Below are 230,686 nucleotides of genomic sequence, written 5' to 3'. Positions count from 1 at the left end.
AAGTCACCACGGCGGTCGCAACCAAAGCGGAAATCGTCGCCCACCACCAGATGCTTCACCCCCAAGCCTTTAATTAGTACTTGATCGATAAACTCGCGCCCGGTCAGGCTGCGCAAGGCATCGTTGAAAGGCAGGCACAGCACCTGTTCGGCACCATGATCACGCAGCAAGCGAACTTTTTCACGCAGGCGGGTAAGCCGCGGCGGTGCTTGATCACCGGCAAAAAACTCCCGCGGCTGAGGCTCAAACACCACCACGGTCAACGGCACCTTCAAGCGCGCCGCATGCTCACGGCACTGCTGCAGGATCGCCTGATGGCCGCGATGCACACCATCAAAATTACCGATGGTGGCAACGCAGCCCCGATGAGCCGCTGTCAGATTGTGCAGACCTCGAATGACGTGCATGGCACCTCTTTTTTAAAAGCCTTTTTTAAAAGCGTTTGCCGTCTAAAAGCGTTTGATTATAACGAACGCGCTGATCGGGTGCAGGGGAAGATTACGTTCGCCCTGGCATCATCTTTTTAATCACCCTAACGCTGCCTATTGGCGCATCAGCTATCCATCTTAAAGTGACGCAGCCGCAGGCCAAACGCGGTCAACCAGGCAAAGTAAAGCCCGCCACCCAGCACGACTAACCCTGCTACCCAGCGAATGCGCTGCCACAGTTCAAAATCAAGCCACTCCTGCCAGTCGGGGGCAGCCAGATAAAGCGCAATACTCATCAACGCGCTACCGCCCACCAGTTGTACTGCGTAGCGTCCCCACCCCGGCTGAAAGACCAACACCTTCTGGCGATAGAGCAGATACCCCAGCAGCCCAGCATTTAAAAATGCCGACAGTGCAGTCGCCAATGCCAAGCCTGCGTGAGCAAGCGGCCAAATTAACAGCAGGTTAAACACCATGTTAGCCACCATGGCGATAATGCCCACTTTGACCGGTGTTTTAGTATCCTGGCGGGCAAAGAAGCCCGGTGCTAACACCTTGATCAGCATAAACGCCACCAATCCAAAGGCGTAAGCGCGTAGGCTCATGGCGGCCATTTGAATATCGGTATCGGTCATTGCCCCGTAGTGGAACAAGGTAATCAAAAACGGTTCTGCCAGCACGGCCAATGCCAGCGCGGCAGGCACCCCCAATAGCAGCACAACGCGAATGGCCCAGTCTAGCATCGCTGAAAAGTGTTCGGTGGACTGCTCCGCATGACGTTTGGAAAGCGCAGGCAGAATAATCGTGCCAATCGCCACACCGAAGACCCCAAGCGGAAGTTCGACCAACCTATCCGAATAGTACAGCCAAGACACGCTGCCCGCCGTTAACAACGAGGCCAGCACCGTATCCAGCAGCAAGTTAATTTGCGATACCGATACGCCAAACAGCGCGGGAGCCATGAGCTTCAGGATGCGCTTCACGCCTTCGTGGGCAAAATTTGGCCACGGGGTCGGCAGCAACCCGAGACGCAGCAAAAACGGCACCTGAAACGCTAACTGGGCAGCACCCGCAATCAACACCCCCCAGGCCAGCGCCATGGCGGGCTCTTCCATTAACGGCATTAGCAGTAGCGCCGCGCCAATCAGCGAAATATTCAGCAGCACGGGGGTGAACGCGGGCACCGCAAAGCGGTTCCAGGTATTCAGCACGCTACCCGAAAAAGCGGTTAACGAAATCAGCAGCAAATAGGGAAACGTCAGGCGTAGCATGTCGGCTGTCATGGCCAGCTTTTCGGGGTCACGCCCAAAGCCGGGGGCAAATACCCACACCAACCACGGGGCGCCCAGCATCGCCAACGCTGTTATTAGCGCCAAAATAGCTGTCAGGCTGCCCGCTACCGCATTCAGTAGCTCGCGAATTTCCTGCTTACTGCGCTGGGTTGAATACTCTGAAAGCACCGGCACAAAGGCTTGGTTAAACGCCCCTTCGGCAAACAAACGGCGCAGAAAGTTAGGGATTTTAAACGCAACGAAGAACGCATCGGCCCCGCTTCCCGCCCCCAAAAAGGTGGCCACCACCACATCGCGCACCAACCCCATCACACGCGACAACATAGTCATGGCACTGACCACTAACCCAGAGCGCATCAGCCCGCGGCGCGGGGGCGACATGTTTGCTTGCGGTGGCGTGTTGGCGGTCATCACTCAATCCATAGCAACTAAAACAAGAGATCCAACGTCGCCGCGGGCAACGCGACGTATAGACACAAAAAAACCGGCCGCAGCCGGTTTTTTTATGGCGCCTGCCGGCTTACGCCGCCAGAGCCTTAATGCGCTTGTTCAAGCGGCTTTTCAGACGTGCAGCTTTCTTCTTAGAAAGAACGTCTTTATCAGCGATGCGGTCGACAACCGGCTGCATTGCCCGGAACTCTTCCATCGCTTTGCCATGATCGCCGGTGCTGATCGCTTTGATCACACGCTTAATGTAGGTGCGGACCATGCTGCGCTGGCTGGCTTTCAGGACGCGACGAGTCTCGGCCTGGCGGGCGCGCTTGCGTGCTTGCTTGCTGTTCGCCACAGGTATCTCCTTGGAGAATAAAGGTTGCCAATAAATGGCAACGGATTAACTATGTGTTTGTCGGTTTGCGTAGGCAAGGACACGACATTTCCGTCAGAATCTTTCCACAATAACCAATTGATTTGGAAGCAATTAAAATACTGCCAAATGGTGTAACGAGCAGTTCAAAATCTGCCCGTCCACGGGTCTTGTCTGAGAGGATGGCATAGTCTATCACGCGTTAAGCGGGCTTGCTAGCGCTTGTCAATGCTTTTCCCGCACGGATTGCCACTGACCCGTTATGGCAATACCTGCCCCGTTGGCGCCAGAATTTTGCGCAGAAAACGCCGCGTCCGCTCATCTTGAGGGTTGGTGAACAGCGCTTCGGGCGGCCCTTGTTCGACAATTTGCCCCTCATCCATAAACACCACCCGGTCGGCGACGTCTCTGGCGAACTGCATTTCGTGGGTCACCACAATCATGGTTTGCTGCTCGGCGGCGAGCTGTTTCATTAAGCTCAGCACCTCTTCCACCCATTGCGGGTCCAGCGATGAGGTTGGCTCGTCGAATAGAATTACATCGGCATTCGCGGCCATCGCACGCCCAATGCCTACCCGCTGTTGTTGGCCACCGGAAAGCGATGCAGGGTAAGCATCTGCCTTATCGGCCAAGCCAATGCGCTCTAAAATTTCCCTTGCCCGAGCGTGCGCCTGAGCCTTAGGCAGTTTATCAACAACAATCATGCCCTCGCTGATGTTCTCTAACGCCGTTTTGTTGGCAAACAGCCCATAGTTCTGAAACACGAAAGCGGTTCGTCGGCGTAGTGCCAGAATATCGGCACGGCTGGCACGCCGGGCATCGACTCTTAAATCGCCTACCGTGATGTGTCCCGCCTCTGGGCGTTCTAGAAAGTTAATACAGCGCAGCAGGGTTGATTTGCCGGTACCCGAAGGACCAATAATGACGATGATTTCACCTTGCTCCAGGTGCAAATCAACGTCGGTAAATACTGGCTGCTGGCCAAAACGCTTACTGACAGATTCGAGGGTAATCATCGCTGGTACGCCTTATTCAGATACGTTTCCAGACGGCGCTGGCCCCAGGAAAGCGCTTCCACCACCACCCAGTAAATAATCGCCACCAGCAGAAATGCTTCCAGATAGAGAAAGCTTCCAGAAGCCTCTTTTTGGGTAGCGCCCATCATTTCGGTCACCCCCAGGGTAAATGCCAGAGATGTCGCTTTAATCATATCGATGAAGTAGTTCATCAGCGTTGGCGTCGCCACGCGGGTGGCTTGGGGCAGAATAATCCGTCGCATCAATTGAGACTGGGTCATACCGATGGACAGCGCCGCTTCGGTCTGGCTGCGGTCAATACCCACAATTGCCGCACGAATGGATTCCGCCATATACGCCGAAAAGTGCAGCGTTAAACCCAGCACCGCGGCGGTCACCCCGTTGATGGAAATCAGTGCATTAATCAGTTGGGGTAAGCCGTAATAGAACAAAAATAGCTGTACTAACAGCGGCGTTCCACGAAAAAACGAGATAAACAGCATTGCCGCGCCGTTCAACACCGGCACTCGCGACACCCGGATGACCGCCAACAGGCAGGCAATGATCAGCGCCAACAGCATGGCGATGCTCGCCATTTGCAGCGTTAACGGTAAATAACTCAGTAGGACCGGCAACAGGTCCCACATATACTCCACATTCAGCATGGTTATTCCAACGTTAGCTTAGTCGCAATAAGCAAAACGGCCGTGGCATTGCCACGGCCGCAAACTAAAGATAGCCGTCACGAGGTAAAGCCGCGATTATGGCTGAGTGATATCAGTATCGAACCATTTTTGCGATATTTCACCTAATGTACCGTTTTCACGCAACTCTTCCAGGGCGGCATCTACGCGGTCACGCTGAGCACGGCCCTCTTCATCATCACGAAACGGCAGCGCATTTTCTATGATAGTGAACGGCTGGCCAGCCAATGCCAGCGGCAAACCGCGCTCGCTGATCACCTGGCTGGCGCTAACGCGATCCATCACAAATGCATCCACACGGCCAAGCGCCACATCCTGCTCGACGTTGGATTCGTAAGTACGGATATCGATCTCATCGGCATTAGGCTGTTCACGCAGCAGCTGCTCGTAGTTAGAGCCCAGGTTCACCGCAACGCTTTTGCCAGATAAATCTTCAACACCGTGAATGGTGTCATTACCTGCCCGCACAACAACCTGGGCACCATCGTAAACATACGGTGCGGTGAAGGCGTACTTCGCTTTGCGCTCATCGGTAATGGTAATTTGGTTAGCAATGGTATCAATGCGCCCCGATTCCAACATGCCCGCCAGGCCAGAGAAGCTTGCTGTCACGAACTCAATCTCATCGCCAGTCACATCACCAACGGCGTTCATGACATCGACTTCAAAGCCTTTCAGTTCGTTTTGCTCAACAAACGTAAAGGGGAAATACCCCCCAGACATGCCGACGCGCAGCGTATCCGCGTAAGCAGCGGCAGACAGCACACCACCCACAACGCTAAGCGAAAGAACGGCAACAGCTTTTTTCCAACGGCTCACATTCGCCATATTCTTTTTCCTCTTTGGGGCACCTAAGCACCCTGCTTTAGACGTGGGCACCGGTTGCGACGTTCGTCGAATATCCACCGGTGCAATGAGGCCAAGATACCAGCAAAAAAGAAATAATAAACAGCTTTCTTAGTGTTTTTTGGAATTTAGGATCAACCGATGGTGCTATCGTGATGATGACGTGCTCAGCAGCGTTCCACCCATAACCACTCCTATCCCCATTACTATTAGTGTGCTTACACTTATACTCTAGTCCTTGTACTATACATTTATAAGGTGATTTGCAGGCTGGGGAGATAATCGTGGCAACTAAACCTGATGCAGAACAAAGATTTGCAGCACAAACAGTGCGTTACACACGTCGCGCCTACCAAGCGTCATTAAGCCGAGGCCAGAAAGTCGTGGAAATCGCCAACGGAAATCTTGTCGAAACGCTTCCCGATGGCAGCACGCATGTGTTGAAAAAAGCACCCGCTAAACACAAGATTCCTGCAGGCGTGAAGCTGAAGGTGACCTAACCGATCCAACACCACGACTGAGGCTATTCACTCGACCTATTAATAAATGCCATCAAGCTTGCTGATCGAGCGTACATATTCGATAACTCAGGTAATGAAGACATATGGCTAGCAGAAGTAACTCCGGAAGGAGAAATTGAACCTAGAGCGGAAGAACTACCCGACTGGTTTTACCGAAGCGATATACAAAAGCTTACCCTTGCCTATTAAGAAGCTAGCTCACGCCTGGACTTTTTCTCCGTTGCGGAAGCACCCCATTCTTAGCAGAGTGAACGATAAGGCGAGCAGAAATGATGCCTCAGATGGCTAAACCTTGGCCTTACCAGAAATAACGGCTTTAAACCCTGCCTTGGTGATTGGCTGATGATTGGCATCGACTACCTTGCCGCCTAAACGGGCCAATGATTTGGCAAGAGAAACCAACCGCGCAAGCTGGAGCTTGCTGGGCGAAAGGGAGCGACCACTCTCATTCACCTTAATAGTGACACCCTTAATTAAGTACTGGCTATTATCATCGGTAAAAGAAGGAAGTTGCCCAGGAGGAAAGGCGTTTTCAACAACGATAGGGTTACGTGAAGACTCCCCCATCACCGTAAAAGATTTCGTACTAGGCTCATACACCGCTCCCGCAGATGCCAGCGCTACACTTAAGCGCTCGTTTAGCCCAGGTGAAGGGGTTTCAAACAGCACCTGCACGCCCCAAGAAGTACCGCCCTCATTCGCCAGCGTGGGAATAACTTCCGCTTGCGTTTTAGCGCCCATCGACAGCTTTCTGGGCCGATCAGCAGGCTGGGAAGCGCTCCTAAACTCGCCGCTAAGAATTAAATACATAGCGACAAAGCCACAGGTCAGGCTAACCTACATCGTACCAATCGCCACCACTAGCGTGAGCGTATACGTATCCATACTATTTTTATTATCCCTGCGGCACCCGCAGCGCCTCCAAGCCTCAGTCTATAAAACACCCTGCTGTTGCTAGCACGGCCCAAAATGAGCCTGCTAAGTGATTATGGTAGAAAAGAGTGTTATCACAAGCCACCCTTGGTCTATAGCGCCTTTCAAGCTACCCCAACATCACTCTCGAATGCACCACACCGCCATGCCCGAGTAACCCACCACACCGCCATGCCCGAGTAACCCACCGCACCGTCATTCCCGAGTGGGGTTATCGGGAATCCATTTTGACCTTTGCCCGATACTATCCAGCAGCCTGCCTCACCATGGATTCCCGCTCAAGACATGCGGGAATGGCGGACATGGGGAGAAACCTCGGTGAGTGGCGGGTGTCAGCTACCCCAACATCGCTCCCGAATGCACCACACAGCTATGCCCGAGCAACCCACCACACCGTCATTCCCGAGTAACCCACCACACCACCATGCCCGAGTAACCCATCGCACCGTCATTCCCGAGTGGGGTTATCGGGAATCCATTTTGACCTTTGCCCGATAATACTCAGCTGTCTGCCTCACCATGGATTCCCGCTAAGGACATGCGGGAATGACAGACCTGGGGCGTAACCTCTGTGATTGGCGGGTGTCAGCTACCCCAACATCACCTTGGTATGCTCACGCTGTTGCTTCACCGCACCATCTAATATACCCAGCAGGTTTTCATAATCCTCCGGCATCGCTTTATCCATGCCGGTGTCTTCAAAGCGTTGTAAAGTGGCTTGAGTGTCCGCTATGACAGTTTGCAGCTCATCGATAACGTGTTGTTGTTCTTCATTAGTCATACGTCACCTCAGTAAAAAAAACCGGCCCCCAAAGGGAGCCGGTTTAGTGTACTACTTAGTGATACAGCAAATGCTCTATCGAAACTAAGCCTCAGATTAACCCAGCAGAGAAAGAACGTTCTGCGGGATCTGGTTGGCCTGGGCCAGTACAGAAGTACCGGCCTGCTGCAGGATCTGCGCGCGGGTCATGTTGGCAACTTCTACCGCGTAGTCGGCATCTTCGATGCGCGAGCGTGCTGCAGAGAGGTTAGTCTCATTAGTGCTCAGGTTGGTGATAGCAGATTCAAAACGGTTCTGAATCGCACCAAGGTCAGAACGTAGGCTGTCTACTTGGTTCAGTGCAGCATCCAGTGCTTCGAGCGGATTTTCAGTTACAGTGGCGTTACTAACGGCATCTTTAGTTAGACGGCCTTCTTCAGTAACAAAGATTTCATTAGCTGCGCCATCAGTAATCTTGCCATTGTCATTAACATAAACAGTAGCATCAGCATTGGTGCCAAGAGAGAAATCACCCTCAAAGCCAGAAGTAACTACGGCTGTACCACCTGCTGCCAAACCTGTAGTTACTACTTCGTCAACAATGCTATATTGATCAGCAGTGGTGCCTGTCTCATCACCATCGAAGTCAACCGCATAAACTTTGGCATTGTTAGCGGCAAGCTTGATCTCATCCATCAAGTCATTAGCTTCGATTGAGCCACCTTTGACATCGATAGCAGTGGTAGAGCCAGCAGTAGTCGAAGTGGTATATTCAGTACCAGATGAAGTAGTGATGCTGCCTGCATTAGCACCACCATTGCGCGTAGCAAGTTCGGTTGCTAGCGCTTCAATGGTAGCAACACCGGTTGCGCCATCATCTGTTTTACTTAGGTTCATCGCACCACCGGTGCCTGTCAGGTAAAGGTTATCACCTGTTTTAGCATCTGTCAGTGCGCCAGTAGAATCAACATTAACACTTGTTTCAGCTCCACCTAATTTCACTATGATGGTATTGCTTTCACCAACACTGGGAGTCAAACCTAAATCGTTACCCAAGCTCGCGACAGTCGCATCTTGCTTATCATAGGTAAATGAGTTGCTATCTGCGTCAAAGGTATAGCTCTCAGTAGCTCCAACTTTGATGGTAGCGCCATCTTTCAAGTTGGCAAAAACATCATCGACTGTTGATGTTTTATTGAAGCCGGTAGCGTCATAAGCGCCGTCAACGGTAGCACTCTTAGTAAAGTCATTCGCTAGCAGATTTTGAACGGTAGCGCTGCTGTTAGCAGAGCCGGTACCATTTACATTGAAATCACCTAATCCCAACGTTTTAGCATTGATCTCTTGGAGATCGACATTAATTGTTTCACCATCGTTGGCACCAACTTGTATTTTGACCCCTTGATCGCTAGCCAACACTTTAACGCCGTTGAAACTAGTCTCTTCGGAGATACGGTTGATCTCATTCAGGCGCTGACCAATTTCGTTCTGGATAGAGGTCAAATCGTCTTGGGAATTAGTGCCGTTCTGAGCCTGAACCGTTAGCTCACGTACGCGCTGCAGGTTGTCGTTTACCTGGTTCAGTGCGCCTTCAGCAGTTTGAGAAATAGAGATGCCGTCGTTAGCGTTACGCTGTGACTGGGAAAGACCGGTAATCTGTGCAGACATACGGTTGGCGATGGCTTGGCCAGCTGCGTCGTCTTTAGCGCTGTTGATACGCAGACCAGAGCTCAGACGCTCCATAGACGTGGTCAGGGCATTTTGTGATTTGGACAGGTTAGACTGGCCAATCATGGAAGTAATGTTGGTATTGATCACTGACATGGTGTGATTCTCCTTGCATGAACACTGGCCGGAAGGCCTGCTAATCGGCCACTTTGTGCGCCGCTATTAGAATTAACGGCACGGCGAGAGGAATCTTTAGGGTGGTTAGTAAAAAAAGATGTAATGTTTGGTAACTGCAGGGTGAGAGGCTTACTTTTACTAGAGCAACAAAAGGGCGGCTTGCGCCGCCCATTGCGGGTGCCTCGCTTCGCTCGTTACACCGCACTACTAATAGCGAAGCATTATGGATTATTTCTTGCGGCCTAACTGATTATCCAGGGCGTCGAATTGCTGGGTGAGGTAGCTGCTCATGCTGTTCATCTGGGCAATCATCGCATCTAGCTGACCGAACTGGGTGCGGTAACGGGAGATGGTGCCTTCAATGGTTTTTTCCATACGCTCGAAACGATCGTCCAAGCTTTTAACACGATTTTCCGCGCCGCTAATCGCCAGCTTGACCACCCCATTGTTGCCCAGCATCTGTTCGATGGTAGTGTTTAGCCTACCCGCCATGCCGTCGCCCTCGTTTTCACCGGCAAAAAAGTCATTGAGGGCCTGGGGGTTATTGGCGACCAAGTCATCTAACGTTTCTTCATCGACCTTGAGCTTGCCATCTCGTTGTAGAGTGATGCCTAGCTGGTTAAGGGTCGATAACTCACCGCCTTCTACCCCGCCGGTTAATACACTGCGCAGCCGAGATTCGATGGTGCGCACGGTATTGTCTCCCACTAGCTCTCCAGCGGTTTCGCTATCACCGGTAAAGCTAGTGAGTTTGCCAATGGTGCCTTTTAAGTCGTTAAACGCTTTTACAAAGCCATTAATCGCTTCGCGTTGCTTTAGTGTATCGCGCTCAATATTAATGGTGCTGGAAGCCGTTTCGCCGTCCACGATATCGAGTTCAGCAAGATTTAGCGTTACGCCTTGAATAGCACCTTCAATACTATTTTCCGCACTACTAATCGCAATGCCATTAACCGTAAGCGCGGCATTCTCCCCTGGGCGCTTTGTTGTCGCATCTTCAGCAAAGGGGCCTGGCACCTCGGCGCCACCGGCATCAACAAAACTAAAGCTTTCAATAGAAGCGTCTGCGCCAGTGGTTTTAGAGCTAAGTGCCAGCCGGTAGCCCGTGCCATCGTTGATAATCGTGGCGTTCACACCGGCTTCTTTATCAGCGTTAATGGCATCACGCATATCAGCAAGGCTACTGCCTTCTACGATGTTGATATCGACGCTCTCCCCATCGCCAAAGGTCAGCTGCAGCGCGGTCGCCCCTTGTAGGTCGAGCGCTTGGTCTTTGGTATCTACCCGGCTTGAAGCCAGCGTGCCAGAGGTGGCCAGTTGGCTGACCTCTACCCGATAGCTGCCCGGCAGCGCATCAGCGGCAGCAGTCGCTTTAATAGCTTCTCCACCACCAGTGCCACGCACATTGGCGGAAAGGCTTTGGTAGAGCTTGGGGGTCATTGATTTTGGCGACCGCATCTTGAAACGCGTTCAGCGAGGTTTGAAGTTGACCGAAAGCAGAAATTTTTGCCTGCTGCTGTTTCTTTTGAAGCGTAATTGGCGCGAGTTTGCCCCGCTCAGCCGCTTGAAGCTGATCAAGCAAACCAGTGAGATCAAGGCCGGAACCAACGCCAAGAGAGGTTATCGTCGCCATGCGGGGGTATTCCTCAGTGCAAAAGGCTAAACCACAAGACCCAGGCGCGCATGCGCACGCCCGTTTATTTAATAGCACTGCTATCGGCAGAAAAGCGCACAACTTTAGCGCCTTTTCGCGCTTTCGCCGCTTTTCATACTTTTTTACTAGAAATGAGAATTTTCTAATGAAAACGCCTGCAGGAAGCAGGCGTTAGCGTAGGCGTTCAGCAACCACCAAATTACTTTAGCGGCTATTTACGCCCAAGTTGAGCGTCAAGGGCATCAAACTGCTGGGTTAGATAGCTGCTGGTTTGGTTCATCTGGGCAATCATGCTATCTAACTGGCCGAACTGGGTACGGTATCGGGAAATGGTCTTCTCAATGGTTTGTTCTGTACGAGTGTAGCGCTCTACAAGGGACTCCACACGATTTTCCGCTCCGGTAATGGCCCCTTTCACAGCCCCGTTCGTACCTAATAACTGATCTAGGCCTTGGTTTAACTGGCCTGCCATACCTGAATCGTCGGCGTCACCGGCGAAGAACGCCGACAGCGCATCCTGGTTATTGACAATGGCGTTATCCAACTCGCTTTCATCAATAGAAAGCGTGCCGTCCCGCTGTAGTGAAATACCAATATCACTAAGCATCGAGAACTCACCTTCGATACCGCCACTTAATATGCTGCGCATGCGAGATTCCACCGTGCGCACCGTATTATCGCCGTTAAGCTCGCCTGCCACGCCGGTTTCCGCATTGAAACTGGTCAGCTCGCCGATGGTGCCCTTGAGGTCGTTATAGGCATCGACAAAACCGGTAATCGCTTCACGAACAGCGCGTGTATTCTGCTCGACTGCCACGGTGCTATCGCCCTCTTCTTGAAGATTAAGCGTCACGCCTTGAATCGCCCCTTCAACCTGATTGGTAGAGCTGGTAATAGCAATGCCATTCACCGTCAACGCGGCATCGGTGCCTGCTTGTAGGGTGTTATCGGTGTCGGCGGCGAAAGGCGCTGTGCCTGCATCAGAAAAGCTAAAGCCGGTAATAGAGGCATCCGCACCGGTTTCGCTGGAACTAAGCGCCAGCCGATAGTTGGTGCCGTCGTTCACAATAGTGACGTTAACGCCTGAATCCTCACTGGCATTAATCGCATCGCGAATATCTTCCAGGCTGCTATTCGCACCGATGGTGACGTCTTTACTGGCCCCATCACCGAATGTGAAGGTTAACGTTTGCTCAGTGGTCGTTAGCGGCGCGTCCAGTTCGGCAACGCCTTCAGAGGCCAGCGTGCCACGGGTAGCGAGTGTATCAACGGTGACGTTATAACTACCGGGCTGCGCTTCGCCGTCTGCCGTGGCAGTAATGGCATCGCCTCCCACATTCGTGGAAAGGCTTTCGTAAAGCGCACTGTCGTTTAACTCAGCTGATGCAGTTTGAAATTTGGAAAGCGCACTTTGCAGCTGACCATAAGCAGAAATCTTGGTCTGCTGGGTTTCCAGTTGACGCTCTATAGGCTTCAGCTTCCCTCGCTCAGCATCTTGCAGTTGATCCAGCAAGCCGTTGAGGTCGAGTCCTGAGCCAATTCCGAGTGATGAAATGGAAGCCATAAGTTACTGCCCTTTTTTTAAAAAACGCCCAACACGCTGGCGCTGCTCATACGTAAGAATGTGATTTATTATTGAATACTATCGACCATTAAAGCCCAGACTTGAGCCTATTTGGCTTTTTTTACGTACGAAAAGGTAATGAATTGTAAAAGATGGCGCCTGTAAAAAGCTCAAAAAGGCATAATGCCATCCATCGGGATTAACACTTTTCTGTGTATTCTCTAGTGACTTACATGGTGAATTATCTAGATGACAGGAATATGTCAGGAAAAGGTCGGCGGTTGCTTTGACACTAACGAACTATAGACCTTGGTCTAACACTTACATTGCTTTATAATGCACTGCAACAAGCCCATTTTGGGGCTGTTTGCAGGAGAACGACTTATGCCTTCCGAGGTGTCACAACCCGCATCCACCGTAGCGTCTGCCGCTTATCATGTGCAGCGCAGCCTACGCCACTGCCTTTCTACCGTTGCCGAGCTGCTTTACGATAACGGCCATGTGCTCGAAACCATTACCTTGCCGCAACGTGGCCTTGCCCGACGCGAGCTGGCTCATTTGAAGGGGCATTGCCCTAGTTGGAAAACATGCCAACGGGTGCTTGAAGAGAGCGGTGCCGCTGAATTTAATGATTACGACCGCTTCGTACTGACGTCTATGGGACGGGAGCTAATGTTTGATATGTTTGGTCAGGGTGCTGCCGACTGCGCGTAATCGCGTTTGCTTTGCTCTGCACGTTCTAAATACGACGTTCTAAATACGACGTTTTAAATACAAAGCGCCCGCAGCCCCTTGAAAAAAGAGCTGCGGGCGCTTTTCTATTGGCGTGATGTGCTTAGCGCAGTCCAAGCAGCGATAGAATAAACAGCACAACAACGATTAGACCAATAATATAGATAATGTTACGCATAACGGCACTCCTTGCTTTTGCGTTTAAAGGCTTGCTCCAAAGAAAGCAACACCTTGAAATAACACCTCTAGACTAGCAGTGATTGGTTATGTTTGCGTAATTTACCCTTGGTGGGCATTAAATCGCTCTCTTAAACCGTGCCAGCAGCTACTACTAGTGTGGCCATTGAGAATATGAACAGTGAAACGACGCTTCTCTACTCATCCTTATGCCCTAGACTCATAAAATAAAGCGCTGCGGCCAGCGCCAGCACCGAAAGCGCGAGATAGATGGCTTCCAGTGGCGTTGTGAAACGGATATCCACCACGGCGCGGAAAAACTCAATAATCACCGCCAGAATCACCACGCGGGCAATTTTGTCCTTGAGTTGATCCAGTGAGCCTACGTTAAACGGGTGCTTGGGATAACGCACTTCCGCCTGATCGATACGGGAAACAAACAGCCGATAGATACCTAGCCCGAAGATCAGCAGCACAATCGCTATTAAATACACATCAACGGCGATGATGATGTCTGGCACCAGGGTGTCGTGGATATCTTGAGAGCTATCAATCAGGTAGTAGCGCAGTACGTCACCCACCACGGTTAAAATATCCAGCGTGCCGACAATAAACAGCATTAGTGAGCCCAACAGGCTTGGCACTACCGCCAGCATTACCAGAAAGCGCGAATTCCAAAGCGCCGTTTCAATCCGCCGCTCCCAGGGGGATTGTTCACGGGGCGTTTTGGGCGCAGGCGGCAGTGCTGAATGCGGCGATGGTGATTTCAATGATGACTCAGACGGTGCTGGATCAGACATGGTGAGTGCTTGCTCCTTTTAAAAAGCCGCCAGCTTAGGCGGCGCTAGGATGATCGTACGCGAACTTATAGCACGTTGATCAGCACAACCGTAAACGTAACTCCGGTGAGTAGAAAACCCAGCGAGAGCATAATGCCGTCTCTGGCGACTAAACCTAAACCGAACAGTGTCAGCGCTAGGCCCGCACCGTTGGCGCTAAACGGAATAAACTCCATCGGCGGCATGGCTAGCGCGATAAGCAGGCACATCACGGCGGTGACGCGTATCCCGATATAGCCAGTCATCCACGCTAGGCGCACACCTAGTAAGCTATCAATCCACGTGGCGGGCTTTTTCATGTAGTGAATAGCTTTATCGAATTTAGTTCGGGAAATCGAGCGTTTTACCAGCCATTTAGGTAACCAGAAAGTTTCCCTGCCGATTAATAACTGAACGGACGTGAGCAACACCAACGCCGCCATAAGCGTTGGCATACCGGGAATATCACCGATGATGGGCGCAAGTGTGATTAGCCCAGCAAGCAACAATAGTGGCCCAAATGAACGCCTGCCCACCGCGTGAACCACGTCGTCTACGCTTACCTTGGCTTTTTCACGCTCCATTCGCTCCATGGTGTTAATCAGTTCGGTTAAGTTCGATGCATCCTGCCTATCATTCATTGACGTGTCAGCGCTCCCTTCCTATGGTTTAGCGTCTATCCTGGGGGCATTATTCAGCGTGGGGCGTACTTTCTAGCTTGCTGCGAATAAAGTCGCTATGGCTGACGTGCAGGAGATCTGCCAGCCGCCGGATACGGTGCTCTTCGAGTGGGTCGATACTGCCGTCTGCCCAAGCAAGCTGCCACATTAACGCTACCAACTCGCAGCGCTGCTCATAACCGTAGTGCTCTTTTATCAGGCTAACAAACTGGTAATGATCGACGGCGTCATCCACTTCTGCTTCCGCCAACGTCATTAACTCGTTAACGTCGCTATCACTTAAGTGGTAGCGGCTGATTAACATCTGCTTCAGTGCGGCACGTTCAGCATCGCTTTTATCGTAGTCGGCACGCATGACTTCACAGAGCAGCGCCGCCGTTGCGAGTTCTAGCGTCAGGGTTTGATTATCACGCTGCTCAGGTTCTGCCAGCGCGCGTTGGAAGAAATTGCTAATGGCATCCAGCACGGTTTCTCTCCTGTTAATAAACCTGCCACTTCGACTGGCGATATGGCACTTAGTGCCCTTTACGCCTAAGCGCCCACCCTCACCTCACTATTCACCAATCACGATTCACGATTTACCAATCACTCCTTACGCTTCGCCAACTGCTCTTTTAGCTGCTTGGGCACTTGCTTGATAATCAGGCGATCCTGGTTTTCATCGTACTCAATGCTGGACCCGAGCAGGTGGGAGTCAAAACTGATCGATACGCCCCCGGCGCGCCCGGTAAAACGGCGAAATTGACTGATGGTGCGCTTGTCGGGCGGAATCTCTGGAGAAAGGCCGTAGTCAGCATTACGGATATGGTCGTAAAACGCTTTGGGCTGCTTTTCGTCCACCAGCCCCGAAAGCTCTTCTAACGTCATTGGCTCGCCACGGCGCAGCTGTTCGTTGGCGTAGTCGACCAGGGTGTCGGTTTTTTCTCGGCTGGCTTCGTCGTCGTAGTCCTCTTTTTCGACGTAATCACTGAAAGCTTTCAGCAGCGTGCGGGTTTCAGCGGGAGCATCAATGCCCTCTTCCATTCCCAACAGCGCTATCAAACCATCGGCTAGCTTTTTGCCGCCGCGGTCTTTTAAAAACGACACATATTGTGCGCTTTCAGAATCGCTCTGCCACTGGGTAAGGTTTACCCGTGCTGCCAAGGTGAGCTGGCTGGTATTAAGCTGCGCGGCAGGCACTGCTTGGTGCTCTGCGTTAATGCCAATACCTTCCCGCTGATGAACTAAGCCTAAAAACAGTGTCTCGGTATCGCCCTGGCGTAGATGTGCGAACACTAAGTAGCCGCTAACGGAGAGCTGCTCTTGCAGGGTTTGCGCCAAGCGTTCGGCAATCGCAATAGAAAGCTGGGTGAAATCCTGCTCTTCTGCCATATATGCCCGCAGCCAGGCTACCAACGGACCAGCCTGCTCGCCCTGCTCAGCAAATCGCCCCCACCCTTTGGCTTTGGTGTTGTAGGTATCATTTAGCGAATTCACCAAGCTTGTCATCACAGGGTCGTCGTGAGCCGCGGGTGTTGACGCAGGTGCCGCCGTGACGGTCAAACGTTCACCATCTAATGATGGATCAAGGCGGTGCACAATACTTTGCAGTAGCGGCATAAGCGGGAGTTACCTTTTATTTAAGAGCGGTTTAGCTAAGAACGATGTATCTAAGAACGATTGATTAAAAAAACAAGTTATCAAAACAGCGGTGTTGGCAAAGAACCGCTCAACAGGCAATCAGCGCGTTTAGGGCTTTAAGCGATAACCGGTGCGGAAAATCCAGGCAATGGTGGCAAGGCTAGCGGCCAGGAAGAGCAGGATCATCGCCACGCTGGCCGCTAAACTGACATCGCTAATGCCGTAGAAGCTCCAACGGAACCCACTGACCAAGTAGACTACAGGATTGGCCAACGTAACGGTTTGCCAAAACGGCGGCAACATATCAATAGAATAGAAGCTGCCGCCCAAAAACGTCAGCGGGGTAATCACCAGCAAAGGCACCAACTGCAGCTTGTCGAAACCATCTGCCCAAATGCCGATAATAAAGCCCAGCAGGCTGAAGGTGACGGCGGTCAGCACTAGGAAGGTGAGCATCCAAATCGGATGAGCAATTTCCAGTGGCACAAATAAGCTGGACGTTGCCAGGATAATCAGCCCCAGAATGATCGATTTCGAGGCAGCAGCGCCCACATAGCCCACCACCACTTCTAAATAAGAGATGGGCGCTGAGAGAATTTCATAAATGCTGCCAGAGAACTTCGGGAAGAAAATTCCAAACGAGGCATTAGAGACACTCTGGGTAAGTAGCATCAGCATAATCAGCCCAGGCACAATAAAGGCACCGTAGCTGACCCCGTTAATCTCGCTGATGCGTGAACCAATCGCCGCGCCAAACACCACAAAGTAAAGCGAGGTTGAAATCACTGGCGACACAATGCTTTGCAGCAACGTGCGGCGGGTGCGCGCCATTTCCGCCATATAAATGGCACGAACGGGGTAGAGATTCATGGGCGCTCCTTTACCAAATCGACGAAAATATCTTCCAACGAGCTTTGCCGGGTGTGCAGGTCTTTAAAGCCAATGCCCGCCTTTTCCAACTGGGTGAGCAGCGCAGAAATACCGCGTCCGTCCTCTTCCTGACGGCCATCGTAGGTGTACACCAATTCATAGCCATCTGCAGCCAGGCTCAGCTCGTCTTGATCAAGGGACGCAGGCAGAGCAAAGAGCGGCGTGTGCAGCTGCAGCGTTAGCTGCTTGCTGCCAAGCTTTTTCATCAGCGCTGCTTTCTCTTCCACCAACACAATCTCACCGCGATTAATAACGCCAATGCGGTCGGCCATTTCTTCGGCTTCTTCAATGTAATGGGTGGTGAGAATGATCGTGACACCATTATCCCGCAGCCCGCGCACCACTTCCCACATATCACGGCGTAGCTCGACGTCTACCCCAGCGGTGGGTTCATCTAGAAATAGAATGCGTGGTTCATGAGAGAGCGCTTTGGCGATCAATACACGGCGCTTCATACCACCGGAAAGGGTCATCAAACGGTTGTTGCGTTTGTCCCATAAGGCCAGCGACTTAAGCACTTTCTCGATATGCGCTGGATTGGGCGACTTGCCAAACAAGCCACGGCTAAAACTGACCGTGTTCCATACCGTTTCAAAGGCTTCGTTGGTCAGTTCTTGAGGCACAAGACCAATACGTTCGCGGGCCTGACGATAGTGGCTAACGCTATCATAGCCATCGACGACGACGTGGCCTTGGGTTGGGTTCACCAGCCCGCACACCACGCTGATTAACGTTGTTTTGCCCGCCCCGTTGGGGCCAAGCAGGGCAAAAATCTCGCCGCGCTGAATAGTTAAATCCACACGGCTAAGGGCTTGAAAGCCACCTTCGTAGGTTTTGTTCAAGCCTTCAATAGTAATAATGGGATCGTTCAAGGCGTGCTCCTCACACCGCGACAGCATTGCCGCGGTGCTTGACGGATGTTCGGCGCCATTAACTGCGGCTAGTGATTTCCAACAGGTGGTAACCAAACTGGGTTTTGACCGGGCCGTGTACTTTGTTCAGGTCACCGCTGAAAACGACCTTGTCGAATTCCGGTACCATTTGGCCGGGGCCAAAGCTACCTAGGTCACCGCCTTGGCGGCCAGAAGGGCAGCTAGAGTGCTGCTTGGCCACTTCTGCGAAATCACGACCGTTTTCGATCTCTTGCTTCAGTGTGTTGCACTGCTCTTCACTGCTTACCAAAATATGACGGGCGCTGGCACGTGCCATAACAAACTCCTAAGTAATAAAAAAAAAGAACCTACATAACCTGTTGCTGTTTCATTTTGCCATAACCGTCATCGCGGGTGCGCTTCGCTTACCACGCGCTACAAAACCTATGGCACCTACCGTAGCGCGGTGTCACGAATCTCGCGAGGTACGAGCGAATGAGGCACCCGCGTCGTTAGCCACCAAGCGCTACAACTTTCCAACGGCAGGCCGTGAAACATCAACAGAGCATTGGCTCAGTTTATCATGCTGGTACGGCGTTAGGCGCTAGCGTTAGCTTGATTAAAGGTCAGCTAACGCACCACTAAAACGTAGCGCGTCACCAACACTTGCCAAGGCGCGTTCGTGGGCGCTTACCGAAAGCGGGCCTCGGCTACAGGCGACAATTACCCAAGGTCCCTGGGCTGACGAAATGCGCGAGGCAATACCCGCATCGCAGCTACGACGGTGCTGGGTACCGGTCTTATGGGCAAAATGAATGTCACTGCCCAACCCTTGTTTCAAGCGGCGCTCGCCAGAGGAGGTGCGGCTCATTACCGCCAGCAGCGTTTGGCGCTGCTCGGTATTCAAATCCGTCATACCCCCATGGTGAAGCGAGGCTAGCACATCCCCGAAGGTGCGCAACGTGCCTACGTTCTCACCCGTGGCTTCGTAAGCATCAAAGGCGCGGTCGTAGTCAGGTTGCTCGAAGGCATCTTGGCGCACGCTAAGGGCACGGGCTAACGCTACTGGACGCTGGCTAACACTGTGCTTGCGCAACGCCATAAAATCTAAACCACCTAAGTCTTGGGCATCTGGATGAAGCTGGCCGTACACACCTTGGCGTACGCCAACGAGCTTGCTAATCGGCCCTATATGACCGGGCCTTCCTCCGCTCGCGGCCACCATGGCCTTTGCCCGTGCATTCACTGCCTCAAGCCCTACACGGTCAATCAACATATCTGAGGCGGTGTTATCGCTAACGGTGATCATCTGTTCCAACAAATAACCAATAGAAATAGGCGTGCCAGGATCATGCCAGTTAACCGGTCCTGCACCATCCACATAGTCGCTGCGCGCCAGGGTAATTCGCTCATCAAGCGATAGCCTGCCAGCTTGGCGTTCGGCCAACACTTGGGCAGCCACCGGTACTTTTATCAGCGATGCCAAATACCATGGTTCATCGGCTTTCCAGGAATAGGCTTCACCACTGGCCAAATTCTGCACATACACGCCCAGCTGCCCACCAAACACCTCTTCGATGGCAGCCATGCGGGCGTTTAAGTCACCCTGCCAGCGGCTCTGTTTATCGACTTCATAATACCAATCTGCATGAACAGGCAGTGCTATTAACAGCGCTACTACCATGAGCCCGCGCTGTATCCAGTGTCGCAAATCGTCAACTCCCGTTAGTTTGCTCGCGCTTAGCGATGAGCCGCCATCCAGCGGGTCAACCAAATCCACAGCGCGGCACCGAGTATTAATAAGCCACCAATGCCAAGCGCCTGCGGATAGCTGTAGGCCCCCTCGCCTTCCAATAAAAAACGTAGTACTAGAAAAATCATCACGATATGGAAGATAAAGGCTTTGAGCGCATCACTACCGACGAGAGTGATCGGCAACAGTGCTTTCGCAGCGGTGGCGCCACCTGCTAAGGCAAGCCCAAGCAGCACCAGCGCGCCACCCACGCTAAACAGCATAAAGTTTATCCCTGGCGGGTGTTTCCCCACATTGCGTGCCACCGCCATCATCGCACCATGAACATCGCCCCCGGCGATGGCTATGCCATAAAAAGCGCCGACCATCAGCGCCCCCGACCCTACCAGCCAGAGAATTAAACGGCGGCGTAAGGTGGCATCGAAATAGCAGCGTAACAGCGCTTCGCCGATCAATAAGCCAGACAATATTAGTGGGGCGCGGCTAAGCTGTCCCCAGGCATAGTGCTCTTCATGGTCTACCAGAAACGCTTTTAAGAGCTCGTAGCCCCCAAAGGAAAAGCCTTGTAACCACGCTGAAAGCGCCGTTAATCCTGCGATGGTCGCCAAGCGTCCCCACAGTGGCGTTCGGGCCCACAGCGGCAATATTAATGGCACCCATAGCAAGGCAATGGCGTAAAAACCGAGAATCTCTACCCAGATAGCAAACCGCCCGTAGAGCAGCGTATCAACAATATCGCTAGGCGAGCTAAAGGATAGCATTTCGATAATAATCAGCGCTTTATACCAAAACCAAACCTCAATGGCCCTTACCCATAGTTTCAACCGCCGCTGGGGCCAATCATCACTTTGCGTGTGAGATAAGAAGGCCACCGCCAGCGCGATGCCGAACACTAAAATAAATAGTGAGGACGAGAACTTAGTCAAAAAGTGGATAGGCACCATGCCCCAGTCGGGCACATGACGCATGCCTACTAAACCGCTAACGGCATGACTGATAATCATCAGCCCAATGGCAATGCCACGCGCGAGATCAATCGCTTCGATTCGTCCTTGCGCTTTAGGAAGCTGTGGAACCTCCTTCCAGTTCAACACGTCGGCAACGTCCTTGTGGCTGGTGTTAGTAATAGAACTCTAACCATAGCCTATTCATTCCCTACGCCCTATTCTTACGCCCTATCCTCACGCCCTATGTGGCATCTTTTAACGCAAAAATGCCCCGCAACTGGCGAGGCATTTCATGGTTCATCCGTGAACCGGAATAGAAGTTAATCCTTTAGCAGTCATGGGTTACCAGCCGGAATCATCTTCCTCTTCAGTTTCCCATGTGTCTTGCTCTTCTTCTTCCTCTTCATAAGTGAATTCTTGCTCTTCCTCTTCGTACTCAGTAGTTACACCTTCATTAGTAGCGCCTTGCTCTTGATCAGAGTCGAAAGAATTGTAGGCGCCTTGCTCATCCTGGGTCGTTTCTTCCTGAGGAGCGGGCTCGTAATCATCGTTGCCTTCCATGCCAGCAAAGGCCAGCGGGCTAGCGATTAAACCAAACGATACGCCTAAAATGCCAAGTTTCTTGAGAGCTTCCTTTTTCATAGTCATGCCTCCTGGTATGGCTTCGCTTTCACTTTGGTTTTCGGTAATCAAAAAATTCGATCATTTGAAAACCTTGGTTAGTGGCAAGAACGTCATGTCTTCCTAACACTTCGTTCTTGCCCAATACATTGCAGCCGCCATACCAAGCCATGCCAATAAAATAAAAAACACCTTAAATACAGGGACTTGAACAGAAATAATGCGTACCAATCTAATGGCGCACCGATCTTTAATTAGCGATTTATTGTTTACCGCTGACACATGAGCCCTGTTGCATCATGACAAACGAGGTTTGGGGGATTAATACCCCATCACCCGAGGCAGCCACGTGGCAAGGCCAGGTATCGCGATCAACAATAAAATCGTGGCCAGAATAGGAAGCAAAAACGGCAACACCGCTTTGACAACCTGCCCATAGCGTAGTCGCGTAATGCCCACCATTAGAAACAGCACCGTGCCAAAGGGTGGCGTAATAACTCCCACTGAAAGCGTAATGACCATCACAATGCCGAAATGGACAGGGTCTAACCCCGCGCTTAGCGCAGCAGGCACCACAATGGGAGTGAAGATCAGAATGCTCTCGATGACCGACATGAAACAGCCGATAAGCAGGAAAAACAGCGCAAAGCAGAGCAGCAACGCAATCGTCGGCATATCGATGCTGGCCACCTGTCCCGCCAACGCTTGTGGAATGCCCATACGCACCAAAATCCAGCCGTAAAAACTGGATACCGCAATAATCAGCAGAATCACGGCGCTGAACATAAGGGTACGTTGGAAAGCATTAAACAAGTCGCGCAGGCTTAAGTCACGGTAGATCAGGCCGCCTAAAACAACCGCATAGAGCGAGGCAATGGCACCCGCTTCCGTTGGCGTAAAGAAGCCCCCCCAAATACCACCGACAATAATGGCGGGCATCATCAAGGGCAGAATAGCGCGCTTGCCGGTTCGGACGACCTCGCAGGCATCAAACGGCGTAGGCTTAGGCATCACTACTTTGCCTGTTGCCCCGAGCATTACCGTCATTCCCATCAGCAATAATGCCATCAAAATGCCGGGCAGTAGCCCCGCCATAAACAGCCCGCCGATACTCACGTTGGCCAACCAGCCATACACTACTAGCGCAATACTGGGCGGCAGAATCGGCCCAATCACGCTAGAGGCGGCGGTAATTCCAGTGGCGTAACCCAAATCATAGCCACGCTCTTTCATGGCTTTAATTTCAATGCTGCCAAGACCCGCCGCGTCAGCCACTGCCGTACCTGACATGGTGGCAAAAATAGAGCTGGCCACTACGTTAGCGTGACCAAGACCACCTTTGGTAAAGCCTACTAATGCCGTGGCGAAGTCAAAAATACGCGTGGTTGTTGAGCCAATATTCATAATATTGGCAGCCAGAATAAACAGCGGAATGGCCAACAACGTAAAGTTATTGAGCGTTTGCACCATCCGCAGTGGCAGTAACTCAACGGGCAACCCTCCGGTGCCGGTGAATACCAACGCTATAAATGAAGTAACACCGATAGCAACCACGACAGGCAACCCGATAGCCATTAGCACCAACAGGCCGCCAACGAAAATTAGTAATTCAGTCATGGTGCCGTCACCTCTTCTTCGCGGGGTGCTTCAAGCCAGAAAACCGGGCCGCGCAGCGTTTTCCAAAGGGCGATGACCGCCATGCTTGCGAAGCTAAAGAAGATACCGTAGTAGAGGTAGCTGAAACTGATACTTAACGAAACGGTTTTATTGTTGGCGCTCATATCCGACATAATCCACGCGCCCCATGCCGCGAGCAGAAAAAAGCCGCAAGAGATCAGCGAAGTAAGGCGATACTGACTATTTTTACCTAAGCTAGAAAGTTTGTGGCTGAACAGGTCAACCACTAAATGCTCGCTGCGTACCCACGCAGAGATAGACCCAAAGCCAATGGCATAAATGGCCAGCAGTGACGCAACTTCTTCTGTCCAGGGCATCCCCAACCCAAGTAAGTCACGGGCTACCACTGCAGACACAATGAGCAGTAATATCGCGGCCATTAACGTCACCCCCACCCCATCGCAAAGACGGGTGGTGTAACGCAACACATAAAAAGCGATTCTATCCGGCCCGTTTCTGGGCGGCATAGCTGAATCCACGGGAACGCTCCTGAGGCTTAATAAGGCTTAAATAGGTATCTTTTAAAACTACAACGACGGCCCGATAGGCCGCCGTTGTTCATTTAGCACAGGCAATTACTGACTTTCATTACCTAACGCATCTTCACGCACGCCATCAGCCATATCGGCCATGACACGATCAATCGCAGGCAACGCTGCTTCGCGGAAAGGTGCCACATCCGGCTCAATGATGGTCATCCCTTCATCCTGCAGCGCTTCTAGATAGAACTCGTCAAGTTCACGCTCTTGCTCTGAACCGTATTGACGAGCTACGTCGATCGCCTCTTCGATCAATGCCTGATCATCGGCTTCTAAGCCATCCCACCAGCGTGAACTGGCTACCCAGCTCCACGGAAACTGCACGTGGCTGGTCATAATGATGTGATCCTGTACTTCCCACAGGCGGCGGGTATAGGGCGAGGAGAGCGAGTTTTCATGGCCATCGACTTGACCTGTTTGCATGGCCAAGTAAATTTCCGGCGCGGGAACGTTCACTACCTGGGCGCCGATCTCTTCCCACACCTCAAGCCACACGGGGAGCGATGGCAGACGCAAACGGAAGCCGTCTAAGTCTTCAGGGCTGTTGATTGCCTTGTTGGCGGTCATATGGCGTGGGCCACGGTGCTGCAAACCAAAATACTTAAGCCCGCCTTGGTTCTCAGCCTGATCAATCAATGCCTGGCCAGAAGGGCTTTCCATATAGGCGTCGACTTCGTCCCAGGTTGAAAAAACAAACGGCACGGTAATAGCGTCATACTCTGGCGCATACTGCTGGCGCCAATTGCCGCCAGTGATAGAAATCTGGGTTTGACCTAAGTTGAGCAGTTCCAGCACCGCGTTTTCACCGCCGAGTGAACCTGCTAGAAAAGGACGCACCTCAAAACGGCCTGGAGCCTGCTCTTCTAGATATTCGGCAAAGCGCTCGACTGCTGCGCTTTCGGAGCCGCCTTCGCTCATGGTGTTGTTAACTTGAATTTCGATCGGGTTTGCCAAGGCAAAGGGGGCCGCCGTTAGCATACCCAGGGTGGCCAGCGTGGTAAGCAATGTTGTCCGCATAGGATGACTCTCTACGGTTGTCGTTATTGGATGTGGTTATGGTTATTAAGCGTGATACCTATCACAGCATTTTTGCTGTTTGATTGATCTTGAAACAAGCAGCCAAGCGGCTCAAATCGACGTTTATGAAGGCTGACTTCGTCAAATACGATGGCTAGAAACGCCGCTATAGCGCGCTAAACTACGCACCCTATTATCAGCGTACGACCAAAGATGAATACCTGCTGCCCCCTTAGGCTATCTCAATGGCGCTTGTCTGCTGTTTTTAGCCGCGGCTTCAACCGCCATTTTCGCCAGGAGCTTTCATCATGCACGAAGTCGCCCCCGTCGTGTTTATTACCGGCGCCACTTCTGGAATCGGCCTTGCTTGTGCCCACCGTTTTGCCCAAGCGGGCTGGTCACTGGTGTTAACAGGACGGCGTCAAACTCGCTTAGAGACGCTCTATAACTCACTGAAAAACAGCGTACCTGTGCACATCGCTCAATTGGATGTCAGTAACCCACAAGACGTTGCCAACGTGGTTGCGGCGTTGCCAGGACGCTTTCAGCAGGTGCATACACTGATCAATAGTGCAGGGCTAGCGCTGGGTAAGGGGCCAGCTCAAAACGCTGAGCTGGATGACTGGCATCGCATGATTGATACCAACGTAAAAGGGTTAGTGACTGTCACGCGCCACCTATTGCCAAAGCTCATCGCCGCTGGCCCTGGCTCAACGGTCATTAACCTGGGTTCTATCGCCGCTCATACGCCTTACCCTGGTGGGCATGTGTATGGCGCCACCAAAGCCTTTGTAGAACAATTTAGCTATAACCTGCGCTGCGACGTTGGCCCCCAGGGCGTTAGAGTGACCGACCTCGCCCCGGGGATGACAGCGAGTGAATTTACGCTGGTTCGCATGAAAGGTGACCACCAGGTAGCCGATAGCTACTACGCAGGAGCGAAACCACTTCAGCCTGAGGATATCGCCGACCAAGCGTTCCATGTAGCCTCACTTCCGCCGCATATCAATATCACGCGCTTAGAGGTGATGCCGCTTTGTCAGCAGTGGTCGGCCCCTTCGATACTGCGGGATTAAGCGCCGATTTGATGAGCTTTATAACGCTGAATGCTTTTCTGCGGTCAGCAGGTCCACCATGTGCCTTGCCGTAACAGGAAGCGTCGCGTAGCGGCGCACGCCAATCACAAGCTCCCGTTGAGCCCAGGCGTCGCTCAACGGGATGCTTTTAAGCTGCAGATCACCTAGCTCGCGGTAGATCGTTTGCTCTGGTAGCACACCGACCCCCATGCCATGGTGAATCATGCGGCAAATAGCATCAAAACTACGTACCTGAATGCGCATTCGCAGCGCTCTTCCCGATAGATTAGCCTGCTCAAGCAATAGCGCTTGCAGTGACGCATCTTGCTGCAAACCGATAAAGTCGAAAGCGAGCGCTTCATTGAAGGCAATACTGCTTCGCTCCGCTAACGGGTGTTTATCAGGCGTTACTAGCACTAAGCGATCACGCCGATACGGAATTATTTGTAAGTCTGGCGCAGCCACATGCCCAGCAAAAATGCCGATATCGGTTAAGCCATCCCTTACAGCGGCAATAATTTCATTACTAACCCGCTCTTGCAGGTCGATTTTGATTTCAGGGTAGTGGCGAGAGAACGCGCTGAGATCTTGGGGAAGAAACGCGATGATCGCCGAGGTGTTGGAATGAATACGCACATGCCCACGCACGCCTTCACCATATTCGCTAAGCTCTGCCTGTAAGCGTTCAACGTTGTCGAGTATGCGCCGCGCATGATGTAAAAACGCATGCCCTGCTGGGGTTAGCTCCACGCCACGGGGCTTACGGTAAAGTAGCGTTGCTCCGACCAAGCTTTCAAGATCGCTCATTCGCTTGCTAACGGCGGCAAGGGCTAGGTGTTCGCGTTCGGCAGCCGCGGTCAAGCGGCCTTCGTCTGCAACAGAGATAAACAGCTTGAGCGTAAAAAAATCAAAGCGGCGCAACTCGGCAAACTCCTGAAAAGTAACCTGACTATGCTAGCGCATACCTTCGCCAGTCACGAAACCTTTGTTACCCATTGCCTAATTGTCGCGCCTAAGCGGCTCACGCATGCTGGTAGACAACAATATTAACGACACGACCAGGAGAGCCTTAATGCACGCTCCCGAAGCTCGCCAGCTTCCTTTAGAAGGCCTGAAAGTCCTTGAACTTGGGCAACTCATTGCAGGCCCTTTTGCGACCAAGCTGTTAGGCGAATTTGGTGCCGATGTGATTAAAATTGAGCCGCCCGGCACCGGCGACCCCCTTCGCAAATGGCGAATGCTTGAGGAAGGCACCTCTCTTTGGTGGCACGTACAGAGCCGTAACAAACGCTCGGTGGCGCTGGACTTGCGCAGTGAAGAGGGTCAAGCGCTGGTGCGCGAACTCGCTACCGAGGCTGATGTGGTGGTGGAAAACTTCCGCCCAGGCACATTAGATAACTGGGGGCTGGGCTGGGAAGCGCTCTCAAAACTCAACCCACGATTAATCATGGTGCATATTTCCGGCTACGGACAAACGGGGCCTTACCGCGACAAACCCGGCTTTGGGGTAGTGGGAGAAGCCATGGGCGGGTTGCGTTATCTCACCGGCCAGCCGGGAGAGCCTTCGGTACGCGTAGGGGTGAGCATTGGTGATTCGCTGTCCGCGCTTTACGCTGTCATTGGCACCTTGCTGGCACTGCAAGAGCGCAACCGCAGCGGCCTGGGGCAAGAGATCGACGTGGCGCTGTATGAGTCGGTATTTGCCATGATGGAGAGCCTACTGCCGGAATTCGATGCCAGCGGCCAGGTGCGCGAACCTAGCGGCAGCGCCCTCCCCGGCATTACGCCTTCTAACGCCTACCGCTGCCAGGGCGGCGATTACGTACTGATTGCCGGTAACGGCGACAGCATTTTTAAACGCCTGATGGGCGTGATTGGCCGTGATGATCTGGCCAACGACCCCGCACTAGCCCACAACGATGGCCGCAGCCAGCAGGCTGAAATGATCGACGCAGCGATTCAAGCGTGGTCTGAAGAGCGCCCAAGAGAGGCGATTCTTAAAGCGCTGGATGAGGCACGTGTGCCAGCAGGCTATCCGTACACCGCCGAAGATATTGCCTTTGACCCCCATTACTTGGCGCGGGAAATGATTCAAACCTTCACCCGCCCCAACGGCAAACCATTAAAAGTACCCGGTGTACTGCCTAAACTTAGCGCTACCCCAGGGCGACTCGGCGATGGCGGTCCGGCGCTTGGCCAGCATACCGATGACGTGTTGGATGAGCTGGGCATTGACCAGGAAACCCGTGCCAAGCTGCGTCAAGCGGGCATTATCTAAGGAGAGCGCTATGCATAATTCCACGAGCCAACCCGTGCTCTGTCCCACAGCACCTTGTCCTACAAAAATAGAAATTAATGAAGTCGCCCCGCGTGACGGCCTGCAGATTGAAGCGCGCTTTGTCCCCACAGACGATAAGATCCGCTGGATCGACGCACTCTCCACCACCGGCCTGCGGCGCATCGAGGCCACCTCGTTTACGTCCCCCAAAGCGATTCCTAATCTGCGCGATGCTGCGGATGTTGTCACTGGTATTCAGCGCCGGGCAGGCGTCGATATCAGCGTATTAGTGCCTAACCTTAAGGGCATGGAGCGCGCGCTTGCCTGCCAGGTGGATGAGATTAATTTAGTGATGTCGGCAAGCGATAGCCATGGCCTGGCGAACCTGCGCATGACACCTGAGCAGTCGCTTGAGCAATTTGCCGCGATTGTGGAGGCCTGCCAAGGCAGCGACGTATTTATCAACGCCTCGCTTTCGACCGCCTTTGGCTGCCCGTTTGAAGGCGAGGTGCCTGAAACGCGGGTGCTTACGCTGGTGGAACAACTGATCGCGCGGGGCATTCAAGGCGTCACGCTATGCGACACCACGGGCATGGCCAACCCAGCCCAGGTGAGGCGCCTGTGCGACGCCGTGCTTGAGCGATGGCCGGAAACACCGTTCACGCTGCACTTTCACAACACGCGTGGCATGGGCTTAGCCAACGCGCTGGCGGCGTGGCAGGCAGGCATTAACCGCTTTGATGCGTCGTTAGGCGGGCTGGGGGGCTGCCCTTTTGCCCCAGGCGCTAGCGGTAATGTATGTACCGAAGACTTAGTACATATGTTTGCAGCGATGGGGGTCGATACGGGCGTCGATCTAGATGCGCTACTTGACGTTGCCACCACCCTGCCGACACTTATCGGCCACGACGTGCCCGGACAAGTGGTAAAAGCCGGGAAGTCATCCCGGCGTTATGCTATGCCCGAGCGTTAGTCTTACGCTGGCCCAATCACATGCTTCACTTCCAGGTAGGCACTTAGCCCCCAGGGGCCAAGTTCACGCCCAATGCCGCTACGCTTGAAGCCGCCCCAGGCGGTTTCAGGCAACACCAGCTGCGCGCTGTTGTACCAAATACTACCGGCTTTTAGCTGGCGACCAATGCGCTTTGCCCGCTCAGGATCACCGCTAATCACCGTCGCAGCTAATCCATAAGCGCTATCGTTGGCGAGTTTAATCGCCTCTGTTTCGCTGGTAATGCTGCGTGCGCAGAGCACTGGGCCAAAAATCTCCTCTTGCCACAAGCGGCTTTCCAGCGGCACATCACGGTAAAGCGTCGGCGCTAAAAAGTAGCCCTGCGTGGGTAACGTGCGATGGGTAATATCGCGCACTGCCGTTAGGCCTTCTTGCGCTGCTAAGTCTAAATAGCGTTGTACCGCATCGCGCTGCTTAGCGCTGGTCAACGGTCCTAAGTCGGTACCTTCGGCGAGTGGGTCGCCCAGGGTTAGCGCATCCATCCGCTCAGCTAGGGCGGTGTAGAGTGCTTCTGCTACGTTTTCATGTACCAGTAAACGCGAAGTCGCTGAACAGATTTGCCCGGCATTGAAGTAGATACCCGCCATTACCCAGTCGGCGGCTTGGGCTGGGTCGGCGTCTTCCATTACCAGGATCGGCGATTTTCCACCTAGCTCTAGGGAGACACTGGCAGTGCGAACGGCAGCAGCTTGCATGACGGCTTCGCCGACTCGGTTACTGCCCGTAAAAGAGATTTTATCCACACCTGGGTGATTGGTTAGCGGTGCGCCAATGCCCTCGCCATCGCCGTTAAGCAGGTTCAGTACACCGGTTGGCAGACCAATTTCCAGGGCAATTTCTGCCAGTGCCAACTCGGGGAGCGGCGTCACCTCTGACGGTTTGAGCACTGCGGTGCAGCCTGCCGCCAACGCGGGCGCCAGCTTCCAGGCGCTTGTCACCAGCGGGAAGTTCCAGGGGGCAATCAACCCCACGACGCCCACAGGGTCATGATACGTACGCGCCTCAACGCCCTCCATTTCCACACTAACCAACTCGCCTTGGCGGGCATCCAGTGCTTTGGCCTGCTTAGCGTAATAGCGATAACAGGCAATCGCGTCGTCCAGGTCGATGCCTGCTTCAGCTAGCGGTTTGCCGTTATTAGTGGCTGACAGAGTGATTAGCGCTTCTCGGCGGGCCTCCAACGCATCGGCAAAGCTATCTAGGTACTTTGCACGCGCAGCTCCACCCAGCGCTTGCCAAGCAGGTTGTGCTTGCTGAGCGGCTTTAACGGCAGCGTCGACATCTGCCGCGTCCCCCGCCGTGACCTGAGCAATACGCGCTTCGCGATAAGGATTCATCACATCGAGCATGCGCGTGCCTGCTGAGGCAGCCCATTGGTTGTTGATGAACTGCTGATTGATAACTTGCTGGTTGGGTACTTGATGTTCTGTTCGCGACGTCTTAGACACTAGTGCGGCTCCTCTAAAGGTCGTGTTGGCGAAGCCAATCATCGATAAGGTAGGTTAGATGCTGGCCGCTAAAGCTGGGGAAATGACCACCGTGCACTAGGCGAACAGGTAACTTACGCAGCCTGCGCATACTGGCGGCATAGTCGGAAAGATCGCTGTGCCATAGATCTTCGATTAGCGGCCCATCGTAAATCAGATCCCCTGAAATCAGCGTTTGAGTTGCTGCTTCCCATAGGGCGATGCCTCCAGGGGAGTGCCCTGGCGTATGAATCACTTCCCACTGGCGGTTTCCTAAATCCAACATCTCGCCATCCTCTAACGGGCATACCTGCTGGGGTGCAGTAATACGATAGCGCGCGTGAGAGTACGGTTTGGCGGGTAGCGCCTCGAACATGTCATCACTAAGGAATTGGTTTGCCAAGGTGCTTGCATTGTCAGGCGATGCAAGAACTTCTGCCTCGGCGGCATGCACATGACAACAGCAAAACTCATGGGCGGCCCCGATATGATCAAAGTGCGTATGGCTTGCCACTGCCAAAAGGTCGCGCTCGCTAAGCAGTGCTACGTGCTGACGCAATGGCACTGCCCCTAGCCCGAAATCCACTACCATGCCTCGCTCACTGCCCTGCACGTGCCAAATATTGCAGCGATAAAACGGCTTGATCCACGGCTCATCTATGAGGGTGATACCGTCCGCCTTAGGGGTGGTTCGGTACCATTGCAGAGCATCTGCTTTAGGTAATTTGAAACCACTCATGCTTGAGCTCTTGGCAATTGCCGCAAATCCTTAATGTAATTCTGATGGTTTCGACTCAGATCAATTTTCCTAAGATCGATATCAACCACTAAATTACCTACTTCAGTACCCAGAAGACCAAGAACCTCTCCATCAGGTCCGGCTACAAGGCTATTCCCACAATAATGCAACTCATCTTCCACACCCGAGCGATTGATACAAGCGACGAAGCACTGATTATCCATTGCCCTAGCACGAATTTGTAACTGCTGGCGATCGGCGTTTGGCACCATATTGGCGGTGGGAGACAAGATAATTTTAGCCCCACGTTGAGCAAGTGCACGACTAATTTCAGGAAATTCGTTGTCATAACAAATCATTAGCCCAACACACCCAAGCCGTGTATTGACTACACAAATATCCTCCCCTGCAATAAAATACTGATGTTCTTTATCCCACAGCTGTCGCTTGTGATAAGTAGCCAAACGCTGGCCTTTATCATCAAAGAGCATTGCCGCATTGGCAATCCGGTGGTCGTCTATTCGCTCTGCTAGACCAAATAACAAGTGCAATCGATATTTCTTGGCTAGTGCTGAAACACTCTTCACGATTTGGCCATTTTCAAACTCAGCCAATTGATGTAGCTGACTAAAAACATTGTATCCAGAAAAAGCCAGCTCTGGCAGCGCAAGCAGGTCAACACCTGCTTGCTGCGCTTGCTGGCACAGGCGTTCAAGCTCGCTTACGTTATCTGCAATTTCACCTCGAACAGGATTTGTCTGGGCCAGCATTAATCGCATGAGGGTATTACTCCTAAATAATAAATAACAAATAATAATCTAATTTTAATTATAAAAATTTATTTATAGCTTTCAATCGATGCTTTCACAAGAACAGAAGTTCCCAACCAGTATAGAGCTCCAGTAATAATAAAGACTGGCAGCGATGCTCCGAAGGGAAGTGGAACTAAAAGAGTCCAGTATGCAGCTAATGACGCCCCTATCAGATAGGATCCAATTGCAATGGAAGCTGTGGCTCGACCTTGTTGCTTTGCAGCAGTAAGTAATCCCTCATCATAGCCTTCCTTACTTACCAGGTAATAATCTGCCACCATAACTGAGAAAGCGGGAATAAATAGTGCGCCAATAATCAGCAGGAAGTTTTGAAATTGATTAAGAACACCGGGAATTAATGCACCAAAGACTGTCACAATTCCAATCACCAGTGCTGGCTTCCAAAAGGTCATACTTGGAGCAACATTCATGCAAGAGAGAGTAGCACTGTATACCGCCATAACATTAGTTGTCATGACCGAGAAGAAGATCACTAAAGCTGCTGGCAAGCCAAAACCGAAGCCCGATAGTAGGCGTGTTGGGTCGTAAGTCTGCTCCATACCATTGAGCACTGAAAGTCCAGAAACGACGGCTCCTAGACCCATTGCGACTATTGCGGCCAGCACATAGCCCACCCAAGTGCCCCAAACAGCAATGGCACCACTCTTACAGTTGCGGTTATAGTCAGCAGAGGAGGAGATCCACGAGAAGGCAGTAGCAATGACAATATCAAAAGCGATTCCAAGCGTTATGCCATTTCGGCTTTCTGCTGGCATATCCAGTAACATACTGACATCGTAATGTTTGTTAAGTTGATAGAGCACTAATGCTGCCAAGCTCATCATTACAAGTGCAGCCCAACGCTCCACACGTTCAATACCAATGTGACCACGCAATACAATTAACACCACCACCACTTCACATAAAATGGTCATAAGAGGCAGGTTGGAGTAGCCCGTAGTGCTCTCTATGGCATAGTTTAAAGACATACCAGCCAACAAAGCTTGAATCCAGCTCCAGGCAATAAGTACGCACATGTTAACTAATGAAATTGCTCGACTACCTATTGGGCCATAAGCACGGCGAGTTAGAACCATAGAAGGCAAGCCTGTTCGTTGCCCCATAAGACCAACAAGTACTAGCGGAATGGCACCGATGATCGAGCCAATAGCTACACTGCTCATGGCTATGCTGAAGTTCAAATCTGGCACTAGCAGCATGCCAGTTAGAATAGTAGTAACAACAACATTTGCCCCAAGCCATAAAGCAAAAGTACTGAATAAACCAAGACTATGCTTTACATCCTTAGCTGAGAGCGTATCTCGACCAAAAGAATAATTCGTTTTCATATTACACCCATTGTAAATGATTATTGGAGGTGGGCTGGTGGCGTCCTGGCAGGCAATAAGTAGCCTGCCATTTCTCTGACCATTAGCGCTTTGTCAGGTAAGCGCTTTTATTTATTAGCTATTTCAGGACAGCTTAATCACTGTGTTTCACGCCCGGCAGCACGCAGAGCATTTCGTACAGCAGTGTGGCGCCCATCAATGCGGTATTACCGCTGGGATCATAAGGAGGCGACACTTCCACTAGATCACAGCCGACGATGTTCAAGCCTGCCGCACCGCGCACAATTTCTAGCCCTTGCGCTGAGGTCAGTCCGCCCATCTCTACCGTTCCCGTTCCTGGCGCAACAGAAGGATCCAAGCCATCGATATCGAAGCTGATATAGACAGGCACATCGCCCATCTGCTCGCGCACTTCTTCCATCAAGGGAGCAAGCGAGCGATGCCAGCACTCTTCAGCGGGAACAACGCGGAAACCCTGGCTTCGGCACCAATCAAAATCTTCGGCGGCATAACCGGTACCACGAAGGCCGATTTGCACCACTTTGCCGTTGGCTAACAGGCCTTCTTCCTGGGCACGGCGAAACGGCGTGCCATGGGCAATCGGCTCACCGAACATGTGCTCGTTTACATCGGCATGGGCATCAATATGGATCAGCCCCACTGGCCCATGTTTTTTGGCAATGGCACGTAAAATGGGCAGTGTCAGGGTGTGTTCGCCACCCAACGTTAGCGGAATGCAGTTGTGTGTAAGCACGTCATCATAAAAGGCCGTGATGATGTCCACACTTTTGGGCAGGTGAAACGTGTTGATGGGCACGTCACCTATATCGGCCACTTGTAAACTTTCAAACGGGGCGGCGCGGGTAGCCATGTTATAGGGTCGAAGCATGCGAGATTCATCACGAATCTGACGTGGGCCAAGACGCGTACCAGGGCGGTTAGACGTACCAATATCCATTGGAATACCGATAAAAGCAGCATCTAAGCCAGCGGCGCTTTCCTGGGTGGGTAAACGCATCATGGTGGCTGGCCCACCAAAGCGCGGCATGCTATTGCCCCCAAGCGGCTGGTTAAAATCAGACATACAGATCTCCTTGGCGTTGTTCATGTTGTAGCGCTGAATAACAACTACATTGCACAGAACATGCCAAGTCTCTAAACGCCCTAACAATAGGGCTTTCAGCTATTATCGATGCAGTAATGAATCAAAATCACGTACACTTAAGTCACCTATGCATCATCGATGCAAAAATGAATCACAGGTTACTCAAGAGACAATCGCTATGAGTGAAATCGATAAGTGCGTGCTAAAAACCATTGTGGAAACCGCCAACGATCACTTCTTTATCGTCAGCGGAGAGGGTCGAGTGCTTGATATTAGCCCCGGTGCTGAGGCTGTTTATGGTGCGCCCCGGGAAGAGCTGCTAGGCAATAGCGTTTACCAGCTTCAGCAAGCAGGCATCTTGAAGCCATCCATCACCTTAGAAGTGATGCGCACCCACCAGCCAGCCCAACTTATGCAGGTAACAGGCACCGGACGCCGTGTGATTGCTGAAGCCTATCCTGTCTTTGTAAATGGAAAGTTGGAGCGTGTTATCAGCCGCTCCAGAGACTTAACCGATTTACAGCTCCTACAAGACGAATATGCACTACTCCAGAAGCGCTTTAGTGAGCACTTAAAACGTAGCCAAGCAGCCCCCGATGCCGAGGAGCAAGCGCTGGACGACGCGCTGGATAACTTGCAGGCGCGAAGCCACGTTATGCGTGAAGTCGCCTTGCTTCTCAAACGGGTCGCCCCCTCAGACGCTAATGTATTGATGCTGGGAGAGTCGGGCGTGGGAAAAACCGCGTTTGCCAAACAGTTGCACCGTTGGAGCCAACGCCATAACCATCCCTTTATTGAGGTTAACTGTGCGGCCATTCCCGAAAACTTATTTGAGTCTGAGATGTTTGGCTATCAGCCCGGCGCGTTCAGCGGCGCGGCTCGCCAAGGAAAAGCAGGCTTATTAGAGCAAGCAGAAGGTGGCACGCTGTTTCTCGATGAAATCGGTGAGCTTCCCTTACTAATGCAAACCAAACTGCTAAAAGTTATCCAGGACGGAAGCCTTACCCGGTTAGGCGATACACGACCGCGCAAAGTGGACTTTCGCTTAGTTGTCGCCACGAATCAGAATTTAGCTAAACAAGTAGAAGCGGGCCTATTTCGTCTGGACCTTTACTACCGTCTCAACGTCATACCGGTCACGCTTCCCCCTTTACGCGACCGCCGAGAAGATATTCCTGATCTCGTGGAAGCCTGTTTGAAACGCCTTAACCAACGCTATGGGCGACAAAAAATCCTGGGCAACCCAGTATGGTCAACGTTAATGGGAAGCGACTGGCCAGGTAACGTCCGCGAGCTTGAAAACTGGCTAGAAAGAGCCTGGCTATCCAGCCCAACGGATCAAATTGAAGCACCTAGTCCTCACCCCTTTACGGAGCAGCCCCCTGCTAATCTAGCGCAAACTTCAACCTCTTCGTTAGTCGCCGCCTTAGCACCAGAGGAAACCCTAAAGCAGTACCTCGCCAGACTAGAACGCGAAACACTGGAAGCGTTGAGCAAAACGCTCCCTAGCACGTACGCCATCGCTGAGCGGCTGGGGATTAGCCAATCCAGCGTGGTGCGCAGGCTTCAGCGTTATGGTCTGAGTGCTTCACAACAGCAAGTAACGAGACCTAAGTGATCTTATACCTAAGGTAAAATGGTGGGCGATGGGGCTCATTTAGATCGACACTACGGAATTGATTTACCAAGCAACAGAGTAAATTATATTTAAAAATCACCATCACTATACCTCAGAGACGCTAACCTTAAAAAACACTTAAAATCAATAACTTATATTTTATTTTTAATTTCCATTATCACAAAACAATCAGCATTGTGGCTACATGGAAACTGAATTCCAAGAAAAACACAGAATTTTCTATAGAAAATATCATGACAATGTATTGAATAAGATTAGCCCTCCAGCGTACCTTTACTTAGATACAAAGGACTAAACGATAATGAGAGAAACAGAAGAAATTGCTTTCGATTTTTTGTCTGATGACCCACAAGAGGCTGATGGTTTTTCCGGCAAAGGACACGAGAGATCCGCACGAGCACTAGCTAACGCAATCGTCAAATTCTCTAATGAAGATCGCTCAATCGGCCTAGAGGGGACTTGGGGAAGCGGAAAAACAACGGTCGTTACGATCACTGAAAAAGAGCTCGATATTAGCCACCCTAAGAAGTTTGCTTTCTTTTCATTCGATCTTTGGGCAAGTCAAAGTGTGGAATTTCGACGGGCCTTCCTTGAGGAGTTCCTCGCCTGGTCCCAGCCCTATGCCTCAGACAATGCGACATACAAAAAATTGAAGCGGCGTGTTCAGGGAAAAACGAAGGTCGTTGATACTGAGAGTTCCCGTGAGTTCTCTATATTCGGCTACATACTTATGAGCGCCCTTTTTTTGCTGCCATTCTTGGTGCTTTGGTTGAGTCCTTTTTCAGCTAACCTACACAAAAGCGTGGTCGGAATTGATGAGCTAGCTAATTCTGATCCCGGCTTACCACTCATTTTTCAAATACTGCATGATTACGGGCATTGGGCTGCTGTTCTGCTCATCTGTATTGTAGTGGTCGGATTTATATGGCAAGCCATTTCTCTATGGCGAACCAAAAAATCATTCCGAAAGGCATTGGATAGTACTTTTTCACTGTTCGCTCGCAAATCGGATAAAGACACTGTCACACAAACAATACGAGATGGCGATCCAACCAAATATGAGTTCCATCAGATTTTCACTGAGATACTCGCACTGGTACAAAAAGCCGATCGGCGGGTAGTGATTGTTTTCGACAATATTGACCGCCTCCCCAATGACCTTATTCAAGAGACGTGGTCTAGCGTCAGATCAATTTTTTCACGTGATGGACATCGTGATAAACCTTCAGAAGCTGTTGTTACTGCATTGGTCCCCTACGATAGGGCACATGTTATATCTGCGTTTGAAAATAAAGAGACGAACAGCAACAACATATCAGTTAATCATAACGAGGAGATTAAGTTCAACTACGGGTTAGAGGATGTTTTCCGAAAGACATTTAGTGCCGTTATAACAGTCGCCCCACCAGTGAATTCCGATGTGGATGCATTCTTCGCCCAGTGTCTTGAAAAAGCTTTACCCAAGCAATTTGACGATGGACAGAAGTACCGCCTCTTTCAAATATTCGATGTGTTTTTAAATGAGAAGGTTTCTAACCCAACGCCAAGGCAGGTTAAATCCTTCGTCAATGATGTAGGTATGCTCTGGTATCAATGGAAGGGAGCTATCTCTATTGAAGCAATAGCCATCTTTATATTACATAGAACAAAGCTAGAAGCAGAGCCTAGGTCGCTTCAAAATCCCGAAACAATACACGCTCGCTTTCGACACTTTGCTCCGGCATCTAACCTTGATAGCGAACTAGCTGCGCTTGCTTACAATGTAGAACCCGCTAACGCCCTGGAAATTTTACTCCATAGAGACATTGTAGCTGGACTTCGTAACCATAAAAGTGACCATCTAATTGAGCTTTCTTCCTCACCTGGCTTTAAACAGCAACTTGACCATATTCTATCAAAAGAGTGCACCAACTGGGCTTCCACCTCACTAGAAGACTTTGAAACTGCCCTTACCAACTATTCAGATCTAGCCCTTGAGCCTTCAATACAAGAACTTTGCAACCGACATTTCATAGATGCTATATCCAAAATGGCCACAATCGATCTTTTATCGTGGAAAGATCATAAGCCACTATTTCACATTATCGCTTGTTCACCAAAAACTTCATTGGTGGAGAATATGCAAAAAATTGCTAAATGGGTAAAAGAGAGCATCCCCAAGGAACCTAAAGAAGAAGTAGGCCGTGCTTGGATTAATTTCATCGGCAGGTTTATTCAGGAAGCTCAAAATATCCATGGAGAGGAAATAGCAAAGCTGATACCAGGGGCGATCAAAATCCCATATACAGCTAATTTCTATATAGGCGTTGCGCTCGACTGTGATGAAGTCGACTTAAATTTCTCACAGTTTTCTAATGTAGCAAAATATAAATCAACCGAAATAACAACTGAACTTATACCCTACATCATCGAAAACCCTAGCTTCTTTTCATTTTTATGGCACGAGCTAAACTACGCTATAACGAACTCAGACCGAGTAACCATATTCAGCAAACTAACAGAGCAAATACAAAATAATCTTCTGGAAGAGAGTGGTGATAGGCAAACATATTTTGAAAACCTTGCCTTGGCTGCTGCTAATATCAGTAATCAAGCCGACACTCCTAAAACTATTAAAACAACAATTTCTGATGGTTCTCTGCCTTGGCATACCTTTAAGGCCCACGAGGAAGAAGACTGGAAAACCGTTGCCAGAGCGTTATGGTTAACGCACCTTGCAGTAAAGTCAGACAATATCCCAGCTCTATCATCAGCTAGTAAACCACCTTTTGGAGATGTCAGCGCTCCACACTCCTGGTTTAGTAAATTCTATACAGGAGCAGTACCCAATGAAGTATTGAAGATACTTACAGAGCTTGTAATAGAATTTTCCAACGTTGAGGAATGGTTATCCACACTCATTAAATCGCCGAAAAATGCTTTGTATAAAGGCGTTTTGAATGGAGTTTTTTCATCTAATGATTGCCCAGCTCTTAATTTCAAAGCTCTTAACCACAACTACGCAAACCTAAAAACCCATTTTCAGCCTGAAGTTATAGATGCGATGGTTAAAAGAGTTGGGTGTGAAATTACTACTGAACAAATTGATCAATTTTCACTGGACGAAGCACCTCATGAACTAATAAAAGACATCGCTGGTCTAGAGATACCTTCATGGGTTGCCCTTCTTAATCGTGTTGATAGGCATTTAAAGTCAATATCGAGCTCAGAGTGGGAAAAAGCGCTCAATAATGATGACCGCAACCGAAAACTACTTTTTGCCCGAGGTGCTGATCTCAATGGGGATATCCCACCAAACAACCTCCGCGCTCCATTGGCAGACTTCGTGTCAGGAGCCATTATTGAGAGAGATACAGCAGCCATAAACTTAGATAATCACGATACTTTTTGGACAGCGCTGCCTATTAGCAGTAGGAAAGGGGTTTCAACTGATGTTTTTGAACGAATTGCTGACAAGCCTGTAGCTTCCGAAGGCCTGAACGCAGCGATGTCAGCATTTCCAGAACTGTTCGCAGAATTGCCTCTAGAAGACCGTCCGGAAACTGCAGTTTCAAAAGTTCTTATTCCCTTGCTAACCGATGATCCTGTAAAAGCTCTCGAATTCGTTAATTCAAAGCCATTAACTTGGGCGAGCTGCGTGGCCAAAGTATCAACTAATATGCGCTCTCAGCTTAATGACTATTTTGATGGGCATAATATTGAGGAACACCATGCCACTCTAGATGAACTTAGGAAAAATTTAAAATTACGCAAGTCTAAAAGAAAATTAAAGCCGGATACAACCGACGGAGACTCCGAGAAGGATATAACAGAGTGAGATGCAGTTTTGTAAACTCACTATTCGAGCAAAGCCACTGTGCATCAGCCAATCCAGCGTGGTACGCAGGCTTCAGCGTTATGGCATCAAAGTCACCAAGTGAATTTTCCGCTTGACACAACCGCCGTCATCAACCATCCATGTAAGTGTCATACAACGGCAACACCTTCAACACAAGCTGAACCAATAACAACCAACAGCCGGTGATGTGTGTGCTATGTCAAACCAATCGCGTATTCGCTTGGAACGCGTCACTAAACGTTGGGACGCGACTACTGCCGTCGATGACATCTCCTTCGACGTCACACCTGGGCAATTTGTCATTCTGCTCGGCCCTTCAGGCTGTGGTAAATCCACCACGCTGCGCATGATCGCGGGCCTGGAAGAGGCCAGCGACGGGCGTATTCATATCGGCGAGCGCGACGTTACCCGCCTGCCGCCCGGCGACCGTGGGCTGAGCATGGTGTTTCAGTCCTACGCGCTGTTTCCGCATTTGAGCGTTGCCGACAACATCGTTTTTGGCCTGCGCAGCCGCAAGGTACCCAAAGATGAGCAGCGCCAGCGACTGGCCAAGGTCGCCGAACTGGTTGATTTAACCGATTACCTAGACCGCAAACCTGCGCAACTTTCCGGCGGCCAACGCCAGCGGGTTGCTTTGGCGCGCTCAATTATTTCCGAACACCCGATCTGTCTGATGGATGAACCGCTATCCAACCTGGACGCTCGGCTACGCAGCGACATGCGTAGGGAAATCAAAGCACTACAAAGTCGCCTGAATATGACGGTGATTTACGTCACCCACGACCAAGTGGAAGCGATGAGCATGGGAGATCGTGTGATTCTGATGCAGCACGGCAAAATCGTCCAGGACGGCACCCCCGACGAGCTTTATAACCGCCCCGCTAGCGCTTTTGCCGCCAGTTTTATTGGCAGCCCCGCCATGAACCTGCTGCCACTAGTAGCCGGTAAAGATGGTGCCGTTATCGAAGGCGAACCAAGTACCCCCGTAGCTCCCTTGGATGCCGCTGGCGGACATCTAGGCATCCGCCCGGAAGATATCGAACTGCGTATCGCCCCCGGTTCCGGCGTACCCGCTAACGTATTAAGTGAAGAGTACCTGGGAGCGGATACCATTGCTTATGTGGCAGTGGGGTCGCACACCCTACGCGTGCGGCTTAGCGGCAAGCAGGCACTGACAGGTCAGCCATGTAGCCTCTACTGGACGTCAGAGAATACACACCTTTTCGATGCTGAAGGCCTGCGGCGGGATGACCTGACGACGTTCCCCTTACCCAGCTCATCTCGAAGCATTCCTCGCCCACCGGCGGTGGGCTCTTTCCAACACTGACAGCAGTACTGACACTTGCGGAGTCTCTTATGCGTTTGCGTACCCCTTTTGCAATGACCGCTCTGGCAGCGGGCTTGTTTAGCGCCGCCCAGGTAAACGCGGATAGCGTCGATCTGACCATGTACTACCCGGTCGCAGTGGGCGGTGCACTCACCGACGTCGTTGATAATCTGGTGGAAGAGTTTGAAAGCGAATACCCCGATATCAATGTGGAAGCGATCTACGCCGGTAACTACGACGACACCCGCGTGCGCGCCATGTCAGCGATGGAAGCGGGTGAAACGCCGCAGCTGTCGGTCATGTTCTCCATCGATCTGTACGAGCTGATTGAGCAGAACGCCATCGTCGCCTTTGATGACCTGGTCGAAACCGATGAAGAGCGCGAATGGCTCGATGGCTTCTACCCAGGGCTGATGGAAAATGGCCAGTTGGATGGCAAAACCTACGGCATCCCCTTCCAGCGCTCCACCATCGTACTGTTCTGGAACAAAGACGCCTTTGAAGCCGCTGGCCTAGACCCCGAAACGCCCCCTGAGAATTGGCAAGAGATGGCCGAAATGGCCGCCACCGTGCGCGAAGCCTCCAACGGCGAGCAGTGGGGCGTAATGGTGCCGTCGACCGGCTACCCCTACTGGATGTTCCAGGCCTTTGCTTTTCAGAACGGCCACCGGCTAATGAGCGAAGATGGCACCGAGGTCTACTTCGACGACCCCGCAGCGGTTGAAGCGCTGGAGTACTGGGTATCATTGGCCACCGAGCACAATGCCATGCCTAACGGCACCATTGAGTGGGGCACCCTGCGCCAGAACTTCCTGGAAGAGTCCACGGCCATGATGTGGCACACCACCGGCAACCTGACCGCCGTACGCAGCGAAGCCAATTTTGATTTTGGCGTCGCTATGCTGCCGATGAAAACCCAGCGTGGCAGCCCCACCGGTGGTGGTAACTTCTACATTTTTGAAGATACGACAGAAGAAGAGCAGCGCGCAGCGATGACCTTTATTCGCTGGATGACTGCCCCGGAGCGCGCCGCTGCTTGGTCGATTGAAACCGGCTATATGGGCGTTAGCCCCGCTGCCTACGAAACCGACGCGCTGCAAGGCTATGTGGAAGAGTTCCCACCTGCCGCGGTTGCCCGCGACCAGCTTGAGCATGGCACGGCAGAGCTTTCCACTTACCAGGGTGGCCGCATTCGCCGCGCCTTGGATAACGCCGTGCAAGCAGCGCTGACCGGCCAAATGACAGCGCAAGAAGCGCTTAGCCAGGCGCAGCAAGAGGCCGATAGCGTGTTACGCCGCTACGCCCGCTAATCGTTAGCCATTTTACTGTTCGCCGGGGCATGCCCCTGCTTTTCCAACTTGCGGTACTTCACTATGTCATTCACCAACCACCGCAAAATGCAGCTCTATGGCGCGCTTCTGCTACTGCCCGCTGCAGTACTGCTAACGACTTTTGCTTATTTACCGACCGTGACGACGGTCATTAACAGTCTGTTTTTACCCGGCTTTCGCGGTGCACCCACTGAATTCATAGGCCTTGAAAATTATCAGGTGTTGTTCGATGACCCGACGTTTTGGAAAGTAGCGCGTAACAACTTAATCTACGCCGTCGGTACGATTCCTACGTCTATCGCGCTGGCTTTGGGTATGGCGCTATTCGTCAATGGCAAGCTTCGCGGTCGGGGCTTTGTGCGCATGGCCTACTTTACGCCGACGATTCTACCCATGATCGCTGCCGCCAATATCTGGATGTTTTTCTATGCGCCGCAAATTGGCCTATTCAATAAACTGCTCGGTATGCTGGGCTTTTCTGGGGTGAACTGGCTGGGTGATCCAAACCTTGCATTAAGTTCGGTGATCGTGATGTCGGTGTGGAAGGAGGCCGGCTTTTTTATGATCTTCTACTTGGCGGCGCTACAGAGTATGCCACCCGAGTTAAAAGAGGCGGCTGATTTAGAAGGCACTAGCCGCTGGAGCTTCTTTTGGCGCGTCACCTTTCCACTACTCATGCCCACCACGCTGTTTGTGCTCATCAATGCGCTGATTAACTCAGTGCGGGTCGTGGATCACCTATTTATCTTGACCAAGGGCGGGCCCAACAACGCCACCAACCTGCTGCTCTACTACGTCTACGAGAATGCCTTCTCGTTCTTTGACCGCACCACGGCAGCCACCATTACGGTGGTGATTCTGCTAGTGCTCGCGGTAGTGGCCACGCTTAAGTTCACGATTTTAGATCGCAGGACGCACTATCAATGAATACGACCACTTCCTATGCGCCCCGCTCCCGCTTCTTCTCAATTCCCGCGCTGGAAACCGTGGCCGCGTGGCTACTGGCGATTATTTGGATTTTTCCGCTGCTGTACGCCTTTTGGGCCGCCTTCCACCCCAGCGAGTTTATGGTGAACTTTGCGCTCTTTGCCCCGCTGACGCTGGAGAACTTCACTAACGCCTGGTCTCAAGCACCCTTTGCCCGCTACTACCTGAACACCTTTGCGCTGGTAACGGGAGTAGTGATTGGCCAGTTTGTGGTCTGTACCCTGGCGGCGTTTGCCTTTGCGCGCTTTCCGATTCCCGGCAAGAACGTTCTGTTTATGCTGGTGCTGATTCAGCTCTTTGTGTTCCCCGAAGTGCTGATTGTCGAGAACTACCGCATCGCCAGTGAGCTGGGACTGATCAACACCATCACCGGGATTGGCCTGCCCTACGTGGCCAGTGCCTTGGGTATTTTTCTGCTCCGCCAAACGTTTAAAACCATTCCAAGGGAGCTGGAAGACGCCGCCCGCATCGAAGGCTGCAACTGGCTGGAAATTTTGTGGAAGGTGTACGTACCGCTAGCCAAGCCTACCTATCTTGCTTATGGGCTGGTCTCGATTAGCCACCACTGGAATAACTTTATCTGGCCATTAGTGGTGACCAACTCGGTAGAGAGCCGCCCGCTAACGGTAGGGTTAGGGGTATTTTCCGCGCCCGAAACTGGGGTTAACTGGGCGACCGTTAGCGCTGCGACGCTGTTAAGCATCGCCCCGCTGCTAATTGCCTTTTTGCTCTTCCAACGCCAGTTCGTGCAGTCGTTTTTAAGAGCGGGGATTCGCTAGGATCACTATCTTTCTGCACGCCCCTGGCAGTGTTCGCCACGCACTATCGCGGCGGCATCGAAGGTGCCAGTGTCTAGCACCCAGGCGGTGACCAGCTTGGCGGGTGTAACATCAAAGGCAGGGTTCCATACGGGAGCATCGCTGGGTGCCCACACTACGTCGCCAAAGGCACCCGAAACACCGCGTATTTCGGCGCCGTCACGCTGTTCAATAGGAATCTCGGCGCCAGTGGCGCAGGCGGGATCTACCGTGGTGTAAGGGGCCACTACATAGAACGGCACCTGATGATAGTGAGCAATCACCGCCAGCATGTAAGTACCCACTTTGTTGGCGAAGTCACCGTTGGCACAAATGCGGTCGGCACCGACCATGACTTTATCGACTTTCCCCGCGGCCATTAAGCTCGCGGCCATGCTGTCAGCAATCAATTGATAGGGAATGCCTAAGTCGGCCATTTCCCAGGCGGTTAAGCGGCCACCTTGCAGCAGCGGGCGGGTTTCATCCACATACACATGCAGCGTCACACCGCGCTGTTTGGCAACGGCCAGCGCGCCAATGGCGGTGCCAACGCCTGCGGTGGCCAGCGCGCCGGTATTGCAGTGGGTCAATATGCGGTCGCCTGATTGCAAAAGGTCGGCTCCCCGCTCGGCCATACGCTGGCAAAGCGCGCGGTCTTCTGCAAACAGTTCAGCGGCACGCTCAGCCAAGGTGGCAACCCCTTGCTCAAAGCAGGCTTCCATGGCATCCAGGCAGTACATCAGGTTCACTGCGGTGGGACGCGTGGCGCGTAAGCGATCACTTACCAACTGCCAATCACTTTGCGGATGACGCGCGGCGTATTGAGCCAGCACGAAAGCGGCGCTCAAACCAATCAGCGGTGCCCCGCGAATCGCTAGGTTTTTCACCGCATGCTGCCACTCTTCTGGTGAACCACAGCGCACCCACTGTTCCGCCTGGGGCAGTTGGGTTTGATCCAAATACTCAAGGTGGTCGGCATAGACCCGTAAACTGCGTGACTGTAGGTGTGGCATTGCTGGACTCCTTGAGCACTTGAGCTTGACTAGCAGAACAACGGCGCGGCTTATCAGGCGCGAAGCTTATCATATAGAATGGCTGCTACTAGATGAGGCGACGCAGATCCTATGATGACGCTACAAACTGAACTGCTGGCCGCCATTTCATGGGCGGCGCAGCAAGGCTGGACGCCAGCCACTGGCGGTAACTTTTCCGCCCGTACCGAGGCGGGCTATCTTGTCACCGCTTCTGGCCGGGATAAAACCCGCATTCAGGCCGATGACCTCTTGCTCTGCAACCTGGATGGCAAGGTGTTATCCGGTGATGGGAAACCTAGCGCGGAAAGTGATCTTCACGCTGCGCTTTATCGGCTAGACCCGACCATCAACTGCGTGCTGCATACCCATACCCTAGCCAGCACTGTGCTGTCACGGCGCTTTCCAAACGGCATTGAGCTAAGTGGCTTCGAGATGCAAAAAGCCTTAGCGGGCAACGTGACTCATGATGCCTCGGTTCTTTTACCTGTGGTACCAAATTCCCAAGATATGGACGAGCTAGCGGAGCATGTACGCCTCGGCTGGCCGATGCCCTGGGGCTTTTTGGTGGCGGGGCACGGTATTTATGCCGTGGGCGATAGCATCGCTAGTTGCCGTCGGCACTTGGAAGCCATTGAATTTTTACTGTCCTGTGTACTTGAAGAGAGCCGGTGGTCTAAATGAGTAACCCTGCTGTTCGCGCCGTTGTCACCGATATCGAAGGTACCACCACGGATATTAACTTCGTCCATAAGGTGCTGTTTCCCTACGCCCAGGCCAAGCTGCCCGATTTCTTGCGGGCAAATGCTGACTCTCCAGAGGTTGCCGAGCAAATTAGCACCGTGCGCCGCGAAATGGGCGACGCTGATGCCACGCTGGAAGCAGTCATTGCGCAGTTGCTACATTGGATCGAGACTGACCAAAAAGTTACTCCGCTGAAAGCACTGCAAGGTATGGTGTGGGCCGATGGCTATCAGCGTGGCGATTTTAAAGGCCACCTGTATAGCGACGTCGCCCCGGCGCTGCGCCAGTGGCAGCAGGCAGGCAAAGCGCTGTACGTGTATTCGTCAGGTTCCGTGCAGGCGCAGAAGCTGCTGTTTGGCTACAGCGATGAAGGCGACTTAACCCCCCTGTTTAGCGGCTACTTCGACACTCATATTGGCCATAAGCGCGAAGCCACGGCCTACCAGCGAATTATCGCTGAGCTTGACCTGCCACCGGAAGCGGTGCTGTTCTTGTCGGACGTGGTCGAAGAGCTGGACGCCGCCAAGCAGGCGGGCATGCAAACCCTGCAGTTAGTTCGCGAAGGCACCCAGGCGGGCAACACCCACGCGTGCGTTTCCCGCTTTGATGAAATTGCGCTTTAGGAGAGCCTAGAATGTCGCAACTGAAAGTATTTGCTGATCAGAACCCTAACGATGCCCTGCTGGACATCACTGACGGCGAGCAGATAACTGCTGAGCTGAACAAGGTGGGTGTGCTGTTTGAACGCTGGGCAACGCCGGGCGAGATTGCCGACGATGCCACCCAGGAAGACATTTTGGCGCTCTACCAAGAAGACATCGACCGGGTTAAAGCCATCGGCGGCTATCAAACCGTCGATGTGCTGCACATGGTGCCCACGCACCCAGACAAAGACGCTATGCGCCAGAAGTTCTTAAACGAACACCGCCATCACGAAGACGAAGTGCGCTTCTTCGTTAAAGGCCAGGGGCTTTTCTGCCTGCATATTGAAGACAAGGTGTATCAGGTACTGTGTACCCGCAATGACCTGATCAGCGTACCCGCGAACACGCCCCATTGGTTTGATATGGGCCCAGCGCCAGAATTCACTGCGCTGCGCTTCTTCGATAACGTTGAAGGCTGGGTGCCTCACTGGACAGAGAGCGATATCGCCGAGAAATTTGATCGCTTGGATCAGCTGTAAGTTGTGAATGGTGAATCGTAAGTTGTGAAGCGTTGGAGATAGTGCCGCCCGCGGGTGCCTCATACGCTCGTCCCTCGCGAGATTCGTTACACCGCGCTACGGGGCTTAACAATAGTTGAGTTGGGCTTATTATGTAGCGTGGCGTAAGCGTCAGCGCACCCGCGAAGCAACGCGCCAGCGTTACCGAGGTTGGCACCGAGGCGGGATCAGCCACAGTGCCATTATCGAGAAGTCCATTATATCGAGAGGGGTAAGAGTTTATAACACCTCTTGCTGGTTATACGCCCTGGCTAAATCCGCCAGTGCGGTAAGCTCACGATAGGCCTCCGGCTCCATAATCAGCGCTTGGCCCATCAGCACATTGCGTGCTTCAAGCTTAGCGCGGAGCGCGGTGTCTTCGATCTCTTCAAAGTCAGCGTTATGGGCCAACGATAAAACGCGACGGTGCATCTCAATGCCGCAATAAGCCAGTGCATCCAGGCGGATCTCTTCAAGCAGTGCATCGCAGGCGTCATCGGCGCTGTTTCCCTGCGCTTCAAACAGCGCCCTGGGGAACAGAATGCCGGTGCGTTCGGTTTGCCATAGGTGGCGAAACTCAGCGTCAAAGTGGGTAAAGCACGCTTCAATCACGTCAAGAATCCACGCTTGGTAGGCATCAAGTTCATCGGCTTGGCGGTGGGCAGGCTGACTGAAGTAGGCCATCAGGAAGTTGGCAACGACCATGCCTAGATCAAAGGCCATTGGGCCATACTGAGAAAATTCGGGATCAATCACACGCACATCTGACGCGGTGGCCATAATTGACCCGGAGTGCAAATCACCATGCAGCATGGTTTCGGTATTCGCGGTGAACTTCATCAACAACCGCTGCACCTTAGCTTTTAAGCGCGTATTACGGCGCAGCTCATCCACTACCGGCGAAAGCTCCGGCGTATGACGGTTCATTTCGGCGCCATAATAGGGGTCGGTAAACACCAGGGATTCGGTAATAGCAGGAATCGCCACGTTGCCTGAAAACAGCCCCACGTCGGCTTTCTTCTCAGGGCTGTTTAACGATAGCTCCGAGCCACGAAACGCCATTCGCGCACAGAATTCACCAATGGTTTCGCCAAGCCGTGTAACCCGCTCACCGTTGATCAGCTTGCGACGCAGAATCGTGTGCGGGTAAAGGTACTCCATGACGATCAGCGCTTGAGGCTTGTCAAAATAGAACACTTCAGGGGCGATGCCTGGCGCACGCTGGGCTTGGCGTACCAGGGCGTAATACTCAAAGTGGGCGCGATAAAGTGGCAACGGCCAGCTCTCACCGACCATACGCACATAGGGTAGCGCTTGCTTTACCACCACGCTTCCCGCACTCCCCGATACAATGAAAACTAGGTTGAGATTGCCATCTCCTACTTCGCGAATCTGCCACTGCCCGGGGTTGTCGCCCACTCGGCTTGCGACTTCTTCTACATCACCTAGCCGCTGCGCCAGGGTGCCGACATCCAATGCCTGATAGGGATGCTCGTACGCCACCATTTGATTCCTCGCGAAAAATGATGCTTGTTTGTCATACCCCAGCAGGGTTGTCAAATGCCCTCATTTAAAAGACATCAACCTCAGTAATGAGCTTTAAACCACGAGCTAATAACAATGAACATGTCTTGAAAGGGATTTAACACAAAAACCTCACCCCCTTGGCGGCCAAAGGGCTGCGCAGTCTATCGGGTAGTGGACTATCGGTAATCACCGCATGGTAATCAGCAAGCTGACCAGCGGCACAGCGCAGCGGTAGGTCGAATTTAGTTTTATCCAGTACCAGAATGCGATATGCGGCATGGGATAGCAGCGCTTCGCGGGCCATAACTTCGTCATCATTGTAGTCATATAAATGGCCATCACTGTCCATGCCGCCCACGGAGACAATGCCGACATCTACTCGGTAGCGTTGAAAGAAGCGCCAGGCATCGCCGCCAATCACATCTTGATCACGGTGCCGTACCCGCCCACCTGCTACCACCAGTTCGCACTCCATAGTGCACAATTTGATCAGTGCGTGCAGGTTATTGGTCATAACCTGCAGACCTTGCTTATCGCGTAAGGCGTCAGCCAGTTGCTCTACCGTGGTACCGGTACCTAAAAATAGCGATTGGTGATGCTGAACCAGCGAAGCGGCCTGGCGGGCAATCTGACGCTTACCCGCTTGATTAACGATTTGGCGCTGATCGTAGCCAATATTCTCCTGATCGGGAAATGGCAAGACTTCCCCGTGGCGACGCAATACCAACCCTTGCTCAGCCAAGACACGAACATCCCCACGCAATGTTTGTATCGACACATCAAACTGGTCAGCTAGCGATTCCAGGGGCTGGCGACCTTGCTGGCGCACCTGTGCCAACACGGCACGGCGGCGCTCGTTTAAGCCCATTATTTTCTTCACGTTGGCGACCACCTTAGTAACGAAAGCCTTTTTTTGACAGGCGAAAGCCTACCGCCATCAAACGAAAGCGTAGTGTCACGATGTTGTAAGGCGATGACAGTAGTGTGATCAGTGTTCACCTACTGGAGGTTTTACGATGTTGAAGCGCTCACTGTGCACTGCCGTTACGCTTGCAAGCTTTGCTCTATCGTCATCACTGCTGGCTGATGACAAATTGGTGCTCTATACCAGCCAACCGAATAGCGATGCCCAGCAAACCGTGGATGCCTTTCAGGCTGCCTATCCTGATATTGAGGTGGAGTGGGTACGCGATGGCACCACTCGCCTGATGACTCGCCTACGCTCAGAGCTTTCCGCGGGTGTCAGCAATCCAGACGTACTATTAATTGCTGACAGCATGACCATGACCTCACTCAAGCAAGAGGGCCATTTGCAGGCTTACCTCAGCCCAGAGCGGGAGGCTTATGACGAGGCGCTATACGATCCGGAAGGCTACTTCTACGGCACCAAACTGATCACCACAGGGATTGTGTATAACACCGCTGCCGAGCATCAGCCGCAGCGTTGGCAAGATCTGACGGGGCCTGACTATGAAGGCCTGGTAACAATGCCAAGCCCGCTCTATTCCGGCGCAGCGCTGATTCATATGGCCGCGCTGAGCGACAACCCCGACCTTGGAATGGGCTACTACGAGGCGCTGCAAGCTAATCGTGCAGAAGCTCAGGGCGGGAATGGCGGCGTGTTCAATGCCGTTGCCTCAGGCACGAAGCCCTACGGCATCGTGGTAGATTTCCTGCCGATTCGCGAGGCCGCCAAAGGTTCACCGGTTGAGTTTGTCTTCCCCGAAGAGGGCGTTAGTGCGGTCACCGAGCCCGTCGCTATCATGCAGGGTGCCAACAACCCGGACGCCGCGCAGAAATTTGTCGATTTCGTGCTTTCCCAACAAGGCCAAGAACTCGTCAGCCAGCAAGGCTACCTGCCTGCCCACCCGGCTGTTGCGCCGCCTGAAGGCTTTCCCGCTCGTGATGCTATCCAGCTAATGCCGATCAATATTGAGCAAGCACTGGAGCAGGAAGAGACGTTGAAACAGCGCTTTAGCGACCTGTTTGGCGGCTAACCATGACACCGTCGCTTAACGTTGGCAGCCAGCACCGCTGGCTGCTCAGCCTAATCACACTCACGGTGGTGCTATTAAGCCTAGCGCCTAGCCTGCGGCTACTGGCTGAGGCACTTAGTGACCTTGGCCAGGGCAGCGAATCACCGCTATGGAAGGTGCTTAACGCGGCGAGTACCTGGCGAGCGCTGTGGCACAGTGTGTATACCTCGGGCCTTGGCATGTTGATTGCGCTGGTGCTGGGTAGCCTATTCGCCTTCGTGATTACGCTGACCGACATCCGTGGCAAAGCGTGGCTTGTGTTCTGCTTTATGCTGCCGATGATGATTCCCCCTCAGGTGACGGCGCTGAGCTGGCTCCAGCTGTTCGGCCCCGCCAGCCCGTTGCTGAAAAGCATTGGTATGGCGCCGCCGCTGGGCAGCCCCCAGCCGCTCTACTCAGCGGAAGGCATTGCGCTGTTGCTGGGAATTCAAAGCGCACCGCTGGTCTTTTTAGCGCTGCGCACCTCACTGATCTCACTCCCCCGCGAGCTTATCGAAGCGGCCCGCATCAGCGGCGCGCGCCAGACCCAAGTCTGGGGGCAGATTATTTTGCCAGTCACTCGGCACGGTTTAATTGCTGGGGCGGCGATGGCGTTTATTTCTAGCCTGGGCAACTTCGGTATCCCTGCCATGCTGGGGATTCCAGCGGGCTACTACGTGTTACCGACGCTGATCTACCAGCGTATGGCTAGCTTTGGTACTGGCGTGCTGGCGGAAATGGCAGCGCTATCGTTATTGATTGGTGTGCTGGCACTGGCAGGCGTTGCCTTGCAGCAATACTGGATGAATCGCAGCCGCTTTGGTTTAGGCGGCCACAGTGGCCGCTCTCATGACTTTACGCTGGGCCGCTTTCGGCCAGCGGTGACGACCGTACTCGTCGGCGTTTTATTGGTGATTCTCGTCGCGCCACTCGTGGCGCTGGTGGTCAGTTCGTTGGTGCCCGCCATGGGCGTTCCCCTTAGCTTCGATAGCGTGACATTAAACGCCTATCACGAAGTGATTGGCCGCCAAGGCGCCACCTGGCGCGCTGTGCGCAACAGCCTATGGCTAGCAGGCGGCGCCGCGCTGGTGCTTATGCTGTGCAGCCTGCCGCTAGCGTATCGCCTGCAGCGGCTGCCACCCCGCCTCCAGCAGCTGACGCTCAGCGCTATTGAACTGCCCTACGCACTACCTGGTGTGGTGCTGGCGATCGCCTGCATTTTGCTGTTCGTACGCCCTTTGCCGCTGATCAACGTAGCGCTCTACGGCACGCTCGGGCTGATCTTTGTGGCCTATCTGGCGCGCTTTTTAGTGGTATGCCTCAAACCCGTTAGCACCAGCCTGGCCCAGCTTGATCCCTCCTTAGAAGAAGCCGCACAACTGGCAGGGGCAGGCCCGTGGCGGCGGCTAACCACGATCGTACTGCCGCTGATTGCGCCGTCGCTATTTGCCGGGGGGCTGTTGGTCTTCCTGCTGGCGGTGAACGAGTTGACGGTATCGGCACTGCTTTGGAGCGCCGGCAACGAAACGCTGGGCGTGTTGATTTTTAACCTTGATGAGGGCGGTGAGAGCGTGTTGGCATCTGCGGTATCGGTACTGGTGGTCTTAATGGTCGCCACGCTGATGCTGTCGCTCAGCCTGCTCGCCCCTCGTTTACCCAAAGGAGTCGTGCCATGGCAGGGCTAGCAATTCAACAGGTCACCAAACAGTTTGGCGACCATCGCGCGGTCAATGACCTCTCGCTAGAGATTGCGCCAGGGGAATTTGTGGCACTGCTGGGCCCCAGCGGCTGCGGTAAAACCACCATGCTACGTATGCTGGCGGGGTTCGAAAATGTCACTGGCGGCGAAATACGCCTGAACGATACGCTGCTAGCCAGCCGCCATCACCATGTACCACCAGAACAGCGCAACATGGCGATGGTGTTTCAGTCGTACGCGCTCTGGCCGCATATGAACGTGGCCGACAACGTCGGTTACCCACTCAAACTGCGCCGCATTCAGGGCAGTGAGTACCAGCGCCGAGTTGACCATGCCCTGGCACAAGTAGCCCTAGAGCCCTATGCACAGCGTTCGCCACAGGAGCTTAGCGGTGGTCAGCGCCAACGGGTCGCGCTAGCCCGCTGCCTAGTGACTGACCCTGCGGTTGTGTTATTGGATGAACCGCTGGCCAATTTAGACCGTAATCTGCGTGCCTCCATGGAACACAGCTTCGTGGATTTTCACCGCCGCACCCGCGCGACGATGGTGTACGTCACTCACGATCAAAGCGAAGCCATGGCGATGGCGGACCGCATTGCCGTAATGCGCGACGGTGAGCTAGTACAGTGGGCAACGCCCGAAACGCTTTATCGCCAACCGCGCAGCGAATGGGTGGCCAGCTTTATCGGCCAAGGTAGCCAGTTGGCCATTGCCAACGGCGCACCGGGGCAGCGGCTAACGGAAAGTGCCCTGATGCAAGGGCTGGCTGCGGCACACAACACCCGCGCCCAAGCTGCACGTCAACCCGTCCTGGTCCGCCCCGAGCATATTCGCGTAGACGCCCAAGCTCCCAATGAACATGACCTTACCGGGCGCGTCGAGCGGCTAACCTTTCGTGGTGAACGCTATGAGTTACACCTGCGCCTGCCCAGCGGTGAAGCATTGCTGGCTTACCATCACTGCGCGCTTGAAGAGGATCAGCAAGTCGCTTTGCGGCTACTAGAAGGCTGGTGCCTGGAGCCTGACCAATGAGCGCCCATGTTCATCTATCAAGTGGGTTGGGTGATAAAGGTCCTGCGGCTATCTTGGTCGAAACCAACGGCAAACGACTGCTGCTGGATGCAGGGGGTGCGCTGCACCCTGGGGAACCTATCACCTGGGCAGGTGACTTGGACGTAGACGCTATTCTGATTAGCCACGACCATATTGACCATATCGGCGGTGTTGCTGAACTGCCCGATACCATCCCGCTCTACTGCACGCCCTTAGTCGCTAACGCATTGCCGAAACACCGCGCTTGGCAGCCTTTGCCAGCACGTGGAAGCCTTATGGTCGAAGGTATCAAGGTGACCACCGGACAGGCTGGGCACTCGCTGGGCGGCGTTTGGCTGCACTTGGACGTGGATGGCGGTATTTTCTACAGCGGCGATGCCTGTTTTGAATCCCGTTTGTTTCCTTTCGATACACCGCCACCTGCACGCACGGCGCTGCTGGATGCTTCCTATGGCAACTACGACCAACCCCAGGAAAGCTGCGTGCAGGCTATTCGTCTGCAGCTTGACCAGCCGTTAGTATTACCGGTGCCTGAAACAGGGCGCGCCCTGGAAATGGCGCTGTGGCTGTCGGAAGAGGCAGACCATTGTCAGTTCCCTTTCGCCATTGACCCGATTATTCGCGATAACCTCGCCGCACTGCTAGCACTGCCAAGCGACTTACGCCGCCCAGGTCTCGACAGTGCAATTAGCGCACTGCTAGAACGGCGGAATGCTTCGCAGCCAGCGCTGCAGTTGGTCAGTGACCGCAATGATACGCCCGACCAATGGCCCAATTACCAGCTACTGCACACCGGTTACCTAACACCTGAACGCCAAGTTCAACTCGCCGCAGGCGAGATAAGCTGGCAACGCTGGAATGTTCATCTGCGTGCATCTCATCTGGTAGCGCTTGCCGACCAGCTAAGGGCCACTCAGGTAGTGCCGCTATTTACTCCACTCACTGGACACTGCTTAAGCAAATGGCGCCAACGCCTGGGACAGCGGCTACGCATCCATCGCACCTTAGAGATTCAACCGCATACGGCCACGCGCCCTACCGCCCATTTAACCGTTTAGGAAATTAATAATGTCCGCAGTGATTGTTGATGTTGACGGCACGCTTGCCGAATTCCACCCCACCGATGTACACGAGTGGGTTCTTGGCCCCGCCAAGCAGTGGGATCCTTTTTTTGCCCATATGGCTGAAGCGCCGGTGATCGACGCGGTAGCCAAGCTGGTTAAGATCCTGAAGGCCCAAGGCCAACAGATCGTTATCTGCAGCGGCCGACCTGACAGCCACCGTGAGCACACCCAGCGCTGGTTAGAGCGCCACACCATTCCCTTTGATGCTATGTACCTGCGCCCGCAAGGCGATGACCATGTAGATGATGAAGAGGTGAAAGCCTCGCTACTCAATCAAATGCGTAGCGACGGCTTTGCGCCTTGGCTGGTGCTGGATGACCGTGACGCGGTAGTCGCCCAGTGGCGCGCACTCGGACTTACTTGCCTGCAGTGCGCACCGGGAGATTTTTAAGGAAACGGCAATACACTGACGCCCCGCTTAGCGGGGCGTCAGTGGCAATATCTGCGTTGTGTTAGCGGTGGTCAGCCTGCAAATGAGGCGTACATAATCACCACTAATACCACAAGCACAATACCGGTTGGCACAGCGCCCTTCCAAGGCGTGAGATCGACATCGCCCGAATCTTCTTGCACCCAGGCGGTGGCGCGGGGACGCAGCTTACCAATGATCAGCATCACGGCAACCAACAGCACGAACACAGCGGCGACAAAGTGGAACTCATGCATCACCATCGGCAGCTTGTTAAACGGCGGAACAAAGTAGCCAGCGGCGATCAGCAAACAGCCCCCTACCAACGCTACTTTAGCCGCCATGGGAGGCACGCGTTTCGTCAGAAGCCCCACCAGAACAACCGCTAAAATAGGGATAAAGTAAATCGCGTTCATCTTCTGCAGATAGCCAAATAGACTATCCTGGCCTGCCAACAGTGGCGCAATAATCATGGTCGTTACGGCCATAATCCAGCCAAATACCTTGCCTGATTTCACGACCTCTTCTTCAGTGGCATCTTTTTTCAGCACACCTTTATAGATACCCAGGCTGAAAATCGTGGTGGTACTGTTTAGCGCCGAGTTAAACGAGGAGAGAATCGCCCCGACCATTACTGCAGCAAAGAAACCTGTTAGGTACGGCGGCAACACGTTAAACACCAAGTGGCCATACGCTTCGTCCGCGCGAACGCCTTGGTCGGCGTAAAGGTGGTAAGCAATGATCCCCGGCAGCACCAGATAGAGCGGGCCTAACAGTTTAAAGAAGCCGGTCAGCAACACGCCTTTTTGGCCTTCTGCGAGGTTTTTTGCCGCAAAGGTGCGCTGAATAATTTGCTGGTTCGTCGTCCAGTAAAACAGGTGAAGCAACAGGACGCCGGTAAAAATAGTCGAGAACGGTACCTGCTGGTCAGGACCGCCTACCGAGTTAAATTTACTCGGGTCACTCTCTTTCAGAATGCTCCAGCCTTCCATGATGCCACTGCCATTACTCACTGCCTGAAGGCCGAAATAAACGATGACAAAGCCACCGATCAATAGACCGACGCCATTCAAGGTATCTGAGACCGCCACCGTACGCAGACCGCCAAATAGCGCATACACCGCACCAATTAAACCGACCACCCATACCGTGCCCCATAGCAGTGCCGTACTCGACTGAATACCGGTAAGCCCTTGAAGATCAAGCATGCCCTGTAAACCAATAGCCCCTGAATAGAGAATGATAGGCAACAGCACAACGGCGTAAGCAATCAAGAAAATTACATTGGCAATCAGCTGAGTACCGTTATCAAAACGTATTGCCAACAGCTGGGGGAGCGTTGCAATTCCACTTTTAAGAAAGCGCGGTAGGAAAAACAGCGCCAGTGCTACCAAAGCGATCACCGCAATCACTTCCCAGGCCATAACACTCAGACCATCGGTAAACGCGGAACCGTTTAGCCCAACCATCTGCTCGGTTGAGAGATTGGTCATCAGCATTGAGGCGGCTATTAGTGGAAAGGTTAGTGTCCTTCCGGCTAAGAAATAGCCACTCGTACTTCGGTGATCATCTCTGCATGTGATGCGCCACGTAACAAAGGCCACTAGGCCGGTAAAAAAGAGAAACGATGCCAGCGTTAGGGCATGCATGGGAAGGTCCTTGGGAGTAGTCGCTTATCGGCAGGCGACGCAGTGAATGTAGGTAAAATTACCAATATGCGCGGGCATTCTAAGGAGATGAAACGATTCAACTATTATTCTTTAGTAGCAAAAAAGAATAAATAAAGCGGTTTTTTACTACCTTGGCACCCTTTTTACAAGTCGCTACGGTGGTTAGTCACTACGGAAGGAGGGGCTAAGTCATAAGGGCTAAGTCGCACGGATCAAGCCGCACAGTCCATGTCACAATGATGTTACTTTAGCGACCACTCATCACGCTTGATTTCATCGCAAAGTGCATCACCTTTGTCACAGCATCTGCCTGTCGCGTGACGTAGCGTTAATGAGAAAACTGGACAGCCTTCATAAAAGCCGCTGAAATCGTCATATGATAGGCTTCTTGTAACGTTATTTAACGCTAAGCAATCAGTGTTAGCACTTCCTACTTACTAGCGTCACCAGTTAACTCGGAGCAGAAGCGATAATGACAGCGCGTTGGAAATCCTTGCCATTACGGTTACGACTGTTTATCTCATTTGGAACGGTATTGGCACTGGCTATGCTGCTAGCGCTCTACCTGCAGGCCCGCTCACATAGCCAGGCACGCTTGGAAAACTTGCTAAACGAAGAGCTACCTACTCAGGTAGAGGGCCTTGCCACCCGGCTAACGCTTAGGTTGAGCCCAGCGCTAGCGTTGTCAGAAAGCCTAGCCGACAGCTATTTCATTGAGCAGTGGGTGCGCAACGGAATGCCAGACACCAACCAGCCGGACGTCATGCGCTATTTGTCACGTTTGATGGAACAGCTCGACACCGAACTGTTGTTTATTGCGGCTCAATATCAAGGGCGCGGCTACTACTTCCAGTACCGCGATGGAGAGTTTCTAGAGCGGACGCTACAAGCGCCCGGCGGCGATGATGATTGGTACTATCAGTTTACCGATAGCGATACTGCTTATAATCTAAACCTAGACAGTGATACTTTTTCACCAGAAGAAGCGTTTGTCTTTTTAAATTTCCGTAGTCGTGAACAGGCACTCAATGGCCGTCCTCTTATTGTTGCTGGGGCGGGGCTGGATCTTTCTCGATTGGCGCAGCTAATTGAAGACTTTCGACTTGGCGAAACCGGCCGCGCCGCGTTACTCAATGCGGAAGGTGAGTTACTTATTCGCAGTGACGAGACGTCACTGGCAGCGCTTCAAAGCCAGGAGTCAGCCAGCCTACTGCAAGATGAACAAGAACTTCGTGTACACGAAATCCAACGTGATAATCACACCTTTTTAGTCTCCACCCGCTGGCTACCCGAGCTGCAGCGCTACTTGATGATTGAAGTCTCTAAAGAAGAGTATTTAAGCTCCATCAGAGAACGCTTTTTGGCATCGACGGGCTTCGGGCTTGCGATCCTTTTAGGCGGGTTAATTATTTTATACCCACTTACCGGCAGCTTGATTCGCCCCTTAACTCGCCTTCAACGCCAGCTTAAAGAGATTACCAACAGCCTAGATTTATCCCGCCGTGTCAACACAGATGATCAGGCTGAAATTGGCGATTTAGCGAATCAGACTAACGAGCTGCTAGCGCGCTTATCTCGCACCATTATGGCGGTTTCCAACAACGCACTGGCACTCACTCAAGTGGCCGATCGCTTAGCGCAAACGGCGGGATTGTCGGGCATTCAAGGCGGGGACATTAGTCATGAAGCGAACCAGACGATGGCCGCCGCTGTAGAAGAAATGGCCTCGTCAGTGGCTGAGATAACCTCAACCATGGAGGAGCTTTCAACCTCATCCACACAAATCGCTGATCATTCGCAATCTGTGGTAGAAGTAGCCAATCAAACGCTTGAACGCAGCCGTAAGGGCAGCACAGCGATGCAACTGCTGCAGTCAAAAATGCAGGATATTCGCAGCGACAGCGAACAGAGCTTGACAGAAATCATGGCACTGGGCGCTAAGTCTAAACAAATCAGCAAGGTCATGGAGCTGATCAATACCCTTGCTGCGCAAACTAAGCTGATTGCTTTTAATGCCGCACTAGAGGCATCAAGTGCGGGCGAGTCAGGTCGCCGTTTCTCTGTTGTTGCAAACGAAATACGTCGCTTGGCGGATAGTGTTACTGACTCAACCCAAGAGATAGAAGGCCACACCGAAGAAATTCAAAATGCGATAAATCGTTTAGTTGTCGCCTCTGAAAAGGGAGCGTCTTCGATAGAGAAAGGCGTTGAGGTCAGTATTCATACCGCTCAAGACCTGGATGCACTACTCAAAGCGGCGAGCCAAACCAGTAGCGCAGCGCAGCAAATATCACTGTCAACCCAACAGCAGAAAACTGCTAGTAACCAGGTGGTTATTGCTTTGCGCGATATTGATACAGCCAGCTCACGTAATGCACAGTCAGTACGCAGCATTACCGAGATCAGCCAAGATATGATCAACATGTCAGCAGAGTTAAATGCGCTGGTGCAGGAGTTTACATTGGCTCAACAGGATGCAAACCACCAACGCCCTTCGTGAGGATGCTGCGATGAGTGTAATTCGGGTAGTGATGGCGGACGACAGTCAACTGGCACGTGATGTGCTTCGCGACATCCTCACCCGCGATGGCGACATTGAAATTGTTGGTGAAGCCAGCAACGGGCGTGAAGCAGTGGAACTTGCCCGCCGCTTATCGCCGCAGTTGATCACAATGGATCTGAATATGCCGGTCATGGACGGCCTCAGCGCCATTGAAGAAATTATGCATACCAAAGGGGTTCCTATCCTGGTGGTAAGCGATCGTTCTGATGCCGAAACAGCTTACCGAGCGCTCGACGTTGGCGCGCTAGAAGTGATGCCGAAGCCGACTCTTGATGATGAAGACGCACAACGACTACTCGCGCGTGTTCGGCTTCTTTCGGGAGTAGCCGTTATTACCCGCCTACGGCGTCGATCAACCTCCGCCATGCCTGTTGCGCCGGTAAACACGCCGCCTGTTGATCGCCATAATAGGCCGAAAGCTTTTCAGCGTATTATCGCCATTGCTTGCTCAACCGGTGGGCCGCAGGCACTCGCCCATTTACTTAGCAAGCTGCCGACCAACTTTCCTGCACCTGTGGTGATTGCCCAGCATATCAGCCATGGCTTTATTGAAGGAATGGCGCACTGGCTGACATCGCTCTGTTCAATGCCGGTTTGCGTTGCTCAGCATGGTGAACCGCTAAAGCCAGGCTGTATTTATCTATCGCCATCGGAACGCAACTTGCGTGTCACGCCGTCCCACCGCCTGCAACTACAGCAGAGCCCAGATAATTCACTTTATCACCCCAGCTGCGATGCGCTATTAACGAGCGTAGCTGATGTTTATGGCCCAGAGGCTATTGGGGTGATTTTAACGGGCATGGGGCGTGATGGCGTTAGTGGCATGCGCGCTATTCATTTATCGGGAGGCTGTACTTTTGCCCAAAACGAAGCCAGCTCGGTTATTTATGGCATGAACCAAGAAGCGGTTAGTGCCGGCGTTATCCAGCATATTGTTTCCCTTGATGAACTCCCTGCCAGGCTCATTCGCGAGACCAGTGGGCAACGGTTGTCTACCTGGACGAAATCGCTATGAGCTCGCTGACGCCATTCAAGGACCTGGTGCATCGCCGCTGCGGTTTGCACTTAGAGGGCCTCGCTGAAGCTCGTCTCGTTAAAGCAGTGGAGGCACTTCAAACAGACACTGATATTAACGACACCTCGAAGCTCATTGCACAACTAGAGCAAAACGAAGCGATGTTTGATCGCTTTATCAGTCAGTTAACGGTGAACGAAACCTACTTCTACCGGGAGCCCGAAGCACTCCACTGGTTAGCCGATACCTACCTCCCTCGGCGGCTGGCTGAAAAAGGTAAACCATTGGCTATTTTCAGCGCTGGATGTTCTTCAGGCGAAGAGCCTTACAGTGTTGCTATTGCGCTGCTTGAGCGCTACGGAGAGCGTGCCAAGCAACTCTTTCATATTACGGGAGGAGACGTTGATCAGCAGGTTCTTAGTAAAGCTCAAAAAGGCATTTATAGCGGCATGTCGTTTCGGGCACTGAACCCTGCGCTTAAGCACCGCTATTTTCGCCCAGAGGGCAGACGCTTAAAAATAGATGATGCGCTTCGTCAGTGGGTCACCTTTTGCTCATTTAACGTATTACAGGCAAACGCTGACAAGCTTGGCCCCTTCGACGTGATCTTATTTCGCAACGTATCGATCTATTTTGACGAAGCGACCCGACGCGATATACAACGCCACCTAAAGCAACTGCTGGAACCACACGGGATTTTGATGTGCGGTGTCACAGAAACATTAGGCAACGACCTGGGCATTTTGGAACTGCATCAGGCTCAAGGAGTGTTCTTTTTCCAAGACAGCACCTTGCCCAGTGCCTTACCTGCAAATGATGAGCCACCCTATCGCGACGATCCGTTGCCAGCCCTAGCGGTGTTGTCAGAGACGCCTCCACAACCACCTGAGAATGAACCTGAGAATGAATCTGAGCACAAGCAGCCGATGACATCGTTTAACGCGGCTTTGCAGCAAGCTCATCATTTACTGAACCAGAATGCATTTTCAGAAGCAGCCGCGCTACTTTCTGACCTTCTAGTGCAACAGCCTTGGAGTGTGGATGCGTTACTGCTGGCAGGTTTAGTGGCTCGCTGGCAGCAGAACTTTGCTGACGCTTACGACTACTTTAAGCGAGCCATTTACGTTGCTCCTGAGTGCTGGCCAGCTCACTTTTTTCAAGCTGAGCTTTTCCGACTAGGCGAGCTTAACGATGCTCCCGGACAACGAAAGCGTGGCTATGCAGCGGTTATTCGCCTACTGGACGCGTCAAAACAGGCGGATGGTGGATTAAGTGTCATTGCGCCGCCTATTCCTCCAGGGGATGCCTACTTTTTGGCAACTCGCTATCTTGGTGCACAAGCAACGACACAGGGAGTGGGTTAATGGCACTGGATATTAAACGCTTTATTCAGCGCTTTATTGAAGAAGCGTCAGACCACTTGCCCCGGTTAAGAGAAGGTATTGAAGCGCTAGAACAAGGCGATACCCATCAAGAACGTATCAATGAACTGTTTCGTACGGCACATACGCTGAAAGGCTCTTCGCGTATGCTGAAACTGACGCCCATTACGGCGATCGCTCACAGTACAGAGGAGCTGCTAAGCGCACTACGCGATGGGACACAAACCGCTTCACCTGATGTCACGAGCCTCCTAAATCAAGCCACGGACGCGCTGTCTGACCTAGTTAGCCAACTTGCCCAAGGCGTTTCTCCAGCAGAGCTAGCGGAAGCCGACAATCAGCTTTGCCAAGCCCTGGAAAACACCGCGGCGGGAAAGCCGCCCCCCGCTCTCCCTCCTAAAACAACCGTATCCGAGGACGATAAAGCCGAGAACGCAGCCCTCAACGCTGCACCACCGGCAATGAAAAGCCCTGCTCTTCCGGCTCAAGAGCTACGCTTAACAGACACGGTACGCGTGCGTCTTGACCGCCTAGATGACGTTATTCGCCTGATGGGGGAAGTGTTATCAGGGCACCACCATCTGCACTCACTCGTAGAACAGGCACGCAGCCTTGGTGCCTCGTTACCCAAACATCAGCAGGCCCCCTTTAACGCTTTTAGCCGCGAGCTGAAGGACAGCGTGCTTTCCCACGACGGTCTAATGAGCGATCTCCATGACCGAGCTCTGCAAATGCGCATGCTGCCGCTGAGCGTGGTGTTTGACCCCTTATCGCAAATGGCCAGAGACCTTGCCCATTCGCTAGGCAAACAAGTCAATTGCCGTGTTCACGGCAGTGAGATTGAGCTGGACCGACAGATGATAGATCGCCTCTCGGACCCGCTCATTCATCTACTGCGGAATGCGTTAGATCATGGCCTGGAAACACCCGGTGAGCGACAGGCAACAGGCAAGCCTATACGGGGGCAGTTATCGCTAGAGGCCTGGCAAGACGGCAGCTGGGTAGTGATTGAAATGCGTGACGACGGCGCGGGTATTTCCCTAGATGCGGTCCGGCACAAGGCACTCTCCAAGCAACTACTCAGTGAAGAGCTGCTGCTTACCCTAACCGAGCAGGAAACCTTAGAACTTATTTTCCTACCCGGCTTCTCAACCAAACCCCTGATTACCGACTTTTCAGGTCGTGGCGTGGGGATGGATGTCGTCAAACGTACGGTCATTGACGAGCTCAACGGTGATTTACGTCTAACCAGCCATCCAGGCAAAGGTACCTGTTTTACCCTACGCCTGCCTTTATCGCTAGCCATGATGCGCGTTCTCCTGATCAACGTGGGCGCTGTCACGCTAGGTGTAACAGCACCTTATGTGTCAGAGCTTGTAGAGCATGCATCAACGGACTTTATTGATGCTGCCGGGCAAAAAACACTGATCCTGCGCAACGAGTTCGTGCCGGTCGTTTCACTAGCGGAATTATTAGACTTACCCTATACGCCCACTGATGCTGACAACTTACTGTTACTTGTCGTACATCAACGTCATCAAAAACTTGCGCTAATTATTGATGCCTTGGTGGATGAACGCGATATGGTAATTAAGCCGTTGCCCGCGCATTTACGCCATTTACCACTGGTTTCTGGCATGGTCACGCTAGGGCGCAATACGCTGGTTAGCCTATTACACGTGCCGACGCTACTGGAACACTCGCGCCGCTATGCCCCGAAAGCGCTAGCTAAAACGGATCAACCGCCCCAGACACATCGTATACTCGTCGTCGATGACTCTCTGAACACCCGAGAAATTGAAAAAGATGTATTAGAAGCTTGGGGATATCAGGTCACCCTGGCAGAAAATGGCCGTGATGGTCTGAATAAAGCCTTAGCTGACTCGTTTGATGCAGTGCTCACCGATGTTGAAATGCCTGTCATGGATGGCTTTGCGCTCACTGCGAGTCTGCGAGAAAATGAGATTTATCGTTATAAGCCGATTATCATTATCACATCACGAGAAAAAGAAGCAGATCGTCGGCGCGGCATTGAAGTAGGCGCCGATGCGTATATTGTCAAAGGTAGCTTTGATCAGAACAATTTGGTGGATACGCTAAAAGCGCTACTCGGCTGAGCATGCGCCAGGACGGAGGTTAATCATGCAAATATTGGTCGTAGATGACGACCCGTTGGCCTGTGAAATGACAGCAACGCTGCTAGAGTTCCAGGGCTATACAACGGTCATGGCCAATGATGCCATGGAGGCCACACAGCTGTTAGATAGCTTGGACAGTATCGCGCTTATTGTTAGCGACATGCATATGCCGCTCATCAATGGGGTAGAGTTCTTGGAAATGCTGCGTGAACAAGACGTTACTTTGCCTTTTATTTTGCTCACTGGCGACTCACCTAGTTCAACCCTTATGCAGACGCCTGGTTTAAACGCCTGCCTGCAAAAAGATGCGGAGCTAGAATCCACGTTAGGCAATGCCGTGACTCAAGCGCTCAACGGTTGAACGTTTGCCATTTGCATTACAGCGCACCGTTCGCTCACATGAACAGGTAGTCTGATGTCACCATCTGCCCCGACATTGCAACAAAAGCTGAACCAGCTGCGCCAACGCTTTATTGAACAGCTACCAGCACGTTTACAGAAAACCACAACAAAGTGGCAACAAAGCCGGCTTTCAACGGAGGCAGAGTCGCGCCTAGCCCCGGAGCTTCACCGCTTTTTCCATAGCTTAAAAGGTACCGGTCGCTCATTGGGCTTTGAACGAATTGCCATGTTGGCAGATCAAGGCGAAGAGCTACTCAAGGCGGCGCCTGCTTCTGCTGACCATGCCTTTGATGACCAGGCTGTTAATGACATAAACTGCCTGATTCCTCAGCTTTTTCAGCAGCTCAGTGAAGAGATTGAGTACCTACAGTCCCAACATGGCCAGCAAACAGTGCTGGCATCACTCAACAGCGTTGAATTTTCATCAGTTGCACCTCAAACACGCAGCAAACGTCAGCGGCTTATTTATTTATGTGACGATGAGCCCGACCAAGTCGGCCAGTTGCTACATCATCTTCGCTGTTTTGGGCATGAAGTGGTTCATTTTGAAGACACCGAGTCGTTTTTTAATGCGGTTCTTACCCGCCGCCCCGACGCGATCATCATGGATGTACAGTTTCCGCAAGGTAACACTGCGGGTACTGAAACGCTGACCAGCCTGAATAAATTAATCGGAGAGCGGTTGCCCTCCATCGTACTGTCGTCCTACGGTGACTTTTATTCACGACTGAGCGCTGTTCGAGCTGGCTGTAATGGGTACTTTACCAAGCCCATTAAGCCACTGGATTTAATGTTAGCTATTGACGAGCTCACTAGCCCCTTGGATGAAGAACCGCTGCGCGTGTTGGTAGTCGATGATGAACCCGACGCTGCCACCTACCACTCATTGATGCTTGAAGAAGCCGGTATGATTGTTCAGCAGGTGCACCACCCTGCTGACGCGCTAAGCGCCTTGGACCGCTTTAGCCCTGACTTACTGTTAATTGATATGTATATGCCGGTATGTTCTGGTGAAGAGCTAGCGACGATTATTCGCCAGCAATCCGCGCATATTGGCCTGCCCATTATTTATCTATCTAGCGAAACAGACAGCCAAAAGCAGCTATTGGCCATGACGGCAGGCGTAGAAGCCTTTATTACCAAGCCAGTTACTCCCGACGAGCTCGTGTCTGCGGTACGGCTTCGTGCCGAACGCCTGCATCTACTGCGCTCGCTGATGACCCAGGACAGCATGACAGGGCTTTATAACCATAGCACCACGACGGATCTTATCGGTAAAACACTCGCTCAGGCATATCGTGAAGGTAGCCAACATGCGATGGCCATGCTCGACATTGACCATTTTAAAACGGTCAATGATACCTACGGCCACCTGGCAGGTGACCAGGTCATTATCACGCTAGCACGGCTGCTAAAAACCCGCTTGCGCATATCCGATATCATCGGGCGTTATGGCGGTGAAGAGTTTGTCGTATTGCTAAAAGGGGTCACCGCAAAGCGCGCAGCCGAACTTATTGACGAACTGCGCCACGATTTCGAACAGGTAGATTTTCATGCTGGCGGAGAGCGCTTTCGCTGTACCTTCAGTGCAGGCATTAGCAGTTTCCCCAGCCAGCCTTCCACCGAAGCGTTACGCTTAAGCGCGGACCAAGCACTTTACCTAGCGAAACGACAGGGGCGTAATCAAGTAGTCATTAGTAACGAGAGCGACGCAAAAGGAAAAGCACAACCGAAGCCACCCGGTGTGAAAAAACAATGACCAACACCCATCAGCAGCGTGACAACCAGTCTCTCTCTCTCGAGGAGGCACTAGCACGTCAGAGTAACGATGACACGATTATTGACGTGGACGAACCTTGCCAGCAGTTGGTGTTATTTCGCCTGGCAGAGCAACGGTTCGCCTTGCCAGGCAGTGCGGTCAATGAGATTTTGAATGGTGATCAACCGGTTTATTTCGTGCCTGGCTTGCCTGCTTCTACGGAAGGTGTGATTCACTTGCGCGGCAACATTGAATCGGTGGTGACCCTACAGGCACTTCTCGGCCTCCCCCCGGCGGAACAAACGGGCATGCTATTAGTCGTGACCGCCGCGGGCATTCGCAGCGCTGTTCGTATCGACTATTTAGAGGATGTTTGCGAAATCCCAACCAGCGCACTGAAACCGGCACCGGACACCCTCTCCAGCCAATTGATGCCTTATGTGAGTGCCCTCTGGCAACCTGATATAACGCCAGCAGAGAGTGGCGAAAAAGAAACTAACGGCGATTCTGTAGAAGGCAGCGCGGCCATCGCCCTGCTGGATCCAGATGCTTTATTCAACGCCTATCAACAAGGCCTAGGATAAGCCCATGGCCATTGGCGCGCCGAATCACTCCTTAGACGCAGCGTCCCACGTTGCTTTAGTGTTATTTAGTGCTGGCCATACGCTCGCCGCCATCGAAGCACGCCACGTCGCGGGGTTAGCGAAATCGGCCCACCTACCGCGTTGCGCGAATGCCGAGTACCTGTTGCTTAACGCGCCATTGTTGAGCGTAGCCCCTACCCACTGGCTAACCCTTCAAGATGCCAACGGCGCTTGGCAGTTAGGCGTTACTGGCGACGTCGTCTTAGCTCATACGCCGATAACGGAACTATTTCCATTACCTTCTTTAATTGCCGCACGCCACGTTAGCCCCGCCCTGCGAGGCTTAGCGATGTCCAACCAAACGGTGCGCTTGTTATTTGATGGCGCAGCGCTTAACCCAGCGCTAGCGCTGCAACCATAGACAGCGAACCAGCGTGCCGTTTTCTACCTGCTGGTATGGGTTAATCACCGCTAACGCATCTGCACTAATACAGGATGACAGCACGCCTGAGTTTTGGTCTTCAAACGCATCGGCGATAATGCCCGCTTCGCTAAAACGCAGCGCAACACGCATATAGTGCTGGCGTGGGCCGGTCTGAGTAGTGAAGTTAGCGGAGGCTGTCAGCGTAGGTAAGGCGTTCAGCGCCGAACACCCCAGTAACGCGCCCATCAACGGTCGTAAAAACAACCACGCGCCCACAAACCCAGAAACAGGGTTACCCGGCAGTCCTACAAAGCGCGCCTCACTGCCGTCTTGGCGTGGCAAGCGGCCCAGCGCCAGAGGCTTTCCTGGGCGAATCGCCAGCTTCCACATATCTAATTGGCCTAGCGACTCCAGCGCTGCTTTGACGTGGTCTTCTTCGCCCACGCTAACGCCACCGGTGCTAACAACGACATCGGCGACGGATGCGGCTTGAGTTAATAGCTTGACCGTTTGGGCATAATCGTCAGGCACACTAACCAGTTGCTCGACCTCAGCACCAAAGTTCTCCAACAAGCGCTTAAGCATCGGCCGGTTGGAGTTATACAGTTGACCTGGCTTTAACGGCGTGCCTGGATCAACGATCTCATCGCCGGTCGACAGTAGCGCTATGCGAGGGCGACGGCGCACGCTAACGTGGGTAACCCCTTGACCGGCCAAATGCCCTAACGCGGCAGCTTCCAAGCATTCACCAGCAGGCAGCAGTAACTCACCGCGGCGCACATCACGACCCTGGCGGCGCACGTTATCACCTACCGGTAGCGCATCCGGCATCAGTGCCTGGTTCCCCTCCTGAGTCACCCGCTCTTGCATCACCACACAGTCGGCCCCTGGGGGGATCTCACCGCCGGTAAAAATCCGTGCGCAACTGCCTTCCATCAGCGGCGCTGCCGGGCTGCCTGCCGCAATACGCTGGCTGATAGGCAGCCACTTGCCCGCATCACTAGCACGCAGGGCATAGCCATCCATTGCGCTATTATCAAACGGCGGTACGTCTAACTGAGCGGTAACAGCTTCGGCCAGCACGCGCCCAGCAGCGTCCTCAAGCGGTATACACTCTGCACCGAGTTGCGTGACATCTGCTAACAGCGCTTCAAGCGCGGCACTTATCGGCTGTAGCTCAGCCATGCTGCCCCCGGCCTGGGATGACCAGGTTGGCGAAATTACAAGGCTTATGACGGCTATCGAGCTGCTCGGCCAGAATGCCGTCCCAACCAGTACGGCAGGCGCCGGTTGAACCCGGTAGACAGAAGACGACCGTAGCGTTGGCTAAGCCACCGAGGCAACGGCTCTGAATGGTCGAACTACCAATCTCATCGCCGCTCAGTTGGCGAAAACGCTCGCCAAAGCCTTCGATACGCTTATCCAGCAGTACCGATACAGCCTCCGGCGTCGAGTCTCGGCCAGTAAAACCTGTACCGCCCGTGGTAATCACTACCTGTACATTTGCGTCGGCAATCCACTGGGCGACTACCGCACGAATTTGGTAGACGTCATCCGGCACGATGCGTTTCTCTGCCAGGGTGTGCCCAGCCTCGGTTAAACGCTGCACCAGCGCTTGGCCGGAGCGGTCAGTCTCATCCGTACGTGTATCAGATATGGTCAACACCGCTATTTTCAAGGATTCCATGCTATCCATGGACTTACTCCTTGGCTGTTTTCTGAGCTTGGCGAGCATCTAGAGCCGCCAACTGCTCGGGCGTTGCGGCACCCTGGTAGTGAGCTTTCCATTCACTGTAGGGCATTCCATAGACATATTCCCGGGCAGCCTCATAGTCCAGCGTTTTACCCTGTTCGTCTGCCGCCGTTACGAGCCATTTAGACAGGCAGTTACGACAAAAATCCGCCAGAATCATCAGATCGATGTTCTGCACATCCTTATTGTCGTCTAAATGTTGTAACAAACGACGAAACGCGGCGGCTTCTAGTTCCGTACGCGTCGTTTGGTCTAATTCATTAAACGATGACATTGGCGATCCTCTTATCAAGTGGCTTGAGAGCAGCATAACAAAAGACACCGCCCGAAGGCGGTGTCGAGTGGCAATTAAGCGAACCGGCTAGCTAGGTTTGGTAGCGGAAACATCGCCACTACTGCTGCCCGTTTTTTGTGCCGCGATTTCCTCTTCGCTCATGGCTGTATCTTTGACCTCCTCGTACCACAAGTTGTGGTGCTCTTTGGCCCAGGTTTCATCGACATAGCCAGTGGTCATACCTTCCAGTGAGCCTTCCGTACCAACAGTACCAATATAGATATGGCCCAGCGCGACAGCCGTCAGACCAAGCGCACCCACCGCATGGATGATGTTGGCCCACTGCATGGTATCGCGGCCTTGGCCATAGTTGGGGAAGTCGAGCACAAAACCACTCGCGATCACCACCAAGCCAGCAGTGGCTAATAGCCAGTACCACGCTTTTTCGCCACCGTTGGCAAAACCCGCGTCAGGATGGTGCTTGCCTGTTAATCCACCTGCCTTTTTAAACCATACCCAGTCATGCTTCTTAGGAATATTGTCTTTCAGCAAGCTAATTAACAGTACAACGAGTAGCACACCGAATATTGGGCCAAGATAGTTATGCAGCACTTTGGAAGCTGAAATCATCCATGCCCAGACGGCGTCGCCAAACAGCGTGCGGAACACAAACTTACCAAACAGCAGATTCAACCCTGTTAAGGCCAAGGTGATAAACAGGGTGGCAACGGTCCAGTGCAGCGAACGCATTAGCAACGACCAGCGAAAAAGCTTACGCCCTGTGCGCGGCTGATCAAGATGTTTGCGCCCAACCATAAAGTAGAACAGCGCAATCACCACGATCATCCCGCCAATCGCAATCAAACCAAACGGCGACACCCAACGGTTTCGGATCTGCCGCCAGGTTTCGCCACTTGAGTTGATCAGATTGTAGTTACTGTCAAAGCGCGAGTCGCGGTAGTTAGGCCCTGTTTCACCACTGCGCACCTGGCGCCACTGATCTGCACTAATACCTGGAGCAGCGGTCACCATCTCGCGGTCTGCGTCAGCCTGGGCAACCGCTAGTTGGGACATGCCAAGGCTGGCAGCCAGCAGCAGTAACAGGATGCCGATACGCCAACAGCGCTGGAAAAACGCCCTTACCCAGAACGCTAGCGCAGGCGCCTCTGGTGTCATTGTGGTCGTGGTCATCGTTGTCATGACACGCCTCCTTACCCTTTACGGGCAGCATCGTAGGCAAGGTTGTCAGTACTGGCCTGGGGGTTATTCGACCAAGCACCATCTTTATGGCCACGATGGACGACACGCTGACGGAAGATATCGGCAACATCTTGCGCATCACCCGCCAGAAGAGCTTTGGTAGAGCACATTTCCGCACATAGCGGCAGCTTACCTTCCGCGATGCGATTGGAGCCGTACTTCTCGTACTCCTCCTCTTTGCTCTCGGCGGGGCCGCCTGCACAGAATGTGCACTTGTCCATTTTTCCGCGCTCGCCAAATGCATTTTGTTGTGGAAACTGCGGTGCGCCAAAGGGGCACGCATAAAGGCAGTAGCCACAACCAATGCACAGATCTTTATCGTGCAGCACGATGCCATCATCGGTTTTATAGAAGCAGTCAGTCGGACATACCGCCATGCATGGCGCATCGTCACAGTGCATACAAGCCACTGAAATCGACATCTCATCCGCTTCGCCGTCGTTAAGTGTGACCACCCGGCGGCGCTGGATACCCCACTCCACATCGTTGGCATTTTTACAGGCGGTGACACAGCCGTTGCACTCGATGCAGCGCTCGGCGTCACACATAAATTTCATTTGAGCCATGGTGTTCTCCTCTCACCAGCGCGAGCATTTACCCGCGCTGGGCTCTGTCAGGTCGGTCGAGACGTTTATTGGCTTAAGCCCGCTCAATTCGGCAGATGGTGCACTTCGTTTCCTGCATCAGTGTCACCGGGTCATAGCCATAGGTGGTGGCTGTGTTAGCCGCCTCACCAATGACGTACGGGGCAGACCCGTCCGGATAACGATCCCGCAAGCTCTCGCCCTGGAACATGCCGCCAAAGTGGAACGGCATAAAGGCAACCTTGCGATCAACCCGAGGCGTGACCAAGGCTTTCACCTTCACTCGGCCACCTTCAGCACCTTCAACCCATACGTCGTCGCCATCACGTACGCCAATGTCATTAGCATCCGCGGGGTTCATCTCGACAAACATCTCTTGCTGTAGCTCGGCCAGCCACGACATCGAGCGTGTTTCTTCACCGCCTCCCTCGTATTCGACCAATCGACCCGATGTGAGAATAATCGGATAATCGGCGCTGTTATCGCGATCCTGGATGGTTTTGTACATCGTAGGCAGGCGCATAATTGAGTCAAAGTCGTCCCAGGTGGGATAGCGTTCGACCAGGTCGCGACGGGTGGTGTATAGCGGCTCGCGGTGTTTCGGCACTGCATCTGGGAAGGTCCATACCACGGCGCGCGCTTTCGCGTTGCCATAAGGTGCGCAACCACGACCAATCGCCACCCGCTGGATACCGCCTGAGAGGTCGGTTTTCCAGTTTTTACCTTCCGCGGCCATTTTCTCAACGTCAGTCAGGTCATCCCACCAACCGAGGTCTTTAAGCAGTTGGTCGGTAAACTCGGGGTAGCCGTCATCAATCTCGCCACCTACTGGCGCAGAGCCCTCAGCCAGCAAATTAACGCCGTCGCGCTCAATACCAAAACGGGCACGGAAACCCATACCGCCTTCCATTACCGGCACGCTGGTGTCATAGAGGTTGGGTGAGCCAGGGTGATTAAACTCTGGTGTGCCCCAGCACGGCCACGGTAGCCCGTAGTAATCACCGTCGGCAGGGCCACCTTGGGCACGCAAGTTCTGAAAGCTGAAAGTATGCCAGTTTTTCTGGTGCTCTTTGAGGCGCTCGGGGCTTTGGCCGGTGTAGCCAACAGTCCACATACCACGGTTGATTTCACGCAACACGTCATCAATCAGAGGCTCGTTGCCGTTCATCTCAAAGTTCTTCACGAACTCATTACCAAAGCCAAGCTTGTTGGCAAATAGGTACATAATTTCGTGATCAGGCTTTGATTCAAATAGCGGCTCAATGACTTTGTCGCGCCACTGAATAGAGCGGTTGGTTGCCGTCACGCTGCCAGTAGTTTCAAACTGGGTCGCTGCAGGCAGCAGATAAACACCATCAGAGCGGTCATGCATCACCGAGGCAACCGTGGGATAAGGGTCAACAATGACCATCATCTCGAGCTTCTGCATAGCTTTTTGCATTTCCACGCCGCGGGTTTGCGAGTTGACCGCGTGCCCCCAGTAGAACATCGCTTTTAGCGCGGTGCGCTGGGAGATATTTTCATCCTCTTCCAGTACACCATCTACCCAGCGGGATACGGTAATACCGCTGGAGTACATCGGCTTTCCATCAGCGTACTCGGTATCGTCAAAGCGGCCTTTTAGCCACTCATAATCGACATTCCACACCTGGGACCAGTGCTGCCATGCGCCTTCAGCCAAACCGTAATAGCCCGGTAACGAGTCACAGCCAAGGCCGAGGTCGGTAGCCCCCTGTACGTTATCGTGGCCCCGCAAAATGTTGGCACCACCACCGGACTTACCAATATTGCCCAGCGCCAGCTCTAGAATGCAGTACGCGCGGGTGTTGTTGTTACCAGTGGTGTGCTGGGTACCGCCCATACACCAGACCACGCAGCCCGGACGATTGTCAGCAAGCCGTTTAGCCACATCGAACATATCCGCTTCCGGTACGCCAGTAATGTCTTCTACGACACTCGGGGTGAACTGAGCCACCTCTGCACGCACCTCATCCATACCGTAAACACGCTGGCTGATATACTCACTGTCTTCCCAGCCGTTCTCAAAGATGTGCCACAACAAGCCCCAAATATAAGCAACGTCCGAGCCAGGGCGCAGGCGTACGTATTTATTGGCTTTTGCTGCGGTGCGCGTAAAGCGCGGATCCGCGACGATGATGTCGCAGTTATTACGCTCTTTAGCAATGAGAATATGCTGCATCGCGACCGGGTGAGCTTCACTCGGGTTGGAGCCGATAAACAGAATTGCCTTGCTGTTCTGCATATCATTGAGCGAGTTGGTCATCGCCCCGTAACCCCAGGTGTTAGCAACACCTGCCACGGTGGTGGAGTGACAAATTCGCGCTTGGTGATCTGTGTTGTTGGTGCCCCACATGGAGGCCAGCTTGCGCATCAAATACGCCTGCTCGTTATTAAACTTGGCCGACCCGAGCCAGTAAACACTGTCTGGTCCGTGGGCTTCACGCAGTTCAAGCAGCTTGTCGCCTATTTCATTAACCGCGTCGTCCCAACTCAGTCGCTGCCATTCACCAGCCACTAGCTTCATGGGGTATTTTAGGCGACGGGTGGAGTGACCGTGCTGGCGTAGCGAGGCCCCTTTGGCACAGTGAGCACCGCGGTTAATCGGGTGATCAAAAGCGGGTTCTTGTTTTGTCCAAATTCCTTCTTGAACTTCTGCATAGACACCACAGCCCACCGAACAGTGGGAACAAATGGTGCGCTTGGTCTCAACGGGTGAGTCTAATACGGGGGTTTTATTCGCCGACTCGGCGCGCTGCATCATCGGCGCGCCCATAAAGCCCGCAGCTGCGACGCCACCGGTGGCAACGCCACTACGCTTTAAAAATTGACGACGGGAGATTCCAAGCCCTGAAGCGTTGGGAGTATTAGTTTTGCGAGTTAGACGCATGGCAGTTCTCCTGGCATTTTGCCGTCAATCACGCAGCGACGCATAGTAAGCGCGAATATGGTCGGTTTCGTGGTAGTTCGTTGTTTGTTTTTTAGGCTCAGTCGACGTGGTGCTACCGGCTTGAGCTAGCGTGACGTGACCTACAGCAGCGGCCGCACCGGCAGCGGCGGTACCTAGCCCAACGGTTTTCATAAACCGGCGGCGCTCAGGGTTGTGTGACGTGTGCATGGGTTTCTCCTCTATCATGCCCTTATTCTTTTACATGGCCCGCAGGCCCTATTATTCGCTTACCACTGCGCATTGCCACTCACGGTGTGGCATCGCGCGCCGCGCCGGCTGCGGTTGTCGTTGGCTCCACAATCCGCACCGCTTGATAGGCCGCTCTTTCGCTCAACGTTGCCTGCTCGCTTTCCATGAACGCGCCACCCAACTGACCAAGCGATGCGTAAAAAACAGTGTCTACGTTAGTGAGATCGTCAAAACAGCGCGTTGACCAGGGAGCCATGTGTTGCTGGAAGAAGTAGCTCTGCTCGCTGCTTTGTGACGTAATCAGCATCGCCATTACCTCACATATAGCAGCCAAATGATCTTCTGGCTCGCGGGTATGCTCGCTACGCTCAAACCCCAGCGCCCGAAGATCCTGACGCAGGGCAACTAATGCTGCCTCCATTAATTCCCCGTTGCGGTACCAAGACGCGTAAGGCACTACCTCGCCCTGAATAACGCCAACAAGAAGACGAAAGTGGGCACGCTGAAGGCTATCTACACTGCTTTGGCCAGCAGCACTTGAGAGCGCTGCCCAACACTCAGCCAGTCGGCTGCCGTCTTGCTCAATGTCTAGGCTGGCTAGCCACGCTAATAACTCACTGTCAGGTGCCTGTCGTAGCAAGCTGGCTAAAAGCTGATAAATATCGGCCCGCAGTGCGTCGGTCTCGCTAAGTGTGGGCATTGCATCACTCATTGCTTTACACCTTTAGTTGCGCATCCGGGTCACGGATCATAGTTTTCCAGACATCTTTGACCCGACAGTCCTCGCACATTTCTAGCCGCGCTAGCGCATCGCCCGCGAAATAGGGATGGTTAGCTAGCTTCGCTTTGATCGTTGCTATCGTACTGGCAGTGGCAAACGGCTTGCCGCAGCCAATGCACTCAAAAGCCGCCTCTTCGTGGCAAATGTGCCGTGTGTCGCGTTCCGGTGCAGCCAAAAAACCAGGAAGCAGCGTAATCGCGCTTTCAGGGCACGCCTGTTCACATAGCCCGCACTGCACACAGTCGGACTCCAAGAAACTTAGCGCTGGTGTATCGCCTCCTGCTTTCAATGCCGGCGTCGGACAATTACTAACGCAGGCATGGCAGAGCGTGCAGGCTTCACGATCTACTTGAATGCCGCCATAAGCTGCCCCTTCAGGCATGCTATGCCGGTCATTGCTAGGCGCTCCAAGTGCCGTCAGTGTTGCTAGCACTTGATTAAAGCGGGCACGCTTATGAGGCTCGGTAAAGGTCAGCGCAGCGGCGGTTAAGGGCGTAAGCGTGGGAAGTGCATCGCGCTCTTCTGTCGGCTCCGGCTGCAGCAGCTTAATCCGCGTAGTGTCATGCCCCAGCGCTTCTAGCAGGCCGTGGGCTTGGGCGACTTGATGGGTGATGAACGTGGTTAAACGAGGCGGCATCTCATCGTGCAACTGAATACGTACTTCAGCTGCCCCATTCACCAGCGCGGTAAGCCACTGATCGTGGCCAGCAGCACCCAGCTCTTCAAGCGGGACATCAAGCAGGTGGCCTGGCGTCACAACACCTGCTTTGCGTTCAGCATCCAGAAAGTCATGGGTGACAAAACGCATCACAGGCGCTTGACCACCCGCCTCGCGGTAGGCAGCCAACCACGTCGCTAACGTGTCTTGCTGACGACGAGTTTCCGGCAGGCGAAATTCAATCGCACCGGTTGGGCAAGCACTGGTACAACTGCCCACCCCTTGGCAAAGGAACGGGTCAATCTCAATGCGCGATTCAATACGTCCCTGAATACTGGAAATAGCATCTGCAGGGCAAACATCCAAACAGCGCGTACAGCCAACATTGCCACTCGCAGAATGTGCACAGAGATCACTATTAACCTGGAAATAACGCGGTTTATCGAATTCACCGACGAGTTCAATAACGCTTTCCAGAACCTCACCGCGCTGAGTTTCTTGGGCTAACCAATCCAGACACACATAGCCTGGCGGGGGGATTTCCCATGACTGAGTACTGTTCGACGAGCCTGCTGCCGTTAAGTCGAGCACCACATCAAACACGTCACGCTCAATTAGTGCTTGAGCCAGATTGAGCGTGTCGCTATCCGCGGGCGCTATTTCAACGCGAAAGGCACCAAGATAACCAGTGATTCGCAGTTGGGATTGCTGAGTATCGTTTAGCGTTTGGCAGATGAGAGGCTCGCTGGCAGCCGCTAAATCAACTACAGAAGTTGTCAGCAGCGTCAACGATGCCAAGCCACGACCCTGTAACACTCGGGCAGCTTGGCTAACCTCATGTGAATTACCCATCAACAGCGCATGGCCGCGGCTGTGATAAGTCACGTTAGCAGGCGTTAAGTTAACCGGCCACGAGATACGCTGGCGTACCGCTTCGCGGGCGGTGACGTTAATCTGGTCATCTACCGATGCCAGTTGGATTCGTTGGTTCATGCATTCTCACGGTCAGAAAGTCGTTTTTTTTATAATTAAAAGTCATGTTTTTTTACTTTAATGGCATATCTTAGCGCTTTCTCTACCTTGAGCGTATGGTGCCTAGGCGTTTTTTGCCACTTTAAAGCGCATTGGCGTCTCAACGCCTCATCACCGTAATCACCATAACCAGCTGTTTATAAAAAATTTATTCTTTACTAATACATTCGTCTACCTTGCTATTGGACGAATCAGACTGGTCGTCTAGTGACGTTTTTTGTACAAAACCACTATCACTTGTACAGGCATCAATTTCTTCAGGTGGGGTAGTAGTGTCGTCATCTGCGATGTTCTCATCGTCTGCTTCTGCGGGCCTATCTACGGCCTCTTCCGCTTTGTTTGCCCAGCGGCGAAGCTTGCCTGCCAGTTCAGTGGCCATAGGCTTAAGCAGCTGACGATAATCAGCATCGTAGTCATCCAAACCATCGCGCACGTTGTAGTTACCGGTGGCCCATAGCCTTTTTAGGGCACGGCGGCGCAGTGCAGCGCTAACACCAGGTACCATGAACGCGCTGAAATCACTGCCTGCCGGTAAGTGATCAGGGTCGGGTAAAGTGTGATCCAAGCTGCCAGGAAGGGGGGGCGCGTCATCAACGCTAGCCTCTGCATCCAACGATTCAGTATCGCTGGAAGTAGCACTTAGCGCATCGGCCTCTAGCCCTAGCTCTGAATTCGGCTCTGCGCTGCCGTTGGGAGGGTTATCTAATGCTGCGTCTGCTTCGTCGCTTTCAACGCCACGCTTTTTACGTGACCAGCGTTCAAGTCTGCTCACTGGGGCTGCTCCTTGGTCGGGGTTTCTTTAGCCCGACCGGCTCCCTTATGCTTCTTTTTGCGCTTTTCTGGTGGTGCTTCACCATGACGCGCTAAATAGCTTTCCAGCCATACCTGAATCGCCATCGGCATCGATGCTTCGAGTACCTGTTGTTCACCATCAAGCCAACCTGCTGCGACATCTTGGCTTGCGGTAATAGCATCAGGCTTGGGCGCTTGCCCGGTAAAACCAGCGCGAACAAAAAGACGCGGGGTTGCTGACGTGAGGTTAAAGCGGTAGGCCGCACGCTCTGTCATCGACAGTTGAAGGCTAAGCACATAGTCACCTTGCTCACCAGGCGTGAGCTCAGCGATACGCCATTGCGTTAAGGTAAAGCCCCTCACCTGCTTGGGCTCTGCCACCAAGGTAATGCTCAAAGAGCGCAGATTCTCACTCATACGGATAGACCACCTTAGACCTTGAATGGGTAGACAAGTAAGCCTTTTGAGCGCCATCATCGTCAACTCAGAGTGTTTTACTCAACTATTATAATTCACATGTATGCGTTACATGATTCTTCACTAGGTTCCAACGAGGATTGCGGATGCCCGCCCTTCAGTTAAGCCGAGCCCGCTTACCGGCCACGACGACAATCGATGTGCTGGATGCTTACGGCGACTCTCGCCAACAAGCCATCGCCGCAGAGCGCGCGCTGACGGTTTATCTCAATAAGCGTGAAATTGTCACGCTAATGACGCTGGGCGATGACCCTGAAGCCTTGGTGGTGGGCTACCTACGCAACCAGGGATTGCTGCGTCGCGCGGAAGATTTATTGGCGGTACAGGTGGATTGGGAGGTGGAGTCCGCCGCTGTCGTCACCAATTATTTACCTGACGATTTAGACAACCGGCTAAGTACCCGTACCGTCACCACGGGTTGCGGTCAGGGGACCGTGTTCGGCAAATTACTGGAACAAACATCGCTCTCTGCGTTACCTGAGACACCGCTGGCGCAATCAACGCTTTATCAATTACTAACCAATTTGAATACCTACAACGAGACCTATCGCAGCGCGGGAGCAGTACACGGTTGCGCGCTGTGCCAGCAAAGCCGCGTGCTCGACTTCGTTGAAGATGTCGGACGTCACAATGCGGTGGATACCCTGGCAGGCCACCAGTGGCTCAACCAGGCCGAAAGCAGTAGTGCTGATATTTTCTATACTACTGGCCGCCTAACTTCCGAAATGGTGTTGAAAGTGGCGCAAATGGGGATCAGCGTGCTGGTTTCACGTTCAGGGGTGACCCAAAAAGGTGTGGAGCTGGCGGAACGCTTCGGCGTGATGCTGATTGCTCGGGCTAAAGGCAAAAACTTCCAGGCGATTAATACCGCTAACCGCCTAACGTTAGATGCCATCCCAGCCAAACCACCCAGTGCGCGCACGTCTAAGGAGGCCGGTATATGATCACCCCGCAAACCCTCACTGGCATGATTCTCGCGGGCGGCGAAGGCCGCCGTATGGGTGGCCGTGACAAAGGCCTTGAACCCTTCGCTGGGCTACCGCTCGTGGCCCATGTAGCTAAGCGCTTTGATGGCCATGTCTCTGAACTACTGATCAACGCCAATCGCAACACTGATGCCTATGCACTGTTTGCAACCCGGGTTATTGAGGACGCGGAAGGTGGCTTTAAAGGCCCCTTGATGGGCATTTATAGTGGCCTACGCGCTGCTAAAACATCCTGGCTACTGGTTGCCCCTTGCGACTCACCTGCCCTACCTAATGACCTCGTGGCGCGTATGGTGGCGGGCATCACCTCAGCGAGTGGTGAACACGATATCGCCGTTGCGTATGACGGCGAGCGCCTGCACCCAGTCGTCGCGCTGCTGCGCACCTCGCTTGCCGATGACTTAGCGAATGCGCTGGCTGAGGGCGAACGTAAAATCGACCGCTGGTACGCTCGCCACTCATGGTGCAAGGTCGATATGTCGGATTGCCCGGAAACGTTTGCCAACCTCAATACTGAAGAAGAAAAAGCTCGGCTGGAGCTAACACTAGGCACTATCTTTAAAGATCCAGCCTCGAAGGAAACATCATGAGCCTGTCGTGCTTCGAACTCGGTGAGCAAATGCTCAGCGTTGACGCAGCGCGAGAGGCACTGCTGTCCTTGGCTGAACAGCCCGTTGCGGTAGAGTCGGTAGCGCTTAGCCAAGCTCATGGTAGGCGCTTAGCCACCGATATCACCGCGCCAATTAACGTGCCACAGAATACCAATGCAGCCATGGATGGTATCGCCCTGGCGTGGCCAGATGAGCAGCCTCAGCAAACCAAATGGCCGATTGCAGGCGATGCCTTTGCCGGACAGACGTTTGAAGGCAGCGTACCTCTCGGCCAGTGCGTACGCATTACCACAGGCGCTCCCTTACCGTCAGGCACCGACACCATTATCATGCGCGAGCAGCTTAGCGAGCATGACGGCAGTGTCACCATTGATTCCCCTGAGCGGGTTAGCCATGGTCAGCATGTGCGCCAAGCGGGGGAAGATATTGCCCTAGGCGAGGTAGCACTGGTAGCTGGCACGCGGCTAGATGCCGCCTGTTTGGGGTTAATCGCCTCACTGGGCTATGGTGAGGTTTGTGTTTTCAGGCGTCCAAAGGTGGCGATTTTCTCTACTGGAAATGAGGTCACTCCCCCTGGCGAAGCGCTGCCCAGCGCAGGCATTTACGACACCAATCGTTTTACCTTGATGGGCTTGCTCAACGAACAGGGTGCTGAAGTGATGGATCTAGGCATTTTGCCTGATGACCCCACCACCATTCAAAACGCCCTGGCTAGCGCAGCCAAGCAGTGTGATTTAGTCATTACCAGTGGGGGCGTTTCTGTCGGCCACGCCGATTACACCAGGGAAGCATTGGAAACATTAGGCCAATTAGCTTTTTGGCGCGTGGCGCTGCGACCCGGACGCCCCATGGCCTGCGGCTGGCTGGGTGAATCGCGCAAACCATTTGTCGGCTTACCCGGCAACCCCGTCGCGGTCATGGTAACCTTTAGTCAATTCGTGGTGCCATTATTGGAACGTTTACAAAAACAACCCTTCGTTCCACCGAGGCGTTTAACAGCCATTACCCAAACTCCGCTAAAAAGTCGCCTAAAGCGCACCGATTTTATACGTGGCATTTATTCAAGCGATGCTCACGGTGTGCTGCAGGTACGTAGTACCGGAGCGCAAGGGTCTGGGATTTTAACCTCGATGGTAGCTGCTAACTGCCTGATTGAACTGGGTGATGATCAAGCAGGCGCCCAGCCAGGCGACGCAGTCTGCATCCAACCACTGACGAGGTGGCAATGACCAAACAACCAATTGCCGAAAAACTCATTGATGATTTCGGCCGCCGTGTCAGTTATGTACGCATTTCCGTGACAGATCGCTGCGACTTTCGCTGTGTTTACTGCATGAGCGAAGAGATGACCTTCCTGCCAAGAGCTCAGGTGCTTACGCTGGAAGAACTCGCCATGGTGGCTCAAGCGTTTACCGAATTAGGCGTTGAGAAAATCCGCTTAACTGGGGGCGAGCCGCTAGTGCGTAAAGGCATTGAGCAGCTCGTGGACGACATTGGCGCGCTGCCAGGGCTCAACGACTTCACCATGACCACGAACGGGGCCAGTCTGCGTAAACACGCCAAACGGCTCTATCAAGGGGGGCTGCGCAGGCTCAATATCAGCCTCGACTCTCTTAACCCCGAACGCTTCAAACAGCTGACTCGGACAGGTGAGTTAGCAAAAGTTATTGACGGCATTCACGCCGCTAAAGAAGCTGGCTTTTCACGCATCAAGCTTAACGCTGTGATTCTCAAGGGGCGCAATGATGATGAAGTGCTGGACCTCGTCACGTTCGCTCGCCAAGAAGGGCTCGATATCAGCTTTATCGAAGAGATGCCGCTGGGCGATGTGTCTGACCACTCGCGGGCCGAGACCTTTTACTCTAGTGACGACGTTCAAGCGCTGATCGAGACACGCTACCCACTCATGCCGTCAACGGAAACCACACCTGGGCCTTCGCGCTATTTTAAAATGGCCGATAGCAGCAGTCGGGTTGGCTTTATTTCGCCCCATAGTCACAACTTTTGCGATAGCTGCAACCGCGTTCGGGTAACCGTTGAAGGCCGTCTACTGCTCTGCCTCGGCAATGAACACTCGGTCGATTTGCGTGCTGTACTGCGCCGGCATCCTGGCAATATGCAGGCGTTGAAAACAGCCATTATTAATGCCTTGCCGCTCAAGCCCGAGCGCCATCACTTTACGACCGATGGCGATGTCCAGGTGGTGCGCTTTATGAATATGACAGGGGGTTAAAGGTTGTCAGCCACTCGCGTGCCAGTGCATATCATTACTGGCTTTCTCGGCAGCGGTAAAACCACGCTTATCCACAGCCTAATCGAGCAAAAGCCTGTGGATGAGAAGTGGGCCATTTTAGTCAATGAGTTTGGCCAAATTGGCATTGATCAAGCAATGTTTGAACAGCGCGACGATGTCGTCGTCAAGGGGCTCCCCGGTGGCTGCCTATGCTGCCAGCTGGCCTTTGTGCTGCAGGCTGCACTGGTCAATTTGCTCGCCCGCAACAAACCAGACCGCGTCATTATTGAGCCTTCGGGGCTTGGCCATCCAGCTGGCTTACTCGATCTGCTGCGCGGCGAAGCCTTTCAAGGTGTTGTGGCCGTTCACGATATTATTGCCACCCTAGATCCGCGCCGGTTAGATGAATCTCGGGTCCGTGAACACGAGACCTTTCAAGATCAGTTGGCCATGGCCGATGCCATCGCCATTACGATGGGTGAGCAAGCTAGTAGCGAACAACATGAGCAGGCGCAGCGGTTTGTGACGGAACTCTGGCCACCACGCAAGTGGGTTCATCGCAGTGAGCATGGCACTATGCCGCTATCGCTGCTGTTGAACAGCGGCCAGACCAGTGCCCAAAAAGATACCACTGTTCCTGATACGCATCGTCAAATGATAACAACCCCCACGCTGGAAGGCGCTTTTTTTGATGCAGCCCCTCCGCTGGGCCAACCTCAACACAAGACGGCTAGCTCCCTTGGATACACCAGCACAGGCCTCCGTTGGCACCCCAGCGAACGCTTTGACCTTGATCGTTTGGCCGCCCACTTAGGTGAGTTTCCCTCATCTGCGCGAGTAAAAGGCGTCTTTCATACCGAGCAGGGCTGGAAGCAGCTCAATCGAGCCGATGGAACACTTAGTCTCGGCAATAGCGCTTGGCGGCAGGATTCGCGGCTTGAGGTGATTACCCCCGACAATGACGTTGATACCCACACCAATTTACTGACAGAACTGCAATCATCAGGAGCGCTGTTGGGCTAAGAACGTTTTCTCGATAGCGTCTATCGGCATAGGGCGTCCAAATAAATAGCCTTGAAAAGCTTGGCAGCCATGAGCTAGCAACCACGCTTTCTGGCTCTCTGATTCGACGCCTTCGGCAATGACATCAAGATTTAAGCTTTTCGCCAGGGCAATCGTACTCTCCACAATGGCCGCATTAGCGCTGCTTTCTAACACTTGATGGACAAACGACTGATCGATCTTGAGCTGATCAAGTGGCAACTGCGCAAGATAGGCCAGCGATGAATAGCCAGTGCCAAAATCATCCAGAGAAAAACGCACACCTTGGGCTTTCAGGCTAAGCATTTTGTCACGGGCATCGTCTCGCGTTTCCACAAACAGCGACTCGGTAACCTCGAGCTTTAGCCTCTCAAGCGGTGCTTTTGTCCGCTTAAAAACCTGCTGCAAGCGAGATAAAAAATCGCTATCGCGAAACTGCAGTGGGCTGATATTCACGGAAATCGTCAGTTCACGCAGGTGTGGCGTTGCTGCCCAGCAAGCTAGCTGACGGCATGCATCTTCAATGACCCACTCACCAACCTCATTAATCAGCCCGGTACTCTCTAATAGCGGAATAAACTCGCCAGGTGAAACCATGCCACGCTCTGGGTGCTGCCAGCGCAGCAGTGCTTCAACTCCAGTAAAGTGACCAAAGCGATTAACTTGAGGCTGGTAATAGAGACGCCATTGATGACTCTCCAATGCCTGCCGCAAGTCGGCTTCAAGCTTAACCCGTGCCAGTAGCGTAGCCTGCATCGAAGGATCAAAAAAGCGTATGGCATGACGCCCACTCGCTTTCGCCTGTAATAAGGCCATATCGACCTGCTGAAGGTAGTCTTCGGCGCTTCGCTGGCTATCGGACACAACCGTAATCCCAACGCATGCGGTCACCATGACTTGCTCTTCAGAAAAGCTAATCGGCTCATCAAGTGCCACCAGAAGTTTCTGGGCAATATGCTCTGCTAAGCGGCGTGTCCGGCGTGGGCTTTCATCCACGCCCTCAATAAGCACTGCAAATTCATCACTACCCAGACGAGCCAACGTATCGGTATCGCGCAACATTTGGCCAAACCGCTGAGCAACCCGCTGAAGTAACTGATCGCCAGCGAGATGCCCCAGGGTATCGTTAATATAGTTGAAACGGTCAATATCAATCACCAACAACGCCCCACATCGCTGATGGCGGTTTAGCTCTTTTAGTGCTGTCTCCATTCTGTCCATAAACAGGCGTCGATTTGCGAAGCCCGTTAATGGATCGTAAAACGCGAGCTGATGGATCTCTTGCTCAGCGGCTTTACGCTCACTGATATCACTCATCGTGGCAACGTAATTGGTGAGCACTCCGTCTGCATCGTAAACAGCACTGATCGTCAGCCACTCAGGGAACAGCTCACCATTTTTGCGCTGATTCCAGATTTCACCTTCCCAACTTCCTGTGGTCATCACCCGCTTCCACAAGCGCTGATAAAACGCTGCATTATGGTGGCCCGAGCTAAACATACGCGGGTTCTTACCGATCACCTCTGCATCGCTATAGCCGGTTATACGCTTAAACGTCTCATTAACTTTTAAAATATTTCCCCGAGCATCCGCCACTATGATACCCAGGTGGGCTTGAAAAGCAGCCGCGGCAATCTGCAGCTCCACTTCTGCGCGCTTCGCTTCGGTAATATCACGGTTCACCGATAACACTCCCTCAAACTGTCCAGCACTACTTATTAGCGGACTCACGGTGGCATGAAAATGGTGTGGCTGTGCATCAATGGTCAGCGGATACTCAAATCTTTCTACTTTATGCAACTGCTGTACTCGCTCAAAAACGGCGGCAAATGCACGAGCTAAGGGAACCGGCAAGACATGTGAAAAGTGTTTCCCCAGCGCATCTTGGCTTTGAACAAGTAGCTGCTCAGGGGAAACCGCATGGATATAGCTAAAGCGCCCTTCCACATCAAATACAAAAATCAAATCCTGGATCGAGTGGACTAGGGCATCCATACGCGCCCCGCGCGCTTGCGCTTCGGCTCTTGCTAGCTCTCGTTCTTTTATTCGCTCATGTAGTTGATAAGCTAACGCGAGGCGGTTTAGGTAGTGGCGAACGCCCCAGGCTCCCAATAGCGTAATCAAACCAGCGACCAACAATAACACCAGCAAACGCTGGCGCCATCCTGTCATCAGCGTATGAAGGTCAACGCCCACTGCAACAAATACCGGATAGTCACTAATGCGTTGCATGTGAAATAAGCGTTTACTTCCGTCAAGGGGCGAGATCGCGGTTAATGTCCGATCAAGATTACCGCTGTTTAACCACTGCTGTGTCTCAGGTGCATCAAGTTGGCTACCAATGAGCATTCCTTCATGGGGAGCCGGGTGCCGAGCAACCACTTTTAGATTTTCATCTATCAGTGCCATACTCTCACCGTCATACAGTCGCATTTGCTGCAGCGCACTATTGAGGATATGCGGCATGATGCGAGACATAATCACACCAGCGAAATCACCCTGGTCATTCACTAGACGCCTGCCATGGTAGAGAAAGAAACGCTGCTTGCTTGCCGACCAAATAAGCGGCGTCATCATTTCGTCTTGGCCACCTTGTTGAAAGGTGCGGAAAAAAGCGCTGTCGCCAACCCCCTCCCCAACATGTCGATTATCGTTACTGCTTAGACGTAGGCGCCCCTGAGGGTCTAAGACACTAACACTATCGATCAGTGGCACGTAATCGGTAAGATTGTCTAGCGCTCGCTGGACGGCAGTTGCACTTTCCGCCCCTAAACTATCCAACTCCGAATCGTTTGCTTGCTGAACATCCAACAGCTCGGCCAGACTAAACAAACCTTGGCTGCTCTGCCCAAACATGCCTTTCACCCATTCTGACACCACATTCGCACGGGCAATCACGCGGGATTCAGCCGCATTAACTTCTTGGTGATATTGGCCTTTGAGCAACCAGCCAAACAGCGCAATCATCATACATAACGACAAAATATAGAGCGTAATAACGCGCTGTTTTTGGCGCCGAAAGCCAGGCATTGTCTGGCTTTTGTTAGTTACCCGATCACTGCGAGGTAGCAGCATTATATGTAGGCCTTATTCAGATATCCCGAAGCACACCTGATACAGTATAAAAAGAACGGTGAAAGATAGACCACAGCGGCTCCTCGTAAGCGGTGCTAAATAGTGGCGCGGCTTGTTTTTGATGTATATCTATTTTCAGCAAAAAAGCTCATAAAAGTCGTTATTTTACTTAATAAGAGGCTGCCATGGCATCGTTAGGCCAAATGAGTGACTACGAAGTACGCTTGGTACGTATTTTTAAAACGGTAGTGGAATGCGGTGGTTTCACCGCTGCGGAAACCGCTTTAGGCATCAGTCGCTCAGCCATTAGCCAGCACATGAATGATTTAGAAGGCAGGCTAGGCTTTTCACTATGCCAACGTGGCCGAGGCGGCTTTAGTTTAACCGAAGAAGGCAAAGAAATTTACCAAGCAGGTTTGACTCTACTGACCGCGCTCGAAGCCTTTAAAAGCGATGTCAATGCATTGCATCATACCATTAAGGGCGAACTAAATATCGGCATCACCGATAACTTGGTTACCTTGCCCGCCATGCATGTTACTGATGCGCTCGCCGAGCTAACAGCGCCAAACCATGAAGTCACCGTTAATATCCACATGGAACCTTCGGACGCCGTTATTCGGAGCGTGATGGATGGCCATTTGCATGTCGGCGTAGTGCCCGCCGTTAATTTACCCACCAGCTTAGAAACACACTTGTTGTATGAGGAGCCTTCGTTTCTTTACTGCGCAGTTGGCCACCCCTTGTTTGATGAAACTGATGAAGCATTCACAGCTGAACAGATCGCCGCTTATCCAGCGATAACGCCTCGCTACCCACTCCCTAGCGATGCACGTAAAGCACATGATGCGTTAAATTTACAAGCGTCTGCCTCTGATCGGGAGGGCGCTGCGTTTTTGATTCTCACTGGACGCTTTATCGGTTTTCTTCCAGAACATGTTGCCGCCCAATGGGTTAATGCCAATAAGATGCGCGCCCTTCAGCCGGGTGCCCAGCGTTATCAGATTCCGTTTGTTCTAATCACTCGCCATGACCGCCGACCCAACCGGGTGGTCGATGCATTTTTAGGATTTGTGAAAGGCGCAAAATAGCTCACCTGTTTATACCAAGCACAAAATAATCAAAGCTCGGCTAAATACCGAGCTTTGATTATTAACGACGTTTACATATAGCGAGTTTATGGCAGTTTTGCTGTCTCGCTGGCCATGTGTGGCGCGGGCCCTACCTGAGAAGACGGTGTTAAAACTTGGCTTGCGGCGTAATAAACAATCGCGCCAAGCGCAGAGCCGGTAAACCAGCCATAGTCATAGAACCAGTTCATGGTGCCGGTTAACAGCGAGACTAGCGTCAGTGCCACCGGCACGCCGAACGCAATAAAACCCGCCACATTAACCGCAGGATAAGCATGGTTATCCATATATAAGCTAGGCACATCTAAACGCTGCTTTTTAATTAGGAAATAGTCCACTGCCATGATGCCTGCGATGGGGCCAAGCAGGCTGGAGTATCCTAGCAGCCAGTTTGAATACATCTGCTCAAGCGACACCCCTTGAGCAATGAGACCCGCTTTCTGCAAAAGATCGTAGCCCATCAATAAAACACCCACAGCTCCGGTTATCAGAACGCCACGCGTCTGATTAATCCATTTTGGCGCAATATTTTGAAAGTCATTGGTTGGCGAGACAATATTCGCGGCTGTATTGGTAGACAGCGTTGCAACAATGATCAACACCATCGCTAGCACGACCCAAAAAGGACTATTGATCATCCCTATCAAGTTAACTGGATCAGCGATCGTTTGTCCCACCAACGATTCTGAAGCTGCAGTCAATACAACGCCCAACGCTGCAAAGAAGAACATTGTCAGTGGTAGCCCAATCACTTGGCCAACAATTTGATCTTTTTGGCTTTTGGCAAACCGGCTGAAATCAGGAATGTTCAGCGACAACGTCGCCCAAAACCCCACCATCGCAGTTAAGCCTGCAAAGAAATAGCCATATACCGACGCTCCTTCTGGGCGCGAAGGCGGTTGCGCTAATAGCTCAGTCATCGACATGTGCGGCCATGCCCACATCATTAATCCAACCCCCACAGCAAGCAGCAATGGCGCCGCTAGGGTTTCCAGCCACTTGATCGACTCGGCCCCACGAATGACCACAAGAAGATTCATTGCGCCGAAGACAAAAAAGCCTATCACTTCACCTACCCCACCCAGCGCAGCCCAAGCGGGGACCAGTTCGGATAACAGAAGATGAATAGCCAAACCACCAAACATCGTTTGAATGCCAAACCAGCCGCAGCCTACGAGAGCCCGCACCAAACAAGGCACATTAGAACCTAAAATACCGAACGATGATCGCAGCACAATTGGAAAGGGAATACCAAATTTAGTGCCAGGAAAGGCATTTAGAGTGAGCGGAATCAGGACAATCACGTTGGCTAGAAAAATGGCAAAAAGCGCCTCACCCACACTCAGGCCAAAGTAGGCGGTTAACACACCACCCAACGTGTAGGTCGGCACACAAATCGACATCCCCACCCAAAGTGCCGCAATGTTCCATTTGCTCCAAGTGCGCTCACTCGCCTGAGTGGGCGCAATATCTTTATTGAAACGAGGGCTATCACCTACGTCTTTGCCTACCTCGAGTTCAATTAACCCCTCTCTGTCCACCATTCGGGATGTTGAGCCAGTCATATAGTCTCCTCAGCAGCGCTGTTGCCCATTATATTCACGGTGTCTGTCTTTTAAGAGCAATAAGCGTGCCTAAAACAAAAGCACAAACACTAACCTATTGATCAAAAAGCTGACTTATCAGGCAGACATACACATACCTTTAGCGTGATTGTTGTTATTCGCCTTCCAGCTATTAAAAGCCATTAATAAGCGTAGCTATTTAAATAAAATACGCACCAAAAAGATGCGCAAAAAACATCAACACCCAAAACAAAACATCATAAACACATGTTTTTAAAGCAAAAATAAAACATCACCAACATCGAACAGCGCTTCACCAACTTAGCAAAAAAAGCACTAAAGATAATAAAAACATCAAAAAATCAAAGAGTTAAATAAATCAAGTAAAATTATTAAAAAACACTTGAAACAACACCTCATAAAGGACTATGTTCAAAAAGCTGTCAAACATGACAACTTTATAAACAACAATAAGACGCTCGCTTACCCTCGCTTGTATTACGCTATTTTCAAAGCACGTTTCACAAGCAAGGCTAAGCGAAAAAGGCACAGTAAGACGCCGCTGCACGCCACGTAACCACAAACTTGTTACTTGACCAGTAACGTACCGACATGCGTACGCATGCGGTTGGCGCGTATGACTTGAGAGGGCTGTTCTATGCAGAAAATGAAAATTGGCTTAATTCAAATGGGTCTCAAAACCAGTACCGATTTAGACCCCGCGGCGATCCGCGATGCGATGAACGAAGCGCACTTACCGATGATTCAGCAGGCCGCCGAACAGGGTGTGCAAGTACTGTGTTTTCAAGAAGTCTTTAACCAGCCGTACTTCTGCCCAAGCCAAGATGGCAAATGGTATGCCGCCGCAGAGCGGGTTCCAGAAGGTCCCACGTGTCAGATGATGCAAAAACTGGCTGCCGAACACCGCATGGTAATTATCGTGCCCGTGTATGAAGAGACAGAGACCGGCGTTTACTACAACACCGCCGCCGTGTTTGATGCCGACGGTAGCTACCTCGGCAAATATCATAAAACTCATATTCCTCAAGTGGCTGGTTTTTGGGAGAAATTCTTCTTCAAACCGGGGAAATCAAACTGGCCGGTCTTCGACACTGCCTACGGCAAAATTGGTGTGTATATCTGCTATGACCGCCATTTCCCTGAGGGCTGGCGTGCACTGGCACTCAACGGTGCTGAGGTGATCTTCAACCCCTCCGCTACCGTGGCAGGGCTTTCCCAGTACCTATGGGAGCTTGAGCAGCCTGCTTCTGCCGCGGCTAACGGTTGCTTCATTGCCGCTATCAACCGCGTGGGCACAGAAGCACCCTGGAATATTGGCAACTTCTATGGCTCCAGCTACATCGTCAACCCCCGCGGCAAAATCGAAGCCCAGGCCAGCGAAACGGAAGATGAGCTACTAGTGCATGAAATTGATTTAGACATGGTGCGCGAGGTGCGCAATAACTGGCAGTTCTTCCGCGATCGTCGCCCCGATGCCTACACCCGCCTCACTGATGGTGAGTAGCCCTGTTGATGAATCATACGAGGACTGCATGATGAGTTTATTGATCAAAGGCGGCACCGTCGTCACCCATGCCGATACTTACCGCGCCGACGTTCTGTGCGTCGACGGAAAAATCCACGCCATTGGCACCGACCTAGACCTCCCCGACAACTGCGAAATCATTGATGCCAGCAATCAGTTGGTAATGCCCGGCGGCATTGACCCTCACACCCATATGCAAATGCCGTTTATGGGCGCAGTGGCTAGCGAAGATTTTTACACCGGCACCGCAGCTGCTATGGCGGGTGGCACCACGACGATTATCGACTTTGTCATTCCAAGCCCAGGCCAATCACTCTTAGAAGCCTTTGAGACGTGGCAAGGGTGGGCAGAAAAAGCGGCTACCGATTTCGCTTTCCACGTGGCAATCACCTGGTGGGATGAGAGCGTCAAAGAGGAAATGGGCACCCTGGTGCGCGAACATGGAGTGAATAGTTTCAAGCACTTTATGGCCTACAAGGGCGCGATTATGGCCACTGATGACATATTGGTGGAAAGCTTTTCACGCTGCCTGGAATTGGGCGCGGTACCTACGGTACACGCCGAAAACGGCGAACTGGTTTACCACATGCAGCAGAAACTACTGGCCCAGGGCATTACCGGGCCGGAAGCTCACCCACTTTCGCGCCCACCACAAGTAGAAGGTGAAGCCGCCAGCCGAGCGATTCGAATTGCCAGCACGCTAGGCGCGCCGGTTTATCTGGTACATGTATCCACCAAAGACGCCGTCGATGAAATTGCCTATGCCCGCCAGCAAGGCCACCCAGTATTCGGCGAGTGCTTGGCAGGACACTTACTCATTGATGACAGCGTTTACCAGCATCCCGACTGGGCAACCGCCGCGGCCCACGTAATGAGCCCACCGTTCCGCCCCAAAGGGCATCAGGAAGCGCTTTGGCATGGCCTGCAGTCTGGCAATTTGCAAACCACTGCCACTGACCACTGCTGCTTCTGCGAAGAGCAAAAAGCCGCAGGCAAAGATGACTTCACTAAGATCCCTAACGGCACCGCAGGGGTAGAAGATCGCCTTGCAGTGATATGGGACGCAGGCGTTAACAGCGGCAAGCTCTCGCCCCAGGAGTTTGTCGCGGTGACTTCCACCAATACCGCCAAAATTTTCAACCTGTACCCTCGTAAAGGTGCCATCCAAGTGGACGCCGATGCCGATATTGTGGTGTGGGATCCTAATGGCACACGTACGATCTCCGCCAAAACTCATCATCAAAATGTCGACTTCAACATTTTCGAGGGCAAAACGGTGCGCGGTATTGCTCGCCACACGATTAGCCAAGGGAAATGGGTATGGCGAGACGGTGAACTGCACGCCGAGCGTGGTGCTGGGCGCTACTTAAAACGCCCCGCCTACCCAGGTGTTTTTGAGCTACTGGCTAAGCGTGCCGAATTAAATGCGCCAGTAGCCGTAACGCGCTGAACAGCTCCTCAAGAAAAGAAAAAAGCCAACAGGAGAGATGACCGTGAACCACTCACTTGATCACCTGCCAAGCGCACAAGAGGTCGGCACCTACGACCCACCAACACTGGCAAGCAACTTTAGCGACCTCCATCCGCCGTTAACCCACCGCCAAGCAATGATCGAAAGCCAGCGCTGCTTGTACTGTTTCGACGCCCCCTGCGTTGAGGCGTGCCCATCGGATATTGATATCCCCAGCTTTATTCGCCAAATCAGCGAAAACAACATTAATGGCGCCGCAGAAACCATTCTGGAAGCTAACATTTTAGGTGGCAGCTGCGCCCGAGTGTGCCCCACTGAAATCCTCTGCGAGCGTAGCTGTGTGCGCAACCATGATGCAGAGTGCCAGCCAGTGTTAATTGGCCTGCTGCAACGCCACGCCACTGACAACATGCAGTTCGAAAGCCACCCGTTCAAGCGGGCGGCTAACAGCGGCCGCCATATCGCCGTGGTAGGCGCCGGGCCCGCCGGCCTTTCCTGTGCTCACCGTTTGGCGATGCTAGGCCATCAAGTGACCATTTTTGAGGCCGAACAAAAACCAGGCGGACTGAATGAGTACGGCATCGCCCGTTATAAGATGACCGATGACTTCGCCCGTAAAGAAGTGGAGTTTCTACTAGAAATAGGCGGCATTGAGCTTCAGTACGGCCAGCGCCTCGGTGATAATTTGTCGCTTGCGACGCTGCACCAGCAGTTTGATAGCGTTTTCCTCGGTTTAGGTCTTGGTGCCAGCCGTGCCCTAGGGCTGACGGGGGATGATGCTCCCGGCTTAATGCCAGCCGTTGACTACATTAAAACCCTGCGCCAAACCAAAGACCTAGAGAGCTTACCTGTCGCCAAGCGCTGCATTGTGATCGGCGCAGGCAATACCGCCATTGATATGGCGACTCAAATGGCCCGGCTTGGTGCGACAGAGGTAACGCTGGTCTACCGCCGTGGCACAGAGGCGATGTCTGCTACCGATCATGAGCAAGAAATCGCCAAAGCTAACGGCGTACGCATGGTGACGTGGGCCCAGCCAGACGAAATTTTATTGGATGACCAAGGGCGCGTGGCGGGTATGCGTTTTGCCAAGACCCACGACCAGGCTGGTCAGTTAACACCCACTGGTGAAACATTCGACCTTACCGCCGATGCCATCTTTAAGGCGATTGGCCAAGGCTTTGATAGCGCTAGCCTGACGGATGAAGCCGCCAGAGAGCTTGCCCGCGACGGCGAACGTATCCAAGTTGATGCTTTCTTCCGCACCTCAATGCCCAATGTTTACGCGGGTGGCGACTGCGTCAACTCCGGCCAAGATCTCACCGTTCAAGCCGTTCAACACGGCAAACTGGCTGCCCATGCCATTCACCAAGCGCTTGCCGCCAAGCAGGAGGCCGCATGAACACACTTCCTTTCACACCACCGGGTAAGAAAAACAGCGGCGACAGCGTGGTAAACGGCATTGACCTGTCGGTGAACTTTGCAGGCATCAAAGCCCCGAACCCGTTCTGGCTAGCCTCTGCCCCGCCCACGGATAAAGCCTATAACGTAGTGCGCGCCTATGAAGCGGGCTGGGGCGGCGTCGTCTGGAAAACCCTTGGCGAAGAGCCACCTGCGGTGAATGTCTCTTCACGTTACTCTGCGCACTATGGCAAAAACCGCGAGGTGATCGGCTTCAACAATATCGAACTCATTACCGATCGCTCGTTGGAGATCAATCTTCAAGAAATTACCCAGGTGAAAAAAGACTGGCCCGACCGAGCGCTGATTGTCTCCATCATGGTGCCCTGTAATGAAGAAGCCTGGGCGTATATTTTGCCACTCGTGGAAGCAACGGGCGCAGATGGCATCGAGCTCAACCTAGGCTGCCCTCATGGCATGCCGGAACGCGGTATGGGGGCGGCGGTCGGCCAAAATCCCGACCTGATCGAAAAAGTTGCCTACTGGTGTAAGAAGCACTACTCCAAACCGGTGATTGTAAAACTCACCCCCAACATTACCGATATCCGCGTGGGTGCCCAGGCCGCGCTACGGGGTGGCGCCGATGCGGTATCGTTGATCAACACCATCAACTCGATCACTAGTATCGACCTGGACAATATGGTCGCCAAACCCACGGTCGGCCACCAGAGTACCCACGGTGGCTACTGCGGCAGCGCCGTGAAGCCTATCGCGATGAATATGGTGGCAGAGATTGCCCGCGACCCGGCAACGCCAACGCTGCCGATTTCCGGTATCGGCGGTATTTCTACCTGGCGGGATGCGGCAGAATTTATCGCCCTGGGAGCAGGTAGCGTGCAGGTATGTACCGCTGCAATGCTCAACGGCTTTCGCATTGTAGAAGAGATGAAGGATGGCCTTTCACGCTGGATGGCAGAAAAAGGCTACGACTCTATTGAATCGTTCTCGCGCAAAGCAGTGCCCCAAACCACCGACTGGAAACATCTGGACATCAACTTTAAAACCATTGCCAAAATTGATCAGGACCTGTGCATTGAGTGCGGTCGCTGCTATATCGCTTGCGAGGATACCTCCCACCAGTCGATTGCCAAGCTTACCGAGCAAGATGGCGCACGCCGTTACGAGGTAATTGAAGACGAGTGCGTTGGTTGCAACTTATGCCAAATCACCTGCCCAGTGGAGAATTGCATCACCATGGTGCCTCAAGAAACCGGCAAACCATTCCTAGCCTGGGACAACGACCCTCGCAACCCCTTCCGTGTCGCTTCATAAGCATGTCCCATAAACGCCTCATCACAACCTAGTCTTCATAGCACCGCCCTCCTCTGTGAGGGCGGTCACGCTTTGCGCAACAGCTTGTTCCGCTATAAGAAGGCGACATAGCGCCTCTTCTCTTGAGACTATGAGAAACTATCGCATATAGAACACTTTCTCATAAAAGGAACTCCGATGAAGCCTACCTCTTTTGCCACTAAATTCGTTCCTACATTCGCCATAGCCGTACTGTTTTCAGCCATCAGCGTAAACGCTCATGCCGAACAGCGCCTCGCCACCTTCGACTTAGGCAGTCTAGATACGTTAGATGCGCTGGGCTTAAGCGAGCAGGTGGTTGGCGTCCCCAAGCAGAGCCTGCCCACCTACCTAGAGCAATACGCTAGCCACCGCTATAGCGATATTGGTGGCCTGCGCTCACCGGACATGGAGGCCATCAGCGCTAGCGAGCCTAGCCTGATTCTTTACACTGGCCGCCAGGGCGATTGGGAAGAAGCGCTTGGCGATATTGCACCGCTACTTAACACCAGTTTGCAAGGCGATAACTACCTCGCCGCTTTTGACGACAACGTGCGTGAGCTAGCCAGCCAATTTGGGGCGGAAAGTGAAGCTGATGAGGCACTTGCAACGCTCCACACAGAGATCGAAGCGCTACGCGAAGCACTCAGCAATGCCCCCAGGACACTGGTCGTCACTCACAACGGCGGCAACCTGATGCTTAACCAACATCCCGTCGTTCACGATGTGCTAGGCGTGGAAGCGCTCAACATGCCGGAGAGTGTGACCTCAGAAACCCGTGGTGAACGCACCTTTACACCGCTTTCTGCTGATGCCATTGCCGACATCAAACCAGACGTTGTGCTGGTCATTGATCGCAGCGCCGCCATTGGCGATGAACCTGCGGATGCCGACCAACTGCGCCAAGCACTAGCCGAGGCTGGTACTACCCCCCAGCTAGTGATGCTAACCCCGGCACTTTGGTACCTCTCCGGTGGCGGCCTACAAAGCTTAGCGCTACAAGTTGAAGAGGTCGCTGCTGCGCTGAATTAAGTGCTCGATGAATCCTCATGAATCTTGATCTGGTAAAGCACGCAATAGATCACCGGTAGCACGATAAGGGTGAGCAGCGTGGCAACACCGAGACCACCAATCAGCGCGACCGCCATGCTGGCGAAGAATGCATCACTAATCAGCGGGATCAGACCCAGCATGGTGGTTAGCGCAGCCATTGAAACGGGTCGCACGCGGCTAATGGCGGCGCGCACCACGGCGTGATAGCGATCTTTGTGCAACGGCAGTTGCACATTGATCTCTTCTACCAGAACAATGGCATTTTTAATCACCATCCCGATCAAACTCAGCGTGCCCAGCAGCGCCATAAACGAGAAAGGCAACCCGGTTAGCAGTAACGCGGCCACTACGCCGACAATGGTCAACGGCACCAAAAACCAGATCGCCAGCGGCTGACGGAAGTTATTAAACAACACCACCGTGATAATAAACATCATCACCAACCCAAGTGGCAACGACGCAAACAGGCCGCTCTGGGCTTCACCGGCGGTCTCAAATTCACCGCCCCACTCAAGCCGATAACCAGGTGGCAATTCAAGTGCTTCTACTTGGGGTCGAACTTGAGCCAATACGCTAGCCGCCGTCACTCCGCTTAGCGGGTCGGGTTCGCCATACACCGCCAGCATACGCTCTCGGTCACGGCGCATGATTAGTGGATCTGCTACCTGGGTCGTCACATCGCGCATCACTTGATCCGCAGTGATGTAGCGCCCCTGTTCGGCGCTCCATACGTTAAGCGACCCGACATTATCGATATCGTTGCGCTGCTCGGGTATCGCTCTGGCGACAATCGGAATCAGGTCGCTGCCGTCACGGTAGATGCCCACCTGACTACCACTCGTACTCAGCGCCAGTGTGGCCGCCAAATTCTCGCGCGTAACGCCCAGCCGTCGCGCTGTGTCTTCGGCAAAAATTGGCACCACGGCCTGAACACGGTTACGCCAGTTGGTGCGGACACTGACCATATTAGACGTATCACTAAACAGTGCCGCGACTTGATCACCTAGCTGGCGTAATACAGCGGGGTCGCTGCCGTAAAGCCTGGCTTCGATCTTGGCTTTCGGGGCAGGGCCAACTTCCAGCGGGGCAATTTTATAGTCGATATCGCTGTGATCGCGCTCAAGTACGGCTTCGATATCCGCCATGCGCGCTTGCTGTGTCGCTTTGTCATCGGTTTCGACAATTAGCTGTGAATAGCTGGCATAGCGGTCTTCCGGCGCATAGGTCAGGGTAAAGCGCTGGGCGCCGCCGCCTACCACAGTGGTGAGATGGCGGACACCCTCCATCTCCATAACCACCTCTTCCAGCTCTGCAACCCGCCGCTCGGTTTCCAGAATATCGGTGCCTTCCGGCGTGCGGTAATCAACAAAGAAGATGGGCGTATTCGAGGCAGGGAAAAAGGCATTTTTGACGGAACCAAAACCGACAACCGCACCTGCCAGTATGACCATCACCAGACCAAGTGTTAGCCAACGCAGCCGGATACCCGCCACAATCACGCGGCTAAACAAACGGTACACCACCCCTTTGTAAGGATCTTCATCTGTGCTGCTAGGCGCCACATTGCGAAACAGCAGTTTGAAATAGAAAGGCGTGAGCGTCAGCGCTGTCAGCCAACTTAGCAGCAGTGAATACAGCAACACATAGAACAGCGAGCCGATGAATTCACCGGTGGTATCTGGCGACAACCCAATTGGAGCAAACGCGGCAACTGCGATCAGCGTGGCTGCTAGCAGCGGCCAGGCATTTTGTTTAACCACCTGATGCGCCGACTCACGAATACTCTGGCCACGCTTTAGGCCCACCAGCATGCCTTCAGTGACCACAATGGCGTTATCGACCAGCATCCCCAAGGCTATAATCAGAGCCCCCAGCGAGATTTTTTCCAACTGCAAACCGTGAATGCGCATCAGCATAAAGGTGCCAATAATGGTAATCAGCAGAATAAAGCCCATTAGTAGCCCGCTGCGCCAACCCATAAACAGCATGAGCACCACAATAACAATGGCCACCGCCTGGATCAGGCTGATTAAGAAACCGGATACCGCCTCATCCACCACGCTCGGCTGGTCATAGACCACATTGAGCTCCATACCCAGCGGGGTGCGTGCTTCCAGTTCGTCAAGCCGCTGTTCAAGCCGGGCACCTACTTCGACCACGTTGACGCCGCTTTCAAACGAGATACCCAGAGAGATAGCTGGTCGCCCCATGTCGCGATAAAGCTGCTGCGGTTGCTCGGTCAAGCCACGGGAAACCTCTGCGATATCGCTCAGCCTTACCAGCTCGCCGTTACCTTCACTAACGATTAACGCGCGTAAATCATCAATATCGGCGGAACTACCCGAAGGCGTTACTCGGAAACGCTGCCCCCCCTGCTTCAAGTGACCCGAGTCCACTACGGCATTTTGAGTATTAAGCAATTGCTGGAGTGAACTTAGCGGAATGTTCAGCGCACGTAGCCGCTCTCGGTCAACTTCTATAAAAATGCGCTCCTCTCTTACCCCAGCCAGAGACACCTTTTCAACGCCGTCGACCAAGGCGAGTTCACGCTTAAGAAACTCGGCTTGGCTTTTTAAATCGGGCATGGCATAGCCATCACCGGTCAGGTTAATCATCAAGCCGAACACATCGCCAAAGTCATCGTTAACTCGTGACTGGCTAGCGCCTGGCGGCAAGGCGGCCTGCGCATCGCCAACTTTACGACGTAATGAATCCCACAGCTGCTGAAGCTCATCGTTTTGCACCGTGCTTTGCAGCTCGATGGTAATTTGCGAAAACCCGTTAGAACTCACCGAGCTGATGCGTTTAATCGCGGGCATTTCTTGAATGGCTTCTTCCAGTGTCGAGGTGACTTCCTGCTCCACCTCTTCTGGCGTAGCACCAGGATACTGGGTGGTGACTAGCGCATTGCGAATGGTAAATTCAGGAAACTCAAGCTGCCCCATGCCAGTGAAAGCGAGCGCCCCGCCGAAGAGCAGTACCACGGTCATTAAATAACTAGCGGCCCGGTGGCGTAAGAAGTAATCAACCATCTTATAGCCCCTGTTCCTTTTCCCATGGCGTTACACGCATATCAGCGCTGACACGATGTGCTCCCGCTGCCACTACACGATCATTCGCGGCTAGTTCGCCACTCACCTCTAACCCCTTAGAAGTTAAACGCCCCACCTCGACTGGCACCGCCTCTAAACGATCCGGCGCCTGAAAACGCCACACCACCGCCTGCTCCGAGTTCTCACCTTGATAGCTAATGGCGTTAGGCGGCAAATGCCAAACAAGACTTTCAGACGCTGGTAACAGTTGGCCTAAATCAAGCCGCACGGTGGCGCTCATGCCATCAAGCAGAGTGATATCGTCGGGCTGCGGTAGCCGAAGCGTTACCTCATAAGCCAAGCTTTGGGCGCTGGCCTGGGTGGTATAAGACGCCAGCTGTGCAAGGTAAGGTTTTTCGCTATTGCCAAACCGCACTTCAAAGGCCATCGCCATTTCAAACGGGGTCACCTCATCGTTGCGCGGTATCTGCTGAACGATTTGCTGCGGTAAATGAAAGATCACATCAAGCTGCCCTGGCTGCTGAATCACCGCCACGGTTTCCTGCACCTGGACAATCTGCCGATTATCTACCGGCACCTGGGCAATCACACCATCGTAAGGTGCGCGCAGTTGGGTATTTTCCAGTTGCTCTTCGGCCTGTTCAAAGGTCGCCCGAGCGGCACGCAACTCCGCCTCTGATTCATCAAACCGTGCTTGGCTAATCGCTCCACGCTCTAGGGTATAGCGCATGCGTTCGTGAGTGGCCCGTGCCAGTTCTAACCGTGAACGGGCGCTATCCAATTCACTGCGCATATTACGATCATCAATACGCGCGATGAGGGTGCCTTCCGTTACCCGCTGACCGGGAGTCACGTTAATCTCTAAAAGCTCACCCGCCATGCGAAACGATAGATTGCTGCGTGTAGTGGCTTCAACGCGCGCAGGAAATTGTCGCTGCAGCGCGGCACCAGACGCTTCTAATGTCACCAGCTTCACCGGCCGAAGAGGAGGCTCATTCTGGCTTTCGGCATAAGCGTCACCTGTTGCCAGCAGCAGGGCCAGCAGCGCTGGAAGCAATCGAATCACAGTGTTACGCACAGCGGACTCCTCGGTGGTGTTATCAATACGCAGACATAAAAATTTCACTGACATCCATGAATGTCAGTGAGCGTGTATACTAATCACCTACTGGCGACTTTGCCATTCAGTAATGCCAATATAAGTGCACTTTTTTGTTAGGAGCCGCTATGTCACGCCGCAAAGCTGAGGCTGAACGCACCCGCGAGGCCATCCTTGATGCTGCAGAAACTCAGTTTCTCGCTCAAGGCGTGTCGCGCACCACATTGGCTCATATTGCCGCAGCGGCTGGCGTTACCCGAGGTGCGATTTACTGGCATTTTGAGGATAAAGCGGCGGTATTCGATGCCCTGCTAGAGCGTGTTCGCGTGCCGCTCGATGAAATTGTCGATGATGCTGTGCTACGACTGGGCCACACCCCCACCAAATGCCTGCAAGAGATTGCCCTGAGTGCGCTTGGCGCTATCTGCCATAACCTTCCGTTACAGCGCGCCGCCACCATCGTGCTGCATCGCTGCGAAAAGCTGGAAGATGATCATCCACGTATCAGCATGATCACTCGGCTGTCCGAGCATGCCGAAATGCAGGTTGAGCAGCTATTTGAGAATGCCCGGCAAGCCGGCCATCTGCGCGCTGACCTCACGCCCGCCAGCGCCCGGCGCCAGTACCATAGCTTTTTAATCGGCATTTGCTTTGATTGGCTACAAGATCCGCAGCAATTCTCATTAGCAGACGAGTACGAGAGTATGATCGAAACGTTAATGCGGGGGTTGTTGGAGAGTACGCTTTAAACGCCTTGGGGAGCTAAGCTTGGCACGCAGGTTGCTTATATAACTAGGATAATAATACTCACCTGGAGTCCCCCATGCACCACTCTGACTATCCGCTAAGTGAAGTCCCCACTAGCGCCCGTAAGGGCTTGCTCTCCACCTCCGTTGTGCTACTCGGCTTTACTTTTTTCACTGCCACCATGTGGGCCGGTGGTTCGCTTGGCCAATCGTTCCCGATTGGCCAACTGCTCTGGATCATACTGGTGGGTAACTTGTTGCTGGGCGCATACGCGGCAGCCCTTGCTTACATTGCCTGTCAAAGCGGCCTTAACTCCGTACTGATGGGACGCTTCTGCTTCGGTGAAAAAGGCAGCAAACTTTCCGATTTTATTCTCGGCTTTACGCAGATTGGTTGGTACGCCTGGGGCACCGCGACGATTGCCCTAGTGTTAGTACGCACCACAGGGATGCCTGAATGGCTGGAAATCCCCTTAATGGTGCTATTTGGGTTTGGTTTCTGCGTGACGGCCATGATTGGCTATAAAGGGATGGACTGGCTTTCGCGCTTTGCCGTCCCCGCCATGATGCTGTTTATCTTGATTAGCCTGTTCACCGGGCTGGTGGATGCACACGGATTTGCCGGACTAAGCCAGCAAACGCCCACGGAAAGCATGAGCGTAGCGGCAGCGATTACCGTCATCATTGGCACCTTTATTAGCGGAGGCACCCAAGCGACTAACTGGAGCCGCTTCGCCAAGACGCCGAAAATTGCCGTGATCGCGACTCTGGCGGCTTTTTTTGTGGGCAACGGCTTAATGGTGCTGACTGGCGCACTGGGTACCATGATTTACCAGCAGGCGGATATTGTCGATGTATTGATCGCGCAGGGCTTTGTCACCATCGCGGTGCTGATGCTGTTTCTAAATATCTGGACCACTCAGGACAACACCATTTACAACTTTGCCGTAGCGGGCTGCAATTTGCTGCGCACCGAGAAACGCCGCTTAGTCACGGTGTGTGGCGCAGCGATTGGCACCGTACTGGCGGTAGGCGGTATGTATAATCTGCTGATTCCCTTTCTAGTACTGCTAGGCACCTTTATTCCTCCCATGGGCGGGGTGATCATGGCGGACTTCTGGCTCAAACATAAAGGCCGCTACCCTACTCTGGAATCCACTCAGCTACCCAATTTTAATCGCCGAGGGTTAGCCGCCTATGCATTAGGCGCTGGAGCCGCTTACCTCTCCCCGTTGCTCCCCCCATTGGTAGGTGTCGTGGTAGCGGCAGTTAGCTACGCTGTACTGCTTCGTTTAAACCACGCTACGCTAAGTGATACCTCCCCTTCGACTGCCAAACAATAAGTGAGCCACTAACTATATGAGCATGCAGATCATTAACGCCCGCCTACGCCAGCGCCCCGAGCTTTACCGGCTTGAGATTGAGAACGGTACGTTCACAGCGATTACCGCTCAAGACGCGCCACAAACGGCGGGGGATGGGCAAATTGATGCGGGCGGCAAGCTGCTTTGCGCGCCGTTCATTGAACCGCATATTCACTTGGATGCCGCGTTAACGGCGGGCGAGCCAAGCTGGAATCAAAGCGGCACGCTGTTTGAAGGCATCGAGCGTTGGGGTGAGCGTAAGCCCATGCTCACCGAAGCGGATATTCGCGAACGCGCGCTTAACACCCTGAATCTGTTGATAGGCAACGGCGTCCAGTTTGTGCGTACACACGCTGACACCAGCGACCCCAGTCTAATCGGCATTAAAACCCTATGCGCCTTGCGCGATGAATTGAAAGATAAAATCGATATCCAAGTGGTCGCTTTTCCGCAAGATGGCCTGCTTTCCTACCCCGGCGGCGACCGCCTGATGGAAGAGGCGCTGGAGATCGGTGCGGACGTTGTCGGCGGCATTCCCCACTTTGAGTACACCCGAGAACTAGGCGTCGCTTCCATGAAGCGGGTGATAGAGCTAGCGATCAAATATGACCGCTTGGTGGATGTGCACTGCGATGAGATAGACGACCCTAACTCGCGTTTCCTTGAGGTGCTGGCCTGCGAAGCGCTGTTTAACGACTTAGGCAGCCGCGTGACCGCTAGCCACACGACGGCGATGCACTCCTACGATAACGCCTACTGCTCTAAGCTGTTTCTGCTGCTCAAGCGTTCGGGCATCAATTTTGTCTCCTGCCCCACCGAAAGCATTCACCTGCAGGGACGCTTTGATAGTTACCCAAAACGTCGCGGTGTTACCCGCGTAAAAGAACTAAACGCCGCGGGCATTAATGTCTGCTTTGCCGAGGATTCGATCTTCGACCCCTGGTACTCGCTGGGTAACGGTAAGCTGTTGCGGACGCTCGATTTTGGCTTGCATATCTGCCAAATGATGGGCTATCAGGATTTCAGCCAGGCGCTGTCGCTTATCACTGACAACAGCGCACGCACACTCAATATTGAAGCGCGTTACGGTATCGAGGTCGGCAAACCCGCCAGCTTCAACCTGCTGGAGGGTGAAGATGACTACAGCGTGCTGCGTACTCAGGGCGAGGTACTACTTTCCGTTCGCCACGGTGAAATCATTATGCAGCGCGACCCCGCAAAGATTACGACACCCCCGTGGCTTGGTATTTAGAAAAAGCGTAATATAGCCGGGCTGATAATCAGCAAAGTTCTCAGGGCGGGGTGAAAGTCCCCACCGGCGGTGATGATGGCTGAATAAACTTCTGTCATCTAAGCCCGCGAGCGCTCAAGACTGTTGTTTTTTATTTCTTGAGGTCAGCAGATTCGGTGAAAAGCCGAAGCCGACGGTGATAGTCCGGATGAAAGAGAACGGTACCTTAGACACGCAACTTAAAAAGTGGCTTCAGCCACCTTTTTCGGTTGCCTGACGACCGGTCCCGCGTGCCCTGATTCTGGTACAACTTATCCAAGAGAATGACCATGAATCAGACATTTCCGCTAACGCTTTCAACACACACCACGGCCCAGCGCATTGCGTTTATTCAAGGCCACTGGCATCACGACATTGTCGAGAAGGCCTATGAAGCATTTATCACTGAAGTAGAACGCTGCGGTCTTAACACCGAACAAGTGGACATCTTCACCGTATCAGGTGCTTACGAAATCCCCCTCCAGGCAAAGGTACTCGCCGAAAGTGGCCGCTACGGCGCCATTGTCGGGGCAGGCTTTGTGGTAGACGGCGGCATTTATCGCCACGACTTTGTCGCCCATGCGGTCATTGATGGCTTAATGCGCGTGCAGTTAGATACGCAAGTACCGATTATCTCGGTCGTCCTAACACCACACCACTTCCATGAGCACAGCACTCACCACGACTTCTACACCCAGCACTTTGTTACCAAAGGGCAAGAAGCCGCCCAGGCGTGTCTGAATACGATGGAGAACCTGCATCGAGCGCGCAAGCTAAGCAACGCATAAACCTGTATTGCGCTTAAAAAGCTGTGTTGTAAGTCACTGTCGTTTGAGCCCGGCTGAACGCCGGGCTTGGCACGCCTAGTCAATATATGAGTGCTAATAAGTGCTTATCATAAGTTTGCGAGGATTCAGGCCCCATTAAATCAGTGGTTGCCTATGATCACTTTTCAGCCGCTCAAGGCTCATCGTCTATTGTAGGAGGCCGCTTCTAGCGGGCGATGGCGGCGTAGCCGCCCCTACTATAACCAGGCAAATCAGTTAAATCATCGCGAGCTAAAGCTCCCTCCCACAACACCCAGACAGCTAAGTGCTTATGCATACGTTTACGAGCATTTAGACCCTATCGAATCAGTGGTTGCCTATGATCAGTGCCCGCTTAATTTTGTGCAGGCACTTACTTCAGAAGATGACTGCTCATTAGTCATCATTGCCGTTATTTGATATCCAGCAGATAACCGTAAAACGCCGTGTTGCGCTGCCAGTCCAAGGACTCATAAAGGTGCTGGGCGCGCTCGTTCTCTACCTGAGTCATAAGGATTAAGCGCGCGACTCCATGCTCGCGAGCCAGTTGGGTGGCGGCTTCCATCAACGCCCTACCCGTTCCCTTATCGCGGCACTCTGGCAACACAAAAAGATCATTTAGCGTCCAACGCGCATTCAAGCCCACCGTGGAAACTCCAGGATAAAGCTGCACGAAACCAGTGAGGTTAGCGTCGCTATTTTCACTCACTAAAATGCGCGAATCCGCCTGCCCAAAGCGCTGACGCAAGAAATCCCGCGCCGCACCGATATCACTCGGCTGATTATAGAACTGCCGATAGCCGTCGAGTAATCCACTAAGTGCCTCTAAGTCAGACAGTACCGCTGAACGAATATTAACCATGGCAACTACTCCATTAAGATGGTGAACAAACTCAGCTTGCCGCTATAGTGGTCTATAACAAAGAGCCACTTATCGCTAAATTGAGGGAACCAGTGAAACGACGTAACGCTGCTAGCGATTGGATTACGGAGGCGCTAGCGATAAGGCTAGCAGCGAATGAAGCAGCCACGCTGGTTCAACAGCTCTACCGTTCGCTTAAGGATTGGATTCAACATGGCGAATTGACGGCAGGCGATGCACTTCCCTCTTCTCGCTATTTATCCACCGCTTTAGGTATTAGCCGCAATACGGTGCTGGCCGCCATGGACCGGCTGTTGGCGGAAGGATTGCTGATCGCTCGCCAGGGAGCGGGGCTCTATGTGGCACAACTACCCACACGATTAAACAGAACCGAACTTCCCTCCCCTGTGCCTGTTCGCTATTCAAACCGGGGCAACACACTACTAACGCTAAGCGGCGCGTTAAGCCACGGCCATCGAGCGTTTGCCCCTGGCGTTCCGGCACTCGATCTGTTTCCCCGCGAGCTATGGCAACGCCTTTTGCGTCGTCACTATTATCACGCAGAAATGTCATGGATGGATTATCAAACCAACGGTGGGCTGCCTGAACTTAAAGCAGCCCTTTGTGACTATCTACGCCTCTCCCGCGCGGTGCGCTGTCAACCAGAGCAGATCGTGATTACCCAAGGAGCTCAGCAGGCATTTGAGCTGATTACCCAACTGCTCACCGATAGCGGCGATTCGGTTTGGATGGAAGAGCCTGGTTACCGCGGAGCGCAAGCATGTTTCCTAGCCTCAGGCTTAACGACAACGCTCATACCCGTAGATAAAGAAGGACTAAACCCTTCACTAGCGCCTGCGAGCGCCCCCGCACCCCGGCTAATCTATGTAACACCTTCTCACCAATACCCCAGTGGCGTTACCATGCCAATACCACGCCGACTAGCATTGTTAGAGTATGCTTCTCATGCTGGCAGCTGGATCATCGAAGATGATTACGACAGTGAATTTCGGTACGACACGCCGCCTACTCCCTCTCTACAAGGCCTCGCCGAACAGGCGCCGGTGATTTATGTGGGCACCTTCAGTAAAGTGCTTTACCCCGGCTTGCGTTTAGGCTATTTGGTATTGCCTGATAGGCTTGCCGAAGACTTTAAGCGCGCCCATACGCGGCTGCACCGCGAGGGTAACTACCCCATACAATCAGCGCTTGCTGAACTTATTGCCAACGGCCACTTTACTCGCCACATCGCTCGCATGCGGGCTGCTTATTGCCAACGCCAAGCCTGCCTGCGCACTGCGTTAGCGCCTGCGGTGGCCGCAGGGCTTCAGCTTTCTGACGGCCATGCAGGCATGCACCTTCTGGCTGAGCTCGATAATTTTGAAACAGAAGAGATACTGGTAAGACGTGCTAGTGAAGCGGGTATTACGCTTTCTCCTCTTTCCCGCTATTACCTTGGTGAGAACAAGCGCCCTGGTTTAGTGCTCGGCTATGCAGGCTCAACGGAAAGCGAACTTATCAACGCAGGTGCTTGGCTTAGCAACGCATGGTTAAACTTACGCCAGGGTTAATATCTATTCGCTAAGGGCGTTCAGCGGCCGCGCTGTCGTTGGTTGGCAGCGAGAGGAAGCTTTCTGTCGTCAAACATTAAAACTACCGCTGCCTTAAGACTCAAGGCAGCGGGACAGTCACTTGGCGAATGAGTGTTCATTAGTCGCCAGCATCCGATCGATTAAGGCATTAATACACGATCAACCACGTGGATGACGCCGTTCGCTTGGGCAACATCAATCACCGTTATATTGGCACTATTGCCCTGCGCATCCATCACCATCAGGTTATTACCGTTACGAATAACGGAAAGATGCCCGCCTTGTACGGTTTTAAAAGCCACGGTGCCGTCGTTCTCCATAACCTCTTCCCACAACGCGTCCCGCGTCAGGTTGCCTGGCACCACGTGATAAGTCAGAACGGTCTGCAATTGCTCAAGGTTCTCAGGCTGTAGCAACGTATCAACGGTGCCGTCGGGCAAGTCCGCAAAGGCCTTATCCGTGGGTGCAAAGACGGTAAAAGGGCCATCACCTTGCAACACATCCACTAGTTCAGCTGCCTGCACTGCAGCCACCAGCGTTTCGTGGTCACCTGAGTTAACGGCATTTTCGATAATATTACGCTCGGGAAGCATGCTGGCTCCGCCCACCATGGTAGGGCCATGATCAGCAACGGCAGCACTAGCATAAAGAGCAGCGGCACAAAGGCTAGCAGTAAGAAGTTTGAGTTTCATTGGGGCATCTCCTACTTGTGATTAAAATGGCTCAACAATGCAAGCTCATTAACACTTACGTGGTTAATGCCCAGGTGGATGCAAACTTTTCAGAATTTTTTATCGGCCACTAATATGAAGTCTATTGCCTTCAACGCCACGCTACCCAAGACTGATAGTTCGGTTTAATGCGCAGAGATGCCTGAATGCAAGATGCCACGCAACGCCAACAGTACCTTATTGATCAGCTCAGTGGCTGCGCCCAAGGCGACCGCCAAGCATTTGCGCGCCTTTATCGTGCCACTAGTGCGCATCTATATGCCCAACTGCTGCGTATAGTAAGAGAGGAAAGCGCTGCCCAGGATTGCCTGCAGCATGTCTTTATCAACATATGGCGCGTTGCTAATCAGTACGATGCCACTCGTGCTAAACCTATGACCTGGCTTTCAACACTTGCCCGCAATACTGGCATCGACTGGCTACGCCGCCAGAAGCCGCAGGATGCAACCACCGACGAACCTATATTAGCAACGCTGTTAGGTACCGAAGACCCTGAAGGTGACAGCATAAGCGGCCAGAAAAAAGACAGACTTAATGATTGTCTGGACACACTAAGCCTTCATCAGCGTCAGTTAATGGAGATGGCTTATTTTCAGGGGTTAACGCATAGCGAGCTTGCTCACTCTTTGTCCCAACCGCTGGGCAGCGTTAAAAGCTGGATTCGTCGTGGGCTTGAGAGGTTAAAAACATGTCTAACCAATGGGATTTAACCAACCCCGATGAACGCCACCTAGCGGCTGGTGAGTATGTACTCGGCGTATTGGATAAAGAACAGAAAACACACTTTGAAGCACTGTTGGCCGTCAGTCATGATCTACAAAATGATGTGGATAGCTGGCGAGAGCACTTGCAGTTGTTCAACGAGCAACTTGATCCTAGAACACCTCCCAAAGAAGTTTGGCAGCGTATTATCCAAGCAACCGGGGCATTTCCCCCTCCCTGGTGGCAACGCTTAGGCGTATGGCAAACAATCGCTGCCGGATTTGGGGCAGTCGCAATAGTTTTTGGCACTCTTTGGCAGCAGGCTGAACTGTCTACATTGCCTCAGGGCGAGGCGGTCTTTGTGGTTCAGGATGAATCGCGCACGCCGGGCTGGATCATTAGCGCGACCACTGGGGGCGAACTGATCGTGCAAGCCGTTCAACCTACTCAAGTCAGCAGCAATCAGACTGGGGAGTTATGGTTAATCGCCGAAGGCACCCCAATATCGTTAGGTTTACTACCTGAGCAAGGTAACCTACGGCTACACCCTAGTGCAGAGCTACGTGCGCAATTATTCAATGCCGACCTTGCCGTCAGTATAGAACCACGAGGTGGTGCACCTGACGGTCAACCCACAGGGCCCATCATTGATCACGGGCGTTTGGTACCTATGCGCGGCAACACTCTCAACTTATGACGTTTAGGATATTACTAAGGAGCGCCCAATGCCTGACTTTATTGCCCCTGATAATCTTCCACGCTGCCAGTGGTGTGGCGGTGCCCCCGAATTTCTGCCCTACCATGACAACGAGTGGGGGTTTCCGGTGGTTGACGACCAGCGGTTATTCGAAAAGCTCTGCCTGGAAAGTTTTCAGTCAGGCTTAAGTTGGCGCACCATTCTCAACAAACGCGAGAACTTTCGCGCTGCCTTCCATCATTTCGACTTCCATCACGTTGCCCGCTTTGGCGAAGAGGATGTGCAGCGCTTGCTGCAAGACGCCGGCATTATTCGCCATCGTGGCAAAATCGAGGCGGTGATTAATAATGCTCAGCGGGCGCTGGAAATGGTCAACCAGGAAGGCTCACTGGCCGCATATTTCTGGCGTTTCGAGCCAACCCTCGATTCACTTGCCGCACCACAAACTCAGACCACCTCGCCTGAATCCATCGCACTTGCTAAAGATTTGAAAAAGCGCGGCTGGAAATTCGTTGGTCCAACCACTGCGTTTGCGTTTATGCAGGCCATGGGGCTACTCAATGATCACTCGCCAACGTGCATCACTCGAGAGCAAGTCGAACAGGCAAGGCAGCAATTTCAACGACCAAAATAGCAACAGAGGCACAAGACACTATACTTTTTGCACAAACGTGCCATGCCCAGATGGCCGGCCTACGTATTCGCTGGGTGCCGTCTTGTAGTAGGGTATGATTTTTACACACTCATCTATACACCGAACAGCAAGGGGACATCACGTTCCCAATGGGGTCAACGTGGTCCAAACGCTCTCTTCTCACACAGAATCCCGCGCTTCGATATGGAAAGCTTGGAGCGTGCATATATTCACGGCCAGCGGCGTACTGCTCGGCACAATGGCGCTGCTCTCGCTGATCGACAACAATCCAGTCGCCTGCTTACTATGGCTTGGCGCGGCGATGATGGTCGATGGTTTCGATGGCACTCTGGCGCGTAAGTATGAAGTAAAAACCATCCTGCCCCACTTCGATGGCTCGACGCTTGATATGGTCATCGATTATCTAACCTGGGCATTTATTCCCGCTCTGTTCATTTACTTCTTTATCGAGTTACCGCCCAATTTCGAATTGCTGTCAGTGTTTATCATTCTGCTGTCATCGATGTTCTGTTTCTGCAACACTAATATGAAAAGCCAGGATAATTACTTTGTTGGCTTTCCTGCTGCCTGGAACATTGCTGCGGCCTATTTTTATATTCTCGATTTACCGCCCTTCATCACCTTTGCATCTATCGTTTTTCTCGCCATTCTTACCGTGACCAAGATGAAGTTCCTGCATCCGTTTCGTGTTCGTCAGTTCATGCCACTCAATATCGCCGTCACGCTATTATGGTGCGCCTGTGCAACGTCACTGGTGCTCTCCAGCCCCGCGCATGCCGCCTGGGCCCTATGGGGATGGGGCATTGCATCCGTTTACTTCATTGGTATGTGCGTATGGCGTACCGTTCAAGAAGCGTTTTAACTTAGCGATACCTCATACCGCTGTGCCTCCTCCACCATTTCGGTGGCGAGTTCTCCCACGGTGCGCACGGCATCTTCAATGGCCGGTGTTAGCGTAAATGCGTAGTTAAGTCGCAAACACTGGCGAAACTTGCCCGAGGCTGAAAATAGCGAGCCAGGAGCCACATGGATGGCGCGCTTGGCTAAGCGTTCATTAAGGCGTACGCAGTCCACGGCGGCAGGTAACTCCACCCATAGCAAAAAACTGCCTTGTGGATAACTGATGCCCGCGCCTTCTGGAAAATAGCGCTGCACCCAGTTGATCATGATGTCCCGTTGGCGCTGATATTGGCGAGTAACATAGCGAAGATGACGCTCGTAGTGGCCTTTGGCGACAAACTCCGCCACCGCCAACTGCGGCAATGTGGCCGAGGCACCGGTAGAGACATACTTCATATGCAGCGCCTTATCTCGATAACACCCCGGCGCTAGCCAACCCACTCGTAGTCCTGGCCCCACCGTTTTCGAAAAGCCACTGCATAACAGCACCCGCCCATCGTCATCGAAAGACTTCACCGTCAACGGCCTTGGGTGGGTATAGGAGAGATCACCGTAGATATCGTCTTCAATGATGGCCACGTCGAAGCGTTGGGCGAGTTGAAACAGCGCCTGTTTGCGCGCCTCGCTCATGGTGTAGCCCAGCGGATTGTTATACGTCGGAGTGACCTGGATGGCACGGATCGGCCACTGCTCCAGCGCCATTTCCAACGCTTCCAAACTAATGCCCGTTTGCGGATCAGTAGGAATCTCCAACGCTTTTAGACCATTGGCTTTTAGGATCTGCATGGTGCCGTAAAAGCTAGGCGAGTCCACGGCCACCACGTCGCCAGGCTGAGTAAGGGTGCGCAGCGCTATCGACAATGCTTCCTGGCAGCCGGTGGTGATCATGATGTCATCCGGGTGCAGCAAACAGCCGGAGGCAATGGCCAGCCGCGCTACCTGCTGGCGCAGCTCGGGGCTACCACTCAGTTTGTCGTAGTTAAAGCCATTCAGATCGTTCTTACGGTGCAGCCCCGCCAGTGTTTTCGACAGCGGCTTAAGCGTTTCATAAGCCAGGTTCGGCACACCGCGCCCAAGCAGCAGCCGACTATCGTCACGCTCGGTAGCGACCAGCTCTAATACTTGATCCCATTGGGAGACATCCAGCGGGCACTGCGCAGGACGAGAGACAGAAGGCAGCACCGCAGGCACTCTGCTTGGAAGTACAAAGTAGCCCGATTTCGGCCGTGATTCGATCAGCGACACATCCATCAGTTGCCGATAGGCTTCCTGAGCCGTCGAGATACTGACATCAAGCTCCTGACATACCGCTCGAATAGAAGGCAGGCGATCGCCCACGCGGTAAATACCGTGCTCAATTCGCTCCCGCAAAATACAAGCGACTTCTTCGTAGCGCGTCATGACTCCAGCCCTCTATCTTTGAAATGCTTTTAAAATCGCTCTTCAAAACGTTCTTGAAGACGTTTTAAAAACAATACAGATACCCTGCCCAGCAACCATACAGAGGTATAACATATACCATCTGTATCTTGAAAATAGAAAAGCCTATATCTGTATTGACCTAGCATGGCTGCGTAATCTGGTGGAGCACATCGTCATCAAGGAGAACTGCCATGCTACGCTTCAGCCTCACTCAGTTTCGCTGTCAGTTACGTCACTATCATCAACGCCGCCGTAGCCGCCGTCAGCTACTAACCCTTGATGACCGACTGCTGGAAGATATTGGAATCACTCGCACCCAGGCGCAAAAAGAGGGTTGTAAACCGTTTTGGCAGCACTCGTCATGCAAAAGAGGTCCCTATGAAAACTGCTGAGTATTACCTGTTGGATGTGTTTACCGATAAGCCTTTTTCGGGCAATCAGTTGGCAGTTTTTTTAGATGCCGATGAGCTTGAAACCAGCACTATGCAGGCAATTGCCAATGAACTTAACTTGGCTGAAACGGTATTTTTAGGCGCGGCGACAGCGGCTAATCACTACCCTATGCGGATTTTCACACCGACGTCTGAGCTGCAGTTTGCTGGCCACCCCACGGTAGGTACCGCGCATCTACTAGCGGAGTTAAACCTCGTCAACCGCGAGCAGGGCATTGTGCTACAGCCACCTGTCGGCGAATTAGCGGTTAATTATGAAAAAAATACAGCAACATTCAAAACCGCCCAGCCCGTCATGGTCACGGGCAGCACGATTGATCGCCTTACTGCCGTTGAGCTACTAGGGCTAGACATCCACCAAGTCATTGGCGATCCAATCATTGCCTCTTTCGGGCTGCCCTTTCATCTTATTGAGCTAGCCGACCTAGCGGCTCTAGAGCACATACAAATCGCCGGTGCAGTATGGGCAGATGCCGTTACACGCAGCGGCACTGAGCAGATATACCTTTATGTGATGGAACAACGCGACAGCGAAGAGACGATTGTACGGAGCCGTATGTTCTCCATGCACGCCAGTATTTGCGAAGACCCCGCCACTGGCAGCGCTGCAGCAGCTTTAACCGGCTATTTAGCGTCACTCAAGCCAGATCCCCTACACTGCAAGATTCACCAGGGTGTTGAAATGGGGCGACCCAGCGTTATCCACACCGCCGCCAATGGTGAGATTAAGTCTGCCTATGTCAATGTGGGCGGTAAGGCAGTCATCTTGGGTAGGGGTGAATTTAATCACCTAGGTTGATGATGAGGTGATTTATTCTTCAACGTGGCTTTGGGCCAACGGGCAATCATCGCGGTGACAATAATGGCAAAGAAGAGCCGTGCCCATAAGATACCCGTTATATCGGCTCCAAGCATTAAGATCAGCAGCGTATCTTCTATAACGCTATGGCAGAGGCCGAGAAAACACAGCGCTAGCGTGCTGTCGCGCTTGCTAAGCACCCCGTTTTGCACGTCACGAATCAGCAGCCCTGCGCCATAGCTTAGTCCCAGCGTGAAACCAATGACCGTCACATTCGCTGCCGAACGACCAATGCCTAATAGCTTGAGCAACGGTAGCAAGCCAAGATGAATCCAACGCTCTAGACCCAGCCTTTTTAAAAGTTTTAAGAGCACAATCAGCGCTAAAATAATCACAAAAATAAGCGCTAACGTTTCCAACTGTGCCAATGCCCAACCGCTGAGCGTTGGTGCTGATGAAAAACTTGGCTGCCAGACCAATTCAACGGGAGCTTGCAACAAACCAAAATACGAATAGAAGCAGTGTAACAACCAAGCAAGCAGTAAAGCCCCACCCACACGCAGAACCAGCGTGCCCCACCAAGGTACGCCAGCGCGCTTGGCTACCGCTCCCTCAACGGGAAGCGAATGCCCTACCAGCATCAACGCACCCAGTACCGTTACCTGCTCAACACTCAAAGGCGTTTCACCGACGACTTGGAAAAACACCGCAATGGCGGTGTACAAATTGGTGAAGAGCGCCGCCGCCCACACAACACCCATTTGTTCAGGCAAACCGAGTGTGCTCATTAAAGGAGCTAATGCCGCCCCCAGCCACTCGATCATACCGAGTAGTTCTAACCCTTTGACGATGAGCAAAGCAGGTATCAGGATTTTGAGTAATGTCACATACACGCGCAGCGCGTCTTGCAGTACACGACCTACCACCGCCAATAAATAGTGAATTGTGATCCGCATCAAGCCCTCCATTGCCATTGTTTTAACAAACGTTATGATAATGGAGATGACGCAGAATCTTCTTTCCAATACGGTGCCTACAATCACTATTCGTTCTTTATTAACATAGAAAGAGAATCTTATTTCATGGACGCTATTGATCGAAGAATTCTTGACCAGCTTCAACGCGATTCCAGCCTGACCAATCAAGCATTAGCGGATGAAATAGGGCTTTCCCCCTCGGCCTGTTTAAAGCGGGTTAATCGATTACGCGATGCGGGAGTCATTGAGCGTGAAGTGGCGCTACTCAACCCTGATGCCTTAGGCCAGCGCCTACACATGGTGGTGGAAGTCACCATGGAGCGGGATAACAAGTTACTCTACCAGCAGTTCTTAACATCAGCGGTCAACGCCCCTGAAGTGAAGCAGTGCTATCAAGTAACGGGTGAGTGTGATTTTGTGTTGATCGTGGCAGTCGCTGATTTAGATGAGTACGACCGCTTTTGCGACAGCGTGCTCTATGCCCACGACAACCTGCGCAAGTTCCGCACGTTACTATCGCGAAAGCGGCATAAGTTTGATACATCTGTGCAACTCAGTCATTGAGCACTGCTCTACGCCGTCAACCCAATCCCCCGCAAAATCACCGAGGTTACCGACTGCACGGCTTTTTCAAACTGCAGGTCGTCTAAGGGTTTATCGTCGTTAAGCAGGTAGATTTGGTAGTCGAAGTCGGCGTAGTGCTGGGTGGAGGCCCAAATCATATAAAGGAGATAGGACGGTTCAACGGGGTTAATTTGACCGGACTCGACCCACTCGCGAATTTTTGACTCTTTCAATTTAGCCCATTCGTATAAGCTATCGCGCAGGCGCTCTTTCAGAATGGGTGCGCCCTGCATTACTTCCGCTGCCCATATTTTCGAGCCGTGAGCGCGGTAGCGAGAATGATTCATTTTGGCGCGGATATAGCTAGAAAGCACGACTCGTGGGTCGTCGTAGAGTTCGAAGCACAGCGCGTCCTGTTTCCAGATTTCCAGCAGCGCTAGCAGCACTTCCTGGTAAAGCGCCTTTTTAGTGGAAAAATAGTAGTGCACGTTGGATTTGGGCAGATCAGCCAGCTGGGCAATTTCCCCCATCGACGCTCCGGCATAGCCTTTTTCAGCAAACAATTGCTCCGCCGCCTGAAGAATCTTTTTTACGTTGGTTTGCCGAATTTCGTCCTGTGTTCTCGCCACGCTGCTCGTCCCTTTACGACTAAGATACGCACACCAAAAAAGTGCACCACCGCTTAGCAGTGGTGCAGAGAAGATGGCGTAGTTAGCTTACGGCGTCAACGTTGGTTAGTGGGAAACGAAAACTCGGCTCGTGTGGCTTCGCTCACCGAAGGCCAGCGCTGGGAAACCGCTTTTCGACGGGTGTAGAAGCGCACAGAGTCAGGGCCGTAGGCATGAAGGTCGCCAAACAACGAGCGCTTCCAGCCGCCAAAGCTATGGTAGGCCACCGGCACGGGAAGCGGTACGTTAACACCCACCATGCCCACTTCGATGCCATCGGTAAAGCGTCGAGCAGCCTCGCCATCGCGAGTAAACAGGCAGGTGCCATTGCCGTATTCATGGTCGTTAATCAATTGCATAGCGTCATCTAAGCTGCCGACCCGCACCACGCACAGCACTGGCCCGAAAATCTCTTCCTGGTAAATGCGCATCTCGGTAGTAACGTTATCGAACAGGCAACCACCAACGAAATAGCCATCTTCATGACCCGCGATTTTCAGCTCACGGCCATCGGCCACTAGCGACGCGCCTGCCTTTACGCCGTCTTCGATATAGCCCAACACCTTATCACGGTGCTCTGCCGTCACCAGCGGGCCCATATCCAAGCCTTTATCGGTACCAGGGCCAACCTTGAGCTCAGCAATTTTAGGCAGCAGCGTTTCAACTAACCGATCTGCCGTCTCGTCACCCACGCACACCGCCACCGAAATCGCCATGCAGCGCTCACCACAACTTCCGTAAGCCGCCCCCATCAGTGTATTGGCGGCGTTTTCCAAATCGGCGTCTGGAAGCACCACGGCATGGTTCTTCGCCCCACCCAGAGCCTGAACGCGTTTGCCAGCGGCTGAACCACGGGAATAAATAGCTTCCGCTACCGGCGTTGAGCCAACAAATGAGATGGCTTTAACGGCCTTAGCATCTAGCAGCGTTTCCACCGTTTCGCGACTACCGTGCACCACATTCATCACGCCTTTTGGCAACCCAGCTTCTTGCAACAGCTCGGCTACCGCCATCGCTGCTGAAGGGTCTTTTTCCGAAGGCTTGAGAATAAAGGTGTTGCCGCAAGCAATCGCCATCGGATACATCCACAGCGGCACCATGGCAGGGAAATTAAACGGCGTAATGCCGGCCACTACGCCCAATGGCTGGAAATTGGACCACGCATCAATGCCCGGCCCAACGTTATGGGAATACTCACCTTTTAATAGCTCAGGCACACCGCAAGCATACTCGACATTTTCGATGCCGCGCCTCAGTTCGCCCATCGCATCTTCAGGGGTTTTACCGTGCTCTTCACTGACCAATTGCACCAAGCGGTCGGCGTGCTCCTCTAGCAGTTGCTTGAAGCGGTACATTACTTGGGCGCGCTTAGCAGGTGGCGTATCTCGCCAAGCGGGAAACGCAGCTTGGGCGGCGGCAATAGCACGTTCTACGTCGGCGGCGCTGGCGTCCGCCACTTGGCGAATCACTTTACCCGTTGAGGGATTGGTCACGTCCAGCATGCGCTGGCTGTCGATTAATTCACCGTTAATTAGATGGGAAACAACGCTCATATTTAAACTCTCTGAAATTTAGGTCAGTCGGTTATGCCAACGAATCTTATGTTCATAAAACTTATGTTGATAAAACTTATGCTAACGAATCCAGGGTGGTGGCAACGGCATCAAACAGCCGCTCTAGCTCAGCGTCTGTGGAGCCAAACGGAGGGCCGAACTGCAGTGTGTCGCCGCCGTAACGCACGTAAAACCCAGCTTCCCATAAGGCTAAATGAGCGTCCCTAGGGCGAATGGTGGGGTCGCCATCTCGGGGCGCCAATTGAAGTGCGCCCGCTAAGCCATAGTTACGAATATCAACAATGTGATTGCGGCCTTTTAGAGCGTGCAGCTTTTGCTCAAAAGCGGGCGCGATAGCACTTACCTGGGCAGGGAAGTTGTCACGCTCCATCATTTCAAGCGCCGCTAAACCAGCGGCACAAGCGACAGGATGGGCGCTGTAGGTGTAACCGTGAGGAAACTCAATGGCGTGTTGGGCGCCGCCAGCGTGCATAAAAGTGTCAAAAATTTCGCTGGAAGCAATCACCGCACCCATAGGAATAGCGCCGTTAGTGATCTGCTTGGCAACGTTCATGATATCCGGCGTAACACCAAACGCTTCTGCGCCGGTGGTTGCGCCACTGCGACCAAAAGCAGTGATGACTTCATCGAATATCAGCAAAATATCGTGGGCGGTACAGATCTCGCGCAGCCGATCCAGATAGCCTTTAGGCGGCACAATCACCCCAGCAGAGCCAGACATCGGCTCAACGATCACCGCCGCAATGGTGGATGCATCGTGCAGGGCGATTTGATCAAGCAACGCATCAGCAAGCTCGGCGCCGGTTTCGGCTTGGCCACGGGTGAAGGCGTGACCTGCCTGCAGCGTGTGCGGCAGATGCGTTACGTCCATCAATTGGCCGTAGTGCTTACGATTGCCACCGATGCCACCCAGGCTGGTGCCACCAATATTCACCCCGTGATAGCCCTTGGCACGACCAATCATGCGGGTCTTCTCGGGCTTACCTTTTAGCCGCCAGTAGGCCTTGGCCATTTTGACAGAGGTATCAGCGGCTTCTGAACCAGAGTTAGTGAAAAACACATGATCCAGCCCAGCAGGTGTAAGGCTGGCCACTTTTTCTGCCAGCTTAAACGCCAGCGGATGGCCAATTTGAAAACCTGGCGCAAAGTCGAGAGAGCCGAGCTGCGCCGCCACCGCTTTTTGGATCTCTTCACGGTTATGACCTGCGCCGCAGGTCCATAAGCCAGAGAGTGAATCAAACAGCTTACGGCCCTGGTCATCGATGTAATAGCGCCCTTCCGCGCCAGTAATCATGCGTGGGTTGGCGCGGAAATCACGGTTAGCGCTAAACGGCATCCAATAGTGCTGATTAAGCGCGCTGGGAGAAGCGTTTTGTTCGTCAATAAACGCCTGAGGGGTCGTGTTGCTTTGTAGGTCAAACATGGTGTCCAGCTCCATCGCTATGAGACATAGCCTCAGCATGCGCCACTGAACATGTTTATAAAATTACGCTTTTCTTGTGTTCACGTTAGAAAATTTATACGTAATAAGCAGGCTCTCGTTATCCATTCTGGCTTGACGATATTTTGAAAAACGCCTATTTGTTATATCTATACGAATAAATACAACAAATGAGTGGTTCACGCCCCACTAACGCTTGGCAACCGCGCTGCGCTTAATAACGCTGCTGTTGGATAGCTTTTGCTGGATTGCTTTGCGCTGAAAACCAAGCTCACACACAAACCATAAACAAAGGGCAAACGTGTTATGAAATATCTACCTCCTCTTAAACTAGCGCTTTATAGCGGCATGCTAATTGGGTTCTTCATGCTAGAAAGTCCCATCATCATGCTAGCCAATCGCATAGAACCCATGCTGATGGGCCTCCCCTTTTTATTGGCCTGGAATCTCTTTTGGTGGTTTGCATTAACAGCGCTGTTTTTAGTGGCGTATTTGACAAACTGGGGCAGCCCATCATCAACGGCTAACCGCACCATTAAGCAACCATAAAAGGGAGATAACGCATGACCGGTAGCTTATTAATTATTGCCGCATTTATGATCATCCCTTTATTAGTAGGGGTTCTATCGGCACGTCAATCGCAAGAAACGAGTGAAGACTTCTTCGTTCAAGGCCGCGCGATGGGTAGCATAGCGGTATTTTTCACCGTAGCGGCCACGTGGTGGAGTGCGTTTGCCTTCTTGGGTTCTAACGCTACGTTCTATACCAATGGCCCGGTCTTTCTGACTGCGCTAGCCTGGAACTTGCTGTTTGGCTTTATGTATTACTGGATCGGCAAGCGGGTTTGGTTTTTAGGAAAGCGGTTCAATTATTTAACGCCATCAGATTTAATTGGCGACTTTTATAATAGCGAAGCACTGCGCATTACTGTTGCAGCTATTACGCTGGTTTTTACCGTACCTTATTTACAGATCCAGTTAACGGGTGGCGCCTATTTAATTGAAGTTGCCTCTGGCGGCTTGATTCCTTTCTGGCTCGCCGCGCTGCTGTTTTACTTCATTATTATTATCTATGTATGGATTGGCGGCATTCGTGCCATCGCCTGGACCGACGTCATTTATGGGGCTCTTCTGTTCTTCGGCATGATGTACGCAGGCTACTATATTTCCACCCAAGTGGGTGGGCCATACGCTCTGTTCAGCCAACTCCAGCAAACCTCTCCTGAACATCTTACTATGCCAGGACCGAACGGCACGATGGGCTATCCCATGTGGTTCTCGCTGTTTGCGATAACCGCTATAGGTGCCTTTATGGGTCCACAAATCTGGTTGCGCATGTACTCAGTTAAGCACGGGAAGCTGTTTAACTTAATGCCCTTCTTATTAGGCTTAGCAGCTTTTGCCTATGTAGGTTCTGTTCTATCAGGTTACTCGGGAGTACTGCTTGAGCCGAATGTGGAAAATCCCGACCAAATCCTGCCCATCATGCTCATGGAGTATGCGCCATATCTGCTTGCCTCGCTGATTATGGCAGCGGGCGCATCAGCCGCCATGTCAACGGCAAACTCACAGATTCACGCGGTATCCACGGTAGTGACAATGGATATTTACAAACGCTATGTGAACCGTGACGCAAGCCAAGCCCGTATTGTTTATATCGGTCGCTTATCACTGGTGGGCTTCTCACTGGTGGCTTATATCATGGCGCTTACCGTACCCGGTGTTCTGGTCACTATCGGCATTGCTGCTCTGGCTGGTACTGCACAATTGGTGATTCCTACACTCGGTGCCATCACTTGGAAAAAAGCTCACCCTACTGCTGCTCTAGTAGGTTTGTGGGCCGGCGTTGGCTGCGTGCTTCTGATGACCTTTGGCCCGCTAAGTGCTCCCCTTGGCTTCCATGCGGGTATTTGGGGGCTATTGCTCAACATCGCGCTGTTTGTTGGCCTAAGCCATGCATTGCATCGCCGTGACACAGCGGTTGTGGAACGCTTTACCCAGGCGCGCTACGACTATGATGCGGAGTACCATCCCGAGCGTTTACCTAGCTATACACAAGAACCTAAACCATCTTATGCACAAGAAACTAAACCCTCTATAGCTGATCGCTAACAATCAACAAAGGAGTGTATTGATGGCCAAAGCCCCTTTTTCAACTACTAGTTCAACGGCTAGTTCAACTACTAGTTCAACCGTTAAGCGTCGCCCTAAACTCGCCGAGCTTATCAGTGATGATATCAAAGGCTGGATTGCATCGGAGGGGCTCGGTGAAGGTGATCGCCTGCCAAATGAGCGAGCTCTGATGGAGCTCTATGGCAGCGCCAAAGCCACTATACGCGAAGCGCTTAAGATTCTTGAGGTTGAGGGGCTAATCACTTTAAAAACCGGGCCTCAAGGAGGGGCCGTTATTAATCAGCCGGGCATGGAGCCCGCCAGCCGCATGCTACGTAACTTTCTGCATTTCCAACAGTTAGATGGCAAGCAAGTGTATCAATTGCGCAAGCTGTTAGAGGTCGAGCTGGCGGCATCCGTCGTCGGCCGACTCTCGGAAGAGGACTTTCAACAGCTTGAAGCGAATATAGCAGCCTGCACTTGCTGTGGCGGCGAGGAAGACCATAAGCGCCAGCGCTTTTTAGAGTTGGAGTTTCACCAACTGCTGGCGCGCACCTGCCCTAATCCACTGCTGGCGTTTATATGCCAGTTTTTAAACGACATGCTGCGCGACCTAGTCGTGATCAAAAAAGCTTACGTGCCTGAACGTAAGCAGTTCGATCACGCTAACCAGGACTATCACCGACAGTTGCTAGATGCCTACCGAGCTGAAGATACCTCGCGTGTCCGTCAAGTGATGGCCGAGCATATGCTAGATGCAGAGCATCACATGAGTGCGCTAGAAGCCGAAATGGCCGAACAAATGCTAGTCAGCAACGACCTACTGGGCACTTTAGCTCATCGCTCCAAACTATATGACTTATAAATGGAAAAACGCGTGCTGTAGCACCCTTTTCATCCTGGGAGGATACTAAATTGACTACCTACATAACGCCAACAAGCGCGCTCACTAACCTTCGCACCGACAGCGACCGTCTTTGGCAATCGCTGATGGACATGGCGAAGCTGGGCGCGACGGCTAAGGGTGGCGTTAACCGACAGGCGCTGACGGATCTTGATCGCCAGGGACGCGATCTATTTATCCAATGGTGTCGTGCAGAAGGCTGCACCATCCGCATTGATAATATCGGTAATATTTTTGCCCGCCGGGAAGGCAGCGACCCAACAGCCAACACCGTCATGGCAGGCAGCCACTTGGATAGCCAGCCCACTGGTGGGAAGTATGACGGCTGTTTTGGCGTACTTTCAGGCCTAGAAGTAATCCGAACGCTTAATGAACACAACATCACTACAAAATCGCCCATTGAAGTCGTTGCGTGGACTAACGAAGAGGGTTGTCGCTTCCCACCCTGCATGATGGGTTCTGGGGTATTTACTGGCGTGCTTGAATTTGATGCCATGATGGCGCGCACCGACGCCGATGGCGTCACGGTGAGTGATGCACTGGATGCCATTCACTATCGTGGTGGCGACGAGGTCTCACCCAGTGAGATAAAAGCTTACTTTGAACCACACATCGAACAGGGGCCGATTTTAGAAGATACCGACACCACCATCGGCGTGGTTATCGGTGGGCTTGGTCAAAAGTGGTTTGATTTAACCCTAACCGGGCTTGAAGCCCACGCGGGTCCCACGCCAATGAATCTAAGGCGCGACGCCATGATGGGTGCGGCAGAAGTCACCCAAGCACTTAACCGAATTGCCTTTGATCATCAGCCCCACGGGCGCGGTACGGTTGGGTGTATGTCGCTACATCCTGGCTCGCGTAACGTTATTCCAGGCCAAGTTAAAATGACTCTGGATATGCGCCACTGGGAGCCAGAAGCCCTCATCTCAATGAGTCAATCCTTAGCGACGGCGGTCGAAGAAATTTGCCAACGGCATGGGCTGGAATATGAATTAACGCCCACCGCAGATTTTGCCCCTGAGCACTTCAATAAAGCCTGTGTTGATGCAGTGCGCGAAGGAGCCGAGCAACTCAACCTATCACATATGGATATCATCAGCGGTGCTGGTCACGATGCCATGTTCGTCGGCCGTGTAGCCCCGGCTGCAATGATCTTTGTGCCCTGCAAGGACGGCATTAGCCACAACGAAATTGAAAGCGCCACTCCAGAGCATGTTCACGCTGGCTGTAACGTCCTTCTACATGCCATGTTGAATGCGGCCAGTGTTGAAGATAGCGTTAGTAACGCTGGAGAGTAACAATGACCGAGACATTTGAGACACTCACAGCTGTGGAAGCATTAGCCCGCTTCCGCAAGGGGACTCTTTCCCCAGAGGCGCTGGTAAACGACTGCTTGGAGCGAATTGCCCGCGACAACCCAAAGGTCAATGCGTTTACATGCGTGAACGAGATAGAGGCTCGGCGCTTGGCAGAAGAGTCGGCCCAGCGCTGGCAGGCAGATAAACCCAGCGGCCCGCTAGACGGCATTCCTGTCTCCATTAAGGATTTAACCTTAACGAAAGGCCTACCGACACGCCTGGGTTCAACCACTACTCCATCAGACGGCCCTTGGGAGGTGGATGCGCCAATCAGCCGTCACCTTCGCAATGCTGGGGCCATCGTCATTGGCAAAACGACTTCGCCCGAGTTTGGCTGGAAAGGCGTCACTGATAACCCCCTGCACGGCATTACCCGCAACCCGTGGAATAGCGCACTGACGCCCGGGGGATCATCCGGCGGCGCAGGGGCAGCGGCGGCGCTTAATCTAGGTCTCTTACACCAAGGCAGCGACGCGGGTGGCTCGATCCGTATCCCATGCAGCTTTACCGGCACCTTTGGCATAAAGCCAACCTTTGGTTGGGTTCCCCAGTGGCCCGCCAGCGCCATGAGTACACTTTCCCATTTAGGGCCAATGACCCGCACAGCGGCCGACAGTGCTCTAATGCTTAGCGTGATGGCGCAGCCAGATGCCAGGGATGGTTACTCCGGCAACCCCCAAGGGCCAGACTGGCTAACGCCGCCTCCTGCTAACCTAAAGGGCTGGCGCATCGCCTATAGTGCAGATCTTGGCTACGTAGAAGTAGCCTCAGACATTGCTCGAAAGGTAGAGGAAGCCATTGCTTATTTCGAAGAGCTGGGCGCCACAGTAACGCGCGTTGATCCTGGCTTTAGCGATCCAATCAAGACGTTTAACACCCTCTGGTTTGCAGGTGCTACCCAAGCGCTAGAAAAACTGGACGAACAGCAGCTGGCATCACTCGACCCAGGGTTTCTCAATATTGCCCGACGCGGGCAGGATGTATCGCTTTCCGACTATCTCGCCGCCCGGCGTCAGCGCAGTGAATTGACCGCCCAAATGGCAGCCTTTCATGAACGCTATGACTTGCTGGTTACCCCCACGATGCCCATCTCCCCCTTTGCAGCGGGCCACAACGTACCACCAGGGGAAACCTACCGAGACTGGATGGACTGGACGCCGTTCAGCTATCCCTTCAACCTCACCCAGCAGCCCGCGGCATCTCTTCCTTGCGGTTTGGATAATCAAGGGCTGCCAGTAGGCCTTCATTTAGTAGCGGGCAAATATCAAGACCTCAAGGTGCTGCATGCCGCCCAATTACTTGAGCGCTACTTGCCACCGCTGACACCACCCGCGATTGCCTAAACAGATATGAAATATGACTTATAGTACGACGTCATACCCTTCAAACTTAGGTGGGCCAAGATAGATACCTTCCGGCGCTTTGGCGTTAGCATGAGCCTTGCGGAACGCTTCTGACTTGGTCCAGGCGCGGAAGGCTTCTTCTGATTCCCACACACTGTGGGAGATAAACACGGTGTGGTCTTCCTGGCTTTCGCCCTGCAGCATTTGGAATTGTTTAAAGCCCGGCACTTCATCCAAATGAGAATCGCGATTGCGCCACACCTCTAAAAAATCCTCTTCGCGGCCTGGGGCAATCCGAAAACGGTTCATGGCGATATACATGCACTCTCTCCTATTGAATTTGTCTAACACGCTAGCGTAGCGGCCTGCCGCTTACGACGTCTATCCCTTGATGGTAACGTCATGGTTTTATGACGAATAAACGGTATGAAAAATAAGTTCTATGGAAAATAGGCGTTACGCCGAGCAAACCCCAACCATCAGGATACGGCATGGCTAAGGCACCCATCCAGGTCGTTTGGTTCAAACGCGATATGCGCATTCATGATCATGCGCCGCTTTCCAGTGCATCGGCGGCTGGCCCTGTGCTGCCTGTTTTTGCGATTGAACCTGGCCAGTGGCAAACACCTGATAGCGCCCTGCGCCACTGGCAGTTTGCCGCTGACGCTCTAATCGACCTTTCCAACGCACTGGAGACCATTGGCCTACCGCTATGTATTTGGCAAGGTGATATTGTCGATTTGCTGAACGCCCTAAAAGCTCACTACGGCCACATTGCCCTTCACTCTCATCAGGAAACGGGCAACGCCTGGAGCTTTGAGCGGGATAAACAGGTGCATGCTTGGTGCCAAACCAACGGTGTAGCTTGGCGGGAAGCCCGCCAGCACGGTGTAGTACGAGGACTTAGCAGCCGCTCTGGGCACCAAACCCGTTGGGAGAGCCACTGGGAAACGCTGATGTCTGCCTCGACCTGCCACGCGCCGCAAAGCGCCCAAGCAGCCCCAGGCTGGGAAGCCTTTCACCACCTTAACGTTGAGCAGCTACCTACCTTAACGCTGGGATTTGATACCACACCTTGCCCCCAGCGCCAGCGGGGCGGGCGCAACGAAGGCCGCGCACTGTGGCGTAGTTTTGTGCAAGCACGCGGGCGGCGTTATCGCGGCTCGCTGTCTAAGCCGCTGTTAGCGTGGGAGTTTGGTTCGCGGCTTTCACCGCATTTGGCCTGGGGCACGCTTTCCATGCGCGAAGTTGTCCAGTCGTTACGCCGTCAGCGTCAGAAGCATGCCGACGATACCGCCTGGGCCCGCTCACTACGCGCCTTCACCTCGCGACTTTGCTGGCACTGCCACTTTATTCAGAAGTTGGAAAGTGAGCCAAGCATCGAGCATCAAACGCTGCACCCGGCGCTGCGCGGCCTGCGGGAGCGCGATCCCAGCCACCCTAACCTCATTGCCTGGAAGAACGGCCAAACCGGCGTGCCGCTAGTCGATGCCTGTATGCGCAGTCTTATCGCTACCGGCTGGCTTAACTTTCGCATGCGCGCCATGCTGATCTCCCACGCCACCTTCGGCCTGGGGCTGCACTGGTATGAACCCGCGCTGCACTTGGCACGTCTGTTTACCGACTTCGAACCGGGCATTCACTACCCCCAGGTGCAGATGCAAGCAGGTGCCACCGGCACTAACGCGCTGCGGGTGTATAACCCGATTAAACAAGCGGAGGATAACGACCCCACAGGCAAGTTTGTCGCCCGCTGGGTGCCAGAACTAGCGCCCCTGCCCTTGGAATGGCGCGCCAAGCCCTGGGCACTACCCGAAAGCCTACGCCAGCGATTCGGCTTTCAACCGGGCACCGACTACCCCATCACCAACGATTTCGAAGCCGAAGCGCGCCACTGGAAGAAGCTGCTCTATGAACTGCGTCGCACGCCAGAGGCCAGGGAATCCAGCCGAGCCATTGTGGATAAGCTCGCCAGTCAGCGACGACCTCCCGCTAAGCGCGCTAAAAAAGCAAAACCCGCCAATCGCCAACAGCTTTCACTGTTTGGCGATGGCGGTTTGGAAGGATAGGTAGCGGTTACGCTTAGCTATAGCGTGGCCGCATGTGGGGAACAGCACGGTATGACACATGCGTCATTAGAAGGAGCCTGTCGTTCGTCATGCTACTGATATTATTGGTGGACTGCTTCAGTAATGCCGCCAATCGTTACCTATCCTGCGTCTCGTTTGAGGAACGGCCGACACGTGCTTACTCACCAAAGCGAAGGAACTCTATCAAACGAACTACTTCTCTTGGTGGTCTGTTTAATGGTGCCACTGTTTTTATTGAGACTTTTATCAAACATCTATTACCGATCACATTGTCTGTAGCCTTCGTGAACTGCTCTACTGCTTCTTTACTAGCGGAGCCGTAATAAAGCTTTCCAGCCTTATCAGCTAACTCAAACTTACGGTGTTCTGGCAAAAACCCAACTAAAGTGCCTTCAATTTCGTTTGTGCTTTCTTCAATACTGATAGCTTCTGTTCTTCTTTTTGCTCGATGTATGGATGGGCCATCAAGTGTAAAATCCAATTCTTTTTCGACGACTCTGAGGGTTGCTTTGCTTGAATCTAGATTGTTGAACAAGTCTCTAAGCGCTATTAATGTTCTTGGCTCCAATTCTTCTAGGATTGACTCAAAAACAGCATCATCTTGAGCGGCAGAGTCTCTAAGAAGAACAGCAGCTCTATCGATGACGTGTGATAGTTGTGACGACTCTAATTGTACCTGATCATTCATCTCATCAAGTACAAATCCAAATGAGCCTCTTGCTAAACCTGTGACCATTAATTCAGAGTTAGCCTTGAAGGGTACGAGTCCTCTTTCGCCTAAATCTCCGACTTCATTATTAGCAAATATCTTGGCGATAAGATTTTGAAACTGTTCCAATACAGCACCGGCAAATTCAGCTGCAATTCCCTTTGATCCAAGCACAGGTTGCCCACCGAAGAATAGGGCAACACTGGCACTATTATCAGACAACACTTCTTCTTTAAGTGAATTTAGCTTTCTAGATAATTCTGCAACTCGATGCTCGAGTTGCATTTCTCCTACGATATCGCCAGATTGGCGGGCGCTGACAAGCAACTCATTAAGAGTGGTAATTTCAGAAGACAGGCTGTCAATATTGAGCTTCTTAGGCATTGTCTGACTCCCTATCTAGCATTTCCAACGCCTCATCGTCGCTGCACTCAATGGCAATCTCTACCATCCCTTTCCAAAGATAAGATTCTCGTTGATGTGAAAGCAAACCAAACCAGTATCGAGTATTGCTCACTACATGTATGGGGTGCGTGTTCAAATCAACAAAATACGCATCACAATAGTATTTCTGCTTTGCTTCACCAGGAAGAAACAGATCCGGGTTCCCATAGACTACACTCTTCCAGTCCTCCAGATCATTTGTAGGCCTTAAGGCAAAAGTAACTATATCTACATCTGCAGGAGGGCGACCACGATTTTGCTCTACATTTTCCACAAAGCTGCCATCAAGCCACTGAAAACCTCTACAAATACCTATTTTCCTAAGCTTCCTACGATAATCTAGCAGTCCTCTAAGTATAGCTCTCCTCTCCGGAGTATGAGCATACCGAATTACAAACTCAGTTATCGTTGTCTTATAGGGTGCCATCCCAGCAGGGTCGGTCGGCCCTTGCTCAGGTATAAACGGAGGTAATACTCCTGATTGATTTAATTCTGGTATCACTCTTCATTCTTCCTATGATCTTTCCGCTAACTTGAATACATAACGCTAGCCAGTAGCGCGTGTGTCTTCGCAAGTCGCGTGCACGGCATTGTTAGCGGGCGACGTCTGGAGCAAAGACACGAGTGTCCGTCCTGAGTTCTGGCTTGAGTTTGCAGATGATGATGAAGTATTGCACTTCACTGTCTACGGCGTATTTCGGATCGTATGAACCGACCTGGACAGCAACTAGGTCACCCTCGACGATTGGCGACGATTTCAAGTCCACATCAGACGCCAGTTGATCCGCAATCGACCCGCAATGATCCGTCTGAATTACACCGTGCTCCGTCGCCAGCCGCACCCGCCACTTTGGCTGCTGTTTCAGGAGCCCTCCGAATTGCGGAGACACCTTCGCCAGAACTTGGCCGAAAATCGTAGCGTCCTTCAAAAGTGGGCGCAGCATGTACTTCGAAGCATACTCGAAAGCAGCATCGTTGGACTTAAAGAAGAGCGCCTTAGGGTGCTTCGGTTTCGGCTTCAACCATCCAAACATGCTTCTCTCCCGCTAAAAGATATTAGAAAGCGAGTCCTATGATTAGATAAACGCGCCAGCATGCTAGTCAAAAAAAGCAACCTACAAATCACTGATGCTTTGGACTATAAATTTTAATTATCTCTCATATCATAATTCGTGCTTCTGTTGCATTTTCCTGCACCTCCGCCTTGGGCGGCTAATTTACCAAATACAGCTTAGCACAGAGCGCTTAGGGCGACTGACTCTCTCAGCATCAAGCTTTCAACATCCACAAAAAAACCCGCCCTCGCCAACAGCTTTCACTGTTTGGCGATGGCGGGTTTGATGATGCCTAGAAGGACAGCTTAACTAAGCGCTTCCAGAGACTCCTCGATAATGCTCAAGCCCTCTTCCAGCACTGCAGACGACACCGTTAGCGGCACCAAAATGCGGATGCTGTTGCCGTAGAAACCACACGAAAGAAGAATCAGGCCTTTCTCACGGGCTTTGGCACACAGCGCTCCAGTCATCTGAGTATCCGGCTTGCCTTCGCTGTTGAGTAGTTCAAAGGCAGCCATAGCGCCGAGCTGGCGGCCGTGGGCAACGGCAGGGAAACGCGCTTCCCACACCGCAAAACGCTCGGCCAGCATTTTGCCCATCTGTTCACTGCGCGCCAGGATATTTTCTTCTTCGATCACCTCGATGACCGCCAGCGCCGCTGCGCAGGAGAGCGGGTTACCGCTGTAGGTGCCACCCAGGGAGTTGGGGCCAGAGGCATCCATCACTTTGGCACTACCCACAACCGCCGATAGCGGCATGCCGTTCGCCAGGCTCTTGGCGGTAGTGAGGATGTCCGCTTCAATGCCGCTATGTTCCAGCGCAAACAGCTTGCCGGTACGGGCAAAGCCGGACTGAACTTCATCGGCGATCAGCAGAATACCGTGCTCGTCACACAGCGCACGTAACGCTTTCAGGTAATCCGGTGAGGCGATGTAGAAACCGCCTTCGCCCTGTACCGGCTCAATCACGATAGCCGCCGTGCGATGCGGAGCAATATCGGTTTTGAACAGCGTACGAATGGCGTCTAACGACGCTTCTTCGCTGATGCCGTGCAGCGGGTTGGGGAACGGTGCGCGGAAAACATCACCCGGCATAGGGCCGAAGTCGTTCTTATAGGGCAGTACCTTACCGGTCATGGCCAGCGTCATCATGGTACGGCCGTGGAAAGCACCGTCGAACGTGATAATGCCGGTACGGCCAGTCGCCGCGCGGGCGATCTTCACGGCGTTTTCCAGCGCTTCCGCACCGGTATTAACCAACATTGCTTTACGCTCGGGGCCACGCACCGGCGTCAGTTCACAAAGTTTTTGGCACAGTTGCACGTAAGGGGCGTAGGAGATCACCGCCGCGCTGGTGTGCATGACTTTTTTAAGCTGCGCTTCAACGGCGGCAACGATTTTCGGGTGGCGGTGGCCCAGGTTCAGCACGCCAATACCGCCCGCGAAGTCGATCCAACGGTTGCCATCGGCATCCCACAACTCGGCGTTTTCAGCACGCTCGGCAAACTGGGTTGTAGGCGTGGCGGCACCGTTAGCCACATAGCGATTTTTCAGTTCGTTCAATTCTTGGTTATTCATCATCGTTTTCCTTATAGACCGCCAACGCAAACGTATTTCAGTTCAGTAAACTCATCTAACCCGTGGTGGGAACCTTCACGCCCCAAGCCGGACTCTTTCACGCCGCCAAACGGCGCCAGTTCGGTAGAAATCAGCCCTTCATTAACGCCAACCATGCCGTATTCCAGCTGCTCCATGGTGTGCCAGATACGGCGGTAGCCCGTGGCGTAGAAGTAGGCCGCCAAGCCAAACGGCGTATCGTTGGCCATGGCGATCGCTTCTTCATCACGCTGGAAACGGAACACTGGCGCGACGGGCCCGAAGGTTTCTTCATCGGCCACCGCCATTTGGGTGGTTACGTCAGCAAGCACCGTGGGCGTGAAGAAGCGCTCGCCTGCGGCGTGGGGCTTGCCACCGCAGAGCAGTCGCGCGCCATGATTCACCGCGTCGTCTACGTGACGCTGCACTTTTTCCACCGCCGCTTGGTTAATCAGCGGGCCGATGGTGCTGCCTTCCGTTAAACCATCGCCGACCTTCAGCGCGCTAACTCGCTCGGTCAGCTTGCTGACAAACGCGTCGTAAACACCGTCCTGCAATAGGAAGCGGTTGGTACACACGCAAGTTTGCCCGGCGTTACGGAATTTTGAGGCAATCGCCCCCTCTACAGCGGCGTCCACATCAGCGTCATCAAAGACGATAAACGGCGCGTTGCCGCCCAGTTCCATAGCGGTTTTCTTCACCGTGCTCGCGCACTGAGCTAACAGGTGTTTACCCACTGGGGTCGAGCCAGTAAACGAGACTTTACGCACCCGTGAGTCGGTAGTGAGCACTTCACCCACCGCTGCCGGTTTTGAGGCGGTAATCACGTTAATAGTGCCGGCTGGCAGGCCTGCTTCAAGAGCCAAATAAGCCGTTGCCAACGCAGTTAACGGCGTGGCTTCGGCGGGCTTAATCACCACGGTGCAGCCCGCGGCCAAGGCCGGGGCGCACTTACGGGTAATCATCGCCAGGGGGAAGTTCCACGGGGTAATCGCGGCCACCACACCGACCGGCTCGCGCAGCACCATTAAGCGCTTGTCCGCGCCGTGGCTAGGCAGGGTCTCCCCGGCCATACGCTTGGCTTCTTCAGCGAAAAACTCAATAAATGAGGCGCCGTAAGTCACTTCGCCCTTGGCTTCCGCTAGTGGCTTGCCCTGCTCCAAGGTCATCAAGCGGGCTAAGTCATCGGCGTGTTCATTAATCAGCTCAAACCAGCGGCGCAGCAATGCCGAGCGCTGTTTCACTGGCGTTGCGCGCCACGCGGGCCCGGCGGCATAGGCTGCGGCCACTGCGTCGCGGGCGTCATCAGCGCCTAAGTCGGCAACCCGGGCAATCGTCTCGCCGGTTGCGGGGTTATCGACGGCAAAAGTTTGCTGGCCCTTGCGCCATTCGCCACCTACCAGGGTGGGTACTGCATCGTGTAACCACTGTTCGATAAAGCTCATGATCTTCTCCTGATCTGCAACATGGTATGCACGCTAGCAGTAATGCGCTGGTGAACGAATGCACCACTTTCGCGTTCAACCAGACCACTTTTCTGTTTTACTATCTAAACGGGGAGCATCATGACAATAAGAGGATGTGAATGGACCGCCAGGACGTGTTACAGCAGCTTGTAAAACACTATGCGCAGCAACCTGAGCGTTTAAGCAAACAAGTACGACTGGAGCAGGCATTGAGGCAGGCGGTTACTAAGGCGTGGCCGAACCAAACTCGATTGCCGTCGCACCGTCAGTTGGCATTAACGTTGGGCGTTGCCCGACATACGCTAGCGGTGGCGGTTTCGACACTTGTTGAAGAGGGACTGCTAACGACATTTCATGGCAAGGGCACCTGGAGTTGTAAGAAAGAGGCTTCTGTCGCTCCCACGTCACAGAGTGTTCAGCTTTCAAAACGTGCTCAGCAAGTATTGCGTTGGCCTGGCGCCAGCACCGTGCAAAGCGGTGCCTTTGTGCCTGGCATACCGGATATCGCCCAGTTTCCAATGCGCAAGTGGCGTCAGCTGTATGCCAGCGTCACCGTGCCACAAAATGCCTTATTGCTCTCTTACTCTACCGGTGGCTATGGGCCGCTTAAGCGCGCAATCCGGGAGTTTCTGGCGCGCTGGCGTAATATTCATTGTGATATCGAACAGATCATCATCACCGATGGTACCCATAACGGTATTGAGCTATGCGCCATGGCATTGGCCGATGTAGGCGATACCGTGGCGATGGAGTCGCCCTGTTATTGGGGGGCGCGCAACGTATTCACAGCCACAGGGCTTTCGATTGAGATGCTGCCTTGGTTTTCCGATAGTGGGCATGTGTTTCCGCAGACGACCGGTAATATTGCGCTCGCGTATTTGACCGGCTCTCATCACTATCCTCTTAGCGTGCCCACACGCGCTGCTCATAAGCAGCAGTTTTGCGATGCGTTATCGCCCACCTACATCGTTGAAGACGATTACGAATTCACTCGCGACGATCACACTAACCTGCTGTTTGATCCCAACTCGGAACGCCATTTACTGGTAGGCTCGTTCTCTAAGATGATGTTTCCCGGCCTGCGGCTTGGCTATTTGGTGGTGCCACGCCATTTGGCAGGGCCAATGAACCGCTTACGCAGCGAGTTATTTCGCGAAGGCCGTATGCTTGATCAAGCGGTATTGGCGCAATTTATTTTTGATGGTGACTTAGACGTCTGGTGTCGCCGCATCCAGCGCGACTATTTAGGCCGCCAGCAGGTGCTGCACGACCAGCTCAGCTCACTACCCAAAGTACGCAATGTGTCCCCCCCGACTAGCGCGATTAGCTTGTGCGTTGAGTTTGAAGCAGGGGTTAATGATGTAGCACTTGCCCAAGCACTGCTCAAAGAACACTTGATTGTTCGCCCGCTAAGCCCCGTGTGCGCTGACAAGGACCCACGGACAGGATTGGTAATGGGCGTGGGCATGCTATCGGGAGAGACATTAGTGCGTGAAGCCCAACGGCTGCGCCGCTGTTTAGAGTTACTACTTCGCTAGGCGAGGTAGGCTTAGAACGTGTTGAGCATCACACTGTATGCCTAGTTAAAAAAACTTATTCACAAGGATTTTGCCATGCGCCACCCTGTTGATAATTCGGTGCTCCTCTCAACGCTTCGCCTATTGATAGCGCTGTGCGCCGTACTGGCTGTTTCAGGCTGCGCAATCTTTGCTCCTAGCCCGCCTGAAGATCAGAGCAATATCTGTGAAATCTTTCGTGAGCAGCCGAGCTGGTATGACTATGCCCGGGAATCAGAAGAGAAATGGGGCACACCGATTGCCACGCAGATGTCATTTATTCAGCAGGAATCTTCATTTCGCAGCCATGTGCGCCCGGACCGCAAGTATTACCTAGGCTTTATTCCCGGCCCACGCCCCTCCTCCGCCAAAGGCTATGCCCAAGCCCAAGACCCCGTTTGGGAGGAGTATGAGGATCAAGCGGGCAGCCTGTTTGCCCGCCGAACCCATATGAAGCACGCAACGGATTTCATTGGCTGGTATAACCGCCGCTCACAGCAGCAGGCAGGTATCTCGCTGAGTAACCCTGAACACCTTTACTACGCTTACCATGAAGGCGCAGGTGGCTATCAGCGAGGCTCCTATCGCAGTAAACCCCACGTGCTGCGAGCAGGCAGCCAAGTGGCAGCCCGCGCTAACCGTTATCAAGCGCAGCTCAACGCTTGCGAAGCAGAGTTTCAGTGCCGCAAGTTTTATCAGGTCTGGCCGTTTTGTCGTAGTTAAGAGCCCCGCTCATGTGTCTAATGAGCGGTTTGGCAGGGGTGTTAGTGAGTGATGTGTTTTGAATATCACTGCTGTCTGGCGTATTTGGCATGGTCAAACAATAAACGGTAGCCATGCCAGTAATATCAGAACGCCTTACCGGGCGTAGCGCAGCTAATTATCTTGCAGGGGGCATCACTAATATTTCGGAAACGATGCGGAACGCTTGTCTTGAAATAATAAGACTCCCCCGGCCCTAAGCGCCTGGCGGTGCTGCCAACAATGATTTCAATCTCGCCTTCTACGACAAAGCCAGCCTCTTCACCGTAGTGAGTAATCATGGCTTGCCCAGTGTCAGCACCCGGCAGATATCGCTCCACCATAAACGCCAGCGCGCGGTTAGGCCGATTTGCCCCGACAAGCTTGAAGGAAATATCACCGGATGCGATATCAACCAAGTCATCCGCCGAATAGAAAATCTGCTCCTGACTATCAAGGTCCATCGTAAAAAAATCACCGACGCTCATAGAGAATGCGTTTAGGATTTTCTTCAGGGAACTGACTGATGGGCTAACTTTTCCTTGCTCTATTAGCGAAAGACTTGAGTGGGTGACCCCACACAACTTTGCCAGTTCACGCTGCGAAATCCCTCGCTGCTTGCGCAAGGAGCGCAAGCTCGCACCCACGTCATCCGACATGCTTTTTTCACTCCCTATCAATAAGTAAATTAAATTACGTTGGCGGTCTATTGATGGGCACATAATAGCGCAAAAAAAACCCCACGGCTGTGGGGCAAACTCTCAATTAACGTGGCGTTTTGAAAAATAATCGTTTTAATCAGCTTCAGCCATTCTGTTCCGTTCAGGCGCTACGAACTCCCGCTAATCCCGAGTCGGCACTTACCGTTTTCGGCCCATCTTCATAGGCGATACGGAAGCCGGTAAAGCCATAAATAATCGCGAACATCGGACTCAGCAGCGCCAGAAAGGCGTAGGGCGCATAGCTAAAGGCACTGACCCCAAGCGTGGCAAACATAAAGGCACCGCAGGTATTCCAGGGCACCAGTGGCGATGTCATGGTGCCTGCATCTTCCACTGTGCGAGACAGGTTTTTCAGTTTGAGCGAGCGACGCTTGTACTCGCTGGCATACATACGGGCAGGCAGAATAATACTGAGATACTGATCGCAACCTACGACGTTAGCGGCCATCGATGTTGCTACCGTGGTAGCAATCAGGCTGCCAGTGGTCTTGGCCAGTTTGAGCAGACTTTCCACGATGGTGCGAAAGAACCCTGCTGACTCAAGAATCCCGCCAAAGCTCATCGCGATAATGATCAGCGAAACCGTCCACATCATGGCGCTAACGCCGCCGTTGGTTAGCAGGTCGTCCACCGTAACGTTTCCAGTGTCTACCGCGTAGCCTTCCACAAAAATAGTAAAGCTATCGCCTAACGGGACGCCCTGAACCACAATTGCACAGACAATTCCCATCAGCGAACCGATAGAAAGTGCCGGAATGGCAGGTACTTTCTTAATCATCATTACGATGACGGCCGCTGGCACCAGTAGCAGCCAGGGGCTAATGATAAACAGCTCATTGAGGCTCTGCTGTAACTCGGCTACCTGTGCCGCGCCATCACCGGAAGGCGTCATGTTCAGGCCGATAATGGTGTAAAGCACCAGAGCAACCGCTAGCGCAGGAACCGTGGTGTAGAGCATATAGCGAATGTGTTCAAACAGATCAACACCGACCACACCTGGCGCCATATTGGTGGTTTCGGAAAGCGGAGAAATTTTGTCGCCAAAATACACGCCGGAGATCACGGCTCCCGCGACCATTGCGGGGTTAAGGCCTAGTCCTTCACCGACGCCCATTAAAGCGATACCAATAGTGCCGGCCGCTGTCCAGGCATTGCCGCCAGCCAACGATACCAAACAGCAGATTAAGCACGCCGCGACCAAAAAGTAATCCGGTGCCAGAATACTCAGGCCGTAATAGATCATCGTGGGCACAATCCCACCGGCAATCCAGTAGCCAATAATGGTGCCGATAATGATCAGAATGACAATTGCCTGAGTCGTCAGGCCAATAGAGCGCATGATGCCCGCTTCAAGCTGTTTCCAGCGGCTACCTGTCGCAATGGCCACCGCCGTCGCCACAATCGCACTTAAAAACAGCGGCAAGTGCGGATCCGTTTCGAAGTAGCCAATAAATACACCCAAAGATGCTGCCATAAACACAATGGGGATCATGGTCGCTTTTAAACTTGGCCTTGGTATTTCCTGATCTTCCTTAACAGTGGTGTCGGTCGACATAATGTCCTCACTCAGCATTTGCTTGTTGTTGGTGTTGATAGTGATGTAACCGCGTTAGAAACCTTTGTGCTGGTCATCGCTGAGACCATTGCAGAGACCATCGCAGAGATTGTTATTACCTTTCTGATACGGCGCTCAGGCACAGGGAAGCCATGGCCAGAGCCACCGCTTATACGGCGACGTCTGGCGCTGTGGATGACTCAAATCAATACGTGGTAAAGATGCTTTAAGGGCTAAGCGACATCCATACCGTCTTCACCTCACAGTATTTCTCCTGCGCGTGAAGCGATTTATCGCGTCCATTGCCCGACTGCTTAACACCGCCGAAGGGAACGGTCTGATCGATACCGGCCCAGTTATTCACATATACCTGACCGGATTGCAGCCGCCGAGAGACCCGCATGATGCGGTCAATATCTTGACTCCAAACGCCGGCAGCCAGGCCGTAGTCGCTGTCATTGGCCAGAGCAATGGCTTGCTCTTCGTTGTCGAACCCAAACACACTCAGCACAGGGCCAAATATTTCTTCGCGGCCAATGCACATGTCGGGAGTTACATCATCGAAGACCGTAGGCGGCAGGAAATACCCATTGGAATCGCTAGGTTCGCCACCCAGCTTCAGGGTGGCACCTTCATTTTCGCCTTGGCGAATATACTCCAGTACTCGTTGGTACTGCGCTTCATCAACCATGGCACCCATGAAGCTACCCGGATCGAGCGGGTCTCCCGGCTGCATATGCTCAGCAGCTTTCACTACGCGAGCCACAAAATCTTTGCGAATGCTGTTTTCCACCAGCAGGCGCGAACCGGCAATACAGACTTCGCCTTGGTTGTGGAAAATAGCTTCCGCAGCGCTTTGGGCGACGGCATCTAGGTGCTGGCAGTCAGCAAAAACGATATTGGGGCTTTTGCCACCGCACTCCAGAAACACGCGTTTCAAGTTGGATTGTCCGGCGTACTGCATCAGCTGTTTACCCACGCCAGTGGAGCCGGTGAACGCCAGACCATCAACCTGCATGGAAAGTGCCAGAGCCTTGCCCACCGTATGGCCGTACCCTGGCAGCACCTGAAAGACGCCATCGGGAATACCCGCTTCCTTGGCAAGGTGGGCCAAGCGCAGCGCTGACAAAGGTGATTTTTCCGACGGCTTGAGAATGACGCTGTTGCCCGCCGCCAGTGCCGGAGCAATCTTCCACGACGTCATCATTAGTGGGAAATTCCACGGCACAATGGCAGCGATAACGCCCATTGGCTCGCGCAGCACCAGCCCTAGCGCACGATCGCCAGTAGGAGCCACTTCACCGTAAAGCTTGTCGATACACTCCGCTTGATAGCGCAGACAGGCGACGGTGCCTGCCAAATCCCCTAGCGAACTGGAAATCGGCTTGCCCATGTCCAACGTATCTAACAGCGCCAGTTCATCGCGGTGTGTCTCTACCAACTCGGCTAAACGCAGTAGCACCCGTTTGCGCTTACTTGGGTGGCAACGTGACCAGACACCACTTTCAAAGGTTGCACGGGCTGCTTGCGTCGCAAGCTCAGCATCTTGCGCATCGCAGCTGGCTACCTCAGCAAGAACATGTCCGGTGGCAGGATTGATACTGCTCAGCGTGCTGCCATCAGCGGCAGCGACAAACTCACCATTAATGAAAGCGCGCGTTTCAAAGCTCAGTGATGCGGCTTTTGATTGCCAGTCGGCGAGGGTTTTCGGTGTATCTGCCGCCATTATGCACTCTCCATAGAGTGTGTTATCGCCAGCTTTTCAGCGGTTTTATCCAACGCCAAACGCGCCTTACTGACCAATTCATCGATTTCATCGCGGGTGATAATTAGCGGCGGAGACATCACCATCGTATCGCCCACTGAGCGCATCACCAGGCCATGCTCAAAGCACAAATCACGACACAAGTTGCCCGCGGAAAGAGACTTATCGAAGCGTTCACCGGTGCTCTTGTCGGCGACCAGTTCTAGTGCCCCAATCAAGCCCAACGAACGGGCTTCACCCACCAGCGGATGCTCAGCCAGTTCCTGCCAACGCTTAGCCAGATAGGGCCCCAATTCATCGCGGACTTTCTCGACTACCCGTTCACTTTCCAGCAATTCGAGGTTTTTAAGCGCAACAGCTGCACAGACCGGGTGACCAGAGTAAGTAAAACCGTGGAAGAACTCACCGCCGTCTTCGATCAGCGTATCGGCCACTCGATCTCCCACCAGCACCGCGCCAATGGGCAGATAGCCCGACGACAATCCCTTAGCAATCGGCATCAGGTCAGGCTTTAACCCATAGTGAGTACTGCCAAACCACTCGCCTAAACGCCCGAACCCGCAAATCACTTCATCGGCAATCAACAGAATGTCGTACTTGGCCAACACCTCTTTCACCGCAGGCCAATAGCTGTCCGGCGGAATGATCGCACCGCCTGCGCCCTGCACCGGCTCAGCAATAAACGCCGCCACCTTGTCTTCACCCAACGCCAGAATTTGCTCTTCCAACGCTTTGGCACACTGCTTGCCAAAGGCTTCCTGGCTCATATCGCGCCCTTCACCAAACCAGTAAGGCTGGCAAATATGGCTAATCCCCGGCACACACGGGCCGCCTTGATCATGCATCGGCGCCATGCCGCCAAGGCTCATGCCCGCGACAGTTGAGCCGTGATAACCATTTTCACGCGAGATGACCCATTGCTTCTCCGGCTTGCCTTTGATCGCCCAATAGCGCCGCACCATGCGCAGCACGGTATCATTGGCTTCAGACCCGGAACCCGTGAAAAACACATGATTGATATGCTCGGGTGCCAGCTCACTCAGTTTGGCGGCTAGCTTTACCGCCGGAGGATGGGTGGTTTTAAAGAAGTTGTTGTAATACGGCAGTTGCTGCATCTGCTCGCTGGCGGCATCAACCAACTCCTGTCGCCCGTAACCGAGATTGACACACCAAAGTCCCGCCATACCATCAAGAATACGATTGCCTTGGCTGTCGTAAATGTATACCCCATCGGCGTGGGTGATGATGCGGCTACCCTCTTCGCCAAGTGATTTAAAGTCAGTGAATGGATGAAGGTGGTGTTGGCGATCCAACGCCTGATAGTCCTGGGTCTGCATAGGTCGGCTCCTGTTCAAGTCGTTGCAACAAGCATTCAGCTATTAACTGGCTGGGCGGCGCGTTGGGTACGATGCTGACGGCAGGCCGCCGCAAACCCCTGAAATAGTGCGTCATAGAAAGGATGTTCTTTAGGACGCCACTCGGGGTGCCACTGCACAGCCAGGGCGAAAGCAGCAGCGTCGCGCACAGAAATTGCTTCAACTAATCCATCAGGTGCCCAGGCTTCTGCATCCAGACCTGGTGCAAGCTGATCAATCCCCTGCTGGTGCAGTGAATTCACCTCAGCATGCTCGCTGCTATAGAGCGCCGCCAGGGCGCCATCCGGGCGGATCTTTACCGTATGAGAGGGCGCATAATGGCCCGCCATGTCGTCAGCGGGCGGCTCACGATGATCGAGCATGCCTGGTAGCGTTTGAACTGCCTGATGCAGGGTGCCTCCAAAGGCGACATTCATTTCCTGAAAGCCGCGACAAATACCAAATAAGGGCAACGCCTGACGTAACGCCTCGTGTACCCAGCACAGTGCCGCCTCATCGCGCCGTGCGTCAGCACGGGTATTCTCTGGGGCGCGTTCTGCACCATAGCGGTCAGGAGCGACGTTGGTATAACTGCCAGTTAGCAGCAAGCCATCCAGGCTGCCCAACAGAGCAATGGCCTGTTCAGCATGCTGCTCGGGCGTCAACGTATCGGCGGCTAACACAGGAAGAATCACCGGCGTGATGCCGTAGTGGTAAAGCGCCTGCAGGAATTTATCGGTCACTATCTGCGCGGGATGGCCTTCCACTTCTCGGCAGCAGGCGATAACACCCACCAGTGGGCGTGGGGAATGCGTTGCTTGCATAGTCAAACCACTTTGTCAGTTGTTATGTTTTATTCAACAGTCACTTCAACATAGCGTGGCTTGTTTTATTTTCCAATAGCAAAATAGCATTTTTATGAAAAAACATATTAAACTATTGATAAACAAATAATTAAAAAACACATCCGTTGCCGACAAAAAATAATGACACTATTTTTGTTATTAAATATTTGACACAGGAGGCTGCCGAAGCAAGGATACTGTTAGCAGAAACACAACTAAAACGGCATAAAAATAAGGTACAACGTATGTCCTCTGCCAATAACACAGACGCTCAAAACGTAGCCTCGGACTTTCTTGACAGCCACCCAGAGATCACCAGCATTGACCTGTTAATCAGTGATCTTAACGGTGTCATTCGTGGTAAACGCATCCCTAGCGATAACCTTGGCAAAGTGTTTGAAAAAGGCATCTATTTGCCTGCTTCGGTATTTGCGTTGGACATCAATGGCAACACCGTTGAAGAGACGGGACTGGGGCTTTCCAGCGGCGACGGCGACCGCGTATGTCGCGCCATTCCCGGCACGCTCAATCCGGTCACCTGGATGAATAACAACCAGTATGGCCAGCTATTGATGACCATGGAGGAGATGGACGGCGCGCCATTTTTTGCCGATCCTCGCCAGATTCTGCGGCGCATTCTTGAGCAGTTCTCCGAGCGTGGTTTAACCCCTGTCGTCGCCCTTGAGCTAGAGTTTTATCTGGTTGATCGTTTACGCGACGAAGAAAATTTGATTCAGCCACCGCAGTCTCCCTGCAGCGGCGAGCGGGCCACTCAAAGTCAGCTGTATTCGGTGCTTGAGCTAGACGAGTATGCTGAGTTTATCAATGACTTGCAGAGTGCCGCCCAGGCGCAAGGCTTGCCGCTGGATACGGTATTGAAAGAGTGTGCACCCGGCCAGTTTGAAGCCAACCTGATTCACACAGATGATGCGTTAAGCGCCTGCGACCACTCGGTACTACTCAAGCGATTGATCAAGGGCGTGGCATTAAAGCACGGCTTTGAAGCTACCTTTATGGCTAAGCCTTACGGCTTAGAAGCGGGTAGCGGCACCCATGTTCACGTCAGCTTGGTAGATAGCAACGGACACAATATCTTTGCCGAAAACGGCGACGATCCGCTGGAGAGCACCGCACTGCAACACGCCGTAGGAGGACTGCTGGAGCTGATGCCAGACTCCATGGCACTGCTGGCTCCCAACCTCAACTCGTTCCGCCGTTTTCAGGAAGGACTCTATGTGCCCATGGCACCTACCTGGGGATACGATAACCGCTCTGTGGCCATACGCGTCCCCGCTGGGCCAAAAGAAGCGCGGCGCATAGAACACCGTGTGGCGGGTGCCGATGTTAATCCCTACCTGTTACTGGCCACCGTACTGGCCTCTATCCAACATGGCCTAACTCAGCAGATTACACCTGCGGAGCCAATCGTCGGCAACGCCTATGATCAAATCGCACCTCAGCTAACTAACAGCTGGACCCAAGCGCTGCATCTGTTGAGCAACAACCACGTACTTGGCGAACAGCTTGGCGAAGACTTTATTGAAGTGTTCATTGCCAACCGCCAAGCAGAGCGCGCCGAAACCATGCGCGAAGTTAGCGCCATGGAGTATGACTGGTACCTGCGCCACGTATAAGCTGATAAACCACCAATAGAACCCACCAATAGAATAGAGAGAGGCGCTGCTCGGCGTCTCTCTTATTGCTTCTGCCTGTCTTATGCTGCTATCCCCGTCCTTCTATTAGCTTTTTATGCCGTGTTATCCGTGAGCATCCGTGGCAAATAAAAACGGGCTGACGAACGTATTCGCCAGCCAGCTTCCAAGCAATCATCAAACTAATCAGCGCTAAACAGCCAGCCGGTCACGCATGGCGTAGAACCACGCTCCCATCGCGGAAAGCGGAACACGTAACAACCGTCCGCCGGGCATTGGCAGGTGGGAAATCTGTGCAAAAGCTTCAAAACGCGTCTCTTCACCGCTAATCGTTTCTGCCACTAACTTGCCAGCCAGATGAGAGCACGTTACCCCGTGGCCAGAGTACCCCTGGGCGTAGTAAACGTTGCTATTAATGCGGCCAAACTGCGGCAGGCGGTTGAGTGTCAGCAAAAAGTTACCGCTCCAGGCGTAATCGACGCGGACATCGCCAAGCTCAGGAAAAGTAGCCAGCATTTTCGGTCGAATAGCTGCCTCAATACTGGCGGACTCCTGCCCGCCATAGTTCACTCCGCCGCCATATAGCAAACGGTTATCGGCGGTCAGGCGGTAGTAATCCAAGAGATAATTACAATCCTCTACCGCTTTATCGTTAGGTAGTAATCGTGCTGCTAACTCTGCAGACAGCGGCTCAGTGGTAATGATCTGGGTGCCGCACGGCATCGCCTTGCTTTCCAGCTTGGGTAGCAACCCTTGCAAATAGGCATTGCCAGCCATAACGACCCGTTGAGCGGTCACGCGCCCCTTGGGGGTATGCAGCGTCACCGGTTCACCGTGCTCCACGCGAGTCACGGGGGAGTGCTCAAAAATCTTACCACCTAACGACTCCAACGCTGCCGCCTGCCCCAACACTAAATTGAGAGGATGAAGATGCCCACCAGAGTGATCCACCAACGCACCCACATAACGATCGCTGCCTATTTCTCGTCTGACCTCTTCACCTTCCAACAGCTCAAGTTTCTGATGGCCGTAGCGCTCCCATAAAGCTTTTTGCTCCTTTAAGCCTTCCCACTGTTTCTTGTTACAAGCAGCAAACAAGTTGCCTTCTTTTAGGTCGCAGTCGATCTGATACTTTTCAATGCGCTGACGGATAATCTGGTTACCCTCAAATGCCATTGCACCCAGCGCCCGAGCGGTTTCAGCGCCGTTTTGTTTCTCAATAACATCCATATCACGGCTATAGCTATTAACGATCTGGCCACCGTTGCGCCCGGACGCCCCAAAGCCAATCGCCACGCTTTCCAGCACCACTACCCGATGACCACGCTCCGCCAAATGTAGTGCTGCAGAGATGCCCGTAAAGCCAGCCCCCACGACACAGACATCACATTCAACATCGCCCTCCAGCATGGGCCTTTGAGATGTGGAGTTTGACGATGCCGCGTAGTAAGACGCGACATGACCAGAAGACGCTTGAGGTTGCATTTGCCACCTTCCTTTTGTTGATTATTTTAACCAACTCGATCATATAGACCGACGTACAAATGCGCAAGCAACAGCATTCAATGGGCTTACAGAGGCGAACAGCGCCTTTTTCCATAAGATAAATGTTATTAAAAAAGCAACACTCGGGCATAAAACACACGTTCATCACGCTGAAAACAGTCACCACACGTTTTTATGCACCGCCCCCATTGAGGGCGAGGCCACGTGCTTCCTGTTTGCGCCTTATTACCGGGTACGATTGAGGCACAACTCGCTGCTATTGCTAGCGTTGATAACCATAGCAGCGTAACGCTAGAGCAGCTGCCTATACTCACCATAGCCCCCACCGGAGACCGCTATGGATTATCAACACTACCGCACCGCCCTTGCCGAGACGCTTGCCCAAAGTGAGCTGCCCTTTGCGCCTGCCGAATACCAAACGCGCCTAGACAAAGTGCGCCATGCAATGACACAACGCGGGCTAGATGCATTACTGCTCACCGACCCTGCCGACATTAACTACTTAACCGGCTATCACACCTTCGAGGTATCGGTACACGCCTGCTTAGTGTGCACACCTACACAGCTGGTACTGCAGGTGGCATCCATTGAAACAGGAGCGGCAGTGGTCACCGCCCGTGTCGACGAAATCATTGGTTACCGATGGGAAAACCTGGATGAGATCATCACGCCGCTCGCGGACTTACTCACTTCTTGCAAGCAAATTGGCATTGATGGCTGGAGCAGCGGTTTACGAGTGGGCGTGATGGATGCGCTGGCCCGCTCGGTGGGTAAAGAGCGCTTCTGTGAAGCAGGCGACCTGCTCGATACGATTCGCATTGTTAAAAGTAGCGCCGAAATTGAAATGCTCAGCGAAAGTGCACGAATCACTGCGGCAGGTTTAGAGGCTGCGATGGCCGCTATTCGCACTGGCATGACTGATAACGATATTGCGGCCATCGGTGCTAAAGCACTGCTAGAGAACGGCAGCGAGTTCATGAGCTTGCAGCCTATCGTGACCAGCGGGCACCGCATCGGGGTGATTCACGTTAATCATAAGCGCCGCGTCATACAGCCCAATGAACCGATATTTTTAGAATTCGGTGCCGCTTACCAGCGCTATACCGCGCCGATGATGCGCACTGCCGTGACTGGAAAACCTCGTGCTGAATTAACCGCCACCCGCGACTTGTGCCGCTCGCTGTTCGAGACCCTGTGCAGTCATATGAAACCAGGCCACACCTTTGATGATGCCGCGAAGGCAGCGGATGCATTGCTGGCACCTACCCGTGATCAACTGTTCTTCTCGGGGGTGTTTGGCTACGCGGTGGGTGCGCAGTTCCCTCCTAGTTGGGTTGAAGGCACCGGCTATATTGCCCAAGGCCTACATCGTCCCTTCGAAGAGAACATGGTCTTCCACTTACCGCTCTGCCTTCGCGTTCCTGGCCAGTGGGGCGTAGGGATCAGTGATACCGTGGTGGTCACTCAACACGGCGCCGAGCCACTCACTAACAACAACTGGCAGCTTTATCAGGCAATGGATAAGTAGCGAATAGAGAACCACACTTATAGCCCAAGATTGACAGTACGATTAACCAGCGCTATCGTCACTAAAGATGCAAATGAGAAACACTATCTTTTCATGATCTCATTTATCTGAGGTGACGATCAGTTGAGGTAACGATAAGTACTATGAATGAGCTCTATGAGTAAGTTCTATGGATAAGTACTAAGAGTAAGCACTATGGATAAGTACCATGACTAGTGAGCAGCGTCAGCTTCGCCAAACGTTGATTTTTTTACGCACCTCTTTCGAAGCAGTGCAACACTCGATTGCCGGTCGGCTAGACGACCCGCTGCCCTGCTGGCTAGACACCAGCATGCTCACCCTACTGTCACGGGAACTAACCCGCTGCAGCCAGCAAGCGAAGCCGCTCTTCGCCCCTCCCGTCACCGAGCAAATATTCATTGCCTCACAGCAGTGTGACTTACTCCTCAAGCAGTGCCCCGGCGTGCTGAGCAGCGCCGTTTGCCACCGCCAGTTAAGCACCATCATGCTGGCGCTGACCAACGCTATTGAACAAATCAATACGCCAGCCAAGCGCCGCTGGCCTTGGCAGAGAGCCTAAGCAACCCTTTACCTATACTCCGGTTTATTGCGTTGCCGGGGGTTTGTTTTTCCTTCAAAAACCTTATCCCATGACTGCGTCATAGCGGCTGGCAATTACTGAGTTAGCATTTACTAGTAAACTGGTCTATTCTGTTCGCCACGATTTAATTGACCGCTTCCAAAAGGAGTCCGTTCATGGCGTATGAAGCGCTTTTCACCCCTCTTCAGTTAGGTAGTTTGTCGATTCCAAACCGAGTCATCATGGCTCCCCTGACACGCTCGCGCACTCCAGACAGCGTGCCAGGCACCCTGCAGGAAGCCTATTACGGCCAGCGGGCAGGCGCAGGTCTGATTATTAGTGAAGCAACCAACATCTCCCCCACAGCCAAGGGTTATGTGTATACACCTGGCATTTGGACGGATGAACAAGAAGCGGGCTGGAAAGGCGTGGTGGGTGCGGTGCATGCCAAAGGTGGCCGTATCGCGCTGCAGCTGTGGCACGTTGGGCGCGTGTCCCATGAAATGGTGCAACCAGATGGACAACAGCCTGTTGCCCCTAGCGCGCTAAAAGGCGAAGGCGCTCAGTGCTTTGTTGAATTTGAAGACGGCACTGCTGGTCAGCACCCCACTAGCACGCCTCGGGCACTGGAAACCGATGAGATCCCCGGCATTGTTGATGACTACCGCCAAGCGGCTGTTCGTGCCAAACGCGCAGGCTTCGACATGGTGGAAGTCCACGCGGCTAACGCTTACCTGCTTAACCAGTTCCTGGCGACCGGTACCAATCAGCGCACCGACCAGTACGGCGGCTCGTTGGAAAACCGCGCGCGCTTCCCGCTAGAGGTGGTCGATGCGGTAGTTGAAGTGTTCGGTGCACAGCGCGTGGGCATTCGCTTGACGCCCTTTATCGAACTGTTCGGTCTGACTGATGATGAGCCAGAAGCCATGGCCTTCTATCTGGCAGAGCAGCTGTCCAAACGCGGCTTAGCCTATTTGCATTTAAACGAGCCTAACTGGATCGGTGGCGATATCACTTTCCCTGATGGCTTTCGTGAGCAAATGCGCGAGCGCTTTAATGGCAGCCTGATTTATTGCGGCAACTACGACGCAGAACGCGCGGAGTCACGCATTAATCAAAACACCGCCGATGCCGTAGCCTTTGGCCGCCCTTATATCGCTAACCCCGACCTGCCGGAACGCTTCCGAGTGAATGCCCCCCTTACCGAGCCGAACCATGAAACGTTCTACGGCGGTGATGAAAAGGGCTACACCGATTATCCGTTTATGGATAACGGCTACGATCGTATTGGCTAGATTTCTTGTTAAGCCGGAACCCTTATGAACGAAAAGCATCACTTAGGTGGTGCTTTTTTTATGTCTGAACGCGTCAAAACGCTGCTAGGCTATTGATTCTATCGTTTTCACATACTGGTGAGTCATGTTCGGTTCGCTGTTCGCCCTGCTGGTGTCACTCCTGCTTGTTGGCCTTACTGCCACCACGGGAGCACGTTTCCGCCCTGATGACTGGTATCGCAAACTGCGCAAACCCAGCTGGACACCACCTGATATCGCCTTCCCGATCGCCTGGGGCATCCTTTATTTATTGATGGCCATTGCGGCGTGGCGCATTTATATGGCCGATGACTCTCCGTTTCGCGCCGCCGGTCTGGTCGTATATGGCCTGCAATTACTGGCCAATGCGGCGTGGTCATGGCTGTTCTTTGGGCGAAAGCAGATCACCACAGCGCTGGCAGATATCGTGCTCCTGTTGGGATTAATTACACTAGCCATAGTGCTATTTGCTAATGTGAGCCTGTTAGCTGCTTGGTTGATGGTGCCTTACTGGCTTTGGGTGGCGCTTGCGTTAACACTGAATGCCGCTATTTTACGACTAAATAATAGGGCCTAAGCGCCGACAGATAGGACTCAATGAGATGGATATCACTTCACTTCCGTTCTTACTCGCTGTTGCTTCATTAGTGCTGGGGGTCGTGGCTGCGGCTATTTTCGTTTACGTGGTTCTTCCCAAACAACGCCGCGCCAAAGCAAAGGCCGCCACGCCGCCAGCACCCAAAGCAGAACCACAGACTTCCTCCCCTGAACCAGAAGAACCGGTGCCCACCAAGCGCACAGCGAAAGTAAAGCAGCACTCTCTATTTGTCATTTTTTCTCATCCCGATTCGACGACAGACGAACGCCTGGCCGAGTGGCTACGGGGAAAAGAAGCCAGCTATGATGCAGTCAAAAAGGTTTTCTTTATCAAAGGCAAACAACCCTCGAACCCAATCACGATCGCCAACGCCTTTCCACCTGGAGAAATGCCCGACCTACTTCAAGGCGAAACCCACGAACCCATTCGTGGGATTAGCTTGCTGGTTAAGCCGCCACTACATAAACGTCGCAATCAGCAGATGTACGTTTATGTAGAGCTCGCTAAAGAGTTAAACGATGCCTTTAGCGGCAACTTACTCGATGCCGAGCAGCAACCCGCCTCCGAGTCGACTTACGCACACATTATTGGTTGACCTGGCTAGCGATCAAACAACGCCTTGGCTACGCAGGTAGTCGTCGTAGCTGCCGCTAAAGTCGACAAGGCCCTCGGGCTGCATATCAATAATGCGCGTGGCCAGCGAGGAAACAAACTCGCGGTCGTGGCTGACAAATATCAGCGTGCCTGGGTAGTTCTCCAGCGCTAAGTTCAGCGCCTCAATCGATTCCATATCCAGGTGGTTGGTCGGCTCATCCATTAGCAGCACGTTCGGGTTGGTGAGCGTTAGCTTGCCAAACAGCATGCGCCCCTGCTCGCCACCGGAAATGACCTTCACCGATTTACCAATATCGTCGCTGGAAAACAGCATCCGGCCCAACGCGCCGCGCACCACCTGCTCACCGCCTTTGGTCCACTGGCTCATCCACTCGAAGAGCGTGGCATCAACAGGAAAGTCGTCGGTGTGATCTTGGCCGAACATGCCAACTTCCGCTGCATCGGTCCACTTCACTTCACCGGCATCGGGGTGCAAATCACCCGCCAGGGTTTTCAGCAGGGTGGTTTTACCAATGCCGTTGGGGCCGATAATAGCAATGCGCTCACCCGCTTCTACGGTCATCGAGAAACGCTCGAAGAGCGGCTTCTCATCGTCGTAGCCTTTGGTAATTGCATCTACATTTACGGCATTGCGGTGAATCTTTTTATTCTGCTCAAAGCGGATAAACGGACTAACCCGACTCGAAGGCTTGATATCTTCCAGCTTGATTTTGTCGATCTGGCGCGCCCGTGAAGTGGCCTGTTTGGCTTTGGAGGCGTTGGCCGAGAAGCGGCTAACAAACTGCTGAAGCTCGGCAATTTGGGCTTTTTTCTTGGCGTTATCCGAGTGCTGGCGCTCACGGGCAGCAGTGGCGGCTGTCATGTAGTCGTCGTAGTTACCGGGGAACAGGGTAATTTCCCCGTAATCCAGATCCGCCATGTGCGTGCACACGCTGTTCAGGAAGTGGCGGTCGTGGGAGATGATAATCATGGTACTGCTGCGCGCTTTGAGAATATCTTCCAGCCAGCGGATAGTATTGATATCCAGGTGGTTAGTCGGCTCATCGAGCAGCAGCACATCCGGGTCGGAAAACAGTGCCTGGGCCAGCAGCACACGCAGTTTCCAGCCGGGAGCAACTTCACTCATCGGGCCGGTGTGCTGTTCAATGGGAATACCTAGCCCCAACAGTAACTCCCCGGCGCGAGACTCAGCGGTATAGCCGTCAAGCTCAGCAAAGCGTACTTCCAAGTCGGCCACCGCCATGCCATCCGCTTCACTCATTTCTGCCAGGGAGTAGATCCGTTCGCGCTCGGCGGCCACTTTCCACAGTTCAGCGTTCCCCATGATGACGGTGTCAATGACTCGCTCGTTCTCATAGGCGAACTGATCCTGGCGTAGCTTACCCAGCCGCGTGCTGCTATCCAGCATGACCTGGCCGGACGAAGGCTCAAGCTCGCCACCTAAAATCTTCATAAAGGTGGATTTACCGCAACCATTGGCGCCAATCAAACCGTAGCGATTGCCGTTATTAAATTTGACGGAGACATTTTCAAACAGGGGCTTGGCCCCAAACTGCATGGTGATATTGGCGGTTGCGATCAAGATGTGAGCCCTGGTTAACAGTGTAATTGCGCATTCAAAAGCTCGCGATTCTACGCGCCTTTGGGCAGCGTTACACCTCCTCCCTAGTGCGCATTGTCTAGCGTAGCCGGAAGTTCGAGTAGAAAGCGTTCACCATCAAGTGCTTGGCGCAGCCGTGCGTGCAGTATCGCGACGATGTCAGGGTGCTCGCCAACCAGCGCGGTGGTCGTCACACTCAAACCTGGATGGCGCTGTTCCGCGGCGGCACAAATCTCGGCGATATCGCCACCTTCCCCCGCATGACGCCCAGGCGAGAGAAACAGCATCGCTAAGATGACCGGGCCTGTTTGGAACTCCGGCGTATCCAGCAAATGTTCTAAAAGCGGCTCGTTAAAGCGATACTCGTCACCTTCACGGCGCTCCATCGAGGCAGCCGCCACACAGGCCACGTCATCACCAAGCAGTACACTAAGCTGTCCCGCCAAGCGGTTGCGCACGGCGGTCACTTCAGGAATCGGGCTACCGTGATCGACCAGCGCTACATGCGGCGTCGTCCCCGCTTGATGCTTATCGCGCACGTTGTCGGCCAGCAGTTTGGCCAAGCGCAGGTCATTATTGCCCCGCTCATCCACCAGCGGCTGGGCCACACGAACGCTCACCTGGGGAAAACGCGCCTGCAGTGCGGCCATGCGCTCTGGCAAGTAGCCCGTCAGTGCTTTGCTTGGGCCAAAGAAGAACGGCAGCACAATGATCTCTGTCGCCCCATTCTCGGCACTGCGCTCAGCAGCCGGGCCCAGAGTCATCGCGGGGATGCCGTCGACCTCTTCGGGAGGAATTTTATTAGAGTGCAGCAAGGAAGCCGCCTGCACGGTTTCCCCTAACTGCTGGCTGAGCGCAGATGCCACGCGGCGCAGGTTGTGGGTTGCCTGGGGCCGTAATGAGCCGTTATCGACGAGAAAAATAGCGCGCATGTCGGTCTCCGGAGATGGTCAAGGAAGTCATCAATAAAGGCATGATAAGATAGGCACTTTACCCCATACGCCGTGCTCATGATGCTTGATAGCAATGTTTGATACTACCGCCCTGAACCAGCAAAGAAACTTCTTCGATGGCCATACCGATATCTGGCTTTTTGGTTATGGCTCGCTGATCTGGAAGGCCGACTTTGCCTACTTGGAACGACAGCCCGCCTACATTACCGGCTGGGCGCGACGTTTTTGGCAAGGCTCTCACGATCATCGTGGCACGCCGGACGCACCGGGGCGCGTCGCTACGCTGATTCGTGCCCAAGGAGAAGTATGTCACGGCATGGCGTACCGCATTACACCCGACGTGCTGGCACCGCTGGATGTACGTGAAAAGAACGGCTACCTGCGTGAAAAAGTGCCGCTCACTTTTCTAGCGCAGCGTGGCAATGTGCAGGCGGCAAAGGCAACAACGGAAGGACTAATTTACTTAGCTACTGAAGATAACCCAGCCTTTCTGGGCGAGGCATCGTTGGATGATATTGCACACCAAATTGCCCATTCCCATGGCCCGAGCGGCTCGAATAAAGCTTACTTACTGAACTTAGCCCAGGCGTTACGCGAATTAGGCACAGACGATGCGCACGTTTTCGCCATTGAGGAGCAGCTACACCGCTACCAATAACGTGGATAACGGCGGTGGCGCGCTAAATTATTCACCAAAATGGCCACTACCAGCATTACCACGCACCCGGCACCAATGGGGATCAGCGGATACCACCAACCTAACTTGTGGACACTCGCCCCACCGGCTACTGCAATCAGCGCAGCGGCAGCCCCCGGTGGATGTACGGTGTGTGTCAGTTGCATCACCAGTATGGAAAGCGACACCGCTAGTGCCATCGAGATAGGCGTCGCGCCCAGCAGTTGGTAGCACCCCACCCCCACCAGCGCCGACAAAACACTGCCAAACAGTACATGGCTTGGCTGGGCGAACGGGCTTTCAGGCGCTGCATAAATCAATACCGACGTTGCCCCAAAGGAGCCCACGATTAATAACTGCTGCGAGAGCCAAGCAGAGCTTAGCCAGCATATAACGGCCATGCCAGTAAAAGCGCCCAGCCACGACCAGCAGGCATCTTTCCAGCCGACGCGGGGCCGCGGCGTTGGTTCTCCTCGCATCTTGCCAAGATAGGCTTTCATTGCACTCTCTCTGCACAAAAAGAGTGCAGATGATGGCAAAATGCACCAGATAAGCAAATGACAATCCGTCATACGCTGATGAAGCACTTTCAAGAACGCGTTAAAAAACGTCCTTAAACCCACTTTCAAACACATTCTCAAACACACTTCCAGGATGACAAAGCAGCTAATGTCTAACGCCAGCAGTACCCCGTTAAACGTCCCCCCTTCTAGTTTATTGCTTGCCGTGGTGGCAGCTGTCGGTATGGCAACCATCGGCGTTATTTCGCGTATTACCGGGCTAAATGCCGAAAGCATTACGTTTTATCGTTTAGGCCTTGGGGCGACGTTTCTGCTGGCGTATTTAGTGCTGACAAAACGCCACGCCGCACTCAACGCACTGCCTGGACGGCAGGTAGTCATCAGCGGCGTACTTCTGGCGTCATTTATCCTCTTTTACGTTCAGGCCATGAACTACACCCAGATGGCCAACGCTATTTTGATGATCTACCTAGCACCAATTATCGCCGCCGTGGCAGCTCACTCCCTCTATGGTGAACGCCTTACCACTGAACAAATTGGATTGATTGGCTTGGCGCTGTTTGGGTTCGCGATGATGCAAGAGTTTCGTTTGAACCTTGATGATCACCAAGACATTATTGGGATGGGCTATGCCTTAGCCGCCATGTTTGCCTATAGCGGCTTTATGCTCACTAACCGTCGTTTGCCAAGTCATTTAGACAGTAGGGTCTGCGCGTTTTGGCAGTTGCTAGTAGGTGCGCTGGTCATATTACCGTTTGCTCTTTGGCAGCCCGAAGGGCTAACCGCCGCGGCTTGGCAATGGCCTTGGCTGTTAGTAGCCGGCTTCTTACCCGGTTTTTTAGCGTTACTGTGTGCCGTGATGGCGATTAACCGACTGCCCACCGCCCTGTATGGAACCCTGGCTTACTGCGAGCCGGTGGCAGTGGTGATCTTTGGCTGGAGCTTATTCGGTGAAACGCTTTTGCCACTGCAGCTTGCCGGATGCGCACTGGTATTAGCCAGCGGCATCATGCAAGCAGGGATGGGGGGACGCAGGCCTACATCATTAGCCACGACAGGATAAACAGCGCCAGCACAATACGCACGATGGCTCCTAGCAGGGAGCCTCGCAGCAGCGCTCGAAAGCCGCGCCATAACAGCCACAAGCCAATTACCAACACCAGAATGCTAAAGAACGACGCATTGATACCCAGGGAGCGGGTAAGGCCATCAATGAAGTCATCAAACGCGCCGAAAAAGTTAGTGAAGAAGCCCAATAAAAACTCCACCACCACGCGAATAGCATCGCCAATCGCTTCGCCTACACCATCAAAAAATCCGTTTGCCTGCATGCGTCTCGTCCATCGCTAAAAAGTTTTCGATATTGTCAGTTAAAACCACGCTATTGCATAGCGCGCCAATTAAGCAGCGCTTCCTTCCCTTTTACGCCTCACCCTTAAGACGTTTACCCTATTTCACTTTTTCGACTGACGCGTTACAACGTTGTGAACGCAATAGCGGGAGAGACTGGTGCTAGCCACCAGCGCCGAAGGAGCAACGACCCCGGAAACTCTCAGGCCACCGGACCGCTATTGTTACGGTATTTACTAGAACAGTAATTACTAACACTTTCCGAAGAGCGGTTGATGACTGCGTCACTCAGCCCACCGAAGGAGCAAGCGCTTCAATAGATGCGTGAATCTCTCAGGTTCCATGACGGAAGGGGTACGCCTAGCCAATGTTGCTAGGGGTATCGCTTGACGCTCATACAATCTGGAGAGACTTATGCAACGCATTGCTATTATTGGCGGTGGGATCACCGGTATTACAAGTGCTTATGCCCTGGCAAAGCGCGGCTTTGACGTGACTGTTTTTGAAAAACATCGCTATGCGGCGATGGAAACATCTTTTGCCAACGGCGGGCAGCTGTCGGCCTCGAATGCTGAAGTGTGGAACCACTGGCCGACAGTGCTTAAAGGCCTGCGCTGGATGCTAAAAAACGACGCGCCGCTCCTGGTCAACCCTCGCCCTAGTTGGCACAAACTCAGCTGGTTTGCAGAGTTCATCGCCGCCATCCCCCGGTATGCCGACAACACCACGGAAACCACTCGGTTAGCGATTGCTGCCCGGGAACACTTATTCCAGTGGGCGAAAGACGAGCAGATCGATTTCGATCTTAAACAGCAGGGCATTTTGCATATCTACCGAGATAAAGCTGGCTTTGATCACGCCGCACGCGTGTCGCAGTTGCTAGCGAAAGGCGGCCTTGAACGTAGATCGGTCACGCCGGATGAAATACGCGCCATCGAGCCAACCCTGGCAGGTAGTTACTATGGCGGTTTCTATACCGAAAGCGACGCCACTGGCGATATCCATAAATATACCAACGGCCTCGCCAAAGCAGCCGCCAAACGTGGGGTGCAGCTTAACTATGGCCACCACATTGACGATATTGGCGCTGACGAGAATGGGGTTTGGGTAAGCGCCACGGTAGATAACAACAGCATGAGCCAACGCTTTGACAGCGTAGTAGTTTGTGCGGGGACCGGTAGCCGCGCCATTGCCACCAAATTAGGCGATCGCGTTAATATCTATCCCGTAAAAGGCTACTCCATCACCGTACAGCTAGATGACGAGGCCTCTCAGCAAGCCGCGCCAACCGTCAGCCTGCTAGATGATGAAACCAAATTGGTGACCAGCCGTTTGGGGCACGACCGCTTCCGCGTGGCTGGCACCGCTGAATTTAACGGCGCGAATCGCGATATACGCAACGACCGCATTCAACCGCTGATTCGCTGGGTAGAAGAGTGCTTTCCTGGCGTGAGCACCCAACGCGTAGTGCCCTGGGCTGGCCTGCGCCCAATGCTACCTAATATGCTGCCCAAAGTTGGGCCTGGCCGTTTACCCACTGTTTTCTATAACACCGGCCACGGCCACCTAGGCTGGACACTGTCAGCCATTACCGCCGAAATACTGGCGGACGCGGTGGAAGAGAAAAATATCCTCCGCGAGCCAGCCCCCCAACCGCTTAGCTAGTTCCAACCATGACAAGTCCGGGCAGGCTTCCGGTAAGATATAGAACACCCCAACATAGGCGTGTTTTATGCTTAACCAGCGTGCATTAACCTACCTCAATGAAGTGATTCGGCGCGGCTCGCTCAGGCGTGCCGCCGCCCACTTGAATGTCGATGCCTCTGCCGTTAGCCGCCAACTAAAAGCATTAGAAGAAGAACTGGATACCCAGCTATGCGAGCGGCACGGAAGAGGGATGCGTGCCACCGCAGCGGGCCAGCTACTGGTGCACCATTTTCATGCCCAGCGCGCTTCAGAAGAAGCGGTGCTCTCCCAACTAATGGCACTTCAAAGTCTAGCGAAAGGGGAAGTTCGCATTGCCGTGGGAGAAGGGTTTATTGCTGACCTGATCGCCGCACCGTTAGGCACTTTTATGTCAGCGTTTGACGGTATCAAAGTTGAAATCCGCATGGCGGGTGTTAATGAAGCGATGTCGTTACTCCACGATCGCGAGGTGGATATAGCGCTACTCTATGCACCGCCGGTAGACCCGCAACTTTTCTGCCACGTGGAAACGCGCCAGCCGCTCGATGTCATTGTCCCCCCCAATCACCCACTAAGTGATCTTAACCGCCCGGTAACGCTGCATGACTTAAAGGAGTGGCCTCTGGCGTTAATGGACAATCCTTTTGGTATGCGGCAAATGGTTAATATGGTGGCTCACCAGGAGCGTATTCATCTTGAAGCACGCCTGCATACAAACTCTGTTTCGGTGTTAAAGAACTTCGTCCGCTCAGGCATCGGCGTTACGTTTATGCCCGAACTCACCGTAGCGGATGAGATTGAGCGCGGTGAGATCTTCACACTCCCCATGCAGTACCCGGTGATGAACGGTACGCGGGCACAAATTGTTAGCCTGAAAGGACAGGAACTCCCAGTCGCCTCAATCACTTGCATCAATCACTTACACAAAGGCATGCGCTTTTTCTCCGCCGATGCACCACGACTGTTGCAATAAAAGCCACAGTTTAGGTATTGCATAGTCAACACCTCAATACATAGTCTTCTAGTAGGCACTCCTTATAAATCTAATAACGCGCCCATAGCGCCCCGTAGCTCACGACAATAAACCAGGAGACTGACTATGTACCCAGCAAAACTGCCCTACTACTTTGCGCCTAAACAGCTTATTTCCGCGTGCCTAGTAGGCTCTGCTTTGATGGCAGGGAACGCGCTTGCAGCAACTACGATTAATCTAAGTTACAACGGTGCCCCAGACCCGGAAAAGAATGCTGTCCACGTCTTTGCAGAGAATCTTAAAGCGTTGGTAGACGAAAAAACTGACGGTGAGATCCAGCTTGAGCTCTATCCGAATAGCATGCTCGGCGAAGAAGAGGAACGCATGGAACAAACCATGAATACGCCCATGCTCAATGTGGCGTCATTTGCGGGTGTTTCTCCGCTGGTTGATGAAATCTTCGTTAGCGCTATTCCGTTTCTGTTCGACGATTTTTCTGCAGCCCACACTTTCTTCGATGAGGGGGAGTATTGGCAGGAAGTCAGCAACGCTCTGCAGGAGCGTGCCGGTATCGATATGCTAGCCGTTGTGGAAGAGGGCGGCTTTTTGGCGTTCACCAATAACGAAAGGCCGATCAGTCACCCTGACGACTTCGAAGGACTCCGCTTCCGCGCTATGGATCCTAGCCAGGTCGCTCTCTATGAAGCCTTCGGCGCCTCCGGCACTCCCATCCCCTGGACAGAGACCTATATGGCACTGCGCACCGGGGTGGCAAACGGCCAAATGAACCCGCCGATGTATATCATCTTGGGCAGCCTTTACGAAGTGCAGGACTACCTGACCCTTGCCAATATCCAGTACTCCGACCAGTTCCTGGTAGGCAACAGTGACATGATCGCGGGTTGGGATGATGAGCTTCGCAGCGCCTTTATGGAAGCCGTCTCCGAAGCTAATCACAATGCCCGTGAGCACAATGAGGAGCAAGTAGAGGCGCGTATCGCCTATTTGGAAGAGCAAGGCATGGAAGTCATTCGCCCCTCTGAAGAAGAGCTAGCCGCTTTCCGTGAAATCGGCCAGCCTGCCTACCTTGAGTGGCTCGGTGAGCGTGATATCGAGCAGCGCTGGATCGATATGGCGTTGGAAGATGCAGGCATGAGTGAACTGCTTGACTAACGGCTGTTAACAACAGGGGCTGGCATCATGCTGGCCCCCTATTTCCAGTACTTAATACTCCAGTACTTAAGACCCAAGTACTTAAGACCCAAGTACTTAAGACCCAAGTACTTAATGTTCAAGTGCTTAACGTTTCTGTGCTTCATGGAAGGCTGCCATGTTTAATACGCTTCGATCCCATCTTTTAGCGATCAGCCGCCCTGTTACCTTAACCCTGGCGGGCGCACTGTTATCGCTCAATGTTGCGGCCATTCTGTTTGGGGTGTTTGCACGCTACATCGCTGGTGGCGCGCCTATCTGGACAGATGAGCTTTCACGTTTCTTGATCATCGCCACCGTGATGCTCGCGGCGGGCGCTGTCTGGTCTGAAGGAGGACATATGCGCGTTGGCCTGTTAGAGAAGCGGCTGCCCGCCCCCTTTGCTCGCTTGCTCAACGTGTACCAATGGCTACTCACCTTGCTAATTGCAGCGGGGGGTGCATGGGTTAGCTATCGCTATGCGCTATCGGTCAGCATGTTTACCACCTCTGGGCTCGGCATTAGCCGCACGGTGCCACTGCTCTCGCTACCTATTGGCTTTTTGCTACTAGCTTGGCATGTGCTTCTCTATGGCCCTGCGCCACTCAAGACCATCGAGGACGACCTATGATTGTCACTATGCTGGTTGTTTTCCTGGGCCATGTCTTGCTTGGGCTTCCTCTGTTTATCGCCCTGCTTACCACCGCAATAGTCGGCTTTTTGTTTGTCGACCCCTCAATGATTCCACGCATGCTGCCCCAACAATTCTTTGGTGGTATCAATGTATTCTCCTTGATGGCGATTCCGTTATTTATCTTCGCTGGCAACCTGATGAACGTCAGCGGCTTAACTGAACGCTTGATGGGGCTCGCCCGCCTGATGGTAGGGCATTTGCGGGGCGGCATGGGTCACGTCAATGTGGTGTCGAGCGTATTCTTCGCGGGTGTTAATGGCTCAGCGGTGGCGGACACCTCGGCACTTGGGTCGCTGTTAGTGCCTGCTATGGAGAAAGAGGGCTACTCACGAGCCTTTGCCGCAGGGTTGACCGCAGGTAGCTCGTTGATCGGCCCGATTATTCCACCCAGTATCTTTATGATCCTCTACGCCTCATTGACCAACACCTCAGTCGGTGATCTATTTCTGGCGGGCGTTGTGCCAGGGCTACTGCTGGGGGTTGCCTTTATGGGCATGAACGCTTGGTATGCCTGGCGCCATCGGTTACCCAAAAGTGGCCAGTTGCCCTCGCTCAGCCAACTTGGCGTAGCCTTCGTAGCCGCTCTGCCTGCACTTATTGCTCCTTTTATTATTGTTGCTGGCATCGTGCTTGGCTTCGTTACGCCGACCGAGTCAGGCGCATTAACAGCGCTGTATGTCGCGTTGTGCGGGGTCGTGTTGGGAGGATTGCGTTTTAAAGAGTGCTGGAAAGCTATCGTCGATACGGCACGCTTAACCTCGGCGATTTTTCTGATTATGGCCGCCTCAGCGACGATTAGCTGGCTACTCTCCTATGCGCAAGTGCCCGCGCAATTTGTCTCGCTGTTATCTCCTTACATAGACAACGCCGTATTGATTCTACTGTTACTAAGTGCCATTACCTTTATAACGGGCATGTTTATGGAAGAGGTGTCAGCGTTGATGCTACTGACGCCTATCTTTGCGCCAGTGGCGATGATGGCGGGTATCGACCCCATTCACCTGGGTGTCATCATCACGCTAAACATTACCATCGCGTTAATCACCCCGCCGCTGGGCGCCTGCGTGTTTGTCGCCGCCGCGGTCAGTCGGCTTGAGATAGTGTCGCTGTTCAGAACCATTTGGCCCTTTGTACTGACGGCGATTGCGGTGCTTATTCTACTCATCCTGTTTCCGCCACTAACGCTTTGGCTTCCTACACAGTTTGGATAGTGCTCTTCTTGAATAATCCTTTGCTTGGATAACATGATGCCTTTGAACACACTATTGAAGGCCTTGCCGCCTCTACCCAGCCACCTAGCTCCAAACTGGGAACAGCTGCGCCGAACATCTATTGAAGATAACGGTGAGCGCTTGGTGCCAATGAGCCTCGCCCCCGCACCGATCAGCGTATTCCCCGCCTATGCTCGGCTGGGCATTCCCGGCGCGGTACCGGAGTGTTTCGTTCGGGAAAGCGTTTATCGGGCGCTACTCGCCGCAGCACGCAGCCTACCCGAAGGGATCGGTTTAATCGTACTCGACGGCTGGCGTCCATGGCGGGTGCAGCAGTACTTATTTGATACCCTGCACGAAGCTATCCAACATCATCAGCCCGACCTCAGTGAAGCGGAGCTACTAGAGCGCACACGGGAGTTTGTCTCAGTCCCCAGCCGCGACCCATTAGCACCCAGCCCACACCTCACCGGCGGCGCCGTCGATGTCACGCTATGTGATGCCGATGGCCTGCCGCTGGATATGGGGACGCTGTTTGATGAAGCGATACCTGCCTCTCATAGCGACTATTTCGAGCGCCTGGAAACGCTAACGCCGCAGCAAGTTAACGCCCGCGATCATCGCCGCCTGCTGTATCACACCATGCAACAGCAAGGCTTCACTAACCTGCCTAGCGAGTGGTGGCACTTCGATTACGGCGATCAATTATGGGCCTACTACGGGTCACATCAGCAGGCGCATTACGGCCCGACAGAGTTGGACACCATTGAGAATCGCTGGCGCCGACAGCTGTAGTTGACTAGGCACGATGCCACTCCAGGTAAAGGGCATCGTCGCCTAGAACTCACACCACCTTAGCAAGGATGCTCAGATTGCGTTTCCCGCTACCGCATGCTTGCTACCGATAGACGAGTTTGCTCTTGCTACCCAAAGCCGATAAAGCGCTGGAGTAAAGAAAAACGACACCAGCGTTGCCAAAAGCAGTCCAAATCCGACGGTTTGCGCGAAAGGTGGCCACAATCCACCTGCCGCCATCATCAATGGAATTAATCCGGCAAAAGTGGTGATCGTCGTTGAGATAATATGACGACTAGTGGGGCCGCTAATGACCGCTAACATGGCATCGATATCGCCTTGGCGTGCCGCTTCATCGTCGTCAAACGCAGCAATGATGATAATAGTGGCATTAATCGCCACACCCACAAGCCCCATAATGCCGACAATAATGACAAAACCGAATGCATGACCACTGAGCAGCAGCGCTACAATGCCCATGCCCATCGCCTGGGCACCGGCAATAAACACAATGGCAGCGCGGCGAAAGGAATTAAACGCCAGCACGACCGTTGCCACCATGGCAATCACCAACAGTATCACCGAGGCCAGCAGGTTACCCACGGCTTCGTTGCGTTCGGCGGCCTCACCACCGGTTTCAATGCGATAGCCAGAAGGGAGGTGAATTTCTCCTGCATTGAGCGCGTTCTGCAACGCGTCCTCTAGCTGTGCCATGGAAACTGCCGGCAGCGCATCGGCCACCAAGTAGCCTTGTACTAGCTGCACCCGTTCAGCATTACGGCGAGTAATCACGCTCCAGGCTGGCGTTAGCGATACCTCCGCCACTGCCGCTAGCGGCAACCCCTCTGCGACGCTATCGCTGACTAAGCGCAGCGCGGCAAGTTGTTCAGCGTCGGTGCGCCACTCACCCACATACCGTACCCGAACAGGGAGCTGCTGAGTATCTTCCAGCAGCATGCCTGCAGACTGGCCGGACAGTGCAGCACCAACCTGTTCCGCTAGGCGTTGTGGCGTTAAACCTGCATCGTGAAGCGCCGTTTGGTCGATATCCAGCGTTAGCCTGGGCAGGTCGCGCTGCATACCTGCGCGCACATGGGTCACCTGCGGCAACTGATGCATTAGATTCGCGAGTTCAAGCCCCAGCGATGACAGTATGTCCAAGTCATCGCCATAGACCCGTAGCTCAATCGGTGCTTTAAACGGAGGCCCCTGCTCATACTTACGCACCACGCTTTGCGCCTGCGGAAAGTGTTGATCAAGCACTTGCTGCAGCATTGGCACCCGCTGGTTAGTCACCGCTAACGACTCGGCATCGACAATCAAGTGTAAAAACGCCGGGTTGTTATCCTCATTGGTCAATACGTTGTAGTACATCATCGGGGCGCTTTCGCCGATAAATGCAGATACTCGTTTGATGCCCGGCAGCTCTCGGATAAGGGTTACGGCTTCATCGGCCAACGCAGCGGTATTGGCGATGCTGCTAGCCGGTGGCAAGCGTACTTCAATGTGGAATTGGTCACGGTCTGCCGGTGGAAAAAACGCGACGTCTAACGTTGGCATTAGCGCGATGCCACTCACAGGCACGCATAAGGTAATGATCATGGCAGCCACCGGATGACGCAGCGAGCTACGTACGGCACGCCGAAAACCACGCTTGACCACGTTATCTTGTGAGCCTGACGGTTTCTTCGCCACGCTGGCCAGCAGCATCGGAGAGAGCGCTGGCACTAACAGCAGCGATACCAAGTAAGAACTCACCAGCGCTACAATAACGGCCATGGCTAGCGGTCCTACGAACTCTCCGGCGGGCCCCGGCATTAGCACAATTGGCATAAACGCCAGAATGGTCGTCAGGGTGCTGGCGAGTAACGGCACGGCTAAATGGCGCAAGGCATCTCGGGTCGCGGCAATCACTGAGTCCCCTTGCAAGAAGCGCTCACGAAGGGCGTTGGTCATGACAATGGCGTTATCCACCATTAACCCCAGCGCCACAATAATGCCGGTAATGCTCATTTGGTGGATATCAATACCCAGTGGCTTGAAAAACGCCAACGTGAGCAGCGCCGTGGCGGGAATCGCTAGCCCCACGGTGATCGCCGAGCGCCAGCCCATGCTTAAAAACAGAATAGCCACTACCAGCACTAACCCTATCAGCAGGCTGCTAGCGACATCGCTTAAGCGCTGATTGGTGTAACTGGCTTGTTCAAACACCACTTCAACATCAAGGCCCACGGGCAGCTCGTCAGCAAACGCCATGAGTTGTTGCTGAGCCCGTTCAACCCAAACATCAATACGCTGGCCGGGAGCCATACGGGCACCCACAAACACGGCTCGTTCGCCGTTAAGCAGCGCCATGGCGGCGGGCGGGTCCTGCACGCCGCGGCGCAGCTCGGCAATCTCACCTAGCCTAACCGTTTGGCCCTGCCGGATAGCCACGTCGACATCGCGCAACCTGTCCAACGTATCAAATTCACCGCTCAGCCCGACCGTTAGCCGATGGCCTTGAGTGACCACTTCGCCTGCCGTGCGGCGGCCATCACTTGCTTCAATGGCGGCGGCCAATTGGCCTACGGAAAGCCCCAACGCATTTAGCTCTAAGGGGTCGACCATGACCTCGACCTGCTCCCCTGCGACACCAAACAGATGGGTGTACTCCGTGCCTGCAACACGCCTAAACTGGTCTTCTAGGCGTTCGGCGTAGCGCTCCATCAACTGTGGGTTGGGCGAAGAATCTAGTGTCCAGCGCAGGGCAGCCACCATGCTAAAGGCGTAACCGCGGTCATCCAGCAGCTCTGGTGTTTGCACACCGGCTGGCAAGGTTGGCGCGATATCGCCTAATTTATCTCGTACTCGGCTCCACACAGGGGTGACATCAATAACCGCGTCTTCTAATTCAAGACTGATAACAGCGATGCCCTGGCGCGACGTAGATTCAAGCACTTGGATTTCTGAAATAGTGCGCAACTCGTTTTCAATAGGCCGCGCTACCAGCGCTTCAACCTGCTCAGGCGTAGCACCAGGAAACGGCGCAAGCACGGTAGCCATACGCGCAATCAGATGAGGGTCTTCTGCCCGAGGAAGCGTTTGAATAGCCGATAGCCCAGCCACAACCAGCAACCCCAAGGTTAGTGCCACTAAACGGCGATTAAATAACCACTCAATGCGCTGCATAAGCCATATCCTCGCTGAGGGTGACCTGCTGCCCAGGGGTGATGCGGTGAATGCCGCTAGTAATTATCCTTATTCCTGGCTCAAGGGTTCCGCGCACAAAGGCTTGATCGCCTTCAGTGTGCAGTAATTCCACGCTCGCCCGTGCCACACGAAAATGCCCCTCTTCCAGCGGCACTGCCACCAGTACGTTCCACAATCCTCGCTCGGCAGCACGTAAGGCATCTAGCGGCACCCAATAGCCACTGGCAGGCTCTACCACTGCGTAGCTAAGTTCAACGAGGTCACCAGGCACCGCGCTGTTTGAGGCGTCAAGCGAGACAACCAGCGTCTGCGTGCGACTGTCGCTGTCAATATGGGGTAGCCGAGCACGCACCTTACCGCCAATAGCGTGGTGATTAACGTTGAGTGTGACCGTCTCGCCTGGTGTAAACGTCGACGCTAACCGAGCAGGCAATCCTAGATGCGCTTCCAGTTGCTCAACATCGATAAGCTCAAACGCGGCGGTACCGCTCGTCACTAAACTACCAACGCTGACATGACGTTCAATAACGCGTCCAGCGAAGGGCGCTTTTAACGTGCTGTCCTCAAGATCAGCAGTAAGGCTGTCTCGTTCAGCCGCCAGTGCCGCAAGGCGAGCTTGAAGCGTGAGCCGATCCGTGCGTGCTTGGTCCAACGTCGTACGGCTGGCAAAATTACTTTGATTAAGCTGCGCTTCACGCTCTTCTTGGCGCTGAGCAAAAGCCAGACCGGCGCGGGCTTCCTCACTGCGTGCGGCCACTTCTGCCAAACGGCTTTCAAGACGACGGGTATCCAGTGTCGCTAGCACATCGCCCTGCTCAACCGCACTCCCCCTATCAGCCAACACCTCGCTAACACGGCCAGCGGGTTCAAAGGCAAGCGACACTGACTGACGTGCAACCACTCGCCCCGTTAAGCGCACGTCCCGCTCCAGCTGTTCGGAGTGGGCAAGAGACTGCGTAACCACTTGCAACAAAGCGTTATCAGTTTCTTGCTGGTTGGCCAACTGGGCACGACTGTGCTGGCTAGTAAGCGCAACCACCGTAACTACCGTAACACTCATCATAATTAAGGCCGCCAACGTGCCACGACTCCGGTGGCGCCAGGAAGTATTGAAGGACGTGTCCATAATGGCCTCGAAATGGTTTATTCTTGAACGATACGGTTCACTATAATATGTGTACGGCAGCGTTCAATATTTATTTATTCGATAGGCACGGATTTTACGGAATGACGGACTCGCAACCTTTACCGCCTGACAAAAAACGCAGCGCCGGTCGCCCCAAAGATATGGCTAAGCACAACGCGATGCTAGACGCGGCGGCCTGCCTATTTTTTCGCTTTGGGCTCGAAGGGGTGACCATGGAAGCCGTTGCCCGTGAAGCGGGTGTTTCCAAAGTGACTGTGTACGGCCATTTTGCAACCAAAGAAGCGCTATTTGGCAACGTCATTCAGCGTGAAACCGCCCTCATTCGTCATGGTCTAGAACAGCTTCCCGACACTCATGAAGCCGTGCGTCAGTCACTGATTGAAGTCGGCACAAGCCTCGTGCGCTTTTTGTTGGAGCCCCACGTGTTAGCCGTTGAGCGCGTCATGAGTGCACAGGGAAATCAGTACCCCGAACTGCTTCTGGCCTTTTTCGAAGCAGGCCCCTGGGCCACTAAAAAGTGGCTGCAGGAAAAGCTTGAGGGGCTAGCCCGCGCCGGGCATTTAACACTTAACGCACCCACACTAGCCGCCGACCAACTCTGTAGCATGTGGCAAGGCATGTTGGTTATGGAGGTGCGTATGGGGGTTCGCCAGCTCCCCAGCGATGAAGAAATTCATCGTCAGATCAGCAGCGCCGTGGATGTATTTTTGGCAGCGTATGGAAACCATTGAGCGCCCCCGTATGCAAAAAAGCCCCGTCATAAACGGGGCTTTCGCAATGCTTACTTATTAATTTAAACGCCCACTGGCCCACCATCGCGCTTCTGAATAACAACGGTAGATGCCCGAGGGCGTACTTGGCCACTGGTCTCAGCGGTGGCATCTTGGGTCAGTGCGCTACCATCCGCGGGCCAGTTGCCGGGGTGCTGAATATTAATAAACAGCGCCGTTTTGTCCGGCGTCGCAAAAATGCCGGTCACTTCACAACCGTTCGGCCCTACGGCGAAGCGTTTCAGTTGCTGCTGGTTGCTGTTGTTAATCACCGGACCGGTACCCTGAATCTCGTCCAGGCTGTTAGGCACCACGGCTAATAGCTGGTCGTTGGTGTACTCGGTAATGCCTTCGTAACCATTATCGGTCTGTATCCAGAGAATGCCCTGACCATCATCACGCTGGTCAAACCACAGACCATCGGGGCTGGCAAACTGGTTCATTTCAGTCAGGCCAGAATGATTGCCTTCATCATTAGTGGCGGCACCAAACACAAACACTTCCCAACGAAAGGCATTCGGCAGGCGGCTTTCACGCCAGCGGATTATGTGACCGGCTTCGTTATTAGCGCGTGGATTAACGGCGTTGGCCGGGGCTGTCTCATAGCCTACCCCTAGCTGAGCAATGTCATCGCCTTGATTGGTGAAAGTGGCCGCTGCAGCTTCTTCGCTACGCTTCGAATTATTGGTCAGCGTTAGATACACCTCGCCAGAGGAAGGATCCACGGTTGCCCACTCCGGGCGGTCCATCGGTGTCGCTCCCATTAGATCTGCTGCATCACAGGTGTTAATAATCACCCCAGCTAAATCATTTTCTGCCAACCCCAAAGCCGTTGCCAACGAACGGCCATCGCGTGTTTGCGCGCTAGGTGTTAGCGGCAACCACTCACCACTGCCATCAGCGTTGAAGCGAGCCACATAGAGGGTGCCGTTATCCAGATACTTACTACCAATGGCGAGGCGGTCATACGCTTCGCCTGGGCGATTGGCATCGGCGGGGTCCCAGGCAGCGTCAGAAACATACTTATAGACGTACTCGTTGCGGGAGTCGTGGCCAGAGTAGTACACCACGGGTTGCCCTGCTTCCAGCTTACCCAGCCAGCACCCTTCATGACGGAAACGGCCAAGTGCCGTGCGTTTTACCGCGTGAGCATCACTATAGGGGTCGACTTCAACTTGGTAGCCAAAAGTGCGCGCTTCATTGCGGTAATCATCTTCGGCGCGCTCACCCCGTGGCGTGATGTCGAAACGCGCAAATTCATCGCTTTCTTCAGAGGCATCACCCGCCGAGGTATCCCAACCATAGCGGCTTTTATCGGTAGGAATACCAATCCGCGCATCGTCCTGGAAGAGTTGGCCGTGATTAACAAACACATTGGGCCAGTTCTCTTCGCAAGCGATATAAGTGCCCCAGGGCGTTAACCCATTACCACAATTGTTATTGGTGCCACGGGTTTGCGCACCCGCCGGTGAGAAGCGCGTTTTCACATAGTCACTGCCCGCCACTGGGCCAGCCATTTCCATCACCGTCGCGCTGGTAAGGCGGCGGTTATAGCGGGAGCCAGGCACATGCGACCAGTGTCCGTTAGCGTCTTTCTCAACTTCCACAATGGTGACACCGTGAGCGTTGATTTCGGTACGCGACTCTTCGGCGGGTCGCTTGCCTTCTGACGTATTGGTCGGGCCACCTTGAGGTGCCCACAGCGCTGCTTGATCGATATATTCGTTGTTGAGCACCAGCACAAAGCGCCGTGAGGCGTTATCGGCATCCAGGGCAAAACTAGCCATGCCATCGTGGTTCATACCCACGCTAGCGGCTTGACGCTCGGCAGTCATTGACTGGTCGGACTGCCAGCTGTCACCAGTGTTCAACGGCGTGCCCCACGGCACCAGCACTTGGGCAACATAGCCTTCAGGCACTACGACAGCATCCGTTAGCGATCCTTGAACCGCCTCAAACGCCAGCGTCAGCGGCGTTTTTTGCACCCCGTTTGAAGCCAATGCTTGGGCGGCACCGCCAAAGCCAAGCATTGAAGCAGCGGCCAAACCTAAGCCGCCCCGCATTACCGCTCGTCGCGAAACATGCTGCGCTAACACATCCGCAAACGGCTGGTTGCTGCTCTGATTTAACAGGCGATGATCTTCAATTTCCTTGCTCATGACAACAGTCCTCTCGTCACGGTTAACACGCGCTAGTTTTATGTTAAGAGGACACTAATCAATTTAAATGACAGGGTAATGACGAGCACTCTACTGTTAGGTGAACGTTTATCAGCAAGCGATTCCCCACCTTTAAAAACTGTTGGTTAAGCATCTGCACGGTGGTTAGGTAAGGTTGGGAGTGATGGTTGTGAGAGGTAGTCAAATCTGCTAAATTAATGCTAATAGTTATCATTACCACAGGAAACAACCTCTCATGCAGCCCAGAAAAAAAGACGTTCCGCCAGAAGGCTCGCCTAGCGCATCTCGCGAAGTGACAAGTCAGGCGCTGCTTGATCAAGACGGTCAGTTGGTTATTCACCATGAACAGCGACGCTATGTGCTGCGACGCACGAAAAGCGGCAAGCTGATCTTAACGGCGTAAGCCTTTTAAAATAATCACTTACCTACTACTAACCCTTTTAGCCAGCCAGGTAGCCCATCGCACCCAGCCAGCAACATTATCCATCACTTTCTGCTGGAACTGTCTGGCCCATGAAACCAACTCACACGTTAGGCTTTTGCCTTACCCTACTCCCTCTTCTGCCTGCCAACGCCAATGACTCGGGCTTAGCCCCCCTCACAGTCACAGGTACCCGAGCACCGACGGATCTGTCCCGCGCACCGCTGATTATCGACATCATCGACCGCCAAGATGCAACGCTTGCCACCGCGAGCCGCGTTGAAGACGTGCTGAGCCGCCAGCCTGGCCTGCATGTTGCTGGCCAAGGGCGCCGTAACGGCCAAACGCTGAGTATGCGTGGCTTCGGCAGAAATGGTGTACTGGTGCGCCTGGACGGTGTTCGCCAGGATATTTCCACTGGCCATGTGGGCAACTTCTTCCTCGACCCAGCGCTGATTCAAGAGGTGCAGATTGCCCGTGGCTCGCTTTCCAGTCTGTACGGTAGCAATGCCATGGGCGGCGTTGTTAGCTTTACCAGTGTCGAGGCCAGCGACCTATTAGCCCCAGGTGAAGATAGCGGCGCACGCCTTTCCCTGGGCGGGGCAACAGCTAACGACGAGCTACGCGGCAGCCTGACGGCGTTTGGCCGCCGCGACACGGCTAATGGGCAAGTGGATGGGCTATTTTCTGTGGGCCGTAGCGAGTCCGGCGATATTCGTCGCGCGGGCGGTGATGAAGCAGTAGAAGATGCCAGCCTCAATAGCCTGCTTTTGAAAGGCGGCTGGGAACCAAGCGACGACCAACGGGTGTTTATTAGCTGGCAGCACTATGATGAGCGCGCCACCCAACCCGCTAATCCGCAGCAGCTATCCACCAGCGCTAGCAACCCATTACGCGATCGTGATGTTGAGAGTAATAACGTACAACTTGGCCACCGCTGGCAACCGAGTGGTGCCACTGAAATCACCTCACAGCTTACCTTTAGCCAACAGGATATCGACGAGCCCCAGGCTAGCCGTACCCTTGAGCGGATCGGCCTGCAGAGCGATGGCTATCACAGCATCGACCATGGCTGGCTTTCACAAACGCTGGTGTTTGGCGCAGAGCTGGAGCAGGCTCGCCAACGGCCTGACGGTGAAGCGAATGGTTTCCCCCACGCAGATATTGATACCCAAGCGGCATATTTAGACACGACCCTCACTGCCGGTAGCTACTTGGCTGAAGGCGGCGCGGGGGAGTTTGACGTTGGCATAGGCGCTCGCTACGACCGCTATGACTCCAGCGGTCAAAACGATGCCGACAGCGTGCACGACCAAGTGTCGCCGCGCTTCCGCCTTGCCTGGCGGCCCGACGACACCTTGATGCTGTTCTCCGGCTACGCCGAAGCCTTCCGCGCACCCAGTCTTTCCGAGCTTTACGCTAACGAGCGCCACTTTGCCGGTTTCTGCGCAGGACCATTTTTCTGTACGCCCGACAACTACTGGATTCCCAACCCTAACCTGTCGCCTGAAACCAGCCGCACCTGGGAAAGCGGTGTGGTATGGCACCAGGGCGACTGGCAGGCGCGCGCCAGCTACTTCGACACTCGTGCAGACGACTTCATTGACACTCAGGTCGATATCATGGCGGGCACAACTCAAGCCGTAAACGTGCAGCGTGCTCAGCTATGGGGCTATGACGCCCGACTTACTTGGCAACCTAGCGCATTCCCGCTGCTAACCAGCTTCATAGGTCTTTCAGAGGTATCCGGCAAAGATCGCGACAGCGGTGAGGCTCTGGGTAGCCAAACACCCCTGGAAATGACGCTGGGCAGTGATGTTGCACTTTATAACAGCGCTGTACGGATCGGCTGGCAGGGCCGCTTTGCTCAGGCGTTCGACAAACAGGGCGACGATGAACGCCTGCCAGGCTATGGGCTGCACGATATCCACCTTGCTTGGCAAATCACCCCCGCTATTGATACCGCGCTGCGCCTCGCCAACCTCGGCGACAAAGTGTGGTATCGGCCCGATGGCAGTCTGGGCGACGGACGTAGCCTGTTCGCCACCCTCAACTGGCAGTGGTAACTCCTTGCAATGTTAAGCCTAGAGGTGACGTATGATTGAGTCCCAGCAGATCGCAATTCTTGAAGCCTTTGACGCAGCACGAGCAGCACAGCCTCGCCTGCCAGCGATTGATATTGCCGAGCGCTTATCAATCAGTGAAGGCGAACTTCAGGCCGCGCGCTTAGGCCGTGACGTATGGACGCTGCCCCTCGCGCCGAAAGACCTTGCGGCTCGCCTCCCCCTGTTAGGCCGAGTCAAAGCGCTCACCCGCTCTCGTTTAGCCGTGCTCGAGCAAACCGGTGATTACCCTGACCTGGATGGCGGGCCGCAAACCGGCTTGCTGCTTGACCCAGGTGGCTTAGATTTACGGTTGCTGTATTCCCATTGGCACTGGGCCTGCCTAATCCGCGACCCTATTCATGCTCCTATCCATGGCTCTAACCGCGCCCCCCTGCCAACGGAGAGTGAACAAGGTCAGTGGCGCTGGAGCCTGCAAATTTTCAATCAGCATGGCTGTGCCATTCACAAAAGCTTTGCGCTGGAAAATCCGCTGCCCCGCCCATGGGGCGCATTAGCTGCCCTAGGCACCATAGATACCCCCGCGTTTACCCAAAGCGCGCCCCGCTTAAAGCGTGCTCTTCCTGAAGCGCCGACACTCGCCAGCGAGTGGGCGGCGATGCGTGATGTGCACCAATTTTTCGCCCTGCTTCAGCGCCACCATCTAGAGCGTCTGGAAGCCAACCAGCTAATGGAAGGCCGTTATACTCGCGCGCTGCCCGTCGATGCCCTGGAAAATCTGTTAACCAAAGCAAGTCAGCGCGCACTGCCACTGATGCTGTTCGTGGCCAGTCCTGGCTGCGTGCAAATTCGCACTGGCACACTACCTGAACCTCAGCGCGCCCGCGGCTGGCTGAACCTGTTTGGCGAGCAGTTCACGCTGCACCTTAATGACACCGCCATTGAGCAAGTGTGGCAGGTCAGCAAGCCTAACCGCGACGGTGGCGTCACCAGTGTAGAAGCCTTTGATGCAGAGGGTTCTTTGGTGCTGCAAATTTACGCTGAGCGCCAGGAAGGTCGCGTGGAGCGTCCCGAGTGGCGGCAGTTACTGAATGAACTCGGTAACCAAGAGGCCGTGGCATGAATGTCACACGCTTCGCATGCCAGTCGTTTGCCGCGCTACTGATTGGCTGGTTAACCACTGGAGGGGCGCTAGCCAACGAACGCTGGGTCATTCTGGGCGGCGATATCGCTGAAACCATCGCCGCGCTTGGCGCGGATATCGAGGTCGTTGCCCGCGATGATACGGTGCTCCACCCGCCCGAAATGGCCGAACTGCCCTCGGTAGGCTACCTGCGCCAGCTGTCGGCAGAAAGCGTACTCTCAGTGGCGCCGGATCGTGTGTTAGCAGCGGGACATTCCGGCCCGAAAGAAGTGTTGGAACAGCTAGAGGCCGTGGGCGTAACGGTTGATGTGATTGATGCCCCTGCTGACCTTTCCTCGATTGCCGAGAAAGTCCGCACAGTGGCTCAGCACACGCAACGCCAACAAAGGGGTGACGAGTTAGCAACCTCACTCACCGCGACGCTTGAGCGCTTGGCGGCTCTTCCCCCGCTGCCTGATACGCGTGCAATGTTTATTCTTCACCATAGTGGCCTAACACCGCGGGTTGCCGGCAGCGACACCGCCGCCCATATAGCCTTGGATGCCGTTGGCCTCGACAATGCTTTTGGCGATATGGCGGGCTATCAAAGCGTTGCCGCAGAGGCGCTGGCAAAAGAAGCACCTGCGCTGGTGATTATGTCCCAACGGGGGTTGGACGCTCTGGGCGGTGAAAACGCGCTCTGGCAGTTACCGGGGATGCGCTTAACGCCCGCAGGACGCGAACAACGGCTTATTGTGATTGATGATCAGGCACTGCTCGGTTTTGGCCCCCGCACGCCTGACCAGCTATTTACCTTGCGCCAGAACATTGAAGCACTGCTTGGTACAGAGCAGGTCAGCCGATGATCTCCAGCGCTTCCCATGACCGTTATCGCCCCTTGTTACCGCTTAGTCGAACAGCACGAGTGTTAAGTGGCCTTACCCTGGCGTTATTGATCGCCCTTGGCTGGGGTGCTGCTTCAGGCGCGTTAGGTGTGTCGCCCTGGGCGCTCATTAATGGCAGCGCAGATGAGCTCAGTGTCCAAGTATGGTGGCAGCTACGCCTACCGCGCCTACTTCTGGGAGTTGCCGTGGGGGCGATGCTGGCGGGCAGTGGTGCCGCCATGCAGGGGCTATTTAGAAACCCATTGGCCGACCCAACGCTGTTAGGCCTTGCCAGTGGTGCGGGGTTATTCGTGGCACTTTGGGTTGTGCTATTTCAGGGCAGCGCTGCCGGTAGCCTTTACGGCCAGTTTGCAGCGGGCTTTCTCGGTGCGCTTAGTGTTTGCTTAGTGGTGTTTGGCATTGCCAAGCGCCAAGGGGGTGGCAGTGCCGCCGTCATGTCACTGCTACTAGCAGGCTTAGCAATCAACACGTTAGCAGGCGCTGGAGGCGGAGTACTGGCGTTTATTGCCAGCGACGATCAACTTCGTCAGCTCAGCTTATGGGGAATGGGCACGCTTACCAACGCTCTGTGGCGCACCACCGCCGTAGCACTTGCCCTGATTGCTGTTGCCCTATGGCTGTTAATACGCAGCGCTCGTGAGCTTGACCTACTTCAGCTAGGCGAATCTACCGCCCATGCGGCAGGACTGGATGCAACGTGCTTAAAACGCCGCGTGGTCGTTGCTACCTCGCTGGGTGTAGGGCTGTGCGTCGCACTTACCGGCGTGATTGGCTTTCTTGGTTTGCTCGTCCCCCACTGCCTGCGACTTTGGCTCGGGCCTGGCCATCGCCTGCTGCTACCCGCCTCTATGTTAGGCGGTGCACTACTGCTAGTGGTCGCCGACACCCTGGCGCGCACCCTCGGCGCTCCAGCCGAAATCCCCGTCGGGCTATTAACCAGCCTACTGGGCGGCCCCTATTTTCTTTACCTACTAATGCGTCGGAACCGGGCATGCTAACCCTACATCAGGCGGGTTTTACCACCACGCCCTCAATCGTGCCTCTGGATGGCACCCTTCGCCCTGGTGAGCTACTCGCCATTGTTGGCCCCAACGGCGCGGGCAAAAGCACACTACTCAGCATGCTGTCGGGATTTCGCCCCTGTGAACAGGGCGAGCTACATCTGGATGGAAAACGCCTGAGTGAGTGGCCAATCAGCGAGCTTGCCAATCGCCGGGCGCTGGTCGCCCAGCAAGAATTGCCCGGCTTTGATTGGCAAACCTTTGAGCTAATGAGCTTAGGCAGCAACCCCAGCAATGCACTGATTGCGGAACTGCTGCATGACCTAGATCTGACGCATTTAGCTAAACGCAGCGTACTTTCACTCTCTGGCGGCGAACGCCAACGGGTAATGATTGCACGAGGTGCCTGTCAGCTACTCTCACGGCGCTCACCTACCGCCAAAGATGGCGGCCTTTTACTGCTGGATGAACCCACTAGCGCACTCGATATCGGCCAGCAGCAGCGCTTAATGCGTCAACTACGCGCCTGGGCAGAACGGCACCATATGGCGATTGTCTGCGTGCTGCACGACCTCAATCTCGCCAGCACCTACGCCGACCGGGTATGGCTGTTACATCAAGGTCAGCGTATTGCTCACGGCTCGCCCGCCCTAGTGCTTGACCCCGCCACCATCGCGGAGGTTTATGACGTAGAGCTGCTGCCTATCAATAGCCGTAACGCTGCAGCCCCTCTTCTCGCCCTAACGCCTTAAGATAACGGTCAGCAGCCAACGAGCTCTATCCCGCAGAGTGGCAAAGCCTTCATATAAGTCCATACTTATCCGTACGTAACGGGCAATATATGCATTACCGTGTGCCAATTGGGGAGCAAGAATGAGACTGATCAGCCTCATGTGGGTAATGCTGGCAGGGATGAGTTTTAGCATCGGCGTATTAGGCATTTTTCTGCCCCTATTGCCGACCACCGTGTTTATGCTAATAGCTATTTACTGTGCCTCAAGGGGGTCTCCACGTTTTGAAGCCTGGATTCGCTCGCGCCACTATGTCGGGCCACTGCTGGTTACCTGGGAACAGGAACGCGCCATACCCAAGCGCGCTAAGATTTTTGCCGTTTGCACGATAGCGTTGAGTGCGATAATCACCGTTTGGTCACTCGGGCCTGGCTGGTTAAGCGGGGCAGTGGTGGCTCTCCTAATGCTGATTGCACTTTGGCTGGCTACCCGGCCAGAGCCTTCTTCTCATGGTTAAGTGTGACTGGATAGTTCATCGTTTAGTGAGGTGATAGCCACTTCTAAAGGTAGAGCTGCTTGGGCTCGATATGGGCTGGTATATCGTGTGCTTGCATCACAATACCGCCATGGCTTTCAACCCTACCTGTCTATAACATTCATAAAGCGAGCCGCCAGGAGTTTGCACTTCTTTAACACTAAGCTTCCAATAAGGACGGACTCTATGCGCGATGAGGAAAAATACACAAATTCAGAGGAGCAACTGCTCTATCTTCAAAAACGGTTAGATGAGGAAGATACCGCCGCCCTAAGAGAGCTGTTTACTGAACTCGATATTTTATCGATTGCGCGCACGCTTGAGTCTTTCCCAACCAAAACTCGCGACCGATTGTGGGAGCACATTCCGGAAGCACTGCTCGGTGAAGTGCTCGCCGAAGTCGATGAAGATATTCGTGCCGACTATATTGAAGACCTTTCTGCCAGCGATGTAGAACAAATCGTTAAAGGCCTAGATGCTCAGGAAGTGGCTGAAGTTCTCGACGTCGCCGACGAAGAGATCAAAACGACTGTCTATGCCAGCTTAGATCAAGAGATCCGCGCCCAGGTTGAGAACCTTCATTCTTATGAAGATGACGTGGTCGGTCGTTACATGGACCCAGAGACGGTCAATGTAAAACAGGGCGTATCGCTGGAAGCCGTACAGCGCTATATCCGCATTCATCACCTGCTCGACGATGAGTCACAACAGATTATGATTACCGACAAGGATAAGCGCCTGTTAGGCACGCTGACGCTCATTGATCTAGTCAAACAACCACAGGAGAGCGTCGTTGATGAGTATATGGTTGCCCCCTTCACACTTAATGATCAGATGAAGGTAAGCGAGGCTGCCGCACTGCTCCGCTCTAAAGAGCTGCCTTTTGTCCCTGTTTGCGATAGCGACGGGTTGTTAGTAGGCCAGTTGAACGCTGCTGATGTATTAGAAATCACCCAAGATGATGCAGACATGACGTTAAAGCACATGTCGGGCGTCAGCGACGAAGAAGAAGTCTTCACCCCGATACTCCGCAGCGCAAAGAGCCGCGGCATTTGGTTGGGTATTAACCTGCTCACGGCCTTTTTAGCGGCCTTCGTAATTGGGCAGTTTGAAGAGGTACTGGACCAAATTGTAGCGCTAGCCATCCTGATGCCGGTGGTCGCGAGTATGGGCGGGATTGCGGGCAGCCAAACCCTCACGGTGGTGATACGCGGTTTAGCGCTCGGTCAGCTCGCCGGTAATAACAAACAGTGGCTCTATAACAAAGAGATGTGGGTGGGGATGAGTAACGGCCTGGTGTGGGCACTCGTCGTTGGTGGTATTTCCTATCTGTGGTTCGGCGATCCGCTGATTACGCTGGTGATTACGTTGGCCATCTTTGTGAATATGAGCCTTGCTAATTTATCAGGCGTGCTGATTCCCTTAGTGCTGAAAAGATTGCAAATAGATCCCGCATTATCAGGTGCCGTCATTTTAACCACCGTTACTGATGTGGTCGGCTTTATGACGTTCCTGGGGCTAGCCACGCTGATTATTTTGTGATCAGAAGGCACCCACTGACGCTGAACCTGCCGTTTCAGTGCCAGTGGGCCTGCTTTAATAGCTAATCACGTGAAAATAGCTCAATGATTTAGCTGTGTAACTTTATACAGCTACCCACATACCTTGTTTATCTGAGGACTCAATCGCATCTATCAAACGATTCACCCGCGCGGCTTCGCGGAAGTCAGGATAGAGGGGGCGGTGGTTGATGATGCCCTCCACTAGGTCGCGCACCTCGATAATTTTCTGATCGTTATAGCCCAGACCGTGCCCTGGTGCGGGGCTGAACGCGGCATAGTCGGGATGTTCCGGGCCTGCTAACAGCGTAGTGAACCCACGCCTGCCGTGGGCATCGCCGTGGCGATACAGCTGCAGCTCGCTCATGCGCTCTTGATCAAACACAATGGCACCTTTGGTGCCCGTTAGCGTGTAGGCCAAGCCCATTTTGCGACCAGCCGCCACCCGAGACGTTTCGATATTGCCGATTAACCCTTTATCAAACCGCAGCATGGCCTGGGCCTGATCGTCGTTTTCCACCGCAGCCATAGCACTCCCGTCGGCATTGGGCCGAGAGGGGATGACAGTCTGTAGCTGGCCGCAAACCTCGCTAATCCGCTGCCCGGTTAAAAATTCGGCCATATTGAGGATATGCGACCCCACATCACCTAACGCACCGGCCCCAGCGGTCGCCCGCTTGGTATGCCAGTCATGGGGCTTGTGCGGGTCGAGCAGGTAATCCTCATTGTGCCGCCCACGAAAGTGAATCAGCTCACCAATTTCACCGCTGGCAACAATCTGACGAGCCAACTGGGTGGCAGAATTGCGAATGTAGTTAAAGCCTACCAGGGTTTTGACGCCCGCCTTTTCAGCCGCGGCGACCATCTCGTCGGCGTCTGCCGTACTCAGCGCCAGCGGCTTTTCAGCGTAAACATGCTTGCCAGCGGCGATAGCGGCCAGCGCCATTTCTTTATGCAGGAAGTTAGGCGCGCAGATATCCACCACGTCCACGTCACTATCTTCTACCAAGGCGCGCCAGTCATCGGTGGCACGGGCAAATCCCCAAGCACTTGCTCGGATCTCCGCAGTGGCGAGGTCGACATCCGCCAGCAGTTCGCAAACGGGCTTAGCGGGCAGCTCAAAAACGCTGGATGCTGCATTAAAGGCAATGGCGTGGGCTTTGCCCATAAAACCGGTGCCGATTAGACCAATCTTGAGGGTTTTCATTGTGGTTATCCCTGTTCTAAAACAATAACGCCGGGCTGGGCCCGGCGTTGAATGATGTCGTGCCCCATAGACTGCTTACATGGTCGGCATGGTGAAGTGGTTGGTCTCTTCACGAATGCCGCTGGGCCAGCGCTGTGTGATGGTTTTCATGCGAGTGTAGAAACGCACGCCGTCGGGGCCGTGCATATGCAGCGGGCCAAACAGTGAACGTTTCCAACCGCCAAAGCTGTGGAACGCCATGGGTACCGGAATCGGTACGTTAACCCCCACCATACCGACCTGGATCTGCTCGCAGTATTGGCGCGCGGCATCGCCATCGCGGGTAAAGATTGCCGTGCCGTTGCCGTATTCATGAGCGTTGATCATGCTGACCGCTTCGTCGAAGCTGGCCACGCGAGCAATCGCCAGCACCGGGCCAAAGATCTCCTCGGAGTGAATACGCATTTTTGGCGTCACATGATCGAACAGAGTGCCGCCAATAAAGTAGCCATCGCCTGCGATATCAACCGTTGTCTGGCGACCGTCGACCACGAGCTCTGCGCCTTCATCCACACCAACCTGAATATAGCCCGCCACCTTGTCGCGATGCTCGCGGGTGATCAGCGGCCCCATATCGTTATCAGGGCCATCAACCAAGCCAGGCCCGACCGTCAATTTATCCAGTTCAGCCACCAGCTTTTCACGCAGGCGGTTAGCGGTTTCTTCGCCCACAGGCACGGCCACCGAAATCGCCATACAGCGCTCGCCTGCTGAGCCATAGGCCGCGCCCATCAGGGCACCCACGGCTTGATCGAGATCCGCATCGGGCATAATCACCATATGGTTTTTAGCCCCGCCCAGCGCCTGAACACGCTTGCCATGTGCTGATGCCGTGGCGTAGATGTACTCGGCGATGGGTGTGGAACCCACAAAACTTACCGCCTGAACACGCTCATCGGTGAGCAGCACATCTACCGCTTCTTTATCACCATTGATGACGTTAAAGACACCATCCGGCAGGCCCGCCTCTTTAAGTAGCTCAGCTAAGCGCAGCGGCGTAGAGGGATCTTTTTCCGAAGGCTTCATGACGAAAGTGTTGCCGCAGGCCAAAGCGATGGGGAACATCCACATGGGCACCATGGCGGGGAAGTTGAACGGCGAGATACCGGCGCACACGCCCAGCGGCTGCATCATCGAGTAACTATCAACGCCGGTGCCGACGTTCATGGAGTGCTCGCCCTTCTGCAGGTGGGGAATGCCGCAGGCAAACTCAACCACTTCCAGGCCGCGGGTCACTTCGCCTTTGGCGTCTGAAAACACCTTGCCGTGTTCGCTGGAGATAAGTCGCGCCAGCTCATCGGTGTGCTCCTCGACCAGCGCTTTAAATTTAAACAAGATGCGCGAGCGCTTTAGCGGCGAGACTTTTGACCAGCCGGCAAAGGCTTCGTCGGCGATGCGCACGGCTTCACGAGTTTCATCGGCGGTGGCTAGCGCTACCTGGGCGCTTTGTTCGCCGGTGGCCGGATTATAAACCGGCGCAGTGCGCTGGCTCTGACCGGTGGAGAACTCACCATTAAGATAATGGGATAACGTCTTCATACAAGCTCCTGATTAAAAGGCGGCGACTGGCACTGTTTAGCTGGCAATGTCGAAACCTGCCTGCTCGGCAAGTTGGCGCAAGTTGCGATACCCCAGGCGAGCATAGGTCAACGGATGGGCGACTTCGGGGTCTTGTTCGGCTTCAACCACTAACCAACCCTGGTAGCCCTGTTCGCACAGGTGGGTTAAGGCGGGCAGAAAATCTACATCGCCATCCCCCGGCACCGTAAACAGGCCGTCTAGCACGCCGTTTAAAAAGCTTTTGTCGCGGTTGCGCACTGCGTCCAGCACCGGAAAGCGCAGGTCTTTGCAGTGCACATGGTGGATACGTTGGCTGTAGCGTTTGGCGATGGCGAGCGGGTCGCCGCCTGCACCGCGCAGATGACCAAAATCAAGCAGTAGCCCCACGCCTTCGCCGGTGTAATCCATTAAGCGTTCAACGTCGGCCTGGCTTTCGATCACCGTGCCCAGGTGGTAGTGATATACCAGTTGAATGCCCTGGGATTTCAGGTAATCACCCACCACCTCAAGACCATGCAGCAGGCGCTGCCACTGTTGCTCGGAAAGGTGCGGACGCTGGGAGAGCGGGCGCTCCTGATCACCGTGTACACAGTGGGTAACTTCACATAGCACCATTACCTTAGCGCCGCACTGCTTGAGCAGGTTCATGTGATCCTGAATAGCGTCAATCTCTTCTTCAGGCGTGCGTTCCAACAGCTGCGCAGAGTACCAGCCCGACACAAGCGCCAAGTCGTGGGCGCTAAGCACCTGATTCAAGGCGTCGGGCGTGCGGGGAAACTTGTTACCTAATTCAAAACCACTAAAGCCTGCCTCGCGACCCTCTTTCAAACAGGTTTCCAGCGGTGTTGCGCCACCCAGGCTGGGCAAGTCATCGTTGGTCCAGGTGAGCGGATTGATGCCTAAAGTAACCGTCGGCATAGCGTATTCCTTGTCATTTTTGTCTGAGTATTTTTGGCGTTAGGGCGCTTTACCCTATCGCCGACTCTCTGATGTTCTGCATTCGATTAGCGGGCCTGGCGCTGCTTAGCCTTGCGGTAACCTTGATAGGCTTTATTGACCGCTTCGCGCTCGGAAACCTCGGGCACGGCTACTTCCCACCAGGCACCGCCTTCTTGGGTGCTGGGCAATGGGTCAGTATCCAGAGCAATCACATAAGTCGAGGAGGCGCTGCGAGCACGCACCAGCGCCTGCTCCAGTTCCGCAATGCCGCTCACTGATTCAGACTCACAGCCCAACGCTTTGGCGTGGGCGGCAAAATCGGTTTTGGGTGCACCAGCCTCGACGGTGCGGCAATCTTGCAGCAGGTTGTTGAACCCCGCGCCGCCAGTGGCGTGCTGCAAGCGGTTGATACAGCCATAACCGCGGTTATCCAGCACCACCACAGTCAGCTTGTGGCCCAGCATCACCGAGGTCGCCAGCTCCGAGTTGTGCATCAGGTAGCTGCCATCACCGACCAGCACCACTACCTCGTTGTCAGGTTTAGCCATCTTGACGCCCAGCCCGCCGGCAATTTCATAGCCCATGCAGGAGAAACCGTACTCAACGTGGTAGCTGCCAGGGCCCGAACATTGCCAGAGTTTGTGCAGCTCGCCGGGCAAACCACCGGCAGCGCAGACCACGGTAGTATCGCTGCCAGCTTGGCGATTAACTGCACCGATCACCTGAGCATCGGTGGGCAGCGCTAGCCCTTGATCTGCGGTTACACGGCGCACTATTTCGGCCCATTCGCGTTTGCGAGTGCCGGTTTGTTCGCGCCATTCATCGCTACCGCGCCACTCGCCCAGCGCTGCGTCGAGTTGCCCCAGCCCGATCAAAGCATCGCAGCTAAGCGGTAACGCTTGATGCTTCAAGCTATCGAAACGGCCAACGTTAAGGGCGATAAGTGTTTTATCGCTGCTTTCAAACAGCGCCCGAGAGCCAGTGGTAAAGTCCTGCAAACGCGTGCCCACCGCCAGAATGACATCCGCCTGCTCCGCCAATTGGTTAGCAGCTGCACTACCGGTCACCCCAATGGCACCTACGGCACAGGGGTGGCTATCGGCCAGTGCGCCTTTTCCGGCCTGAGTTTCAGCCACCGGAATACCGCGTGTTTTGGCAAACTCGGCCAGGGCATCGCAGGCAGCGGCGTAATGCACGCCGCCACCGGCAATGATCAGCGGGCATTTAGCCTGCTGCAACGCGGTAATGGCTTGGCTTAGCTGGTATGCATCCGGTGGCGAGCGACGAATGCGATGCACGTTGGGGGCAAAAAAAGCCTCTGGGTAGTCATAGGCAAAGGTCTGTACATCCTGAGGCAGCGCCAGGGTTACAGGGCCGCAGTGTTCAGGATCCAGAAGCGTAGCCATCGCTTGTGGCAAGCTGGTCAGCAGTTGCTCTGGGCGATTAATCCGGTCGAAGTAGCGCGACACCGGGCGGAAACAGTCGTTGACGCTAATCGTAGGGTCACCGAAATGCTCCACTTGTTGGAGCACCGGATCCGGTTCGCGGGTGGCAAAGGTGTCCCCCGGCAGCAGCAGGATCGGCAAACGGTTGGCATGAGCGAGCGCCGCGGCGGTCACCATATTGGTCGCCCCCGGGCCGATGGAGCTGGTCGCGGCCATTAAGCGCTGGCGGCCATTGGCTTTGGCAAAGGCAATCGCCGCGTGGGCCATGGACTGTTCGTTATGGGCACGAAAGGTCGGCAATTCGTCTTGCACGTGGTAAAGCGCTTCGCCTAACCCCGCCACGTTGCCATGACCAAAAATCGCAAACACGCCTTCAAACAGCGCCACTTCTTGGCCATTTATCTCAATACGCTGAGCGGAGAGATACTTGACCAGCGCCTGGGCCATGGTGAGTCGAATGGTGCTCATCTTACGCCTCCTCCGTGTGGGCCAGCGTTTGCGGCTGCGCCTGCCTTAGTTGCCGCCACGCCTTTATCAGCTCGGCATAGTTTTGGGCGACTCGCGCTACCAAGCTAGCGTCGTCGATACGCCCGGCCAGCCAATCACGACTCGCACTAGCAAATAGCGTGCGGCCAACGGTGAAACCCTTACAGCAGGCATGATTGGCTGCTGCTTCAAAGCCGCGTTTCATGTCGTCCATAGGGGCGTCGAGCCCGAGCAGTACAACCCCGCGGCAGTATGCATCCTCGCGCTCAATTGTCTCGCCCACTGCCTGCCAGGCAACATCCGTCATTGAGGGTAGCTTCCACCAGTCTGGGCGAATGCCTAGGTTGTAGAGTCGCTGAAGGCTGCGCGGTAGCGTCGTGTTATCGCTTTGCATATCAGCGGGAGGGATTATCTCAATTAGCAACTCCAGCCCATAAGCACAGGCCGCCTGGTAGAGCTGGCGCAGCCGCTCCTCCTGCTCTAGGCGCAGTGAGATTTCATCGTCAGGGTGGTAGAACACCAAGCATTTAATGATCTGTTCTCTAGGCCAGTTGCGTAGGCAGGCACCTAAGTCATCGCCATGCTGGAAACGCAGCGGGCGTGAGCCTGGAAGCTCTACCGGTCGACCAATCCACCAGCCTTTTCCACTGGCATGATTGAGTGCGTCCTGACCCAGCACGTCATCAACCAGGATAGCGGGAGTGGAGATGCCGCCCAGCTTGGCGCCCTCTTCAGCGGCGGTGACCAAGAGTTTTTTGAGTGCTGGCAACCGCACGCTGTCGGCATGCTCTTCGCGGGCCATATCGGTGAGCTGGCGACGGTGGTCAAATGCCAACCCCAACACTTCGGGCCACTGACTAGGCACCCGGGTAGTGACGCGGTGCAGATGATTAAGGCGTTGATCAATATCCGGACGGGGTACCTCACCCCGGCGCGCCAAGTAATCAAATAACTCGTCTTCGGTGGGCATGGCGGGGGCACAGCCGTGGCGGGAGACCACCAACGCGCCACAGGCATTGGCGTAACCGGCGCTGGTTTGCCAGGGTTCATTGCGCAGCCAGCCGCGTAGCAAGCCACTCATAAAGGCATCGCCAGCGCCCAGTACATTGAGCACCTCGACCTGAACGCCCTTGACCAGAATGCCGTCTTCAATGCGGTCAGGAATAGCGCCTTCAAACACGACACAGCCCATGGGCCCCAGCTTGCATACCAGAGTGGCTTCGCTAACCTCACGTACCGTGCGCAAAGCCGCTAAGGTGTCCGTGCTGCCACCGGCAATATGAAACTCCTCTTCGGTACCGACAATTAGATCAAAATCCGCCAGCCAGCGCTGCAGGTCGGTGGTCACGGTTGCATCCGAAATAAAGCGGGTTTCACCATCACCAGGGTTGGTCAGCCCCCACAGCACTGGGCGGTAGTCGATATCCAGCACCCGCTTCACGCCATGATGGGCGGCGGCGTCCAGCGCTTTGCGGCACGCCCGGCGAGTGGTATCGGTAGAAAGATGGGTGCCGGTAATCGCCAGCGCCTTGGCCCGGGCGATAAATTCAGGGTCGATGGCGTCGGCGTCGATGGCCATATCGGCACAGTCGCGGCGGTAAAATAGCAGCGGGAAGCTTTCGCGATCTTTTAACGCCAGCAGTACCAAGCCGGTGTGGCGCTCGGGGTCGGTTTGTAGCGCGGAGGTATCCACCCCCACTCGTGCTAATTCCTCGCGAACAAAATTGCCCATTTGTTCATCGCCGACCCGCGAGAGCATGGCAGACTTCAATCCTAAACGAGCGGTGCCGTAAGCCATATTGCCCGAGCTGCCACCTAGGTACTTGGCAAAGCTCGCCACGTCTTCTAAACGGCTGCCAATCTGCTCGGCGTACAGGTCGACCGCCACACGTCCCAGGCAAATCAGGTCAAGCGGCCGGTGTTGACTATTGTTATTCAGCATAAATGTCTCCCCACGTCACAAATTCGTGGTATCGGGCAAAAGAGGGCACTGGGCATAAAAGCGTCTTGGGTGGCTATCGATGAGGCTTACCTAAAATGAGAAGGCAGCACGGAATCGATCAAGGGCGAGGCCGTCATCGCCAGAGGCCCAACCTTCTAACCCCACCGTGCCGCGATAGCCTATGTCGTTCAGCGCTTGAGCAATGGCCGGGTAGTTAATCTCGCCAGTCCCCGGTTCGCAGCGCCCAGGCACGTCGGCTACCTGCACTTCACCAATGTACGGCCCGCAGCGGCGAATCAATTCAATCAGATTACCTTCGCCAATTTGAGCGTGATAAACGTCCAACATAATGCGCAAGCTGGGCCGATCAACACTCTCCACCAGTGCTAGAACATCTTCCAAGCGAGCAAACGGCACGCCGGGGTGATCAACCTCGGTATTGAGGTTTTCAAGCACGAAGGTGACGTCACTCTTCTCGCCAAGATCTGCAAGCCGATTGAGCGTGTCGCGGGCTTTGAGCCACATAGCGCCCGTCATCTGCTGGCAAGGCTGAACGGGCAACCCATTACTATCTAGCCCGGTGCCATGCAGGTTAAGGCGCGGAATGCCAAGGCGCTTTGCTACCTCAACCGACTCAGCGGCGGTGCGTAGCATTTCATCTGCCCCGGTGGCATCTGCCAGGGTGCCGGTGACATAGCCGGTCATGGATGAAAACGTCGCCCCGCTATTGGCCAGTGCGTCAATGTCGTGCTTCGTCCAGTCCCAGATTTCGACTTGAAAATCCAGTTCAGAAATACGTTTAACACGCTCCAACACGGGCAAGTGGCGGAACACCATTTCAGCGCAGACGGCCAGCGTGAACGGCGATGATGGAGTAGGTTTATTCATCATGGCTCCCTAATAGCCGTTCGCCGTTCGCGGTGAAGAGAGTTCAGTGCTGCTTGCATCGGCAGGTTGAGTGTCTTGGTCGGCTAAGCTGGCCTTCTTGGCTTTATCTTCCCGCTGGAATTCCGCAAGCTCTGCATCCAGGCTTTCAAGCTCAGCGCCACCCGCCATCATGTTGAGCACTTCTTCGCGACTGACTTCTTCTTTGCGGAAGGAGCCCAAACTACCGCCGCGTGATAATAGGGTGAATGCATCCGCCACTGGGTAAGCATGGTGGACATTGTGGGTAATAAAGATAACTGCAAGGCCATCTGCGCGGGCTTTGGCAATGTAGCGCAGTACAACAGACGCCTGCTTGACCCCAAGCGCGGACGTGGGCTCATCCAGAATCAGCACTTTGGCACCAAAGTAGACGGCACGGGCAATCGCCACACACTGGCGCTCCCCACCGGACAGCGTGCCCACCGGCTGGCTTGGGTCGCGTACATCAATACCGATTTTGGACATTTCCTCTTTGGCAACCCGGTCGGCATATTTCCAATCAATTCGCTTTAAAGGCCCCCAGCCCACCGTCGGTTCGCGCCCCATAAAAAAGTTACGGGTAATCGACATCAACGGCACCATTGCCAGATCCTGGAAAACGGTCGCGATACCAGCGTCTAATGCATAAGCTGGGGACTTGAAACGAGCAGGTTTGCCATCCAGTAGCATTTCGCCGTGGGTGGGCTGGTGAACACCGGAAAGGGTTTTAATCAACGTTGACTTGCCAGCACCGTTATCCCCTAGCAGGCACATAACCTCACCGGAGTAGACCTGCATTGAGATATCACTTAAGGCGATAACGCTGCCGAAGTGTTTGCTGACACTGCGCATTTCAATCATTGGCGTACGTGTGGTCATGTTATTTGGCCTCCATCGCCTTTTTGCGCATGTAATTGTTGAATAGCACCGCCACCAGCAACATCACGCCGAGGAAAACCTGGAACCAGTCGGTATTAACACCGGTGTAAAAGATGCCCATTTGCACCATGCCAAAGATCAGTGCACCCAGCGCTGCACCAATGGCAGACCCATAACCACCGGTCAGCAAAGCACCGCCAATGACAACGGCAATGATGGCTTCCAGTTCTTTTAGTAGGCCACGGATGGTGTCCGCCGAGCCGGTATCCATCACCTGTATGCAGGCAAAGATGGTGGCGGAGAAAGCGGTGAACATAAAAAGTGAAATCTTGACGCGATGGACGGGGACGCCTGAGTTGCGTGCCGCATTGGCATCGCCACCGCTAGCGAAGATCCAGTTGCCGTAAGGCGTGCACAGCAGCACCCAAGTCGCTACAGCGGTTAAGCCCAGCCACCAGACAATCGAGACGGGAATACCGGTAACCGTGGGGTTGCCCGCAAAGTTGGTCGCCATCCAGCCATTTGCTGCCATCCAGCTAAATAGGCCCGTAGCGACTTCTCCAGAGAAAAGCGCCGCAAACCAATCTCCGGGGATATGATCCTGCACTCCTCCCACCTGAGTACGTCCCGTCAACAACCGACTGGTTCCGATAGCCAGGCCACGCAGAATGAACAGGAAGCCCAGGGTAACGATAAATGACGGCAAGCCTGTTTTATTGACCAGATTACCGTTAATCCAGCCCACCAGACCCGCACAGGCGAACGCCAATAAAATTGCGGCCCATAGCGGCCAGCCATACTCCACCGCGGGGATAGCAATCAGAATGCCGGCCAAGCCAATCATCGAGCCAATCGAAAGATCAAACTCTCCGCCGATCATCAGCAACGCAGCCGCCGTGGCGATAATGCCGAGCTGAGCGGCGACTTCAAGAAAATTAATAATACCCGCTGGGGTAAACATCCCGGTGCCGCTGGAAGCAGCGATAAAGAAGGCAAGCACCAACACGGCACCGGCCAACGCCCCCAACTCTGGGCGATTAAGCGCTTTCTTCCAGAAAGAGACTCTCTGGATACGCTCGTCTTGATCAGCCGCTGCTGGCGCAACCGATGGTTTCGTTTCAGTGGAATTCATAGCGATCGACTCCCAGGGCTCGACACCGCCGAGCCTTTTCCGGTTAGGTAGTTATCAGCGGATACCCTGACTACTCAGCTCAATGACCTGAGCCGCGTTTTCTTGAGTAACAAATCCAGGGCCGGTGGCAACATCCCCTGCGGGCAGCAGACCATTTTTGACGAACTGATCTAGGAACATGACAGGTAAGTAGCCCTGCATGTACTGCTGTTGGTCGATCGCGAAGTCCAGCTCACCCGCATCCAAGGCTTCCAAAATGCCGGGTGAAAGATCAAAAGTACCGAGGGTGAACATATCGGTTGCCCCCTGCTCACGCATGGCCCGAATCATCGGGTCAGCGGCCAATGCACCCAAGGTCAGCACACCACGCACATCACTGTTCTCGTTAAGGTAAGCGACAATGGCATTGCGAATATTGGTGGGGTCGTAAGTGGTCGCTAGCTGCTCAGCATTGCCATCGAAGCCATCGACAAAACCATCACAACGCTGGTCAAGTCCTTGGTTGCCTTGTTCATGGTTAACGCAGACGCCTTTCTCGACGCCCATTTCCTGCATGCGCTCAGCAGCCTGCTTACCTGCCTCATACTCACTTTGCCCAATGTGCAGCCGGGCACCATAATCCCTTGCCACGTCACCACCGGAGTTAATGGTGATGACGGGTATGCCGTTATCGACAGCATTTTGGACAGCGCCACCCAGGGCATTTTCGTCGGTAAAAGAGAGGATTAAACCATCCGGACCAGATGCCACTGCTGCTTCTACAAGTTGCTGCATCTTGGCCATATCAAAGGTGGAGGGCGCGCGATACTCCAAGCTAGCCCCGACGGTTTCAGCAGCGGCTTCTGCGCCGTTTTTCACTACCGACCAGAAAGGGTCAGAGGGAACGCCATGGGTCACCATGACGAAACGGCTCTCTTCTTGTTCCGGTTCCTGTGCTTGGGCGACACCTGCAATTAATGCAGTGGTGGCGGCAGAGGCTAGAAGCCATTGAGATAGACGTGCCATAAACAATTCCTCATAACGTTATCGTTGTTGGTAGGGAAGTGGCATTAAATGCCTTGGCGTTATGAAATATAGATTCCAAACATCAGTTATTGCAAATTATTTATTCTATACTTTGGTATAAATGGAATATTTATTCCAATCAACTAGACTGCATAACAACGAGTCACTTTGCTCAGTACTGCATATCCACTAGTACATAAGCAAAAGGGTGCTAGATGGGCCAACGCGAAGGAATTTGTATGCCACAACCACCACAGAGCTATCGTGAGCTGGAAACGCTGATCACCGCCGAGTACGCCACACTGAGCAAACGCTTACAGCAAACCGCGCGCTTTATGCTTGATCACCCTCAGGAAGTTGCTTTAGCGACCGTGGCCAAAATTGCCGAACAGGCGGATGTCACGCCATCCACCTTAATTCGCTTGGCCAATAGCTTGGGCTTTAAGGGCTTTTCCGAAATGCAGCAGCTGTTTCGCAGCCGTCTAGTCGATGAGTTGCCTAACTACACCGAACGAATTCGTGCGGTACGCAGCGCCACCGGAGAAACACCCGATAGCACCCAACTATTATGGGAGTTCGCTGACGCCAACCGTGCCGTGCTTGAGCAGCTACCCAGCCGTATTGATCCAGAGAGCCTAGAGAAGGCGCTGGATATTTTTGAAAAGGCCCAGGCGATTCATGTGATGGGCGCACGGCGCAGCTTCATGGTCGCCAGCTACATGACCTATGCCCTGGCGCATGTGGATAAACCTGCGTTGCTGGTCAGTGGTTTGGGGGGGATGTACGGCGAGCAACTGCGCGCGATGAGCCAACACGACGCCCTACTGACCATCAGCTTCTCTCCCTATGCCGAAGAGAGCCAAAAAGCCTGCGAAGACGCCCATCAGCGCGGTCTACCCATTGTGGTGATTACCGATTCAAGCCTTAGCCCACTGGCGCGTTTCGCGGATGTTGCCTTCGTGGTTAACGAAGCAGAAGTAAAAAGCTTTCGCGGCTTGACTGCATCGCTCTGCTTAACCCAAGCCTTGGCAATTGCCCTGGGCGTGCGACAAGACAAATCCCGGGACAAAGCCCTGGAAAAAGCCTCAACTAAAAAACGTAAGACATAAACACCAAGCCAACAGCAACAACAAAATAGGAGTGCTTATGAAACTCGCGCTTATCGGCGCTGGACGCATCGGCAAGGTGCATGCCCAGGCCATTTATTCACACCCAAACGTTACGCTGGTTGCCGTGGCTGATTTTCATCAGCCTGCCGCAGAAGCCCTGGCCGAGCAGTACGCTAGCCGAGCGGCCTCTGTGGATGAAATCTTCGCAGATGATGAAATTGATGCCGTACTGATCGCCTCAAGCACGCCTACTCATGCGGAGTATCTGGAGCGTGCCGCCCGTGCAGGCAAGGCGGTTCTGTGCGAAAAACCTATCGCCCTGGATTTAGCGCGCACGCGCGATGCTCTGCAAGTACTCAGCGAACACCCAGTGACCTGCGCATTAGGCTTTAACCGCCGCCACGACCCACAGTTTGCTGCATTGAAAAAAGCAATTACCGAAGGGCGTATTGGCGCACTTGAAACGCTGACGATTATTAGCCGCGACCCCTCTCCCCCGCCTGCCGAGTATGTGGCTGAGTCCGGCGGTCTGTTCCGCGACATGATGATTCATGATCTTGATATGGCTCGCTGGTTGCTTGATGAGCCTATTGAAAGTGTCTTTGCCGTCGGTAGTAGCATCATTGACCCAGCGATTGGTGAGGCAGGTGATGTGGATACCGCCATGGTCACCCTTACGACCGCCAGTGGAAAGCTGTGCCAAATCAGCAACTCACGGCGCGCCTGCTACGGCTACGATCAGCGTATCGAAGCCTTTGGCAGCCAAGGCATGCTGCAGGCCCAGAACGAGAGCGACACCCGACTGCGTTTTACGGGTGAAGCCGGCCAAGTGGAAGACAAACCCAAGTGGTTCTTCCTGGAGCGCTACGCCCAAGCCTACCAACTTGAAATTGGCGACTTTGTTGCCGCCTGGCAAGAGAAGCGTGCGCCACTCGCCGGTGCCCAAGATGGCCTAGAGGCGTTGCGCTTAGCCGATGCAGCGGAGCTTTCATTGCGTGAAGGTCGCAAAATCCTGCTCGACGCCTCGGTCTAAACAGACGCAGACGGGTCTGTGTAGACCTTTCATATCGACAACGGCTAGCTGCCAACCAAGCAGCTAGCCATCAGAAGGAGCGATATATGGCTTCACTACTGGTACGCCCCACCGCCCCAGATGCCCAAGGCACCGTGATTGACGTTACCCCTGAATCGGCTGGCTGGACGCACGTTGGCTTTCGGGTGCATAAACTCGCCAAGGGCCAGCGCCTGGAGGCCAGCAGCGATGACCAGGAAGTCTGCCTGGTGCTGCTCACCGGGCGGGCCACAGTGACCTGCGGCGAGCACCGCTTTGAAGACATCGGCAAGCGCATGGATATCTTTGAGCAGATCCCTCCCTACGCGGTTTATCTGCCTGACCATGTTAGCTACGCGGTGGAAGCGACCACGGACTTAGAGCTTGCGGTGTGCGCTGCCCCTGGGCATGGCAATCACGCCCCAAGACTGATTGCTCCCGACAACATCAAGCAAAGCACCCGTGGCCAGGGCACTAATACCCGCCATGTTCACGATATTCTACCGGAGACCGAGCCCGCCGATAGCCTACTGGTGGTTGAAGTATTCACACCCGCGGGTAACTGGTCGAGCTACCCGCCACATAAACACGATGTGGATAACTTACCCCACGAATCATACCTGGAAGAGACCTACTACCACCGCATTAATCCTGAACAAGGGTTCGCCTTTCAGCGCGTTTACACCGATGACCGCAGCCTTGACGAAACCATGGCGGTAGAGAACGGTTGCTGCGTGTTGGTACCCAAGGGCTACCATCCTGTGGGCGCTTCCCATGGCTACTCGCTCTACTACTTAAATGTCATGGCGGGGCCCAAGCGGGCGTGGAAATTTCACAACGACCCCGACCATGAGTGGTTAATGAAAGCCTAACGGGCGGCACAATTTGCCTGCTAACATTTATCCAATGCTATGCTGTATAGCCCCGCTAATGCGGGGCTTTTCGCGTTAGGCTTTTCAACGACTGGTTGCCAAGGACTTGCCATGCTTCCCGATTACTCCACCATCGCTTGGGTGTTGATTGTATTTTCTGTTTACCTGACTGGCGTTTCAAAAGGTGGTTTCGCGGGCGGTTTCGGCACGCTCTCGGTGCCACTCATGGCACTGGCGATTAGCCCTACCCAAGCAGCAGGCTTGTTACTACCCCTCTTGCTAGTCATGGATGTATTTGCGCTAAAAGCATGGTGGGGCAAGCAGGCAAACGCCGAGGTATGGCGGTTTTTGCCGGGGTTAGTCATTGGCGTGGTAGTTGGCACACTGCTGTTTGGAAGTTTAAGTGATGAAGGCGTGCGATTGGTGCTGGGCGTAATCTCCGTTGTGTTTGCGGTGTATATGTTGCTGAAGCCTGTCGCGAAGAAGCCGATTTCCACCCGCTGGGCGCTGCCTGCCGCCAGCGTTTGTGGGTTTACCAGCTTTATTGCCCATGCAGGCGCACCGCCGCTGAACATTTATTTGATGCCACGCAAACTCTCTAAAGAGACCTTTATAGCCACCTGCACGGTCATTTATGCGGTGGTGAATGTCATCAAGCTCGGCCCGTATATGTGGCTTGGCGAAGTCAACGTAACAAGCGCCTGGGCGTCGCTACTGTTGGTGCCGGTAGCCTGGATCGGCGTGCGCAACGGGCTGTGGCTGCAAAGCCGCGTCAACGAAGCGCTATTTTACCGTCTAGTGATCCTGGCCATGTTTTTGGTGGGAATCAACCTAGTCTGGCAAGCGGTCGGCTAGCGCGTGCTTAAAGTGCCACCAGCAGAAGCCCACTCAACATGATCAATGTACCAGCGGCTTTTGCCATCGATGCAGGCTCTTTTAGCCACAGCACGCCCATTAATACCCCCACCGGAATGGAGAGCTGGCGCAGCGCCACGACGTAACTCACTTCGTCGGTTAGTGCCAGGGCCATGAGTACCAGGCCATAAGTGCAGGTCATCATCAGCCCTGTGACGACCAGCATCACTAGCCCTTGCTGGCGGATGGCAGGCAACCGGCGACGCTCTGCGGGTAGCAGCATCAGCAGCGGAATCGCCCAGGTTAAGGTCATCACTGCTTGTAACACCATAAACACCGCGCCAGCGGTTAAACTGCTATGGCCTGCTAGCTGCATCAACGCCAGTGCCTGCTTATCTATCAGCGAATAGCCCACCGTGCCGGCGGCTGCCAACAGTGCAAACCCCATGGCTGGTGTTAAGTAGGTAGATAGTCTGCGCGCCTCTGGATGGCTTAGCGGCAGGCAGAGCGCCCCCGCCACCACCAAGGCCATGCCAATGCCATCCGCCACATCCAGCGTGCGGTTGCCGAGCAGCGCAATGGATACGAGCGGCACAAGCACCACTGGCAGCGCCCGAGCGATGGGATAAAGCACACTGACTTCCCCACGTGCATAGGCCCAGGCTAAGCCAGCCATATAGAGCATTTGGCATAGCCCTGAAAGCGCCAGCCATCCCCAAAATGCGTTTGGTAGCGCCGCTAATGATGGCCCCAGCCACACCAGCGGCAGCAACAATGCACCGCCTGCCCCGTAAGCCAAGGCAAAAAAAGCCAGCGATGGTGCGTTGCGCTTACCCAACACGTTCCACCCAGCATGCATACACACCGAAAACAGCACTAACACCAGTGCGGCTGGGCTCAAGGCCGCTCTCCTCGCTGTAAACGGGCATTAATGGCATCCACAACGCTTGGCAGTTCGGCGATAGTGGCAATGCTGTAGTGCGGTTTTGAGGGAGCAAATTGAGCGGCCACGCGCTCATGGGCTGCACGGCGTTCGCTATCGCTTAGCGCTTGATACTGGCCATAACTCAGCCCCAAGGCGTTGCCTGAACAAGTGAGTGCGACCGTCCACATTCCTGCATGGCGCCCTTCAAGGATGCCGGGGGCGGTATCGTCCACCTTGATACAGGCAGCAACATGACTGATGCCTAACGCAATGACATTGGCCAGCGCCTGGGCGGGGTGTGGGCGACCGTTGGGCACTTCATCGGTGGCCACCACATGATCCACCTGCAGGCCGCTATCGACGGCTAGCGCCACCACCTTTTCCATCACCACGGCTGGATAGCCAGAGCAGGAACCTATTTTCAGCCCCTGCCCTCGCAACCAAGTGAGCGTATCAAGCGCCCCAGGAATCACCGCCGAATGATCGGCAATTTTGGCAATCTGCAGCGGCATAAAGCGTTCATAAAGCGCCGTCACATCGGTATCAGTCGGCAGGTGGCCGACTGCCTGGAGAAAGCGCTCGGCTATCTCAGGCTGATTGCACAGCGTGTGGATATGATCCCATTTGCCCATGCCCATCGGGCCGCGTGCTTCTTCTAGGCTGATCGCCACACCCAGTTCGGCAAAGGCTTCGACAAATATCTGGGTCGGGGCGAAGGAGCCAAAATCGACCAGCGTACCCGCCCAGTCACAAATCACCGCCTGCAGACATTGAGGAGATTGATAGTGCATCAGGCACTCCTTGATTCAGTGAAGAGAGAAACACCCATATTCGTTAGGGCGTCTTGAATAACGCTGAGTAACTGTTCAATCACCGCCGCATCCAATTGGCCAATGCAGCCGATGCGAAAACTTTCGACGTCAGTTAACTTGCCCGGGTAGATCAAAAAGCCACGCGCCTTCAACGCTGCATAGAACGTCTTAAATTCAAACGCAGGGTCGGTAGGGCTCAAAAAAGTGGTGATAATCGGCGATAGCCACTCATCTTCTAAAAGCGTGCTGAAGCCTAACGCTCGCATGCCTTTTACCAGCACATTACGGTTATGGGTATAACGTGTGCAGCGCCCCATCACGCCGCCTTCTTCCCGGTGCTGGGCAAGCGCCGCTTGAAAGGCCACCACCGTATGCGTGGGCGGAGTAAAGCGCCACTGTCCAGTGCGTTCCATGTAGTCCCACTGGGCGTGTAAATCCAGACTCAGCGAGTGGGCTCGCCCCTGACCAGCAGCAAGTAGCGTCTGGCGAATGATCACAAAACCAAAGCCCGGTACGCCTTCGATGCACTTATTGGCTGAGGAAATCAGCACATCAATAGGGGTTGTTGTCAGACTGATCGGTACGCCTCCAAACGAGCTCATGGCGTCAACGATCAGCGTTTTTCCGTGGGCGCGTACCACCTCAGCGATGGCTTCCAGCGGGTTCAAAATGCCGGAGCTGGTTTCGCAGTGAACTAGAAACACTGCTGTAATTTCAGCATCTTGCTGTAGCAGTGCCGCCACTTCGTCGGGTTGCGGTGGTAGGTAGTCACCTTTGTCCAGCGTCACATAACGGCGGCCCATCATATCGAGCAGTTGAGCAGCCCGCTTGCCGTAAGCGCCGTTCATTAATACCAACACCTTGCCGTTGGGGTTGGTTGCGCAGGCCAGCGCACTTTCAACAGCGAACGTGCCGCTGCCTTGCATCGGCACGCAGGCATAGACGTCGCTTGTCGCCTCGGCCATGGCAAGCAGTTGCGCACGCACATCGGCAGTCACACGGTTAAAATCATCATCCCAGGAGCCCCAGTCACGCAACATGGCTGCTTTGGTCGCCTGGGAGGTGGTTAGTGGCCCTGGGGTTAAGAGGTAAGGCACTTGTGAATGACTCATCATTTTGGTCTATACCAGATTATAAGCAAATATTAGACGCTGCCGTAGCGGGCTGTTTAGCCCGCCTGACGCCAACGCTGAGCGTTGTTTAAGAGAACGTGGGTAAGCGCAGTGTGGAGCAGTTTAACCACCAGCGAGGTCAGGAAAATCAGCACAGCCATGGCCGCGGCGCTAGCAAAATAGCCCGCTTCGTCCAGATGCAGTACCGCCACTGAAGCAAGCCGCGTATCGCTGTTATAGAGGAACACTACCGCAGACACTGTCGTCATCGCATTGACGAATAGGTAGACAGAAATATCCAGCACGGCAGGCAGCGATACCGGCAATGTCACGCGGCTAAACGTGGTCCAGAACGGTACTTTTAACGAGGCTCCCACGGCTTCAAACTCCGGATCGAGCTGTTTCAGCGCGGTGACAGAGGTGAGGTGACACACCGTATAGAAGTGCACTAGCGTGTTGAGCACCAGAATCGCCATGGTGCCGTACAGCCAGTTAAGGGGATTCCCTGCCTGGTTGAAAAAGAAGATATAAGCCAGGCCCAGCACCATACCCGGCACCGCCATGGGTAGCATGGCCATAAAATGCAGGCCCTGGCGCAGCGGGCGATAGCCTTCGCTCTTTTCAATCAGCCACGCATTAAAGAAAATCACCAGCGTACCCACTAACGCGACGCTAAAGGCCAGTTTGAGGGAGTTAAACCACGCACCCCAGCCACCGCCGGCTAAGCCCTGAAAGGTGTAATGCTGCAGCGTAAACGACAGGTTATAGGGCCAAAACTGTATGAGCGACGCATACACCGCGGTACCAATGACCAGCAGAATAATGCCCGCGACCGAATAACACAGCAGCGCAAACGTCCAGTCTCGCAGCGGGCTAGGCGTTGGCTGCCACGGTACTGCCCGAGCCGAAAGCTGAGCCACTTGGCGTTTCTGTATCCAGCGGTCGACGATGAACGATAGCACTGCGGGCATCAGTAGAATAACGCTAACCACCGCGCCCATTTGAAAGTTCTGCTGCCCCACCACTTGGCGATACACATCGGTGGCGAGCACGCTGAATTGGCCGCCAATAATTTTCGGCACACCAAAGTCGGTAATGGCCAGCGTAAAGACCACGAACAGGCATGAAATCAGCCCGTAACGCACCCCGGGCAGCGTAATCGTCAAAAATGTACGCCACTTCGGCGTGCCCAGTGCTTCTGCTGCTTCATAGAGGCGTGCATCGCTATTTGTCAGCGCAGTGGTTAGCAGCATTAGCGCATGGGGAAAAATCCAGAAACTCATGCCCATCACAATGCCAATCGACCCATAAATCGAATGACCTGCCAGCACATCGCGCAAAACACCCTGGTTACCAAACAGATAAACCAAGCTAATGGCGGGTAACAACGAAGGGGCTAGAATGGGCAAAATCGCCAACATTCGAAACAGCCGTTTGCCTGGCATGCAGGTACGGGTAATGCCGTAGGCGCATAAAAAGGCGAGCCCTGCGACGACCACCGTCGTAGTGAACGCAACGCGCAATGAATTGGCGATCGAATTGACCAGTGCTGGCGTTTGAAAATACTGCACAAAGTTAGCTAGCCCAATAAAGTCGCCGCTGCGGTCTTGCAGGCTTTTCACCAGCATCGCAAATAGCGGAAACAGCAGGCCGAATACTAACAGCGCCACAGCCGCTAGCAGCACGATCAGGCGTATCAATGCTTCCAGCGAAGGCGTTGCTGCAGGCGCTGAAAATATACTCGCCCTCATGACTGGTTGCTCCCTGCCGGATATAAGCGGGCAGCATCAGCAGGCAGATGGATACCCAAGGTTTGCCCTAGCCTTAATCCTAGTGTGGCGCTATCGCGGCTGGGAACATCAGCCAGCAACCATTGTTCGGTATTGTTAAGACGCAGCGATACCCGCTGAAACGCACCTAAAAACTCAATGCCCATGACATCACCGCTCAGCCCAGTGGTGCTGGCACTAAGCGCGACTGACTCGGGGCGAATGGCCAGTTGAGCTGCTTGGCCTTGTGGGTAGACGTGCGGCAAGCAAGGGCAGGAAATAGTGCCTAGTAACGCGTGGTTATTCGCCTGTGCGGTCACCTCTAGAAAGTTCATGGTGCCAATAAATGACGCTACAAAAGCGCTGGCGGGCTGGTGGTAGATCTCGGCAGGCGTACCCACTTGTTCGATCACCCCGTGGTTCATCACTACGATACGGTCAGCCATGGTGAGTGCTTCTTCTTGATCGTGGGTCACCATAATGGTGGTCACACCAAGACGCGCCTGTAGAGCTTTGATCTGATGTCGCAGATGACCGCGCACCCTCGCATCCAGCGCAGAGAGCGGTTCATCCAGCAGCAACAGGCCGGGCTCAGTAGCCAGCGCTCGTGCCAACGCAACCCGCTGCTGCTGCCCACCAGAAAGTGCGGCAGGATATTTATGTTCGCTGCCGCTAAGATCAACCAGCGCAAGTAACTCCGCCACGCGGGCATCAATCGCCGTTCGATCACTGCGACGGTTGCGTAACCCGTAGGCAACGTTATCGAACACCGTCAGATTGGGAAACAGCGCATAAGATTGGAACACGATGCCAAAATCCCGCGCCTGCGGGGGCAGCATGGAAATATCCTTGCCGCGCTGAATTAAGCTACCTGCTGTTTGCTGAGCTAGGCCTGCAATAGTGCGCAAAAGGGTTGTTTTGCCACAGCCAGAAGGCCCTAAAAAGCATACAAACTCGCCTTCCTGAATCTGTAGCGCAATGTTGTCCAGCGCGGTAAAGCTACCGAAACGCTTGGTGACACCATCTATGCTTAGGTGCGCAGAGGGTGAGAGGGGTTTCGCCGCCGAGTGAGCCGTCAGCGGCGATGTCAGTGTGGTCTGCATAACATCTCCAAGCCCCGGCCTTGGCCGGGGCAGCTGTTCGTGCTTACTGTTCGGTTTTACCGTCGTAGCGGCGCTGCCACTCTGCCAGCACGCGCTCGCGATTAACTGCGGCCCACTGGAAGTCGGCATCAATCATGCGATCGGTAATGTCCGCAGGATAGTTTTCAATCGGCTGTGCCACACCGGGATAGGCCACCACGGCGTAGCCTTCGTTATAGAGTTCGTTAGCCTCGCGGGAAACGGCCCAATCCATCAGCGTTTGTGCAGCTTCTTGTTTGGCGGTACCCGCAACGATGGCGGCAGCTTCCATATCCCAGCCAAGCCCCTCTTCCGGGAAGATCACTTCAATCGGTGCGCCTTGAGATTTTAACCGTGCCCCACGGAAGGCAAACGACACGCCAACAACTGCCTCACCGGTGGCCGCCAGGCTGCAAGGAGCAGAGCCTGAGTGGGTGTAACGGGAAATGTTGTTGTGCAGACGGTCCATATAGTCCCAACCTTGCTCTTCGCCCCACAGCTGCATCCAGCTGGCTACATCCAGATAGCCGGTACCGGAGGAGTTGGGGTTAGGCATAATCACATGCCCCTCAAACTCAGGCTGGGTCAGGTCTTCCCAGGAGGTCGGCATGGGCACGCCCTGGCGCTCGCCTTCAATAGTGTTGTAGCAAATGGCCGCGACCCAGGCATCCATGCCTACCCACGCAGGGTCTTCACCATTACGGTAAGCAGCATCAATAAATTTAGGATCAAGGTTTTCAACGCCTGCGGGCGCATAGCGTTCCAGCATGTCCTCTTCTTCAAGTACCAGCAGACTAGTAGCGGCTAAGCCCCAGATGACGTCTGCCTGGGGATTATCTTTTTCCGCCAGCAAGCGCGCAGTAATCACGCCCGTAGAATCTCGCACCCAGTTAATGGTGATATTGGGATGGGCGGCATTGAAGCGTTCGGCGTATTTTTGCAGGTCATCTGACTCAACGGCGGTGTACACCGTTAGCTCAGTGGCGCTAGCCACCGAAGTGAAGGCAACGGCAGTCGTTGCAAGCAGAGCAGTTGCAATCTGAGTAGGTTGGAACAAACGGCGAAGTTTCGACATGGTAGGCTCCCAGCGTTTTGGTATAGACCAGGAGTTTGCCGTTGTTAAATGACAGTGCGATGACGCTTGTTTGACCGATTTTTTAAGTTGTTATGTACGCTCAAGCATAAGTTCTTGTGAGGGGTCTCTTGAGCGCCCTTGTCTTCGTAACCTTGTTACTGCTGGCCAGACAGCTCAACACTGATGCATAACGAATCGTGTAACCAGTGCTCTTCGTCATATTCGATGGGGCGCTGTTGATCATCAAAAATGGCACGGCAAATGTTTAGCCCTGCCGCGCCCGGGGCAACGAGTAACTCTTCTGCATCTAATGGCGACAGCGCTTCGGACACCATGCGTATCGAGCGATTGGCCAAGTGATGCCCCCACCGCCCTCTCAACAACCCCCAGAGTGACTGTCCGCTGTAGATGTCTAGCAACTCTGGCGCACGCTCTGGCACCACCCAAAGCGACTCCACCAGCACAGCGCGATCATCCACGTAACGGCGACGGCGAATATGGTGAAACGGCTGGTCATCGGGCAGCCCCAAGGCACGGGCAGCCACCAGATGTGAGCGGGTTTCCAGCTTTAAAACCGCCGTGCGTGGTTGCCGCCCCTGAGCCCCCACATAGTCGTTAAAGCCTGCGTCCCGGGTGGGGTCATACACCAGCCGGGCGGGCGAAATGAACCAACCACGCCGATTGCTGCGGTGAATGAGCCCTTCCCCCTCCAGTTGCGCTAAGGCTTGGCGCAACGTAACGCGGGTCGTAGAGAAGCGCTCTGCCAACACTCGCTCAGCGGGCAATTTGCCTTCCCACTGCGTGGCATGCTGGGTAATTAAATAACGAAGCTGTTCCGTTAACTGTAAATAGTAGGCATCAGGCATGCGCCGATTTTCCTGATAGATCGTTGGCCGATGAAGCGTCTGTCGACGCTGCCATCCGCCAGTCTAAGCGCTGCCACCCTTCTACACTAGCTACCTCCGCCAGCACGGGATCAGGGTTAACCGCCACGGGGCAGTCGACATACTGCAGCAGCGGGATATCGTTGCGGGAATCTGAGTAGAACGTTGTGTGGCTGGGAGCAATTTTTTGCTCGGTTAACCACTGCTGAAAACGCACTACTTTCCCCCCACGGTAAGAGAGCACGCCTTTGCTATGGCCGGTGTAGCTTGCCCCGCTTGCCGCATGTTCGACACTTAGCTCTACCGCCAGCACATGCTCAATCCCTAACATCGTCGCAATCGGCGCGACCAGGTGATGCGATGACGCAGAAATGAGGACGAGGATATCGCCTGACTGGCGGTGCGCGTCCAGGCAGCGCCAGGCTTGATCAAAAATACGGGGCTGCAAATGGGTAGCGACAAAGCGCTCAACTTCTTTTTGTACATCTATTACTCGGCGGCCCCGCAATGGCGCCAAGGTCATTGCCAAGTACTCCTCTAGCTTTAGCTTACCGGCATGATAAGCCTGCTGCATCTGTTCGGCACGGGCTATAAAGATCTCGGCATCACTGATCCACCCCTGCTCAATCATCCATAAATTCCAGCGGTCGCTGCAGTCTCCATCCAGGAGGGTGTCATCAAGATCAAACAGAGCGAGGCGCATGTGGCACTCCTTTTTTCGCGAGTTCGGCGGCGCGTAGGGTATGCCAACGATGATGACAGGACGATGACGCCATTGATGAGAATGGAAATTGCTCGCCCTACCTGTCAATAAAATAGCTTAAGGGGTTAACCACATTGAGGCAAACTCATCGGCGGGTAGCGGACGACCAAACCAGTACCCCTGAGCTTCGCTACAGCCCATTTGTGCGAGCAAATCGGCCTGGGCAGGGCTTTCAACTCCTTCTGCAAGGGTTTTCATATCAAGCGTGTCAGCCATGGCAATAATGGTTTGCACAATCGCCCGATCATGGTGGTTATCGAGCATGTCACGCACAAACGAAATGTCTATCTTCAACGCATCCGCAGCGAAGCGCCGTAAATACGAGAGCGATGAGTAACCCGTACCGAAGTCATCAATAAACAGCGCGTAGCCAGCCTGACGCATAGCCTGAGTAATTGTGACCGCCTGATCGGGATCACGCATAAAATCACTTTCAGTCAGTTCAAGCGCAATGCTGCCCGGAGGTACACAGGCGGTTAGCTTAGCCACATGTGCGGTTAGCTGAGGATCGGCAAATTGTTGCGCTGAAATATTGATTGAGAGCCTACCTGGCAGTGGCATATTGCTAGCCTGCCAAACACTTAACTGACGTGCCGCTTCTTCTAGCACCCAGTCTCCCAGCATGCGGATCAAGCCACGCTCTTCCGCCAGAGGAATGAACTCGCTGGGGCTTACCCAGCCCCACTCAGGGTCAAACCAGCGACACAACGCTTCAGCCCCCGTCAATGTTTTGCTAGCAAGACTAAACTGGGGTTGGAAGTAAAGTTGTAGACGCCCTTCAATAATGGCTTGATGCAGGCGCTCGGTCATCCATTGCCGGCGTTCCAGCGTCTGACGCATCGCCTGTGTATAGGGGCATACGCTATTATCACGGCGTTTTGCGTGATGGAGTGCAATACTGGCTGCGTTAAACAGCTCACCGGCCTCCGATATATCGCTTGGATAGCTGGCTACCCCAATACTGACGTCGAGATTAAAAACACGATGCCCCAGCTGGATGGGGCGCCTGATTACCTCGCATAGCTGAAACACTACTTCTTGAAGACGAACATCCTCAATGTTGGGTAGCAGTATCGTAAATTCATCACCGGAAAGTCGTGCGACAGCGCTTTTAGATAGGCTAGCTTGCCTCAAGCGCTCGGCTACGGTTGCGAGTAACTGATCTCCTACCTCGTGGCCATGTAAATCATTTACCTCTTTAAAGCGTCGGATATCCAGCAGCAGCAGTGAAAGAGAGTCATCCTGACTAGCTGCCTCTTTTCCCATACTGGCCAATAGCTCCATAAAGCGCGCACGATTAGGTAATCCTGTTGTGTTATCTGTGTAGGCAAGACGATGTATGTGACGATGATCACGGCGACGTTCAAGCTCACCTGCAGCACCAGTAGAGAGAATTCTCAGCACGGAAGTTGCAAACGCATTGGTCGTCAGTGGTGTTTGATAAAACACCATCATCACGCCGATGGCATCGCCCTTAGCATTATCCAAGCGGCGGCCTATCCACGCCTGGGTACTTAACGAGGTTCCCGGCAGCGTAAACGCATGGCCACTTTGAACAACGCTCTCGCCTTCAAACACGACTCGCTCAGCAGGCGTTCCCTGCAGCATAAACGTTTGGTTATCTATTAACTGGCCATTCGTGACTAAACTAACGGTCTGGGCTGCTGTTGCGGGTAGCACCGCGTTTATCTTATTAGATGCTCCCAAAAGCTGTGGAACAGGTTGATCCAGTAACGCGATAAACCCAGCATCTGCTTCTAATAACGTGGCTAACGTGATGATCAACTGGTGGAAGTAATCGTCTCCTACGCGTGAGGTAACTGTAGAGGCTACTTGTACCACCGCATCCTGCACGCGTTGTGATTCGTGCTGGTCGGTCACATCTGAGATAAAGCCCTCAAGATAGGCAACATGGCCATCATCATCGATAACAGCTTGCCCTTGCTCCCACATCCAACGGTAACTGCCATCCCGATGGCGCAATCGGTACACCACGCGATATGGCTGACGCTGCTGGATTGCCTGTTGTGCTGCTAGATGAACGCGATCTTGATCGGCTTCGTGTATGAGGGAGGCAAAACTGATGAGTCGATTATCTTGTAATTCGTCCGGATGGTAGCCCGTGAGCGCCTCAGCCCCTTGGCTGACCAACTGCATCGTCCAGTGTTGGTCATTTAGGCAACGGTAGGCCATACCAGGAAGGTGATTAAGCAATGTGTTTAAACGCCGCTCACTCTCTCGGGCCAATTCTTCACTTTGACGAAGCGCTTGCTCGGCTTGGCAGCGACCAAGCTCTGCCCCCGCTTGAGCAGCCACAATGCGCAAAATTTCGTTTTCAAGTCCATCAAGCTGCATCGGTTTATTGCTTAACACCGCTAAGATACCAATGGCCGAGCCATCGGATGAAAACAGAGGCAGTCCCATGTAACTCTCTGCACCCAGTTGGCTGAGTAGCTCGTCTTTAGGAAAGCGCGCCTGAACATCGCAGGCATACAAGCAAGGTTCTCTACCTAAAACCGTTTCACAAGGCGTTCCAATGAGAGGATAAGCGACATTTTCCTGATGATGATTATTTGACCAAACGGCCAACGTTGTGGCCATATGAGGCTCGGTGACCGCAGCGATCAACGCATGATCAATCCCAAGCAGTTGGGCAAGTTGCTCGACAAGCGTCGTATAAAAGTCAGGTCTTCCACTACGTCCTAAACCTTCCGCCAACTGACGGAAAATCTCCGACGCTTCGTTTATGGTGTGCATTGGAGCACTCACTTTTGTCATCGTAGAGCAGCTGCCCACAGAGCACTGTTGTAATAAGCTGTTGCAATAAAATGCAGCGGGCTACAGCATAAACAGTTATTTTACTGATGTACCACGCCTATCTATAACCCTGCTAAACAGACGCAGGCGCTATGATTGATAACTTAGCACATAACTTAGTGGCTGCTCGCTACGCTGGACAGCACGTTTAGGGGTAATATGACGAGCCGTTCAACAGAAGATGAAACACTTTATACCTCGCTTACTAATGGGCTTCCCAGTTTTCTTGGTAATGCGTTATTACGCTCGGCCAACCTACCTTCGCTTCCTGCTATTGCCATGCAAGTGCTTGAAGTAACGCGCTCCCCCCGTGCTCCTCTGAGTGACTATGCTCGTGTTATTGAACGCGACCCTGGGTTAACGGCCCGCCTTATTGCGGCCGCGAATAGCGTGCACTACCTTCGTTCAGCTCATCCTGCACAAACCAGTTTGGAAGCAACCCAGCGACTGGGATTAGACGCAACGCTCGCCACCGTATTGAGCTTCACTCTGTTTCCCTGGCCACCCACAGAGAACGCAGCTCTACAAACTTGGCGACGCGCCATTGTTGCCGCCGTGGTAGCAAGTAAGCTGGCTCACCAACTCTGCCCCGAACAGGTTGGCAGCGCATTCACGCTTGCCCTACTGCAGGATATAGGCATTTTCGCGATCCTCACCACCTACCCAGACGAGGCCGAAGCACTATACGCTGAAAGCAAAGTGTCTCACGCACAGTTAGTCAACGCTGAACGCCGCCACTTTGGCAGTGACCACACACTGATTGGCGCTTGGTTAGCCGCCAAGTGGGGGCTACCCTCCTCAATCGTGCATGCTATTGACCAAAGTCATGACGGCTTTTTAACCGATGACATGGCAACACTCTGTCTACGTTTATCCGGTTCAATCGCCGATGCATGGCTCAGCCCTGAACCAAGCACCACCTTAGCAATGTTGCTTAGGCAGTTAGCGGTCACAGAAACACTGCCTACGAATGTCATTGAAGCGCTTTTCCATCACTTGTCAGAACAAATTGATTTATTAACAGATATTCTGGATCTCACCGTACCCGCTCCGGTGAATAGTCAAACACTGCTGGCGGACGCACAGCAGTTGCTCTATCAACACTCTTTGACGCTCACCGCACGATTAGATGCTCAGCAACAGCAGCTGGATACACTACAGTTGCATAATTCTGCATTAGAAGAACGCAGCCGTATTGACCCACTAACTCAATTGGCCAACCGTGCGTGGTTAGAGCAGCAACTCCAAGAACGTTTTGCGCTTTGCAATGAGCAAGGCCGCACAATGTCAGTGGTGTTTATCGATTTAGATCATTTCAAAGTGCTTAACGATCAATATGGCCACCAGACAGGCGACTTAATTCTGGAACGTTTTGGTAAGATACTAGCGTCATTAACTCGCTCAGGCGATTTGGCTGGGCGCTATGGCGGTGAAGAATTTTTAATTATCTTGCCCGATGAGACCGCTCAAACCGCGAGACAGTTAGCCGAACGCATTGCTCTGTATTTAAATGAGCAACCTATGTTGGAAATTGACCAAGAAGCACTGTATATCACTGCATCTATGGGCATTGCGTGTTTAAGCAATGGCAACTTCAGCAATGAACGGGAGCTGATAGATGCCGCCGACCAGAGCATGTATTTCATCAAACGCTCTGGCCGCCGGGGCATCTCCGTTCATGGCCAAGATTGACCGTTAGTCGTCTACTATCTATTCAGTGCCTGGGGTAGATACAAGGCGATTTCAGGGAAGAGATGCATAAAAGCAATCGCCAGCAGCATCAGCAAAAAGAATGGCAGTGTTGCTTTCGTGATGGTGACAATATCTTTACCAGTGAGTCCTTGAATGACAAATAGGTTAAACCCCACAGGCGGCGTAATTTGTGACATCTCGACCACAATCACCAGATAGATACCAAACCAGATCAGATCAAATCCAGCGGCGCTAACCACTGGCATAATGATGGCCGTGACTAGCAGAATCAGTGAAATACCATCCAAAAAACAGCCCATGATCAACAGCAGCACCGTTAAGGCCACTAGCAGCATCGTAGGAGATAGACCCATTTCACCAATCGTGCGAGCTAACTGCATAGGCACTTGAGTAAAGCCCATCGCAGAGGTCAAAAATGACGCGCCAGCAATAATAAAGGCGATCATGCACGCGGTACGTACTGCGGCAAATAACGAGCTGGTAAAAATGTCTCGATTAAAGTGGCCATTAAAATGCGCAATGACCATCGACAGCACGACGCCTACCGCGGCAGCTTCTGTTGGTGATGCTAGGCCGCCATAGATCGATACGATAATACCGCCAATAAGCAGCAGGATTGGCACCAGCGACCAGGTATTGCGCAGCTTCTCAACAAAGCTCATGCCCGACTCATCAGCGCCGGTTAAGCCGTTTCGGTTACCTTTCAATAGGGCCCACAGCACCAGATAGGTCATAAACATGGCCAAGATCATCAGCCCTGGCCCAATGCCTGCCATAAATAGCCGGGTAATGGACTGTTCAGTCACCACGCCATAAACAATCAGTACGATGGAAGGCGGAATCAGCAAGCCTAGCGTTGAAGCGCTGGCCAATGTACCAATCGCCATGTTGCTGTCATAGCCGCGGCGTTCGAGTTCTGGCAGGGTCATTTTCCCCACCGTTGCACAGGTCGCCGCTGAAGAGCCACATACGGCGGCAAACATGCCGCTGCCAATGATATTGGTGTGAAGTAAACGTCCTGGCAGGCGATTTAACCAGGGCGACAAGCCACGAAACATATTGTCGGCAAGACCTGAGCGAAACAGAATCTCACCCATCCAGATAAACATCGGCAATGCCGTTAAATCCCAGCCATAGCTTGCTCCCCAAAAATCCGAGGCAAGAATAGGGCCGGGGTCGAAGGGACTAAAAAACTGAAGAGCAACCCAAGCAGTGCCAATCAGAGCAAAGGCAATCCAGACGCCACTGCCTAACAGCACCACGAGGGTAAAGATGGTAGCCAAACTAAGTAATAGCACGAGGGTGTCTCCTGGGTAGCGTCTTAATGCGCTTCGTTGTCGTCGATGGCGGTTGCTTCACGGAAGCTCGCAGGGTCGTGGATAGCGATACGCAGCGCTATCCACAAGGCTTCCAGAAGTGCCAATGCCAAGAGCCCTACCCCAACAACTAATACCGATTGCGGTATCCACAAGGGAATCGATAAAAAGCCTGACGATACATCGTTATATTGAAGGCTTTCTCTTGCCAGTCCAATCAAGCCATAGGTCAGCAAAAGGCTGATCACTACCGCAATGAGCAATCCAAACACCTCAAACCAGACGCGTATGGCAGAAGGTAGACGCGAGATAAGCAGCGTCACCCGAATATGCGCATGGTGGACAAAGGTGTAGGCAAGCCCAAGAAACGTTGCCCCGACTAACAGATAAGACGCCATCTCAGAAACGCCGGTGATGCTCACGCCGAGTCGGCTAAGGCCAACCAAAACAAGCAGCGCATCTACTAACCGAAACGTGACCTGCAGTGCGATAAGTGTACAAATAGCCACCATACACGCGGCAGCACCCCAAGCACCGAGGCGGTAGAGTTTGTCGAATTTAAACATCATGTTCGCAGTCTCATTGAGCGCGTGGGTGGTAAGGGCGGCACACAGCCGCCCTTAAAGCCAGCATTACTTAAAACCAGCATTAGTTGTTAAGACTCAGTTACCGCGTTGCTCGCGATAGTTCTCTAAGGCTTGTTTTGCATCGTCGTCAGCACGGGATTCCCAGTCAGCAAATAGTTCATCGCCCGCCGCTTGCAGAGCAGCAGAGACCGCCTCATTAGGCTGAGAAACTGAAATGCCATTTTCCCTCAGTGCTTCCAGGCTAGTTTCATTGTTCTCGCGGCTCATTTGCCAGCCACGCTCTTCAGCCCGAGCAGCCGCTTCCATCAGCGCGTCTTGGGTAGCTTCATCTAAACGATCAAAGCTTCGCTGACTCATAAACACAATATTCTTAGGCAGCCACAAGTTGGCATCGGTGTAGTCGGTCACATAGTCCCAGGCTGCCATGGAGTTACCGGTAGAACTGGAAGTAATCATGGCATCCACACGACCGGTGCTAAAGGCAGTAGGAATATCAGACTCTTCGGTTTCTGTCGGACTGCCACCTAAATTATCAACGAAACGCTGAGTATTAATATTTGGCGCACGCACCCGCAAGCCGTCGAACTGATCGGGATCCGTTAACGGCGCAGAGGTGTAAATGCCCTGGGCTGGCCAAGCGACAGCATACAAAGGCACCATTCCTTCATAGGCAAATAGCTCAGTAATCATCGGCTTAGTGGCTTCCCACAAGGCATAGGCATCTTCATAGCTACCGGCTACCCCCGGCAGCGTATCAACTTCGAAAATAGGGTCATCATTGGAAAGAACAGAAAGGAACACTTCGCCAGCATCAATCGTACCCCGGCGCACCGACGGCTTAATTTCACCATGAGAAACCAGAGAACCACCGCTGTGCACCGTAATGGTTAAGTCACCGTTTGTGGCCTCAGCCACATCCTCTGCAAACTGTTTATTGTTTTGGGTATGGAAGCTTGCATCACCATAAGGCGTTGCCATGGTCCATTCAGCCGCATGGGCGGTCGCCGCAGCGGCGAGGCTGCAAGCGGTCACTAGCAGTAATGGCGTTGTTATACGTTTATGCATGGGGACGTCCTCTTATTCATATTAATGGAAGTTCAGGTTGATCGAGGTGTTGCTTCGGGAGTGGTAGGGGTTGCGCTAGGGCAAACCCAGCGGCCGGTAAAACTTGTGTTTGCCATGTCAGCGCACCGCTCTATGGCATAATTGGCTGCACATTCTTGGGCGATCCGCCCCACACTTCGGCAAAAGCGAGGATGATTCGCACTGCGCCATATCACATCATAGTTCATAGGCGGCAACGGCACGGGTAGCGCTAAACGGTATAGATCACCCCGCCGCCACTCATCTAATACGGTGGCGACCGGAAGCGCACCGATTCCCAGCCCCTCCATCGTCATTCGTGCAATGGTCATCAATGTGCTAACGCTATGGATACGAGGCTGCTGAACGCCCACATCAGAAAGGTAACGAACCAGTTCTTCGTAGGGGCGAGCCTGCCTGCCAAAGGAAATAAACGGCAACGACTGGCACCAAGCGTTGGGGTGTTCGCTTAGCAGCGCGGCATGACGAGGTGAAACAAACATGCCCATCTCATAAGGACTTAACGTCTCGCACTCAATTTGCTCCGGAGCCAAGTAACCATTCATTGCCAGCAAAATATCAATCTCATTGCGCATCAGCCGATCATTAAGAGCCGGAGAGTAATCAACTGTTAACTCGATAATGAGTTCTGGAAAACGCTCAGTAAGCTGCTGAATGAACGCGGGAAACCAGCTATGTGCAATGGTTTCAATGGTGCCGAGCCTAAGGGGCGCAGAAAATGTCTCAGCACTATCAAATAGCTTTAGCGCCTCATCACGCTGATGCAGTATGCGCTCAGCATGCAGAAAGAACTCGCGGCCACGCATGGTCGGCTGAACCGGACGCGCCGAGCGCTCAAGCAATAGCTCACCTACGGTGCTTTCCAAACGTGAAATACGCTCAGAAACAGAAGGCTGCGTGATATGTAGGCGTACCGCCGCCTTGCGAAAAGAGCCAAGCTTTACCGCCCATACAAAAGCGTCTAGCTCTTTGAAATCAAGCATACATTTGCCTAACCAATGGTTGCAGTAACATCGGCGGGTATTCCTACACAGCGCAGGTAACGCCGCGTGTAGTGCCGCCCCCTAGCGCAATGTGTCACTGGGTGAAATGGTCGCATTGCTATGTAATGCAATCTTAGGGCCAGCATGGTGGGATTACCCACTATTTTTCGCTGAACAGTGTCTAGCTGAACAGTGACGAGCTGACTCATGGCCGACGTTTGCATGTTTCACTCCTCAAAACTACTCACCGACCGCCGATTATTATTAGTGCTGCGGGTATTCGTTAGGGCTGGCGTGAGCGTTTTTTTTATAATCTTTTATCGAGTCGCTTTATTTATTTGATAATCGTATTCCCCCCTAGCGTCAACCATTTTTCCAATAAATAACAGCACGATAGGAATCACCGATACTAAGTATCGCTAAAAACGATTGGAACTTAACAGGATAGGTTCATATATTGGTTTTAAGACATCACACTGATAATCAAGCTAACTATTTACAACAGGTAGTCATAACAAACACTGTCAACCGCATCTTTAACAACAAATCCTTCAGTATTAGCACTCCGTTATTAAAAATAAGCGTTCTTGGCCAACGCTGCTAACTAACAACTCGCTGTTAACCAACAAGTGACTCTAATAAATTCAAAACAGGCTAGGAGACGATATGGCAACCCCACTGCTCAACTGTGACATGGGCGAAAGCTTCGGTAATTGGTCGATTGGCTTAGATGCCGATGTAATGCCTTACGTCGATTGTGCCAATATCGCCTGTGGCTATCATGCCTCAGACCCTCATGTAATGCGTCGCACGGTCGCCTTGGCCAGTCAGCATGGCGTACGTATTGGCGCCCACCCCGGTTACCCTGACTTAATGGGGTTTGGTCGTCGCTCTATGGCCTGCTCGCCCGCAGAAGTAGAGGATATGATGCTGTACCAGGTCGGTGCGCTGGCCGGAATTTGCCAAGCCGAAGGCGTGACGCTGAGCTACATAAAGCCCCATGGAGCGATGTATAACGACATGGCGGCGAATCTTGAGTTATTGGAAGGAGCCATGCGTGCGGTACGTGCTTATGATGCCGACCTTCCGCTGATGGTCATGGCAACTGCCGATCCGGAACCTCATCGTCAGTTGGCGAAAAAAATGGGCATTACCCTGTGGTTTGAAACGTTCGCTGACCGCGCTTATGAAGCGACCGGCCATCTCGCCTCTCGCCGTCTGGCGGGTGCTGTCCACCACGACCAAGCCACTATCGTTGCGCAAGCCGTTGCGCTCGCCAAAGGCGAGGCGCTGACCGCCCGCGACGGCAGCGCGCTGCACCTACCCTGCGACACCCTGTGCGTGCACGGCGACAATCCTGAGTCGGTGGCTGCCGTGCGCGCGATTCGTGATGCCTTTACGGCGCTGGAGTCTGCGTGAAACTGCGTTTAGAAACGGCGGCCATGGACGCCGTAACGGTACGGCTGTTTGACACTATCGATGAATCCAATATGGCGTGGATCATCGCTGCCGATCAAACCCTGCGCGATGCGCTGGGCGAGGCACTCATTGACCTGATTCCTTCCTACACCACGCTGCTGGTGCACTATGACAGCCAGCAACTAACCTTTGGCCAAGTCGCTACGCTGATTCGCAGTGCCTTGCGCCACTTAACGCCTGCCGAATCTCAGGACGGTCAGTTGCATGAGATCCCCGTATGGTATGACGAAAGCGTTGGCCCTGAGCTTCCGCTGGTGGCAAAACGCGCAGGGCTCAGCGTTGACTCTCTGATCGAGCGTCACTGCGACCATGATTACTGCGTTTTCGCGCTGGGCTTTGCCCCCGGCTACGGTTTTATGGGGTTGGTAGACGAAGGCATCGCCACGCCTCGCTTGAAAACACCCCGCCGCAAAGTCGCGGCAGGCAGTGTGGGCATTGCCGATCGACAAACGGCTATCTACCCGCTCCTTTCTCCAGGGGGATGGAATATTTTAGGTCGCACCGCCGTACCGCTATTTGAATACGCTAAGCGGGGCGAGCCCCTGTTGCGCCCTGGCGATAAGGTGCGCTTTAAAGCGATTGGCAAAGCAGAGTTTGAAGCAGCAGGAGGCGATACAACGCCGATGGAGGAGCGGCCATGAGCCAGGCAATGCTAACGGTTAAGCAGGCCGGACCAATGGCTCTGATTCAAGATTTAGGGCGGTTCGGCGTGGGTCATTTGGGAGTTACCCAGAGCGGTGCCGCCGACTGGATTTCATTTCGCTGGGCAAACTGGCTCCTCGGTAACGCACCTGATAGCGCGGCACTGGAGATTGTTATGGGTGGCAACCTCAGCTTGGTTGCCAATGCCGAGGTACGTCTGGCGCTCACCGGGGCCGATCTTGGTGCCACCATCGATGGACAGCCATTAGCCACCAACACAAGCTTTCTGCTGCGTTCCGGTCAAACACTCATTTTCAGCCAGCCTCGGCGTGGCCTACGGGCCTATCTGGCGTTTCCTGGCGGATTAAACGCACCAACGATTCTGGGCAGCCGTTCCTGCACTGCCCGCGAGCAAATTGGCGGGCTCCGTGACGACGGCAGACCGCTACAAACCGGCGACCAGCTCACCTGGCAAGGTAGCTCACCCGGCGAGCGAAGCTTGCCTGAAGGAACAGCCCCCGCCATGCCAGAAAAAAGCTGCCAACTCAGCATGGTGCTTGGCTCGCAAGCTTCAAATTTCGCCGGACGCAGCCTGTACAACGCTTTTAACCAGCCTTGGACAGTAGATAATCGCGCTGATCGCATGGGTGTTCGTCTCACTGGCCAGCCTCTGCATTGCACGCTCGGTGGCATTATTTCTGAAGGAATTCCCCTTGGCGCCGTGCAAATCCCACCCGACGGCCAGCCGATTGTGTTAATGAATGACCGCCAAACCATTGGCGGCTATCCACGCCTAGGTGCACTTACCCCGATGGCCTGTGCGCTGCTTGCTCAATGCGTACCGGGAACCGAGGTGCATTTGAGCCCTGTCAGTGCCAGCCAAGCGCAAATTGCCTATCGGAAGCAATTAAGCCATTGGCATTAAAAAACCCGCATCTCTCGATGCGGGTTAGAACAGGGAAGTTACTTAGAGCAAGCGTTGCTTTGACGTTTATGCAACGTCTAAGCGGTCCGCGTTCATCACTTTTGCCCAGGCAGCGACGAAGTCTTTGACAAACTTCTCGCCGTTATCATCCTGGGCATACACCTCTGCGTATGAGCGTAGCAGTGAGTTAGAACCAAACACTAGATCAACGCGAGAGGCTGTCCACTTAACCGCGCCCGTTTGACGGTCGCAAATCTCGTAAACATTATTGCCCACCGGCTTCCAGCTGTTGCCCATATCGGTCAAGTTGACAAAGAAGTCGTTGGTCAACTGACCTTCACGGTTAGTGAACACACCGTGCTTGGTACCACCATAGTTGGTGCCCAGCACACGCATTCCACCTAACAGCACGGTCATCTCCGGTGCGGTGAGCCCCATCAACTGGGCACGATCCAGCAGCATTTCTTCGGGTTTGACGATGTAGTCTTTCTTCTGCCAGTTACGGAAGCCATCGGCAAGTGGCTCTAAAGGCTCAAAAGAATCTACGTCAGTCATCTCATCAGTGGCATCACCACGGCCTTTGAGGAACGGCACACGCACATCAAAGCCCGCTGCTTTGGCCGCTTTTTCAATACCCACGCTACCCGCTAAGACAATCACATCGGCAATGCTGGCCCCCGTATCAACAGAGATCTGCTCGTATACGTTAAGCACATCGGCAAGACGCGCTGGCTCATTGCCTTGCCAATCTTTCTGGGGAGCCAAACGAATGCGCGCACCGTTAGCACCACCGCGCATGTCGGAACCACGGTAAGTGCGCGCGCTATCCCACGCGGTGCTGACCATGTCGCTAATGCTTAAGCCGCTCTCAGCAATTTTCTGCTTAACCACTTCTTCGCAGTAATCGGTGCTACCTGCAGGCACAGGATCTTGCCAGATAAGGTCTTCAGCCGGCGCTTCTGGGCCGATATAGCGTGCTTTCGGGCCTAGATCACGGTGCGTTAGCTTAAACCACGCTTTAGCGAAGGTTTGCTTGAAATACTCCGGATCGGCCATGAATTTTTCGCAAATGGCACGGTACGTCGGGTCCATCTTCATCGCCATATCCGCATCGGTCATGATCGGATTGTGACGCACAGAGGGGTCGGTTGCATCAACCGGCTTATCCTCTTCTTTAATGTCGATAGGCTCCCACTGATGAGCACCAGCAGGACTTTTCTTCAGCTCCCACTCGTAGCCAAACAGCAGGTCAAAGTAGCCCATATCGAACTTAGTTGGGTTGGTGGTCCAAGCACCTTCAATACCCGACGTCACGGCATTGCTTGCTTTGCCATCCATGGTCGGGTTGCCCCAGCCAAAGCCCTGGTTCTCAACGTCAGACGCTTCAGGCTCAGCGCTCAATGCAGCGGCATCACCATTGCCATGACATTTACCCACGGTATGGCCACCCGCTGTAAGTGCGGCTGTTTCTTCATCGTTCATCGCCATACGGGCGAACGTTAGTCGCACGTGCTCTGCCGTCTTCAACGGATCTGGCTGGCCATTTACCCCTTCCGGGTTAACGTAAATAAGCCCCATTTGTACCGCTGCAAGCGGGTTTTCCATGGTATCTGGCTTATTGACATCAGCGTAGCGCTCATCAGAAGGCGCTAACCACTCTTTTTCAGCCCCCCAATAAATGTCTTTCTCTGGGTGCCAGATGTCTTCGCGACCAAACGAGAAACCGTAAGCGGGCAGCCCCATAGATTCGTAGGCAACCGTACCCGCAAGAATTATTAGGTCGGCCCAGCTGATTTTATTGCCATACTTCTTCTTCACTGGCCACAGCAAACGGCGCGCCTTATCAAGGCTTACGTTATCCGGCCAGGAGTTGAGCGGTGCAAAACGCTGGTTACCGGTACCACCGCCACCACGGCCATCGGCAATGCGGTAAGTTCCAGCAGAGTGCCATGCCATGCGGATCATCAGGCCACCGTAGTGGCCCCAGTCGGCTGGCCACCATGCTTGGCTGTCAGTCATCAAGGCATGAACATCTTGTTTGAGGGCGTCAAAATCGAGTTTTTTGACCTCTTCCCGATAGTCAAAGTCAGGATCCATCGGGTTAGTTTTACGATCATGCTGGTGCAGAATGTCTAGGTTCAACGCCTCTGGCCACCAATCTTTGTTGGAGGTGCCAGTAGACGTATTACCACCATGCATTACAGGACATTTGCCACTCATGTTTCTCTCCCCTTCTTGCTCTTTGCCTTGGACTCGCCAAGGAAACAGATGATCGACATCTCATATTGCTGTCTACAGTGTAGGTAATCAGCAAGCGTTGCGTTGATATGTACTGTTTTAAAGCACCTCATCGATAGCCACAATTTGTAATAAACCAATAGATCGATAGTTATTTATTATTAAACTAGCTATTTCTTAGTCAATAAAAACTTAGTCAATACAAACTTAGTCAATAAAAACTTAGCCAATAAAAAAGGCAGGACGTCAGACGCCCTGCCCGTACCACTATCATGATAGTAGCGTTTTCTTACCTTTACTCCACCATTGGCAACAGTGCGTTCAAGCTATCCCGCGCATCGCCGTAGAACATGCGCGTGTTCTCTTTGAAGAATAGCGGGTTTTCAATGCCAGAGTAGCCCGTGCCCTGACCACGCTTGCTGACAAACACCTGCTTGGCTTCCCAAACCTTCAATACCGGCATACCGGCGATAGGACTATTGGGATCTTCCTCGGCCGCTGGGTTTACGATGTCGTTGGAGCCGATCACGATAACCACATCCGTACTTGAGAAATCGTCGTTAATCTCGTCCATTTCCAGCACGATATCGTAAGGCACTTTGGCTTCAGCCAGCAGCACGTTCATGTGACCAGGTAGACGCCCTGCCACCGGATGAATACCAAAACGTACGGTCTTACCCGATGCCCGCAGCTTGCGTACTAGATCGCTCACCGCACTTTGTGCTTGAGCCACCGCCATGCCATATCCCGGCACGATAATCACGCTGTCAGCATCGTTTAAGGCACTCGCTACGCCACTCGCATCAATCGCGACCTGCTCGCCCTCAATTTCAGCCGCTGGCCCTTGAGCACCACCGAAGCCGCCCAAAATCACGTTAACGAAGTTGCGGTTCATCGCCTTACACATAATGTAAGACAGGATCGCCCCTGAGGACCCCACCAGTGCGCCGGTAACAATCAATAGATCGTTGGACAGCGTGAAACCAATCGCCGCCGCTGCCCAGCCGGAGTAGCTGTTCAACATCGATACCACCACCGGCATATCCGCACCGCCAATGCCCATAATCAGGTGATAGCCAATAAAGAATGACAACGCTGCCAGCACGATCAGTGTCCAGAAACCTGCGCCGTTGAGGTAAAGAATCGCGAGCAGCAATGAAAGCGCCGCAGCACCGGCATTGAGCATATGCCCACCCGGCAGTTGGCGAGGCTTGCCATCCACCTTACCCGCCAGCTTACCAAACGCAATCACCGAGCCGGTAAAGGTCACCGCACCGATGAAAATCGCGAACACCACCTCAATCTGCAAAAAGGTCAGCTCAGCAGGAGCCTTCGTGGCCACCAATGCGGCAAACGCAGAAAACTCTTGCATCGCGCCATCGGCCGCTTGTGCTGCCAACACCCGGCGGCGCTCTAAATCTGCGCTCCAGGCAACAAAGACCGCTGCCAAACCCACAAAACTATGTAGTGCCGCTACCAACTGAGGCATTTCGGTCATTTCGACCTTGCCTGCGACATAAGCACCAATCCCAGCACCGATTAACATCGCCGGAACCAGCCACCAGTAGCCGCCAATACCTGGCCCGAGGGAGGTAAAGAACACCGCTACGGCCATGCCCACAATGCCGTACCACACGGCACGCTTGGCTTTTTCCTGATTACTCAAGCCGCCTAGCGATAAAATAAATAGCACACTTGCCGCAATTGCCGCGGCAGATACGAATCCTTGTCCTAACATCTCGTTTCTCCGCCGCTTAGGATTTTTGGAACATGGCAAGCATCCGGCGTGTCACCAGGAAGCCACCCACGATATTAATCGACGCAATCAGTACCGAAATGGCCGCCAGCACGATAACGACGCCACTGCCTGAACCGATTTGCAAAATTGCCCCTAAAATAATGATGCCAGAGATGGCATTAGTGACCGCCATTAAAGGCGTGTGCAGCGAATGACTCACCTTCCAAATCACCTGGAAGCCAATGAAACACGCCAACACAAACACAATGAAGTGCTGCATAAATGAGGCAGGGGCTATTTGACCCAGCAACAGCATCAACGCGCCACCAACGGCGAGTAAGCCAGCTTGTCGCTTGGTTTGCGCTTTGAAGGCGGCCAGTTCAGTAGCCTTCTTCTCTTCAGGCGTCGGTTCTTTCTCTTTTTTCTTTGGCTTCGCCGCGGCAATGGCCTTTACTTTGGGCGGCGGCGGCGGGAAGGTGATTTCGCCCTGGTGCGTGACCGTAGCGCCGCGAATGACATCGTCTTCCATGTTGTGATGGATGACGCCGTCTTTCTCAGGCGTGAGGTCGGCTAGCATATGGCGAATATTGGTGGCGTAAAGCAGCGACGCCTGGGTGGCCATGCGTGAGGGGAAGTCGGTATAGCCGACCACCACTACGCCGTTATCAGATACAACTCGTTCGTCCGGCTTGGTTAAATCGCAGTTACCGCCTTTTTCAGCGGCTAAGTCGACAATCACCGAGCCAGGCTTCATGGCTGCCACCATATCTTCCAGCCACAGCTTTGGTGCAGGCCTGCCAGGAATCAGCGCCGTGGTGATGACGATGTCGACATCCGGCGCTTGTTCGCGGAAACACTCCAGCTGCTTCTCACGAAACTCTGGGCTGGAGGGAGAGGCATAGCCACCGCTTTCTGAACCGTCCTGACTATCTTCAAAATCGAGAAACAGGAATTCAGCGCCCATAGATTCAATTTGCTCGGACACCTCTGGGCGCACATCAAACGCACGCACCACAGCGCCAAGGCTAGCCGCAGTACCAATCGCCGACAAGCCCGCCACACCTGCGCCGATCACCAATACTTTGGCAGGGGGAACTTTACCGGCGGCGGTTACCTGGCCAGTAAAGAAGCGGCCAAAGTTATTGCCCGCCTCAATCACCGCACGGTAGCCCGCGATATTGGCCATTGAGGAGAGCGCATCCATTTTCTGCGCTCTGGAAATACGTGGCACCATGTCCATCGCAATAACAGACGCGCCCTGAGCTTTACAGGTTTCCAACAGTGCTTCGTTTTGTGCTGGCCAGAAGAACGCAATCAGCGTCTGGCCTTCGCGCAAATAGTGAGCCTCAGTTTCCGAAGGTTCACGGACTTTAATCACCACGTCCGCATCACGCCACAGCGCTTCCGCGCTTTCCACAACGCTGACACCCGCATCGCGATACGTGTCGTCATTAAAGCCCGCGGCAGCCCCTGCGCCGGCTTCCACCAAGCACTCATGGCCTAGCTTCTGAAGCTGTTTTGCGCTCTCAGGAGTAAGCGCTACACGCGCTTCTCCTTGAGCTGTCTCTTTCGGTGCGCCTATTTTCACACGCTTTCTCCCTTGGTTAGCCCATTTCCAGCGTCATTACCAAAACAATCACGTTTTCACCCTTGGTTATTGGACGCTGGGCATTATTACTGACATGCGTCTTCGCGCCAGATAGCAGTTTAGGATCTAACGCGGCGACTGCCAGTTACTATTCAACCTTCGATTCAATTGGGTTGTTTAACTACAACACTACCCTTTTTAACAACGATTCCCCACCAAAAGTTAGAGAAAACTACTTCCAAAGTACCGCATTCAATTCGCCCTACCAGTGATTAACTGAAGTAGTGGGCATGGCAATAATGATTAACCGCCAAAAACGACCACAGCAGTACTTGTAACGACATTTGTAACGACATTCTCAACAACAAGCTTAACAACGCAGGAGAGTCACTTATGTGGACTAAACCAACGTATCAAGACATGCGCCTTGGCTTTGAAGTAACGCTGTATATCTCTACTCGCTAATCTCTAGCTACTGAGCCACGGCCCCTGCCTGCCTTATTGGGTTGATATCAGGTAGGGGCTTTCAGCCAGGATTCATAGCACACCCACAGCACTAACGTAGGAGGCCAGTCTATGCATATTTTAGTTCTTGGGGCTGCCGCAGGTGGCGGTTTTCCCCAATGGAATTGCAACTGCCCTAACTGCTACCACGCTCGCCTGGGCAGTGCAGATCATCAATCTCGCAGCCAGTCATCGATTGCGTTAAGTGTGGATGGCAAGCAGTGGTTGCTATGCAATGCGTCCCCTGACATTCGCGCTCAGCTCAATGCCAACCCGGAATTATGGCCAAGTGAGCTGCGTGGCAGCGGTATTCGTGGCGTGCTACTGGTAGATGCTCAAATCGACCATGTCACCGGGCTACTCTCCCTAAGAGAAGGCTGTCCATTAGAGGTGTGGTGCACGCCTAATGTGCATCGCGATTTATCGACTGGTTTTCCGCTATTCCCGATGCTGGAACACTGGGGCGGACTACACTGGCAGCCGATTGACTTGGAAGATCATCAGGAAGTTGTCGAGTTTTCGATTCCCTTTCTGCCAGATATCGCGCTCACCGCCTTTGCGCTACACAGCAATGCCCCGCCCTACTCACCGCGGCGCGGCGCGCCCTCCTGTGGCGATAATTTAGGGCTGTACATTGTTGACCGCAACAGCGGCAAGTCGCTGTGCTACGCCCCTGGGCTTGGCAACCCCACACCGCTGGCAATGCGTTTCTTAAACGCCGCAGATGTGGTGATGGTGGATGGCACCCTGTGGGAAGACGACGAAATGCAGGCACTTGGCGTTGGCACCTCCACAGGCCAACAGATGGGTCACCTCGCGCTCAATGGCAACGGTGGTATGTGTGCGCTATTGAACGAACTCCCCAGCAGCACGCGGCGCATTTTGATTCATATCAACAACACCAACCCGATTTTGGACTGCGCTAGCGATGCAGCGAAAACATTGCAGGCCGCAGGCATCGAAACAGCTTACGACGGAATGAAACTGACGTTTTAGGTTGACTTCCACAGACCTTGAACACTCTCTTATCTTAGAATTATTAAGTATTAATCTATTAACATCCAGACCTAAATCTTAGATTAAAAAAGCACTAGGTTAGTAGAATTTAAAAGATAGTAGATCGATAAAAGGTGCAAAAACAGGTCCTGATAAAATTAAACCAAAATAAGCATATAACTTTATAAAATAATTCAAACAGAGCGAGTTATAACCAAAAAACCTGTTTCATTAAACAAATCCTATGCATAAAAAATGGCTAAAAATAAAAACCATGTAAATCAGCAACAAATACATTAGATATTACAAAAATAACCAGGAAATCGACTATGGCGATGACAGCGATAATGCCCAGTGCTTCTGCCACCCCGCTCAGTCGGGAGGGGTTCCGTGAAGCGCTAATGGGTAAAGGGCAGTACTACCATCTTAATCACCCCTTTCAACAGGCGATGGCCAACGGCGAGCTTACCCAGGAACAACTTCAAGGTTGGGTAGCTAATCGCTTTTACTACCAGTTGATGATTCCCCAAAAAGACGCCGCGCTGCTGGCTAACTGCCCAGATGCCGCTACCCGCAGGCGATGGGTGCAACGCCTGCTTGACCACGACGGCCACGACGGAGATGAAGGCGGGATTGAAGCCTGGTTAGCCCTAGGTGAAGCCGTAGGGCTACACCGTCATACACTGCTTTCTCAGGAGCGTGTGCTACCCGGCGTGCGCTTTGCGGTAGATGCTTACCGCCACTTTGTCGCTCGAGCCCCCTGGCAGGAAGCTGCGATCTCATCGCTTACCGAGCTATTTGCGCCGCTTGCCCACCAAAACCGCCTGGACACCTGGCCTCAGCACTACCCGTGGATTAACGAGCAAGGCTATCGCTATTTTCGGAAGCGGCTCAGCGAAGCCCGTCGAGACGTCGAGCACGGCCTGGAAATCGCTTTAGGCGTGTGTACCACGGTGGCGCTGCAGCAGCGCGCGCTGGATATTCTGCAATTTAAGCTCGATGTGCTCTGGAGCATGTTGGATGCCATGACCATGGCCTATCAGCTAGACCGCCCGCCTTACCACACCGTCACCCGCGAAGCGGTGTATCACCGTGGGCTTGAGCACTCACTTTACTAGGCAATGATCGACTAGCGTTGGGGAATTCACCATGTCACAGCAACTCGTCATATCACATCAAGATATTTACCAGCTGCGACGCGGTTGGCGCTTACAGTGGGAAGCCATTCAGGGCTGCCACGTCATTCTTTATCCCGAAGGCATGGTCAAGCTCAGCGCGACTGCCGGTGCGGTTCTTGAGCAGGTTGATGGCCACCACTCCATCGCCGATATTATCGCCACCCTACAGCAGCGCTACCCAGGCGCGGAGTCCTTAGCAGACGATGTCGTGCAGTTTATCGAGGAAGCCCGCGGTAACGGCTGGCTAGCCGTGAAGGAGGTTCATTGTGGTTAATAAAACGACCTCACCGCCCTTATGGCTGCTGGCGGAACTCACCTACCGCTGCCCACTGCAGTGCGCTTACTGCTCTAACCCGTTGGAATTTACCCGTTACCAAAACGAGCTGGATACCGACGCGTGGTTTAGCGTGCTGCGCCAAGCCAGGGCGATGGGGGCGGCACAGCTTGGTTTTTCTGGCGGCGAACCGCTGATTCGTCAAGACCTGGAAGCGCTGGTAAGCGAAGCACGCCAGCTAGGCTTTTATACTAACCTGCTGACCTCCGGCGTGGGCCTCACTGCCCAACGGGTAAACGCCTTGGCTGAAGCAGGCCTGGATCATATCCAGATTAGCCTGCAAGCCGCCGACCCCGAACTTGCTCAGGCGCTGGCAGGCTCTGCCAAGGCCCATGCCAACAAGTTGGCAATGGCCAAAGCGGTCAAAGCTGCTGGCTACCCCATGGTATTAAACGTGGTGCTACATCGGCACAATATCGATCAAATTGGCGACCTGATTGCCCTCTGCGATGAGCTAGGCGCGGATGCGGTTGAACTCGCCAACTGCCAGTATTACGGCTGGGCGTTTTTGAACCGACAGGCGTTAATGCCTACCCGTGAACAGCTGGTACGTGCCGAAGCAGAAACCAATCGCTGGCGTGAAACACTGGCGGCACGTGGCCGCGATATGTCATTACTATTTGTGGTGCCAGACTACTTTGAGCAAGCGCCTAAAGCGTGCATGGGTGGTTGGGGCAGTATCTTTATGACCGTTGCCCCAGATGGCGCCGTGTTGCCCTGCCACAGCGCCAGGGAGCTACCAATGGCGTTTCCGAACGTCAAAGAGACGTCGCTGCAAGACATTTGGTACCAAAGCGATGCGTTCAACCGTTTTCGCGGCACCCAGTGGATGCCTGCGCTCTGCCAACAGTGCGACGATCGCGATAAAGACCATGGCGGCTGCCGTTGCCAAGCCTATTTATTAACCGGCGATATGAACGCTACCGACCCTGTATGCCAGCACTCTCCCCAGCATGGGTTGTTAGAGAGCCTAATCGCAGAAAACAGCCATAACACACCCGATCAAGCGACGCTGATTCCCCGCAATGCCCGCCAGTCAAAGCAGTTGCAGGGTCAGGCTGAAATTCAAAGCGGCTTGAGACAGAGTGGCTTGGCAGCGCCTTCGCCCCGCCAACCACTTGAGCTGATTTACCGGCAATAAGCCTGTTTATCCGTAATAAATCTATTGATTAGTAGTCAACCTGGCTATCAGCAACAAACCGATTAAGGCTCGCAGGTAGCTCGCTCAGCATGAGCGGGCAGCTGCGGGCAAACGGCTGCTAACGAATGTCCGCTCGCTTGCCAGCCATCCACCCCATTGGGGTACCAATAGAGCTCTTCATAACCCATTGCCTCGGCGCGCCGGGCAGCGTTCCAGGAAAGCCAGCAGTCAGCCCGGCAGAAGAATACTAGCGGCGCGGCTTCAGCGCGCTCACGCTGCGCATTCAGTGCTGTGGTGAAATAATCAACCCACTCCTCTTCCAAACTAGCCGCGCCTACGTTGGGCAGCCACATGCTGCCTGGGATCGTTAAGTGCGCACTATCCTGCAGAAAAAGGCCGTTATGCCAGGGCAGCGCGTAGACATCCACCAGAATCACTGGCGGTGACTCCAGCAGCGCTTGAAAAGCATGGTCATCTAACGTGGTCACCCCTGGAAGCGGTGCGGTAACAGGCGCTTTAAAAGGCGGCAAGCGGTAGCCTTCTTGGTTAAATACCGCTGAGGGCGCTTCAGCGTGTACCGCTCCACTGAATACACCCGCTGCCCACACCACACAGAGCATATAGCGGCGCACAGAGTGCGCCGAAGGTTGTGTCGACATGGTGACATTACTCCCAATCAAACGGGCAGCCGGTACAACCCTCCATTTGGGCCATTTGGAAGTTGCCGTAGTGGATGCGTGCACCGGTCATATCAGCATCATTGAGCCGCGTGATGTTCATTTTTGCTTCTTGCAGATTAGCATCGCGCAGGTCCGCACCGATCAGGTTGACCTTATTCATCCAGGCCATTTCCAGATTGCTGCCCATCAACGTCGCTCCTTGCATGCTGGCCCCGGAAAGCCGGGCAAACTCAAGGTTAGCGCCGGTCAAATCGGCATAATCAAATGTCGCGCCCTGGGCATAAATACTCCAGCTATCCAATCCAACCAAACTGGCATGGGAAAGATCGGCGCCGCGTAAATGCGTGTTGGGCATGCGTGCACGATTGAGGTTGGCATGTCTCAGCGATGCGCCTTCAAAATCAACGCTGCGTAGGTTGCTGTGGCGGAAATCCGAGCCTTCTAGGTTACTGCCCGCAAAGTTAGCGCCCTGTAGATCCAAATTGGAAAAGTCGCCGCCGGATAAATCCATATTGGCGCACTGAGTACCTGGCACCAACTCACAGCCGTTATGCACTGGCGGTTGATACTCTTCAACATAATCGTCGGCGACAACGCTGCCTATCGCGCTAAGGCAGAGAAAAACCGCCGTTGTTTGGCGGCTCCATAAAGACAGAGCATTGCGAGTTATCATTGTTATTCTCTCCATTACCGTTAATGTTATTCAAAAAAGGGCGGCAGAAGCCGCCCAAGAGGGGTCGATAACTTAACGGTTAGCCAAGTCTTGAACGAAAGATGGCAGCTTAAAGACCCAGAACGAACCGCCCTGAGCAATCGGCCGCGTCAGTTCAGCCATATCACCGCCCCAGAGAGGAACCGCGCCGCCATAACCGGCAGTAACACCAATGTACTGTTCACCATCCATTTCCCAAGTTACCGGTGGTGAAATGATGCCGGTGCCTACCTGGAACTTCCAAAGCTCTTCACCGGTTTCTGCATGGAATGCTTTTAAGTAGCCATCGCCAGTACCGGTAAACACCAGATCACCGTGGGTAGCTAGCACGCCTGCCCACAGCGGCATAGGCTCTTTATGCTCCCAAGCGTACTCACCGGTGACCGGATCAACAGCACGTAGAATCCCGACGTGGTCGTCGTACATACGCTTAATGCGGAAGCCCATACCCAGGTAAGCTGCGCCTTCCACGTACTCAACTTCCTCGGTCCAGTAATCTTCTTTCCAGTGGTTACCCGGTACGTAGAACAGGCCTGTGTCTTCGCTGTAAGCCATTGGGTTCCAGTTTTTACCACCAAGGAAAGGTGGTGAAACTTCAACAGGCTCAGAACGGGTTTGTCCCTCTTCCAAGCGCGGTGGGCGCTGGCCTTCAGCCTCAACCGGGCGACCGGTTTCCAGGTCAATATGGGTAGCCCAGGTAATGTTATCGACAAACGGGAAGGCGTTGATGAGCTCGCCGTTGGTGCGGTCAGTGACATAGAAGAAGCCATTACGGTCAGCGTGGGCTCCTGCATTCACCGTTTGGCCATTCTCATCCTCGTACTCAAACAAGACGATTTCGTTATTGCCTGAGAAGTCCCAGGTGTCGTTGGGCGTGTGCTGATAGAACCACTTCACTTCGCCAGTCGAAGGGTCGATCCCTAGCTGGCCAGAGGTGTAAAGGCTGTCGTAGTCAGACGGGTCGCCGTCTTCCGAGGTGCGTGCCCAGCCATTCCAGGGAGCAGGATTACCGGCACCAATGATGATGGTATTGGTATCAGGATCGAAACTGGCGCTCTGCCACGGCGCACCGCCACCTTGACTCCAGGCTTGTACTTTACCGGTTTCGCTGTCTGGGTCATCGGGCCAGGAGGGCGCGCTAGCATCACCCGTTGGGGTACTTTCTTCACCGTTCAGACGACCCATATGGCCTTCAACAAAGGGCCGCATCCAAATCTCTTCACCGGTATCAGGGTCACGGGCATACAGCTTACCCACAATGCCGAACTCATCTCCCGAAGAGCCATGAATTAGCAACACGCGACCTGTTTCGCTATCTTCGACAATGGTTGGCGCACCGGTCATGGTGTAGCCCGCGCGGTGGTCACCAAAGCGCTCGCGCCACACCACCTCACCGGTGTCTTTATTCAGCGCCACGATGCCAGCATCCAGCGTACCGAAGAATACCTTATCACCGTAAATGGCCGCACCGCGGTTCACTACGTCACAGCAGGGGCGAATATCGCTGGGCAGGCGATGGTTGTATGACCACAGCCGCTGGCCAGTGCGCGCATCAATAGCAAAAATACGTGAATAGGAGCCGGTAACATAAATAACGCCTTCATGAATCAGCGCCTGAGACTCCTGGCCACGCTGCATTTCATCGCCAAACGAGTGAGACCAAGCTGGGGTCAGCATCTCGACGTTATCTGCGTTAATTTGATTAAGCGGGCTATAACGCTGTGCTTTCACGCCCATGCCGTACATCAACACCGTTTCAGTGTTGTTATGGTCATTGAGAATATCGTCCCAGGTCACCTCGCTGGCGTGGGCTGTCAGCGCAATGCCCCCGACGCCTAAGGCAGAAGCGTAAGCAACGGCGGCGGTGAGTGTACGCAGGCGAAAGGGCCACGAAATTTTGCGGGCTGACGTGTTGTTATTGATAGCGTATGTCATGGGTTTTCCATCCGAGTAATGATCACAATGCAATGGCTGCAAAGCGGCCAAGCTGCTGCTTGCGTGGTGCCAGCAAGACTAAGTCCAGCTTAGAAGCTCGGATAACAAACCAATCTACCCCTCCAGTCGCGTTCTCATCCTGATTTAGCACTACTTCCAAAGGAGGAGCCTAGCGATGCCTAAGGTGCTATAGGTTCGGAAGGCCTGCCTGCCTAAGCTCACTCAAGTGACGATACATTGATCCTCTGAGGAGCATTTCCCATGACTATTACAAAAACAGTACTGACAAAAACAACCTCCGCAAAACTGCCCTTACGCCTCAGCAGCCAAGTGGGTGCTATCGCCCTTGCCGCGTTGCTGGCTTCGCCGCTGGCCTGGTCTCACGGCAGCGTGACCCCTCAAGCCGTTGATATTAAAGACCTCGAGCGCTTAGGCGACGAATGGCGGGAAGAGAACCCCTACCGGGATCATCCCCAGCAAGAGCTCGCCATCGATATTGGTGCCCGCGCTTACAACAGCAACTGTGCCGCTTGCCACGGGCTAGAAGCGAAATCCGGCGGCATCGCTCCCGACCTGCGCGAGTTGGAAAACGGCGCATGGGGCGATGAGTGGTTCAAAGAGCTAGTCACCAATGGCGCCGAGCGCAACGGCCGTGTGCTAATGCCGCGCATGTCCGATTACGTTAGCCAAGAAGGGCTGTGGGCCATTCGCACATGGTTAGAAACGGTAAGTATGGAAACGACTGGACAATAATCCCAACGCTGGGAGGCACCATGGCAACCCTAAACCCTATCATCACGTTACAACGTATCGCCGCGGCGTTCGCCGCGCCCCTTACCCCCGCACTCGCCGTGCTTTTCTGGCTACTGCTCGCGCTGCCGACCACCGCGTTGGCCACAGCGAGCACAGCTGAACAGGATCCGCTTAACTCCTTTATGTGGCCTGTGTACCGCGAGCGCTTTCTGGGCGATGCCCCCGTGGTGTTTGATGAGCGCGTCACCGTTAGCGCGCCGGGGTTCGCCGAAGACTCAGGACAAGTACCCATTGCGCTAGATGCCAGCGCCTTAGAAGCCAGCGGCGAGCCAATCACTGACATTATTGCCTGGGTGGATCTCAACCCGATTCCCCGCCTGTTCCACTACTCCCCGATGAGCCATGGCATAGCCAAGCTATCGTTAAATATTCGCTTGGAACAAGCCTCCGCGGTGCGTGTAGCAGTGAAACAGGGGGATACCTGGCATGTGGGTGGCACCTACATTGAAGCGGAAGGCGGTGGCTGCACCACACCCGGTATTGCCAGCGCTGACACCGATTGGGAAACCACCTTCGGCGAGCTCCAGGGTCGGCTGTTTGCCAATGAGGACGAACAGCGCCTGCGGGTGCGCCTTTCTCACCCCATGGACAGCGGCTTAATCCCCAGCCAGCCCGCCTTTTATGTGCAGTCGTTTGAACTGTTGGATCAGCAGGGCCAGCAAGTGGCCGCCCTGGATATCGATGCATCGGTGAGCGCCAACCCCACCTTAGGGCTGCATATGCGCCCCTCTCCAGGCGGTTATGTGATTGGCGCGCGGGATAACAACGGCAACCGCTTTTCTATTGGTCTGCAGCCATGAAAGCCGGTTTTCTGGCCACCTTCAGTACACTGCTGATCACGCCGCTGGCAGCCAGCGAACCGGTGATGTTCTGCGAACGTCCGCTAGTAGCCCGGCCGATCGCGGAAAACACCTGGATGGTGGAAGGCTTAAGAGAAGAACTCTCCACCAACAACTGCGGCCATATTGGCAACCAAGCGTTTATTGCTACGCCCAGTGGTGTCATCCTTATCGACAGCGGCAGCAGCCCACACTTTGGCGAAGCACTCAAAACACTCATTGCTCAGCACACCGCTCAACCCGTACGCTGGGTGTTGAATACCCATCACCACCCTGACCACTTTTTTGGTAATGCCGCCTTCGACGAGGCACAGCACCTCACCCTAGCCAGCACTCGTGCGTTGATGGCTCGCGACCGGGACGCACTGATCGATAACGTAGCGCGGCTGACCGGATTCAGTCTGGAGCACTCGTCTATTGCCCTACCCAAGGTGATCGAGGCAGGCGAGATAACCCTTGGCAACTACCCGCTCACGCTTTTCGCCATGAGCGGCCATAGCGGTGGTGACCTGGTGATTATGGACCATGCCACCGACGTGCTGTTTTTAGGCGACATAGGCTTCTACCAACGTGCTGCCGCCACTGCCCACAGCCCAAGCCTGCAACAGTGGCAGGAAGAACTGAACGATCTGCGCGCGCTCAACGCCAGTATCGCAGTACCGGGTCATGGCCCCAGTGCGCCGCCCGAAACGATCATTGGCCAAACCACGCATTACCTGGAATGGCTGGACCAACGTCTCAGTGATGTGGCTAGCGAAGGGCTAGGTGCCAATCATGCCTTGGCCGTTGAAATTCCCAGCATGTTTAGCACCATGGCACTCAGCGAATATGAGTTCACCCGCAGCGTAATGCAGCTTTACCCACACTACGAAGCACGGTTGCTGTGGGGCGCCCCACACTAAGGAGCACGCCTATGCTGCTTACCCTGGCAGATGCCGCCGAACCCACTGACACCTTGGCCGAGTTACACAGCGATGCCCAAGCTATTTACTGGCTCGCACGCTCCACGCAAACGGGCGACATGCAACTTTGGCAGTGGCCCGCCGACAGCAACGAGACGCCGCGCTGTGTAATAGAAGAGGCGGTGGGTAGCCGCGTGAATCAGTACGGCGGCGGCAGCTACACGCCCCTGCTAGGGGGTGTCGTATGGGTGCGTCAGCACGACCAAGCCATCCTGCAGCTCGACCGCCACGGTGCAAGCTACTGTTGGCAACAGCGCCCGCAAACAGCCTACGGTGGGCTGTGCGCCGACCCTAAACGTCAGCGAGTGATTGCGGTAGAAGAGGATCAACAAGGTCAACGGCTGGTCGCCATTACTGACAGCAGCAGAACTTACAAGAACAGGCAAGTACTGGCTGAAGGCGCTGACTTCTACGGCGCAGCGGTATTAAGCGATGACGGCAACTATTTAGCCTGGGTGAGCTGGTCACTACCTTATATGCCCTGGCAGCGTAGTCAGTTGAACCTCGCAAACATCGCAGCCGACGGTACGCTTCAATCCTTTGAAAGCTGGGACTTCGGCGCGGCGATTAGCCAGCCACAGTTTGGCCCTCGCAACGCGCTAATTTGCATGGGCGATCACGCTGGCTGGTGGCAACCCTGGCAGGTAAACCTGGCTACCCCTGAGTGCCTGAGCAGTGCCCCGGTGGACCACATCACCACACCGTGGCAGTTGGGTGAGCGCCAGCACGTATGGCGAGACAATCGGCAGGTTTACTGCCAACTGTACCAGGGGGCAGCTCAGCTTTATCGCCGTTGCGACGAGCAGGTTGAAGTACTGCTACCAGACCCCGGCCGCGTGGCAAGCATCACACTAGCAAGGCACGGTGACTACGCCATTGTGCAAAGCGCTACCAGCGGCGCCCAGCTTATACGCTTCAACAAAAATGGTTCGCGTAACCGTCTAGTAGGTAAGGTCGAGGGTAACGTAACGCAAAACCTAGTGACTGAAAATTCCGCCACCGCACAATGGCTGGAAACCCCTGTTGGCAACGAAGGCGAAACGGTTCACGGCTTTTTCTACTCAGCTTTAGCCAACCGCGCTGCGCCGCTGATTGTGCGCGTTCATGGCGGGCCCACCGCCGCCGCCTACCCTATTTATGACCCGCTAGTAGCCTACTGGCAGCAACAGGGCTTTCACGTTTTAGATATCAACCCTCGTGGCAGCGGCAATTTTGGCCGCCGCTATCGAGAATGTTTAGCCGGCCAGTGGGGGATCAGCGATACTGAGGATGTCATCGCCTTGGTCAATGCCGCCTGCACACGCTTTGCGATCGATACAGCGCGCTGCTTTATTCGTGGCCAAAGCGCTGGCGGGTTTACCGCCCTTAATGCCTTGGCGGCCACGCCGCTATTTGCTGCGGCCACTAGCCTGTACGGGGTAACCGATGCGTTGACGCTGTCGGCAAAAACACACCGTTTTGAATCCGGCTACCTGGGCTGGCTAATCGGAGACGAACTTCAGCTCGCCCAGCGCAGCCCTACCTACCACGTCACCCGTTGCCAGCGCTCATTACGGGCACTGTTTATCCAGGGTGGCAAAGACGCCGTCGTGGTGCCAGAGCAGACTCATGCCATGGCGCGGCATATCGAACTCCACGGTGGCGAGGCACAAACACTGCTGTTTGATAACGAGTATCACGGCATTCGCCACCCCAAAGCTCGCCAAACCATGTTGGCCCGCGAGCTAGCCTTTTATCAATCTAGCCACCTAACGACAGCACCAAGGTCGTAGCGCAACAATCCCTTAAGGTGCTTAAGATAATGGTTAACAACGATAAACGAGACTGCCCATGACTTCGCCGCTCACACAACTTCGTAAGTTTGTCGCTCCTGAAATTATTTTTGGCGACGGGGCACGCCACGCTGCGGGCAACTACGTCACGACGTTCGGGGCAGAAAAAGTACTCCTGGTCTCCGACCCCGGCGTGCTGCTGGCGGGTTGGGTCGCCGATATTGAAGCCAAGCTGCTGGAAGCCAATATTGCCGTTGAGCGCTTTACCGCCGTATCACCCAACCCACGGGTCGATGAAATTATGGCCGGTGCCGAGCTCTACCGTGAAACCGGCTGCAAGGCAATTGTGGCAGTGGGCGGCGGCAGCCCCATGGACTGTGCCAAAGGGATCGGCATCGTCACCGCCCACGGCGGACATATTCTTGATTTCGAAGGTGTGGATACGATTCGCGTGCCCATTCCGCCGCTAATTTTCATTCCCTCAACAGCGGGCACATCGGCGGACATTTCCCAGTTTGCGATTATTTCCGACCAGCAGCGACGCATGAAATTCTCAATCATCAGCAAAGCCGTGGTGCCTGATGTGTCGCTGATCGACCCTGAAGTCACCATGACCATGTCGCCCTATCTCACCGCGTGTACCGGGGTCGATGCGCTGGTACATGCCATCGAAGCGTTTGTTTCAACCGGTAGTGGCCCGCTTACTGATGCCCATGCCTTAGAAGCCATGCGCTTAATCAGTAGCCATCTTGAGGCACTGGTGGCGAACCCAGCCGACGGCGAGCTGCGTGCCCAAGTAATGCTGGGCAGTATGCAAGCGGGACTGGCGTTTTCAAACGCCATTTTGGGCGCGGTACACGCAATGTCGCATAGTTTAGGCGGCTTCCTGGATTTACCCCACGGCTTATGCAACGCCATGCTGCTAGAGCACGTGGTGGCTTATAACTACGAAGCTGCCCCTGACCGTTTTAAGCGGGTTGCCGACGCCGTGGGTATCGACTGTCGGGGGTTATCACAGCAGCAAATCAAAAAGGCTCTGTTTCAGTACTTAGTCGATTTAAAACATGCCGTTGGCCTGGGTGGAACCCTTGGCGTAATGGGCGTCTCGCGTAGCGACGTGCCTTTTCTTACTAACCATGCATTAGGTGATCCCTGCATTCTGACTAACCCACGCCGCTCCAGCTCAAGAGACGTGGCGGTGGTTTACGAAGAGGCGCTATGAAAAAAGCCAACGATCCCTCGGGCTTTTCGGTCAGCGACCTGCTTGGGCTTGGTCAGCAGTCGGCGCGTAAAAGCTACTATCGCGAGCTTTCCGTGCGTTTAGAAGAGCTTGAAGTGGAGCGCAACCGCTACAAATGGCTGTTCGAAAACGCGCTACACGGTATTTTTCAGGCATCGCTATCCGGCAAATTGCGCGCCGCTAACCCGGCGCTAGCCGCTATGCTTGATGATAGTAGCGTGTTGCATACACTCGAGCGCTGCGCGCGTTTTGACTCGCTGTTTGTTAACACGTCTACAGGGCAACAGCTGCGCGATCTGCTGCTCGCACAAGGTCACGTAACAGGTCAAACCACCTGGCTGCAAGGCGCATCCGGGCATCAAGTTCCCGTGGCAATTACCCTAATACGTAAGCCCGCCGAGCTTGCCGGGGACGAAGACCTGATCGAAGGCTTTGTGGCAGATATTACCGAGCGTGAGCGCGCTCGCCAGCATTTAGAAACCCTCAACACCCACTTGGAAGCACGGGTAGTTGATCGCACCCAAGCGCTTGAACGGCTCAACGAGGAGCTTAGAAGCGCTCGCGATGCCGCAGAGTTTGCTAACCAAAGTAAAGACCGCTACCTAGCCGCCGCTAGTCATGACCTGCTACAACCCATGAACGCTGCACGCTTATTGGTGGCCTCGCTACAGGAGCGACTGACCGACAGCGAGAACCTGGCTTTGATTGAGAGTGTGCAAAACTCATTGGAAGGCGCTGAAGCGATTCTTTCCGATCTGTTGGATATTTCACGGCTGGATCACGGCCAGGTACAGCCACAACTACGCCACTTTAAACTCGACGATATCCTCAGCAATCTGGTTGATGAATTTTCCCCAGTGGCGCAACGTAAAGGACTAACCCTACGCTACGTGCCTTCTCATCAAGCGGTGACCAGCGACCCTTATCTACTCAGCCGCATTGTGCGCAACTTTCTTGCTAACGCCTGCCGCTATACCCAGCGTGGCGGTATCTGCCTGGGTGTCCGCCGTCATGGCGACGACAGCCTAGCCGTGCAGGTTGTCGATAGCGGTATTGGTATTCCCGAAAGTGACTACCAACTTATTTTTCGCGAGTTTCACCAACTTAACGCTACCCGTGCGCGGGACCGCCAGGGCGTTGGCCTGGGGCTTGCCATTGTGGAACGGATTAGCCAGCGCCTTGAGCATCCGCTCACTGTGCGCTCTGCACCCGGCCAAGGCTCCTGTTTTGCTGTTACGGTGCCGCGTGCCAGCGGTATTTCCTTTAGCCAAGCCCCCGCTCCCAGCGCGCCGCCCTCCGCTGACGATGAGTTTGAAGGTCTTCGCGTGCTGATCCTGGATAATGAGCCAACAATTTTGCAAGGCATGGCGCTGCTGTTAACTGAATGGCAGATCAGTTGCGATACTGCCCTGGATATCGATACCGCTAAAGCCTGCCAGGAAGCACCGGATATGCTACTGGTCGACCTGCACTTAGATGACAATATGACTGGCCTGGAGGCTATTCGCCAACTTCGCCAGCACTGGCACGACCCGCATCTGCCAGCCGCTATTCTCAGCGCCGACCGCTCTGACCACTGGCAGCGCCGCCTGCGTCATGCCAGCGTGCCGCAGTTAAACAAACCCGTTCGCCCTGGCAAACTGCGCGCGCTGCTGCGTAGCCTGCTCAATGGCTAGCCTAAGTTTCCAACAAACCTGTATCTCCCTGCCTAACGGGGCGCAGGGAGTGCTGGCCCAGGCGCCCCACTTAACCCGCGCTCACGTTAGTATCGCCATTGCGGCGGGCTATTTGGATGAGCCGCGCACCCTGCCAGGGCTGGCTCATCTGCTCGAGCACGTGCTCACTACCGCGCCGTTGGAAGCGTTTTCTAACATCAGCCTGCTTACTTGGTTTTCCCAACACCAAGGCAGCCTGAACGCCCATACCGATGACTACGTCACCGATGTACATTTCTCGATACCAGCAGAGACCCTAGAAGCAGCGGCGCTCACTGTTGCCAGCCAGCTCGCCAGGCCTGCGTTTTCG

205 protein-coding genes, 1 pseudogene and 3 riboswitches (2 of these 209 only partly in view) are annotated in these 230,686 nt (G+C 53.7%); of the genes and pseudogenes, 102 read left to right on the top strand and 104 right to left on the bottom strand.

Annotation, left to right across the window (positions count from 1 at the left end):
• From ribF to K7H08_RS11820, 6 genes are all read right to left on the bottom strand, one after another.
• A protein-coding gene (ribF, locus tag K7H08_RS11845; protein WP_120386314.1) for a bifunctional riboflavin kinase/FAD synthetase crosses the window boundary here: on the bottom strand, positions 1–407 show its start. Its footprint begins 631 nt before the window's first position; the window shows 407 of its 1,038 coding nt (coding positions 1–407); its start codon is at positions 405–407; its stop codon lies beyond the left edge, outside the window.
• Positions 408–553: 146 nt separating this feature from the next.
• Entirely contained in the window at positions 554–2,131 is a 1,578-nt protein-coding gene (murJ, locus tag K7H08_RS11840; protein WP_231658055.1) for a murein biosynthesis integral membrane protein MurJ, read from the bottom strand.
• 109 nt (positions 2,132–2,240) lie between these two features.
• Complete coding sequence (rpsT, locus tag K7H08_RS11835; RefSeq protein WP_009722795.1) at positions 2,241–2,507, bottom strand: 30S ribosomal protein S20; 267 nt, start codon at positions 2,505–2,507, stop codon at positions 2,241–2,243.
• A 278-nt stretch (positions 2,508–2,785) separates the two neighbouring features.
• Positions 2,786–3,541: an amino acid ABC transporter ATP-binding protein gene (locus K7H08_RS11830; RefSeq protein WP_231658054.1), complete on the bottom strand. Its 756-nt coding sequence runs from the start codon at positions 3,539–3,541 to the stop codon at positions 2,786–2,788.
• Positions 3,538–4,206, bottom strand: a complete 669-nt coding sequence (locus tag K7H08_RS11825; RefSeq protein WP_231658053.1) for an amino acid ABC transporter permease — start codon at positions 4,204–4,206, stop codon at positions 3,538–3,540. Before K7H08_RS11825 ends, K7H08_RS11830 begins: the two co-directional genes overlap by 4 nt.
• A 96-nt stretch (positions 4,207–4,302) precedes the next feature.
• Entirely contained in the window at positions 4,303–5,073 is a 771-nt protein-coding gene (locus K7H08_RS11820) for an amino acid ABC transporter substrate-binding protein (protein ID WP_095603798.1), read from the bottom strand.
• A 302-nt stretch (positions 5,074–5,375) separates the two neighbouring features.
• On the opposite strand from K7H08_RS11820, the gene K7H08_RS11815 reads away from it, so the two are divergent.
• The gene (locus K7H08_RS11815; protein ID WP_231658052.1) at positions 5,376–5,591 is read left to right on the top strand and encodes a hypothetical protein; all 216 of its coding nucleotides are present in this window, start codon (positions 5,376–5,378) and stop codon (positions 5,589–5,591) included.
• A 306-nt stretch (positions 5,592–5,897) separates the two neighbouring features.
• Here the strand turns inward: K7H08_RS11815 and K7H08_RS11810 are convergent, their stop codons facing one another.
• The gene (locus K7H08_RS11810; protein ID WP_231658051.1) at positions 5,898–6,422 is read right to left on the bottom strand and encodes a hypothetical protein; all 525 of its coding nucleotides are present in this window, start codon (positions 6,420–6,422) and stop codon (positions 5,898–5,900) included.
• A 357-nt stretch (positions 6,423–6,779) separates the two neighbouring features.
• Between K7H08_RS11810 and K7H08_RS11805 the strand changes: the two genes are divergently transcribed.
• Entirely contained in the window at positions 6,780–7,043 is a 264-nt protein-coding gene (locus K7H08_RS11805; RefSeq protein ID WP_231658050.1) for a hypothetical protein, read from the top strand.
• Positions 7,044–7,134: 91 nt separating this feature from the next.
• Here K7H08_RS11805 and K7H08_RS11800 read toward each other — a convergent pair whose 3' ends face one another.
• The 5 genes from K7H08_RS11800 to fliD (K7H08_RS11785) all read right to left on the bottom strand — a co-directional run bounded on the left by K7H08_RS11800 (position 7,135) and on the right by fliD (K7H08_RS11785) (position 12,368).
• Entirely contained in the window at positions 7,135–7,326 is a 192-nt protein-coding gene (locus K7H08_RS11800; RefSeq protein ID WP_231658049.1) for a hypothetical protein, read from the bottom strand.
• A 96-nt stretch (positions 7,327–7,422) separates the two neighbouring features.
• Positions 7,423–9,129 carry a flagellin N-terminal helical domain-containing protein gene (locus K7H08_RS18480; RefSeq protein ID WP_231658047.1) on the bottom strand — a complete coding sequence of 569 codons (1,707 nt, stop codon included), beginning with the start codon at positions 9,127–9,129 and terminating at the stop codon, positions 7,423–7,425.
• A gap of 249 nt (positions 9,130–9,378) precedes the next feature.
• A complete protein-coding gene (gene fliD / locus K7H08_RS11790; protein ID WP_331460288.1) occupies positions 9,379–10,608 on the bottom strand; it encodes a flagellar filament capping protein FliD in 1,230 nt (409 codons plus the stop codon).
• A complete protein-coding gene (locus K7H08_RS18475; protein WP_331460287.1) occupies positions 10,523–10,783 on the bottom strand; it encodes a flagellar cap protein FliD N-terminal domain-containing protein in 261 nt (86 codons plus the stop codon). The genes fliD (K7H08_RS11790) and K7H08_RS18475 overlap by 86 nt, the downstream gene beginning before the upstream one ends.
• 232 nt (positions 10,784–11,015) lie before the next feature.
• Positions 11,016–12,368: a flagellar filament capping protein FliD gene (gene fliD / locus K7H08_RS11785; RefSeq protein ID WP_231658045.1), complete on the bottom strand. Its 1,353-nt coding sequence runs from the start codon at positions 12,366–12,368 to the stop codon at positions 11,016–11,018.
• 384 nt (positions 12,369–12,752) lie between these two features.
• Here fliD (K7H08_RS11785) and K7H08_RS11780 point away from each other — a divergent pair, with 384 nt between their 5' ends.
• Complete coding sequence (locus tag K7H08_RS11780; RefSeq protein ID WP_095603734.1) at positions 12,753–13,082, top strand: hypothetical protein; 330 nt, start codon at positions 12,753–12,755, stop codon at positions 13,080–13,082.
• A gap of 392 nt (positions 13,083–13,474) precedes the next feature.
• Here the strand turns inward: K7H08_RS11780 and K7H08_RS11775 are convergent, their stop codons facing one another.
• From K7H08_RS11775 to K7H08_RS11715, 13 genes are all read right to left on the bottom strand, one after another.
• Positions 13,475–14,077, bottom strand: coding sequence for a YqhA family protein (locus K7H08_RS11775; protein WP_231658043.1), 603 nt, complete (start codon positions 14,075–14,077; stop codon positions 13,475–13,477).
• A gap of 65 nt (positions 14,078–14,142) precedes the next feature.
• Positions 14,143–14,736, bottom strand: coding sequence for an exopolysaccharide biosynthesis protein (locus tag K7H08_RS11770; protein ID WP_038478440.1), 594 nt, complete (start codon positions 14,734–14,736; stop codon positions 14,143–14,145).
• A 49-nt stretch (positions 14,737–14,785) separates the two neighbouring features.
• Positions 14,786–15,241 carry a tellurite resistance TerB family protein gene (locus tag K7H08_RS11765; RefSeq protein WP_231658041.1) on the bottom strand — a complete coding sequence of 152 codons (456 nt, stop codon included), beginning with the start codon at positions 15,239–15,241 and terminating at the stop codon, positions 14,786–14,788.
• Positions 15,242–15,360: 119 nt separating this feature from the next.
• Positions 15,361–16,374 (bottom strand): nucleoid-associated protein YejK, encoded by a 1,014-nt coding sequence (gene yejK / locus K7H08_RS11760; RefSeq protein ID WP_231658039.1) that lies wholly within the window; start codon positions 16,372–16,374, stop codon positions 15,361–15,363.
• 129 nt (positions 16,375–16,503) lie between these two features.
• Positions 16,504–17,265 carry an ABC transporter permease gene (locus K7H08_RS11755; RefSeq protein ID WP_009722819.1) on the bottom strand — a complete coding sequence of 254 codons (762 nt, stop codon included), beginning with the start codon at positions 17,263–17,265 and terminating at the stop codon, positions 16,504–16,506.
• Positions 17,262–18,197 (bottom strand): ABC transporter ATP-binding protein, encoded by a 936-nt coding sequence (locus K7H08_RS11750; RefSeq protein WP_038478451.1) that lies wholly within the window; start codon positions 18,195–18,197, stop codon positions 17,262–17,264. Before K7H08_RS11750 ends, K7H08_RS11755 begins: the two co-directional genes overlap by 4 nt.
• Before the next feature lie 58 nt (positions 18,198–18,255).
• Positions 18,256–18,534 carry a peptidylprolyl isomerase gene (locus K7H08_RS11745; RefSeq protein ID WP_009722821.1) on the bottom strand — a complete coding sequence of 93 codons (279 nt, stop codon included), beginning with the start codon at positions 18,532–18,534 and terminating at the stop codon, positions 18,256–18,258.
• Between the two features lie 282 nt (positions 18,535–18,816).
• Positions 18,817–19,881, bottom strand: a complete 1,065-nt coding sequence (locus K7H08_RS11740) for a serine hydrolase (RefSeq protein WP_231658086.1) — start codon at positions 19,879–19,881, stop codon at positions 18,817–18,819.
• A 56-nt stretch (positions 19,882–19,937) separates the two neighbouring features.
• A complete protein-coding gene (locus K7H08_RS11735; protein ID WP_231658037.1) occupies positions 19,938–21,044 on the bottom strand; it encodes a heparan-alpha-glucosaminide N-acetyltransferase domain-containing protein in 1,107 nt (368 codons plus the stop codon).
• A 195-nt stretch (positions 21,045–21,239) separates the two neighbouring features.
• Positions 21,240–21,539 carry a hypothetical protein gene (locus tag K7H08_RS11730; protein WP_095603728.1) on the bottom strand — a complete coding sequence of 100 codons (300 nt, stop codon included), beginning with the start codon at positions 21,537–21,539 and terminating at the stop codon, positions 21,240–21,242.
• Between the two features lie 300 nt (positions 21,540–21,839).
• The gene (locus tag K7H08_RS11725) at positions 21,840–23,135 is read right to left on the bottom strand and encodes a TRAP transporter large permease (protein WP_120386299.1); all 1,296 of its coding nucleotides are present in this window, start codon (positions 23,133–23,135) and stop codon (positions 21,840–21,842) included.
• Positions 23,132–23,662 (bottom strand): TRAP transporter small permease, encoded by a 531-nt coding sequence (locus K7H08_RS11720; protein ID WP_269438888.1) that lies wholly within the window; start codon positions 23,660–23,662, stop codon positions 23,132–23,134. Before K7H08_RS11720 ends, K7H08_RS11725 begins: the two co-directional genes overlap by 4 nt.
• Before the next feature lie 108 nt (positions 23,663–23,770).
• Positions 23,771–24,751, bottom strand: a complete 981-nt coding sequence (locus K7H08_RS11715) for a TRAP transporter substrate-binding protein (RefSeq protein ID WP_198349477.1) — start codon at positions 24,749–24,751, stop codon at positions 23,771–23,773.
• A gap of 308 nt (positions 24,752–25,059) precedes the next feature.
• Between K7H08_RS11715 and K7H08_RS11710 the strand changes: the two genes are divergently transcribed.
• The gene (locus tag K7H08_RS11710) at positions 25,060–25,827 is read left to right on the top strand and encodes an SDR family NAD(P)-dependent oxidoreductase (protein ID WP_231658034.1); all 768 of its coding nucleotides are present in this window, start codon (positions 25,060–25,062) and stop codon (positions 25,825–25,827) included.
• 18 nt (positions 25,828–25,845) lie between these two features.
• Here K7H08_RS11710 and K7H08_RS11705 read toward each other — a convergent pair whose 3' ends face one another.
• Positions 25,846–26,748, bottom strand: coding sequence for a LysR family transcriptional regulator (locus K7H08_RS11705; protein ID WP_038478477.1), 903 nt, complete (start codon positions 26,746–26,748; stop codon positions 25,846–25,848).
• Positions 26,749–26,899: 151 nt separating this feature from the next.
• Here K7H08_RS11705 and K7H08_RS11700 point away from each other — a divergent pair, with 151 nt between their 5' ends.
• Together K7H08_RS11700 and K7H08_RS11695 are read left to right on the top strand one after the other, a co-directional pair.
• Positions 26,900–28,105 carry a CaiB/BaiF CoA transferase family protein gene (locus K7H08_RS11700; RefSeq protein ID WP_231658033.1) on the top strand — a complete coding sequence of 402 codons (1,206 nt, stop codon included), beginning with the start codon at positions 26,900–26,902 and terminating at the stop codon, positions 28,103–28,105.
• 10 nt (positions 28,106–28,115) lie between these two features.
• A complete protein-coding gene (locus K7H08_RS11695) occupies positions 28,116–29,078 on the top strand; it encodes a hydroxymethylglutaryl-CoA lyase (RefSeq protein WP_231658032.1) in 963 nt (320 codons plus the stop codon).
• Between the two features lie 2 nt (positions 29,079–29,080).
• Here the strand turns inward: K7H08_RS11695 and K7H08_RS11690 are convergent, their stop codons facing one another.
• From K7H08_RS11690 to speB, 5 genes are all read right to left on the bottom strand, one after another.
• Positions 29,081–30,565 carry an aldehyde dehydrogenase family protein gene (locus K7H08_RS11690; protein ID WP_331460286.1) on the bottom strand — a complete coding sequence of 495 codons (1,485 nt, stop codon included), beginning with the start codon at positions 30,563–30,565 and terminating at the stop codon, positions 29,081–29,083.
• Between the two features lie 13 nt (positions 30,566–30,578).
• On the bottom strand, positions 30,579–31,322 hold the full coding sequence (locus tag K7H08_RS11685) for an MBL fold metallo-hydrolase (protein ID WP_231658031.1): 744 nt from the start codon (positions 31,320–31,322) through the stop codon (positions 30,579–30,581).
• On the bottom strand, positions 31,319–32,101 hold the full coding sequence (locus K7H08_RS11680) for a carbon-nitrogen hydrolase family protein (protein ID WP_231658030.1): 783 nt from the start codon (positions 32,099–32,101) through the stop codon (positions 31,319–31,321). The genes K7H08_RS11685 and K7H08_RS11680 overlap by 4 nt, the downstream gene beginning before the upstream one ends.
• A 59-nt stretch (positions 32,102–32,160) precedes the next feature.
• Entirely contained in the window at positions 32,161–33,483 is a 1,323-nt protein-coding gene (locus K7H08_RS11675) for a purine-cytosine permease family protein (RefSeq protein WP_231658029.1), read from the bottom strand.
• Between the two features lie 133 nt (positions 33,484–33,616).
• Complete coding sequence (speB, locus tag K7H08_RS11670; protein WP_120386294.1) at positions 33,617–34,567, bottom strand: agmatinase; 951 nt, start codon at positions 34,565–34,567, stop codon at positions 33,617–33,619.
• 199 nt (positions 34,568–34,766) lie between these two features.
• Between speB and K7H08_RS11665 the strand changes: the two genes are divergently transcribed.
• From K7H08_RS11665 to K7H08_RS11640, 6 genes are all read left to right on the top strand, one after another.
• Entirely contained in the window at positions 34,767–36,206 is a 1,440-nt protein-coding gene (locus K7H08_RS11665; RefSeq protein WP_231658028.1) for a sigma-54 interaction domain-containing protein, read from the top strand.
• Positions 36,207–36,528: 322 nt separating this feature from the next.
• A complete protein-coding gene (locus K7H08_RS11660) occupies positions 36,529–40,044 on the top strand; it encodes a P-loop NTPase fold protein (RefSeq protein ID WP_231658026.1) in 3,516 nt (1,171 codons plus the stop codon).
• Positions 40,045–40,261: 217 nt separating this feature from the next.
• Positions 40,262–41,392, top strand: a complete 1,131-nt coding sequence (locus K7H08_RS11655) for an ABC transporter ATP-binding protein (RefSeq protein WP_231658025.1) — start codon at positions 40,262–40,264, stop codon at positions 41,390–41,392.
• A gap of 29 nt (positions 41,393–41,421) precedes the next feature.
• The gene (locus K7H08_RS11650) at positions 41,422–42,702 is read left to right on the top strand and encodes an ABC transporter substrate-binding protein (protein WP_038478500.1); all 1,281 of its coding nucleotides are present in this window, start codon (positions 41,422–41,424) and stop codon (positions 42,700–42,702) included.
• Between the two features lie 63 nt (positions 42,703–42,765).
• Entirely contained in the window at positions 42,766–43,650 is an 885-nt protein-coding gene (locus K7H08_RS11645) for a carbohydrate ABC transporter permease (protein ID WP_231658023.1), read from the top strand.
• Positions 43,647–44,489: a carbohydrate ABC transporter permease gene (locus K7H08_RS11640; protein WP_231658021.1), complete on the top strand. Its 843-nt coding sequence runs from the start codon at positions 43,647–43,649 to the stop codon at positions 44,487–44,489. The genes K7H08_RS11645 and K7H08_RS11640 overlap by 4 nt, the downstream gene beginning before the upstream one ends.
• A gap of 5 nt (positions 44,490–44,494) precedes the next feature.
• On the opposite strand, the gene mtnA is transcribed toward K7H08_RS11640, so the two are convergent.
• Positions 44,495–45,520, bottom strand: a complete 1,026-nt coding sequence (mtnA, locus tag K7H08_RS11635) for an S-methyl-5-thioribose-1-phosphate isomerase (protein ID WP_038478509.1) — start codon at positions 45,518–45,520, stop codon at positions 44,495–44,497.
• 111 nt (positions 45,521–45,631) lie between these two features.
• Here mtnA and mtnB point away from each other — a divergent pair, with 111 nt between their 5' ends.
• The 3 genes from mtnB to K7H08_RS11620 are packed head-to-tail and all read left to right on the top strand — an operon-like array spanning position 45,632 to position 47,465.
• Positions 45,632–46,222, top strand: a complete 591-nt coding sequence (gene mtnB / locus K7H08_RS11630) for a methylthioribulose 1-phosphate dehydratase (RefSeq protein ID WP_038478512.1) — start codon at positions 45,632–45,634, stop codon at positions 46,220–46,222.
• A complete protein-coding gene (gene mtnC, locus K7H08_RS11625) occupies positions 46,219–46,905 on the top strand; it encodes an acireductone synthase (RefSeq protein WP_038478515.1) in 687 nt (228 codons plus the stop codon). The genes mtnB and mtnC overlap by 4 nt, the downstream gene beginning before the upstream one ends.
• Positions 46,906–46,916: 11 nt before the next feature.
• The gene (locus K7H08_RS11620; RefSeq protein WP_231658019.1) at positions 46,917–47,465 is read left to right on the top strand and encodes a 1,2-dihydroxy-3-keto-5-methylthiopentene dioxygenase; all 549 of its coding nucleotides are present in this window, start codon (positions 46,917–46,919) and stop codon (positions 47,463–47,465) included.
• 258 nt (positions 47,466–47,723) lie between these two features.
• On the opposite strand, the gene mtnK is transcribed toward K7H08_RS11620, so the two are convergent.
• Complete coding sequence (mtnK, locus tag K7H08_RS11615; protein WP_231658017.1) at positions 47,724–48,989, bottom strand: S-methyl-5-thioribose kinase; 1,266 nt, start codon at positions 48,987–48,989, stop codon at positions 47,724–47,726.
• A 136-nt stretch (positions 48,990–49,125) separates the two neighbouring features.
• Positions 49,126–49,878: a DeoR/GlpR family DNA-binding transcription regulator gene (locus K7H08_RS11610; RefSeq protein WP_231658082.1), complete on the bottom strand. Its 753-nt coding sequence runs from the start codon at positions 49,876–49,878 to the stop codon at positions 49,126–49,128.
• 148 nt (positions 49,879–50,026) lie between these two features.
• Between K7H08_RS11610 and K7H08_RS11605 the strand changes: the two genes are divergently transcribed.
• The 5 genes from K7H08_RS11605 to K7H08_RS11585 are packed head-to-tail and all read left to right on the top strand — an operon-like array spanning position 50,027 to position 55,292.
• Positions 50,027–51,007, top strand: coding sequence for an ABC transporter substrate-binding protein (locus K7H08_RS11605; protein WP_231658016.1), 981 nt, complete (start codon positions 50,027–50,029; stop codon positions 51,005–51,007).
• A 2-nt stretch (positions 51,008–51,009) separates the two neighbouring features.
• On the top strand, positions 51,010–52,710 hold the full coding sequence (locus tag K7H08_RS11600; protein WP_231658014.1) for an ABC transporter permease: 1,701 nt from the start codon (positions 51,010–51,012) through the stop codon (positions 52,708–52,710).
• A complete protein-coding gene (locus tag K7H08_RS11595) occupies positions 52,698–53,756 on the top strand; it encodes an ABC transporter ATP-binding protein (protein ID WP_231658012.1) in 1,059 nt (352 codons plus the stop codon). Before K7H08_RS11600 ends, K7H08_RS11595 begins: the two co-directional genes overlap by 13 nt.
• On the top strand, positions 53,753–54,835 hold the full coding sequence (locus K7H08_RS11590; protein WP_231658010.1) for an MBL fold metallo-hydrolase: 1,083 nt from the start codon (positions 53,753–53,755) through the stop codon (positions 54,833–54,835). The genes K7H08_RS11595 and K7H08_RS11590 overlap by 4 nt, the downstream gene beginning before the upstream one ends.
• A gap of 10 nt (positions 54,836–54,845) precedes the next feature.
• A complete protein-coding gene (locus tag K7H08_RS11585; RefSeq protein WP_038478536.1) occupies positions 54,846–55,292 on the top strand; it encodes a phosphatase domain-containing protein in 447 nt (148 codons plus the stop codon).
• A gap of 71 nt (positions 55,293–55,363) precedes the next feature.
• Here K7H08_RS11585 and K7H08_RS11580 read toward each other — a convergent pair whose 3' ends face one another.
• Positions 55,364–56,959: a solute:sodium symporter family transporter gene (locus K7H08_RS11580; protein WP_231658009.1), complete on the bottom strand. Its 1,596-nt coding sequence runs from the start codon at positions 56,957–56,959 to the stop codon at positions 55,364–55,366.
• Positions 56,960–57,452: 493 nt separating this feature from the next.
• Between K7H08_RS11580 and K7H08_RS11575 the strand changes: the two genes are divergently transcribed.
• From K7H08_RS11575 to K7H08_RS11540, 8 genes are read left to right on the top strand one after another with little or no spacing between them, the layout of a single operon-like run.
• The gene (locus tag K7H08_RS11575; RefSeq protein ID WP_231658006.1) at positions 57,453–59,480 is read left to right on the top strand and encodes a methyl-accepting chemotaxis protein; all 2,028 of its coding nucleotides are present in this window, start codon (positions 57,453–57,455) and stop codon (positions 59,478–59,480) included.
• A gap of 10 nt (positions 59,481–59,490) precedes the next feature.
• A complete protein-coding gene (gene cheB, locus K7H08_RS11570) occupies positions 59,491–60,558 on the top strand; it encodes a chemotaxis-specific protein-glutamate methyltransferase CheB (protein ID WP_231658005.1) in 1,068 nt (355 codons plus the stop codon).
• Entirely contained in the window at positions 60,555–61,922 is a 1,368-nt protein-coding gene (locus tag K7H08_RS11565; RefSeq protein ID WP_231658003.1) for a CheR family methyltransferase, read from the top strand. Before cheB ends, K7H08_RS11565 begins: the two co-directional genes overlap by 4 nt.
• Positions 61,922–64,057: a hybrid sensor histidine kinase/response regulator gene (locus K7H08_RS11560; RefSeq protein WP_231658001.1), complete on the top strand. Its 2,136-nt coding sequence runs from the start codon at positions 61,922–61,924 to the stop codon at positions 64,055–64,057. Before K7H08_RS11565 ends, K7H08_RS11560 begins: the two co-directional genes overlap by 1 nt.
• A gap of 25 nt (positions 64,058–64,082) precedes the next feature.
• Positions 64,083–64,439, top strand: coding sequence for a response regulator (locus tag K7H08_RS11555; RefSeq protein ID WP_198349461.1), 357 nt, complete (start codon positions 64,083–64,085; stop codon positions 64,437–64,439).
• A gap of 54 nt (positions 64,440–64,493) precedes the next feature.
• Positions 64,494–66,239 carry a diguanylate cyclase gene (locus K7H08_RS11550; protein ID WP_231658000.1) on the top strand — a complete coding sequence of 582 codons (1,746 nt, stop codon included), beginning with the start codon at positions 64,494–64,496 and terminating at the stop codon, positions 66,237–66,239.
• Positions 66,236–66,823 (top strand): chemotaxis protein CheW, encoded by a 588-nt coding sequence (locus K7H08_RS11545; protein ID WP_198349455.1) that lies wholly within the window; start codon positions 66,236–66,238, stop codon positions 66,821–66,823. The genes K7H08_RS11550 and K7H08_RS11545 overlap by 4 nt, the downstream gene beginning before the upstream one ends.
• A 4-nt stretch (positions 66,824–66,827) precedes the next feature.
• Positions 66,828–67,244: a hypothetical protein gene (locus K7H08_RS11540; RefSeq protein ID WP_231657999.1), complete on the top strand. Its 417-nt coding sequence runs from the start codon at positions 66,828–66,830 to the stop codon at positions 67,242–67,244.
• Here the strand turns inward: K7H08_RS11540 and K7H08_RS11535 are convergent.
• The 11 genes from K7H08_RS11535 to K7H08_RS11485 form a co-directional block, all read right to left on the bottom strand.
• Positions 67,227–68,432: a molybdopterin molybdotransferase MoeA gene (locus tag K7H08_RS11535; protein WP_231657998.1), complete on the bottom strand. Its 1,206-nt coding sequence runs from the start codon at positions 68,430–68,432 to the stop codon at positions 67,227–67,229. The two genes, K7H08_RS11540 and K7H08_RS11535, sit on opposite strands and share 18 nt — an antisense overlap.
• Positions 68,425–68,943 carry a molybdenum cofactor biosynthesis protein B gene (gene moaB / locus K7H08_RS11530; RefSeq protein ID WP_038478562.1) on the bottom strand — a complete coding sequence of 173 codons (519 nt, stop codon included), beginning with the start codon at positions 68,941–68,943 and terminating at the stop codon, positions 68,425–68,427. The genes K7H08_RS11535 and moaB overlap by 8 nt, the downstream gene beginning before the upstream one ends.
• 4 nt (positions 68,944–68,947) lie before the next feature.
• Positions 68,948–69,274: a DUF1244 domain-containing protein gene (locus K7H08_RS11525; protein ID WP_038478565.1), complete on the bottom strand. Its 327-nt coding sequence runs from the start codon at positions 69,272–69,274 to the stop codon at positions 68,948–68,950.
• Between the two features lie 87 nt (positions 69,275–69,361).
• The gene (locus K7H08_RS11520; protein ID WP_120386283.1) at positions 69,362–70,474 is read right to left on the bottom strand and encodes a formate dehydrogenase subunit gamma; all 1,113 of its coding nucleotides are present in this window, start codon (positions 70,472–70,474) and stop codon (positions 69,362–69,364) included.
• 11 nt (positions 70,475–70,485) lie between these two features.
• Entirely contained in the window at positions 70,486–71,100 is a 615-nt protein-coding gene (gene fdh3B, locus K7H08_RS11515; RefSeq protein ID WP_009722867.1) for a formate dehydrogenase FDH3 subunit beta, read from the bottom strand.
• Positions 71,101–71,173: 73 nt separating this feature from the next.
• Positions 71,174–74,026 (bottom strand): molybdopterin-dependent oxidoreductase, encoded by a 2,853-nt coding sequence (locus K7H08_RS11510; RefSeq protein ID WP_231657997.1) that lies wholly within the window; start codon positions 74,024–74,026, stop codon positions 71,174–71,176.
• A 24-nt stretch (positions 74,027–74,050) separates the two neighbouring features.
• Positions 74,051–74,254 (bottom strand): twin-arginine translocation signal domain-containing protein, encoded by a 204-nt coding sequence (locus K7H08_RS11505; protein WP_120386282.1) that lies wholly within the window; start codon positions 74,252–74,254, stop codon positions 74,051–74,053.
• Between the two features lie 79 nt (positions 74,255–74,333).
• Complete coding sequence (locus tag K7H08_RS11500) at positions 74,334–74,987, bottom strand: TorD/DmsD family molecular chaperone (RefSeq protein WP_231657996.1); 654 nt, start codon at positions 74,985–74,987, stop codon at positions 74,334–74,336.
• A gap of 4 nt (positions 74,988–74,991) precedes the next feature.
• Positions 74,992–76,707, bottom strand: coding sequence for a 4Fe-4S binding protein (locus tag K7H08_RS11495; protein WP_231657995.1), 1,716 nt, complete (start codon positions 76,705–76,707; stop codon positions 74,992–74,994).
• Between the two features lie 187 nt (positions 76,708–76,894).
• Positions 76,895–77,518, bottom strand: coding sequence for a DUF3306 domain-containing protein (locus tag K7H08_RS11490; RefSeq protein WP_231657993.1), 624 nt, complete (start codon positions 77,516–77,518; stop codon positions 76,895–76,897).
• On the bottom strand, positions 77,515–77,955 hold the full coding sequence (locus K7H08_RS11485; RefSeq protein WP_051626367.1) for a DUF3305 domain-containing protein: 441 nt from the start codon (positions 77,953–77,955) through the stop codon (positions 77,515–77,517). The genes K7H08_RS11490 and K7H08_RS11485 overlap by 4 nt, the downstream gene beginning before the upstream one ends.
• Positions 77,956–78,101: 146 nt before the next feature.
• On the opposite strand from K7H08_RS11485, the gene K7H08_RS11480 reads away from it, so the two are divergent.
• The 5 genes from K7H08_RS11480 to K7H08_RS11460 are packed head-to-tail and all read left to right on the top strand — an operon-like array spanning position 78,102 to position 82,868.
• Positions 78,102–78,959 (top strand): formate dehydrogenase accessory sulfurtransferase FdhD, encoded by an 858-nt coding sequence (locus K7H08_RS11480; RefSeq protein WP_231657991.1) that lies wholly within the window; start codon positions 78,102–78,104, stop codon positions 78,957–78,959.
• On the top strand, positions 78,956–79,591 hold the full coding sequence (mobA, locus tag K7H08_RS11475; RefSeq protein WP_231657989.1) for a molybdenum cofactor guanylyltransferase MobA: 636 nt from the start codon (positions 78,956–78,958) through the stop codon (positions 79,589–79,591). Before K7H08_RS11480 ends, mobA begins: the two co-directional genes overlap by 4 nt.
• Entirely contained in the window at positions 79,588–80,841 is a 1,254-nt protein-coding gene (gene moeA / locus K7H08_RS11470) for a molybdopterin molybdotransferase MoeA (protein WP_231657987.1), read from the top strand. The genes mobA and moeA overlap by 4 nt, the downstream gene beginning before the upstream one ends.
• Positions 80,838–81,845 (top strand): GTP 3',8-cyclase MoaA, encoded by a 1,008-nt coding sequence (gene moaA / locus K7H08_RS11465; protein ID WP_231657985.1) that lies wholly within the window; start codon positions 80,838–80,840, stop codon positions 81,843–81,845. Before moeA ends, moaA begins: the two co-directional genes overlap by 4 nt.
• A gap of 3 nt (positions 81,846–81,848) precedes the next feature.
• Positions 81,849–82,868: a CobW family GTP-binding protein gene (locus K7H08_RS11460; RefSeq protein WP_038478599.1), complete on the top strand. Its 1,020-nt coding sequence runs from the start codon at positions 81,849–81,851 to the stop codon at positions 82,866–82,868.
• On the opposite strand, the gene K7H08_RS11455 is transcribed toward K7H08_RS11460, so the two are convergent.
• Entirely contained in the window at positions 82,848–85,961 is a 3,114-nt protein-coding gene (locus K7H08_RS11455; RefSeq protein ID WP_231657983.1) for a bifunctional diguanylate cyclase/phosphodiesterase, read from the bottom strand. The genes K7H08_RS11460 and K7H08_RS11455 overlap by 21 nt on opposite strands.
• 185 nt (positions 85,962–86,146) lie before the next feature.
• Between K7H08_RS11455 and K7H08_RS11450 the strand changes: the two genes are divergently transcribed.
• On the top strand, positions 86,147–87,052 hold the full coding sequence (locus K7H08_RS11450; RefSeq protein WP_231657979.1) for a LysR family transcriptional regulator: 906 nt from the start codon (positions 86,147–86,149) through the stop codon (positions 87,050–87,052).
• A gap of 86 nt (positions 87,053–87,138) precedes the next feature.
• Here the strand turns inward: K7H08_RS11450 and K7H08_RS11445 are convergent, their stop codons facing one another.
• Complete coding sequence (locus tag K7H08_RS11445) at positions 87,139–88,656, bottom strand: NCS1 family nucleobase:cation symporter-1 (protein ID WP_231657977.1); 1,518 nt, start codon at positions 88,654–88,656, stop codon at positions 87,139–87,141.
• Between the two features lie 658 nt (positions 88,657–89,314).
• Between K7H08_RS11445 and K7H08_RS11440 the strand changes: the two genes are divergently transcribed.
• From K7H08_RS11440 to K7H08_RS11420, 5 genes are all read left to right on the top strand, one after another.
• Positions 89,315–90,181 (top strand): nitrilase-related carbon-nitrogen hydrolase, encoded by an 867-nt coding sequence (locus tag K7H08_RS11440; protein ID WP_089040646.1) that lies wholly within the window; start codon positions 89,315–89,317, stop codon positions 90,179–90,181.
• 31 nt (positions 90,182–90,212) lie between these two features.
• Positions 90,213–91,652 (top strand): dihydropyrimidinase, encoded by a 1,440-nt coding sequence (hydA, locus tag K7H08_RS11435; RefSeq protein ID WP_231658081.1) that lies wholly within the window; start codon positions 90,213–90,215, stop codon positions 91,650–91,652.
• 37 nt (positions 91,653–91,689) lie between these two features.
• Positions 91,690–93,075, top strand: coding sequence for an NAD(P)-dependent oxidoreductase (locus K7H08_RS11430; protein WP_269438884.1), 1,386 nt, complete (start codon positions 91,690–91,692; stop codon positions 93,073–93,075).
• Positions 93,072–94,406 carry an NAD-dependent dihydropyrimidine dehydrogenase subunit PreA gene (gene preA, locus K7H08_RS11425; protein WP_089040645.1) on the top strand — a complete coding sequence of 445 codons (1,335 nt, stop codon included), beginning with the start codon at positions 93,072–93,074 and terminating at the stop codon, positions 94,404–94,406. The genes K7H08_RS11430 and preA overlap by 4 nt, the downstream gene beginning before the upstream one ends.
• Positions 94,407–94,583: 177 nt before the next feature.
• Positions 94,584–95,456 carry an ABC transporter substrate-binding protein gene (locus K7H08_RS11420; protein WP_231657973.1) on the top strand — a complete coding sequence of 291 codons (873 nt, stop codon included), beginning with the start codon at positions 94,584–94,586 and terminating at the stop codon, positions 95,454–95,456.
• Here K7H08_RS11420 and K7H08_RS11415 read toward each other — a convergent pair.
• Both K7H08_RS11415 and K7H08_RS11410 read right to left on the bottom strand, forming a co-directional pair.
• Complete coding sequence (locus K7H08_RS11415) at positions 95,453–98,509, bottom strand: efflux RND transporter permease subunit (RefSeq protein ID WP_231657971.1); 3,057 nt, start codon at positions 98,507–98,509, stop codon at positions 95,453–95,455. The two genes, K7H08_RS11420 and K7H08_RS11415, sit on opposite strands and share 4 nt — an antisense overlap.
• Position 98,510: 1 nt before the next feature.
• Positions 98,511–99,608, bottom strand: coding sequence for an efflux RND transporter periplasmic adaptor subunit (locus K7H08_RS11410; protein ID WP_120387325.1), 1,098 nt, complete (start codon positions 99,606–99,608; stop codon positions 98,511–98,513).
• A 149-nt stretch (positions 99,609–99,757) separates the two neighbouring features.
• On the opposite strand from K7H08_RS11410, the gene K7H08_RS11405 reads away from it, so the two are divergent.
• From K7H08_RS11405 to K7H08_RS11390, 4 genes are all read left to right on the top strand, one after another.
• Entirely contained in the window at positions 99,758–100,378 is a 621-nt protein-coding gene (locus K7H08_RS11405; protein WP_231657969.1) for a TetR family transcriptional regulator, read from the top strand.
• Positions 100,379–100,452: 74 nt separating this feature from the next.
• Positions 100,453–101,718, top strand: a complete 1,266-nt coding sequence (gene codB / locus K7H08_RS11400) for a cytosine permease (protein WP_231657967.1) — start codon at positions 100,453–100,455, stop codon at positions 101,716–101,718.
• 16 nt (positions 101,719–101,734) lie between these two features.
• Positions 101,735–102,991, top strand: a complete 1,257-nt coding sequence (gene codA / locus K7H08_RS11395) for a cytosine deaminase (RefSeq protein WP_089040639.1) — start codon at positions 101,735–101,737, stop codon at positions 102,989–102,991.
• 32 nt (positions 102,992–103,023) lie between these two features.
• A riboswitch (FMN riboswitch) is annotated at positions 103,024–103,194 on the top strand.
• Between the two features lie 105 nt (positions 103,195–103,299).
• Positions 103,300–103,797 (top strand): 6,7-dimethyl-8-ribityllumazine synthase, encoded by a 498-nt coding sequence (locus K7H08_RS11390; protein ID WP_231657964.1) that lies wholly within the window; start codon positions 103,300–103,302, stop codon positions 103,795–103,797.
• A gap of 430 nt (positions 103,798–104,227) precedes the next feature.
• On the opposite strand, the gene K7H08_RS11385 is transcribed toward K7H08_RS11390, so the two are convergent.
• Positions 104,228–104,677 carry a GNAT family N-acetyltransferase gene (locus K7H08_RS11385; protein WP_038478619.1) on the bottom strand — a complete coding sequence of 150 codons (450 nt, stop codon included), beginning with the start codon at positions 104,675–104,677 and terminating at the stop codon, positions 104,228–104,230.
• A 92-nt stretch (positions 104,678–104,769) separates the two neighbouring features.
• Between K7H08_RS11385 and pdxR the strand changes: the two genes are divergently transcribed.
• Positions 104,770–106,248 carry a MocR-like pyridoxine biosynthesis transcription factor PdxR gene (gene pdxR, locus K7H08_RS11380; RefSeq protein WP_231657963.1) on the top strand — a complete coding sequence of 493 codons (1,479 nt, stop codon included), beginning with the start codon at positions 104,770–104,772 and terminating at the stop codon, positions 106,246–106,248.
• A gap of 161 nt (positions 106,249–106,409) precedes the next feature.
• On the opposite strand, the gene K7H08_RS11375 is transcribed toward pdxR, so the two are convergent.
• Positions 106,410–106,961, bottom strand: a complete 552-nt coding sequence (locus K7H08_RS11375; RefSeq protein WP_038478625.1) for a fasciclin domain-containing protein — start codon at positions 106,959–106,961, stop codon at positions 106,410–106,412.
• A gap of 185 nt (positions 106,962–107,146) precedes the next feature.
• Between K7H08_RS11375 and K7H08_RS11370 the strand changes: the two genes are divergently transcribed.
• From K7H08_RS11370 to pcsA, 4 genes are all read left to right on the top strand, one after another.
• Positions 107,147–107,710, top strand: a complete 564-nt coding sequence (locus tag K7H08_RS11370) for a sigma-70 family RNA polymerase sigma factor (RefSeq protein ID WP_038478628.1) — start codon at positions 107,147–107,149, stop codon at positions 107,708–107,710.
• Complete coding sequence (locus K7H08_RS11365) at positions 107,689–108,399, top strand: anti-sigma factor (protein ID WP_198349440.1); 711 nt, start codon at positions 107,689–107,691, stop codon at positions 108,397–108,399. The genes K7H08_RS11370 and K7H08_RS11365 overlap by 22 nt, the downstream gene beginning before the upstream one ends.
• 28 nt (positions 108,400–108,427) lie before the next feature.
• Positions 108,428–109,033: a DNA-3-methyladenine glycosylase I gene (locus K7H08_RS11360; protein ID WP_231657961.1), complete on the top strand. Its 606-nt coding sequence runs from the start codon at positions 108,428–108,430 to the stop codon at positions 109,031–109,033.
• Positions 109,034–109,235: 202 nt separating this feature from the next.
• A complete protein-coding gene (gene pcsA, locus K7H08_RS11355; RefSeq protein ID WP_342743730.1) occupies positions 109,236–109,916 on the top strand; it encodes a phosphatidylcholine synthase in 681 nt (226 codons plus the stop codon).
• On the opposite strand, the gene K7H08_RS11350 is transcribed toward pcsA, so the two are convergent.
• The gene (locus tag K7H08_RS11350) at positions 109,913–111,355 is read right to left on the bottom strand and encodes an aminotransferase-like domain-containing protein (RefSeq protein WP_193067498.1); all 1,443 of its coding nucleotides are present in this window, start codon (positions 111,353–111,355) and stop codon (positions 109,913–109,915) included. The two genes, pcsA and K7H08_RS11350, sit on opposite strands and share 4 nt — an antisense overlap.
• A gap of 212 nt (positions 111,356–111,567) precedes the next feature.
• Between K7H08_RS11350 and K7H08_RS11345 the strand changes: the two genes are divergently transcribed.
• Positions 111,568–111,768: a DUF1127 domain-containing protein gene (locus tag K7H08_RS11345; protein WP_038478640.1), complete on the top strand. Its 201-nt coding sequence runs from the start codon at positions 111,568–111,570 to the stop codon at positions 111,766–111,768.
• Positions 111,755–112,627, top strand: coding sequence for a PhzF family phenazine biosynthesis protein (locus K7H08_RS11340; RefSeq protein WP_231657959.1), 873 nt, complete (start codon positions 111,755–111,757; stop codon positions 112,625–112,627). Before K7H08_RS11345 ends, K7H08_RS11340 begins: the two co-directional genes overlap by 14 nt.
• On the opposite strand, the gene K7H08_RS11335 is transcribed toward K7H08_RS11340, so the two are convergent.
• The gene (locus K7H08_RS11335; RefSeq protein WP_231657958.1) at positions 112,615–113,583 is read right to left on the bottom strand and encodes a hypothetical protein; all 969 of its coding nucleotides are present in this window, start codon (positions 113,581–113,583) and stop codon (positions 112,615–112,617) included. The genes K7H08_RS11340 and K7H08_RS11335 overlap by 13 nt on opposite strands.
• A 126-nt stretch (positions 113,584–113,709) precedes the next feature.
• On the opposite strand from K7H08_RS11335, the gene K7H08_RS11330 reads away from it, so the two are divergent.
• Complete coding sequence (locus K7H08_RS11330; protein ID WP_120386269.1) at positions 113,710–114,168, top strand: Lrp/AsnC family transcriptional regulator; 459 nt, start codon at positions 113,710–113,712, stop codon at positions 114,166–114,168.
• A gap of 8 nt (positions 114,169–114,176) precedes the next feature.
• Here the strand turns inward: K7H08_RS11330 and K7H08_RS11325 are convergent, their stop codons facing one another.
• The 3 genes from K7H08_RS11325 to K7H08_RS11315 all read right to left on the bottom strand — a co-directional run bounded on the left by K7H08_RS11325 (position 114,177) and on the right by K7H08_RS11315 (position 117,833).
• Positions 114,177–114,797 carry a TetR/AcrR family transcriptional regulator gene (locus K7H08_RS11325; RefSeq protein ID WP_120386268.1) on the bottom strand — a complete coding sequence of 207 codons (621 nt, stop codon included), beginning with the start codon at positions 114,795–114,797 and terminating at the stop codon, positions 114,177–114,179.
• Positions 114,798–114,892: 95 nt separating this feature from the next.
• Positions 114,893–116,389: a CoA-acylating methylmalonate-semialdehyde dehydrogenase gene (locus K7H08_RS11320; RefSeq protein ID WP_231657957.1), complete on the bottom strand. Its 1,497-nt coding sequence runs from the start codon at positions 116,387–116,389 to the stop codon at positions 114,893–114,895.
• A gap of 76 nt (positions 116,390–116,465) precedes the next feature.
• Positions 116,466–117,833, bottom strand: coding sequence for an aspartate aminotransferase family protein (locus tag K7H08_RS11315; protein ID WP_269438880.1), 1,368 nt, complete (start codon positions 117,831–117,833; stop codon positions 116,466–116,468).
• Between the two features lie 324 nt (positions 117,834–118,157).
• On the opposite strand from K7H08_RS11315, the gene K7H08_RS11310 reads away from it, so the two are divergent.
• Genes K7H08_RS11310 through K7H08_RS11290 form a run of 5 tightly spaced genes read left to right on the top strand, consistent with a single transcriptional unit; the run spans position 118,158 to position 123,570 of the window.
• Positions 118,158–118,400: a hypothetical protein gene (locus tag K7H08_RS11310; RefSeq protein ID WP_231657956.1), complete on the top strand. Its 243-nt coding sequence runs from the start codon at positions 118,158–118,160 to the stop codon at positions 118,398–118,400.
• Between the two features lie 14 nt (positions 118,401–118,414).
• Positions 118,415–119,962 carry a sodium:solute symporter family protein gene (locus tag K7H08_RS11305; RefSeq protein ID WP_231657955.1) on the top strand — a complete coding sequence of 516 codons (1,548 nt, stop codon included), beginning with the start codon at positions 118,415–118,417 and terminating at the stop codon, positions 119,960–119,962.
• 22 nt (positions 119,963–119,984) lie between these two features.
• On the top strand, positions 119,985–120,827 hold the full coding sequence (locus tag K7H08_RS11300) for a FadR/GntR family transcriptional regulator (protein ID WP_231657954.1): 843 nt from the start codon (positions 119,985–119,987) through the stop codon (positions 120,825–120,827).
• 50 nt (positions 120,828–120,877) lie between these two features.
• A complete protein-coding gene (locus tag K7H08_RS11295) occupies positions 120,878–122,167 on the top strand; it encodes a Zn-dependent hydrolase (RefSeq protein ID WP_231657953.1) in 1,290 nt (429 codons plus the stop codon).
• Between the two features lie 2 nt (positions 122,168–122,169).
• Positions 122,170–123,570, top strand: a complete 1,401-nt coding sequence (locus K7H08_RS11290; protein ID WP_231657952.1) for an amidase — start codon at positions 122,170–122,172, stop codon at positions 123,568–123,570.
• Between the two features lie 18 nt (positions 123,571–123,588).
• On the opposite strand, the gene K7H08_RS11285 is transcribed toward K7H08_RS11290, so the two are convergent.
• The gene (locus K7H08_RS11285) at positions 123,589–123,891 is read right to left on the bottom strand and encodes an antibiotic biosynthesis monooxygenase family protein (protein ID WP_009722905.1); all 303 of its coding nucleotides are present in this window, start codon (positions 123,889–123,891) and stop codon (positions 123,589–123,591) included.
• Positions 123,892–124,061: 170 nt separating this feature from the next.
• Between K7H08_RS11285 and K7H08_RS11280 the strand changes: the two genes are divergently transcribed.
• Positions 124,062–125,639 carry a cryptochrome/deoxyribodipyrimidine photo-lyase family protein gene (locus tag K7H08_RS11280; protein ID WP_231657951.1) on the top strand — a complete coding sequence of 526 codons (1,578 nt, stop codon included), beginning with the start codon at positions 124,062–124,064 and terminating at the stop codon, positions 125,637–125,639.
• A gap of 178 nt (positions 125,640–125,817) precedes the next feature.
• On the opposite strand, the gene K7H08_RS11275 is transcribed toward K7H08_RS11280, so the two are convergent.
• The 5 genes from K7H08_RS11275 to K7H08_RS11255 all read right to left on the bottom strand — a co-directional run bounded on the left by K7H08_RS11275 (position 125,818) and on the right by K7H08_RS11255 (position 130,908).
• Positions 125,818–126,753 carry a hypothetical protein gene (locus K7H08_RS11275; protein WP_198349424.1) on the bottom strand — a complete coding sequence of 312 codons (936 nt, stop codon included), beginning with the start codon at positions 126,751–126,753 and terminating at the stop codon, positions 125,818–125,820.
• Positions 126,746–127,315, bottom strand: coding sequence for a DUF6932 family protein (locus K7H08_RS11270; RefSeq protein WP_198349423.1), 570 nt, complete (start codon positions 127,313–127,315; stop codon positions 126,746–126,748). Before K7H08_RS11270 ends, K7H08_RS11275 begins: the two co-directional genes overlap by 8 nt.
• A 91-nt stretch (positions 127,316–127,406) precedes the next feature.
• The gene (locus tag K7H08_RS11265) at positions 127,407–127,847 is read right to left on the bottom strand and encodes a hypothetical protein (protein ID WP_198349422.1); all 441 of its coding nucleotides are present in this window, start codon (positions 127,845–127,847) and stop codon (positions 127,407–127,409) included.
• A gap of 326 nt (positions 127,848–128,173) precedes the next feature.
• A complete protein-coding gene (gabT, locus tag K7H08_RS11260) occupies positions 128,174–129,445 on the bottom strand; it encodes a 4-aminobutyrate--2-oxoglutarate transaminase (protein ID WP_198349421.1) in 1,272 nt (423 codons plus the stop codon).
• A gap of 11 nt (positions 129,446–129,456) precedes the next feature.
• A complete protein-coding gene (locus tag K7H08_RS11255; protein WP_231657950.1) occupies positions 129,457–130,908 on the bottom strand; it encodes an NAD-dependent succinate-semialdehyde dehydrogenase in 1,452 nt (483 codons plus the stop codon).
• 140 nt (positions 130,909–131,048) lie between these two features.
• Between K7H08_RS11255 and K7H08_RS11250 the strand changes: the two genes are divergently transcribed.
• Together K7H08_RS11250 and K7H08_RS11245 are read left to right on the top strand one after the other, a co-directional pair.
• Complete coding sequence (locus tag K7H08_RS11250; protein ID WP_231657949.1) at positions 131,049–132,467, top strand: aminotransferase-like domain-containing protein; 1,419 nt, start codon at positions 131,049–131,051, stop codon at positions 132,465–132,467.
• A 75-nt stretch (positions 132,468–132,542) separates the two neighbouring features.
• On the top strand, positions 132,543–133,208 hold the full coding sequence (locus tag K7H08_RS11245; protein ID WP_198349415.1) for a transglycosylase SLT domain-containing protein: 666 nt from the start codon (positions 132,543–132,545) through the stop codon (positions 133,206–133,208).
• A 125-nt stretch (positions 133,209–133,333) separates the two neighbouring features.
• Here the strand turns inward: K7H08_RS11245 and K7H08_RS11240 are convergent, their stop codons facing one another.
• The 5 genes from K7H08_RS11240 to K7H08_RS11220 form a co-directional block, all read right to left on the bottom strand.
• Complete coding sequence (locus K7H08_RS11240; protein WP_051626371.1) at positions 133,334–133,885, bottom strand: cupin domain-containing protein; 552 nt, start codon at positions 133,883–133,885, stop codon at positions 133,334–133,336.
• 163 nt (positions 133,886–134,048) lie between these two features.
• Positions 134,049–135,503, bottom strand: a complete 1,455-nt coding sequence (gene nhaC / locus K7H08_RS11235; protein WP_231657948.1) for a Na+/H+ antiporter NhaC — start codon at positions 135,501–135,503, stop codon at positions 134,049–134,051.
• 226 nt (positions 135,504–135,729) lie between these two features.
• Complete coding sequence (locus tag K7H08_RS11230) at positions 135,730–137,229, bottom strand: aldehyde dehydrogenase (protein WP_231657947.1); 1,500 nt, start codon at positions 137,227–137,229, stop codon at positions 135,730–135,732.
• The gene (locus K7H08_RS11225) at positions 137,229–138,605 is read right to left on the bottom strand and encodes an aspartate aminotransferase family protein (RefSeq protein ID WP_231657946.1); all 1,377 of its coding nucleotides are present in this window, start codon (positions 138,603–138,605) and stop codon (positions 137,229–137,231) included. Before K7H08_RS11225 ends, K7H08_RS11230 begins: the two co-directional genes overlap by 1 nt.
• 35 nt (positions 138,606–138,640) lie before the next feature.
• Positions 138,641–139,447 (bottom strand): gamma-glutamyl-gamma-aminobutyrate hydrolase family protein, encoded by an 807-nt coding sequence (locus K7H08_RS11220; RefSeq protein ID WP_038478694.1) that lies wholly within the window; start codon positions 139,445–139,447, stop codon positions 138,641–138,643.
• Positions 139,448–139,713: 266 nt separating this feature from the next.
• On the opposite strand from K7H08_RS11220, the gene K7H08_RS11215 reads away from it, so the two are divergent.
• Entirely contained in the window at positions 139,714–141,102 is a 1,389-nt protein-coding gene (locus tag K7H08_RS11215; RefSeq protein ID WP_198349409.1) for a glutamine synthetase family protein, read from the top strand.
• A 210-nt stretch (positions 141,103–141,312) separates the two neighbouring features.
• Here K7H08_RS11215 and K7H08_RS11210 read toward each other — a convergent pair whose 3' ends face one another.
• On the bottom strand, positions 141,313–142,605 hold the full coding sequence (locus K7H08_RS11210) for an NAD(P)/FAD-dependent oxidoreductase (protein ID WP_038478700.1): 1,293 nt from the start codon (positions 142,603–142,605) through the stop codon (positions 141,313–141,315).
• Between the two features lie 358 nt (positions 142,606–142,963).
• Here K7H08_RS11210 and K7H08_RS11205 point away from each other — a divergent pair, with 358 nt between their 5' ends.
• The 5 genes from K7H08_RS11205 to K7H08_RS11185 all read left to right on the top strand — a co-directional run bounded on the left by K7H08_RS11205 (position 142,964) and on the right by K7H08_RS11185 (position 147,240).
• Positions 142,964–144,154 (top strand): M24 family metallopeptidase, encoded by a 1,191-nt coding sequence (locus K7H08_RS11205; RefSeq protein WP_231657945.1) that lies wholly within the window; start codon positions 142,964–142,966, stop codon positions 144,152–144,154.
• Positions 144,155–144,362: 208 nt separating this feature from the next.
• Positions 144,363–144,734 (top strand): hypothetical protein, encoded by a 372-nt coding sequence (locus K7H08_RS11200; protein WP_198349406.1) that lies wholly within the window; start codon positions 144,363–144,365, stop codon positions 144,732–144,734.
• 176 nt (positions 144,735–144,910) lie between these two features.
• On the top strand, positions 144,911–146,029 hold the full coding sequence (locus tag K7H08_RS11195; protein WP_231657944.1) for an alkene reductase: 1,119 nt from the start codon (positions 144,911–144,913) through the stop codon (positions 146,027–146,029).
• Positions 146,030–146,153: 124 nt separating this feature from the next.
• On the top strand, positions 146,154–146,624 hold the full coding sequence (locus K7H08_RS11190) for a TspO/MBR family protein (RefSeq protein WP_038478712.1): 471 nt from the start codon (positions 146,154–146,156) through the stop codon (positions 146,622–146,624).
• A gap of 25 nt (positions 146,625–146,649) precedes the next feature.
• Positions 146,650–147,240 (top strand): cell division protein ZipA C-terminal FtsZ-binding domain-containing protein, encoded by a 591-nt coding sequence (locus K7H08_RS11185; RefSeq protein ID WP_095603659.1) that lies wholly within the window; start codon positions 146,650–146,652, stop codon positions 147,238–147,240.
• A gap of 12 nt (positions 147,241–147,252) precedes the next feature.
• On the opposite strand, the gene K7H08_RS11180 is transcribed toward K7H08_RS11185, so the two are convergent.
• Positions 147,253–148,842, bottom strand: coding sequence for an ABC-F family ATPase (locus K7H08_RS11180; RefSeq protein WP_038478718.1), 1,590 nt, complete (start codon positions 148,840–148,842; stop codon positions 147,253–147,255).
• Between the two features lie 83 nt (positions 148,843–148,925).
• The gene (locus tag K7H08_RS11175) at positions 148,926–149,792 is read right to left on the bottom strand and encodes a sirohydrochlorin chelatase (protein WP_231657943.1); all 867 of its coding nucleotides are present in this window, start codon (positions 149,790–149,792) and stop codon (positions 148,926–148,928) included.
• A 94-nt stretch (positions 149,793–149,886) separates the two neighbouring features.
• Between K7H08_RS11175 and K7H08_RS11170 the strand changes: the two genes are divergently transcribed.
• Entirely contained in the window at positions 149,887–150,471 is a 585-nt protein-coding gene (locus K7H08_RS11170; protein WP_038478724.1) for a gamma-glutamylcyclotransferase, read from the top strand.
• Here the strand turns inward: K7H08_RS11170 and K7H08_RS11165 are convergent.
• Positions 150,462–150,989: an HPP family protein gene (locus K7H08_RS11165; protein ID WP_009722933.1), complete on the bottom strand. Its 528-nt coding sequence runs from the start codon at positions 150,987–150,989 to the stop codon at positions 150,462–150,464. The two genes, K7H08_RS11170 and K7H08_RS11165, sit on opposite strands and share 10 nt — an antisense overlap.
• 169 nt (positions 150,990–151,158) lie before the next feature.
• Here K7H08_RS11165 and K7H08_RS11160 point away from each other — a divergent pair, with 169 nt between their 5' ends.
• The gene (locus K7H08_RS11160; protein WP_231657942.1) at positions 151,159–152,073 is read left to right on the top strand and encodes a DMT family transporter; all 915 of its coding nucleotides are present in this window, start codon (positions 151,159–151,161) and stop codon (positions 152,071–152,073) included.
• Here the strand turns inward: K7H08_RS11160 and K7H08_RS11155 are convergent.
• Complete coding sequence (locus K7H08_RS11155; RefSeq protein ID WP_038478731.1) at positions 152,048–152,341, bottom strand: hypothetical protein; 294 nt, start codon at positions 152,339–152,341, stop codon at positions 152,048–152,050. The two genes, K7H08_RS11160 and K7H08_RS11155, sit on opposite strands and share 26 nt — an antisense overlap.
• 156 nt (positions 152,342–152,497) lie before the next feature.
• A riboswitch (glycine riboswitch) is annotated at positions 152,498–152,588 on the top strand.
• 23 nt (positions 152,589–152,611) lie between these two features.
• A riboswitch (glycine riboswitch) is annotated at positions 152,612–152,719 on the top strand.
• 55 nt (positions 152,720–152,774) lie between these two features.
• Here K7H08_RS11155 and K7H08_RS11150 point away from each other — a divergent pair.
• From K7H08_RS11150 to K7H08_RS11125, 6 genes are all read left to right on the top strand, one after another.
• Positions 152,775–154,025 carry a D-amino acid dehydrogenase gene (locus K7H08_RS11150; RefSeq protein WP_231657941.1) on the top strand — a complete coding sequence of 417 codons (1,251 nt, stop codon included), beginning with the start codon at positions 152,775–152,777 and terminating at the stop codon, positions 154,023–154,025.
• 67 nt (positions 154,026–154,092) lie between these two features.
• Positions 154,093–155,019, top strand: coding sequence for a LysR family transcriptional regulator (locus K7H08_RS11145; protein ID WP_120386251.1), 927 nt, complete (start codon positions 154,093–154,095; stop codon positions 155,017–155,019).
• A gap of 126 nt (positions 155,020–155,145) precedes the next feature.
• On the top strand, positions 155,146–156,192 hold the full coding sequence (dctP, locus tag K7H08_RS11140; protein ID WP_231657940.1) for a TRAP transporter substrate-binding protein DctP: 1,047 nt from the start codon (positions 155,146–155,148) through the stop codon (positions 156,190–156,192).
• Between the two features lie 157 nt (positions 156,193–156,349).
• Positions 156,350–156,841: a TRAP transporter small permease gene (locus tag K7H08_RS11135; protein WP_051626372.1), complete on the top strand. Its 492-nt coding sequence runs from the start codon at positions 156,350–156,352 to the stop codon at positions 156,839–156,841.
• Positions 156,838–158,115 (top strand): TRAP transporter large permease, encoded by a 1,278-nt coding sequence (locus K7H08_RS11130; RefSeq protein ID WP_231657939.1) that lies wholly within the window; start codon positions 156,838–156,840, stop codon positions 158,113–158,115. The genes K7H08_RS11135 and K7H08_RS11130 overlap by 4 nt, the downstream gene beginning before the upstream one ends.
• 33 nt (positions 158,116–158,148) lie before the next feature.
• A complete protein-coding gene (locus K7H08_RS11125) occupies positions 158,149–158,910 on the top strand; it encodes a M15 family metallopeptidase (protein ID WP_231657938.1) in 762 nt (253 codons plus the stop codon).
• 72 nt (positions 158,911–158,982) lie between these two features.
• Here the strand turns inward: K7H08_RS11125 and K7H08_RS11120 are convergent, their stop codons facing one another.
• Positions 158,983–162,081 carry an efflux RND transporter permease subunit gene (locus K7H08_RS11120; RefSeq protein ID WP_231657937.1) on the bottom strand — a complete coding sequence of 1,033 codons (3,099 nt, stop codon included), beginning with the start codon at positions 162,079–162,081 and terminating at the stop codon, positions 158,983–158,985.
• Complete coding sequence (locus tag K7H08_RS11115) at positions 162,068–163,228, bottom strand: efflux RND transporter periplasmic adaptor subunit (RefSeq protein ID WP_120386247.1); 1,161 nt, start codon at positions 163,226–163,228, stop codon at positions 162,068–162,070. Before K7H08_RS11115 ends, K7H08_RS11120 begins: the two co-directional genes overlap by 14 nt.
• A gap of 101 nt (positions 163,229–163,329) precedes the next feature.
• On the opposite strand from K7H08_RS11115, the gene K7H08_RS11110 reads away from it, so the two are divergent.
• On the top strand, positions 163,330–163,980 hold the full coding sequence (locus K7H08_RS11110) for a TetR/AcrR family transcriptional regulator (protein ID WP_038478750.1): 651 nt from the start codon (positions 163,330–163,332) through the stop codon (positions 163,978–163,980).
• Positions 163,981–164,042: 62 nt separating this feature from the next.
• Here K7H08_RS11110 and K7H08_RS11105 read toward each other — a convergent pair whose 3' ends face one another.
• The gene (locus K7H08_RS11105; RefSeq protein ID WP_231657936.1) at positions 164,043–166,178 is read right to left on the bottom strand and encodes a PhoX family protein; all 2,136 of its coding nucleotides are present in this window, start codon (positions 166,176–166,178) and stop codon (positions 164,043–164,045) included.
• Positions 166,179–166,434: 256 nt separating this feature from the next.
• Here K7H08_RS11105 and hemP point away from each other — a divergent pair, with 256 nt between their 5' ends.
• The 8 genes and pseudogenes from hemP to mgtE all read left to right on the top strand — a co-directional run bounded on the left by hemP (position 166,435) and on the right by mgtE (position 174,520).
• Positions 166,435–166,602 (top strand): hemin uptake protein HemP, encoded by a 168-nt coding sequence (gene hemP, locus K7H08_RS11100; protein WP_084183610.1) that lies wholly within the window; start codon positions 166,435–166,437, stop codon positions 166,600–166,602.
• A 110-nt stretch (positions 166,603–166,712) separates the two neighbouring features.
• Positions 166,713–168,686: a TonB-dependent receptor domain-containing protein gene (locus K7H08_RS11095; RefSeq protein WP_231657935.1), complete on the top strand. Its 1,974-nt coding sequence runs from the start codon at positions 166,713–166,715 to the stop codon at positions 168,684–168,686.
• Positions 168,687–168,717: 31 nt separating this feature from the next.
• Positions 168,718–169,806 carry a ChuX/HutX family heme-like substrate-binding protein gene (locus tag K7H08_RS11090; RefSeq protein ID WP_231657934.1) on the top strand — a complete coding sequence of 363 codons (1,089 nt, stop codon included), beginning with the start codon at positions 168,718–168,720 and terminating at the stop codon, positions 169,804–169,806.
• Positions 169,803–170,672, top strand: coding sequence for a heme/hemin ABC transporter substrate-binding protein (locus tag K7H08_RS11085; RefSeq protein ID WP_231657933.1), 870 nt, complete (start codon positions 169,803–169,805; stop codon positions 170,670–170,672). The genes K7H08_RS11090 and K7H08_RS11085 overlap by 4 nt, the downstream gene beginning before the upstream one ends.
• Positions 170,669–171,709, top strand: coding sequence for a FecCD family ABC transporter permease (locus tag K7H08_RS11080; protein ID WP_231657932.1), 1,041 nt, complete (start codon positions 170,669–170,671; stop codon positions 171,707–171,709). The genes K7H08_RS11085 and K7H08_RS11080 overlap by 4 nt, the downstream gene beginning before the upstream one ends.
• 53 nt (positions 171,710–171,762) lie before the next feature.
• Positions 171,763–172,464: pseudogene (locus K7H08_RS11075) on the top strand (ATP-binding cassette domain-containing protein); the annotation flags it as partial.
• Between the two features lie 121 nt (positions 172,465–172,585).
• The gene (locus tag K7H08_RS11070; RefSeq protein ID WP_038478769.1) at positions 172,586–172,960 is read left to right on the top strand and encodes a YbaN family protein; all 375 of its coding nucleotides are present in this window, start codon (positions 172,586–172,588) and stop codon (positions 172,958–172,960) included.
• Positions 172,961–173,164: 204 nt separating this feature from the next.
• Positions 173,165–174,520 carry a magnesium transporter gene (gene mgtE, locus K7H08_RS11065; RefSeq protein WP_038478771.1) on the top strand — a complete coding sequence of 452 codons (1,356 nt, stop codon included), beginning with the start codon at positions 173,165–173,167 and terminating at the stop codon, positions 174,518–174,520.
• 102 nt (positions 174,521–174,622) lie between these two features.
• On the opposite strand, the gene K7H08_RS11060 is transcribed toward mgtE, so the two are convergent.
• The 9 genes from K7H08_RS11060 to K7H08_RS11020 all read right to left on the bottom strand — a co-directional run bounded on the left by K7H08_RS11060 (position 174,623) and on the right by K7H08_RS11020 (position 186,077).
• Positions 174,623–175,744 carry a Gfo/Idh/MocA family protein gene (locus K7H08_RS11060; RefSeq protein ID WP_038478774.1) on the bottom strand — a complete coding sequence of 374 codons (1,122 nt, stop codon included), beginning with the start codon at positions 175,742–175,744 and terminating at the stop codon, positions 174,623–174,625.
• A gap of 75 nt (positions 175,745–175,819) precedes the next feature.
• Positions 175,820–177,322 carry a CoA-acylating methylmalonate-semialdehyde dehydrogenase gene (locus K7H08_RS11055; protein WP_231657930.1) on the bottom strand — a complete coding sequence of 501 codons (1,503 nt, stop codon included), beginning with the start codon at positions 177,320–177,322 and terminating at the stop codon, positions 175,820–175,822.
• A 36-nt stretch (positions 177,323–177,358) separates the two neighbouring features.
• Positions 177,359–178,261 (bottom strand): myo-inosose-2 dehydratase, encoded by a 903-nt coding sequence (gene iolE, locus K7H08_RS11050; RefSeq protein ID WP_231657929.1) that lies wholly within the window; start codon positions 178,259–178,261, stop codon positions 177,359–177,361.
• 86 nt (positions 178,262–178,347) lie between these two features.
• The gene (iolD, locus tag K7H08_RS11045) at positions 178,348–180,195 is read right to left on the bottom strand and encodes a 3D-(3,5/4)-trihydroxycyclohexane-1,2-dione acylhydrolase (decyclizing) (protein WP_231657928.1); all 1,848 of its coding nucleotides are present in this window, start codon (positions 180,193–180,195) and stop codon (positions 178,348–178,350) included.
• Position 180,196: 1 nt separating this feature from the next.
• Complete coding sequence (locus K7H08_RS11040) at positions 180,197–182,155, bottom strand: bifunctional 5-dehydro-2-deoxygluconokinase/5-dehydro-2-deoxyphosphogluconate aldolase (RefSeq protein ID WP_231657927.1); 1,959 nt, start codon at positions 182,153–182,155, stop codon at positions 180,197–180,199.
• 90 nt (positions 182,156–182,245) lie between these two features.
• Positions 182,246–183,043 (bottom strand): TIM barrel protein, encoded by a 798-nt coding sequence (locus K7H08_RS11035; RefSeq protein ID WP_231657926.1) that lies wholly within the window; start codon positions 183,041–183,043, stop codon positions 182,246–182,248.
• Positions 183,044–183,052: 9 nt separating this feature from the next.
• Positions 183,053–183,940: an ATP-binding cassette domain-containing protein gene (locus tag K7H08_RS11030; protein WP_038478793.1), complete on the bottom strand. Its 888-nt coding sequence runs from the start codon at positions 183,938–183,940 to the stop codon at positions 183,053–183,055.
• Between the two features lies 1 nt (position 183,941).
• Complete coding sequence (locus tag K7H08_RS11025; protein WP_038478796.1) at positions 183,942–185,072, bottom strand: ABC transporter permease; 1,131 nt, start codon at positions 185,070–185,072, stop codon at positions 183,942–183,944.
• A 54-nt stretch (positions 185,073–185,126) separates the two neighbouring features.
• Positions 185,127–186,077 (bottom strand): sugar ABC transporter substrate-binding protein, encoded by a 951-nt coding sequence (locus K7H08_RS11020; protein ID WP_038478799.1) that lies wholly within the window; start codon positions 186,075–186,077, stop codon positions 185,127–185,129.
• Positions 186,078–186,316: 239 nt separating this feature from the next.
• Here K7H08_RS11020 and K7H08_RS11015 point away from each other — a divergent pair, with 239 nt between their 5' ends.
• The 4 genes from K7H08_RS11015 to K7H08_RS11000 all read left to right on the top strand — a co-directional run bounded on the left by K7H08_RS11015 (position 186,317) and on the right by K7H08_RS11000 (position 189,964).
• Positions 186,317–187,186: a MurR/RpiR family transcriptional regulator gene (locus K7H08_RS11015; RefSeq protein WP_038478801.1), complete on the top strand. Its 870-nt coding sequence runs from the start codon at positions 186,317–186,319 to the stop codon at positions 187,184–187,186.
• A gap of 37 nt (positions 187,187–187,223) precedes the next feature.
• Complete coding sequence (gene iolG / locus K7H08_RS11010) at positions 187,224–188,219, top strand: inositol 2-dehydrogenase (RefSeq protein WP_038478804.1); 996 nt, start codon at positions 187,224–187,226, stop codon at positions 188,217–188,219.
• A gap of 86 nt (positions 188,220–188,305) precedes the next feature.
• Complete coding sequence (iolB, locus tag K7H08_RS11005; protein WP_038478807.1) at positions 188,306–189,109, top strand: 5-deoxy-glucuronate isomerase; 804 nt, start codon at positions 188,306–188,308, stop codon at positions 189,107–189,109.
• A gap of 111 nt (positions 189,110–189,220) precedes the next feature.
• Positions 189,221–189,964: a sulfite exporter TauE/SafE family protein gene (locus K7H08_RS11000; protein ID WP_120386236.1), complete on the top strand. Its 744-nt coding sequence runs from the start codon at positions 189,221–189,223 to the stop codon at positions 189,962–189,964.
• A 7-nt stretch (positions 189,965–189,971) separates the two neighbouring features.
• Here K7H08_RS11000 and K7H08_RS10995 read toward each other — a convergent pair whose 3' ends face one another.
• The 9 genes from K7H08_RS10995 to K7H08_RS10955 form a co-directional block, all read right to left on the bottom strand.
• Complete coding sequence (locus tag K7H08_RS10995) at positions 189,972–190,865, bottom strand: EamA family transporter (protein ID WP_231657925.1); 894 nt, start codon at positions 190,863–190,865, stop codon at positions 189,972–189,974.
• Entirely contained in the window at positions 190,862–191,680 is an 819-nt protein-coding gene (phnX, locus tag K7H08_RS10990; protein ID WP_231657924.1) for a phosphonoacetaldehyde hydrolase, read from the bottom strand. The genes K7H08_RS10995 and phnX overlap by 4 nt, the downstream gene beginning before the upstream one ends.
• Entirely contained in the window at positions 191,680–192,816 is a 1,137-nt protein-coding gene (locus K7H08_RS10985; RefSeq protein WP_231657923.1) for a 2-aminoethylphosphonate--pyruvate transaminase, read from the bottom strand. The genes phnX and K7H08_RS10985 overlap by 1 nt, the downstream gene beginning before the upstream one ends.
• A gap of 53 nt (positions 192,817–192,869) precedes the next feature.
• Entirely contained in the window at positions 192,870–194,564 is a 1,695-nt protein-coding gene (locus K7H08_RS10980; protein ID WP_038478822.1) for a putative 2-aminoethylphosphonate ABC transporter permease subunit, read from the bottom strand.
• Complete coding sequence (locus K7H08_RS10975; RefSeq protein ID WP_231657922.1) at positions 194,561–195,685, bottom strand: putative 2-aminoethylphosphonate ABC transporter ATP-binding protein; 1,125 nt, start codon at positions 195,683–195,685, stop codon at positions 194,561–194,563. Before K7H08_RS10975 ends, K7H08_RS10980 begins: the two co-directional genes overlap by 4 nt.
• Before the next feature lie 43 nt (positions 195,686–195,728).
• Positions 195,729–196,778 (bottom strand): putative 2-aminoethylphosphonate ABC transporter substrate-binding protein, encoded by a 1,050-nt coding sequence (locus tag K7H08_RS10970; protein ID WP_095603645.1) that lies wholly within the window; start codon positions 196,776–196,778, stop codon positions 195,729–195,731.
• A gap of 155 nt (positions 196,779–196,933) precedes the next feature.
• Complete coding sequence (locus K7H08_RS10965) at positions 196,934–197,644, bottom strand: UTRA domain-containing protein (protein WP_038478831.1); 711 nt, start codon at positions 197,642–197,644, stop codon at positions 196,934–196,936.
• Positions 197,637–198,365, bottom strand: coding sequence for an HAD family hydrolase (locus K7H08_RS10960; protein ID WP_038478834.1), 729 nt, complete (start codon positions 198,363–198,365; stop codon positions 197,637–197,639). The genes K7H08_RS10965 and K7H08_RS10960 overlap by 8 nt, the downstream gene beginning before the upstream one ends.
• Before the next feature lie 117 nt (positions 198,366–198,482).
• The gene (locus K7H08_RS10955; RefSeq protein ID WP_231657921.1) at positions 198,483–201,182 is read right to left on the bottom strand and encodes a bifunctional diguanylate cyclase/phosphodiesterase; all 2,700 of its coding nucleotides are present in this window, start codon (positions 201,180–201,182) and stop codon (positions 198,483–198,485) included.
• Between the two features lie 219 nt (positions 201,183–201,401).
• Between K7H08_RS10955 and K7H08_RS10950 the strand changes: the two genes are divergently transcribed.
• Positions 201,402–202,934: a GGDEF domain-containing protein gene (locus tag K7H08_RS10950; RefSeq protein WP_038478840.1), complete on the top strand. Its 1,533-nt coding sequence runs from the start codon at positions 201,402–201,404 to the stop codon at positions 202,932–202,934.
• A gap of 14 nt (positions 202,935–202,948) precedes the next feature.
• Here the strand turns inward: K7H08_RS10950 and K7H08_RS10945 are convergent, their stop codons facing one another.
• The 4 genes from K7H08_RS10945 to K7H08_RS10930 all read right to left on the bottom strand — a co-directional run bounded on the left by K7H08_RS10945 (position 202,949) and on the right by K7H08_RS10930 (position 206,945).
• Positions 202,949–204,253: a TRAP transporter large permease gene (locus K7H08_RS10945; protein WP_038478843.1), complete on the bottom strand. Its 1,305-nt coding sequence runs from the start codon at positions 204,251–204,253 to the stop codon at positions 202,949–202,951.
• 23 nt (positions 204,254–204,276) lie between these two features.
• Entirely contained in the window at positions 204,277–204,840 is a 564-nt protein-coding gene (locus K7H08_RS10940; protein WP_231657920.1) for a TRAP transporter small permease, read from the bottom strand.
• A gap of 93 nt (positions 204,841–204,933) precedes the next feature.
• Complete coding sequence (locus K7H08_RS10935; protein ID WP_038478849.1) at positions 204,934–205,923, bottom strand: TRAP transporter substrate-binding protein; 990 nt, start codon at positions 205,921–205,923, stop codon at positions 204,934–204,936.
• A gap of 32 nt (positions 205,924–205,955) precedes the next feature.
• The gene (locus K7H08_RS10930; RefSeq protein WP_038478852.1) at positions 205,956–206,945 is read right to left on the bottom strand and encodes a LysR family transcriptional regulator; all 990 of its coding nucleotides are present in this window, start codon (positions 206,943–206,945) and stop codon (positions 205,956–205,958) included.
• A gap of 666 nt (positions 206,946–207,611) precedes the next feature.
• Here K7H08_RS10930 and K7H08_RS10925 point away from each other — a divergent pair.
• The 3 genes from K7H08_RS10925 to K7H08_RS10915 are packed head-to-tail and all read left to right on the top strand — an operon-like array spanning position 207,612 to position 209,991.
• Positions 207,612–208,364, top strand: coding sequence for a 5-oxoprolinase subunit PxpA (locus K7H08_RS10925; RefSeq protein ID WP_038478855.1), 753 nt, complete (start codon positions 207,612–207,614; stop codon positions 208,362–208,364).
• Complete coding sequence (gene pxpB, locus K7H08_RS10920) at positions 208,361–209,065, top strand: 5-oxoprolinase subunit PxpB (protein ID WP_120386222.1); 705 nt, start codon at positions 208,361–208,363, stop codon at positions 209,063–209,065. The genes K7H08_RS10925 and pxpB overlap by 4 nt, the downstream gene beginning before the upstream one ends.
• Complete coding sequence (locus tag K7H08_RS10915; protein ID WP_231657919.1) at positions 209,062–209,991, top strand: biotin-dependent carboxyltransferase family protein; 930 nt, start codon at positions 209,062–209,064, stop codon at positions 209,989–209,991. The genes pxpB and K7H08_RS10915 overlap by 4 nt, the downstream gene beginning before the upstream one ends.
• 66 nt (positions 209,992–210,057) lie before the next feature.
• Here the strand turns inward: K7H08_RS10915 and katG are convergent, their stop codons facing one another.
• The 3 genes from katG to K7H08_RS10900 all read right to left on the bottom strand — a co-directional run bounded on the left by katG (position 210,058) and on the right by K7H08_RS10900 (position 215,555).
• Positions 210,058–212,211: a catalase/peroxidase HPI gene (gene katG / locus K7H08_RS10910; RefSeq protein ID WP_231657918.1), complete on the bottom strand. Its 2,154-nt coding sequence runs from the start codon at positions 212,209–212,211 to the stop codon at positions 210,058–210,060.
• A gap of 313 nt (positions 212,212–212,524) precedes the next feature.
• The gene (locus K7H08_RS10905; RefSeq protein WP_038478867.1) at positions 212,525–213,967 is read right to left on the bottom strand and encodes an NAD(P)(+) transhydrogenase (Re/Si-specific) subunit beta; all 1,443 of its coding nucleotides are present in this window, start codon (positions 213,965–213,967) and stop codon (positions 212,525–212,527) included.
• A 16-nt stretch (positions 213,968–213,983) separates the two neighbouring features.
• On the bottom strand, positions 213,984–215,555 hold the full coding sequence (locus K7H08_RS10900; RefSeq protein WP_038478870.1) for a Re/Si-specific NAD(P)(+) transhydrogenase subunit alpha: 1,572 nt from the start codon (positions 215,553–215,555) through the stop codon (positions 213,984–213,986).
• A gap of 393 nt (positions 215,556–215,948) precedes the next feature.
• Here K7H08_RS10900 and pqqA point away from each other — a divergent pair, with 393 nt between their 5' ends.
• The 5 genes from pqqA to pqqE all read left to right on the top strand — a co-directional run bounded on the left by pqqA (position 215,949) and on the right by pqqE (position 219,708).
• Positions 215,949–216,020 carry a pyrroloquinoline quinone precursor peptide PqqA gene (gene pqqA / locus K7H08_RS18410; protein ID WP_009722990.1) on the top strand — a complete coding sequence of 24 codons (72 nt, stop codon included), beginning with the start codon at positions 215,949–215,951 and terminating at the stop codon, positions 216,018–216,020.
• Between the two features lie 111 nt (positions 216,021–216,131).
• Entirely contained in the window at positions 216,132–217,055 is a 924-nt protein-coding gene (gene pqqB, locus K7H08_RS10895; protein ID WP_231657917.1) for a pyrroloquinoline quinone biosynthesis protein PqqB, read from the top strand.
• A 329-nt stretch (positions 217,056–217,384) separates the two neighbouring features.
• Entirely contained in the window at positions 217,385–218,173 is a 789-nt protein-coding gene (gene pqqC / locus K7H08_RS10890) for a pyrroloquinoline-quinone synthase PqqC (protein ID WP_231657916.1), read from the top strand.
• A gap of 31 nt (positions 218,174–218,204) precedes the next feature.
• Positions 218,205–218,507: a pyrroloquinoline quinone biosynthesis peptide chaperone PqqD gene (gene pqqD, locus K7H08_RS10885; RefSeq protein ID WP_231657915.1), complete on the top strand. Its 303-nt coding sequence runs from the start codon at positions 218,205–218,207 to the stop codon at positions 218,505–218,507.
• The gene (gene pqqE, locus K7H08_RS10880; protein WP_051626376.1) at positions 218,500–219,708 is read left to right on the top strand and encodes a pyrroloquinoline quinone biosynthesis protein PqqE; all 1,209 of its coding nucleotides are present in this window, start codon (positions 218,500–218,502) and stop codon (positions 219,706–219,708) included. The genes pqqD and pqqE overlap by 8 nt, the downstream gene beginning before the upstream one ends.
• 62 nt (positions 219,709–219,770) lie before the next feature.
• Here the strand turns inward: pqqE and K7H08_RS10875 are convergent, their stop codons facing one another.
• The 3 genes from K7H08_RS10875 to K7H08_RS10865 all read right to left on the bottom strand — a co-directional run bounded on the left by K7H08_RS10875 (position 219,771) and on the right by K7H08_RS10865 (position 223,035).
• On the bottom strand, positions 219,771–220,367 hold the full coding sequence (locus tag K7H08_RS10875) for a rhodanese-like domain-containing protein (RefSeq protein WP_051626377.1): 597 nt from the start codon (positions 220,365–220,367) through the stop codon (positions 219,771–219,773).
• A 7-nt stretch (positions 220,368–220,374) separates the two neighbouring features.
• On the bottom strand, positions 220,375–221,061 hold the full coding sequence (locus K7H08_RS10870; RefSeq protein WP_198349338.1) for a pentapeptide repeat-containing protein: 687 nt from the start codon (positions 221,059–221,061) through the stop codon (positions 220,375–220,377).
• A gap of 72 nt (positions 221,062–221,133) precedes the next feature.
• The gene (locus tag K7H08_RS10865; RefSeq protein ID WP_038478882.1) at positions 221,134–223,035 is read right to left on the bottom strand and encodes a methanol/ethanol family PQQ-dependent dehydrogenase; all 1,902 of its coding nucleotides are present in this window, start codon (positions 223,033–223,035) and stop codon (positions 221,134–221,136) included.
• Between the two features lie 261 nt (positions 223,036–223,296).
• Here K7H08_RS10865 and pedF point away from each other — a divergent pair, with 261 nt between their 5' ends.
• The 7 genes in view from pedF to K7H08_RS10830 are tightly spaced (at most 58 nt apart) and all read left to right on the top strand, a layout consistent with a single transcriptional unit that may run on beyond the window.
• The gene (gene pedF, locus K7H08_RS10860) at positions 223,297–223,788 is read left to right on the top strand and encodes a cytochrome c-550 PedF (protein WP_051626379.1); all 492 of its coding nucleotides are present in this window, start codon (positions 223,297–223,299) and stop codon (positions 223,786–223,788) included.
• Positions 223,789–223,808: 20 nt separating this feature from the next.
• Positions 223,809–224,648, top strand: coding sequence for a quinoprotein dehydrogenase-associated SoxYZ-like carrier (locus tag K7H08_RS10855; protein ID WP_231657914.1), 840 nt, complete (start codon positions 223,809–223,811; stop codon positions 224,646–224,648).
• Positions 224,645–225,589, top strand: coding sequence for a quinoprotein relay system zinc metallohydrolase 1 (locus tag K7H08_RS10850; protein WP_231657913.1), 945 nt, complete (start codon positions 224,645–224,647; stop codon positions 225,587–225,589). The genes K7H08_RS10855 and K7H08_RS10850 overlap by 4 nt, the downstream gene beginning before the upstream one ends.
• A gap of 11 nt (positions 225,590–225,600) precedes the next feature.
• Positions 225,601–227,421, top strand: a complete 1,821-nt coding sequence (locus K7H08_RS10845) for an alpha/beta hydrolase family protein (protein WP_231657912.1) — start codon at positions 225,601–225,603, stop codon at positions 227,419–227,421.
• Between the two features lie 58 nt (positions 227,422–227,479).
• Positions 227,480–228,643 carry an alcohol dehydrogenase-like regulatory protein ErcA gene (ercA, locus tag K7H08_RS10840; RefSeq protein ID WP_038478891.1) on the top strand — a complete coding sequence of 388 codons (1,164 nt, stop codon included), beginning with the start codon at positions 227,480–227,482 and terminating at the stop codon, positions 228,641–228,643.
• On the top strand, positions 228,640–230,337 hold the full coding sequence (locus K7H08_RS10835; protein ID WP_231657911.1) for a PAS domain-containing hybrid sensor histidine kinase/response regulator: 1,698 nt from the start codon (positions 228,640–228,642) through the stop codon (positions 230,335–230,337). The genes ercA and K7H08_RS10835 overlap by 4 nt, the downstream gene beginning before the upstream one ends.
• A gap of 49 nt (positions 230,338–230,386) precedes the next feature.
• Positions 230,387–230,686, top strand: the start of a protein-coding gene (locus K7H08_RS10830; protein WP_231657910.1) for an insulinase family protein. Its footprint extends 1,863 nt past the window's final position; only the first 300 of its 2,163 coding nucleotides appear in the window; it begins with the start codon at positions 230,387–230,389; its stop codon lies beyond the right edge, outside the window.

Source organism: Halomonas sp. IOP_6 (assembly GCF_021151565.1).
Taxonomy (GTDB): Bacteria; Pseudomonadota; Gammaproteobacteria; order Pseudomonadales; family Halomonadaceae; genus Vreelandella; species Vreelandella alkaliphila.
This window is presented reverse-complemented; position numbering and strand designations above follow the sequence as displayed.

What these genes read in the sequence shown, in the direction of transcription:
- murJ (WP_231658055.1), bottom strand. Translation starts at nt 2,131, where the DNA reads ATGACCGCCAACACGCCACCGCAAGCAAACATGTCGCCCCCGCGCCGC.
- K7H08_RS11830 (WP_231658054.1), bottom strand. Translation starts at nt 3,541, where the DNA reads ATGATTACCCTCGAATCTGTCAGTAAGCGTTTTGGCCAGCAGCCAGTA.
- K7H08_RS11825 (WP_231658053.1), bottom strand. Translation starts at nt 4,206, where the DNA reads ATGCTGAATGTGGAGTATATGTGGGACCTGTTGCCGGTCCTACTGAGT.
- K7H08_RS11820 (WP_095603798.1), bottom strand. Translation starts at nt 5,073, where the DNA reads ATGGCGAATGTGAGCCGTTGGAAAAAAGCTGTTGCCGTTCTTTCGCTT.
- K7H08_RS11810 (WP_231658051.1), bottom strand. Translation starts at nt 6,422, where the DNA reads ATGTATTTAATTCTTAGCGGCGAGTTTAGGAGCGCTTCCCAGCCTGCT.
- K7H08_RS11800 (WP_231658049.1), bottom strand. Translation starts at nt 7,326, where the DNA reads ATGACTAATGAAGAACAACAACACGTTATCGATGAGCTGCAAACTGTC.
- K7H08_RS18480 (WP_231658047.1), bottom strand. Translation starts at nt 9,129, where the DNA reads ATGTCAGTGATCAATACCAACATTACTTCCATGATTGGCCAGTCTAAC.
- fliD (WP_331460288.1), bottom strand. Translation starts at nt 10,608, where the DNA reads ATGCGGTCGCCAAAATCAATGACCCCCAAGCTCTACCAAAGCCTTTCC.
- K7H08_RS18475 (WP_331460287.1), bottom strand. Translation starts at nt 10,783, where the DNA reads ATGGCGACGATAACCTCTCTTGGCGTTGGTTCCGGCCTTGATCTCACT.
- fliD (WP_231658045.1), bottom strand. Translation starts at nt 12,368, where the DNA reads ATGGCTTCCATTTCATCACTCGGAATTGGCTCAGGACTCGACCTCAAC.
- K7H08_RS11780 (WP_095603734.1), top strand. Translation starts at nt 12,753, where the DNA reads ATGCCTTCCGAGGTGTCACAACCCGCATCCACCGTAGCGTCTGCCGCT.
- K7H08_RS11775 (WP_231658043.1), bottom strand. Translation starts at nt 14,077, where the DNA reads ATGTCTGATCCAGCACCGTCTGAGTCATCATTGAAATCACCATCGCCG.
- K7H08_RS11770 (WP_038478440.1), bottom strand. Translation starts at nt 14,736, where the DNA reads ATGAATGATAGGCAGGATGCATCGAACTTAACCGAACTGATTAACACC.
- yejK (WP_231658039.1), bottom strand. Translation starts at nt 16,374, where the DNA reads ATGCCGCTACTGCAAAGTATTGTGCACCGCCTTGATCCATCATTAGAT.
- K7H08_RS11755 (WP_009722819.1), bottom strand. Translation starts at nt 17,265, where the DNA reads ATGAATCTCTACCCCGTTCGTGCCATTTATATGGCGGAAATGGCGCGC.
- K7H08_RS11745 (WP_009722821.1), bottom strand. Translation starts at nt 18,534, where the DNA reads ATGGCACGTGCCAGCGCCCGTCATATTTTGGTAAGCAGTGAAGAGCAG.
- K7H08_RS11740 (WP_231658086.1), bottom strand. Translation starts at nt 19,881, where the DNA reads ATGGTAGTAGCGCTGTTAATAGCACTGCCTGTTCATGCAGATTGGTAT.
- K7H08_RS11730 (WP_095603728.1), bottom strand. Translation starts at nt 21,539, where the DNA reads ATGAAAAAGGAAGCTCTCAAGAAACTTGGCATTTTAGGCGTATCGTTT.
- K7H08_RS11725 (WP_120386299.1), bottom strand. Translation starts at nt 23,135, where the DNA reads ATGACTGAATTACTAATTTTCGTTGGCGGCCTGTTGGTGCTAATGGCT.
- K7H08_RS11720 (WP_269438888.1), bottom strand. Translation starts at nt 23,662, where the DNA reads ATGCCGCCCAGAAACGGGCCGGATAGAATCGCTTTTTATGTGTTGCGT.
- K7H08_RS11715 (WP_198349477.1), bottom strand. Translation starts at nt 24,751, where the DNA reads ATGCGGACAACATTGCTTACCACGCTGGCCACCCTGGGTATGCTAACG.
- K7H08_RS11710 (WP_231658034.1), top strand. Translation starts at nt 25,060, where the DNA reads ATGCACGAAGTCGCCCCCGTCGTGTTTATTACCGGCGCCACTTCTGGA.
- K7H08_RS11700 (WP_231658033.1), top strand. Translation starts at nt 26,900, where the DNA reads ATGCACGCTCCCGAAGCTCGCCAGCTTCCTTTAGAAGGCCTGAAAGTC.
- K7H08_RS11695 (WP_231658032.1), top strand. Translation starts at nt 28,116, where the DNA reads ATGCATAATTCCACGAGCCAACCCGTGCTCTGTCCCACAGCACCTTGT.
- K7H08_RS11685 (WP_231658031.1), bottom strand. Translation starts at nt 31,322, where the DNA reads ATGAGTGGTTTCAAATTACCTAAAGCAGATGCTCTGCAATGGTACCGA.
- K7H08_RS11680 (WP_231658030.1), bottom strand. Translation starts at nt 32,101, where the DNA reads ATGCGATTAATGCTGGCCCAGACAAATCCTGTTCGAGGTGAAATTGCA.
- K7H08_RS11675 (WP_231658029.1), bottom strand. Translation starts at nt 33,483, where the DNA reads ATGAAAACGAATTATTCTTTTGGTCGAGATACGCTCTCAGCTAAGGAT.
- speB (WP_120386294.1), bottom strand. Translation starts at nt 34,567, where the DNA reads ATGTCTGATTTTAACCAGCCGCTTGGGGGCAATAGCATGCCGCGCTTT.
- K7H08_RS11665 (WP_231658028.1), top strand. Translation starts at nt 34,767, where the DNA reads ATGAGTGAAATCGATAAGTGCGTGCTAAAAACCATTGTGGAAACCGCC.
- K7H08_RS11660 (WP_231658026.1), top strand. Translation starts at nt 36,529, where the DNA reads ATGAGAGAAACAGAAGAAATTGCTTTCGATTTTTTGTCTGATGACCCA.
- K7H08_RS11655 (WP_231658025.1), top strand. Translation starts at nt 40,262, where the DNA reads ATGTCAAACCAATCGCGTATTCGCTTGGAACGCGTCACTAAACGTTGG.
- K7H08_RS11650 (WP_038478500.1), top strand. Translation starts at nt 41,422, where the DNA reads ATGCGTTTGCGTACCCCTTTTGCAATGACCGCTCTGGCAGCGGGCTTG.
- K7H08_RS11645 (WP_231658023.1), top strand. Translation starts at nt 42,766, where the DNA reads ATGTCATTCACCAACCACCGCAAAATGCAGCTCTATGGCGCGCTTCTG.
- K7H08_RS11640 (WP_231658021.1), top strand. Translation starts at nt 43,647, where the DNA reads ATGAATACGACCACTTCCTATGCGCCCCGCTCCCGCTTCTTCTCAATT.
- mtnA (WP_038478509.1), bottom strand. Translation starts at nt 45,520, where the DNA reads ATGCCACACCTACAGTCACGCAGTTTACGGGTCTATGCCGACCACCTT.
- mtnB (WP_038478512.1), top strand. Translation starts at nt 45,632, where the DNA reads ATGATGACGCTACAAACTGAACTGCTGGCCGCCATTTCATGGGCGGCG.
- mtnC (WP_038478515.1), top strand. Translation starts at nt 46,219, where the DNA reads ATGAGTAACCCTGCTGTTCGCGCCGTTGTCACCGATATCGAAGGTACC.
- K7H08_RS11620 (WP_231658019.1), top strand. Translation starts at nt 46,917, where the DNA reads ATGTCGCAACTGAAAGTATTTGCTGATCAGAACCCTAACGATGCCCTG.
- mtnK (WP_231658017.1), bottom strand. Translation starts at nt 48,989, where the DNA reads ATGGTGGCGTACGAGCATCCCTATCAGGCATTGGATGTCGGCACCCTG.
- K7H08_RS11610 (WP_231658082.1), bottom strand. Translation starts at nt 49,878, where the DNA reads ATGGGCTTAAACGAGCGCCGCCGTGCCGTGTTGGCACAGGTGCGCCAG.
- K7H08_RS11605 (WP_231658016.1), top strand. Translation starts at nt 50,027, where the DNA reads ATGTTGAAGCGCTCACTGTGCACTGCCGTTACGCTTGCAAGCTTTGCT.
- K7H08_RS11600 (WP_231658014.1), top strand. Translation starts at nt 51,010, where the DNA reads ATGACACCGTCGCTTAACGTTGGCAGCCAGCACCGCTGGCTGCTCAGC.
- K7H08_RS11595 (WP_231658012.1), top strand. Translation starts at nt 52,698, where the DNA reads ATGGCAGGGCTAGCAATTCAACAGGTCACCAAACAGTTTGGCGACCAT.
- K7H08_RS11590 (WP_231658010.1), top strand. Translation starts at nt 53,753, where the DNA reads ATGAGCGCCCATGTTCATCTATCAAGTGGGTTGGGTGATAAAGGTCCT.
- K7H08_RS11585 (WP_038478536.1), top strand. Translation starts at nt 54,846, where the DNA reads ATGTCCGCAGTGATTGTTGATGTTGACGGCACGCTTGCCGAATTCCAC.
- K7H08_RS11580 (WP_231658009.1), bottom strand. Translation starts at nt 56,959, where the DNA reads ATGCATGCCCTAACGCTGGCATCGTTTCTCTTTTTTACCGGCCTAGTG.
- K7H08_RS11575 (WP_231658006.1), top strand. Translation starts at nt 57,453, where the DNA reads ATGACAGCGCGTTGGAAATCCTTGCCATTACGGTTACGACTGTTTATC.
- cheB (WP_231658005.1), top strand. Translation starts at nt 59,491, where the DNA reads ATGAGTGTAATTCGGGTAGTGATGGCGGACGACAGTCAACTGGCACGT.
- K7H08_RS11565 (WP_231658003.1), top strand. Translation starts at nt 60,555, where the DNA reads ATGAGCTCGCTGACGCCATTCAAGGACCTGGTGCATCGCCGCTGCGGT.
- K7H08_RS11560 (WP_231658001.1), top strand. Translation starts at nt 61,922, where the DNA reads ATGGCACTGGATATTAAACGCTTTATTCAGCGCTTTATTGAAGAAGCG.
- K7H08_RS11555 (WP_198349461.1), top strand. Translation starts at nt 64,083, where the DNA reads ATGCAAATATTGGTCGTAGATGACGACCCGTTGGCCTGTGAAATGACA.
- K7H08_RS11550 (WP_231658000.1), top strand. Translation starts at nt 64,494, where the DNA reads ATGTCACCATCTGCCCCGACATTGCAACAAAAGCTGAACCAGCTGCGC.
- K7H08_RS11545 (WP_198349455.1), top strand. Translation starts at nt 66,236, where the DNA reads ATGACCAACACCCATCAGCAGCGTGACAACCAGTCTCTCTCTCTCGAG.
- K7H08_RS11540 (WP_231657999.1), top strand. Translation starts at nt 66,828, where the DNA reads ATGGCCATTGGCGCGCCGAATCACTCCTTAGACGCAGCGTCCCACGTT.
- K7H08_RS11535 (WP_231657998.1), bottom strand. Translation starts at nt 68,432, where the DNA reads ATGGCTGAGCTACAGCCGATAAGTGCCGCGCTTGAAGCGCTGTTAGCA.
- moaB (WP_038478562.1), bottom strand. Translation starts at nt 68,943, where the DNA reads ATGGATAGCATGGAATCCTTGAAAATAGCGGTGTTGACCATATCTGAT.
- K7H08_RS11525 (WP_038478565.1), bottom strand. Translation starts at nt 69,274, where the DNA reads ATGTCATCGTTTAATGAATTAGACCAAACGACGCGTACGGAACTAGAA.
- K7H08_RS11520 (WP_120386283.1), bottom strand. Translation starts at nt 70,474, where the DNA reads ATGACAACGATGACCACGACCACAATGACACCAGAGGCGCCTGCGCTA.
- fdh3B (WP_009722867.1), bottom strand. Translation starts at nt 71,100, where the DNA reads ATGGCTCAAATGAAATTTATGTGTGACGCCGAGCGCTGCATCGAGTGC.
- K7H08_RS11510 (WP_231657997.1), bottom strand. Translation starts at nt 74,026, where the DNA reads ATGCGTCTAACTCGCAAAACTAATACTCCCAACGCTTCAGGGCTTGGA.
- K7H08_RS11505 (WP_120386282.1), bottom strand. Translation starts at nt 74,254, where the DNA reads ATGCACACGTCACACAACCCTGAGCGCCGCCGGTTTATGAAAACCGTT.
- K7H08_RS11500 (WP_231657996.1), bottom strand. Translation starts at nt 74,987, where the DNA reads ATGAGTGATGCAATGCCCACACTTAGCGAGACCGACGCACTGCGGGCC.
- K7H08_RS11495 (WP_231657995.1), bottom strand. Translation starts at nt 76,707, where the DNA reads ATGAACCAACGAATCCAACTGGCATCGGTAGATGACCAGATTAACGTC.
- K7H08_RS11485 (WP_051626367.1), bottom strand. Translation starts at nt 77,955, where the DNA reads ATGAGTGAGAATCTGCGCTCTTTGAGCATTACCTTGGTGGCAGAGCCC.
- K7H08_RS11480 (WP_231657991.1), top strand. Translation starts at nt 78,102, where the DNA reads ATGCCCGCCCTTCAGTTAAGCCGAGCCCGCTTACCGGCCACGACGACA.
- mobA (WP_231657989.1), top strand. Translation starts at nt 78,956, where the DNA reads ATGATCACCCCGCAAACCCTCACTGGCATGATTCTCGCGGGCGGCGAA.
- moeA (WP_231657987.1), top strand. Translation starts at nt 79,588, where the DNA reads ATGAGCCTGTCGTGCTTCGAACTCGGTGAGCAAATGCTCAGCGTTGAC.
- moaA (WP_231657985.1), top strand. Translation starts at nt 80,838, where the DNA reads ATGACCAAACAACCAATTGCCGAAAAACTCATTGATGATTTCGGCCGC.
- K7H08_RS11455 (WP_231657983.1), bottom strand. Translation starts at nt 85,961, where the DNA reads ATGCTGCTACCTCGCAGTGATCGGGTAACTAACAAAAGCCAGACAATG.
- K7H08_RS11450 (WP_231657979.1), top strand. Translation starts at nt 86,147, where the DNA reads ATGGCATCGTTAGGCCAAATGAGTGACTACGAAGTACGCTTGGTACGT.
- K7H08_RS11445 (WP_231657977.1), bottom strand. Translation starts at nt 88,656, where the DNA reads ATGACTGGCTCAACATCCCGAATGGTGGACAGAGAGGGGTTAATTGAA.
- K7H08_RS11440 (WP_089040646.1), top strand. Translation starts at nt 89,315, where the DNA reads ATGCAGAAAATGAAAATTGGCTTAATTCAAATGGGTCTCAAAACCAGT.
- hydA (WP_231658081.1), top strand. Translation starts at nt 90,213, where the DNA reads ATGAGTTTATTGATCAAAGGCGGCACCGTCGTCACCCATGCCGATACT.
- K7H08_RS11430 (WP_269438884.1), top strand. Translation starts at nt 91,690, where the DNA reads ATGACCGTGAACCACTCACTTGATCACCTGCCAAGCGCACAAGAGGTC.
- preA (WP_089040645.1), top strand. Translation starts at nt 93,072, where the DNA reads ATGAACACACTTCCTTTCACACCACCGGGTAAGAAAAACAGCGGCGAC.
- K7H08_RS11420 (WP_231657973.1), top strand. Translation starts at nt 94,584, where the DNA reads ATGAAGCCTACCTCTTTTGCCACTAAATTCGTTCCTACATTCGCCATA.
- K7H08_RS11415 (WP_231657971.1), bottom strand. Translation starts at nt 98,509, where the DNA reads ATGGTTGATTACTTCTTACGCCACCGGGCCGCTAGTTATTTAATGACC.
- K7H08_RS11405 (WP_231657969.1), top strand. Translation starts at nt 99,758, where the DNA reads ATGTCACGCCGCAAAGCTGAGGCTGAACGCACCCGCGAGGCCATCCTT.
- codB (WP_231657967.1), top strand. Translation starts at nt 100,453, where the DNA reads ATGCACCACTCTGACTATCCGCTAAGTGAAGTCCCCACTAGCGCCCGT.
- codA (WP_089040639.1), top strand. Translation starts at nt 101,735, where the DNA reads ATGAGCATGCAGATCATTAACGCCCGCCTACGCCAGCGCCCCGAGCTT.
- K7H08_RS11390 (WP_231657964.1), top strand. Translation starts at nt 103,300, where the DNA reads ATGAATCAGACATTTCCGCTAACGCTTTCAACACACACCACGGCCCAG.
- K7H08_RS11385 (WP_038478619.1), bottom strand. Translation starts at nt 104,677, where the DNA reads ATGGTTAATATTCGTTCAGCGGTACTGTCTGACTTAGAGGCACTTAGT.
- K7H08_RS11375 (WP_038478625.1), bottom strand. Translation starts at nt 106,961, where the DNA reads ATGAAACTCAAACTTCTTACTGCTAGCCTTTGTGCCGCTGCTCTTTAT.
- K7H08_RS11370 (WP_038478628.1), top strand. Translation starts at nt 107,147, where the DNA reads ATGCAAGATGCCACGCAACGCCAACAGTACCTTATTGATCAGCTCAGT.
- K7H08_RS11365 (WP_198349440.1), top strand. Translation starts at nt 107,689, where the DNA reads ATGTCTAACCAATGGGATTTAACCAACCCCGATGAACGCCACCTAGCG.
- K7H08_RS11360 (WP_231657961.1), top strand. Translation starts at nt 108,428, where the DNA reads ATGCCTGACTTTATTGCCCCTGATAATCTTCCACGCTGCCAGTGGTGT.
- K7H08_RS11350 (WP_193067498.1), bottom strand. Translation starts at nt 111,355, where the DNA reads ATGACGCGCTACGAAGAAGTCGCTTGTATTTTGCGGGAGCGAATTGAG.
- K7H08_RS11345 (WP_038478640.1), top strand. Translation starts at nt 111,568, where the DNA reads ATGCTACGCTTCAGCCTCACTCAGTTTCGCTGTCAGTTACGTCACTAT.
- K7H08_RS11340 (WP_231657959.1), top strand. Translation starts at nt 111,755, where the DNA reads ATGAAAACTGCTGAGTATTACCTGTTGGATGTGTTTACCGATAAGCCT.
- K7H08_RS11335 (WP_231657958.1), bottom strand. Translation starts at nt 113,583, where the DNA reads ATGCGGATCACAATTCACTATTTATTGGCGGTGGTAGGTCGTGTACTG.
- K7H08_RS11330 (WP_120386269.1), top strand. Translation starts at nt 113,710, where the DNA reads ATGGACGCTATTGATCGAAGAATTCTTGACCAGCTTCAACGCGATTCC.
- K7H08_RS11320 (WP_231657957.1), bottom strand. Translation starts at nt 116,389, where the DNA reads ATGAGCGTTGTTTCCCATCTAATTAACGGTGAATTAATCGACAGCCAG.
- K7H08_RS11315 (WP_269438880.1), bottom strand. Translation starts at nt 117,833, where the DNA reads ATGTTTGACCTACAAAGCAACACGACCCCTCAGGCGTTTATTGACGAA.
- K7H08_RS11310 (WP_231657956.1), top strand. Translation starts at nt 118,158, where the DNA reads ATGAAATATCTACCTCCTCTTAAACTAGCGCTTTATAGCGGCATGCTA.
- K7H08_RS11305 (WP_231657955.1), top strand. Translation starts at nt 118,415, where the DNA reads ATGACCGGTAGCTTATTAATTATTGCCGCATTTATGATCATCCCTTTA.
- K7H08_RS11300 (WP_231657954.1), top strand. Translation starts at nt 119,985, where the DNA reads ATGGCCAAAGCCCCTTTTTCAACTACTAGTTCAACGGCTAGTTCAACT.
- K7H08_RS11290 (WP_231657952.1), top strand. Translation starts at nt 122,170, where the DNA reads ATGACCGAGACATTTGAGACACTCACAGCTGTGGAAGCATTAGCCCGC.
- K7H08_RS11285 (WP_009722905.1), bottom strand. Translation starts at nt 123,891, where the DNA reads ATGTATATCGCCATGAACCGTTTTCGGATTGCCCCAGGCCGCGAAGAG.
- K7H08_RS11280 (WP_231657951.1), top strand. Translation starts at nt 124,062, where the DNA reads ATGGCTAAGGCACCCATCCAGGTCGTTTGGTTCAAACGCGATATGCGC.
- K7H08_RS11275 (WP_198349424.1), bottom strand. Translation starts at nt 126,753, where the DNA reads ATGCCTAAGAAGCTCAATATTGACAGCCTGTCTTCTGAAATTACCACT.
- K7H08_RS11265 (WP_198349422.1), bottom strand. Translation starts at nt 127,847, where the DNA reads ATGTTTGGATGGTTGAAGCCGAAACCGAAGCACCCTAAGGCGCTCTTC.
- gabT (WP_198349421.1), bottom strand. Translation starts at nt 129,445, where the DNA reads ATGAATAACCAAGAATTGAACGAACTGAAAAATCGCTATGTGGCTAAC.
- K7H08_RS11255 (WP_231657950.1), bottom strand. Translation starts at nt 130,908, where the DNA reads ATGAGCTTTATCGAACAGTGGTTACACGATGCAGTACCCACCCTGGTA.
- K7H08_RS11250 (WP_231657949.1), top strand. Translation starts at nt 131,049, where the DNA reads ATGGACCGCCAGGACGTGTTACAGCAGCTTGTAAAACACTATGCGCAG.
- K7H08_RS11245 (WP_198349415.1), top strand. Translation starts at nt 132,543, where the DNA reads ATGCGCCACCCTGTTGATAATTCGGTGCTCCTCTCAACGCTTCGCCTA.
- K7H08_RS11240 (WP_051626371.1), bottom strand. Translation starts at nt 133,885, where the DNA reads ATGTCGGATGACGTGGGTGCGAGCTTGCGCTCCTTGCGCAAGCAGCGA.
- nhaC (WP_231657948.1), bottom strand. Translation starts at nt 135,503, where the DNA reads ATGTCGACCGACACCACTGTTAAGGAAGATCAGGAAATACCAAGGCCA.
- K7H08_RS11230 (WP_231657947.1), bottom strand. Translation starts at nt 137,229, where the DNA reads ATGGCGGCAGATACACCGAAAACCCTCGCCGACTGGCAATCAAAAGCC.
- K7H08_RS11225 (WP_231657946.1), bottom strand. Translation starts at nt 138,605, where the DNA reads ATGCAGACCCAGGACTATCAGGCGTTGGATCGCCAACACCACCTTCAT.
- K7H08_RS11220 (WP_038478694.1), bottom strand. Translation starts at nt 139,447, where the DNA reads ATGCAAGCAACGCATTCCCCACGCCCACTGGTGGGTGTTATCGCCTGC.
- K7H08_RS11215 (WP_198349409.1), top strand. Translation starts at nt 139,714, where the DNA reads ATGTCCTCTGCCAATAACACAGACGCTCAAAACGTAGCCTCGGACTTT.
- K7H08_RS11210 (WP_038478700.1), bottom strand. Translation starts at nt 142,605, where the DNA reads ATGCAACCTCAAGCGTCTTCTGGTCATGTCGCGTCTTACTACGCGGCA.
- K7H08_RS11205 (WP_231657945.1), top strand. Translation starts at nt 142,964, where the DNA reads ATGGATTATCAACACTACCGCACCGCCCTTGCCGAGACGCTTGCCCAA.
- K7H08_RS11200 (WP_198349406.1), top strand. Translation starts at nt 144,363, where the DNA reads ATGACTAGTGAGCAGCGTCAGCTTCGCCAAACGTTGATTTTTTTACGC.
- K7H08_RS11195 (WP_231657944.1), top strand. Translation starts at nt 144,911, where the DNA reads ATGGCGTATGAAGCGCTTTTCACCCCTCTTCAGTTAGGTAGTTTGTCG.
- K7H08_RS11190 (WP_038478712.1), top strand. Translation starts at nt 146,154, where the DNA reads ATGTTCGGTTCGCTGTTCGCCCTGCTGGTGTCACTCCTGCTTGTTGGC.
- K7H08_RS11185 (WP_095603659.1), top strand. Translation starts at nt 146,650, where the DNA reads ATGGATATCACTTCACTTCCGTTCTTACTCGCTGTTGCTTCATTAGTG.
- K7H08_RS11175 (WP_231657943.1), bottom strand. Translation starts at nt 149,792, where the DNA reads ATGCGCGCTATTTTTCTCGTCGATAACGGCTCATTACGGCCCCAGGCA.
- K7H08_RS11170 (WP_038478724.1), top strand. Translation starts at nt 149,887, where the DNA reads ATGTTTGATACTACCGCCCTGAACCAGCAAAGAAACTTCTTCGATGGC.
- K7H08_RS11165 (WP_009722933.1), bottom strand. Translation starts at nt 150,989, where the DNA reads ATGAAAGCCTATCTTGGCAAGATGCGAGGAGAACCAACGCCGCGGCCC.
- K7H08_RS11160 (WP_231657942.1), top strand. Translation starts at nt 151,159, where the DNA reads ATGTCTAACGCCAGCAGTACCCCGTTAAACGTCCCCCCTTCTAGTTTA.
- K7H08_RS11155 (WP_038478731.1), bottom strand. Translation starts at nt 152,341, where the DNA reads ATGCAGGCAAACGGATTTTTTGATGGTGTAGGCGAAGCGATTGGCGAT.
- K7H08_RS11150 (WP_231657941.1), top strand. Translation starts at nt 152,775, where the DNA reads ATGCAACGCATTGCTATTATTGGCGGTGGGATCACCGGTATTACAAGT.
- K7H08_RS11145 (WP_120386251.1), top strand. Translation starts at nt 154,093, where the DNA reads ATGCTTAACCAGCGTGCATTAACCTACCTCAATGAAGTGATTCGGCGC.
- dctP (WP_231657940.1), top strand. Translation starts at nt 155,146, where the DNA reads ATGTACCCAGCAAAACTGCCCTACTACTTTGCGCCTAAACAGCTTATT.
- K7H08_RS11135 (WP_051626372.1), top strand. Translation starts at nt 156,350, where the DNA reads ATGTTTAATACGCTTCGATCCCATCTTTTAGCGATCAGCCGCCCTGTT.
- K7H08_RS11130 (WP_231657939.1), top strand. Translation starts at nt 156,838, where the DNA reads ATGATTGTCACTATGCTGGTTGTTTTCCTGGGCCATGTCTTGCTTGGG.
- K7H08_RS11125 (WP_231657938.1), top strand. Translation starts at nt 158,149, where the DNA reads ATGATGCCTTTGAACACACTATTGAAGGCCTTGCCGCCTCTACCCAGC.
- K7H08_RS11120 (WP_231657937.1), bottom strand. Translation starts at nt 162,081, where the DNA reads ATGCAGCGCATTGAGTGGTTATTTAATCGCCGTTTAGTGGCACTAACC.
- K7H08_RS11115 (WP_120386247.1), bottom strand. Translation starts at nt 163,228, where the DNA reads ATGGACACGTCCTTCAATACTTCCTGGCGCCACCGGAGTCGTGGCACG.
- K7H08_RS11110 (WP_038478750.1), top strand. Translation starts at nt 163,330, where the DNA reads ATGACGGACTCGCAACCTTTACCGCCTGACAAAAAACGCAGCGCCGGT.
- K7H08_RS11105 (WP_231657936.1), bottom strand. Translation starts at nt 166,178, where the DNA reads ATGAGCAAGGAAATTGAAGATCATCGCCTGTTAAATCAGAGCAGCAAC.
- hemP (WP_084183610.1), top strand. Translation starts at nt 166,435, where the DNA reads ATGCAGCCCAGAAAAAAAGACGTTCCGCCAGAAGGCTCGCCTAGCGCA.
- K7H08_RS11095 (WP_231657935.1), top strand. Translation starts at nt 166,713, where the DNA reads ATGAAACCAACTCACACGTTAGGCTTTTGCCTTACCCTACTCCCTCTT.
- K7H08_RS11090 (WP_231657934.1), top strand. Translation starts at nt 168,718, where the DNA reads ATGATTGAGTCCCAGCAGATCGCAATTCTTGAAGCCTTTGACGCAGCA.
- K7H08_RS11085 (WP_231657933.1), top strand. Translation starts at nt 169,803, where the DNA reads ATGAATGTCACACGCTTCGCATGCCAGTCGTTTGCCGCGCTACTGATT.
- K7H08_RS11080 (WP_231657932.1), top strand. Translation starts at nt 170,669, where the DNA reads ATGATCTCCAGCGCTTCCCATGACCGTTATCGCCCCTTGTTACCGCTT.
- K7H08_RS11070 (WP_038478769.1), top strand. Translation starts at nt 172,586, where the DNA reads ATGAGACTGATCAGCCTCATGTGGGTAATGCTGGCAGGGATGAGTTTT.
- mgtE (WP_038478771.1), top strand. Translation starts at nt 173,165, where the DNA reads ATGCGCGATGAGGAAAAATACACAAATTCAGAGGAGCAACTGCTCTAT.
- K7H08_RS11060 (WP_038478774.1), bottom strand. Translation starts at nt 175,744, where the DNA reads ATGAAAACCCTCAAGATTGGTCTAATCGGCACCGGTTTTATGGGCAAA.
- K7H08_RS11055 (WP_231657930.1), bottom strand. Translation starts at nt 177,322, where the DNA reads ATGAAGACGTTATCCCATTATCTTAATGGTGAGTTCTCCACCGGTCAG.
- iolE (WP_231657929.1), bottom strand. Translation starts at nt 178,261, where the DNA reads ATGCCGACGGTTACTTTAGGCATCAATCCGCTCACCTGGACCAACGAT.
- iolD (WP_231657928.1), bottom strand. Translation starts at nt 180,195, where the DNA reads ATGAGCACCATTCGACTCACCATGGCCCAGGCGCTGGTCAAGTATCTC.
- K7H08_RS11040 (WP_231657927.1), bottom strand. Translation starts at nt 182,155, where the DNA reads ATGCTGAATAACAATAGTCAACACCGGCCGCTTGACCTGATTTGCCTG.
- K7H08_RS11035 (WP_231657926.1), bottom strand. Translation starts at nt 183,043, where the DNA reads ATGAATAAACCTACTCCATCATCGCCGTTCACGCTGGCCGTCTGCGCT.
- K7H08_RS11030 (WP_038478793.1), bottom strand. Translation starts at nt 183,940, where the DNA reads ATGACCACACGTACGCCAATGATTGAAATGCGCAGTGTCAGCAAACAC.
- K7H08_RS11025 (WP_038478796.1), bottom strand. Translation starts at nt 185,072, where the DNA reads ATGAATTCCACTGAAACGAAACCATCGGTTGCGCCAGCAGCGGCTGAT.
- K7H08_RS11020 (WP_038478799.1), bottom strand. Translation starts at nt 186,077, where the DNA reads ATGGCACGTCTATCTCAATGGCTTCTAGCCTCTGCCGCCACCACTGCA.
- K7H08_RS11015 (WP_038478801.1), top strand. Translation starts at nt 186,317, where the DNA reads ATGCCACAACCACCACAGAGCTATCGTGAGCTGGAAACGCTGATCACC.
- iolG (WP_038478804.1), top strand. Translation starts at nt 187,224, where the DNA reads ATGAAACTCGCGCTTATCGGCGCTGGACGCATCGGCAAGGTGCATGCC.
- iolB (WP_038478807.1), top strand. Translation starts at nt 188,306, where the DNA reads ATGGCTTCACTACTGGTACGCCCCACCGCCCCAGATGCCCAAGGCACC.
- K7H08_RS11000 (WP_120386236.1), top strand. Translation starts at nt 189,221, where the DNA reads ATGCTTCCCGATTACTCCACCATCGCTTGGGTGTTGATTGTATTTTCT.
- phnX (WP_231657924.1), bottom strand. Translation starts at nt 191,680, where the DNA reads ATGCACTATCAATCTCCTCAATGTCTGCAGGCGGTGATTTGTGACTGG.
- K7H08_RS10985 (WP_231657923.1), bottom strand. Translation starts at nt 192,816, where the DNA reads ATGATGAGTCATTCACAAGTGCCTTACCTCTTAACCCCAGGGCCACTA.
- K7H08_RS10980 (WP_038478822.1), bottom strand. Translation starts at nt 194,564, where the DNA reads ATGAGGGCGAGTATATTTTCAGCGCCTGCAGCAACGCCTTCGCTGGAA.
- K7H08_RS10975 (WP_231657922.1), bottom strand. Translation starts at nt 195,685, where the DNA reads ATGCAGACCACACTGACATCGCCGCTGACGGCTCACTCGGCGGCGAAA.
- K7H08_RS10970 (WP_095603645.1), bottom strand. Translation starts at nt 196,778, where the DNA reads ATGTCGAAACTTCGCCGTTTGTTCCAACCTACTCAGATTGCAACTGCT.
- K7H08_RS10965 (WP_038478831.1), bottom strand. Translation starts at nt 197,644, where the DNA reads ATGCCTGATGCCTACTATTTACAGTTAACGGAACAGCTTCGTTATTTA.
- K7H08_RS10960 (WP_038478834.1), bottom strand. Translation starts at nt 198,365, where the DNA reads ATGCGCCTCGCTCTGTTTGATCTTGATGACACCCTCCTGGATGGAGAC.
- K7H08_RS10955 (WP_231657921.1), bottom strand. Translation starts at nt 201,182, where the DNA reads ATGCACACCATAAACGAAGCGTCGGAGATTTTCCGTCAGTTGGCGGAA.
- K7H08_RS10950 (WP_038478840.1), top strand. Translation starts at nt 201,402, where the DNA reads ATGACGAGCCGTTCAACAGAAGATGAAACACTTTATACCTCGCTTACT.
- K7H08_RS10940 (WP_231657920.1), bottom strand. Translation starts at nt 204,840, where the DNA reads ATGATGTTTAAATTCGACAAACTCTACCGCCTCGGTGCTTGGGGTGCT.
- K7H08_RS10935 (WP_038478849.1), bottom strand. Translation starts at nt 205,923, where the DNA reads ATGCATAAACGTATAACAACGCCATTACTGCTAGTGACCGCTTGCAGC.
- K7H08_RS10930 (WP_038478852.1), bottom strand. Translation starts at nt 206,945, where the DNA reads ATGCTTGATTTCAAAGAGCTAGACGCTTTTGTATGGGCGGTAAAGCTT.
- K7H08_RS10925 (WP_038478855.1), top strand. Translation starts at nt 207,612, where the DNA reads ATGGCAACCCCACTGCTCAACTGTGACATGGGCGAAAGCTTCGGTAAT.
- K7H08_RS10915 (WP_231657919.1), top strand. Translation starts at nt 209,062, where the DNA reads ATGAGCCAGGCAATGCTAACGGTTAAGCAGGCCGGACCAATGGCTCTG.
- katG (WP_231657918.1), bottom strand. Translation starts at nt 212,211, where the DNA reads ATGAGTGGCAAATGTCCTGTAATGCATGGTGGTAATACGTCTACTGGC.
- K7H08_RS10905 (WP_038478867.1), bottom strand. Translation starts at nt 213,967, where the DNA reads ATGTTAGGACAAGGATTCGTATCTGCCGCGGCAATTGCGGCAAGTGTG.
- pqqB (WP_231657917.1), top strand. Translation starts at nt 216,132, where the DNA reads ATGCATATTTTAGTTCTTGGGGCTGCCGCAGGTGGCGGTTTTCCCCAA.
- pqqC (WP_231657916.1), top strand. Translation starts at nt 217,385, where the DNA reads ATGGCGATGACAGCGATAATGCCCAGTGCTTCTGCCACCCCGCTCAGT.
- pqqD (WP_231657915.1), top strand. Translation starts at nt 218,205, where the DNA reads ATGTCACAGCAACTCGTCATATCACATCAAGATATTTACCAGCTGCGA.
- K7H08_RS10875 (WP_051626377.1), bottom strand. Translation starts at nt 220,367, where the DNA reads ATGTCGACACAACCTTCGGCGCACTCTGTGCGCCGCTATATGCTCTGT.
- K7H08_RS10870 (WP_198349338.1), bottom strand. Translation starts at nt 221,061, where the DNA reads ATGATAACTCGCAATGCTCTGTCTTTATGGAGCCGCCAAACAACGGCG.
- K7H08_RS10865 (WP_038478882.1), bottom strand. Translation starts at nt 223,035, where the DNA reads ATGACATACGCTATCAATAACAACACGTCAGCCCGCAAAATTTCGTGG.
- pedF (WP_051626379.1), top strand. Translation starts at nt 223,297, where the DNA reads ATGACTATTACAAAAACAGTACTGACAAAAACAACCTCCGCAAAACTG.
- K7H08_RS10855 (WP_231657914.1), top strand. Translation starts at nt 223,809, where the DNA reads ATGGCAACCCTAAACCCTATCATCACGTTACAACGTATCGCCGCGGCG.
- K7H08_RS10850 (WP_231657913.1), top strand. Translation starts at nt 224,645, where the DNA reads ATGAAAGCCGGTTTTCTGGCCACCTTCAGTACACTGCTGATCACGCCG.
- K7H08_RS10845 (WP_231657912.1), top strand. Translation starts at nt 225,601, where the DNA reads ATGCTGCTTACCCTGGCAGATGCCGCCGAACCCACTGACACCTTGGCC.
- ercA (WP_038478891.1), top strand. Translation starts at nt 227,480, where the DNA reads ATGACTTCGCCGCTCACACAACTTCGTAAGTTTGTCGCTCCTGAAATT.
- K7H08_RS10835 (WP_231657911.1), top strand. Translation starts at nt 228,640, where the DNA reads ATGAAAAAAGCCAACGATCCCTCGGGCTTTTCGGTCAGCGACCTGCTT.